Annotated in this window: 192 protein-coding genes and 1 riboswitch (1 of these 193 cut by a window edge); of the genes, 72 read left to right on the top strand and 120 right to left on the bottom strand. The window is 67.7% G+C overall.

What is annotated here, in order from left to right; genetic code table 11:
* A protein-coding gene (oleC, locus tag C1931_RS00960; protein ID WP_108755089.1) for an olefin beta-lactone synthetase crosses the window boundary here: on the bottom strand, positions 1–308 show its 5' portion. 1,351 nt of this gene lie to the left of the window's left edge; only the first 308 of its 1,659 coding nucleotides appear in the window; it begins with the start codon at positions 306–308; the stop codon falls past the left edge of the window.
* A 103-nt stretch (positions 309–411) separates the two neighbouring features.
* Between oleC and C1931_RS00955 the strand changes: the two genes are divergently transcribed.
* On the top strand, positions 412–783 hold the full coding sequence (locus C1931_RS00955; protein ID WP_108755088.1) for a YkgJ family cysteine cluster protein: 372 nt from the start codon (positions 412–414) through the stop codon (positions 781–783).
* Between the two features lie 344 nt (positions 784–1,127).
* Here the strand turns inward: C1931_RS00955 and C1931_RS00950 are convergent, their stop codons facing one another.
* From C1931_RS00950 to C1931_RS00930, 5 genes are all read right to left on the bottom strand, one after another.
* Positions 1,128–2,015, bottom strand: coding sequence for an alpha/beta fold hydrolase (locus C1931_RS00950; protein ID WP_108755087.1), 888 nt, complete (start codon positions 2,013–2,015; stop codon positions 1,128–1,130).
* Positions 2,016–2,040: 25 nt separating this feature from the next.
* Positions 2,041–3,090 (bottom strand): Fic family protein, encoded by a 1,050-nt coding sequence (locus tag C1931_RS00945; protein ID WP_312252655.1) that lies wholly within the window; start codon positions 3,088–3,090, stop codon positions 2,041–2,043.
* A 230-nt stretch (positions 3,091–3,320) separates the two neighbouring features.
* On the bottom strand, positions 3,321–4,337 hold the full coding sequence (locus C1931_RS00940; RefSeq protein ID WP_108748081.1) for a 3-oxoacyl-ACP synthase III: 1,017 nt from the start codon (positions 4,335–4,337) through the stop codon (positions 3,321–3,323).
* 102 nt (positions 4,338–4,439) lie between these two features.
* On the bottom strand, positions 4,440–4,757 hold the full coding sequence (locus tag C1931_RS00935; protein ID WP_108755085.1) for a DUF4156 domain-containing protein: 318 nt from the start codon (positions 4,755–4,757) through the stop codon (positions 4,440–4,442).
* Between the two features lie 115 nt (positions 4,758–4,872).
* Positions 4,873–7,722 (bottom strand): pitrilysin family protein, encoded by a 2,850-nt coding sequence (locus tag C1931_RS00930; protein WP_108757609.1) that lies wholly within the window; start codon positions 7,720–7,722, stop codon positions 4,873–4,875.
* A gap of 394 nt (positions 7,723–8,116) precedes the next feature.
* Between C1931_RS00930 and C1931_RS00925 the strand changes: the two genes are divergently transcribed.
* Together C1931_RS00925 and C1931_RS00920 are read left to right on the top strand one after the other, a co-directional pair.
* Positions 8,117–8,593, top strand: a complete 477-nt coding sequence (locus C1931_RS00925; protein ID WP_108751812.1) for a hypothetical protein — start codon at positions 8,117–8,119, stop codon at positions 8,591–8,593.
* Between the two features lie 69 nt (positions 8,594–8,662).
* On the top strand, positions 8,663–9,142 hold the full coding sequence (locus C1931_RS00920) for a tRNA (cytidine(34)-2'-O)-methyltransferase (protein WP_108755084.1): 480 nt from the start codon (positions 8,663–8,665) through the stop codon (positions 9,140–9,142).
* Positions 9,143–9,297: 155 nt separating this feature from the next.
* Here the strand turns inward: C1931_RS00920 and C1931_RS00915 are convergent, their stop codons facing one another.
* Positions 9,298–10,461, bottom strand: coding sequence for an acyl-CoA dehydrogenase family protein (locus tag C1931_RS00915; protein WP_108755083.1), 1,164 nt, complete (start codon positions 10,459–10,461; stop codon positions 9,298–9,300).
* A 315-nt stretch (positions 10,462–10,776) separates the two neighbouring features.
* Here C1931_RS00915 and C1931_RS00910 point away from each other — a divergent pair, with 315 nt between their 5' ends.
* A complete protein-coding gene (locus tag C1931_RS00910) occupies positions 10,777–12,453 on the top strand; it encodes an electron transfer flavoprotein-ubiquinone oxidoreductase (protein ID WP_108755082.1) in 1,677 nt (558 codons plus the stop codon).
* A 63-nt stretch (positions 12,454–12,516) separates the two neighbouring features.
* The gene (locus tag C1931_RS00905; RefSeq protein WP_108755081.1) at positions 12,517–12,915 is read left to right on the top strand and encodes a c-type cytochrome; all 399 of its coding nucleotides are present in this window, start codon (positions 12,517–12,519) and stop codon (positions 12,913–12,915) included.
* Between the two features lie 11 nt (positions 12,916–12,926).
* Here the strand turns inward: C1931_RS00905 and C1931_RS00900 are convergent, their stop codons facing one another.
* Positions 12,927–16,538, bottom strand: a complete 3,612-nt coding sequence (locus C1931_RS00900) for a transporter substrate-binding domain-containing protein (RefSeq protein WP_108755080.1) — start codon at positions 16,536–16,538, stop codon at positions 12,927–12,929.
* Between the two features lie 75 nt (positions 16,539–16,613).
* On the opposite strand from C1931_RS00900, the gene C1931_RS00895 reads away from it, so the two are divergent.
* The 4 genes from C1931_RS00895 to C1931_RS00880 all read left to right on the top strand — a co-directional run bounded on the left by C1931_RS00895 (position 16,614) and on the right by C1931_RS00880 (position 21,139).
* Positions 16,614–17,252, top strand: coding sequence for a response regulator transcription factor (locus C1931_RS00895; RefSeq protein ID WP_108748073.1), 639 nt, complete (start codon positions 16,614–16,616; stop codon positions 17,250–17,252).
* Between the two features lie 200 nt (positions 17,253–17,452).
* The gene (locus C1931_RS00890) at positions 17,453–18,394 is read left to right on the top strand and encodes a hypothetical protein (protein ID WP_234412858.1); all 942 of its coding nucleotides are present in this window, start codon (positions 17,453–17,455) and stop codon (positions 18,392–18,394) included.
* Positions 18,395–18,498: 104 nt separating this feature from the next.
* Positions 18,499–20,496 (top strand): XVIPCD domain-containing protein, encoded by a 1,998-nt coding sequence (locus C1931_RS00885; RefSeq protein WP_108755078.1) that lies wholly within the window; start codon positions 18,499–18,501, stop codon positions 20,494–20,496.
* A 280-nt stretch (positions 20,497–20,776) separates the two neighbouring features.
* Positions 20,777–21,139, top strand: a complete 363-nt coding sequence (locus C1931_RS00880) for a glycine zipper 2TM domain-containing protein (protein ID WP_108748070.1) — start codon at positions 20,777–20,779, stop codon at positions 21,137–21,139.
* Positions 21,140–21,194: 55 nt separating this feature from the next.
* On the opposite strand, the gene betT is transcribed toward C1931_RS00880, so the two are convergent.
* Both betT and C1931_RS00870 read right to left on the bottom strand, forming a co-directional pair.
* Positions 21,195–23,168, bottom strand: coding sequence for a choline BCCT transporter BetT (gene betT / locus C1931_RS00875; RefSeq protein ID WP_108755077.1), 1,974 nt, complete (start codon positions 23,166–23,168; stop codon positions 21,195–21,197).
* 62 nt (positions 23,169–23,230) lie between these two features.
* Positions 23,231–24,331, bottom strand: a complete 1,101-nt coding sequence (locus tag C1931_RS00870) for a hypothetical protein (RefSeq protein WP_234412857.1) — start codon at positions 24,329–24,331, stop codon at positions 23,231–23,233.
* 157 nt (positions 24,332–24,488) lie between these two features.
* On the opposite strand from C1931_RS00870, the gene C1931_RS00865 reads away from it, so the two are divergent.
* From C1931_RS00865 to pnuC, 3 genes are all read left to right on the top strand, one after another.
* The gene (locus tag C1931_RS00865; protein WP_108755076.1) at positions 24,489–25,616 is read left to right on the top strand and encodes a phosphotransferase; all 1,128 of its coding nucleotides are present in this window, start codon (positions 24,489–24,491) and stop codon (positions 25,614–25,616) included.
* Positions 25,617–25,747: 131 nt separating this feature from the next.
* Positions 25,748–25,843: riboswitch (TPP riboswitch) on the top strand.
* A 73-nt stretch (positions 25,844–25,916) separates the two neighbouring features.
* Positions 25,917–28,097, top strand: coding sequence for a TonB-dependent siderophore receptor (locus tag C1931_RS00860; RefSeq protein WP_108755075.1), 2,181 nt, complete (start codon positions 25,917–25,919; stop codon positions 28,095–28,097).
* A gap of 8 nt (positions 28,098–28,105) precedes the next feature.
* The gene (gene pnuC / locus C1931_RS00855) at positions 28,106–28,678 is read left to right on the top strand and encodes a nicotinamide riboside transporter PnuC (RefSeq protein ID WP_108757607.1); all 573 of its coding nucleotides are present in this window, start codon (positions 28,106–28,108) and stop codon (positions 28,676–28,678) included.
* A 65-nt stretch (positions 28,679–28,743) separates the two neighbouring features.
* Here the strand turns inward: pnuC and C1931_RS00850 are convergent, their stop codons facing one another.
* Both C1931_RS00850 and C1931_RS00845 read right to left on the bottom strand, forming a co-directional pair.
* Positions 28,744–29,718 (bottom strand): Dyp-type peroxidase, encoded by a 975-nt coding sequence (locus C1931_RS00850; protein ID WP_108755074.1) that lies wholly within the window; start codon positions 29,716–29,718, stop codon positions 28,744–28,746.
* 235 nt (positions 29,719–29,953) lie between these two features.
* Complete coding sequence (locus tag C1931_RS00845) at positions 29,954–30,526, bottom strand: Ax21 family protein (protein ID WP_199911434.1); 573 nt, start codon at positions 30,524–30,526, stop codon at positions 29,954–29,956.
* Between the two features lie 328 nt (positions 30,527–30,854).
* On the opposite strand from C1931_RS00845, the gene C1931_RS00840 reads away from it, so the two are divergent.
* The 3 genes from C1931_RS00840 to C1931_RS00830 all read left to right on the top strand — a co-directional run bounded on the left by C1931_RS00840 (position 30,855) and on the right by C1931_RS00830 (position 31,991).
* The gene (locus C1931_RS00840) at positions 30,855–31,142 is read left to right on the top strand and encodes a helix-turn-helix domain-containing protein (RefSeq protein ID WP_108755073.1); all 288 of its coding nucleotides are present in this window, start codon (positions 30,855–30,857) and stop codon (positions 31,140–31,142) included.
* Positions 31,143–31,150: 8 nt separating this feature from the next.
* Positions 31,151–31,576, top strand: a complete 426-nt coding sequence (locus C1931_RS00835; RefSeq protein WP_159095425.1) for a hypothetical protein — start codon at positions 31,151–31,153, stop codon at positions 31,574–31,576.
* A gap of 82 nt (positions 31,577–31,658) precedes the next feature.
* On the top strand, positions 31,659–31,991 hold the full coding sequence (locus C1931_RS00830; RefSeq protein WP_108755071.1) for a hypothetical protein: 333 nt from the start codon (positions 31,659–31,661) through the stop codon (positions 31,989–31,991).
* Between the two features lie 12 nt (positions 31,992–32,003).
* On the opposite strand, the gene C1931_RS00825 is transcribed toward C1931_RS00830, so the two are convergent.
* On the bottom strand, positions 32,004–32,753 hold the full coding sequence (locus tag C1931_RS00825; protein ID WP_159095424.1) for a pentapeptide repeat-containing protein: 750 nt from the start codon (positions 32,751–32,753) through the stop codon (positions 32,004–32,006).
* An 88-nt stretch (positions 32,754–32,841) separates the two neighbouring features.
* On the opposite strand from C1931_RS00825, the gene C1931_RS00820 reads away from it, so the two are divergent.
* Positions 32,842–33,156, top strand: a complete 315-nt coding sequence (locus C1931_RS00820) for a hypothetical protein (RefSeq protein WP_159095423.1) — start codon at positions 32,842–32,844, stop codon at positions 33,154–33,156.
* A 29-nt stretch (positions 33,157–33,185) separates the two neighbouring features.
* Here the strand turns inward: C1931_RS00820 and C1931_RS00815 are convergent, their stop codons facing one another.
* A complete protein-coding gene (locus tag C1931_RS00815; RefSeq protein ID WP_108755068.1) occupies positions 33,186–33,554 on the bottom strand; it encodes a hypothetical protein in 369 nt (122 codons plus the stop codon).
* Positions 33,555–34,064: 510 nt separating this feature from the next.
* On the opposite strand from C1931_RS00815, the gene C1931_RS00810 reads away from it, so the two are divergent.
* On the top strand, positions 34,065–34,439 hold the full coding sequence (locus C1931_RS00810; protein ID WP_108755067.1) for a hypothetical protein: 375 nt from the start codon (positions 34,065–34,067) through the stop codon (positions 34,437–34,439).
* 14 nt (positions 34,440–34,453) lie between these two features.
* Here the strand turns inward: C1931_RS00810 and C1931_RS00805 are convergent, their stop codons facing one another.
* From C1931_RS00805 to C1931_RS00780, 6 genes are all read right to left on the bottom strand, one after another.
* The gene (locus C1931_RS00805; protein WP_234412856.1) at positions 34,454–34,945 is read right to left on the bottom strand and encodes an Ivy family c-type lysozyme inhibitor; all 492 of its coding nucleotides are present in this window, start codon (positions 34,943–34,945) and stop codon (positions 34,454–34,456) included.
* A 362-nt stretch (positions 34,946–35,307) separates the two neighbouring features.
* Entirely contained in the window at positions 35,308–36,333 is a 1,026-nt protein-coding gene (locus C1931_RS00800) for an NAD(P)H-dependent glycerol-3-phosphate dehydrogenase (RefSeq protein WP_108748051.1), read from the bottom strand.
* 20 nt (positions 36,334–36,353) lie between these two features.
* The gene (gene secB / locus C1931_RS00795) at positions 36,354–36,872 is read right to left on the bottom strand and encodes a protein-export chaperone SecB (RefSeq protein ID WP_004153553.1); all 519 of its coding nucleotides are present in this window, start codon (positions 36,870–36,872) and stop codon (positions 36,354–36,356) included.
* A gap of 100 nt (positions 36,873–36,972) precedes the next feature.
* On the bottom strand, positions 36,973–37,410 hold the full coding sequence (locus C1931_RS00790; RefSeq protein ID WP_108748050.1) for a rhodanese-like domain-containing protein: 438 nt from the start codon (positions 37,408–37,410) through the stop codon (positions 36,973–36,975).
* 56 nt (positions 37,411–37,466) lie between these two features.
* Positions 37,467–37,898, bottom strand: coding sequence for a hypothetical protein (locus tag C1931_RS00785; RefSeq protein WP_108751794.1), 432 nt, complete (start codon positions 37,896–37,898; stop codon positions 37,467–37,469).
* 33 nt (positions 37,899–37,931) lie between these two features.
* The gene (locus tag C1931_RS00780; RefSeq protein WP_108748048.1) at positions 37,932–38,399 is read right to left on the bottom strand and encodes a YiiD C-terminal domain-containing protein; all 468 of its coding nucleotides are present in this window, start codon (positions 38,397–38,399) and stop codon (positions 37,932–37,934) included.
* Between the two features lie 35 nt (positions 38,400–38,434).
* Here C1931_RS00780 and C1931_RS00775 point away from each other — a divergent pair, with 35 nt between their 5' ends.
* From C1931_RS00775 to C1931_RS00765, 3 genes are all read left to right on the top strand, one after another.
* On the top strand, positions 38,435–39,223 hold the full coding sequence (locus tag C1931_RS00775) for a uroporphyrinogen-III synthase (RefSeq protein ID WP_108755065.1): 789 nt from the start codon (positions 38,435–38,437) through the stop codon (positions 39,221–39,223).
* 103 nt (positions 39,224–39,326) lie between these two features.
* On the top strand, positions 39,327–40,307 hold the full coding sequence (locus C1931_RS00770) for a uroporphyrinogen-III C-methyltransferase (RefSeq protein ID WP_108755064.1): 981 nt from the start codon (positions 39,327–39,329) through the stop codon (positions 40,305–40,307).
* Between the two features lie 6 nt (positions 40,308–40,313).
* Positions 40,314–41,585 (top strand): heme biosynthesis HemY N-terminal domain-containing protein, encoded by a 1,272-nt coding sequence (locus C1931_RS00765; protein ID WP_108755063.1) that lies wholly within the window; start codon positions 40,314–40,316, stop codon positions 41,583–41,585.
* A 145-nt stretch (positions 41,586–41,730) separates the two neighbouring features.
* Here the strand turns inward: C1931_RS00765 and C1931_RS00760 are convergent, their stop codons facing one another.
* Complete coding sequence (locus C1931_RS00760; RefSeq protein ID WP_108748044.1) at positions 41,731–43,026, bottom strand: acetyl-CoA C-acetyltransferase; 1,296 nt, start codon at positions 43,024–43,026, stop codon at positions 41,731–41,733.
* Between the two features lie 93 nt (positions 43,027–43,119).
* Between C1931_RS00760 and C1931_RS00755 the strand changes: the two genes are divergently transcribed.
* Both C1931_RS00755 and C1931_RS00750 read left to right on the top strand, forming a co-directional pair.
* A complete protein-coding gene (locus C1931_RS00755) occupies positions 43,120–44,007 on the top strand; it encodes a hypothetical protein (RefSeq protein WP_108755062.1) in 888 nt (295 codons plus the stop codon).
* A gap of 132 nt (positions 44,008–44,139) precedes the next feature.
* Positions 44,140–44,580 carry a hypothetical protein gene (locus C1931_RS00750; RefSeq protein ID WP_159095422.1) on the top strand — a complete coding sequence of 147 codons (441 nt, stop codon included), beginning with the start codon at positions 44,140–44,142 and terminating at the stop codon, positions 44,578–44,580.
* A gap of 81 nt (positions 44,581–44,661) precedes the next feature.
* Here the strand turns inward: C1931_RS00750 and C1931_RS00745 are convergent, their stop codons facing one another.
* The 4 genes from C1931_RS00745 to C1931_RS00730 form a co-directional block, all read right to left on the bottom strand.
* The gene (locus C1931_RS00745; protein ID WP_108755060.1) at positions 44,662–45,297 is read right to left on the bottom strand and encodes a superoxide dismutase family protein; all 636 of its coding nucleotides are present in this window, start codon (positions 45,295–45,297) and stop codon (positions 44,662–44,664) included.
* Positions 45,298–45,330: 33 nt separating this feature from the next.
* Positions 45,331–45,900, bottom strand: coding sequence for a superoxide dismutase family protein (locus tag C1931_RS00740; protein WP_108755059.1), 570 nt, complete (start codon positions 45,898–45,900; stop codon positions 45,331–45,333).
* 93 nt (positions 45,901–45,993) lie between these two features.
* On the bottom strand, positions 45,994–47,448 hold the full coding sequence (gene ntrC / locus C1931_RS00735) for a nitrogen regulation protein NR(I) (RefSeq protein ID WP_108755058.1): 1,455 nt from the start codon (positions 47,446–47,448) through the stop codon (positions 45,994–45,996).
* On the bottom strand, positions 47,441–48,502 hold the full coding sequence (locus C1931_RS00730) for an ATP-binding protein (RefSeq protein ID WP_108755057.1): 1,062 nt from the start codon (positions 48,500–48,502) through the stop codon (positions 47,441–47,443). The genes ntrC and C1931_RS00730 overlap by 8 nt, the downstream gene beginning before the upstream one ends.
* A gap of 216 nt (positions 48,503–48,718) precedes the next feature.
* Here C1931_RS00730 and C1931_RS00725 point away from each other — a divergent pair, with 216 nt between their 5' ends.
* Positions 48,719–49,015: a HigA family addiction module antitoxin gene (locus C1931_RS00725; protein ID WP_108755056.1), complete on the top strand. Its 297-nt coding sequence runs from the start codon at positions 48,719–48,721 to the stop codon at positions 49,013–49,015.
* Between the two features lie 108 nt (positions 49,016–49,123).
* Here C1931_RS00725 and C1931_RS00720 read toward each other — a convergent pair whose 3' ends face one another.
* From C1931_RS00720 to glnA, 7 genes are all read right to left on the bottom strand, one after another.
* Positions 49,124–51,169, bottom strand: a complete 2,046-nt coding sequence (locus C1931_RS00720) for a TonB-dependent receptor (protein WP_108755055.1) — start codon at positions 51,167–51,169, stop codon at positions 49,124–49,126.
* Between the two features lie 160 nt (positions 51,170–51,329).
* A complete protein-coding gene (locus tag C1931_RS00715) occupies positions 51,330–51,623 on the bottom strand; it encodes a hypothetical protein (RefSeq protein ID WP_108755054.1) in 294 nt (97 codons plus the stop codon).
* Positions 51,624–51,713: 90 nt separating this feature from the next.
* Positions 51,714–52,868 (bottom strand): MltA domain-containing protein, encoded by a 1,155-nt coding sequence (locus tag C1931_RS00710; protein WP_108755053.1) that lies wholly within the window; start codon positions 52,866–52,868, stop codon positions 51,714–51,716.
* A gap of 117 nt (positions 52,869–52,985) precedes the next feature.
* A complete protein-coding gene (locus C1931_RS00705; protein ID WP_108755052.1) occupies positions 52,986–53,732 on the bottom strand; it encodes an N-acetylmuramoyl-L-alanine amidase in 747 nt (248 codons plus the stop codon).
* 106 nt (positions 53,733–53,838) lie between these two features.
* Complete coding sequence (gene amt, locus C1931_RS00700; RefSeq protein ID WP_108755051.1) at positions 53,839–55,266, bottom strand: ammonium transporter; 1,428 nt, start codon at positions 55,264–55,266, stop codon at positions 53,839–53,841.
* Positions 55,267–55,288: 22 nt separating this feature from the next.
* A complete protein-coding gene (locus C1931_RS00695; RefSeq protein ID WP_164275288.1) occupies positions 55,289–55,627 on the bottom strand; it encodes a P-II family nitrogen regulator in 339 nt (112 codons plus the stop codon).
* Between the two features lie 321 nt (positions 55,628–55,948).
* Positions 55,949–57,358, bottom strand: a complete 1,410-nt coding sequence (glnA, locus tag C1931_RS00690) for a type I glutamate--ammonia ligase (protein ID WP_108751779.1) — start codon at positions 57,356–57,358, stop codon at positions 55,949–55,951.
* A gap of 223 nt (positions 57,359–57,581) precedes the next feature.
* On the opposite strand from glnA, the gene C1931_RS00685 reads away from it, so the two are divergent.
* Both C1931_RS00685 and C1931_RS00680 read left to right on the top strand, forming a co-directional pair.
* Positions 57,582–58,376 (top strand): undecaprenyl-diphosphate phosphatase, encoded by a 795-nt coding sequence (locus tag C1931_RS00685; RefSeq protein ID WP_108748030.1) that lies wholly within the window; start codon positions 57,582–57,584, stop codon positions 58,374–58,376.
* A 72-nt stretch (positions 58,377–58,448) separates the two neighbouring features.
* Positions 58,449–59,282, top strand: a complete 834-nt coding sequence (locus C1931_RS00680; RefSeq protein ID WP_108755050.1) for an META and DUF4377 domain-containing protein — start codon at positions 58,449–58,451, stop codon at positions 59,280–59,282.
* A gap of 165 nt (positions 59,283–59,447) precedes the next feature.
* Here C1931_RS00680 and C1931_RS00675 read toward each other — a convergent pair whose 3' ends face one another.
* The 12 genes from C1931_RS00675 to C1931_RS00620 all read right to left on the bottom strand — a co-directional run bounded on the left by C1931_RS00675 (position 59,448) and on the right by C1931_RS00620 (position 71,381).
* Entirely contained in the window at positions 59,448–60,056 is a 609-nt protein-coding gene (locus C1931_RS00675; protein ID WP_108755049.1) for a YbhB/YbcL family Raf kinase inhibitor-like protein, read from the bottom strand.
* Between the two features lie 10 nt (positions 60,057–60,066).
* Positions 60,067–62,145 (bottom strand): tetratricopeptide repeat protein, encoded by a 2,079-nt coding sequence (locus C1931_RS00670; protein WP_108755048.1) that lies wholly within the window; start codon positions 62,143–62,145, stop codon positions 60,067–60,069.
* A 56-nt stretch (positions 62,146–62,201) separates the two neighbouring features.
* Positions 62,202–63,236 carry an alpha/beta fold hydrolase gene (locus C1931_RS00665; RefSeq protein ID WP_108751775.1) on the bottom strand — a complete coding sequence of 345 codons (1,035 nt, stop codon included), beginning with the start codon at positions 63,234–63,236 and terminating at the stop codon, positions 62,202–62,204.
* A 7-nt stretch (positions 63,237–63,243) separates the two neighbouring features.
* On the bottom strand, positions 63,244–64,035 hold the full coding sequence (locus C1931_RS00660; protein WP_108748025.1) for a lysophospholipid acyltransferase family protein: 792 nt from the start codon (positions 64,033–64,035) through the stop codon (positions 63,244–63,246).
* 212 nt (positions 64,036–64,247) lie between these two features.
* Positions 64,248–65,081: an MBL fold metallo-hydrolase gene (locus tag C1931_RS00655; RefSeq protein WP_108755047.1), complete on the bottom strand. Its 834-nt coding sequence runs from the start codon at positions 65,079–65,081 to the stop codon at positions 64,248–64,250.
* Complete coding sequence (locus C1931_RS00650; protein WP_108755046.1) at positions 65,068–66,075, bottom strand: NAD-dependent epimerase/dehydratase family protein; 1,008 nt, start codon at positions 66,073–66,075, stop codon at positions 65,068–65,070. Before C1931_RS00650 ends, C1931_RS00655 begins: the two co-directional genes overlap by 14 nt.
* On the bottom strand, positions 66,075–67,094 hold the full coding sequence (locus C1931_RS00645) for a 3-oxoacyl-[acyl-carrier-protein] synthase III C-terminal domain-containing protein (RefSeq protein ID WP_108755045.1): 1,020 nt from the start codon (positions 67,092–67,094) through the stop codon (positions 66,075–66,077). The genes C1931_RS00650 and C1931_RS00645 overlap by 1 nt, the downstream gene beginning before the upstream one ends.
* Positions 67,095–67,099: 5 nt before the next feature.
* A complete protein-coding gene (locus C1931_RS00640; RefSeq protein ID WP_108748021.1) occupies positions 67,100–67,534 on the bottom strand; it encodes a hotdog fold thioesterase in 435 nt (144 codons plus the stop codon).
* A gap of 9 nt (positions 67,535–67,543) precedes the next feature.
* Positions 67,544–69,595, bottom strand: a complete 2,052-nt coding sequence (locus tag C1931_RS00635; RefSeq protein WP_108755044.1) for a phospholipase D family protein — start codon at positions 69,593–69,595, stop codon at positions 67,544–67,546.
* A complete protein-coding gene (locus C1931_RS00630) occupies positions 69,592–70,218 on the bottom strand; it encodes a YceI family protein (RefSeq protein ID WP_108755043.1) in 627 nt (208 codons plus the stop codon). Before C1931_RS00630 ends, C1931_RS00635 begins: the two co-directional genes overlap by 4 nt.
* Positions 70,219–70,222: 4 nt before the next feature.
* On the bottom strand, positions 70,223–70,699 hold the full coding sequence (locus C1931_RS00625) for a histidine phosphatase family protein (protein ID WP_108748018.1): 477 nt from the start codon (positions 70,697–70,699) through the stop codon (positions 70,223–70,225).
* Between the two features lie 52 nt (positions 70,700–70,751).
* On the bottom strand, positions 70,752–71,381 hold the full coding sequence (locus tag C1931_RS00620; RefSeq protein WP_108748017.1) for a ParA family protein: 630 nt from the start codon (positions 71,379–71,381) through the stop codon (positions 70,752–70,754).
* 122 nt (positions 71,382–71,503) lie between these two features.
* Between C1931_RS00620 and C1931_RS00615 the strand changes: the two genes are divergently transcribed.
* Positions 71,504–72,988 carry an AAA family ATPase gene (locus C1931_RS00615; protein WP_108755042.1) on the top strand — a complete coding sequence of 495 codons (1,485 nt, stop codon included), beginning with the start codon at positions 71,504–71,506 and terminating at the stop codon, positions 72,986–72,988.
* A 541-nt stretch (positions 72,989–73,529) separates the two neighbouring features.
* Here C1931_RS00615 and C1931_RS00610 read toward each other — a convergent pair.
* Positions 73,530–74,435: an AEC family transporter gene (locus tag C1931_RS00610; RefSeq protein WP_108755041.1), complete on the bottom strand. Its 906-nt coding sequence runs from the start codon at positions 74,433–74,435 to the stop codon at positions 73,530–73,532.
* Between the two features lie 18 nt (positions 74,436–74,453).
* The gene (locus tag C1931_RS00605) at positions 74,454–75,089 is read right to left on the bottom strand and encodes a hypothetical protein (protein ID WP_108755040.1); all 636 of its coding nucleotides are present in this window, start codon (positions 75,087–75,089) and stop codon (positions 74,454–74,456) included.
* 165 nt (positions 75,090–75,254) lie between these two features.
* Between C1931_RS00605 and C1931_RS00600 the strand changes: the two genes are divergently transcribed.
* The 3 genes from C1931_RS00600 (at position 75,255) to C1931_RS00590 (ending at position 80,801) form a co-directional block, all read left to right on the top strand.
* Complete coding sequence (locus C1931_RS00600) at positions 75,255–78,941, top strand: indolepyruvate ferredoxin oxidoreductase family protein (RefSeq protein WP_108755039.1); 3,687 nt, start codon at positions 75,255–75,257, stop codon at positions 78,939–78,941.
* A 180-nt stretch (positions 78,942–79,121) separates the two neighbouring features.
* Complete coding sequence (locus C1931_RS00595) at positions 79,122–79,481, top strand: helix-turn-helix transcriptional regulator (RefSeq protein WP_070488755.1); 360 nt, start codon at positions 79,122–79,124, stop codon at positions 79,479–79,481.
* Between the two features lie 33 nt (positions 79,482–79,514).
* Positions 79,515–80,801: a type II toxin-antitoxin system HipA family toxin gene (locus C1931_RS00590; RefSeq protein ID WP_108755038.1), complete on the top strand. Its 1,287-nt coding sequence runs from the start codon at positions 79,515–79,517 to the stop codon at positions 80,799–80,801.
* On the opposite strand, the gene C1931_RS00585 is transcribed toward C1931_RS00590, so the two are convergent.
* Positions 80,802–81,416: a DUF938 domain-containing protein gene (locus C1931_RS00585; RefSeq protein WP_108757606.1), complete on the bottom strand. Its 615-nt coding sequence runs from the start codon at positions 81,414–81,416 to the stop codon at positions 80,802–80,804.
* 779 nt (positions 81,417–82,195) lie between these two features.
* Here C1931_RS00585 and C1931_RS00580 point away from each other — a divergent pair.
* The 9 genes from C1931_RS00580 to C1931_RS00540 are packed head-to-tail and all read left to right on the top strand — an operon-like array spanning position 82,196 to position 94,509.
* Positions 82,196–83,827, top strand: coding sequence for a TldD/PmbA family protein (locus C1931_RS00580; RefSeq protein ID WP_199913900.1), 1,632 nt, complete (start codon positions 82,196–82,198; stop codon positions 83,825–83,827).
* A gap of 31 nt (positions 83,828–83,858) precedes the next feature.
* On the top strand, positions 83,859–85,493 hold the full coding sequence (locus C1931_RS00575; RefSeq protein WP_108755037.1) for a TldD/PmbA family protein: 1,635 nt from the start codon (positions 83,859–83,861) through the stop codon (positions 85,491–85,493).
* A gap of 21 nt (positions 85,494–85,514) precedes the next feature.
* Positions 85,515–86,849, top strand: coding sequence for a TldD/PmbA family protein (locus C1931_RS00570; protein ID WP_108755036.1), 1,335 nt, complete (start codon positions 85,515–85,517; stop codon positions 86,847–86,849).
* Positions 86,849–87,556, top strand: a complete 708-nt coding sequence (locus C1931_RS00565; protein WP_108755035.1) for a DUF4159 domain-containing protein — start codon at positions 86,849–86,851, stop codon at positions 87,554–87,556. The genes C1931_RS00570 and C1931_RS00565 overlap by 1 nt, the downstream gene beginning before the upstream one ends.
* A 13-nt stretch (positions 87,557–87,569) precedes the next feature.
* The gene (locus tag C1931_RS00560; protein ID WP_108755034.1) at positions 87,570–88,553 is read left to right on the top strand and encodes a MoxR family ATPase; all 984 of its coding nucleotides are present in this window, start codon (positions 87,570–87,572) and stop codon (positions 88,551–88,553) included.
* A gap of 7 nt (positions 88,554–88,560) precedes the next feature.
* Complete coding sequence (locus C1931_RS00555) at positions 88,561–89,457, top strand: DUF58 domain-containing protein (protein WP_108755033.1); 897 nt, start codon at positions 88,561–88,563, stop codon at positions 89,455–89,457.
* Positions 89,454–90,575 carry a BatA domain-containing protein gene (locus C1931_RS00550; RefSeq protein ID WP_108755032.1) on the top strand — a complete coding sequence of 374 codons (1,122 nt, stop codon included), beginning with the start codon at positions 89,454–89,456 and terminating at the stop codon, positions 90,573–90,575. The genes C1931_RS00555 and C1931_RS00550 overlap by 4 nt, the downstream gene beginning before the upstream one ends.
* Positions 90,572–92,704, top strand: a complete 2,133-nt coding sequence (locus C1931_RS00545; RefSeq protein WP_108755031.1) for a hypothetical protein — start codon at positions 90,572–90,574, stop codon at positions 92,702–92,704. The genes C1931_RS00550 and C1931_RS00545 overlap by 4 nt, the downstream gene beginning before the upstream one ends.
* Entirely contained in the window at positions 92,701–94,509 is a 1,809-nt protein-coding gene (locus tag C1931_RS00540; protein ID WP_108755030.1) for a hypothetical protein, read from the top strand. Before C1931_RS00545 ends, C1931_RS00540 begins: the two co-directional genes overlap by 4 nt.
* 698 nt (positions 94,510–95,207) lie before the next feature.
* Here C1931_RS00540 and C1931_RS00535 read toward each other — a convergent pair.
* Together C1931_RS00535 and C1931_RS00530 are read right to left on the bottom strand one after the other, a co-directional pair.
* Positions 95,208–95,882, bottom strand: coding sequence for a hypothetical protein (locus C1931_RS00535; RefSeq protein WP_108755029.1), 675 nt, complete (start codon positions 95,880–95,882; stop codon positions 95,208–95,210).
* Positions 95,883–95,919: 37 nt separating this feature from the next.
* Positions 95,920–96,414 carry a hypothetical protein gene (locus C1931_RS00530; RefSeq protein WP_108755028.1) on the bottom strand — a complete coding sequence of 165 codons (495 nt, stop codon included), beginning with the start codon at positions 96,412–96,414 and terminating at the stop codon, positions 95,920–95,922.
* 270 nt (positions 96,415–96,684) lie between these two features.
* Between C1931_RS00530 and C1931_RS00525 the strand changes: the two genes are divergently transcribed.
* From C1931_RS00525 to C1931_RS00510, 4 genes are all read left to right on the top strand, one after another.
* Positions 96,685–97,740, top strand: a complete 1,056-nt coding sequence (locus C1931_RS00525) for a hypothetical protein (RefSeq protein WP_159095421.1) — start codon at positions 96,685–96,687, stop codon at positions 97,738–97,740.
* A gap of 90 nt (positions 97,741–97,830) precedes the next feature.
* Positions 97,831–100,320, top strand: coding sequence for a DEAD/DEAH box helicase (locus C1931_RS00520; RefSeq protein WP_108755026.1), 2,490 nt, complete (start codon positions 97,831–97,833; stop codon positions 100,318–100,320).
* Positions 100,317–101,339, top strand: a complete 1,023-nt coding sequence (locus tag C1931_RS00515; RefSeq protein WP_108755025.1) for a ribonuclease H-like domain-containing protein — start codon at positions 100,317–100,319, stop codon at positions 101,337–101,339. Before C1931_RS00520 ends, C1931_RS00515 begins: the two co-directional genes overlap by 4 nt.
* Before the next feature lie 85 nt (positions 101,340–101,424).
* The gene (locus tag C1931_RS00510; protein ID WP_108755024.1) at positions 101,425–101,748 is read left to right on the top strand and encodes an I78 family peptidase inhibitor; all 324 of its coding nucleotides are present in this window, start codon (positions 101,425–101,427) and stop codon (positions 101,746–101,748) included.
* Positions 101,749–101,820: 72 nt separating this feature from the next.
* Here the strand turns inward: C1931_RS00510 and C1931_RS00505 are convergent, their stop codons facing one another.
* The 3 genes from C1931_RS00505 to C1931_RS00495 all read right to left on the bottom strand — a co-directional run bounded on the left by C1931_RS00505 (position 101,821) and on the right by C1931_RS00495 (position 105,378).
* A complete protein-coding gene (locus C1931_RS00505; RefSeq protein WP_108755023.1) occupies positions 101,821–103,719 on the bottom strand; it encodes a M56 family metallopeptidase in 1,899 nt (632 codons plus the stop codon).
* A gap of 3 nt (positions 103,720–103,722) precedes the next feature.
* Positions 103,723–104,109: a BlaI/MecI/CopY family transcriptional regulator gene (locus tag C1931_RS00500; protein WP_108751749.1), complete on the bottom strand. Its 387-nt coding sequence runs from the start codon at positions 104,107–104,109 to the stop codon at positions 103,723–103,725.
* A gap of 162 nt (positions 104,110–104,271) precedes the next feature.
* Positions 104,272–105,378 (bottom strand): SDR family oxidoreductase, encoded by a 1,107-nt coding sequence (locus tag C1931_RS00495; protein ID WP_108755022.1) that lies wholly within the window; start codon positions 105,376–105,378, stop codon positions 104,272–104,274.
* Positions 105,379–105,576: 198 nt separating this feature from the next.
* On the opposite strand from C1931_RS00495, the gene C1931_RS00490 reads away from it, so the two are divergent.
* Complete coding sequence (locus C1931_RS00490; protein WP_108747990.1) at positions 105,577–105,921, top strand: hypothetical protein; 345 nt, start codon at positions 105,577–105,579, stop codon at positions 105,919–105,921.
* Between the two features lie 35 nt (positions 105,922–105,956).
* Here the strand turns inward: C1931_RS00490 and C1931_RS00485 are convergent, their stop codons facing one another.
* The 4 genes from C1931_RS00485 to C1931_RS00470 form a co-directional block, all read right to left on the bottom strand.
* Complete coding sequence (locus C1931_RS00485) at positions 105,957–106,550, bottom strand: hypothetical protein (protein ID WP_159093501.1); 594 nt, start codon at positions 106,548–106,550, stop codon at positions 105,957–105,959.
* 188 nt (positions 106,551–106,738) lie between these two features.
* The gene (locus C1931_RS00480) at positions 106,739–107,539 is read right to left on the bottom strand and encodes a hypothetical protein (protein WP_108755020.1); all 801 of its coding nucleotides are present in this window, start codon (positions 107,537–107,539) and stop codon (positions 106,739–106,741) included.
* Positions 107,540–107,542: 3 nt separating this feature from the next.
* Entirely contained in the window at positions 107,543–108,961 is a 1,419-nt protein-coding gene (locus C1931_RS00475; protein ID WP_108755019.1) for an XVIPCD domain-containing protein, read from the bottom strand.
* Positions 108,962–109,088: 127 nt separating this feature from the next.
* On the bottom strand, positions 109,089–110,141 hold the full coding sequence (locus C1931_RS00470) for a DNA topoisomerase IB (RefSeq protein ID WP_108757604.1): 1,053 nt from the start codon (positions 110,139–110,141) through the stop codon (positions 109,089–109,091).
* 118 nt (positions 110,142–110,259) lie between these two features.
* On the opposite strand from C1931_RS00470, the gene C1931_RS00465 reads away from it, so the two are divergent.
* The 3 genes from C1931_RS00465 to C1931_RS00455 all read left to right on the top strand — a co-directional run bounded on the left by C1931_RS00465 (position 110,260) and on the right by C1931_RS00455 (position 116,750).
* Positions 110,260–110,649 (top strand): I78 family peptidase inhibitor, encoded by a 390-nt coding sequence (locus tag C1931_RS00465; protein ID WP_108751744.1) that lies wholly within the window; start codon positions 110,260–110,262, stop codon positions 110,647–110,649.
* Between the two features lie 172 nt (positions 110,650–110,821).
* The gene (gltB, locus tag C1931_RS00460; protein ID WP_108755018.1) at positions 110,822–115,276 is read left to right on the top strand and encodes a glutamate synthase large subunit; all 4,455 of its coding nucleotides are present in this window, start codon (positions 110,822–110,824) and stop codon (positions 115,274–115,276) included.
* Between the two features lie 28 nt (positions 115,277–115,304).
* Complete coding sequence (locus tag C1931_RS00455) at positions 115,305–116,750, top strand: FAD-dependent oxidoreductase (protein WP_108755017.1); 1,446 nt, start codon at positions 115,305–115,307, stop codon at positions 116,748–116,750.
* Here C1931_RS00455 and C1931_RS00450 read toward each other — a convergent pair.
* Entirely contained in the window at positions 116,736–119,198 is a 2,463-nt protein-coding gene (locus C1931_RS00450) for a response regulator (RefSeq protein ID WP_234412854.1), read from the bottom strand. The two genes, C1931_RS00455 and C1931_RS00450, sit on opposite strands and share 15 nt — an antisense overlap.
* Positions 119,199–119,363: 165 nt before the next feature.
* Here C1931_RS00450 and C1931_RS00445 point away from each other — a divergent pair, with 165 nt between their 5' ends.
* A complete protein-coding gene (locus C1931_RS00445) occupies positions 119,364–120,227 on the top strand; it encodes a methylglyoxal synthase (protein ID WP_108755016.1) in 864 nt (287 codons plus the stop codon).
* A 114-nt stretch (positions 120,228–120,341) separates the two neighbouring features.
* Here the strand turns inward: C1931_RS00445 and C1931_RS00440 are convergent, their stop codons facing one another.
* From C1931_RS00440 to ttcA, 3 genes are read right to left on the bottom strand one after another with little or no spacing between them, the layout of a single operon-like run.
* Complete coding sequence (locus C1931_RS00440; RefSeq protein WP_108755015.1) at positions 120,342–121,121, bottom strand: SprT family zinc-dependent metalloprotease; 780 nt, start codon at positions 121,119–121,121, stop codon at positions 120,342–120,344.
* Positions 121,122–121,180: 59 nt separating this feature from the next.
* Positions 121,181–122,086 (bottom strand): recombination-associated protein RdgC, encoded by a 906-nt coding sequence (locus tag C1931_RS00435; protein WP_108747982.1) that lies wholly within the window; start codon positions 122,084–122,086, stop codon positions 121,181–121,183.
* Positions 122,087–122,124: 38 nt separating this feature from the next.
* Positions 122,125–123,012: a tRNA 2-thiocytidine(32) synthetase TtcA gene (ttcA, locus tag C1931_RS00430; protein WP_199912391.1), complete on the bottom strand. Its 888-nt coding sequence runs from the start codon at positions 123,010–123,012 to the stop codon at positions 122,125–122,127.
* A gap of 91 nt (positions 123,013–123,103) precedes the next feature.
* Between ttcA and C1931_RS00425 the strand changes: the two genes are divergently transcribed.
* Positions 123,104–123,307 carry a YdcH family protein gene (locus C1931_RS00425; RefSeq protein WP_079224582.1) on the top strand — a complete coding sequence of 68 codons (204 nt, stop codon included), beginning with the start codon at positions 123,104–123,106 and terminating at the stop codon, positions 123,305–123,307.
* A gap of 136 nt (positions 123,308–123,443) precedes the next feature.
* Here C1931_RS00425 and plsB read toward each other — a convergent pair whose 3' ends face one another.
* From plsB to C1931_RS00400, 5 genes are all read right to left on the bottom strand, one after another.
* Positions 123,444–126,080, bottom strand: coding sequence for a glycerol-3-phosphate 1-O-acyltransferase PlsB (gene plsB, locus C1931_RS00420; RefSeq protein WP_108755013.1), 2,637 nt, complete (start codon positions 126,078–126,080; stop codon positions 123,444–123,446).
* Positions 126,080–127,039, bottom strand: coding sequence for a hypothetical protein (locus tag C1931_RS00415; protein WP_108755012.1), 960 nt, complete (start codon positions 127,037–127,039; stop codon positions 126,080–126,082). The genes plsB and C1931_RS00415 overlap by 1 nt, the downstream gene beginning before the upstream one ends.
* 317 nt (positions 127,040–127,356) lie before the next feature.
* A complete protein-coding gene (locus tag C1931_RS00410; RefSeq protein ID WP_108755011.1) occupies positions 127,357–128,172 on the bottom strand; it encodes a serine protease in 816 nt (271 codons plus the stop codon).
* Between the two features lie 215 nt (positions 128,173–128,387).
* On the bottom strand, positions 128,388–129,113 hold the full coding sequence (gene pyrF / locus C1931_RS00405; RefSeq protein WP_108755010.1) for an orotidine-5'-phosphate decarboxylase: 726 nt from the start codon (positions 129,111–129,113) through the stop codon (positions 128,388–128,390).
* Positions 129,110–130,033 (bottom strand): 5'-nucleotidase, lipoprotein e(P4) family, encoded by a 924-nt coding sequence (locus C1931_RS00400; RefSeq protein ID WP_108751735.1) that lies wholly within the window; start codon positions 130,031–130,033, stop codon positions 129,110–129,112. The genes pyrF and C1931_RS00400 overlap by 4 nt, the downstream gene beginning before the upstream one ends.
* A gap of 102 nt (positions 130,034–130,135) precedes the next feature.
* On the opposite strand from C1931_RS00400, the gene C1931_RS00395 reads away from it, so the two are divergent.
* Positions 130,136–130,792, top strand: coding sequence for a DUF480 domain-containing protein (locus tag C1931_RS00395; protein ID WP_108757602.1), 657 nt, complete (start codon positions 130,136–130,138; stop codon positions 130,790–130,792).
* 75 nt (positions 130,793–130,867) lie between these two features.
* Here C1931_RS00395 and C1931_RS00390 read toward each other — a convergent pair whose 3' ends face one another.
* The 3 genes from C1931_RS00390 to C1931_RS00380 all read right to left on the bottom strand — a co-directional run bounded on the left by C1931_RS00390 (position 130,868) and on the right by C1931_RS00380 (position 134,576).
* Positions 130,868–131,875 (bottom strand): DUF4272 domain-containing protein, encoded by a 1,008-nt coding sequence (locus C1931_RS00390; RefSeq protein WP_108755009.1) that lies wholly within the window; start codon positions 131,873–131,875, stop codon positions 130,868–130,870.
* Between the two features lie 46 nt (positions 131,876–131,921).
* Positions 131,922–132,458 (bottom strand): GNAT family N-acetyltransferase, encoded by a 537-nt coding sequence (locus C1931_RS00385; protein ID WP_108755008.1) that lies wholly within the window; start codon positions 132,456–132,458, stop codon positions 131,922–131,924.
* A gap of 141 nt (positions 132,459–132,599) precedes the next feature.
* The gene (locus tag C1931_RS00380; protein ID WP_108755007.1) at positions 132,600–134,576 is read right to left on the bottom strand and encodes a UvrD-helicase domain-containing protein; all 1,977 of its coding nucleotides are present in this window, start codon (positions 134,574–134,576) and stop codon (positions 132,600–132,602) included.
* Between the two features lie 109 nt (positions 134,577–134,685).
* Between C1931_RS00380 and C1931_RS00375 the strand changes: the two genes are divergently transcribed.
* Together C1931_RS00375 and C1931_RS00370 are read left to right on the top strand one after the other, a co-directional pair.
* Positions 134,686–135,423, top strand: coding sequence for a sel1 repeat family protein (locus tag C1931_RS00375; protein ID WP_108755006.1), 738 nt, complete (start codon positions 134,686–134,688; stop codon positions 135,421–135,423).
* 50 nt (positions 135,424–135,473) lie between these two features.
* Positions 135,474–136,094 (top strand): thymidine kinase, encoded by a 621-nt coding sequence (locus C1931_RS00370; protein WP_108747968.1) that lies wholly within the window; start codon positions 135,474–135,476, stop codon positions 136,092–136,094.
* A 547-nt stretch (positions 136,095–136,641) separates the two neighbouring features.
* Here C1931_RS00370 and C1931_RS00365 read toward each other — a convergent pair.
* The 7 genes from C1931_RS00365 to C1931_RS00335 form a co-directional block, all read right to left on the bottom strand.
* Complete coding sequence (locus C1931_RS00365) at positions 136,642–138,246, bottom strand: glucan biosynthesis protein D (protein ID WP_108755005.1); 1,605 nt, start codon at positions 138,244–138,246, stop codon at positions 136,642–136,644.
* A gap of 48 nt (positions 138,247–138,294) precedes the next feature.
* Positions 138,295–140,760 (bottom strand): serine/threonine-protein kinase, encoded by a 2,466-nt coding sequence (locus C1931_RS00360; protein ID WP_108755004.1) that lies wholly within the window; start codon positions 140,758–140,760, stop codon positions 138,295–138,297.
* Between the two features lie 22 nt (positions 140,761–140,782).
* Complete coding sequence (locus tag C1931_RS00355; RefSeq protein ID WP_108747965.1) at positions 140,783–141,349, bottom strand: ECF-type sigma factor; 567 nt, start codon at positions 141,347–141,349, stop codon at positions 140,783–140,785.
* A 67-nt stretch (positions 141,350–141,416) separates the two neighbouring features.
* Entirely contained in the window at positions 141,417–142,229 is an 813-nt protein-coding gene (gene mutM, locus C1931_RS00350) for a bifunctional DNA-formamidopyrimidine glycosylase/DNA-(apurinic or apyrimidinic site) lyase (protein WP_108747964.1), read from the bottom strand.
* Positions 142,230–142,294: 65 nt separating this feature from the next.
* Positions 142,295–142,945: a hypothetical protein gene (locus C1931_RS00345; RefSeq protein ID WP_234412711.1), complete on the bottom strand. Its 651-nt coding sequence runs from the start codon at positions 142,943–142,945 to the stop codon at positions 142,295–142,297.
* Positions 142,946–142,989: 44 nt separating this feature from the next.
* Positions 142,990–143,322, bottom strand: a complete 333-nt coding sequence (locus C1931_RS00340; protein WP_108755003.1) for an EF-hand domain-containing protein — start codon at positions 143,320–143,322, stop codon at positions 142,990–142,992.
* Entirely contained in the window at positions 143,319–144,521 is a 1,203-nt protein-coding gene (locus tag C1931_RS00335; protein WP_108755002.1) for a fatty acid desaturase, read from the bottom strand. Before C1931_RS00335 ends, C1931_RS00340 begins: the two co-directional genes overlap by 4 nt.
* Positions 144,522–144,736: 215 nt before the next feature.
* Between C1931_RS00335 and C1931_RS00330 the strand changes: the two genes are divergently transcribed.
* Positions 144,737–145,495 (top strand): ATP-binding cassette domain-containing protein, encoded by a 759-nt coding sequence (locus C1931_RS00330; protein WP_234412925.1) that lies wholly within the window; start codon positions 144,737–144,739, stop codon positions 145,493–145,495.
* 227 nt (positions 145,496–145,722) lie between these two features.
* Here the strand turns inward: C1931_RS00330 and C1931_RS00325 are convergent, their stop codons facing one another.
* Both C1931_RS00325 and C1931_RS00320 read right to left on the bottom strand, forming a co-directional pair.
* Positions 145,723–146,925 (bottom strand): DUF4785 domain-containing protein, encoded by a 1,203-nt coding sequence (locus tag C1931_RS00325; RefSeq protein ID WP_108755001.1) that lies wholly within the window; start codon positions 146,923–146,925, stop codon positions 145,723–145,725.
* Between the two features lie 11 nt (positions 146,926–146,936).
* Positions 146,937–147,815, bottom strand: a complete 879-nt coding sequence (locus tag C1931_RS00320) for a hypothetical protein (RefSeq protein WP_108755000.1) — start codon at positions 147,813–147,815, stop codon at positions 146,937–146,939.
* A 209-nt stretch (positions 147,816–148,024) separates the two neighbouring features.
* Between C1931_RS00320 and C1931_RS00315 the strand changes: the two genes are divergently transcribed.
* Positions 148,025–148,864, top strand: a complete 840-nt coding sequence (locus C1931_RS00315; RefSeq protein WP_108751723.1) for a phosphatase PAP2 family protein — start codon at positions 148,025–148,027, stop codon at positions 148,862–148,864.
* A 153-nt stretch (positions 148,865–149,017) separates the two neighbouring features.
* Here the strand turns inward: C1931_RS00315 and C1931_RS00310 are convergent, their stop codons facing one another.
* Complete coding sequence (locus C1931_RS00310; RefSeq protein WP_108754999.1) at positions 149,018–151,285, bottom strand: TonB-dependent receptor; 2,268 nt, start codon at positions 151,283–151,285, stop codon at positions 149,018–149,020.
* 159 nt (positions 151,286–151,444) lie between these two features.
* Between C1931_RS00310 and C1931_RS00305 the strand changes: the two genes are divergently transcribed.
* Together C1931_RS00305 and C1931_RS00300 are read left to right on the top strand one after the other, a co-directional pair.
* A complete protein-coding gene (locus C1931_RS00305) occupies positions 151,445–152,491 on the top strand; it encodes a TIGR00266 family protein (RefSeq protein ID WP_108754998.1) in 1,047 nt (348 codons plus the stop codon).
* 157 nt (positions 152,492–152,648) lie between these two features.
* Positions 152,649–153,641, top strand: coding sequence for a patatin-like phospholipase family protein (locus C1931_RS00300; RefSeq protein ID WP_108754679.1), 993 nt, complete (start codon positions 152,649–152,651; stop codon positions 153,639–153,641).
* Between the two features lie 67 nt (positions 153,642–153,708).
* Here C1931_RS00300 and C1931_RS00295 read toward each other — a convergent pair whose 3' ends face one another.
* The 5 genes from C1931_RS00295 to C1931_RS00275 form a co-directional block, all read right to left on the bottom strand.
* Entirely contained in the window at positions 153,709–155,073 is a 1,365-nt protein-coding gene (locus C1931_RS00295) for an XVIPCD domain-containing protein (protein WP_108754997.1), read from the bottom strand.
* Complete coding sequence (locus C1931_RS00290) at positions 155,070–155,903, bottom strand: hypothetical protein (protein ID WP_108754996.1); 834 nt, start codon at positions 155,901–155,903, stop codon at positions 155,070–155,072. The genes C1931_RS00295 and C1931_RS00290 overlap by 4 nt, the downstream gene beginning before the upstream one ends.
* Positions 155,904–156,038: 135 nt before the next feature.
* A complete protein-coding gene (locus C1931_RS00285) occupies positions 156,039–156,899 on the bottom strand; it encodes a hypothetical protein (RefSeq protein ID WP_108754995.1) in 861 nt (286 codons plus the stop codon).
* 127 nt (positions 156,900–157,026) lie between these two features.
* Positions 157,027–159,036 (bottom strand): hypothetical protein, encoded by a 2,010-nt coding sequence (locus C1931_RS00280; RefSeq protein WP_108754994.1) that lies wholly within the window; start codon positions 159,034–159,036, stop codon positions 157,027–157,029.
* Positions 159,037–159,122: 86 nt separating this feature from the next.
* Positions 159,123–159,605, bottom strand: coding sequence for an Lrp/AsnC family transcriptional regulator (locus C1931_RS00275; RefSeq protein ID WP_108747953.1), 483 nt, complete (start codon positions 159,603–159,605; stop codon positions 159,123–159,125).
* Positions 159,606–159,730: 125 nt separating this feature from the next.
* On the opposite strand from C1931_RS00275, the gene phhA reads away from it, so the two are divergent.
* Together phhA and C1931_RS00265 are read left to right on the top strand one after the other, a co-directional pair.
* Positions 159,731–160,624, top strand: a complete 894-nt coding sequence (gene phhA, locus C1931_RS00270) for a phenylalanine 4-monooxygenase (protein WP_108754993.1) — start codon at positions 159,731–159,733, stop codon at positions 160,622–160,624.
* Between the two features lie 141 nt (positions 160,625–160,765).
* Positions 160,766–161,425, top strand: coding sequence for a DUF4375 domain-containing protein (locus C1931_RS00265; RefSeq protein WP_108757599.1), 660 nt, complete (start codon positions 160,766–160,768; stop codon positions 161,423–161,425).
* Positions 161,426–161,554: 129 nt separating this feature from the next.
* Here C1931_RS00265 and C1931_RS00260 read toward each other — a convergent pair whose 3' ends face one another.
* The 10 genes from C1931_RS00260 to C1931_RS00215 all read right to left on the bottom strand — a co-directional run bounded on the left by C1931_RS00260 (position 161,555) and on the right by C1931_RS00215 (position 172,154).
* A complete protein-coding gene (locus C1931_RS00260) occupies positions 161,555–162,652 on the bottom strand; it encodes a GDSL-type esterase/lipase family protein (RefSeq protein WP_108754992.1) in 1,098 nt (365 codons plus the stop codon).
* A gap of 92 nt (positions 162,653–162,744) precedes the next feature.
* A complete protein-coding gene (gene kduD, locus C1931_RS00255; RefSeq protein ID WP_108754991.1) occupies positions 162,745–163,500 on the bottom strand; it encodes a 2-dehydro-3-deoxy-D-gluconate 5-dehydrogenase KduD in 756 nt (251 codons plus the stop codon).
* A gap of 81 nt (positions 163,501–163,581) precedes the next feature.
* Complete coding sequence (kduI, locus tag C1931_RS00250; RefSeq protein ID WP_108754990.1) at positions 163,582–164,430, bottom strand: 5-dehydro-4-deoxy-D-glucuronate isomerase; 849 nt, start codon at positions 164,428–164,430, stop codon at positions 163,582–163,584.
* Between the two features lie 155 nt (positions 164,431–164,585).
* Complete coding sequence (locus C1931_RS00245) at positions 164,586–165,644, bottom strand: LacI family DNA-binding transcriptional regulator (protein WP_108751712.1); 1,059 nt, start codon at positions 165,642–165,644, stop codon at positions 164,586–164,588.
* Between the two features lie 38 nt (positions 165,645–165,682).
* Positions 165,683–167,269, bottom strand: a complete 1,587-nt coding sequence (locus tag C1931_RS00240) for a family 43 glycosylhydrolase (RefSeq protein WP_108754989.1) — start codon at positions 167,267–167,269, stop codon at positions 165,683–165,685.
* A gap of 28 nt (positions 167,270–167,297) precedes the next feature.
* Positions 167,298–168,455 (bottom strand): pectate lyase, encoded by a 1,158-nt coding sequence (gene pelA / locus C1931_RS00235; protein WP_234412710.1) that lies wholly within the window; start codon positions 168,453–168,455, stop codon positions 167,298–167,300.
* On the bottom strand, positions 168,452–169,735 hold the full coding sequence (locus C1931_RS00230) for a TRAP transporter large permease (RefSeq protein ID WP_108747944.1): 1,284 nt from the start codon (positions 169,733–169,735) through the stop codon (positions 168,452–168,454). The genes pelA and C1931_RS00230 overlap by 4 nt, the downstream gene beginning before the upstream one ends.
* Before the next feature lie 3 nt (positions 169,736–169,738).
* Positions 169,739–170,275 carry a TRAP transporter small permease gene (locus C1931_RS00225; protein WP_108754988.1) on the bottom strand — a complete coding sequence of 179 codons (537 nt, stop codon included), beginning with the start codon at positions 170,273–170,275 and terminating at the stop codon, positions 169,739–169,741.
* A 10-nt stretch (positions 170,276–170,285) separates the two neighbouring features.
* Complete coding sequence (locus C1931_RS00220; protein ID WP_108747942.1) at positions 170,286–171,287, bottom strand: TRAP transporter substrate-binding protein; 1,002 nt, start codon at positions 171,285–171,287, stop codon at positions 170,286–170,288.
* A gap of 39 nt (positions 171,288–171,326) precedes the next feature.
* A complete protein-coding gene (locus tag C1931_RS00215) occupies positions 171,327–172,154 on the bottom strand; it encodes a 2-keto-4-pentenoate hydratase (RefSeq protein ID WP_108754987.1) in 828 nt (275 codons plus the stop codon).
* Between the two features lie 155 nt (positions 172,155–172,309).
* Between C1931_RS00215 and C1931_RS00210 the strand changes: the two genes are divergently transcribed.
* The 4 genes from C1931_RS00210 to C1931_RS00195 all read left to right on the top strand — a co-directional run bounded on the left by C1931_RS00210 (position 172,310) and on the right by C1931_RS00195 (position 176,534).
* A complete protein-coding gene (locus C1931_RS00210) occupies positions 172,310–173,344 on the top strand; it encodes an alpha/beta hydrolase (RefSeq protein ID WP_108754986.1) in 1,035 nt (344 codons plus the stop codon).
* A complete protein-coding gene (locus C1931_RS00205) occupies positions 173,341–174,966 on the top strand; it encodes a carboxylesterase family protein (protein ID WP_108754985.1) in 1,626 nt (541 codons plus the stop codon). The genes C1931_RS00210 and C1931_RS00205 overlap by 4 nt, the downstream gene beginning before the upstream one ends.
* Position 174,967: 1 nt before the next feature.
* A complete protein-coding gene (locus C1931_RS00200) occupies positions 174,968–175,825 on the top strand; it encodes a rhamnogalacturonan acetylesterase (protein ID WP_108754984.1) in 858 nt (285 codons plus the stop codon).
* Positions 175,826–175,946: 121 nt separating this feature from the next.
* Positions 175,947–176,534 (top strand): cysteine dioxygenase family protein, encoded by a 588-nt coding sequence (locus C1931_RS00195; protein ID WP_108754983.1) that lies wholly within the window; start codon positions 175,947–175,949, stop codon positions 176,532–176,534.
* Positions 176,535–176,690: 156 nt separating this feature from the next.
* Here C1931_RS00195 and C1931_RS00190 read toward each other — a convergent pair whose 3' ends face one another.
* The 3 genes from C1931_RS00190 to C1931_RS00180 form a co-directional block, all read right to left on the bottom strand.
* Complete coding sequence (locus C1931_RS00190) at positions 176,691–180,509, bottom strand: LamG-like jellyroll fold domain-containing protein (protein ID WP_108754982.1); 3,819 nt, start codon at positions 180,507–180,509, stop codon at positions 176,691–176,693.
* Between the two features lie 58 nt (positions 180,510–180,567).
* Positions 180,568–183,750: a TonB-dependent receptor gene (locus C1931_RS00185; protein WP_108754981.1), complete on the bottom strand. Its 3,183-nt coding sequence runs from the start codon at positions 183,748–183,750 to the stop codon at positions 180,568–180,570.
* Positions 183,751–183,974: 224 nt separating this feature from the next.
* Complete coding sequence (locus tag C1931_RS00180) at positions 183,975–186,755, bottom strand: TonB-dependent receptor (protein WP_108754980.1); 2,781 nt, start codon at positions 186,753–186,755, stop codon at positions 183,975–183,977.
* A gap of 285 nt (positions 186,756–187,040) precedes the next feature.
* Here C1931_RS00180 and C1931_RS00175 point away from each other — a divergent pair, with 285 nt between their 5' ends.
* The gene (locus tag C1931_RS00175) at positions 187,041–188,060 is read left to right on the top strand and encodes a sugar kinase (protein ID WP_108754979.1); all 1,020 of its coding nucleotides are present in this window, start codon (positions 187,041–187,043) and stop codon (positions 188,058–188,060) included.
* Positions 188,047–188,685, top strand: a complete 639-nt coding sequence (gene eda / locus C1931_RS00170) for a bifunctional 4-hydroxy-2-oxoglutarate aldolase/2-dehydro-3-deoxy-phosphogluconate aldolase (protein WP_108754978.1) — start codon at positions 188,047–188,049, stop codon at positions 188,683–188,685. Before C1931_RS00175 ends, eda begins: the two co-directional genes overlap by 14 nt.
* Before the next feature lie 157 nt (positions 188,686–188,842).
* Here eda and C1931_RS00165 read toward each other — a convergent pair whose 3' ends face one another.
* Complete coding sequence (locus C1931_RS00165) at positions 188,843–190,717, bottom strand: sigma-54-dependent Fis family transcriptional regulator (protein ID WP_234412853.1); 1,875 nt, start codon at positions 190,715–190,717, stop codon at positions 188,843–188,845.
* Positions 190,718–190,942: 225 nt separating this feature from the next.
* Here C1931_RS00165 and adh point away from each other — a divergent pair, with 225 nt between their 5' ends.
* From adh to C1931_RS00140, 5 genes are all read left to right on the top strand, one after another.
* Positions 190,943–192,472 carry an aldehyde dehydrogenase gene (gene adh / locus C1931_RS00160; RefSeq protein WP_108754976.1) on the top strand — a complete coding sequence of 510 codons (1,530 nt, stop codon included), beginning with the start codon at positions 190,943–190,945 and terminating at the stop codon, positions 192,470–192,472.
* Positions 192,473–192,546: 74 nt separating this feature from the next.
* A complete protein-coding gene (gene adhP / locus C1931_RS00155) occupies positions 192,547–193,575 on the top strand; it encodes an alcohol dehydrogenase AdhP (RefSeq protein ID WP_108751696.1) in 1,029 nt (342 codons plus the stop codon).
* Between the two features lie 114 nt (positions 193,576–193,689).
* A complete protein-coding gene (locus tag C1931_RS00150; RefSeq protein WP_108754975.1) occupies positions 193,690–194,067 on the top strand; it encodes a DUF779 domain-containing protein in 378 nt (125 codons plus the stop codon).
* 24 nt (positions 194,068–194,091) lie between these two features.
* The gene (locus C1931_RS00145; protein ID WP_108754974.1) at positions 194,092–194,487 is read left to right on the top strand and encodes a hypothetical protein; all 396 of its coding nucleotides are present in this window, start codon (positions 194,092–194,094) and stop codon (positions 194,485–194,487) included.
* Between the two features lie 169 nt (positions 194,488–194,656).
* Positions 194,657–197,410 carry a TonB-dependent receptor gene (locus C1931_RS00140; protein WP_234412852.1) on the top strand — a complete coding sequence of 918 codons (2,754 nt, stop codon included), beginning with the start codon at positions 194,657–194,659 and terminating at the stop codon, positions 197,408–197,410.
* 88 nt (positions 197,411–197,498) lie between these two features.
* Here C1931_RS00140 and ligD read toward each other — a convergent pair whose 3' ends face one another.
* The 3 genes from ligD to C1931_RS00125 all read right to left on the bottom strand — a co-directional run bounded on the left by ligD (position 197,499) and on the right by C1931_RS00125 (position 201,408).
* Positions 197,499–199,958: a DNA ligase D gene (ligD, locus tag C1931_RS00135; protein WP_108754972.1), complete on the bottom strand. Its 2,460-nt coding sequence runs from the start codon at positions 199,956–199,958 to the stop codon at positions 197,499–197,501.
* 3 nt (positions 199,959–199,961) lie between these two features.
* Positions 199,962–200,897 carry a Ku protein gene (locus tag C1931_RS00130; protein WP_108757597.1) on the bottom strand — a complete coding sequence of 312 codons (936 nt, stop codon included), beginning with the start codon at positions 200,895–200,897 and terminating at the stop codon, positions 199,962–199,964.
* Positions 200,898–201,009: 112 nt separating this feature from the next.
* Positions 201,010–201,408, bottom strand: a complete 399-nt coding sequence (locus C1931_RS00125) for a hypothetical protein (RefSeq protein WP_108751691.1) — start codon at positions 201,406–201,408, stop codon at positions 201,010–201,012.
* Positions 201,409–201,551: 143 nt separating this feature from the next.
* Here C1931_RS00125 and C1931_RS00120 point away from each other — a divergent pair, with 143 nt between their 5' ends.
* Positions 201,552–201,875: a hypothetical protein gene (locus C1931_RS00120; RefSeq protein ID WP_108747923.1), complete on the top strand. Its 324-nt coding sequence runs from the start codon at positions 201,552–201,554 to the stop codon at positions 201,873–201,875.
* 143 nt (positions 201,876–202,018) lie between these two features.
* On the opposite strand, the gene C1931_RS00115 is transcribed toward C1931_RS00120, so the two are convergent.
* The 4 genes from C1931_RS00115 to C1931_RS00100 all read right to left on the bottom strand — a co-directional run bounded on the left by C1931_RS00115 (position 202,019) and on the right by C1931_RS00100 (position 208,734).
* Positions 202,019–203,413, bottom strand: a complete 1,395-nt coding sequence (locus C1931_RS00115) for an ATP-binding protein (protein ID WP_108754971.1) — start codon at positions 203,411–203,413, stop codon at positions 202,019–202,021.
* Positions 203,406–204,122 carry a response regulator transcription factor gene (locus C1931_RS00110; RefSeq protein ID WP_108754970.1) on the bottom strand — a complete coding sequence of 239 codons (717 nt, stop codon included), beginning with the start codon at positions 204,120–204,122 and terminating at the stop codon, positions 203,406–203,408. The genes C1931_RS00115 and C1931_RS00110 overlap by 8 nt, the downstream gene beginning before the upstream one ends.
* 58 nt (positions 204,123–204,180) lie before the next feature.
* Complete coding sequence (locus C1931_RS00105; RefSeq protein ID WP_199913899.1) at positions 204,181–206,499, bottom strand: TonB-dependent siderophore receptor; 2,319 nt, start codon at positions 206,497–206,499, stop codon at positions 204,181–204,183.
* A gap of 120 nt (positions 206,500–206,619) precedes the next feature.
* The gene (locus tag C1931_RS00100) at positions 206,620–208,734 is read right to left on the bottom strand and encodes a TonB-dependent receptor (RefSeq protein ID WP_108754969.1); all 2,115 of its coding nucleotides are present in this window, start codon (positions 208,732–208,734) and stop codon (positions 206,620–206,622) included.
* 168 nt (positions 208,735–208,902) lie between these two features.
* On the opposite strand from C1931_RS00100, the gene C1931_RS00095 reads away from it, so the two are divergent.
* The 3 genes from C1931_RS00095 (at position 208,903) to C1931_RS00085 (ending at position 212,282) form a co-directional block, all read left to right on the top strand.
* Positions 208,903–210,105, top strand: coding sequence for an amino acid aminotransferase (locus C1931_RS00095; protein ID WP_108751687.1), 1,203 nt, complete (start codon positions 208,903–208,905; stop codon positions 210,103–210,105).
* A 344-nt stretch (positions 210,106–210,449) separates the two neighbouring features.
* Complete coding sequence (locus C1931_RS00090; protein WP_108754968.1) at positions 210,450–211,466, top strand: class 1 fructose-bisphosphatase; 1,017 nt, start codon at positions 210,450–210,452, stop codon at positions 211,464–211,466.
* 108 nt (positions 211,467–211,574) lie between these two features.
* On the top strand, positions 211,575–212,282 hold the full coding sequence (locus C1931_RS00085; protein WP_108754967.1) for a 2OG-Fe(II) oxygenase: 708 nt from the start codon (positions 211,575–211,577) through the stop codon (positions 212,280–212,282).
* 902 nt (positions 212,283–213,184) lie between these two features.
* Here C1931_RS00085 and C1931_RS00080 read toward each other — a convergent pair.
* From C1931_RS00080 to dnaA, 16 genes are all read right to left on the bottom strand, one after another.
* Positions 213,185–213,547 (bottom strand): hypothetical protein, encoded by a 363-nt coding sequence (locus C1931_RS00080; RefSeq protein ID WP_159095420.1) that lies wholly within the window; start codon positions 213,545–213,547, stop codon positions 213,185–213,187.
* Positions 213,548–213,748: 201 nt separating this feature from the next.
* The gene (locus C1931_RS00075) at positions 213,749–214,861 is read right to left on the bottom strand and encodes a PA0069 family radical SAM protein (protein WP_108754965.1); all 1,113 of its coding nucleotides are present in this window, start codon (positions 214,859–214,861) and stop codon (positions 213,749–213,751) included.
* 210 nt (positions 214,862–215,071) lie between these two features.
* Positions 215,072–215,815, bottom strand: a complete 744-nt coding sequence (locus C1931_RS00070; protein WP_108754964.1) for a pyridoxine 5'-phosphate synthase — start codon at positions 215,813–215,815, stop codon at positions 215,072–215,074.
* 9 nt (positions 215,816–215,824) lie between these two features.
* On the bottom strand, positions 215,825–216,091 hold the full coding sequence (locus C1931_RS00065) for a hypothetical protein (RefSeq protein WP_108754963.1): 267 nt from the start codon (positions 216,089–216,091) through the stop codon (positions 215,825–215,827).
* Between the two features lie 40 nt (positions 216,092–216,131).
* A complete protein-coding gene (cls, locus tag C1931_RS00060; RefSeq protein WP_108754962.1) occupies positions 216,132–217,592 on the bottom strand; it encodes a cardiolipin synthase in 1,461 nt (486 codons plus the stop codon).
* 168 nt (positions 217,593–217,760) lie between these two features.
* Positions 217,761–218,174, bottom strand: coding sequence for a biopolymer transporter ExbD (locus tag C1931_RS00055; protein ID WP_065200109.1), 414 nt, complete (start codon positions 218,172–218,174; stop codon positions 217,761–217,763).
* A gap of 3 nt (positions 218,175–218,177) precedes the next feature.
* Positions 218,178–218,603, bottom strand: coding sequence for a biopolymer transporter ExbD (locus C1931_RS00050; RefSeq protein WP_025875550.1), 426 nt, complete (start codon positions 218,601–218,603; stop codon positions 218,178–218,180).
* Between the two features lie 57 nt (positions 218,604–218,660).
* Positions 218,661–219,422, bottom strand: coding sequence for a TonB-system energizer ExbB (exbB, locus tag C1931_RS00045; protein WP_108747910.1), 762 nt, complete (start codon positions 219,420–219,422; stop codon positions 218,661–218,663).
* Positions 219,423–219,514: 92 nt separating this feature from the next.
* A complete protein-coding gene (locus C1931_RS00040) occupies positions 219,515–220,072 on the bottom strand; it encodes an energy transducer TonB (RefSeq protein ID WP_199912020.1) in 558 nt (185 codons plus the stop codon).
* A gap of 255 nt (positions 220,073–220,327) precedes the next feature.
* Positions 220,328–221,515 carry a DUF4032 domain-containing protein gene (locus tag C1931_RS00035; protein WP_108747908.1) on the bottom strand — a complete coding sequence of 396 codons (1,188 nt, stop codon included), beginning with the start codon at positions 221,513–221,515 and terminating at the stop codon, positions 220,328–220,330.
* A gap of 131 nt (positions 221,516–221,646) precedes the next feature.
* On the bottom strand, positions 221,647–222,453 hold the full coding sequence (locus C1931_RS00030; RefSeq protein WP_108747907.1) for a M48 family metallopeptidase: 807 nt from the start codon (positions 222,451–222,453) through the stop codon (positions 221,647–221,649).
* A 69-nt stretch (positions 222,454–222,522) separates the two neighbouring features.
* Complete coding sequence (locus C1931_RS00025; RefSeq protein ID WP_108754961.1) at positions 222,523–223,368, bottom strand: CPBP family intramembrane glutamic endopeptidase; 846 nt, start codon at positions 223,366–223,368, stop codon at positions 222,523–222,525.
* Between the two features lie 68 nt (positions 223,369–223,436).
* Positions 223,437–225,896, bottom strand: coding sequence for a DNA topoisomerase (ATP-hydrolyzing) subunit B (gene gyrB / locus C1931_RS00020; protein ID WP_108754960.1), 2,460 nt, complete (start codon positions 225,894–225,896; stop codon positions 223,437–223,439).
* 111 nt (positions 225,897–226,007) lie between these two features.
* On the bottom strand, positions 226,008–227,102 hold the full coding sequence (gene recF / locus C1931_RS00015) for a DNA replication/repair protein RecF (RefSeq protein ID WP_108754959.1): 1,095 nt from the start codon (positions 227,100–227,102) through the stop codon (positions 226,008–226,010).
* Between the two features lie 875 nt (positions 227,103–227,977).
* Positions 227,978–229,078: a DNA polymerase III subunit beta gene (dnaN, locus tag C1931_RS00010; RefSeq protein ID WP_005411731.1), complete on the bottom strand. Its 1,101-nt coding sequence runs from the start codon at positions 229,076–229,078 to the stop codon at positions 227,978–227,980.
* Positions 229,079–229,354: 276 nt separating this feature from the next.
* The gene (gene dnaA, locus C1931_RS00005) at positions 229,355–230,686 is read right to left on the bottom strand and encodes a chromosomal replication initiator protein DnaA (RefSeq protein WP_108747903.1); all 1,332 of its coding nucleotides are present in this window, start codon (positions 230,684–230,686) and stop codon (positions 229,355–229,357) included.

Here is a 230,686-nt window from a genome sequence, read left to right as displayed (position 1 = left end):
TTGTCGATGCCCGGATCGACCAGCACCGGCACCGCGCCCAGCTTGAACAGGGCGAACATCAGCAGGAAGAACTCCGGCGAAGGCCGCACCATCACCACCGTGCGCACGCCGCGGCCGATGCCGTAGCCGGCCAGGCCGGCCGCCATGGCATCGCTGCGGGCGTCCAGCTGGCGGTAGTCCAGGGTCACATCATAGGCGGCCATGCCGTTGCCGGCGCCGCGGCGGCCGGGGCAGCGGATGGCGATCTGGTCGGGGCGTTCACGGGCCAGTTCCGGCAGCCGCGCGGCAATATTGCAGGGTCGGTTCATCCGTTCATTGTCGCCGCTTACGGAATTTCTTGCGCGGCGGCCGACTTCGTGGAAAATCCGCAGCCTCGTCACCCATTCCACTGCCGCCCGAGGCGGCTTGACCATGCAACATCCCTGCATGACCTGCGGCGCCTGCTGCACCCAGTACCGCGTGGCCTTTCACTGGATGGAATCGGACGAGGTCACCCCCGGCGGGGTACCGCACCAGCTGACCGAAACGCTGGACCCGCACCGCCTGTGCATGCGCGGCACCCATTCCAAGCCGGTGCGCTGCGTGGCCCTGGATGCGCAGATCGGCGTGTATTCACGCTGCACCATCCACCCCAACCGGCCCAGCGTGTGCCGCGAGGTCGATGCCTCGTGGGAATACGGCAAGGCCAGCCCGCAGTGCGACAAGGCGCGCCTTGCCTATGGCCTGGCCCCGCTGACCCCGGCGGACTGGGAAGGCAGCGACGGCAGCCCGATCGCGGCCTGAGGCCAGGGGTCGGATCCGTTTCGAAGAAACGGCTCTGACCCCGTGTCGCGCAGAGGGGGTCAGAGCCCTCTCTGCGAGAGGGATCCGACCCCGCACACCGAAATAGCCCGATCGCGGCCTGAGGCCAGGGGTCGGATCCGTTTCGAAGAAACGGCTCTGACCCCGTGTCGCGCAAGGGGGTCAGAGCCCTCTCTGCGAGAGGGATCCGACCCCGCACACCGAGGCAGCCCGATCGCGGCCTGAGGCCACGGGTCGGATCCGTTTCGAAGAAACGGCTCTGACCCCGTGTCGCGCAGAGGGGGTCAGAGCCCTCTCTGCGAGAGGGATCCGACCCCGCACACCGATCAGATCGGGTTGGCGTCCAGGAAGGCGCGGATCTCCGGCACCAGCACTTCGTGCTTGTCTTCCAGCACGTAGTGGTTGGCATCTTCGAAGGCATGCACCTGGGCGGCCGGCAGCGCGGCCTGGAAGCCCTTCAGGAAGTGGTGGTCGAACACGATGTCGCGCAGGCCCCAGCCGATGAAGGCCGGGCGGTCGGCGAAGGACGGCAGCGCCTGGCCGGCGCGTTCCAGCAACGACCAGCCCTTGTCGGCCGGCGACAGCGGAATGTCCTGCATGAAACGGATGGTGCTGATGCGGTTGGCGTAGCTGTTGTACGGCGCCACGTAGGCGCGGCGCACATCGGCCGGCATCTTCCGCTCCACGCCCAGCCACGAGGCACCGGACGAGAACGCATTGAAGGTGCGGATGATCCACTCACCGATCTTCCAGTGCCGGCCCAGCGCAATCTGCCACGGCATCTTCTTCGCCGCCGGCAGCGGGAAGGCCGCGGTGTTGAGCACCACCAGGCGCTTCACCTGATCGTGGTGCGACAGCGCCCAGCCGAAGCCGATCATGCCGCCCCAGTCGTGCACGGCCAGAGTCACCGGGCCGGTGATGCCCAGGTGCTTCAGCAGCGCATCCAGGTCGTCCACGCGCGACTGCAGGGTGTACGCGTAGCGGCTGTCATCGGGCTTGTCCGACAGGCCCATGCCGATATGGTCGGGCACGATGCAGCGGTACCTGTCCGACAGGCCGGCCACCAGCGTGCGCCAGTAATAGCTCCACGACGGGTTGCCGTGCACCATCACCACCACCTCGCCATCGCGCGGGCCCTCGTCGAGATAGTTCATCGACAGACCGGGGCGAACCTCGAAACGCTGCGGGTGGGCGGGGTAACCGGGAAGATTCATGGGCCAGTTCTTCAGTAGGTGAACATCACTGCTCGCGCGCAGGCGGCAGTACGTAGCGTTGCGGGGTATGCGAATTGTCGGACAGCAGGCGCAGGTAGGCAGGGTGCAGGAACAGCTTTTCCTTGCCCATGCGTTGTTCCTGCAGCATGCCCACGTCCACCAGCTCACGCAGGTAGCGCGCTGCCGTCTCGCGGCGGGCAATGCCGGCATCCACCAGGTTCTGGATACGGCAGTAGGGTTGGCTGAACAGTACGTCGATCAGCTCGCGGCTGTAGATCTTGGGCCGCTGGATGCGCACCCACTCGCAGGCCTGCTCGTGCAGCTGGCGGATGGCATCGATCTTCGCGCCGGTCCAGCGAGCGGTGTCGGCCACCGCATCCAGCATGTAGGCGATCCAGGCCGCCCAATCCCCGTCGCGGGTAACCGCCAGCAGCAGCCGGTAATAGGCCGCCTTGCGTTCGATGATGTAGCGCGACAGGTAGAGCACCGGCAGATCGAGAAGATTCTGTTCCACCAGCATCAGCAGGTTCAGCACGCGCCCGGTTCGGCCGTTGCCATCGGTGAACGGATGGATCGCCTCGAACTGGTAGTGCGCCACGGCCATGCGGATGAGCGGATCGATGTCCCGTTCGTCGTGGATGAAGCGTTCCCAGTTGGCCAGCTTTTCGCGCAGCAGGGCCTCGCCGGCAGGCGGCGTATAGATCACTTCGGCGGTCTGCTGGTTGACCAGCGCCGTGCCCGGTACGCGCCGTACCTGCATCTGCGCATCTTTGATGCGGCTGCAGACACGTTCGGCGGTGTCGGTGCAGAGCGGCCGTTCCACCAATGACTGGAACCCTTCCTGCAACGCACTGCGATAGCGCAACGCTTCGCGGGTGGCTGGGTCGGCGCCGTGTTGCTGGTCGGCGAACCGGAACAGTTCGTCAGTGCTGGTGACGATGTTCTCGATTTCCGAACTGGCCTGCGCTTCAAGCAGTGGGATGGTGTTGATCAGCACTGCCGGGTTGGGCAGATGGCCGGTGGCCTGGCGCAGCGAAGCCAGCGCCTTGTGTGCTTCGATGCAGGCCTTCAGCAACGGCCGGGTTTCGAGCTCGGCAACAGGAGGCAGCGGCGGCAGGTCGTTATAGGGCGTCTGGGCATCCATACAGCCGCTCATGTCGATGGAACCGACATGATGCCGCCCACATGTCGAAAAAGTAAGAAAATTCGTACATGAACGCCTCCGGCCGCACGTTCACGTCGCCCGGATCGCGCCATTGCGGCGCGATCCCAGGCCAGACCCGTCAGGCGACAGGCCAGGCGGTCTTACCAGACCACTTCGGCCATCGAGCAGTTCAGGCCCGAGCCGATGCCCAGAAGCGCGATGCGATCGCCCTTCTTCAGCTTGCCCAGCTGCTTGAGCTTGCTCAGCACGATCGGCACCGAGGCCGGGCCGATGTTGCCGTGCTCGCCGAAGATGGTCATCACCTTCTTCGGGTCGATGCCGAAGTTCTTGATGAACGCGGCGGTGTGCGGCTGGCTGACCTGGTGGATGACGAACTGGTCCAGTTCCTCCACGGCCCAGCCCAGGGCGATCTTGGCGGCGGCGAAGGTCTTCTGCGCCAGCTTGATGCCTTCGATCAGCAGCAGGCGGGTGTCGGTCACCATGCGGTCCAGGTTGCCCAGGCACAGTTGGTTCCACTCGGTGGCCGAGCGGGTGACGCCACCCTTGTAGCGCGGGGCGTCCGGAACCAGTTCCGAGCGCGCCATCACCATGGCCGCGGCACCCGAACCGGTGGTCAGGGCCGCCAGTTCGTTGCGGAAATCGTCGGCTGTGACGTCCGGGGCGGTCATCCGCTCCAGGGTCTTTTCGTAGACCAGGTTGGCGGTTTCGCCATCGACCACCAGGGCGTAGTCGATGTCACCGCGCTCGAGCATGCGGGCAGCGATATCCATGCCGTTGATGAAGGCCAGACACGCATTGGCCACATCGAAGGTCATGCATTCGTCGCTGACGCCCAGGTTGCCCGACACGATGGAGGCCGTGGACGGCTCCAGGTAGTCGCGGCTGACCGAGGTGTTGACCAGCAGGCCGACCTGGCCGGCGGTGATGCCGGCATCTTCCAGCGCCTTGCGGCCGGCCATGGTGGCCGCGTCCGAGGCCAGCACGCCGGTGTCCCACAGGCGGCGGGCGTGGATGCCGGCGATATCCCCCAGCACGTCGGTGCGGATACCCAGGCGGTCCAGGGTCGGCTGCAGGCGGTCGTTGATTTCCTTGGTCGTCAACGTATGCGGCGCGTCGACGTGTGCGAGGCCGGCGATCGAGACATTCTTGAAGAGCATCGAGGTTAGCGCCAAGGCTCAGGCAAAAGGGGGCGCTATTCTATAACCCCCGCGCCTTCACCGCATCTTTACGAATTCAGCCTTCCCCGTATGGTGAAGGATTCAGCGTGGCGGGCACTGGAACGCGGCGAAGCGCTGGCTGCCATCGGCCGGGGCGGCGGCGGCCTGCACGGCGTTGGCGCCGGCACTGGGGGCCTCGTTGCGGGCCAGGGTTCCCAGCTCTTCCTGCACCCGCAGCGGGTTGCGGTTGTAGAAGCCGACCTTGCTCTTGACCGTTACAACTACCTCACCCTTGGTGATGCAGCCGGCCGGAACCGGGCCTGCCGGCAGCACGCGGGTCGCCTTGCCGGCCGGTTCGATCGGCACCCAGGTGCAGGCGGTGACGGTGAGCAGCAGGGAAGAAAGCAGCAGAACGCGCATGGGCAGATCCTGGAAGGGTATGGGGCGATTCTGCCTGAACAGCCTGAATCGGGGGTAGCCGGGGATGGGGTCAGATCCCCCGACAGAGGGATCCGACCCCTGGCCGGGTCTTGCCTTATTTCTTCACCGGGTTGCCGTCGGCATCGACCACGGTCACCTCGCCCAGGTTCAGCGCGCGCACCGCGGCTTCGGTCTGCTTCAGGTCACCCACCACCACCCAGGTCAGCGCCTGCGGCTTGATCTCGGCCGCCGCCTGCTGCACCTGCGCCGGGGTCATCGCTTCGATCTCGGCCTTGCGGCGCAGCACGTAGTCGTCGGGGCGCTTGAACTGCACGATGTTGCCGATGGTCGAGGCCACGGCCGCCGCGGTTTCATACGCGCCCGGCAGGCTCAGGGTCTGGATGTTGCGGATGCGGTTGACCTCTGCCTCGGTGGCCGGCTTGCTGCCATCGGCGAAGCCGGCGATCTCCTTGCGCATTTCCGCCAGCGCCGGGCCGGTCTTGTCGATCTGCACCGGCGCCATTGCCATCCACGGGCGCTGGCCCACGGTGTTGCTGGCCATGGTGCGGGCACCGTAGGACCAGTGCTTGTCCTCGCGCAGGTTCATGTTCAGGCGCGAGGTGAAGTCGCCACCGATCACGCCGTTGGCAATGTCGAAGCGGGTCGAGCCGGCATCACTGGACGGCGGAACCACCTGGCCGGCGAACAGGTTGGCCTGCACCGCACCCGGCTGGTCGATCAGGAACACGCGCGGTGCGCTGGGCACGGCAACGGCAGTGGTGGCCTTGACCGTGGGCGCATCGCCGCTGGCCTTCCAGTCGCCCAGCTGCTTGTCCAGCAGCGGCACGATCTCGGCCAGGGTGGTGTCGCCCACCACGATCAGGGTGCCGTCCTGCGGGCGCAGCCAGTCGCGGTGGAAATCGACCAGGTCTTCGCGCCCCAGGCTGGCGATGGCCGCTTCGTCACCGCTGCCGGTGAACGGAATCGCATACGGGTGGCCCTTGCCGTACAGCAGCGGCGGCAGCACGCGCATGGCCACTGCATTGGGGTTGACCTTTTCCTGCTGGATGCCGGCGATCCACGAAGCCTTTACGCGGTCGATCTCGCCCTGTTCGAAGCGCGGTTCGCGCAGCAGGCTGGCGTACAGCGCCAGCGACGGCACCAGGTTTTCCTTCAGTGCCGACAGTTCAACATCCACCGAATCCAGCCCGGCCGAGGCATCCAGGCTGGCGCCCAGCGCATCGGCGGCATCGGCGAAGGCCAGCGAGCCCAGCTTGCCGGCGCCTTCGGTCATCAGGCTCATGGTGAAGTTGGCCGTGCCCGGCTTGCGCCCCTGGTCGGCGGTGAAGCCGCCCGGGAACTGATAGCTGAACTGCACCACCGGAATCTCGTGGCGCTCGGCCAGCACCACCTGGGTGCCGTTCTTCAGGGTGGCGCGCTGCAGGGCCGGGAACTTCAACTGCGGGAACTCGCGGGTCTGCGGCACGCCGGCCTTGCGGTCCACCTGCTCGGGCAGGGTGCTGTACTTGCTGTCCACGGCCGGCACGTTGAACGGCTTGGGCGTGGCCGAGGCTTCTTCCTTCAGCGCCACGCGCTCACCCGGTTCCACCACCAGGGTGTGGCTGCCCTTGTCCAGCCACTGTGCGCCCAGGCGCTTCAGATCGGCGGCCGTGGCCTTGTCGATGTTGGCCAGCGAGGTGCGGAAGCAGCCCGGGTCGCCGGTGTAGACCGCGCATTCGGCCAGCGCATCGGCCTTGCCGCCGAAGCCGCCAATGCGCTCGATGCCACGGATGAAGCCGGCGCGGAAGCCGGTCTTGGCGCGTGCCAGTTCATCGGCAGTCGGACCGTCCTTCAGCAGGCGCTCGATTTCTTCGTCGATGATCTTCTCGATGCGGGACGGGTCCTGGCCCTTCTTCACCGTGGCCATCACCATGAAGTTGGACCCCAGCTGCGAGGCGTAGGCGCCGGCGCTGATGTTGTCCACCAGCTTGTCCTGATGCTGCAGGCGCTGGCTCAGGCGCGAGGACTTGGCACCACCCAGCACTTCGGCCAGCAGCTGCAGCTGGTCGATGTCGGCCGTGCCGACCTGGGCCACGTTCCACGCGCGGTAGATGCGCGCCTGCGGCACCTTGTCGGTCATCACTTCGCGGGTGTCGGCATCGCGCTTGGCCACGTCCACCTTCGGCTGCGGCATGGTCGGGCCGGCCGGGATGCTGCCGAAGTAGCGCGCCACCTTTTCCTTGGCGGTGGCCAGGTCGATGTCACCGGCCAGCACCAGCACCGCATTGTTCGGGCCGTACCAGGTGCGGAACCAGGTCTTCACGTCATCCAGCGAGGCCGCGTTGAGGTCGTTCATCGACCCGATCACGCTGTGGTGGTACGGGTGGCCGGCCGGATACAGCGCGCGGTTCAGCTTTTCCCAGACCTGGCCATAGGGCTGGTTTTCGCCCTGGCGCTTCTCGTTCTGTACCACGCCGCGCTGTTCGTCCAGCGCGGCCTGGTCGATCGCCCCCACCAGGTGGCCCATGCGGTCCGATTCCATCCACAGCGCCATGTCCAGCGCGGTGGTCGGCACGTTCTCGAAGTAGTTGGTGCGGTCGGTATTGGTGGTGCCGTTCTGGCCGGTGGCACCGACCTGCTTGAACGGCTCGAAGTATTCGCCGTCGTGGTTTTCGCTGCTCTGGAACATCAGGTGTTCAAACAGATGGGCGAAGCCGGTACGGCCGGCCGGCTCGTCCTTGCTGCCCACGTGGTACCAGACGTTCACCGCCACGATCGGCGCCTTGCGGTCGGTGTGCACGATCACGCGCAGGCCGTTGGGCAGGGTGAACTGCTCGAAGGGAATGTCCACCTTGGCCGGCGCGGCCGGCTTGGCCGCCAGGGCGGTGGTCGGCGCAAGCGTGCCGAGGGCGGTGCTGAGGGCAACGGCGAGCAGCGCGGTGCGCGGGCGCAGGGCGAAAGACATTTCCAGATCCTTGGTCACGTTGGTGAATGCCGATCCTAGCGTGTGTCCCGCCCGCCCGGTATCGGCCAGCAGTCACTGCCCTGGGGGCGCCAGACCGCCCCGCCATAGCGGTCACGTAAGTCGCGCCAGCGCGTCCGGACAGTGTCCACGGCCTGCCGAACGGACAGGTGTCCGCCCCGCGGACACTCCGAAGACCGCAAAAAATCCTTTGAAATCAACGCTTGAAAGTTGGCACGGCGATTGCTGTGTAGTTCCTGCGCCAGGAAGGGCTTCAGATCGAAACTGACTGAACGCTGAACAAATAGAGAAAATCGAAAATTTCTCTTGCATGCCCAGAATTGGTGTACTACCTTACTACCACACCACCGCTCAACAACACTAAACAGGCCCCGTCATGAACGCCAAGACCATTGCCATCGCCATCGCCCTGATCGCCGGCACCGCGGTTGTTTCGTCGGTGCAGGCCTCCGAATCCATCAAGACCCTGGACACCGTGCAGGTGCGCCCGGCCGCCGACCAGCTGGCCCAGCAGGCCTGGGAACAGGCCAGCGGCATCCCCACGCTGGCAGCAGTGCAGGTGCGCCCGAGTGCTGACCAGCTGGCCGAACGCAACGGCTACGTGGCTGCCCCGGTCGCCGCTGCAATGCCGATCACCACCCTGGCCGCCGTCGAAGTGCGCCCCAGCCTGGAACAGCGCGTCGCCCTGGCCGCCGAACAGGAAGCACAGCGCTACGCCGCCACCCTGGCTGCCGCTGCCACCTCGGTGGCCAACCAGGTGATCACCAACCTGCCGACCCTGCAGGTTCGCCCCAGCGCCGCCGATCTGCAGGCCCTGGCCAGCGAAACCGCACAGGTGCTGCTGCGCCCGTAACCGGTGCCGCCCTGCCCCGCGCAGGGCGTGCGCCGTAGAGGCGGCAGCGGTGGCAGGTACACTGCACCGATGAATGCCGCGCCCCAGTTCCACGTGATCCTGTTCCAACCGGAAATCCCGCCCAACACGGGCAACGTGATCCGGCTCTGTGCCAACACCGGCGCGCAGCTGCACCTGGTCGAACCGCTCGGGTTCGCACTGGAAGACAAGCAGCTCAAGCGCGCCGGGCTGGACTACCACGAGTATTCGCGCCTGCAGGTGCACCCCGACCTGGACACCGCGCTGGCGCGCATCGCGCCGAAGCGGCTGTTCGCACTCAGTACCCGGGCCAGCGTGCGCTACGACAGCGTGGCCTTTGAAGACGGCGATGCATTCCTGTTCGGCCCGGAAAGCCGTGGCCTGCCGCAGGATCTGCTCGACGCCCTGCCCGACGGCCAGCGCCTGCGCCTGCCGATGCAGCCGGGCAACCGCAGCCTCAACCTGTCCAACACCGTGGCCGTACTGATGTACGAAGCCTGGCGCCAGCACGGGTTTGCCGGCGGCGCATGATGCGCCTTGGGTAGGTGCGGCCCGCCCCTGGTGGGTGCGGACCTTGGTCCGCACCAATGCCCGGTCGCGCGCGGAGGGTCTGTGCCAACCAAGGTTGGCACCTACCACCAAGGTCGGCACCTACCCGGTAGATCCACGCCATGCGTGGATGACGGTCAGAACGCGTTGATACCGGTCAGCTCGCGGCCAATCACCAGCTGGTGCACGGTCTCGGTGCCTTCATAGGTAATCACCGATTCCAGGTTCAGCGCATGGCGGATCGCCACGTGTTCGGTGGTGATGCCGGCCCCGCCCAGCAGGTCGCGGCATTCGCGGGCGATATCAATCGCCATGCGGCAGTTGTTCCACTTGGCCAGGCTGACCTGCTGCGGCTTCAGCTGGCCAGCTTCCTTCAGGCGCCCCAGCTGCAGGGCCAGCAGCTGCGCGGTGGTGATGCGCCGCGCCATTTCGGCCAGCTTGATCTGCGCGCTCTGGGTGGCCGCCAGCGGGCGGCCGAACAGCACCCGCTCCTTGGCATAGCCCAGCGCTTCGTCCAGGCAGGCAATGGCCGAACCGATCGGGCCCCAGCTGATGCCGAAGCGGGCCTGGGTCAGGCAGCCCAGCGGCCCCTTCAGCCCCTTCACGTTGGGCAGGCGGTGGCTGTCGGGCACGCGCACGTCGTCGAAGTACAGCGCACCGGTCAGCGAGGCGCGCAGGCTCATCTTGTGCTTGATCTCCTGGCTGGTGAAACCGGCCATGCCCTTTTCCAGCACGAAGCCCTGGATGCCGTCTTCGGTCTGCGCCCAGACAATGGCCAGGTCGGCCACCGGGCCGCTGGTGATCCACATCTTGCTGCCGCTGATGCGCCAGTCGCTGCCGTCGCGTACCGCGCGGGTCTTCATCGCGGCCGGGTCCGAACCACCATGCGCTTCGGTCAGGCCGAAGCAGCCGATCAGCTCGCCACGGGCCATCGCCGGCAACCACTGCCGCCGCTGTTCCTCGCTGCCGTAGGCGTAGATGGGGTACATGCACAGCGAGCTCTGCACGGAAACGAAACTGCGCAGGCCCGAATCGCCGCGTTCCAGCTCCTGGCAGATCAGGCCGTAGCTGACCGCGCCCAGGTCGCCGCCGCCGTATTCGGACGGCAGCGTCGCGCCCAGCAGGCCCAGTGCGGCGATCTCCGGCACCAGTTCGTCGGGAAAGCGCGCCTGGTCGAACGCATCGCCGACGATGGGCAGCACCCGTTCGTTGGTGAAGCGGGCCACGCTGTCCTGCACCGCGCGTTCTTCCTCGCTGAGCAGGGAACGGACATCGAACAGATCGTACGGATGCAAAGCCATGGCACTCACGCGCAGTCAGGACCGGGCCATTGTCGGTCATCCGCACGCATCGCGTCTGGTAGGTGTGGACCTTGGTCCACACGGATGCGGGTCCGCGCGGTGAAACAATGTGCCAACCAAGGTTGGCACCTACCCGGCCACGCGCATTTCGCTGCATTGCAGCAAACGCGGTGTGAACAGCGCCGATCTAGCTCGATCACGCGCGGCCCGGTACCCTGACACATTCAAACAAGCGTTTCGCACGTGGCAGCACGCGCGATTCCCAGGCACCGCCGGTGGCCCCGATGCCGGCACTACCCACGAGTCATGCATTCGATGAGCGCTGAAGCCAACGCCCTGCCCCCGCGTGAAGTAATGGAATTCGACGTGGTGATCGTCGGCGCCGGTCCTGCCGGCCTGGCCACCGCCATCCGCCTGCGCCAGCGCGCGATCGAAGCCGGCCGTGAACTGTCGGTGTGCGTGCTGGAAAAGGGCTCCGAGCCCGGCGCGCATGTGCTGTCCGGTGCGGTGATGGACCCGCGGGCACTGACCGAACTGTTCCCGGACTGGGCCGAACGCGGCGCACCGCTGAAGCAGAAGGTCACCCGCGATGAATTCCTGTTCCTCAGCGAGACCGGTTCGCGCAGCACGCCCAACGCGCTGCTGCCCGAATGCTTCCACAACGAAGGCAACTACATCATCAGCCTGGGCGAAGTGACCCGCTGGCTGGCACAGCAGGCCGAGGCGCTGGAAGTGGCGATCTTCCCCGGCTTCGCCGCTGCCGAAGTGCTGTACGGCGACAACGGTGAAGTGATCGGCGTGGCTACCGGCGACATGGGCATCGAAAAGGACGGCAGCATCGGTCCGGCCTTCGAGCGCGGCATGGCCCTGCATGCCAAGTACACGATCTTCGGCGAAGGTGCGCGCGGCCACCTCGGCCGCCAGCTGATCGCCCGTTACACGCTGGATGAAGGCAAGGACCCGCAGGCCTACGGCATCGGAATCAAGGAACTGTGGCAGATCGACCCGGCCAAGCACGAGCCGGGCCTGGTGGTGCACGCCGCCGGCTGGCCGCTGGACAACGACACCTATGGCGGCGCCTTCCTGTACCACGCCGACGGCGGCAAGGTGGCGGTGGGCTACGTGGTGGGCCTGGATTACAAGAACCCGTGGCTGAGCCCGTTCGAAGAGTTCCAGCGCTTCAAGACCCACCCGCAGATCCGCAAGCACCTGGAAGGCGGCACCCGCATCGGCTACGGCGCGCGCGCCATTACCGCCGGTGGCCTGATGTCGCTGCCGAAGACGGTGTTCCCCGGCGGCGCGCTGGTCGGCTGCGAGGCCGGCTACCTCAACGTCAGCCGCATCAAGGGCAGCCACGCGGCCATCAAGACCGGCATGCTGTGCGCCGACGCCGCCTTCGATGCGCTGGTAGCCGACCGCCAGCACGACGAACTGAGCGCCTACCCGCAGGCGTTCGAAGCCAGCTGGCTGTTCACCGAACTGCAGCAGGCCAAGAACTTCAAGCAGTGGTTCAAGAAGGGCCAGACCGTGGCCACCCTGATGACCGGCGTGGAACAGTGGCTGCTGCCCAAGCTGGGCGTGCGCAACCCGCCGTGGACCCTGCGCCACAGCACCCCGGACCATGCCTGCCTGGAACCGGCGTCCAAGCACACCCGCATCGCCTATCCCAAGCCCGACGGCGTGCTCACCTTCGACCGTCTCAGCTCGGTGTTCCTGAGCAGCACCAACCACGACGAAAACCAGCCCAGCCACCTGACCCTGAAGGACGCCAGCATTCCGGTGAAGGTGAACCTGGCCGAATACGCCGGCCCGGAAGCGCGTTACTGCCCGGCCGGTGTGTACGAGTTCGTTGGCGAAGCCGACAATGCGCGGCTGCAGATCAACGCGCAGAACTGCGTGCACTGCAAGACCTGCGACATCAAGGACCCGACCCAGAACATCGTCTGGGTGACTCCGCAGGGCGGTGGCGGCCCCAACTACTCGGGCATGTAAGGCCCGGGCTGCGACGGCGTGTCGCAGCCCGCGTCCACGCTCGGGCCGGTATGCTGCCGGCCCATGCGCGCGCTCGCTCTACCTGTTGTATTCGCCGTGGCCCTGGCGGCCACCGCCTGCCAGCGCCCGCCAGCCGCACCGGCCAGCCCCGAACAGGCGCGCCAGCAGGCGATGCAGCGCGCGTTTGAACTGTGCGCCGGCTGCCACACGGTGAAGGCAGGCGGCATCCATCGCTTCGGTCCCAACCTGCACGGGGTGCTCGGCCGACGTGCCGGCAGCCTGCCCGACTACGGCTATTCCGACGCCATGCGCCGCGCCGATTTCGTGTGGAGCGCGCAGACCCTGGACACCTTCCTGCAGTCACCCAGCCACATGGTGCCCGGCACGCGCATGTACAACGCGTTCCCCAGCCCGGAACGGCGCGCCCTGGTGATCGCCTACCTGCAGGAGCATGCCCAGTAGGTGCACAGCGTTCACTGAGCCAGCCGCTGCAGCTGCTGTTGCAGCAGGGCCATGAACTCGCTCACCTGCTGCAGCAACGGCCCCATGGCCGCCTCGTCGCCCTGCTGCAGTTGCTCTTCCAGAGCGCCGGCGCGCGCGGCCAGGCCCTGCGCGCCCACCGCGCCCAGCGCACCGGCCATGCGGTGCAGGTGCTGCACCAGCTGGGCGCGATCGCCGTCGCGCAGCGCGGCGTGCAGATCGGCCATGTCGCTGGTCGTGGCGGCCAGCAGGCTGTCGCGCAACTGCGTGGCCACCTGCAGCGAACCGAAGCGCTGCTGCAGCGCCGCCAGATCCGGCAGCGCCAGCGTTGCATCCACCACCTCACCCGGCGCGTGGGTGGCGGCGGCCAGCTCGGCCGCATCCAGCCCGGCCGCCTGTGGCAGCCAGCGCAGCAAGGCCTGGCGCAGCGTGGCCAGCGACAACGGCTTGGCCAGCACATCGTCCATGCCCGCCTCGCGGCAACGCCGTGCGTCGTCGTCCAGCACGCTGGCGGTCAGCGCCAGCACCGGAAGCCGCGGCTGGCCGTTGCGGCTCTCACGCTCGCGCAGCAGGCGGGCGAAGGCGAAGCCATCCATCACCGGCATGCGGCAGTCGGTGATCACCAGATCGAACGGTTCCTTCGCCAGCCGATCCAGGGCCTGCCGCCCGTCGTCGACCAGCACATGCGGCACGCCCAGCTGCTGCAGGCGCCAGGCCATCATCGCCTGGTTGGTCGGGTGGTCTTCCACCACCAGCACGCGCGCCGCCCGCAATGCCGGCGGCAGCAGCGCGGTCTGTTCCTGCTCGGCCAACAACGCGGCCACGTCTTCGGCGCGCGCCTCCACCAGCGCCACCTCCACGTCCACCCGCGTGCCTTCGCCCAGCACACTGTGCAGGCTCAGCTCACCGCCCATCTTGTGCACCAGGCGCCGGCAGATGCTCAACCCCAGCCCGGTGCCGCCATGCTCGCGCTGGATGTAGGCACCGGCCTGGGTGAAGGGCGCGAACAGGTGCGGAATCTGGTCCTCGGCAATGCCGATGCCGGTATCGGACACGGTCAGTCGCAGCGGCTGGCTGCCATCCTCGGCGGTGGCACCCAGCACATCCACCTGCAGGCGCACATGGCCCTCGTTGGTGAACTTGATCGCGTTGCTGAGCAGGTTGAAGACGATCTGCCGCAGGCGCACGCCATCGACTTCGTGTGCCTGGGCCAGGCGCGGGTCGATGTCCACCTGCAGCTCCAGGCCCCGTGCCGTGGCCTGCGGCGAAAGCAACCGGCACACGCTGTCCAGCAGCGGGCGCAGCGGCATCGGCACCGGCGCCAGGCGCAGCGCGCCCGCTTCCATGCGCGAATAATCCAGGATGTCGTCCAGGATCTGCCGCAGCATCTGCGCCGAATCCTCGATCACGGTGATGATGCGCTGCTGTTCCTGGTCCAGCGGCGAATGGGACAGCACTTCCAGCATGCCCAGCACGCCGCTCATGGGCGTGCGGATCTCGTGGCTCATCGTGGCCAGGAAGCGCGACTTGGCGTCGGCCGCCTGCTCGGCTTGCACCTTGGCCGCGGCCAGCGCATCGGCCTGCGCGCGCGCCTCGCTCACATCCACCCAGTAGCCGCTCCAGGTCACCGCACCGGCCTCGGCGGCATACGGATGGGCCTGGCTGCGTACCCAGCGCTGACTGTCATCTTCGGTCAGCACGCGGAACTCGAACGACAGTGCAGCGAAGTGACGCGCGGCCTGCGCGGTGGCCTGCAGGATCACGGCGCGATCATCCGGCGCAATACGGCCCAGCAACGCCCCGGTCTCCTCCATCGCCTGCTGCCGCGTAATGCCGAACAGCGCCTGCACATCGCCGGCAATGAACGGGAAGGTGAGCGTGCCGTCGGCCGCGCGGCGGGCCTGGTAGACGATTGCCGGCAAGTTGTCGGTCACCTCGGCCAGGCGCTGCTCCACGTGGCGGCGCCCGGCCACTTCACGGCGCAGGCGCCAGTGGCCCAGGCCATGCACGGTGGCCGCGGTCAGCAGCACCAGCAGCAGCGGAATGATCCAGCGCAGCAGCCCGCCCCAGTGCACGCCCTGGCGGTATTCCACGGCCAGCCAGTCGCCACGCAACGATTCGCGTTCGCGCGGGGTCATCTGCAGCAGCAGGCGGTCGAAGGTGGTGGCCAGGGCGGCATGGCGGTGGTTCACCGCAAGCGCCAACTGGTCGTTGAAGCCTGCCGGTGCGGCAATCTGCAGGCGGCCGGGGAAGCGCTCGCGCAGCATGTGGTCGACCAGTGCCAGGTTGCCCACGTACGCATCGGCATCACCGTCCAGCAGCCGCTGCAGCGCCTGTTCGGCACTGCGCGCGGGAATGATGCGGGCCTGCGGCGCCTGCTGCAGCACATAGCCGCGCACGCGCTCGGGGTCGGACAGCAGCACGCGCTTGCCCTGCAGGTCGGCCAGCCCCAGCAGCACCGGGCTGCCCTGCGCGGTCACGATCACATTGGGCACGCTGATGAAGGGCTGGCTGAACACCCAGTCGGGCCCCAGGTACTGCGAATCCAGCGGAATGCCCATCACTGCCTGCACATCGCCGCGCTTGGCCTTGGCCCGCACCTCGAACCAGTCGTGGCTGGGTTCGATCTGCAGGTTGGCGCCGGCCTTCACCAGCAGGCGCAGGTATTCGGCGGCCAGGCCCGTGGGCTGGCCGCCCGCGTCGGCGAAGGACAGCGGCGCCGCATTGGGCGGGAAGCCGATCTTCAGCGGCTCCTGCAGCACGCGCTTTTCGGCCTGGCTGAGGGCCAGCTGGGCCGATGCCGACCACTGCAGCGGCGGCAGCCAGCGCTGTACCAGCGCCTCCTGCTGCGAGGCGCTGCTGGCCGCCAGCGCCAGGTCCAGCGCTTCGGCCAGCGGCTGCTTGCCGTTGGGCACACCGAAATGCAGCCGCTCGGGCGGTAGATCGCTGGGCCGCAGCAGCACCACACCCTGCAGTTTTTCCTGGGCGATCAGCTCGGTGGCGACATAGGCATTGCCGATGAACACGTCAGCTTTGTCGTCTCTGACCATTTCCAACGCGGCTTGCGTGTTGTTTGCGACAAGCTGTCGGGCACGCGGGAAGCGGGCACGCACCTGCGGCGCGGTCATGAAATCCTGCTCGATCACCACCCGCAGCCCGTCCAGATCCGGCGCCTCGGACGCGCGCAGGTCACCCGGTCGGCCCACCATCGCCAGCGGCGCTTCGGCGTAGGCGCGGGTGTAGACCATGCAACGGGTGCGCTCGGCGCTCAGGGCGATGTTCATCACCACATCGATCTCGCCACGGCACGCCGCGTCCAGCACCGCATTCCAGTCCGGGTAGCGACGGAACTCCAGTTTGCTGCCCAGTTGACGGGTCAGAAGCGACAGGTAATCTGGCCCCAGCCCGGCCGGCCGGTCATCCTGCAGGAACTCGTAGGGCGGCCAGCCGCTGTCATACTGGCCGACAACCACCACCGGATGCGCGGCCAGGAACTGGCGCTGCAACGGGGTGAGCGGCAAGGGTCCGGGCTCGGCCTGGGCCAGCAGCGACAGGCCCAGCAAGCCCAGCAACAGGACCCATCCACGAACAGCGCCGTTCCGCATCTGCGACGATCTCCCTTGAACCCGCCGGGTACCGCGCTGCTCGCGGCCGGCACTGCCCGAAGGCCATACTAGAGCATGACCTTGCGCATCATCATCGCAGACGATCACCCCGTGGTCCGCATCGGAACCCGCGCGGTCATCGAATCCAGCGGCGTGGGCCGGGTGGTTGGCGAAGCCGACAATGCCCAGGCCCTGATCGCACTGCTGGCCAGCCAGCCCTGCGACCTGCTGGTCACCGACTATTCCATGCCCGGCAGCGCCCAGGCCGACGGCTTCGCGATGATCGGCATGATCCGCCGCCGCTATCCCGATCTGCCGGTGCTGCTGCTCAGCGTGTCCAACAACCTGGCCATCCTGCGCATGGTGCTGGACAGCGGCGTGCTCGGCCTGGTGGACAAGAGCTCGTCCATGGAAGAACTGCCGCAGGCGATCCAGGCGGTCTACCGCGGCCAGTCCTACATCAGCCGCAGCCTGCGCGAGCGCGTGGAAGAGGCCGGCAGCTGGCGCATGCGCGAAGGCGACGGCAAGCCGCTGTCACCGCGCGAAGTGGAAGTGCTGCGCCTGCTCGGCACCGGCATGACCGTGAAGGAGATCTCGCTGCAGCTGCACAAGAGCGTCAGCACCATCAGCCGGCAGAAAGGCGATGCCATGCTGAAGCTGGGGCTGAAGGGCGACGCCGAGCTGTTCGATTACCTGCGCGACGGCAAAATCTGAGAACTGCTTCACGGTTTCACGGTGGCCGCCCGGTGCTGACACTGTGATCGACGCCACAGCTGTGCCATGATCCGCGCCGATGGGCTCTCCCATGCGAGGTCGAAGGAATCGACCGGCCCATCACCACGCTGCCCGACTGCGGGCGGCGCGCATTCTGCGTTGGCCATCCGGCCCGACGCCCGCACACCATGGAGAGGCGCATGACCCATTCCCCCCGTTACGTCCCGGCTGCCGCCCGCCCGCGATTGCGCATGGCGTTGGCTGGCCTGGCCGTTTCGCTGCTGGCCAGCGCCTGCACTCCCTCGACCTCGACCGCGTCACCCCAGGGCGCCGCCGCGCCACGACAGGAAGTTGCCCCCATGCAGAACTCCGCCACCGCCGCTGCGACCCCCGCCGCGGTTGCCACCCCGCCCGATGCCGGCAGCGTGCTGTATTTCATCTACCAGGTGGATGGCGACGGCGCCGTCTCCTACGAAGTGGCCAATGGCGCCGTGGCGACCTTCTGGTTCGGCCACAGCTACGAAGTGGCCGGCACCCGTTACTACACCGGCTTTGCCTGGAACACGCCGCAGAAGTTCGGCAAGCCCGGCGAAGACGACGAGGGCCCGGAAAGCCGTGTCACCCTGTCCGAAGCCACCTTCACCCTGAGCGGTGACAAGCCCGACCGCCCCTGGGTGTTGAAGGGCGTGGAGCCGTGGATCGGTGCGATCGGCGCCTATGGCACCGCCCCGGACGTAGACGGCAAGCGCAAGCCGGTCGAACACCGCACCGCCGCCGGCAAGCTGGTGCTGGCCGTGCCCACCCGCAGCTTCAGCAACGGCACCAGCGTGGAAGGCTACGAGATCCTGGTGTTCAACCCGGACTACGAGACTTCCGAAGATGGCCAGGTCTGGGCCAGTGCCGGCACGGTGAACACCGGCGAAGACAATTCGGCTGCCTGCGACGACGGTGCGGTGATGCCGTGCATCAGCAACCAGGGCACGCTCAGCTTCAGCGCCGTGCCGGGCAGCGATCTGCCGGCCATCACCGTGGCCGCCACCGGCACCACCATCGATGCACCGGGGCAGACCCGTGCACTGGGCGCCAGCGATGCACGCCGCTATCACTACGACGCCGCCCGCAAGGCCTACGTCGCGCAGTAACCCTTACACGCAGTACCTGTTGACCGACATGTTGATGACTCACGGATGAGTCCGGTTGGCGTAACGCGGCACAGGCCGCTCCATCAACCCCAGAGGAAAACGTCATGGCACAACGTGACTACAGCAGACAGGAAGTTCTCGACATCATCGAACAGGTGGCCCAGCGCAAGGGCATTTCCAGCGAAGACTTCCTGCGCTTTGCCCATATCGAGACCGGCGGCCAGTTCGACGAACGCGCGCACAACAGCCGCACCGACGCCAAGGGGCTGTTCCAGTTCCTGCCGTCGTCGGCGCGCCAGTACGGCCTGAGTGGCCACGAGTACGACCCGACCCGCAACACCGAAGCGGCCGCGGACATGTTCCAGCGCAACCTGGCCGACATGGAAAAGCGCCACGCGCGCACCGGCCACCCGTACCTGTCCGGCGAAGCATCGCCCACCGGCCTGGACCTGTACCTGGCCCACCAGCAGGGTGCGGCCGGTTACGGCTCCATCCAGACCGCCATCGCCACCGGCACCTTCGGCGTGGTGCGTGATGGCCATGGCGAACCGATCAACATGCGCCCGCGCATCATGGGCCAGATCGGCAGCGACATCGAAGCGCTGACCGGCCACACCCGCGCGGAAATGCGCACGATGAACGACAAGGACCTGGCCAGCACCTTCGCCCAGTACTACGACCGCAAGTACGACGGCATCAGCATTCCGGAAAAGAACATCGCCGCCATCAGCGCCGATGCGCCGGCGCGCAGCGCACCGGTGCAGGCCGCTGCGGGCCCGACCCAGACCGTGCCGGCGCCCACCGCCGCCACCGTGTCGGCAGCAGCGGCGGCCAACCAGGACAAGCCGGGCATCGCCCTGACCGCCGCCTACGATGCCGGCGTGAAGTACGACGATGTGAAGTACGCGATCAACATCGCCTCCAGCCAGTACTACCGTGGCAACGGCATCACCGGCAAGAACGTGGACCAGGGCTACGTGGACTGCTCCGGCTGGGTCGGCACGATGCTGAACAAGACCCAGGACGAGATCAACCAGAAGGCCGGCCACGCCGTCTATGGCGATGCCGACAAGATCAAGCTGGGCTTCGCCGGTTCCGGCGGCATCGTGCAGCAGGCCTACAAGGATTCGGGCGTGCTGCTGCAGCGCGACGACATCCTGAAGCCGGGCGCGCTGCAGGAAGGCATGGTGATCGGCCTGGACACGGCCAAGACCAAGCACGAGCACTGGAACGGCATCGACCACATCGTGATGGTGGTGCGCGATCCCAACACCGACAAACTGCTGATCAGCCAGTCCACCGGCAAGCTGGGCGTGCACACCATGCCGGTGGAGGACTACCTGAAGCAGGTGGAAAGCCACCCGAACTGGAAGCTGTTCGCCTCCGACCCGCTGCACAAGGCGCGCGACCTGCTGGAAAACCGCAGCCAGACCCAGCAGCACGAACAGGGCAAGGAAGCACCTGCGCAGGCCGCCGCCAGCGCACCGCGCAGCGAGATCCACCGCAATGGCGACCACAGCGAAGGCGTGCGCAAGGCGCAGGAACAGCTGGGTCACCTGGGCTACGTGGGCGCCGACGGCAAGCCGCTGTTCGAGGATGGCAAGTTCGGCCGCAACACCGAAGCGGCCGTGCGTGAGTTCCAGAAGGACAACGGCCTGGCCGTGGACGGCATCATCGGCCCGAAGACGCTCGATGCCATCAACGATGCGCGCGAACGTCCGCTGCTGAACGACGAACGCCACCCGCGCAACCCGATGTACAACCAGGCCGTGCACGGTCTGGAGCAGTTGCCGCCGGGTACGTTCAAGGACCGCCACGCGCTGGAAGCCACCGCCGCCACGCTCACCCGCGACGCCCATGCCGCCGGTCTGCAGCGCATCGATTCGGTGGTGCCCAGCATGAACGGTGAGCGCCTGTTCGCCGTGCAGGGCGCAATGGGCGACCCGGCCGCCGTGCGCGCCTCGGTCGATGCCAAGGCCGCCAGCGAACAGAGCGTGGCCCTGAGCAGCGGTGCCGTGCAGGGCGCACCGAACGTGCTGCAGCAGCAGGACGATCAGCAGCAGGAACAGGTGCGCCAGAACCAGCGCGCGATGGGGCACTGAGGCCGGTGGTGCCGGCTTCGGGTCAGAGCCCTTTCCTGCGGAAAGGGATCTGACCCTGGGGGTCGGATCCCGTCCGCCGGACGGGCTCCGACCCTGCTGTTCAGCTTTCTGCTTTCAGGCGCGCTTCATGGCGCATGACGCTAGATGAATGCGCACGCCGACCGGGTGGCCCACGCAATGTTCCGGCAATGTCCGAAGCCCAGCGTGGTACCTGCGGCAGCCACGGCGCCCAGGCGCCTTCCCTGCCCCGCGTGGCATGCCCCCAACTGGAGACCCGAACATGTTCAATACGTCCTCACTCAGCTTCCGCAGCCTCGGCCTCGCCCTGGCGCTGCTGGCCGGCTTGGCCGTGGTCGGCGATGCCAGCGCCCTGTCACGCAAGGACAAGCGCACCGTGGTCGGTGCGGTGGTGGGCGGCGTGGCCGGTCACCTGATCTCCAACGGCGACCCGACCGCCACCGTGGGCGGTGCCGTGGCCGGTGGTGCCATCGGCAACCTGACCACCAAGGACCGCCACGACGATCGTCGCTACGACCGCCGCTATGACCGTCGCTATGGCCATGACCGCGGCCACGACCGCCGTTACTACCGCCACGATGATCGCCGCTACCGCCACGACCGCGGTCGCCACCGCGGCTGGTAAGTACACCTGGCAACACCCGGAACGCCGGCCGCAGTAACGGCCGGCGTTCTGCTGTTCAGCGCACGTGGTCCAGGAACTGCCGGTGGCGGGCGTACTGGTCCAACACATCGTGGATCAGCTGCACGCGCGTCCAGCCCATCACGTCATAGTCCTGCCCGCCCTCGCGCAGATAGACCTCGGCGCGGAAGTAACGCCCGGCCTTGGCGGCGCGGCGCGGGTCCTGCAGGGTGAAGCTGGGCGGCTCATACGGCTGCGGCCGCACCGAATAGAAGAAGTCCATTTCCTGGCCATGGCCGACCTGCAGCCAGGCGCGGCCATCCTCGCCCAGAGTCACCTCGACCTCCAGCTCCTGTCGCCGCAGTTCACCGGCCACATCCTGCAGGGCCGGCATCACCTGCTGGTCGATGAAGCGCAGCACCTCGGCCTGCACCGGGTTGTGCGCCAGCAACCGCAGGCGCGCACGCCAGTCATCGCTGGTGCCGGGCAGGATGCGTGCGTCGCGGATGATCGAGCGCTTGGTGGCATCCAGGCGCATCGCCTTCAGCAGCCCCCAGCACATCAGGATCATCACCAGGGTGAAGGGGAACGCGCTGGCGATCGTGGCCGCCTGCAGTGATTCCAGGCCACCGGCAAACAACAGCGCCACCGCCAGCGCACCCACCAGCAACGCCCAGAAGATGCGCTGCCACAGCGGTGATTCCTCCTCACCCTTGGAGGTGAGCATGTCGATCACCAATGCTCCCGAATCGGCCGAGGTGACGAAGAACAACGCCACCAGCAGCACCGCCAGGCACGAGGTTGCCATCGTCCACGGCAGGTGGCGCAGGAATTCGAACAGCGCCATGGAGCTGTCGCTGGAAACGGTCTGCACCAGTTCCTGTACCCCTTCGGCGCGCACCATGAACAAAGCGGTGTTGCCATAAATGGTCATCCACAGGAAGGTGAAGCCCAGCGGCACCAGCAGCACGCCCACCACGAATTCGCGCACGGTGCGGCCACGCGAGATACGCGCGATGAACATGCCCACGAACGGTGACCAGGCGATCCACCAGCCCCAATAGAACAGCGTCCAACCGCCCAGCCAGCCGGTGGGCTCGTAGGCGTACAGGTTGAAGGTCATCGAGAACAGCTGCGACACGTACATGCCGGTGTTCTGCACCAGCACCTGCAACAGGTGCACGGTGGGCCCGCAGACCAGCACGAAGGCCAGCAGTGCCGCCGCCAGGATCATGTTCAATTCCGACAACCTGCGCACGCCGCTGTCCAGGCCCGCCACCACCGAACCGGTGGCCACCAGGGTGATGACGGCGATCAACACCACCTGTACCAGCGTGCTCACTTCCAGCCCGAACAGGTAGTTCAGCCCGGAGTTGATCTGCATCACGCCCAGCCCCAGCGACGTGGCCAGGCCGAAGATGGTGCCCAGCGCGGCGAAGGTATCCACGGTGTGGCCGATCGGCCCGTGGATGCGCTCACCGATGAGCGGGTACAGCGCCGAGCGCACGCGCAGCGGCAGGTTGTGGCGGAAGCCGAAGTACGCCAGCGCCAACGCCACTACCGCGTAGATCGCCCACGCGTGCACGCCCCAGTGGAAGAAGGTGATGCGCATGGCCTGGCGGGCTGCCGCAGCCGATTCCGGCGTGCCGGTGGGCGGGGTGGCGTAGTGCATGATCGGCTCGGCCACGCCGAAGAACATCAGGCCGATGCCCATGCCGGCGGCAAACAGCATCGCGAACCATGAGGCGTAGCTGTAGTCGGGGCGACTGTGGTCGGGGCCCAGCTTGATGCGGCCATAGCCGCTGACGGCCACGCCCACCACGAACACCAGGAAGCCGGCGACGGCCAGGATGGTGAACCAGCCCGCATCGTTGGCGGTCCAGGTCTTGGCGGCGGTGAACCAGCGCGTGGCCAGTTCCGGCGCGAAGATGGCCAGGGCCAGCAGGGCGATGACGATCGCCGCGGTGGGAATGAATACCTGCGGCAGGATGCGCTGCCTGACGGGGGTGGGGTGCGGAGCGGAGCTCGGCATGTCGTCCTCCGTGAACGGAAATGCGTGAAGGGAATACGCGGCGGACCGCGAGGAGGGGCGTCCTAGAAGTAGAAACCGATATTGAGGTTCAGGCGTGAGTGCCAGCGTGAGGGCCCTTGCGGGTCCAGACCGATGCCATCGCCGCCAGCGAACCACATGTTCTTTCCGGCGATCCAGTCGATGTAGGTCAGCATCATGCCCTTGCCCAGGCTGCAGCCGGTGACGTTCTGCCACGACGAGCGCATGCCCGGCTGGCGTTGCAGTGCGCGGGTCATGCTCAGGTTGTTGTAGCAGGTGATGTCATCCAGCCAACGCTGTTCGCCAAACGAATAGGCCACGTTGACGCTGGGCACATCGGCCTTGCGCGCGATCTGGAACGGTGCCTGGAAAGCCGACAACGCGATTGTCGCGCCCGGCACACCGTAGTGGTAGCGCGCCCATTGCAGCTGGGTGGTCCAGCCATCGCGCGCCCATTGCGCATGCACGGCCATGCCGTGGTGTTCATGATGGCGGCGCGTTTCCACGTTCTGCACCGAACCGCTGAACGCCGACGCACCCAGCAGCAGCGTTCCACCGTGCCAGTCACGGTCATGCTCGTAGCGCAGGTTTACCCGGTCGCGCTCGCGATAGGGCAGCTCCGGCGTGCGTGCCACATCGAACGAATAGCGGTCGTAGCGCGCCGCGTCGCCGTACTCATCGCCGGCAAACCAGCCGACGTGCCACAGGTGGTGGCCGCTGCGATGCTGCAGCACCAGGCCGGGATCGTAGTCATCCTCGATGCCCAGGTAGTAGCCAGAGCCGAACCAGAAACTCTGCGAAGCCGTAGGCAGCAGGCCGAACGGCACCTGCTGGATACCCGCACGCAGAGCGGTATCTTCGTTGAACTGCCAGCCTGCATAGGCGTGGTGGACTGCATCGAAGCCGTCATACCAGCGGTACTGCGCCGAGAAGAACAACGGCCCGGCACCGGCATCGATGTCGGCACGCAGCAGTTCCAGCTGCAGTCCGCTGGTGGGGCCGTAGTCCAGCCACCCATAGTTGAAGCGGACGGCGCCGCCTGCGTCGAACCACGGTTCCGCATTGGGATCGTGGGGCTGTGCCAGCGCCTGGCCGGCCGATGCACACGCCAGTGCGCCAAGAAAAATAGAGAAAAAACATCGCACGATTGCGTCCCGGTGCCTCCCTGTTTCCAGAATGGAAGCCTGCCAGTGTAACCAGCGCGGGTGTTCGCCCCGTTCACCGGGCCAGCGCAGGGATGCGGCACGGGCGGTACCATGAGCGTGCTGTGCTGCTGCCCATCCGATCTGCGAACGCGCCACCATGACCGATACTTCCCACCGCGTGCAGGGCCTGAACAACGACGAGGTCGCGGCCGACTGGCCGGCGATTTCCGCGCAGGACCTGGCCTGGTTGGGGCAGCGCTATACGCAGCTCGGCCCTACTGCCACGCTGCAATGGCACAGCCCGCGCCCGCTCTCGGCCGCGGCGATCGCGCGCGGCGAACACGGCGCCGTTTTCATCAAGCGCCACCACCACAGCGTGCGCAGTGCCGCCGTGCTGCAGGAAGAACACCGTTTCATCGCCCATCTGGCGGCGCGCGATGTACCGGTGGTGCAGGTGCTTGCTGCAGACAACGGGCAGACCGCGCTGGAGCAGGGCCCGTGGACCTACGAACTGCACGCGGTGGGCGCCGGGGAGGACCTCTACCGCGATGCACCTTCGTGGTCCCTGCTGACCGACATCGCACAGGCGCAGGAAGCCGGCCGCATGCTGGCCCGGCTGCACCGTGCCGCAGCCGATTATCAGGCGCCACAGCGCGCTACCCATATCCTGGTGGCACGCGACGATCTGATCCGCGCACACGATCCCATCGCCGCGCTGCAGGCCAGCCTGCCTGATCGCCCCGGCCTGGCCCGCTACCTGGCGCGCATTCCCTGGCAGGCGCAGCTGCGCGAGCACGTGCTGCCCTGGCATGCCGGCCTGGCCGAGCGGCTGCAGCACGAACCGCGGCTGTGGGCGCACAACGACTGGCACGTCTCCAACCTGCTGTGGGCCCGCGACGGGCAGATCGCCACCGTGCTGGATTTCGGCCTGGCCTCGCCCACCAGCGCGCTGTTCGACCTGGCCACGGCCATCGAGCGCAATGCGGTGGCCTGGCTGGAGCTGCAGCGCGGCGCCGACGCGGTGCGCAGCGATATCGCCCTGGCCCTGCTGACCGGCTACCGGCAGGTGCTGCCGTTGTCGGCCGAGCGTGTGCATCTGCTGGCCGACCTGCTGCCGATGGTGCATTTCGACTTCGCACTGTCCGAAGTGGAGTACTTCGAAGGCATCACCGGCTCCACCGCCAATGCCGACGTGGCCTGGCAGCCGTTCATGCTGGGCCACCCGGCCTGGTTCCATACCGAGGCTGGGCAAGGCCTGCTGCAGGCGCTGCACGCTGCGGCATAGCGGCCTACAAGCCTGGGGTCAGAGCCCTTTCCTGCGGAAAGGGATCTGACCCCTCCATACTCTGCCCCAGCCCCGGCCCCCCCTGCCCCGTTCCCGGACTCGCAAATCCGTACGGTTTGTAGTGAAATGGTCACCTGAAGCGGGGGTGCCTGGATCTGCCAGGCTGAGAGAGTCCCTTGGAACCTGATCCGGTTTGCACCGGCGTAGGGAGCTTTGAGCAGCTGTCGCACCCCCCGTTCCCTGGGCCGGTGCGTCCGCGCGCCGTCGCTTCGTCTCCCTTGCTGTCAGAAGACGAACCGAATGAACCGCTGCCTGCGCCCCACCCTGCTCGCCCTGGCCCTGTGTGCCGCCCTTCCGCTGCATGCCAGCGAGGCCGCCACCGATGCCGCCGACACCTCCGATCGTTCGCCCACCGATCTGGCCGCCGTGCGCGTGCAGGCCGGCAAGCCCGCCTCTGCCAGTTCGCGCGCCAATGCCTTCGGCGGCGGCAGCTGGAAGGACACCCCGGCATCGGTGAACGTGCTCGACCGCAGCTACCTGGAACAGCGCCAGGTGCGTTCGCTGTCCGAACTGGCCAGCAACGACGCTTCGCTGGGCGATGCCTATGCCCCGGTCGGCTACTACCAGAACGTGGCCATTCGCGGCTTCGCGCTGGACGCCGCCACCGGCTACCGCTTCAACGGTCTGTCGATGGCCGGCGAACAGCGGCTGGCGCTGGAGAACGTGGAATCGGTGGAAATCCTGAAGGGTGAAGCCGGCCTGGCTGCTGGCGTGATGGCCCCGGGCGGCATCATCAACTACGTGGGCAAGCGCCCGGCCGAAGTGCGCACGGTCACCCTGGGCACCGATTCGGAAGGCTCGCGCTACGCCGCCGTGGACGTGGGCCACTGGCTGACCCCGCGCTTCGGCGTGCGCTTCAACGCCGCCTGGGATGCCAGCGATTCGTATATCGAACACCTCGATGGCCGCCGCAACTTCTACTCGCTGGCCGCCGACTGGCTGATCGGCGAACGCGGCAAGCTGGAAGTGGATGCCAACTACCAGACCAGTTCGCAGCGCTCGGCATCGGGCTACCAGCTGCTGGGGGCCAGCGAACTGCCGCGCGGCGTGGACCGTGACCACCTGCTGGGCTACCAGCCGTGGCAGATGCCGGTGGGCATTGCCAGCACCAACATCACCGTGCAGCACACCTACGATTTCAGCAGCAGCTGGCAGTCGCGCGTGGCGTTGGGCCACAGCCGCACGGTGATCGATGACAACGTGGCCTTCGCCTACGGCTGCTACTACGCCGCGCAGTGCGCCGACGGCAGCGTGCCGGGCAACTACTTCGCGCCCAATGGCGATTACGATGTCTACGACTACCGCAGCCCCGACGACACCCGCCGCAACCAGCAGGCACGCGCCGAGCTGCGCGGACGCTTCAGCACCGGCAGCGTGGGCCATGAGCTGACCCTGGGCGGCGAGACCTACCGCCGCACCGTGGACCGCCGCCCCAGCGTGAACGAGTACGTGGGCACCACCAACTACCACGACGGCCAGGTGCCGGTGTTCGACCCGTCGCCGTTGCAGCCGGGCCCGTCCGCGCGTCGCCTGGACAGCCGCCAGCACGCATTCTTCGCATTGGACAGGCTCAGCTTCGGCGACGACTGGCAGTGGCTGGCCGGTGGCCGCTACGTGCGCCTGGACGAGCGCGCCTACGACAAGCGCGGCAACCCGCAGCGGCACAGCCGGCTGTCGCGCTTCCTGCCGCAGACCGCCCTGGTGTGGAAGGCCACCGACCAGCTGAACGCCTACGCCAGTTACGTGCGCGGCATTTCGCTGGGGCAGGAAGCGCCGTTCTGGACCAGCAACGCCGACACCTTCCTGCCGGCGGTGGAATCGCGCCAGCTGGAGGCGGGCGTGAAGTACGCGCCGAACGAGGCACTGAGCGTGGGCGCGGCGGTGTTCCGCATCAGCCAGCCCTACCAGTACGCCAAGCCGGACGACAGCGATGTGGGCTTCACCTTCGTGCAGGAAGGCCAGCAGACCCACACCGGCCTGGAGCTGACCGCCAACGGCCAGCTGACCGATGCACTGCAGGTGGTGGCCAGCGCCAGCGTGCTGCGCGCACGCGCACGCGATGCCGGTACGCCGGCCTATGAAGGCCACCAGCTGGTGAACGTGCCGAAGGTGCGCGCCAGCGTGCACCTGGCCTACGCGCTGCCGTTCGTGCAGGGCCTGCAGGTGACCGGGGGCTGGCGCTACGCATCGGCCAACGTGGCGCGTGCCGATGGCGCGATGCGTGCGCCGGATTATTCGGTGTTCGATGCCGGCCTGCGCTTCCAGCACCGCCCGCACGAACGTGCGGTCACCTGGAACCTGTCGGTGGACAACGTGTTCAACCGCTTCTACTGGCGTGACACCGGCAGCAGCGCCGGTGACTACTACCTGTTCCCCGGTGCGCCGCGACAGGCGCGCCTGTCGGTGACGTTCGCGCTGTGAACGGGCCGCTGCTCGAGTGGACCGCCGCGCTGTGCAGCGTGCTGGGCGTCTGGCTGATGGCCCGGCGCCGGCTGTCGGCCTGGCCGGTGGGGCTGCTGTCGGTGACGCTGTACGGGCTGGTGTTCGCCGAAGCCAAGCTGTATTCGGACACCCTGCTGCAGGTGATCTTCGGCGGTTTCCTGGTCTACGGCTGGTTGAACTGGCGCCAGCATGCCACCGATGAAGGCAGCATCCGTATCGTGCCGCTGGCGCGCGGCAAGCTGCTGCGCGACCTGGCCATCGGCGTGTGCGGTGGCGTGGCGCTGGGTGCGGTCATGCACAGCTTCACCGATGCCGCACTGCCGTGGCTGGATGCCCTGCTGACCGGGCTCAGCCTGGTCGGGCAGTGGTGGCAGGCGCGCCGGCATGCGGCATGCTGGTGGGTATGGATCGGCGTGGACGTGGTGTACGTGGGCACGTACCTGTTCAAGTCGCTGCACGTGACCGCGGCGCTGTACGTGTTCTTCCTGGGCCTGGCCGTGTTCGGCCTGCGCGCGTGGCAGGCCGCCGCGCGCACACCGCAGGTCGCCTCGGCCCCGTAGAGTCGAGCTTGCTCGACTGCCCAGGTGCGCCGGGCCGCGCGGCTTCATCCACGCATGGCGTGGATCTACTCGCCCAGGTCGGCCAACACCTTGCGCGAGGGCGCGAAGAAGGTGACGCCGGTGACCGCCGTGGAGAAATCCAGGATGCGATCGTGCAGCGGCGCCGGATTGCCGATGAACATGCGTTCCAGCATCTGCTCGATCACCCACAGCCGGCGCGTGTAGCCGATGAAGTAGGTGCCGTACTCGTTGTGGCCCGGGCGCGCGAACGGCATGTTGTCGCGCAGGATCTCGTGCTCGCCGTCGGCATCTTCGATGGTGCACAGCGTCTTGTGCGACTTCTGCGCATCGGCCGGTGCATCGTCCAGCTCCATGTTGTCGTGCTTGGTGCGGCCGATGATGGCTTCCTGCGCCTCGGTCTTCTGCGCGCGCCAGGCCTCCAGGTTGTGCAGGTACTTCTGCACCACCACGTAGCTGCCACCGGCATGTTCGGGGTCTTCGTCGCCCACGATGGTGGCCTCCGGCAGCGACAGCCCTTCCGGGTTGGCGGTGCCATCGACGAAGTCGAGCAGGTCGCGGCCGTCGAAGTAGCGGAAGCCGGCCACTTCATCCACCGTTTCCACCGCATCGCCGAAGGCCAGCAGCAGGTTGCGCTCGAAGGCCACGATCAGGTCCTGGGTGCGCGCGCGGATGTGGTACAGCAGGTCGCCGGGGGTGGACACCGCCGTGTGGGTGGCGCCCTGGATCTGGCGGAACGGCTTCAGCTCGCGCGGCGGCGTGCTGCCCACTAGCGGCGCCCACACGCGGTGGCCGATGGCCACATTGCAGGTGAAGGTGCGCTCGATCTCGCGGATGGCGGTGTTCTTGATCAGATCGTCGGTGCTGCCCAGCACCTGCCGCACCGTGGCGATGGATTCGGCATCGTCCTTCACCCTCAGCACCAGGAAGGCCGCGCAATGGGTCAACGGCGCGGTGATCTGCTGCGGCTCGTTGTCCAGCGTGTGGTTCAGGGCGGTGATCGGGGCGGGCTGGGAATTCATGGAACATCCTGCTGGCTTGAGGCGGCGATCATAGCCGAACCACCCCGAACACGGCTGCAGTAGAGCCACGCCATGCGTGGCCGAGGACAGCATCCACGCATGGCGTGGATCTACTGTTGGGCGACGCGGCGAGCACTGAAAAAAAGAAGCCCGGCACAAGGCCGGGCTTCGGATGGCATGCGGGAGAGAGAGAGAGTCACATGCCACTTACACGCACTAACGACAGAGCGATGTCTTACCAGCTGAAGCGCGGACCCACGAACCACTCGCGGTCGCCGGCCTTGGCCAGCTTCACTTCGCCACTCAGGCCCCAGTTCTGGTTGAACTTGGCGGTGGCGCCGACGCGGCCGTAAAACTCGCCTTCCGGATTGATGCCGTGCTTCTTGCTGTAATCCTCGTAACCGGCCAGCGCATAGCCTTCCAGGTACGGGTTGAACGCGGTACGCAGACCCACTTCGGTGGAGTAGCCGTTGAAGTCCAAGCCGTGCTTCAGGTCGAACTTCTGGTACGCAACACGAGCCACCAGGTCGGTGTTCGGTGCGATGCCATAGTTGTAGCCGGCACCGATGCGCCACTGGGCGACATCGTTCTTGAAGGTGTCGGTTTCCTGCTTACTGTAGTCACCGAAGACCGAGAAGTTCGGGTGCACTGCAACCGAGCCCTTCACGCCCCAGCCATCGGCGTCGCCGCCCTTGGCATCGGTGTTCACGTAACCGCCTTCAACGTAGTTGTACGACAGGCCATCGGCAGCCGATGCAGCGAACGGCAGGGCAGCCAGCAGACCCAGGGCAAGCAGCGAATTCTTGATCATCGGGACACACCTTTAATTATTTTTGGTTTCGTCGGCCGCCTCCCGGGAGAGGGAGAGAGGAGGCGGTCGACAGGTGTGAATTATCCGTTTGCTGGTGAAATCGACCCTGAATATTGTACTGACCAGTACATGAATGAGGTTCCCGTTCAGGGAACTTGTGGTGGTTTGGTCGGACTCGCATGAACTACCTAAAAATCCTCATGAACTTGCGGATTCCATGCAATCCGAAGCGATTTAACGTTAAATCCTCATCAGAGTGAGGATTCCGTGCCGCAGCCAGACTCGACCTTCGAAGACAGAACTGCATGATCGTGAGGACCAAGCGTTGAAGATTCGATTGGAAAACGCCGCTGACCTCGGCCCGTTGGTCAAGGCGGTGCGCAAGCACCAAGGGCTACGCCAAGACGCCACTGCGGAAGGAATCGGGGTGAGCGAGAATTTCCTGAGCAAGATCGAGCGCGGCGGTACCACCGTGCAGTGGGGCAAGCTGTTTACCGTGCTGGATGAGCTGGGCTTGCATGTGGAGATCGACGTGCCGGACGCGGCGCTGTCGCCCGCGGGCAAGCGTCGCCAACCAGCAGGACGCACCCGCGACACCCCAGCGACGAAATGATGCACGCAGTGCTCTACGCCGCTTTCCAGGCGCTTGCCCTGTGGCTTCTCTGGACCGGGCAGAAATCAGACACGAAGACGCAATGGCTCAAGGTCGGTGTGCTGTTGCTGCTGGTCTTTGCAGGGACCGTGGGCATCAGCGTTCTGCTCAAGTGGATGGCCCAATCGCTGGCGTTGTTCACTGTCGCCACGGCCAAGCAGTACGCCATCGCGGTCTCGATGTCGCTGCTGTGTCTGTGGGGAATGGCGATGTTGATCGCGTTGATCAACGTCATCGGTACTTCCATCAAGCGCTTTCATGAAACCTACAACGCCGACAACTGGAAGAAGGTGGCGCCTGCGGTAGGCGGTGCACAGCCCGGCGTGATGATCGTCGCCCGCTGTCTGCTGTCCTTCGCCAGCGCCCTGATGCTTTCAGGGCTTTGGCTAGGATAGGAACGTTGTCCCCGCTGGCGACCGACCGGCTTGCCCGGCTGAACCACACGGCTGATCCCCCACGCGCGTACAAGGACGACCCATGCATCCCCTGTTGCAGTTCCTGCTGAGCGCACTGGCCGGGGTGGTGTTCCTTCACTACCTGGTGGCGCGCGACTACTGGCGTGGCTTTGGCTGGCTGATCGGCCGCTGGGATCCCAACCTGGGCCACGCCAGCGAAGATGCACTGATCACCTCATCCCACCGCATGATGGCGCTGATGGCGGCATTGCTGCTGGGCTGGGCCATCGCCGGGCCTTCCCCGTACCGTGACAACTGGGAAATGGAAGTAATGGGCCTGGCTGCCGGCATGCTGGCCACCTATGTGGTGATCATCGCCAGGGCGTCGGTGCGCGCGGCAGGTTCACGGCGCTAGGCCGCGCGAGCTTCAACCGCCGCCTTCCAGCCGCTTCAGATAGCGGTCGGTCCATGCCAGCAACGGGTGTTCCGCCGGCGCCGGCATCGTCGCCTCGATCACCTCACCCTCCTCGCTCTCGAAGCGGATGTCATCGTTGCAGTAGCAGGCGGCCAGCTGTGTGTCACTGGGTCGGCAGCCGACGAAGATCGCCTTGTGCAGGTCGGCGCGCTTGAAGCGGGCGCCCTCGAAGTTGCAGCGAACGAAACGCGCGCGCGAGAAGTCCGCATCGGCAAAGCTGGCATCGCGGAAATCACAGTCGATGAAGTGCGCGTTGGAATGGCATCGAAGCAGCTTGGCCTGCACGAAACTGCAGGCGTCGAACACGCCGCTCAATCCGGTGTTGTCGAAGGTCGTGAGATCGAAACGGCAACGCAGGAAGGATTCGTCGAGTGTCCCCATCGCTGCTCCGGTGAAATCGCAGTCTTCCATCACGGCATGGACCAGGAACGTGGTCCCGTGCCACGGGGAAACATACGAGAGATCCACCGATTGCAGGTTCTGATACTGCGGCACCGCAAACGGAAACCCACGGTAATCCAATCGCCCCTCTGCGGTCAGCCCGAACGGCGAAGGCTGCCAGTGCCGGTTGGTGATCGTCTTGTCGCGCCAGTCGGCCTTGCGGCGCGGGTTGGCCAGCTGCGGCACCTGCTCAGTCGTCCAGCGCGCGCGCAGTGCGGCGATGTCGTGCTTCGGCAGCAGTTTCAGGCGCTGTGCGGCCATGCGTTCATCCATGAGGCAGGGCCGGGCAGTCTAGCAGGCAGGCCCGGCAGGTTAAGCTCGGCAGCCACGCAGACGGAACCGCAGCATCATGCAGATCAAGCCCCTACGCAGCCCCATAGACGTCGTGCGCGACTGGGCAGAGGAACTGTCGATGAAACGCGGGCGTTCAGTGCAGGAGCTGCGCGAGAGAGGTCTGGGCGCGCGCGATTTCAGCCATGCGCGCCGTGTTGAACTGCGAAGCCGCAGCGGCTTCTTCATGACCGTGCCGCTGTCCTTCTGCATGATCGATGCAACGAAGGGCATGGCCGTCTTCAGCGAACATGATGGGTATTTCGAGTTCCGCCTGGACGAGGATGACGAGGTGACCGAGATTGTCGAGGACCGCTACGTGCACGCAGGCTGAGTGCGGACCTGCCGTTCGAACCGCGCTGCTTACAGCCGACCCAGCGCGCGGTAACGGGCTGCTCCCTGCGTGACCAGCTGTGCCAGTTCGTCCATCAGTACCGGATCCCATGTGTCGAAGTTGAAGCAGGACTTGCCCTGCATGCGCTTCTTCAACGCCGGGCTGATCCCGGCCAGCAGCTCGGGGAATTCATAGATCGGCATGAAGTGGAAGGCGTGCTTGCGCCCGGACACTTTCACCGCGCTGAAGAACTGCGGCTTGCCCTTGGCGTCGAGGTGCGGACCGTTGGCGTAGAAGTGCTCGGGACTGTCGTGCACCACCTGCAGTGAATCGGCGGCGTCGCGCAGCAGGCCGCGCAGTGCGGCGAACAGGTCAACAGGCGTTGTGGCATCCGTCATGGGTCGGGTCCCTATCGGAACAACGTGGAAGAACGGTGCGGCGGTTGGCGCCCAGCGTAGCACTGCAGCGCTGTCGCAACTGGCACTGGATGGTGTGCAGCACGGGGGCGCGATCAAGACCGTTGTCGCATATCGGCACTGAGCGGCGTTCGCCTGCGTCACTTGTTGCCGCAGGGGTTTGGGCGGCATGGAAGACTACGCAGGCGCGTCGCACCGTGGTGCGATTGCAACTTGTCTGATGGGCGCAGCGCGGCTGCGCGGGTAGACAGGGTGGGCCACCAGCGCACCGGTGGCCGGGCCTCGAAAACCCGTCCGATTGACAGTGAAGTGTTTGCGCTTGCCGACCGACGTCAGCGTTCGGGGCGTCGGTCGGCAATCCGTCTGCCGGCCATGGCGGGCGGAGCGTGGAGGCCATGTGCCTGCCGGTTCACTGTCACCGGTTTTCGAGCCACGTCTCCGCCCGCCACCTTTGTGTGGCGGCCACCGTTCGTCCCGCACGGAGCCCCAGCCATGACCACCCCGGAATTCCCCCGTCTGCACCCGCACCGCGCTGCCCCCAGCGCTGATCAACCGACCACCGCCGACACCGCTGAACTTCCCAGCGCCTTCGTTGCCGCGCTGCGCCGTATCGGTCAGGGCGCGGCCGCCGATGGCCAGCCCTGGCCCGAACGCCAGCTGATGCCCGGCCGGCAGCAGGCACTGGCCGACGCCGAATGCGCGTTGTCCGGCCTGCGTGTGGGCCTGGAAATGCTGCTGGCCGCCGAGCGTATCCGCCAGAACGGCCCGCCCAGCGATCACCCCGGCGACCGCGTGGTGGAAGGGCTGATGATGGCCTGCCTGGCGATGACCGCGCAGATCAGCACGCGCCTGCGCCCGGACGCATAGCCCAGGCCACCCGCTTACCGGCAGTCCTCGTCCTCGCCGGCCAGGGTTGCCGGGTCCAGCGGCCGCAGGTGGGCGATGCGCTGGCGCTGTTCGTCGTTGGGCCCGCCCAGCCAGCGCACTTTGCAGCGCGCGGCCAGCCGGCCCACCATGCGCCCCTGCTCGGGCGAGTACAGCACCGCCAGCGCGGTGCCGGGGCACTGGTGGGCCTGGCAGGCGGTGTAGAACCACCAGGCGCCGTCCTGCAGCTGCACCGGCTGGCCCGGTGCGCTGGGCCCACTGAGGAGCCGTTCGCGCAGCGGCGCGATGCCCGGCTCGCTGGATTCGGCATCGGCGGTGTCCTGCATCAGCGCGTCGAACGCGGCCAGCAGCCGGGCGTCCTTGCGCCCGCAGTCGTCCACCGTGTTGCCGCCCACCAGAGTGAAGAAGTAGGCGGCCAGCGGATTGTCCTGGCAGCTCAGTTCGCCGCTGGGGGTTTCGCCTTCGGGCTCGCCTTCGTTGTCCCACACCGATGGGTCAACGCCGTCTTCGATGGACGGTTCGGGTGCGGGTGCTGTGGGCGTTGCCGTGGGTGCGGGCGCAGCCTCTGCTTGCGGTGCCGGTGCCGGTGCCTGCGAACACGCAGCCAACAGCGCGATGAGCCATGAGATGGCGAGATTCCTGGACTTCATTCCCTGTCCGTGTCGTGATGTGGGGCAGCGATTGTAGATCCACGCCATGCGTGGATGGATCGCGCGTGCCGATGCGCTGTGCCAAGCAAGCTTGGCACCTACCAGAAGCGGGTTCCCGCACGTTGTAGATCCACGCCATGCGTGGATGGCCGCGCGCGCGACCCAAAAAAAACCCCGGCGCTGGGCCGGGGTTCTTCAGATCACTTGAACAGGGTATCCGGGTATTCCGGTTTCTGTTCCCTCGCCAGCAACGCGCGCAGGCCTTCTTCAGGCGTCTGCTCGCCGTGCAGCACGGCACGCACGCGGTCGGAAATGGGCAGGTCGATGCCATGACGGCGCGCCTGTCGCATCACTTCGTCGGCGGTCTGCACCGATTCGACCACCTGGCCGATTTCACGCACGGCGTCCTGCAGCGTCTGCCCCCGGCCCAGGGCCAGGCCCAGGCGGCGGTTGCGCGACAGATCGCCGGTGCAGGTCAGCACCAGATCGCCCAGCCCGGCCAGACCCATCAGGGTTTCCGGCTTGGCACCGATGGCCGCGGCCAGCCGCAGCATTTCGTTCAGGCCACGGGTGATCAGGCCGGCACGGGCATTCAGGCCCAGCTGCATGCCATCGGCCACGCCGGTGGCCACGGCCAGCACGTTCTTCATCGCGCCACCCAGTTCGGCACCCACCATGTCATCGCCGGTGTAGGCGCGGAACGCCGGGCCATGCATGGCTTCGGCCACCGTCTGCGCGAACTCGGGCACGTCGCCGTGCACGGTGATCGCCGTCGGCAGGCCCTGGGTCACCTCCTTGGCGAACGACGGCCCGGTGACCACGGCCAGCGGCACGTCGTCACCCAGGATCTCGCGCGCTACTTCGTGCAGGAAGCGGCCCGAACCCGGTTCGAAGCCCTTGGTGGCCCAGGCCACGCCGGCACCAGCCGGTCGCAGCGGCGCCAGCGCGCGCACGGTTTCATTGAACGCGTGCGACGGGGTCACCACCAGGATCCAGGCGGCATCCTGCAGGGCGGCCGCCATGTCGGTGGTCGCGCGCAGGCTGTCCGGCAGCGGGATGCCCGGCAGGTAGCGAGGGTTTTCATGGCGCTGGTCGATGGCTTCGACCACGGCGGCATCGCGCCCCCACAGCACGGTCGGGTGACCGTGCCGGGCGAGCAGCGTGGCCAGCGCGGTTCCCCAGGAACCGGCGCCAAGCACGGCGACTTTGTCAGCGGTATCGCTCATCCGTGACGTCGTAGCCAAGCTCAGGCGTTGCCGGCCGGCTCGGAATCAGCCAGCGACGGCGCGTCGCCCTGTTCCTGGCGCTGGCGCAGGGTTTCGGCGTACAGGCCTTCGAAGTTGATCGGCTGCAGGAAGAACGGCGGGAAGCCGCCGGCCTGGATCAGGTCGCTGACCAGCTGGCGCACGTACGGGAACAGGATGTTCGGGCACTGGGTGCCCAGCAGCACGTCGATCGACTGCGGGTCCAGGCCGACCAGGCCGAACACGCCGGCCTGCTTCACTTCGGCCACGTAGGCGGTGCGCTCACCGGCCTGGCAGGTCAGGGTCACGGCCAGCACGACTTCGAAGGCGTTTTCGCCCAGGCGCTGCACCTGCTGGTTCAGGTTCAGCTGCAGCTCCGGCTGCACCTGGTCATTGAAGATGGTCGGTGCGTTCGGCGACTCGAAGGAAACGTCCTTGACGTAGATCTTCTCGACGGTGAAAGCGGGGCCGGTAGCGGCATCGACCGGCGCAGCGGCGCCGTTGGTGATCTCTTCGGACATTTCCTGTAACTCCAGATGAATGCAATGAAAACGTAGGTCGAACTACAGCGATGGGGGCGGCAGGTGGCCCACACAAGGCCAATGCCGCCACCGCGATCGATCAGTTGCGACCCTTGACCAGCGGCAGTTCGGCCTGCTGCCAGGCGGGAATGCCGCCGTCGAGCACGAAAACTTTTTCGAAACCGGCCTTCTTCAGCGCCTTGGCGGCTGTTTCCGAGGCGTTGCCGCTGCGGCACACCAGCACCACCGGGCTCTGCTTGGCGTTGGCCACCAGCTTGTGCTCCGGACCGAACGCGCTGGCCTGCGCCTGGCGGCTGCCAGCGATGTGGCCCTTCTCGAAGTCGCCACTGGCCGACAGGTCGACCACCACGGCACCGCCGGCATTCATCAGCTGGGTCAGTTCAGCCGGCTTGATGCCCTTGAAGCCCCGGAACAGGCGGCGGACCTCGGTGACGATGATCGCCACGGTCAGGCCCACCAGGGCTGCGGACAGCATCGGGTTTCGGCCGGCAAAGGCCAGCAGCTCTTCGTAATTCACTCAGATCACGGGTCTATAAGCGGGGGCCGATTGTCGCACAAGCCGCAGGCGGCCCGTCACTGCCCCTGCCAGAGGTCCGGCAGGCCGGCCGCCTGCCACCAGCGCTTGGCTTCCGGGTCCCAGCGCCAGCGCTCGGTTACCACCACGGTGCGTTCGGCCTGGGTGTTCTGGTTGATCACCCCGATTTCCACCCGGCGCTCGACCTGGCCGCCGTCCAGCGAAGCCGAGCTGCGCTCGCGGTAGGACGACACGCGCAGCTGGGCGTAGCGGTTCAGCTCGAACTGGGTGGGCGGCTTGTCCTTGCGCAGCTGCGGGTCCAGGTAGGCGATGGCGTCGTCCATCGTGCCCCAGCGGATGGTGGCCCCGTAAGCGATCTGGGTTTCTTCCAGCAGCTTGCGCTGCTTGCGGGTCAGGTCGTCGGCGGCCGCGCCGGCAACGGCGCTGACCAGCAACAGCGAACACAACAGGATCTGGATCAAGCGGCGCATCGGTGGGTTCCCCAAGGACGTCAGCCTGACATCCTACCCTTTGGCGAAGGCAACGAAGCGACCACTGAATTCAGCCGCCGGGCGGCCATCGGCGCCGGGCTGGGTGGCGACGATGCTGATGCGTGCCTTGCCGCGCTGGCGGAAGGTGGACAGGAAGGTGTCCCAGGCGCTGCTTTCGGCGGCGGCCGCATGGGCGTGCAGGTCCTCGTAGACCGGCGCCAGGTAGCGCAGGTTGCTGTCGGCCACGTAGACCTCGGCGTCGTGCCCGGCCAGGCGCAGGCGCAGGCTGACCAGGGCCCAGCCGGACAGGGTGAGCACCGAGGCCAGGCTGCCGCCGAAGGCATTGCCCTTATCGTTGACGTTGGCGGCCAGCGGCGCGGTGATGCGCAGCACGCCGTCGGCGTAGCCATCCAGACGGATCTGCATGGCGCGCACGGCCGGCATGCAGTCGAGCACGTCCTGCAGGGAGGCCAGCGAGGAAGTCAGGGCATCAACGGACATCGGAGCAGCAACCACGACAACGAAGGGCCCGCATAATGACGTCAATGCCCGACCATACGATACCCACTGGCTGGACCCTGATATCGCTGCGCCCGCAGGGGCAGCATGCCGGGTTGCGCCGCGCCGCAGCCCGCTACGGCGGGACCACGCTGGCGTTTTCGCCGTGGCGGCTGCGGCGCTTGCAGGGCGCGGCGGTGGAACAACGGCTGAACCAAGCGCTGGCCTGCCCGCGGGTGGTCTTCACCAGCCCGGCGGCGGTGGCGGCAGCAGCGGCGTGGGTGGACCTGCCCGCCGCGCAGCGCGGCCCGTGGCTGACCGTGGGCGAAGGCACCGCACGTGCATTGCAGGCGCTGGGCGTGGCCGACGTGCAGGCACCGCAGCGGATGGACAGCGAAGGGCTGCTGGGCCTGCCCGCCCTGGACAACGTGCAGGGGCTGCAGATCGGCCTGGTGACCGCCCCCGGCGGACGCGGGCTGATTGCCGCGCAATTGCAGCAGGCCGGTGCGCAGATCCTGCGTTCGGACGTGTACGAACGCGTGCCGCTGCGCCTGCCGCGCCGTACCTTGTCGCGATTGACCCATTCGGCGACGCCCTGGCTGCTGGGCGTCAGCAGCGGCGAGGCGTTGCAGCGGTTCTGGCAGCAGTTGTCGCCGGCCTGGCAGCAGCGCCTGCGCCAGCAGGCCACCGTGCTGGCCGCCAGCGAACGACTGGCGGCGCAGGCGCAGGCGCTGGGCCTGCAGCGCGTGGTGCGCAGCGAAGGCCCCACTGTCGCGCAGATGACCGCGGCCGCACATGCCGCACTCACCGCCCCGGCAGCGAACTGAACAGGCGCCGGGCGCACGCTTGCTGCGCTGAACGCCAGCGGTGATGCTGTGTGCAACGCCGCCGGCCGGGCCCACCCGGGCGCGCCGCCGACAAGGAAGCCTGATGAACGACACTTCGCCCCCTGCCGCCCCCCGTTCCCGTGCCCGCTGGCTGCTGGCCACTGCCGTGGTGGTGGGCCTGGCGGCTGCCGGCTATGGCGCCTGGTACTACTGGCAGCACCAGCAGCGCGAACAGCAGGCGCAGGCGCAGACCGCCGCCGTGCAGTTGCAGGGCCTGGAAGCAGCGGTGGACGCCCTGCGCCGCGACCAGCGCGCCAGCAGCCAGCGTCTGCAGGATGCGGCGGCCACCAACCGCGTGCTGCGCGACGAGATGCTGGGCCTGTCCCAGCGCAGCGCGCTGCTGGAAGAAAACCTGGCCAAGCTGACCGAGAGCGCCAACCTGGGCCGCCAGGCGGTGCAGCGCGACGAGGCCGAGCTGCTGCTGACCCAGGCCGCCCAGCGCCTGGCCTTCGCCGACGATGTGGATGGCGCGCGCCGCCTGTACGGCCTGGCCGCCACCGCGCTGGCCGAACTGCCCGACAGCGATGGCCTGAACCTGCGCCAGGCGCTGGTGCAGGAACGCGAAGCGCTGGATGCACTGGGCGATGGCCCGCGCGTGCTGGCCCTGCAGCGCTTGGATGCGGTCTCGCAGGCGTTGCAGCGCCTGCCTTCGCAGGTGCAGCCCAGCTCGCCCGTGGCGCCGGTCGCGCGGCCCTGGTGGCAGGCGGCCATCGCAGCCTTCGTCGATATCACCCCCAGCCGCCTGCAGGGGCCACTGACCGCCGGCGAACGTGCCAGCGCCGAACAGGCACTGGAACTGGAACTGACCCTGGCCCGTGCCGCCATTGAGCGCGGTGATGGCCGCGGCCGCGATGCCGCGCTGGCCCGTGTGGACCAGTGGGCGCAGCGCCGCTGGCCGGATTCACCAGCCCTGCGCGCGCAACGTGCTGAACTGCAGGCCCTGCGCCAACTGCCGCTACAGGCCGATGGCAACGTACTTGGCAGCACGCTGCGGCAGCTGCGCACCCAGACCGACCGGAGGTAAGACCCTATGAAGCCCGTGCAATCCCTGGTCGTGCTGTTGCTGGCCGTGGCCATTGGCATCGTTGCCGCGCAATGGCTGGGCGCCGAAGACCTGAACCGCTATGGCGAGGTGATCCTGCGCCACGGTGGCTACGACTACCACAGCAACCTGCCCAAGGTGGCGCTGCTGGCGGTGATCGCCGTGCTGGTGCTGTGGCTGCTGTGGAGCCTGATTGCCGCACCGTTCCGTGCCTGGGGCCGCTACCGCCGCAAGCAGGGCCGGGTGCGCCTGATCGATGGCCTGCAGGCCTATGAACACGGCCAGTGGCAGCGCGCGGAGAAGCTCCTGGACGGTGCTGCGCAGGATTCGGAGGTGACGGCGATCGCGCTGGCCAACGCGGTGCGCAGCGCGCAGGCGCGGGCCGACGGCGCCGGCGGTGAAACGCTGCTGCAGCGGCTGGGCGAGCGCGATGCCACGCTGCATGCGTTGCTGCGCGCCGAGCAGCTGCTGGCCCGCGATCTGCCGGTGGATGCGATCAATGCGCTGGACGTGGCGGCGATCCAGCCGCTGCCGCCGCGTGGCCTGTGGCTGCGCACCGAAGCGCTGGCCCGCGCCGGCCGTGCCCACGAGGCATACGGCCAGCTGGGCGCGCTGCGCCAGAGCAAGGTACTGCCCAGCGAAGCCGCCAGCGAACTGGAAGCCCGGCTTGCCGCGCAGGCGCTGCTGGAAGCGGCCGATGTGAACGCGCTGGCCGCACAGTGGGAAACCACGCCCAAGGCGCTACGGCCGACGCCCGATGTGGTGGGTGCCTATGCCACCCGCGCGGTGGCGCTGGAATGGGACGAACCTGCCCTGCTGGCACTGGAACAGGCACTGGACCAGCGCTGGGACGACGAACTGGTGGCGCTGTACGGGCGCCTGCCGGTAGACCGCCTGGCCACCCGCCAGGCCAACCTGCAGCGCTGGCGCAACGTGCATGCGGATTCGGCAGCGCTGCGCCTGGCCCAGGGCCGGGTGGCACTGGCGCAGCAGGATTGGGCGGCGGCGGAAACCTTCCTGCACGAGGCCGTTGCCGCCGGTGCGGGTGCGCCGGCCTGGGAAGCGCTGGGCGAAGCCTTCGCCCAGCGTGGCGAACCGGCACTGGCCGCGCAGTGCCTGGGCAACGCCCTGCGCCTGCAGCGCGGCGAGGACAGCGTGGCGCTGGTGCGTGACGGCACCGCCGAGGCACCGCTGCGGGCCACGGTGGAAGAGCAGCCTACGGCGGTGCAGCCGCCGGTGTATGACGCCAAAGACCGCTGATTGTGTGCCGACCAACGGTCGGCACCCACCGGGGGTGCTGCGGGCCTGGCACCCGCCGGGGGTGCTGTGGGCTTGGCACCCACCGGGTCGACAATAAAAAACGCCGCCCGATGGGCGGCGTTTTCAATTCCAACGTTGGATGCGCTCAGCGTTCGACGATCGCCACCACGCCCATGCCGCCGGCGGTGCAGATCGACACCAGGGCACGGCCGCCGCCACGTTCGGCCAGCTGCTTGGCAGCGGTGGCGATCACGCGGGCGCCGGTGGCGGCGAACGGGTGGCCGGTGGCCAGCGACGATCCCAGCAGGTTGATCTTGTCCGGATCGATGCGGCCCATCGGTGCATCCAGGCCCAGGCGGTTACGGCAGTAATCCTCGCTCTCCCACGCGCGCAGGGTGCACAGCACCTGCGCGGCGAAGGCTTCATGGATTTCGTAGATGTCGAAATCCTGCAGGGTCAGGCCATTGCGCTTCAGCATTTCCGGCACGGCCACGGTCGGCGCCATCAGCAGGCCTTCGCCGTGCACGAAATCCACCGCCGATACGTGCGCATCGCGCAGGTAGGCCTGCGGCTCGTGGCCGTGCGCGCGTGCCCACTCTTCGCTGGCCAGCAGCACGGCCGCGGCGCCGTCGGTGAGCGGGGTGGAATTGGCTGCGGTGAGCGTGCCACGGCCGGACACCTTGTCGAACGCCGGCTTCAGCGTGGCCAGCTTTTCCAGCGAGGTATCGGCGCGCAGGATGTTGTCGCGCTCCACGCCGCGGAACGGTGCGATCAGGTCATTGAAGAAGCCGCGCTCATAGGCGGCGGCCAGCTTCTTGTGCGACGAGACAGCCCACTCGTCCTGCGAATCGCGCGAGATGTTCCATTCCTTGGCCATGTCCTCACAGTGATCGCCCATGCTCTTGCCGGTGCGCGGCTCGGCCACGCCAGGGAACTCGGGCTTCAGTTCAGAGAACTTGAACCCCGAGGTGAGGGCACGGATCTTGTCGCCGGTGGTCTTGGCCCGGTTGGCGGCCAGCAGGCGCGCGCGCAGCTTCTTGCCGTAGACGATCGGCACGTCGGAGGTGGTATCGGAACCGCCACCGATGCCCGATTCGATCTGCCCCAGGGCAATCTTGTTGGCGACGGTGATGATGCTGTCCAGCGAGGTGCCGCAGGCGCGCTGCAGGGTGATGCCCGGGGTCAAAGGCGACAGGCCCGAGGACAGGGTGGCCTCGCGGCCCAGGTTCCAGTCGCTGGAATGCTTGATGACCGCACCCATGGCCACTTCGCCCAGTTGCTGGCCATGCAGGCCGAACCGTTCGACCAGCGCGCCCAGCGTACGTACCGACATGCCAAGGTTGCCGACATCCGAATACGCGGTGTTCTGGCGGCAGAACGGAATGCGGACGCCACCGAGGATGGCGACGGGACGAGCGTTGGGCATGGAGATACCTGGCATGGATGAGGGTGTCTGCAACATGGCCTGCACGACAGAGCAGGCATAATGGGGCCAAGTGTAGCTGCCGCCCTGTGATGGGCCAACCGTGGAACCATGAGCAAACCCGACCCCGCGATGAACGCCCTTGGCGTGCTGGCCCTGGAACTGGCCGGCGGAGAAATTCCTGGCCAGGCGGTCCTCAGCGCCGAACAGGCCGGCGAACTGGCCGAACGTGTCGGCCGCGATCTTTCCAAGCTGGTGCCGCAGGTAGCCGAGCTGGACCTGGTCTTCGCCGCCGCCCATTTCGACCCGGCCGAAGTACTGCGCCCGGGCTGGCCGATCCACCGCCGCCTGGAAGAACTGCAGATGCGTGCGCCCGGCAGCAACCAGGGCCCGCGTCTGCTGGCCTTCGGTGCCGATGCGCAGGGTGATGTGCCGCTGCCGTTCCAGGCCGATGCCACCCTGGTGGGCGGTGGCCTGCGCGTGGTGCCGTTCCTGCTGACCGGCACCGATGCGGCCACCATTGCCGCGGTGGCCGATGCGCTGGAAGAAACGCTGCTGGCCAACGGCATGGCCCATGCCGATACCGCGCTGATGGCGCAGAAGGGCTTCGGCGCGCGGGTCGAGCATGCGCGCTATTTCACGGTGAATGACCTGGCCGCGATGATGTCGATGCAGTACGACAACCAGGGCCTGGCCGCACTGTGGCCGCTGATCGAGACGGCGATCCTGGCCCCGGCCGAGGAAGAGTGGCTGGACGCGGCGCCGGAACCGCTGCTGCGCTATGTGCAGGGCGAGGCGCGCATGGCGCTGTTCGACCCGGCTGGCTGGTGCGCGTACTACAACCATGCCAAGGGCGATTGTGATCGCCTGCAGGGCATCTACGAGCAGTTCCTGATGCGCCAGCGGCAGATGGCGGCGGTGCTGGAGGCACACGGCGTGCCGGTGCTGTTCGTACACTGCGAAGCCGGCCAGGACGCGCGCGCGCTGCTGGCGCGCTGATATTCGTGGGATACCTTCCGCCGGGCATGGCCCGGCGCTACCGTTGCGCGAAGGGCCAGTCGAGCAAGCTCGACTCTACGAAAGCGGCGCTCCGCCGGGCATGACCCGGCGCCACCTACAGGAGTTCCTGCGATGGCCGTTTCTGCTTGCCGACGTGCCGCCTGCCTGCTCGGGCTGGCCCTGAGCGGGTTGGCCCAGGCCAGCGCCCCGGTGCGCACGGGTGATGACAATCTGCCGCTGGAGTACACCAGCGTGGCAGCGTTCGCTGAGAAGCTGCCGCAGCGCAAGGACATCGAGCGACTGCAGGCGCAGACGCCGGCCGGCATGGTCGTGCTGCAGACGAGCAAGGAAACGGTGGAGAACGACCCCGACTACACCGCCACCACCTGGGTGTTGTTCACCGCGCCACATCCGTTGGCGCCCTCGGTGGTGCGCATGCGCACGGCGATCGGCTGGGATCGCGAACATCCGTTTCGTCGCACCCGCAAGATAGCCACCCTCTGCGAGGGCAGCACGGCCGCCTGCGATGCAGTGGCGGTGCAGGCCAGGAAGTTGGCCGCGGCACCGTTGTAAGGCGATCGGATGCAATCCGCCTGGCATGGCCCGGCGCCAGCGCAATGAGAAACGCCGGCTTTCGCCGGCGTTTCTGCTTTCTTACGGGGCCTTCTGGATGACCGCGCAAGCCAGGCGCGCGCCGGCGTTGCCGGTCGGCTGGGTCTTGTAGTCGTCGGCGTCGGCGTGGACGATCAGGCCGCGGCCGATGATGTCGAAGTCATCACCCTTGCCGATGTTGACGTTGCTGGACACCGGACCGTCGATGGTGGCCACGCCCTTGTCGTCGGCCTTGATGTTGGGCATATCGCCGCCGTGGTGCGGGTCGGCTGCCACACTGCCGTGGTCCTGCTTGCCCGGGTTGAAGTGGCCGCCGGCGCTCATGCCGTCCAGCGCGCTGCAGTCACCCTTTTCATGGATGTGGAAGCCGTGCTCGCTGCCCGGCTTCAGGCCACTGATCTGGCCGCTGACGTGCACCTTGCCGTCGACCACCTTGAAGGTGACGCTGCCCTTGGTTTCATTGCCCTGGGTCGGTGCCAGTTCGGCGCTGGCCGTGGCTTCGGTGGTGGTGGCAGCGGCCGCGTCGGCAGCCGGGGCGCTGGCCGGATCGGCCGGTGCCGCCGAACCTGCGGCCGGGGTGGTGGCCGGTGCTTCGGCTTCCGGCGTGGCCGGCTGACTGCAGGCCGCCAGGCCCAGGGCGGCGATGGCCGCGAACAGCGAAGTGTGGATCAGACGCATGTGAATCTCCTTGGTGAGGGTGCCGGCGGGCGATCAGCGGGTAACCCGGATCACGCCGCAGGCAATGCGGACGCCGGCATTGCCGGCGGGCTGGCTGCGATAGTCATCGGCGTTGGCATGCACGACCAGTGCACGACCGGCGATATCGGTGGCGGCGCCTCCGCCTAGGGTAACGCCCTTCAGGTGCACATCGATGTTGGCGCGGCCCTGTGCATCGGCCTGCAGGTTGTCGATGTCACCCAAGTGATGCTTGCCACTGCCGGCGCGACCATGCGCGCTGCCGCCGGGGTTGAAGTGATTGCCGGCACTGCTGGCATCGACCGCACTGCAGTCACCGCGTTCGTGGATGTGGAAGCCGGCCTGCTGCATCGGCTGCAGCCCACCGATCAACCCGGTCAGGTGCACGCCGCCACTTTCCGGCTTCAACACCAGGCGACCGCTGACGATGCTGGCCGAGGCCGGCGACAGGTTCGCTTCGGCCTGCTGCGCGGTGCTGATCACGTTCGGCGGCGGCGGCGTGGGCTGCGGCTTCTTCGGCGCGCTGCCACAGGCAGACAGCAGCACGGCGGCGGACAGCGGCAGAAGGGCATGTGAAAGACGCATCGAAGACTCCTTGCAGGTAACACTACGGACGGCATCGTCCATGACGGATCAACGGTTCGGCAAGCGGGTGCGAGCAGGGTGTGCAGATTCCGTTCAATGGCCGCCGCGGCGGCGGCCGGCACCCAGCTTGCGGGTGAGTGTGTTGCGGCCCAGCCCCAGGCGCGCGGCGGCCTCGGCACGGCGGCCGTGGGTGATCTGCAGGGCGGCCTCCAGCAGGGCGTGGTCCACCCGATCGCGCACCTGCGCATGCAGGCCTTCGGCCCCTTCCTGCAACTGCCGGCGCGCCCATTCGGACAACAGGGTTTCCCACTGCCCTGGATCGGCGCCCGCTGCGTGGCCACTGCCGCGTCGCTGGCGGGTGCGGTTCAGCGCGGTGTCCACGTCGGCCACGCCGATGGTTTCGGCGGCGGCCAGCGCGGCCATGCGCCAGCAGACGTTTTCCAGTTCACGCACGTTGCCCGGCCAGTCGTGTTCGCGCAGCGCCTGCAGGGCAGCGGCGGTCAGCCGCTTCGGCGGCGTGTCCAGCTTGTGCGCGGCGGCGGCCAGGAAGGTGCTGGCCAGCTGCGCGATGTCTTCGCGGCGCTCGCGCAGCGGTGGCAGCTGCAGGCGCACCACATCCAAACGGTGCAGCAGATCGGCGCGGAACTTGCCCTGCGCGACCAGCCCTTCCAGATCCTGGTGGGTGGCGGCGACCACGCGCACGTCCACATGGATCAACTCGCGGCCGCCGACCCGGAAGAATTCGCCCTGGGCCAGCACACGCAGCAGGCGGGTCTGCAGTGGCAGCGGCATGTCGCCGATTTCATCCAGGAACAGGGTGCCGCCGTTGGCCTGCTCAAAGCGGCCGATATGGCGGCGCTGCGCGCCGGTGAAGGCGCCGGCTTCGTGGCCGAACAATTCGCTTTCCAGCAGCTCGGCGGGAATGGCGGCGGTGTTGAGCGCCACGAACGGGCCTTGCGCACGCGGCGATTCACGGTGCAGTGCGTTGGCCACCAGTTCCTTGCCGGTGCCGGTTTCGCCGGTGATCAGCACCGCCAGCGGTGCCTGCGCCAAGCGGCCGATGGCACGGAACAGCGCGCGCATGGGCGGGGTGTCACCCACCAGCTGCGGCGGCTGGTCGCTGGGCGCTTCGCTCACCGGGGTCGGCGCGGCCAGAGTCGGGGCCACCGCTGGCAGCACGCGCTGGGCCAGCGCCACGGCATCGTCCAGATCGAAGGGCTTGGACAGGAATTCGTGGGCGCCACCGCGGAACGCACCGGCGGTGCTGGCCACATCGGTGTAGGCCGACATCACCACCACTGGCAGCTGCGGCAGTGCAGCCTTCAGCTTGTCCAGCAGCACCAGGCCATCGTCGCCGGGCATGCGTACATCGGTGAACAGCAGCGCCGGTGGCGGGTTTTCGGCCAGCGCTTTCAGTGCCGCTGCCGCGCTGTCGAAATCATCGACCTGGTAGCCGGCTTCGCGCAGTGCGGTACACAGCACGAAACGCACGGCGCGGTCATCGTCGACCACCCAGATGCGCTGCGCGGAAAGAGAGACGTCAGACATCGCGCGGGGCCTCCTCGGCCGGGGCGGTGCCGTTGCCGATCGGCAGCAGCAGGGTAAACACGGTATGGCCGGGGCGCGAGCGGTAGGTGAGCGTGCCGCGATGCTCGCGCGTGACCTGCTGGGCCAGCGCCAGGCCAAGCCCGGTGCCCTCGGCGCGGCCGCTGACCAGCGGCAGGAACAGGTGCTCGGCCAGTTCTTCGGGCACGCCACGGCCGTCGTCGGCAATTTCCAGGCGCAGCGCCAGCGTGTGCAGTTGTTCGGCAATGCGCACGCCATGTTCAACGCGCGTGCGCAGGGTAATGACCCCGGCGCCGGCCTGGATGGCGTTGCGCACCAGGTTCCACACGGCCTGGGTGAGGCGGTCGGCGTCGCCGGCGAATTCGGGAATGCTGGGGTCGTAGTCGCGCTGCAGGCGCACCGCCCATCCGGCTTCGCTTTCGGCCAGGCGCAGCACGCGCTCCAGCGAAGCGTGGATGTTCAGCGGCGCATGCGGCGCGGCCGGTGCCGGCGACAGCAGCTGGTCGAGCAGGCCGTTGAGGCGTTCGATTTCCGAGCCGATCAGTTCGATCAGTTCGCGTTCGCTGGCATCGCGCTGGGCCGCGCGCCGCGCCAGCAGCTGGGCGGCGCCCTTCAGCCCGGCCAGCGGGTTGCGCAGTTCGTGGGCCAGGCCCTTCAAGGCGGCACTGAGCGCGCTGGGCAGGGCCTGGGTCGGGTCCAGGCCGGGGAATTCATCCACCGGGTGCGCTTCCAGCAGCCAGCCACCGTCATCGCGGCGGCTCATCCAGCCTTCGGCGAAACGCGCGCCTTCGCCCGGTACCGCCAGCGCCAGCCGGTTCAGGCGCAGGCTGTCGCGCTCGTCGCGGGCCAGGAAATGGGCCAGTGCCTCGCCCTGCACTTCCAGTGCGGCCAGCGGCTGGCCCAGCAGGCGGCGGACGCTGACGCCCAGCCAGCGGGCGAAGGCCGGGTTGCAGCCGATGATGCGGCCATCGGCCCCGGCCCAAGCCAGCGGCGTGCCGAGGGCATCAAGGGACGGCGGGGGTGCGGGGGCGGACATTGCACCAATGTAGTGCAAAACGAGGTGTGGGGGTCAGAGCCCTTTTCTGCGAAAAGGGATCTGACCCCATGCGCGGTGAGGTCCGGGGTCGGATCCCTTTCCGCAGGAAAGGGCTCTGACCCCATCGCACCAGATGCGTCGAACGCCGTCGCTTTGCCCTATTCCGCCAAAGACCTGCGCTTGCCACACTACCGAATCTTGCGAACGGGCCATTTCATGCGAACCGTCCCCTACCCCGCTCCAGGCGAGATCCTGCTGCACGAATTCCTGCAGCCACTTGGCATGACCCAGTACCGATTGGCCAAGGCCATTGGCGTGGCGCAGCGCCGGATCGGCGAGATTGTTACGGGCCATCGCGCCGTAACGGCAGACACTGGCCTGCGCCTGTCGCGCTACTTCGGCGTCTCTGACAAGTTCTGGATCGGCCTGCAGGCCGACTTCGATGCGGCGATGACCAAGGAGAAGCTGGCTGAGGTCCTGGCGCGGATCGAGCCTTACAACGCGGTGGCATGAACCTGTCCGGGGTCAGAGCCCTTTTCTGCGAAAAGGGCTCTGACCCCATGCGCGGTGACCCCTGCCGCAGGTCGAGCAAGCTCGACCACTACCGGGTGCATGGCCGGGTTACAGCTTCATGTTCAGGCCGACGAAGACGCTGCGGCCGGGCGCGGGCGAGAACATCGGGCGGGCGCTGTCCCAGAAGAAGCTGTCGTACCAGGCGTAGGCGTACTCGCGGCCGGTGACGTTCTTCAGCTGCAGGTCCACGCTCCAGCGCGGGTTGATCTGGTACGCGGCGCTGAGATCGAGCACGGCAAAGCCACCGAACTTGCCGGCCACGTTGCGCTCTTCCAGGTAGTAGTCGCCCTGCGCGCGTGCCTGCAGGCCCAGCCGCAGTGCGTCGCTGGCCTGGTAATCCACGCCCAGGTTGCTGATGTGGCGTGGCGTGGCGGCCACTTCGCGGCCCTGCAGGGAAACACTGGCATCGCGGTCGTCGCGGGTGATCTTCGCTTCCTGGTAGGCATGCGAGGCCCACACGGTCCAGTCATCGCCCAGCTGCAGGCTCAGCTGCGCATCCACGCCGCGGCGGCGGGTCTTGCCCAGGGTGACCGTGGTACCGGTGGCCGGCATGTTGGACACCTCGTTTTCCGCATCCTGCTGCCACACCGCCAGACGCGCCTGCGCGCCCTGGAACGGCTGGAACTTCAGGCCCAGCTCCATGCCGGTGTTGGTGGACGGCTGCATCGGCGCCTGGCCGGGGGTGAGATAGGCCGGTGCGGTGGACCCGGTGAGCACCTGGAAGGTGCGGCCCCAGTTGGCGTAGACGTGCGTGTTGGCACCCAGGCTGTGGATCACGCTCAGCTTGGGCTGGCCGATGCTGCCGTAATCCTGCAGGCGGCCGGTGCTGCCATCCATCAGCCGGGTGCGGCCGCTGAAGCGGTCCACGCGGTAGGCCGGCACGATCTTCCACGCATCGTTTGGCTGGTAGATGGCCTGCACGTAGGCGCCCCAGTTGTCGAAGCTATGGCGGTCGTTGTTCTGCACCCGCGCCGGCGCCACGCTGAAGTCGGTGGGCTCGGCGTAGCTGTAACGCTCGCGGATGTAGCCGTTGTCCTGCTGTTCGTAGTTCAGGCCAGCTTCGACGGTGAGCACGGGCGCGGCCTGCCAGGTAAGCGTGCTGATCAGGCCGGCCTGGCGCTCATCCCACACGCGGCGCTGGCGCGGCAGGTTGCCGCTGGGCAGATCGCTGAAGGTGACGCGGCGGTCGTCTTCGTAGCGGTTGTAGTACAGGCGGGTGCCGAAGCTGAGCGCGTCGCTGAGCGCCAGATCCAGATGCGCGGCGATCTGCCGCATGTCACGGTCATCGCCATCGTTGGCATTGCGCAGGTCGCTGCCACGACGGTGCGTGCGCAGTTCCTCGGTGGTCATGAAGCCCGGTTCGTCGGCTTCGTGGTGGTAGGCGCGCGCGGTCAAACCCACGCGCAGGCCGTCTTCCAGCGAACCGTAGAACCACTTGCCGCCCAGCGCGTACTTCTTCGAGGTGTCGTGGTCGCGGTAGCCATCGCTGGCCTGCTGGCCGACAAAGTAGTTCTGTGCAAAGCCGTTGCTTTCACGGCCGATGGCCAGCTGCGCATCGCGGGTGTTGTAGCTGCCGTAGGCCAGCCGCGCGTCGGTGTAGTTGCCGCCTTGGCGGGTACCGAAGTTCACGTTGCCGCCGATGTTGTGCAGCCCGTAGCGCGGGTCGTTGGTGCCGCGCACTACTTCGATGTAGCTGATTTCCAGCGGGAACAGCATGTCGATGAAGCGCTGGTTGCCGCTGTTGACGTTGCTGGGAATGCCGTCGATCAGGGTCTTGATGGCGTTGAGGTAGCCCTCGCCGTTGAAGGCGCGGAAACTGACCTTGCCCGATTCGGCACCCTGCCGGGTTTCGGTGAGCTGGATGCCCGGCATCTGCCCCAGCAGTTCCCAGCTGTGCGAGACGTTGCGGTCTTCGATCTGGTCTGCGCCCAGCACGTCCACCGAGGTCAGCACCTGGTGCGCGCTCAACTGGCCTTCGCTGTGCTGGTGCACGTCGACCTTGCCCAGGGTGAGCGCGGCGTCGGCCGATTGCGCGAAGGCATCGGGGGCGAAGGGGGCGGCCGCGAGGGCAGCGACCAGGGTGGGGGTCTTCATGGGGGTGGAAGGGTGCGGGCAAAATGTAATTCTATAACATTTCACCCGTGAGCCCGGTAGAGTCGAGCTTGCTCGACTGCCGCTGCCAGGAGCAGTCGAGCAAGCTCGACTCTACGGAGATGCCAGTCGAGCATGGCTCGACTCTACAAGGGCGGCGGGCTTACACCGGGTAGCCGGTGGCTTCGCGGGCCTTCTTCCAGGCGCTTTCGAATTCACGGGCGCTGATTTCGTCGTCTTCGTCGAAATCCAGGAACGAGACGGGCTGGTCGGCCAGCACGAAGCGGTCGTCGCTCTGGCCGTGCTCGTCGGCCCAGACCAGCTTGGTGCCGTAGATTTCCACCTGGCGCACGATGTTCTCGCCGCGAGCTTCCATCAGCACGTTGCCCTTGCCCAGGCCCGATTCGGCCCAGTGCTTGTAGTACTTCTTGGCGGTGCTGTTCTTGATGTTCTTCATTGCTGCGGCCGGATAGTTCGGAATGGCGCCATTATCAGGCATCCGGGGTCAGAGCCCTTGCCTGCGGCAAGGGATCCGACCCCGGCCGGGTCAGTTCGGCAGGGCGGCGCCCTTCGGCCACAGCAGCCAGATGCGGCCCTGCTGCTTCATGTCGCCGGCCAGCTTGCCGGCGGCGTCGCCGCTCCCCCAGTACAGGTCGGCACGCACTTCGCCGGCAATGGCGCCGCCGGTGTCCTGCGCGGCCACCGGGCGCACCACCGGGCTGCCATCCGGGCGCGTGGTGGACAGCCACAGCAGGCTGCCCAGCGGCACCACGCTGCGGTCCACCGCCACGCTGTAGCCGGCGGTGAGCGGTACGTTCAACGAACCGCGCGGGCCTTCCGGGCTGTCGGGGTTGCGCACGAAGAACACGTAGCTGGGGTTGCTGCGCAGCAGTTCGGGCACGCGCGCCGGGTTGGCCCGGGCCCAGGCGCGGATCGCGTCCATGGTCACGTCTTCCTTCTTCAGCGCGCCCTGGTCCACCAGCCAGCGGCCGATGGCGCGGTACGGGTGGCCGTTCTGTTCGGCGTAGGCCAGCCGCACCTGGCTGCCATCGGCCAGGCGCACCCGGCCCGAGCCCTGGATCTGCAGCAGCTGCAGGTCCATCGGGTCGGTCAACCAGGCCAACACCGGGGCCTTGGCGCCCTTGCTGGCGATGGTGCCGGCATCGTCATAGGGCTTGAGCACCTTGCCGTCCAGGCGGCCACGCAGACGCTTGCCCTTCAGTTCCGGGTACAGGCTGTCCAGCTGCACCACCACCAGGTCGTCGGGCGTGCCATACACCGGCACGGTGGCGGTCGCGGTGCGGGTCAGGCTGCCGCTGTAGATGGGTTCGTAGTAGCCGGTGATCAGGCCCTGTTCGCGGTGGCCGCCGGCGCGCAGTGCATAGACCTGCAGATCGCGCTGCAGGAAGGCGCGGATGGCGGCCGGGTCCTTGTCGGACACCGTGGCTGCGGTCGTGCAGGGTCGTGCCCAGACCGCATCGTTCTTCAGGCGGCTGCAGCTGCTGCGCCAGGCGCTGAAGCCGGCCAGCAGGTCGGTATCGGAAACGACCGGCAACGCATTCCAGTCGGCCTTGGCGTAGGTGGCGGCCGGCTTTGCTGCGGCAGGGGCTTCGGGACGGGGGCTGGTGGTGGAGCAACCGGCCAGCACGGCGGCGCCAAGCAGGAGGAGGAGTGCGCGCGGTGACGACGTAACAGTGATCATCGTCGCAATGTAGTGGGGCCGATGGTGGCGGAGCAACCTTCGGTAGCGCCGGGCCATGCCCGGCGGAAAGCGGATCCCGCGCTGCGCGCTCGCCGGGCATGGCCCGGCGCTACCGGCTTACGGCGTCTGCAGCAGCAGCGAATGCAGGATGCGGGCGTCTTCGGCGTCCAGCGTCTTCGGCAGATCGTCACTGCCACGGAAACGGCGATGGAACGCGGCGACAGCCGCTTCGCGATCGTCCAGCGGGTAGCCGAAACGGGCCAGCGCGTTCCACGCGTCGAAGCCGTCCGGTGCGGGGCCATCGCTGGCGCGCGGCCACACGCCGAAACCGGCGGCGGCCAGCTGCTGCCACGGGAAGAAACGGCTGGGATCGGCCTTGCGCGTGGGAGCCAGATCGGCGTGACCGATCACTTGCCGCGGCGGAATATTCAGGCGCGTGGTGAGATCGCGCAGCAGGACGATGAGCGCGTCGATCTGCGCTGCGGTGAACGGCGTATGCCCATTGTTGTCCAGCTCGATGCCGATCGACGTGGAATTCAGATCGGTGAGCGTGCCCCAGCGGCCGGCGCCGGCATGCCAGGCGCGGCGTGCATCGGCCACCAGCTGGTAGCGATGGCCATCGGCGCCGATCAGGTAATGCGCGCTGACCGGGCCGCCGCTGTTGGCGGTGCGCAGTGTGTGCAGGCTCTGCTGCACCGATTCCTGGTCGGTATGGTGGATGACGATGGCCACCGGGCCACGCGCATTCTGGTTGGGTGATGGCACCCACGTAGCCAGCGGGTTGCGGACATCCTGCGGCGTGGACGCGCAGGCGGCCAGCAGCAGGCAGGCCGACAGCAGAAGGGACGTGCGGATCGGGGACATGCCCTGATTGTGCGCGATCAGCCGCGACGATGCATGCCCACGGAGTAGATCCACGCCGTGCGTGGATGCTGTGGCGGGCGACCTTCGCAGGCCGCCCGCCATTGCATCAGGCCTCGTAGGCCGATTCACCATGCGAGGTGACATCCAGGCCGGTACGCTCGGCCTCTTCGGTCACGCGCAGGCCCACGACCACCTTCACCAGCAGCAGGATGGCCGCGGTCACCACCGCCGACCAGACCACGGTGAGGCCAACGCTGACCACCTGCACCCACACCTGGTGGCCGATATCCAGATCGGCCTTGGTGCCGCCCAGCGACTGCGCGCTGAACACGCCGGTGAGGATGGCGCCGACGATGCCGCCCACGCCGTGCACACCGAACACGTCGGCGGTGTCGTCCACCTTCAGCAGGCGCTTCAGGCCGGTAACGCCCCACACGCAGACCACGCCGGCCACGAAGCCGATCACGATCGCGCCGAGCGGGCCGACGGTGCCGCAGGCCGGGGTGATGCCGACCAGGCCGGCGACTGCACCCGACGCTGCGCCCAGTGCCGACGGCTTGCCCTTGGTGATGGCCTCCACCAGAGTCCAGCCCAGCACCGCCGCCGCAGTGGCCAGCACGGTGTTGAGGAAGGCCAGCGAGGCGACGGTGTCGGCGGCAGCGGCGGAACCGGCGTTGAAGCCGAACCAGCCCACCCACAGCAGCATCGCGCCGATATAGGTGAACGGCACGTTGTGCGGCTTCAGCGCGGTCTGCCCGTAGCCCAGGCGCTTGCCCAGGAACCACGCGCCCACCAGGCCGGCCACGCCGGCGTTGATGTGCACCACGGTGCCACCGGCGAAATCGATCGCGCCCATTTCACCCAGGTAGCCACCACCCCAGACGATGTGCGCCATCGGGATGTAGCTGAGGGTGAACCACAGTGCCGAGAACAGCAGCACCGCGCGGAACTTGATGCGTTCGGCGAAGGCGCCGACGATCAGGGCGGTGGTGATGCCGGCAAAGGTGGACTGGAAGGCAACGAACAGGTAATCGGGCAGGCCCTTGATGGGCGTGTTGCCGACCGAATCCGGGGTGAAGCCCTTCAGGAAGGCAAATTCGGTGAACGAACCGAAGAACGGGTTGCCTGCGCTGAACACCGCGCTGTAGCCGTAGGCCACCCACAGCAGCAGCACCAGCGAGAACACCACCAGGATCTGGCTGAGCACCGACAGCACGTTCTTCGAACGCACCAGGCCGCCGTAGAACAGGGCCAGGCCCGGCACCACCATCAGCAGCACCAGCAGGGTGGAAGTGAGCATCCAGGCCACGTCGCCGTGGTCGAACGCCGGCGCAGCCGCTTCAGCGGCCACCGGTGCGGCCGCAGCTGGGGCCTGCAGCGGTTCAACGGCCACGGTTTCATTGGCCAGCGGAGTGACCTGGGCCTGGGCATGGGCAGCGCCCGGCCAGACGCCAGCGGCCAGTGCGCTGAGCAGCATCAACAGGCACACCAGATGGAACCGGGCTTGCCACCCGGCGAGAAGGCGCATCTTCATGGGGGAATCTCCGGAAGGGGGCTTACAGCGCGTCGGCGCCGATTTCGCCGGTGCGGATACGGATGACCTGCTCGACGGCGGTGACGAAGATCTTGCCGTCGCCGATCTTGCCGGTGCCTGCCGAACTCTGGATCGCTTCGATCACCGCTTCGGCACGCTCGTCGGTGACCACGGTTTCGATCTTGATCTTGGGCAGGAAATCGACGACGTACTCGGCGCCGCGATACAGCTCGGTGTGGCCCTTCTGGCGGCCGAAGCCTTTCACTTCGGTCACGGTGATGCCCGACACGCCAGCGTCGGAAAGGGCCTCGCGGACCTCGTCGAGCTTGAACGGTCGGATGATGGCGGAGATCAGTTTCATGCGCATGTCCCGATGGTGGATGGGGCCACGGCGCGGTTGCGCGGTGGCATCAGGCAACCACGGGCCATCGATGCGATGGCCGTGGCTGTTGCACCGGACACGAACGGGGCCGGGACGGCCGTGCCTCTCTCCTTGCACGGCCGACGCGGGAGGGAGGGCGGCCCATGTCGCGTGTCCGGTCTCTCTTGCCCCTGGATCGGGGGTCAGAGCCCTTTCGCATGCGAAAGGGGTCCGACCCCGGTCTGACGGCGGCTCCCCAGCCGCAAAGATCGGAGGCGATGGCGACGGGTGGGAGGGGTACCCGCCGCCATCGCCGCCCAATCAGTTGGCGTAGTACATCTGGTATTCCAGCGGGTGGGTGGCCGCGCGGAACTTGGTCACTTCCTGCATCTTCAGCGCGATGTAACCGTCGATGAAGTCATCGCTCATCACGCCGCCGGCCTTCAGGAACTCGCGGTCCTTGTCCAGCGCTTCCAGGGCCTGGTCCAGCGAGGAGCAGACCTGCGGGATCAGCTTCTCTTCTTCCGGCGGCAGGTCGTACAGATCCTTGTCGCTCGGTGCGCCCGGGTCGATCTGGTTCTTGATGCCGTCCAGTCCGGCCATCATCAGCGCAGTGAAGGTCAGGTAGCCCGACTGGATCGGATCGGGGAAGCGCATTTCAATGCGGCGCGCCTTCGGGTTGGACACCCACGGAATGCGGCACGAGGCCGAACGGTTGCGGGCCGAGTAGGCCAGCATGACCGGGGCTTCGAAGCCCGGCACCAGGCGCTTGTAGCTGTTGGTGCCCGAGTTGGCGAAGGCATTGATGGCCTTGGCGTGCTTGAAGATGCCGCCGATGTACCACAGCGCCAGCTGGCTCAGGCCGCCGTAGCCGTCGCCGGAGAACAGGTTGGTGCCGCCCTTGGACAGCGACTGGTGCACATGCATGCCGCTGCCGTTGTCGCCGACGATCGGCTTGGGCATGAAGGTGACGGTCTTGCCATTGCGGTGCGCCACGTTCTTGATGACGTACTTCATGCGCAGCAGTTCGTCGGCCTTCTGCACCAGGGTGCTGAACTTGGTGCCGATTTCGCACTGGCCGGCGGTGGCCACTTCGTGGTGCTGCACTTCCACTTCAATGCCGACCTGTTCCAGCGTCTTGCACATTTCAGCGCGCAGGTCGTGCAGCGAGTCGGTCGGCGGCACGGGGAAGTAGCCACCCTTCACGCCGGGGCGGTAGCCGCTGTTGGTGCCGTCGTACTTGGCGCCGCTGTTCCAGGCCGCTTCTTCCGATTCCACCTTGAAGAAAGTGTTGCCCATTTCATTGGCAAAACGCACGGCGTCGAAGATGAAGAATTCCGGCTCCGGGCCGAAGAACGCCGATTCGGCGATGCCCGACGACTTCAGGTAGGCCTCGGCGCGCTTGGCGATGCCGCGCGGGCAGCGGCCGTACGGCTGCATGGTGGCCGGGTCGAGGATGTCGCAGCTGATCACGATGGTCGGATCGGCGTAGAACGGATCGACATAGGCGCTGGCCGGGTCCGGCAGCAGGACCATGTCCGATTCGTTGATGCCCTTCCAGCCAGCGATGGAGCTGCCGTCGAACATCTTGCCCTCTTCGAACAGCGACGGCTCGACGATGCTGACCGGGAAGGTGACGTGCTGTTCGACGCCACGCATATCCACGAAACGCAGATCGACGAATTCGATCTGGTTGTCCTTGATCAGCTTCTCAACGTTTTCCACGGACATCGGTACGACCTCGGGTGGGAATGAATGCCTGCTGAGGTAGAGCAATGACCGTGCCAACTTTTTCGTAGCCGCAACTGCTTGATTTGCAATGGCACGCCCCAGCGGGGTGCACGACCGGGCGCACCAAAGGGGTGCACGGCCGCCCGCGCGCACCCGTTTGGTGCGGCAGGGATGGTCTATTCTCTCGGGCTTGTTCCCGCCACCGAACGTGCCTGCCCTGCCCATGTACGACCTGCTCTCCGCCCTGCTGCTGGGCATCCTCGAAGGCCTGACCGAATTCCTGCCGATCTCCAGCACCGGCCACCTGCTGATCGCCCAGCACTGGCTGGGCCCGCGCTCGGATTTCTTCAACATCATCATCCAGGCCGGCGCGATCGTGGCGGTGGTGCTGGTGTTCCGCCAGCGCCTGTGGCAACTGGCCACCGGGCTGGGCCAGCGCGAGAACCGCGACTACGTGTTCAAGCTGGGCGCCGCGTTCCTGGTGACCGCGGTGGTAGGCCTGCCGGTGCGCATGCTGGGCTGGGAGCTGCCGGAAACGGTCAGCCCGGTGGCCTGGGCGCTGATCATCGGTGGCATCTGGATGCTGCTGGTGGAGGCCTACACCACGCGCCTGCCCGACCGCGACCAGGTGACCTGGACCGTGGCCATCGGCGTGGGCCTGGCGCAGGTGGTGGCCGGCGTGTTCCCCGGCACCTCGCGTTCGGCATCGGCCATCTTCCTGGCCATGCTGCTGGGCCTGAGCCGGCGCGCGGCCGCCGCTGAATTCGTCTTCCTGGTGGGCATTCCCACCATGTTCGCCGCCAGTGCCTACGCGTTCCTGGAACTGGCCAAGGAAGGCAAGCTGGCCAGCGAGAACTGGACCGACGTGGGCGTGGCCTTCGTTGCCGCGGTCATCACCGGCTTCGTCGTAGTGAAGTGGCTGCTGGGCTATATCAAGTCGCACCGCTTCACCGCGTTCGCGTTCTATCGCATTGCGCTGGGCGCGGCGCTGCTGCTGTGGTTGCCGTCCGGCAGCTGAACGACGCCGGGGCAGGCCAACCCCCTGCCCGGCCGTGATCCGTTTGCATCCGGGTTCCCAAGGAGATCCACCATGAAGCGCACCGTTACCCTGCTCCTGCCGCTGGCCCTGCTGGCCGCCTGCAGCCAGACCCCGACCACCGCACCGGCCGGCACCGGCGGCGATGACCTGGCCCCGGCGGCCGCCAACGCCGGCGACCAGAAGGCCGTGGCCCATCTGGATGCGCAGCGCCTGCAGAGCCAGCACTGGCGCCTGCAGCAGGCCACTGGCGCCGACGGCGCACGCATCGATGCACTGTTCGCACGCAGCGACGCGCCGGTCACCCTGGATTTCGCCGACGGCCGCGTGTCGATCAGCAACACCTGCAACCGCATGGGCGGCAGCTACACCCTGGCCGAGGGCACGCTGACGATCAGCCCGATGGCATCGACCCAGATGGCCTGCACCGACGCTGCGGTGATGGCGCTGGATGAAGCCGTGTCGAGCCGCCTGCAGGGTGAACTGAAGACCGCCCAGGGTGCCGACGGCAGCCTGACCCTGACCACCGCCAAGGGCGATGTGCTGGTGTTCGCGGCCGAACCCACCGCGGAAACGCGCTACGGCGGGCCGGGCGAAACGGTGTTCCTGGAAGTGGCAGCGAAGACCGCCAAGTGCTCGCACCCGCTGATTCCGGACTACCAGTGCCTGCAGGTGCGCGAAGTGAAGTTCGACGACAAGGGCCTGAAGCAGGGCACCCCGGGCGCGTTCGAGAACTTCTACGGCAACATCGAGGGCTACACCCATGAAGACGGCGTGCGCAACGTGGTGCGGGTGAAGCGCTACGCAGTGAAGAACCCGCCGGCCGATGCACCGTCGCAGGCGTATGTGCTGGACATGGTGGTCGAGTCGGCCATCGAGAAGAAGTAAGTAGCGTCGAGCTTGCTCGACTGCTGCTGGGTAGAGTCGAGCTTGCTCGACTGCTTCTCATGCAGTCGAGCATGGCTCGACTCTACAAGGGGCCGAGTCGAGCATGGCTCGACTCTACAGAGGGCCAAGTCGAGCAAGCTCGACTCTACGGCGGCGCGGTTGGGCTTACAGCGCGGGGTTCAGCGTATAGGTGCCGTGCAGCGCCGCTTCGGCCAGCACGTGGCCGTGCATGACGCGGTAGGCGTCGGCTGCGGTGAAGCGCTGCGGCAGGTCCAGGGTCGCCACGTCCAGGGCGAACACGCGGAAGAAGTAGCGATGCACGCGCTCGTCGTTGAACGGCGGGTACGGGCCGTCGTAGCCCAGGTAATCGCCGGCCATGTCCGGATTGCCGGCAAACCAGCCGGTGAAATCGTTCACGCCCTGGCGGCTGCCGACCGGGCCGGTGGGCGCGGTCTTGCCCTTCACCACGAAGCCATCGCTGCAGCTGCCCGCGGCGATCTCGTGCACATCGGCCGGAATATCGGCCATCACCCAATGCACGAAATCGCAGCGCGGCTGGTCGCGCGGCACGGTCATGTCGCTGCGGCCGACGGTTTCCGGCACGGTGGGAACATCCGGATCCACGCACACCAGCAGGAACGAACGGGTGCCGGCGGGCACCTCGCTCCAGGCCAGGTGCGGGTTGCGGTCCGGCGCAAAACCGTTCGCATCGCCGGCGGCGAATTCGCTCGGCACCGGGGCGCCGTTGACCAGGCTGTGGCTGCTCAGTTGCATCAGGCTCTCCTTATTCTTCCGGGTAACCCAGGCGCACCGCGACCGGGGTGAGCTGGGCGAAGGCGGCACTCATCACGTCGCGGTAGGCGCGCCAGTGGCCCGGCGGGAGGCGCGGTGCACCCAGCTGCGGGGCCACCGGCATCGGCCGCTCGAACAACTGTTCCAGCATGGCCGCCATCGCGCGCGGGTCATTGCCGATGGCATCGATGCGCAGCAGCACGTGCGGATACAGATCGTCCTCATGCAGGCTGGCCACCTGGGCCAGCGCACGCGCCAGCCACTCGGCGGCCTCGGCCAGCGAGGTCATCGCCAGCGGCGCGGCCGAGCCGTAGGCCACCCAGTCCAGCAGCATGTCGCGCGGGTCGCGCAGCACCACCAGCAGGCGGCCCTGCGGCAACTGCGGGCGCAGCGACCACAGCAGCGCGTTGTCCCACCACAGCAACCAGTCGATGATGGTGTCATCTTCCACGCCACGCGCCGGCAACTGCTCGCGCCAGCGCTGCACCAAGCGTTCCGGGGTCAGCACGCCCGACGCCAGGTCCTGCAGGGTGTGGTAGTTCTGGAAGGCATCGTCGGGCGGGGTGTTGGTGTAGCGATCGCTGCGCAGCACCGGGCTGGCGGCCGCCAGACCCGTGGCAACCCGTTCCACGCCCGAACCCGGTGCGCCCCACAGGAAGATCGGCGCCGAACCGCTCTGGCGCGTTGCCTCGTCAATCTCGGCCAGCGCCGGCCAGCTGGGCGGCGCCTTGGCCTGCGGCGGCAGCGGCAGGCGCTGCGGGGCCTGCTCGGTCTGCAGGGCCAGCCAGGTGCGCAGGGCATCGGCCGGCTTGCCGGCGCGGTCCTGTACTTCGCCCAGCCAGGTACGCAGGTCGCTCTGCGCGCCCTCGCCTGCCTGGCCGATCAGCGCCTGCACACGGGCAATGGCGGCGTCGGGGTCGCGCTGCATCAGGCCATCGATCAGGCGGGTTTCCGCACTCACCCGGCCCGGTTCCAGCGCCACGATGCGTTCGGCCACGGCTTCGGCCTCGGCGTGCTGGCCGGCCATGTCGTGCAGGCGCATGCGCGCTTCCAGTGCCGGCAGGTGCGCAGGCATGGCGGCGATCCAGCGCTCGACCACGGCCACGGCGGCATCACTGCCCACTTCTTCCACGGCCAGGCGGGCCAGCCACGGGTCGTGCAGGGAAGCGTTCGCCTCCAGCACCGCATCCAGGCGTGCGCGCGCTTCTTCCTCGCGGCCCAGTCGCTGCCAGGCCATCAGCAGCAGCTGCAGCACCTGGCGGTCTTCGGGCTGGGAATCCAGCAGCGGCAGCAGGTGTTCCAGTGCCTGCAGCGGCTGGCCGCTGCGCAGCGACAGTTCACCGGCCAGCCGGCGCATCGGCGGCACGTCCAGCGACGGCTGCTGCAGGGCGACCTGCATGGCCTCGGCGGCGGCGTCCAGGTTGCCCTGGCGCAGCGCCAGCTGCACCACCAGGCCATGCAGCGAGGTGATGGCCGGGTTCAACACCAGCACGCGGCGGAAGGCCTGTTCGGCGAAGGCCAGCATGTCCTTGCCCAGGTAGGCAAAGCCGAGTGCGTACAGCACGCGCGGGTCATCCGGCAGGGCCTGGCCCGCGGCCGACAGCAGGGCCAGCGCGCGGTCGGCATCGCCGCGGCGCAGGGCCACCATGCCATCGATGGTCAGCAGTTCCGGATGATCCGGCTCCAGCCGGCCGGCCAGGGTGGACAGGCGCTGCGCTTCATCGAAGTCGTTGCGGCTGATGGCCAGGTGGGCCTGCATCAGATAGGCCGGGAACGCGTTCGGATTCAGGTCGGTGGTGCGCAGCAGCGCATCGTCAACACCGTCGAACTGGCGCAGGGCCAGCAGCAGCCCGGCCTGCTGCAGGTGCAGCTGGGCGTCGTCGGGGGCCAGTTGCAGTGCCTGCTGCAGCGCGTCCAGCGCAGCCTGCGGCTTGCCCTGCTGCTGCAGCGCAAGCGCCAGCCAGCGGTGGGCCTGGGCCTGGCCCGGTTCGTCGTGGGTCCACGCCTGGGCCAGCTGCACGGCCTGGTCGGCCTGGTTCTGGCGCAGCGCCTGGATGATCTGGTCTTGCATGGCGGTCCGGTTCAAGTGCAAACCCGCATTGTAGCGGGCCGCGCGGTGCTGCCGGTTCAGCCGCCCAGTACCCGGCGCAGGCGCTGGGCCACCCAGCGTTCGGAGAAGCCATCGCCACGCCAGTTTTCCAGGAACCCGCAGTGGCCACCCCAGCACGCGGTTTCCAGCCGTGCCTGCTGCGGCAACTGCCAGTTGCCGAAGGTGGAGTACGGAATGACCGGGTCGTCCTGGGCCATCAGGATATCGGCCGGCACCTGCAGTGTGGACAGGCGATCGCCGGCAATGGAATAGCCGTCGAAATAGGCCTGCAGCGAGCCGAAATCGGTATGCCGTTCCACCAGCCAGGCGGTGAGCGCGCGGATGTCCAGCTTCAGCACGCGGTCGTCGCAGTCGCTCAGTTCGGGGAACAGATCGCGCTTGCGGCGCAGCGAGCCGGCCCACTTGCGGCGGAAGTACCAGTCATACATGGCCGGGCCGTTCTCGATGCTTTCCATGGTCAGGGCCGGGTCCAGCACCGGGCAGACCGAGGCCACCTGCAGCAGCGGCACGCCGGCGGCGGGCGCGCGCAGGGCCAGCCGCAGCACGAAGTTGCCGCCCAGCGAATAGCCGGCCGCCACCAGCGGCAGCCCCGGCCAGCGCCGCGCGATATCGCCGGTGGCCTGCACCACTTCGTCGATGCGGTTGGAATGGAAAATGCCGGGATTGAGGTGGTGGGTGTTGCCGTGGTCGCGGAAGTTCAGCCGCACCACGTCGAACCCTTCTTCGATCATGCGCGCGGCCGCCATGCGCATGTAGCTGGATTCGGCGCTGCCTTCCCAGCCGTGCAGCAGCAGGGCCATGCCCTTGGGCTCGCGCCCTTCGATGTAGTTGTGCCAGCCCTGCAGCCGCACGCCATCGCCGCCGTCCAGGATCAGTTCTTCACTGACCGCACCGGTGGCGGCCAGCAGCAGCAGGCCGCGCTGCAGGCGCATGCGGCTGGAACTGAGCATGGACTGCAGGTGCGGGTTGCGCAGCCAGCGCGGCGGCTGGTAATCGGCCGCAGTGAGCATCGGCGGTACAGCCGACAGGGACGGTGGCGGGTCTATGGCCACCGCCGCCTTACGCCGTTTCCATGGCCGCGACGATGCGCGCGCGCGAGGTTTCGGCGATGCGCCGGCGGCCTTCCAGGTCCTGCGCCCCGATCGGGGCCAGGAAGTGAACTTCCGCGCGCCGCGCCGGTTCACCCAGCAGGCGCAGGAAGTTGGCGAAGAAACTTTCGCCGGGGCCGAATGCCACGATGGTCTGCGCGTTGCCGTGCGCGCCGTAGATCAGCGCCACCGGCTGCACCGGCACGCCGGTTTCGACCGCGGCCTGGAAGATGCGCGCATGGAACGGGCCCACTTCGTGGCCGCCACGGGTACGCCCTTCCGGGAACACACCCACGCCCTTGCCTTCGCGCAGGCGCTCGGCCATCACCTGCATCACGCCACCGAGCGATTCGGTGTTGCCGCGCTGGTGGAAGATGGTCTGGCCACGCGCGGCCAGCCAACCCACCACCGGCCAACTGGCGATTTCGCGCTTGGCCACGAAGCCCATCATGCGCTGGCTGTGCAGGATGCTGATGTCGACCCAGCTGACGTGGTTGGCGACGAACAGCACGGCGCCGGGCAACGGCTCGCCCACCCGTGACAGGCGGAAGCCGAAGATCCACATCAGCCCGCCCTGCCACAGGTTCACCACCTTGGCGCCCAGCCGGACCTGGCCGACACGGATATCGGCCCACGGCGGAAGCATGCCGATCAGGGTCAGCGGCAGGAACACGAAGATATGGACCAACAGCAGCGGTACGCGGTACAGGTAACGGCACACACGCGCCACGCCGCCGCGGGGGGCCGGAGTGGGGGAAGTCATCCGCGAACGATACCGGAGGGCTGCCATCGCTGCCAGCCGATTTCGGCCGTAAGTCCTATTGACGGGGGCCATGGGCAGGAACACGGTGTCCTGTTGACGGCGCCGTATGGCGGTGGGGTGGAGCTTGATCGACCGTTCCTCGGGGCCCCGTAGCGTCGAGCTTGCTCGACGGCGGTTGATTTCGCGCCAGGAGCAGTCGAGCAAGCTCGACTCTACCGGGGGGTGCGTGGGCGCCACTGCCCGCAATGCGCGGGCACCAGTTGCAGCTCATCCACCTGCCGGCCGACGTGCTGCAGGCGCTGCAGGGTCTGCCGGTAGGCGCCGGTGTGGCCCAGCAGCGCCGTGACCAGGCGTGGCGGCGGCACGCCATCGGCGATGGCGCCACTGGACCACGCCGCGTCGGCCACCAGGAACACCGGGCGGCCATCGGCCCCTTCGAACAGCAGCCCGTGCTGGCCCACCGCGTGGCCGGGCAGCGGTACTGCCAGCAGGCTGCCATCGCCCAGCACGTCGCGCCCCTTGCCGAAGGCGGCGAACGCAGCCGGCAGGTCCACTTCCGGCAGTTCTTCCAGCCAGCGCATGCGCGGGGCGGCATCGCGGGTCAGTGCGGGCAGCAGGCCCACGCTGAGCGCGCGCAGGCGGCCGCGTGCGGCCTGGTCCTGCCAGGCGGCGCGCGAACACAGCAGCGGCACGCCGGGAAAATCGAGTACGCCACCAACGTGGTCGCCATGCAGGTGCGACAGCACCACCTGGTGGATCTGATCGGTGCCGATGCCACGCTGCTGCAGTTGTGCGCGCACGCTCTGGCCGGGGGCCAGGTGCACCGGCGTAACCCACCGGTACAGGCGCTCGGGAAAGCGCGCAGTGGCCTGCAGGAAGGCGTCGGAATAGCCGGTGTCGAACAACAGGTAGCCGCGCTGCGGGTGGCGCAGCAGTGCCACCAGCGCGGGGAATTCGCAGCGATGCCAGCTGGCCCCCTGGCGCACCGCCCGCTGCCGGTGCACGCAGTGGCCCGCTTCCAGCAGTTCCCACTCAAAGCGCAGCATCGCGCCCTCCGCTGCGGTGCCAGTGGTCGGCGAACTGCTGCAATGCGGCCTGCACGCCCACCTGCGGCTGGTAGCCCAGATCACGCCGTGCGGCGCTGATATCCAGGGTCTGCGAATAGCCCAGCACGCCCACGCCGTAGCGGGTCAGGCGTGGTTCGGGACAGCCCGGGCGCAGCCGGGCCAGTGTCTCGGCGACGCCGGCGGCAGCCAGCGCCACGCGGCGCGGCACATTGCGCAACTGCACCTGCAGGCCCATGGCCTGGAACAGCCCCTGCACCAGCGCGCGTACGGCCACCGGTTCGCCGGCGCTGATGTTGTAGGCGCGGCCGGCGCATGCGTGGCCGGCGCGCAGGGCGCAGCGCACGGCCTGCACGGCATCGTCGACCGGGGTCACGTCGATCATCGCGCGCCCCGCATGGATCAACGGGAAGCGGCCAGCGGCGGCCACGGCCAGCAGGCGCGGCAGGATGGCGCGGTCGCCTGGCCCGAACACCGCGCGCGGGCGCAGCACCACCGTGTGCAGGCCCTGCCCTGCGGCGCTGGCCACGGCCAGTTCCGATTCCCACTTGCTGCGCGCGTAGTCGGTGATCCAGCGCGCCGGCGGCTGGAACGCTTCGCCCACGTTGTACTGGTCGGCGAAGCGGAAATAGATGCTGGGCGAGCCCAGGTGGACGAAGCGGTCCACGCCGGCGGCCTGTGCGGCCTGCAGCAGGCGCTGGGTGGCCAACACATTGGCACGCTGGAAGTCTGCCGCCGGGCCCCACGGCTGGGACAACGCCGCGCAGTGCACCACGGCCTGGCAGCCCTGCAGCAGCGGCTGCAGCGGCGCCTGCGCCAGATCGCCGGGCCAGGCTTCGATGCCGTCCAGTGCAAGCGGCTGCAGGCGGGCCAGATCGCGGCCGCTGGCGCGTACCTGCCAGCCGTCGCGGGCCAACGCGCGTGCCACGTGCTGGCCGATGAAACCGCTGGCGCCGGTGACCAGGACGCGCGCCATCAGTAGCGCAGCACCGTGCCGCCCAAGGCCAGGCCGGCCCCGGTACCGATCAGCAGGGCGTGCCCGCCACGCACCAGGCGGCCATCGAGCAGGGCCTGGTGCAGGGCCATCGGCAGCGATGCCGCCAACTGGTTGCCGTGCTCGGCCAGGATGCGCACCAGCCGCTGCGGCGGCAGGCCCAGCACCCGCTGCAGGTGGTCCAGCGCCTGGCCGCTGGCCTGGTGCGGCACGATCACATCGCAGCCCTGCAGGTCGATGCCGGCGCTGGCCAGCAGGTCCTGCAGGAAACCGGGAAGGCGCCGCGCCGCCTCGCGGTACAGCGCGCGGCCCTGCATCTGGAAGTAGTGCGCGGCGCGGTAGGCCTCGGGCGCATCGTGCAGGCGCATGCCGGTGCCGCAGGTCGGCACCTGGCACAACGCGGCGCCATCGCCGTAACTGCGCAGGCGCGTGGCCAGCAGGGCCGATGCCTGGTCGTCGCTGGCACGTTCGACCAGCACTGCCACGGCACCATCTCCGAACAACGGCGCGGTCAACGGGTCGTCGGGGTCGAGCCCGGCACTGGGAATATCACTGCACACGATCAGCACGCGCCGGTAGCGCTGCAGCGCCAGCAGGCTGCCGGCCATTTCCAGCGCCACCACGAAGCCCAGGCAGGTGGCATTTACATCGAACGACGGCACACCGCTGTCGCCCAGCCCCAGCGCACGCTGGATCAGCACGGCCTGGCAGGGAATGGCCTGTTCCATCACCCCGCACGCGGAAATGATGCAGTCGATGTCGCCCAACCCGAGCCCGGCCCGCTGCAGCGCATCGCGCGCGGCCTGCGCACCCATCCACGAGGCACGCTCGTCGGCCTCGGCATGGGCGCGGCTGGCCACGCCACTGTGGCGTTCGACCCAGCCCGCCGGTTTGTTCCAGCGCTGGTCGAACACGGTCGAGGCGATGCGCCGGCGCGGCAGCCAGGCGCCGCTGGACACGATGCGCAGCGGCAAGGCTGCACTGGAAGGCACCGCGGCCACCGGGCTCAGCCGTGGCCTGCTGCAACCACCGCCAGGGTCAGGCGGGACACACACACCAGCTTGCCCTGCTCGTCTTCAATGCGGATTTCCCACAGCTGGGTGCTGCGGCCCACGTGCAGCGCACGCGCCGTGCCAGTGACCGTGCCCGAGCGCACCGCGCGCACGTGGTTGGCGTTGATTTCCAGGCCCACGCAGATCTGCTTGGCGGTATCCACGCACAGGTTGCCGGCGCTGCTGCCCAGGGTTTCGGCCAGCACTACCGAGGCGCCACCGTGCAGGATGCCGTATGGCTGGCGGGTGCGTTCGTCCACCGGCATGGTGGCCTGCAGCCAGTCCTCACCCGCGGCGCTGAAGACGATGCCCAGTGACTGGATGGCGGTGTTGCGGCTTAGCGCATTGAGCTGGTCGATCGAGACGGCTTCGCGGAACACCTGCGGCATGGGGCACCTTCAGAGAATGGGAACGAGACCGGCGCCGAATGCGGTCAGCATGCGCACCAGCAACCACTTCGGGCCGACGTTGACTTCCGGGAAGTCACCCACGGCCACATAACACGTATGGAAATCCGGGCTCTGCCGCGGCAACGGCTGCGGGCAGTCGGGGCCGGGCTGGAACTCGTAGTCGGTGGCATAGCGCCACGGCCAGAAATCGAGGATCGGCAAGGCTTCGGAGGCCTTGCCCACGCTGTAGTTCAGCCCGGACAACACCGGCGGCTTGGTGCGCGGCGCCACCGTCCACGCGTTCTGCGGGTGGGTGTCGCGCAGGATGCTCTGCGCCAGCTGTTCGGCGAACACCGGATCGTCGATGATCACCGCGCCTTCGGTGTTGTAGTTCTCGCTGCGCGGGTCGAAGTTGTGGGTACCGACCACGCCGATGCGGCGGTCGACCACCAGCGACTTGGCGTGCAGGCCCATGCGCGCGCCCTTGCGGGTCACGGGCAGGGGTTTGTTCACGGCCTTGCTGCCCAGGAACGAGGGGCGTGTTTCGGTACGCAGCAGGCGGGTTTCCACCTCGCTGCCGGCGGCGCGACGGCGCGCACGGCCGTTTTCGTAGGCACTGCCCAGCCGCGGGTTGACCCGGCGCACTGGCTCGCTGTCCACCTGCGGCGCAGGCGGCGCATCGTTGCCGCCAGCATTGCTGCCAGCCGCGCTGCCACCGATCAGGCTGCTGCGCCCGCTCGACTCGCTGCCCGTGCCGGCAATCGGGTCGGGCAGCAGGTTGCGGTAGTCCACCGGCGCATCCAGCGGGAACGGCTTGTATTCGAAGATGTTGAAGCCCAGTTCGCGCATGTTGCGCCGCTTGTACTTGTACGACAGCGCATAGACGATGGGGTTGTCGGTGGCCGCCAGGCTGTTGCTGGACACCACGATGCGCGGCGGTTCGGGCCGCTTGCGCAGGTCGCGGAACAGCGCCTGCGCCGGCTTGGACAGCACCAGGTATGGGGTCTGCAGGATCACTTCCTTCTGCGCACCGGCAATCAGGCTGTCCAGCTGCGGTTCGGTCACGTGCTGGCCGGCCAGGGGCGCGTCGGCACGCTCGCGGCGGTGCTTGCGCGGCAGGTCGGCCACGTAGCGCACCGAGGCCACCGGTAGTGCGGTGTCCACGAAGCTGCGGGTGATGAAGCCCTGGTCGTTGGCCTCCTCGCTGACCCGCTCCACCCGTTCGGGGCGGCGGAACTGCGCGGGCGGCAGCGCCGGCACGCCCTCGTTGAGCAGGGTGCGGCCGACATCGTTCAGGCGCTCGGCCGGCACGCTGCGCGGGGCACGCCAGAACGCATCGAAGTTGGCGGCCATGGCGCGCGCTTCGGGGCCGGCAATCAGCACATCGCGGTCGCGGAAGTTGTATTCGCGGTCCCAGTCGTAATAGTCGTCCTGGTAGTTGCGCCCGCCCACCACACCGATGGCATCGTCGATCACCAGCAGCTTGTTGTGCATGCGCTGGTTGAAGCGGCGGAAGCAGCACAGCACGCTGCCGGCGTAATCGAAGTAATTCAGCCGCGCCTTGCCGAAGGTCGGGTTGTACACCCGCAGCTGGAAGTTCTGGTGGGCGCCGGACAGCGCGCCCAGGATCTGCAGGTCGGAGATGGCCGACAGCTGGTCGATCAGCACCCGCACCTTCACCCCGCGCCGGGCGGCGGCCAGCAGTTCGTCGATGACCAGGCGCGCACTGTCGTCCTTGTCGAAGATGTAGGTCTGCAGGTCGATGCTGCGGGTGGCGCTGCGCATCAGGTTCAGGCGCGCCACCAGCGCACCTTCGCCCTCATCCAGCAAGGTGGCGTAGTGCCGCGGCTGGGTATCGGTGGATTCGCTGAAGGCACGGCCGGCCAGGGCGCGCAGCGGTGAATCCTGCGCGCAGCGGTCGGCGCGCTGGCAATCGACCTGGGCCGAGCGCGCCTGCACGGCGATGGCTTCGGCACGGTCACGCTGGGCGTGCGACAACGACGCACACCCGCTGCCCAGCAACACCGTTGCCAGCGCTACCACGCGCAACAGGAAATTCACGGTTTGGACGCCTCGCTCAGGCGCGCGCGCAATACGAAAGTCACTCGGTCACTCAAGGCAAGCTGCCAGCTGTCCATACCGTACCGGCCTCGTTGCACGGTACCGCGGCTGACGACATCGCAATCATAGCCGGGTCGGCCACATTCCGCCTTCTCGACCTGCAGCGATTCAGGATGGCTGACGCCGCGCAGGGTCAGCCGGCCCTGGATCTCACCGCCACGCTCCACCGTTTCCGGCCAGTACGGCAGCGAGTCGAATTCGACGAAGGGATAGCGCCCGGCATCGAAGAATTCCGGCCCGCGCATCCAGCCGGTGTAGCGTTCCTTGCCGGGAATTTCCACGGTGCGGGTGAACATCTTCAGGTGCACCTGGTGGCGACCGTCGGACAGCACCTCCACCCGCCCTTCGAAGTGCGGAAACACCCCTTCGATGCGCTGGCCCAGCCGCGATCGCACTTCGAAGCCGATCTGCGAGCGTTCCAGGTCCAGCTGCATCGTGCGCCGGGCTTCGCTCACCACCGGCGGCAGGGAGGTGGGGGTGGAGGGCGCCGGCACTCCGGCCCAGGCTGCGCCGGGGAGCAGCAGCCAGGCCAGCAGGCAGCGGCCCGGCAACGCCAGGCTCATGGCTTCACGGCCACCAGAACGCGTTCAGGCTGGCCACACCGGGCTCGATGCTGGCCTCGCGGGGGAAGCCCAGCACCGCCACGCCCGCCGGCGGCATGCCCCGGTAGTCGCTGCTGGTGCCCTCGGTCATCAGCGCCACCAGCCGTTCCAGGCCCGGGTTGTGGCCGACGATCAGCAGCCGGTCCAGGTCGCGGCGGTCATCCACCAGCGCCGCCAGGGTGCCGGGGGTGGCCTCGTAGACACTGTCTTCCAGGCGCTTTTCGACATAGCCGATGGCCGCCATCACCGCTTCCAGCGTTTCGCGGGTGCGCCGCGCCGGCGAGCACAGCACACAGTCGGGCAGCAGGTTGTTGTCCTTCAGCCACTTGCCGGCGGCTTCGGCCTCGGCCAGCCCCACCGGCGACAACGGCCGGTCAAGGTCAGCCTGGCCAGGGGTGGCCGGTTCGGCATGGGCATGGCGCAGCAGGATCAGTTCACGCATTGCAGTTTTCCATTGGCCTACGGGAGTGACACAGGAAGGAAGAACACCAGCCTTACAGCTTCAGCCAGGCCAGCAGCGGCTCCCAGTCGGCCTGGTGCTCGCGCACCTGCGCCGAACGGTAGTCGAACAGACTGCGGCCCAGGCCGGTCATGACCACATAACTCTGGCTGTCGCGCAGCTGCGTGACTACCGGGTAGGGCCATTCGGCCAACATCTGCAAGGCCTGCTGCGAGGTCTGGGTCCACGGCTTGGTACGGTTCAGCACCAGCCCCACCGGCAGCTTGCGGCTGTGTACGCGCGGGTTGCCGGCCAGGCTGTTGAGGAAGCCGACGATGGCTTCGATGTCCAGCGCCGAGGGCAGCACCGGCACCACCACGGCATCGGCGGCGTCCAGGAAATGGGGGATATCGTCGGCCAGCGCGCCGGCCGGTGCGTCGATGATGACGGTATCGGTGCCGTCGGGCAGCTTCTGCGCCCACTGCTTCTTGCGGTACACGTCGATCGGCAGCACCGCGCTTTCCAGCCCGGCCCGGCGCTGGGCCCAGCGCGTGCTGGAGCCCTGCGGGTCGGCATCGGCGATCACCGTGGCCCTGCCCTGCAATGCCGCGTATGCGGCCAGGTGGGTGGCGACGGTGGTCTTGCCCACCCCGCCCTTGGAACCGGCCACCAGGATCGTCTTCATGCCAGCCTCGCTTCCGGGTAAGTGCCCCGAGCGTACACCGGCGCCCGTGACGGAAGGTAGCGCTGTGCTGAACCCCGGCCCCGGCCTTTGCTATCGTGGCGCCCCCGAAGGATCGAACCCGCATGAGCGAACTGCAGGACCTGAGCGCGCTGATCCGCGCCAACACGCCCCTGATCGTGATCGAGACCCAGGATGAGGGTCGCATCGTGGAACTGTTCCGGCAGACGCTGATGCACGTCTGGCGCGCCCTGCACCGCTGGTCCATCACCGAGGGCCTGCGCCGCATCGACCTGGAACGCGAGGACGAGGCCGTGGGGCCGCCGGATGCCAGTGCGGCGCTGCAGATGATCCGCCAGGCCGAACAGCGCGGCATCTACCTGCTGCTCGATTTCCACCCCTACCTGGGCTATGCCAGCCACCAGCGCGCGTTGCGCGACCTGATCCAGCGCCGCCACAGCCAGCCGCACGTGCTGGTGCTGATCGGTGCGAAGGTGGAACTACCGGCCGAGCTGGAAGCGCTGGCGGTGCGCTTCAACCCGCGCCTGCCCGACGCCAACGCACTGCTGAAGATGCTGCGCGAAGAGGCCGATGCCTACGCCCGCGAACACGGCGGCCGCCGCGTGGAAGTAGACAGCGAGGCGGTGAAGAAGATCCTGAAGAACCTGCAGGGGCTGAGCCTGGTCGATGCGCGGCGCATTGCCCGGCAGCTGATCTACGCCGACGGCGCGCTGCGCGACGACGACCTGCCGCAGCTGGCGCGGCTGAAGTTCGAGCTGCTGAACCGCAGCGGCCATCTGTTCTTCGAACACGACAGCGCGCGCTTCGGCGACGTGGCCGGTGCCAACCGGCTCAAGCGCTGGATCAACCAGCGCCGGGTGGCCTTCATTGCCGGGTCTGCCCCGGCCGGGCTGGACCCGCCGCGCGGCATGCTGCTGCTGGGCGTGCAGGGCTGCGGCAAGTCGATGCTGGCCAAGGCCACCGCCGCCGGCTTCGGCGTGCCGCTGCTGCGCCTGGACGTGGGCGCGCTGTACAACAAGTACCACGGCGAAACCGAGGCCAACCTGCGCCAGGCGCTGGCCTCGGCCGAGCAGCTGGCGCCGTGCGTGCTGTGGATGGATGAAATCGAGAAGGGCCTGGCCAGTGGCGGCGAAGATGGCGGCGTGTCGCGCCGCGTGCTGGGCTACCTGCTGACCTGGATGGCCGAGCGCAAGGCCCCGGTGTTCATCGTGGCCACCGCCAACCAGGTGCACGAACTGCCGGCCGAGCTGCTGCGCAAGGGCCGCTTCGACGAGATCTTCTTCGTCGACCTGCCCGCGCCGGATGTGCGGGTGGAACTGCTGCGCCTGCACCTGGGCCGGCGCCAATTGAATCCCGATGATTTCGCGTTGCCGGCTCTGGCCGCGGCCGCGAACGGGTTCTCCGGTGCCGAAATCGAGCAGGCGATCGTGGCCGGCCTGTATTCGGCACATGCCGAGGGCCGTCCGCTGGATACCGAGTTGCTGATGACCGAGCTGCGGGCCACGCGCCCGTTGTCGGTGCTGATGGCCGAACAGGTGGCGGCATTGCGCGAATGGGCGTCGGGGCGGACGGTGTCTGCGGACGACTGAAGGGTTATCGGCCAACGGCGCAGCCCCTCGTGGCTGGGGTGGTTGGTCGCGAAATGCGGATCATGTGTCTGGGCCGGGCGGGTTGGATTCGCGGGACACGCCGCAAGTACGTCCTTGTAGGCTCGTAGGCGCCATCCATGGCGCCTGCGGTCCCGCGAACCCAACCCGCCCGACCCTCTGACAGTTTCCGTGCGCGGTCAGCCACGGAGAAGAAAAAGAAGAGCAAGAGCAAGAGCAGAAGCGGGTCGCTTCGCTCGCATCCACGCATGGCGTGGATCTACCGTGTCGACCAAGGTCGACACCTACCAGAGCAGATCAGATCCCGTGTCGTTCCGGCAGATCGCAGGAAACTGTCGGAGGCGGGGTGGGTCCGGTTGCGGGGGTGTCCGCGGCATGGATGCCGCGGCCAAGGCTACAGGGACGTACTTGCGCCGTCCCCCGCAACCGGACCCACCCCGCCATCCCACGGAATGCTCGCTTTTGCTCTTGCTTCGGCTTTGGCTCGTGGCGGGTGCAGGGCTGCAAGCCCTGCCGCACAACCTCACCCCAGTACCCACATCCATGCCGGCAGGGTGACCAGCGACAGCACGATGCCGTAGCCCACCAGCGCGGCCGCCAACCGCGGCGCCAGGCGGTGCGAGATCGCCAGCGCGGCGGCGGTGATCATGGTCGGCATGGCCGATTCCAACACATTGGCCTGCAGCATCAGGCCCTGCATGCCCAACAGCCACGACAACGGCAGGGCCAGCGCCGGCAGCACCACCAGCTTCAGCAGCAGGCCCACGGCCAGCGGCTTCAGCTCTTCGCGGCGCAGGCGCAACTGGATCGACAGGCCCACCGCCAGCATCACCAGCGGCAGCATCGCATCGGCCAGTTGCTTCAGCGCGGTGCCGATCCAGGCCGGCGGCTGCGCCGGCATCAGCAACAGCGCGAAGACCAGTGCCCACAGCGGCGGAAAGCGCGCGATCCGCCCCAGTACCTGGCGCGCGGTAGGCGGTCGGTCGCCGCTGTAACGGGCCAGCACCAGCAGACCGAACGTCGACAGCAGCAGGAACGTACCGAACTGGTCGTACACCACCGCGTACGGCAGCGCCGCGTCACCCAGCAGCGCGCGCACCATCGGGTAACCAATGAAGCTGGAATTGGCCAGCGCCACGCAGATCAACAGCACGGCATGCACATCGCGGGCGAAACCGAACGCCCGCGTGGCCAGGCTGACCAGCGCCCAGGTGGCCAGCATCAGCAACCAGGGCGTGGCCATCAGGCCCAGCAGGCTGGCATCCAGGTGCAGGCGCGGCACGTAGGTCAGCACCGCGGCCGGCAGGCAGACGTACAGCACCACCTTGTTCAGCGTTTCCGGCGCGGTTTCCGGCAATGCGCGCAGACGCGCGAACAGCATGCCCAACCCCAGCATGGCCAGGATCAGTGCGAACGCATCAAACGCCATCAGCGGGGTTCAGCCGTTTCAGGGCCAGGCCGGCGGTGCGGCGGCCCAGGCCTGCTGCACTTCGGCCAGGCTGGCCCGTTCGTCGTCGCGCCAGCCCGGCAGCAGTTCGGCGTAGCGGCTGCTGTCGCTCCACTGCGTGGGCTCGGTGCGCACGGCAGCGGCATACCACTTCACCGCTTCCTGCTGCTGGCCGGCGCGCCACAGCGCCAGCGCAAAGGTGGGCGGCACCCAGCTGGGGTTGGTGTACTGGCTGCTGGTGGCCGACAGCCACTGTTCCAGCGCGCCCAACGGCTGGCCCTGGCGCATCAGGTCCCAACCGTAGTTCCAGCGTACGCCCCGGCCTGCGGCGCTCTGCGGCGTGGTGTCGGCCAGCGCGTCGCGATAGAGCTTCTCGCCCAGCTCGGTGCGGCCCATGCCGATCGCCACCGATGCCAGCTGTATGTTGGCTTCCAGCACCTTGCGGCCGCGCTCGCGCTGCTTCATCAGCTGGGCCACCAGTTCGTCACCTTCCCCCTGCGCGACCACCATCGGTGCAGCCGCGGCATCGGTGTCGAAATAGAACTCCTGCGGCGCTGGCAGCGCCGGCGCGGCCCATGCATTGGCCACGCCCAAGGCCAGCACGGCGCTGGCCAGCCACTTCAATGAAACGGACATCAAACTTCCCCCTGGTTGAAACAACAACCCCCCACACCCCGATCCTAACCCCAGCACGGCCGCCGATGCGAGTGCCGGGCCACCACGCCCCCACTGTTACAATCCGCGCCTTTCCCGCCCTGCCCCGCGCAGGGCTGGTGCCAGCCGATCCTCACCGGGCCAGCCATGACCAGTACCGCGCAACTCACTTCGCCCTCTTCCGCCGACCTGATCGACCGTGATTACACGCTCGACCACAAGTACACCCGCAACGAGGGGCGGATCTACCTGAGTGGCGTGCAGGCGCTGGTGCGGCTGCCGCTGATGCAGCGCCTGCGCGATGCCGCCGAAGGCATCGACAGCGCTGGCTTCGTCAGTGGCTACCGCGGCAGCCCGCTGGGCGGCTTCGACCTGGAGCTGTGGCGCGCACGCAAGCATCTGGAAGCGGCCAAGGTGAAGTTCACCCCCGGCCTGAACGAAGATCTGGGTGCCACCATGGTCTGGGGCACGCAGCAGACCAACCTGTTCCCCGGCGCCAACGTGCAGGGCGTGTTCGGCATGTGGTACGGCAAGGGGCCGGGCGTGGACCGCTGCGGTGACGTGTTCAAGCACGCCAACGCTGCCGGTACTTCGCGATACGGCGGCGTGCTGGCGCTGGCGGCCGATGACCATGCCTGCCGCAGCTCGACCCTGCCGCATGGCAGCGAGGACGAGTTCGTCAGCGCGATGATGCCGGTGCTGAACCCGGCCGGCGTGCAGGACATCCTGGACATGGGCCTGCTCGGCTGGGCCATGAGCCGCTATACCGGTCGCTGGGTGGGCTTCAAGACCATCGCCGAGACGGTGGAATCCTCGGCCTCGGTGGAAGTTGATCCGCTGGCGCGGCGCATCGTGCTGCCCGAAGACTTCGACATGCCCAGCGGCGGCCTCAACATCCGCTGGCCGGACCCGCCGCTGGACCAGGAGATGCGCCTGCACCGCTATGCGGTGAAGGCCGCGCAGGCCTTCGCCCGCGCCAATGGCATCGACAAGGTGGTGATGGATGCGCCGCGCGCGCGTCTGGGCATCGTCACCACCGGCAAGAGCTACCTGGACGTACTGCAGGCGCTGGAATACCTGGGCCTGGACGAAGCGGCCTGCGCCGACATCGGCATCCGCGTGTACAAGGTCGGCATGACCTGGCCGCTGGAGCCGGAAGGCATCGCGCGCTTCGCACAGGGCCTGGAAGACATCATCGTGGTGGAGGAGAAGCGTGCCTTCATCGAGCGACAGATGAAGGAGCAGTTCTTCAACTGGCCGGCCAGCTGGGGCCAGCGCCCGTCCATCGTCGGCAAGTACGACGAGAGCGGCGAGTGGATCCTGCCGTCCACCGGCGAACTGACCCCGGCCACCATCGCCGGCGTGATCGGTCGCCGCATCCAGAAGTTCTTCAACAACGAATCGATCGAGCAGCGCCTGCAGTGGATGCAGGAAAAGGAAGCCGAGCTCGCGTTGCCGCGCGCCAGCTTCCCGCGCGTGCCGCACTACTGCTCGGGCTGCCCGCACAACACCTCCACCACCGTGCCGGAAGGCTCGCGTGCGCTGGCCGGCATCGGTTGCCATTACATGGTGACCTGGATGGACCGCAGCACCGACACCTTCACCCACATGGGCGGCGAAGGCGTGACCTGGGCCGGGCAGGCGCCGTTCACCGATACCCCGCACGTGTTCCAGAACCTGGGCGACGGCACCTACTTCCACAGTGGCTCGCTGGCGATCCGCCAGGCAGTGGCCGCCGGGGTGAACATCACCTACAAGATTCTCTACAACGATGCGGTGGCCATGACCGGCGGCCAGCCGGTGGACGGCCCGCTGAGCGTGCCCGACATCGCCCGGCAGATGCGCGCCGAGGGCATCCACACGATCGTGGTGCTGTCGGACAACATCGGCAAGTGGACCGGCCAGCGCGAGCATTTCCCCAGCGATGTCGAATTCCACGACCGCAGTGAACTGGACGCGGTGCAGAAGCGCCTGCGCGAGGTGAAGGGCGTTTCGATCCTGATCTACGAACAGACCTGCGCCACCGAGAAGCGCCGCCGCCGCAAGCGCGGCAAGCTGGAAGATCCGCAGAAGCGGGTGCTGATCAATTCGCTGGTCTGCGAAGGCTGCGGCGACTGCGGCAAGAAGAGTTTCTGCGTGTCGGTGCTGCCGAAGGACACCGAGTTCGGGCGCAAGCGCGAAATCGACCAGTCCAACTGCAACAAGGACTATTCGTGCGTGAACGGCTTCTGCCCCAGCTTCGTGACCGTGCGCGGTGGCCAGCCGCGCAAGGGCAGCAAGCGCGATGCCTCCACGCTGCTGGACAACCTGCCGGCGCCGACCGTGCGCGGCACGCTGGAACAGCCCTGGAACATCCTGATCACCGGCGTGGGCGGCACCGGCGTGGTGACCATCGGCGCGCTGCTGGGCATGGCCGGCCACCTGGAAGGCAAGGGTGCTTCGGTGCTGGACCAGACCGGCCTGGCGCAGAAGGGTGGCGCGGTGACCACGCATATCCGCATCGCGCGGCGCCCGGACGATATCCACGCCGTGCGCATTGCCGCCGGCGAGGCCGACTTGGTGCTGGGCTGCGACATGGTGGTGGTGAATGACTACTGGGCGCTGTCGAAGGTGCGCGCCGGCCGTTCGCAGGTGGTGTTGAACACCTACGAGGCAATGCCCGGAACCTTCACCACCCGCCCGGACATGCAGTTCCCGGCGGCCGACATCATCGCCGGCGTGCGCGTGGCGCTGGGCGGCCAGGAGCCGCTGCTGCTCGATGCCACCCAGCTGGCCACCGCGCTGCTGGGCGATGCGATCGCCGCCAACCTGTTCATCCTGGGCTACGCCTGGCAGCAGGGCCTGGTGCCGCTGTCGTTCGATTCGCTGATGCGTGCCATCGAACTGAATGGTGCCGCCGTAGCGATGAACCAGCAGGCCTTCGCCTGGGGCCGCCTGGCCGCGGTCGACCCGCAGGCCGTGCAGCAGGCCGCCGGCCTGGTACGCAACCGCCACACCGACACCGAAGCCACGCCCGGCCCGCTGCACCCGCTGCCGCCGGGCGAATGGGAAGGCAACGAATGGGGCGCCACCGCCGCGCCGCGCAACACCGGCGACGAACGCGAACTGCGTGGCCTGCCCTCGCACGGTGGCGACGTCGCGTTCCTGCCGCTGGACGATGCGCGCCTGTCGCGTTCGCTGGATGAAATGATCGAACGCCGTGCCGCGTTCCTGGTCGACTACCAGGATGCCGCCTATGCCGCGCGCTACCGCGAGCTGGTGGCACGCGTGCGCGCGGCCGAAGGCGAGCGCATCGGCGGTTCCACCGCGCTGACCGAAACCGTGGCCCGCTACCTGTTCAAGCTGATGGCCTACAAGGACGAGTACGAAGTGGCGCGCCTGTATACCAGCGGCGATTTCCAGCGCCGCTTGCAGCAGCAGTTCGAGGGTGACTACCAGCTGCGCTTCCACCTGGCGCCGCCGTTGTTCGCCAAGAAGGACGAACAGGGCCGCCTGCTGAAGAAGGAATACGGCCCGTGGATGTTCAAGGCCTTCGGCCTGCTGGCCAGGCTGAAGTTCCTGCGTGGCGGCCGCTTCGATGTGTTCGGCCGCACCGAAGAGCGCCGCATGGAACGCCAGCTGATTGCCGATTACGAGGCGACGGTGCAGCTGCTGCTGGACGGGCTGGAGGACGACCGACTGTCGCTGGCGGTGGAGATTGCCAGCGTGCCCGAGCACATCCGCGGCTTCGGCCACGTCAAGGAAGCCCATTTCGCGCAGGCCAAGGCGCGGGAAGCGGCGCTGCTGGCGCAGTGGCGCAACCCGAAGGCGCTGCATATCGTGCAGGTGGCGTAACCGGCAGCAGGACCCTCCCGGCCCTTGGCCGACTGCCCGGAAGGATTTCGCGCCTGAAGCGCTGGCGATCAATGCCAGCGAACGCCGACATTTGAAAAATTGTCGTCGTTCAATGACATTCTTGAAATGTTATCGAACGGCGACTTTGATTAAATGTTGCCGAGCGCATACATTCCACCTATGGACATCCTGCGAACGTCCCGAGACCTGGGCCTGGTCATCCGCCAGCGTCGCAAAGCACTCCGTTGGGATCAGGCCCAGTTGGCCGAACGCGTAGGCGTCAGTCGGCAATGGGTCATCGAAATGGAGAAGGGCAAGCCGCGGGTGGAGCTGCAACTGGTGCTGCGGACGCTCAACGTCCTCGGCCTGATACTGGCTACGGGCACTGTCGAGGGAATGGCCTCCTCCGCTGCATCGTCGGAAATGCCTCTGGAACTGCCTGATATCGACACTATCGTGGATGGCAACGGGCTGCGCCCGGACGAGCACCGCGCGACTGCCATGACGTTGGGGCGTAGAAAGCCCCACAAGGCCGTCTGACAGCCCCTTCCTCCCGGACATCGTGCCTCCCGCATGGACCTCAACGTACTCCTTTCCAACAGACTGGCTGGATACCTGGGACAGGATGCACATGGCCATCCGACATTCCGGTATGCAGACAGTTGGCGCCAGACGCCGGGCGCCTATCCCTTGTCACTTGCACTTCCATTGACAGAGAACAGCGCGCCCGCTGCCACGCTCTCTGCGGTCCTGTGGGGGCTGCTGCCCGACAACGAGGCCCTTCTGCAGCGATGGGCTTCCCGGTTCCATGTTTCGTCCCGCAACCCGGTCGCGTTGCTGTCACATGTCGGTGAAGACTGTGCAGGCGCGGTCCAGTTCGTACGAGGCGAACGGCTCGCCGCCGTACTTGCCGGTGAGGACGATCGGCAGGAGCCGCTGTCCCTCCATGAGGTCGCTCAGCGCCTTCAGCGGATCCGAGTGGACCAGATTGCAGCGCGGCAACCCGATGATGTCGGCCAGTTCAGCCTGGCCGGGGCGCAACCAAAGATCGCCCTGATGCAACGCGACGATGGAGGTTGGGCAATTCCGGCCGGTCGCATCCCCACCACGCATATCCTCAAACCGCCCAGTGGCGACTACGACGGATTCGTGGAGAACGAGGTCTTCTGTCTGCGCCTGGCCAGTCAACTCGGCATGTCGGCTGCGTCCACTGAAATGATCTGCATGGAGGACGCACAGGCCATTGCGGTGACGCGCTTCGACCGCGTGCGAACAGCACAGGGTTGGCAACGCGTTCACCAGGAAGACTTCTGCCAGGCGCTGGGTGTCATGCCACACATCAAGTACCAGAATCAGGGCGGACCGGGGCCGGCCGATCTGGCGCGCGTGCTTTGGGAACATTCCAGCAAGCCAAGAGCGGATGTCGAAAGACTGCTGCAGGCACTGCAGTTCAACTATCTCATTGGCGGCACTGACGCGCATGCCAAGAACTATTCGCTGCTGATCGGCGCACAAGGAAACGTTCGCCTTGCCCCGCTGTATGACATCTCAAGTGCACTGCCCTATGCACATCTGCAGCAACGCAAGATCAAGATGGCCATGAAGATCGGCAGTCATTACCGCTGGTGGGATGTCCGCCTGGCGGATTGGGAGGCCACCGCTGATGGAATGAAGCTGGACCCGCAGAAATCACTGTCGGGCCTGTTCGACATGGCAACACAGCTGCCCGGCATCGCCCGGGCATTGCTCGCGGGGCTGCAGGCAGAGGGCATGCGCCACCCGGTTCTGGAACGTATGGTGGACGGCATCAGTGCAAGCTGCCAGCGCTGCCTGCGGCAATTCGAACAATCCGCTAGCTGATCACCCCAACCGCCACAGCAGCAGTCGGTTGTTGGCTGGCATGGCCACGTCGCGCAGGCGGGTGAAGCCGTTGTCCGCGGCCAGCGTCTGCACGGCTTCCACGTCGCGGATGCCGCTGCGCGGGTCGCGCGCCTTCAGCCAGGCATCGAACTGCGCATTGCTGTCGCCGGTGTAGCGGCCGCCGTAATTGAACGGGCCGTACGCCGCAAGCAACGCGCCGTGGCGCAGCAGCGGCGGCAGAGCGGCGAACAAGGCCTGCACGTAGTCCCAGCCCATGATGTGCAGCGTGTTGGCGCTGAATGCGGCGTCGAAGGTGCTGCCTTCGGGCAGCGCCAGACCCGGCGCAGGCGGCAGTTCCACCTGCAGCGCCAGCGGCGGCAGCAGGTTCAGCAACGCGGCCTCGGCGCGCCAGGCCTCGATGCCCGGCAGATGGTCGGGGTGATCACTCGGCTGCCAGCGCAGCCACGGCCAGCGCTCGGCGAAGAACGCGGCATGCTGGCCCGTACCACTGCCGATTTCCAGCACCCGGTGGCGATCGCCCATCCACGGGTCGAGCGCCGCGGCGATTGGTTCGCGGTTGCGTTCGCAGGCTTCTGAATACGGCTTGCTCGACATCAGGGCGGGGTCCAGGCGGAGTCGGCCCATTGTGCACGAGGGGGGATTGTTGGGCAGGGCTTGCAGCCCTGCACCTGCTCAACGCAACAGCAACAGCCTGCATTCCTTGGGTTAGCGGGGTGGGTCCGGTTGAGGGGGACGCTGCAAGTCCCCCTCCGGGGCCCGGCCCAGCCGCTGGCGGCTGTGCGTTCGGGCGCTTGCGAAGCAGTGCTTCGCAAGCAAAGCGCCCTCACCCATGTAAGCTCGGTCGCCGCATCCATGCGGCTCACGCCCCCTCAACCGGACCCACCCCGCCTTCGACAGTTGACCGCGATCTGTCGGAACGGCACGGGGTCAGATCCCGTTGCTACGCAACGGGATCTGACCCCAGATTTATTTCGATATCTGACAGATGTGTCGACCAAGGTCGACACCTACCAACAGCCGCGCGGACAACCATCGCAGTTCCCAACAGCTGCAGGAATCTGTCAGAGGTGGGGCCGTGTCGGATTGCGGGGTGTCAGCCGCATGGATGCGGCTGCCAAGCCTCCATGGACGGATTCACGGCGTCCCCGCAATCCGACACCGCCCCGCCCACCCACGGAATGCCGCTCTGGCTCTGGCTCTGGCTCTTGCCGTTGCCGTTGCCCCAAGCAGGTGCAGGGCTGCAAGCCCTGCCGAAACCCTCCCCACCCATGACTGCAGTCACTTGCCGCCACGCCCCGCGCTGGCGAAAGTCGGAGAGTTGACGTGATCGGCCTGGCCCGTTGCCAGCCGCACGGAAGTGAGAGAGAGACGCTGTGCAACGACGTGAGTTCCTGGCATTTTCCGGTCTGGGCCTGGCGGGCCTGGTGCTGCCGCATTCGCGGCTGATCGCGGCCGAGCAGCTGCTGGCGCCGGTTGATACCGCCCAGCGCAGGCGTTTGGCCGAGGTGGCCCTGTCCGCCGCCCGCAGCGCCAAGGCCAGCTACTGCGACGTGCGCATCGGCCGCTACCTCAACCAGTCGGTCATCACCCGCGAGCACCAGGTCGGCAACGTGACCAACCGGGAGTCGTCCGGCGTGGGCGTGCGGGTGATCGTCAATGGCGCCTGGGGCTTCGCCGCCACCCACCAGCAGACCGAGGCCGCCGTGCGCGGGGCCGTCGAGCAGGCAGCCGCCATCGCCCGCGCCAACGCGACCATCCAGACCCACCCCGTGCAACTGGCCCCCACCCCGGCCGTGGGCGACGTGCGCTGGCAGACGCCGGTGCGCAGGAACGCCATGGCCGTACCGATCCAGGACAAAGTGGAACTGCTGCTGGCGCTCAACAGCGCCGCGCTGGATGCCGGCGCCGACTTCATCAACTCCACCCTGTTCCTGGTCAACGAGCAGAAGTACTTCGCCTCCAGCGACGGCTCGTTCATCGACCAGGACATCCACCGCATCTGGCTGCCCTTCACCGCCACCGCCATCGACAAGGCCAGCGGCAAGTTCCGCACCCGTGCCGGCCTGTCCTCGCCGATGGGCATGGGCTACGAATTCCTGGATGGCGATGCACGCGGCAAGGCGCAGCTGCCCGGCGGCATCACCGCGTACCGCGATTCCTATGACCCGGTCGAGGACGCCATTGCCGCCGCCCGCCACGCGCGCGAGAAGCTGAAGGCGCCCTCGGTGAAGCCCGGCAAGTACGACCTGGTGCTGGACCCGTCCAACCTGTTCCTGACCATCCACGAGAACGTCGGCCATCCGCTGGAACTGGACCGCGTGCTGGGCTACGAGGCCAACTACGCCGGCACCAGCTTCGCCACGCTGGACAAGCGCGATGCCGGCTTCCGCTGGGGCAGCGACATCGTCACCTTCTTCGCCGACAAGACCCAGCCGGGCAGCCTGGGCGCGGTCGGCTACGACGACGAAGGGGTGAAGACCCAGCGCTGGGACCTGGTGCGCGATGGCGTGCTGGTCGATTACCAGGCCACCCGTGACGAGGCCCACATCCTCGGTCGCGAGGCTTCGCACGGCTGCAGCTACGCCGATTCGTGGTCCAGCGTGCAGTTCCAGCGCATGGCCAATGTCTCGCTGGCGCCCGGGAAGACGCCGCTCAGCGTGGAGGACATGATCAAGGACGTGGAGAACGGCATCTGGATCCATGGCCGCGGCTCCTACTCCATCGACCAGCAGCGCTACAACGCGCAGTTTGGTGGCCAGCTGTACTACCAGATCAAGAACGGAAAGATCACCGGCATGGTCGAGGACGCGGCCTACCAGATCCGCACGCCGGAATTCTGGAATGCGTGCACCGCCATCTGCGATGAACGCGATTTCCGCCTGGGCGGCTCGTTCTTCGATGGCAAGGGCCAGCCCGGCCAGGTCTCGGCGGTCTCCCACGGATCGTCCACCACCCGCTTCAACGGCATCAACATCATCAACACCGCGCGCAGTCTCGGCGCCTGAGTCTTCCCATCCTTCGACGTGGAGAGCAGCCTTGCAAAGACGTGACTTCCTGGCCCTGACCGGGCTTACCGCGGGCGGCCTGATCGTGCCCTCCTTCTTCGGCAAGGCGATCGCCGCCGAGCAGCTGCAGTCCAGCCTGGACCCGGCGTTGAAGAAGCGCCTGGCCGACGCCGCCCTGCAGGCCGCGCGCAGCGCCGGCGCCACCTACTGCGACGTGCGCATCGGCCGCTACCTGCGGCAGTTCGTGATCACCCGCGAAGACAAGGTGCAGAACGTGGTGAACACCGAGTCCACTGGCGTGGGCATCCGCGTGATCGTCAACGGTGCCTGGGGCTTTGCGGCCACCAATGCGCTGGGCACCGCCGACGTGGCCCGCGCCGCGCAGCAGGCCGCCGCGATTGCCAAGGCCAACGCCGGCGTGCAGACCGCGCCGGTGCAGCTGGCCAAGGCACCGGGCGTGGGCGAGGTCAGCTGGAAGACCCCGATCCGCAAGAACGCCATGGACGTGCCGATCAAGGAAAAGGTCGACCTGCTGCTGGACGTCAACGCCGCGGCGATGGGCGCCGGTGCCAGCTTCGTCAACTCGATGCTGTTCCTGGTGAACGAACAGAAGTACTTCGCCTCCACCGATGGTTCCTACATCGACCAGGACGTGCACCGCATCTGGGCACCGATGACGGTCACCGCCATCGACAAGGCCAGCGGCAAGTTCCGCACCCGCGAAGGCCTGTCCGCACCGATGGGCCTGGGCTACGAGTACCTGGACGGCGCCGCCGCCGGCAAGGTGCTCACCCCCAACGGCGTGGTGAACTACGGTTCGTCCTACGACATGAAGGAAGACGCCATCGCGGCCGCCAAGCAGGCGCAGGAGAAGCTGAAGGCGCCGTCGGTGAAGCCCGGCAAGTACGACCTGGTCCTGGACCCGTCGCACACCTGGTTGACCATCCACGAATCGATCGGCCACCCGCTGGAACTGGACCGCGTGCTTGGCTACGAAGCCAACTACGCCGGCACCAGCTTCGCCACCCTGGACAAGCGCGAACAGCACTTCCAGTACGGCAGCGAGCAGGTGAACATCTTCGCCGACAAGACCCAGCCGGGCAGCCTGGGCGCGGTTGCCTATGACGATGAAGGCGTGAAGTGCAAGCGCTGGGACCTGATCAGCAACGGCAAGCTGGTGGACTACCAGACCATCCGCGACCAGGCCCATATCCTGGGCAAGACCGAATCGGACGGCTGCTGCTATGCCGATTCCTGGTCCAGCGTGCAGTTCCAGCGCATGGCCAACGTGTCGATGGCACCGGGCAAGACCCCGCTCAGCGTGGCCGACATGATCAAGGACGTGGAGAACGGCATCTACATCATCGGTGACGGTTCGTTCTCGATCGACCAGCAGCGCTACAACGCGCAGTTCGGTGGCCAGCTGTTCTACGAAATCAAGAACGGGCAGATCACCCGCATGCTGGAAGACGTGGCCTACCAGATCCGCACGCCGGAGTTCTGGAACGCCTGCACCGCCGTGGCCGACGAGCGCGACTACCGCCTGGGCGGGTCGTTCTTCGACGGCAAGGGCCAGCCGGGCCAGGTTTCGGCGGTCTCGCACGGTTCGTCCACCGCGCGCTTCAACGGCATCAACGTCATCAACACCGCACGCAGCCTCGGCTGACCGGTCAGGAGCCCTTACACCATGAGTATCTTCACCGAAGCCCAGGCCAAGGCCATCCTCGACAAGGTCATTGCCCTGTCCAAGGCCGATGAGTGCAGCGCCGTCCTGGTCGGTTCGCTCAACGGCAACATCCGTTTCGCGCTGAACAACGTGTCCACCAGCGGCATTGTCGACAACACCGAACTGGCCGTCACCGTGGCCTTCGGCAAGCGCGTGGGCACCGCCTCGATCAACGAGTTCGACGATGCCGCGCTAGAACGCGTGGTGCGCCGCGCCGAGGATCTGGCCCGCCTGGCTCCGGAAAACCCGGAGTTCATGCCGGCCATCGGCAAGCAGACCTACCGCGCCAGTCCCACCTTCAGCGAATCCACCGCCGCCATCGATCCGGCCTTCCGGGCCAAGGTCGCCGCCGATTCAATCGCCCCTTGCCGTGGCAACGGCCTGATCGCCGCCGGCTTCCTGGAAGATGGCCAGGGCTTCTATGCCACGGCCAACAGCAATGGCAACTTCGGCTACCAGCGCACCACCAGCTTCGACTACACCTGCACCGTGCGCACCGAGGACGGCCGCGGTTCGGGCTGGGTCGGCCGCAACCTGAAGGACGCCGCCGACTTCAAGGCCGAACAGGACATCCGCATCGCCATGCGCAAGGCCACCGAATCGGCCGAGGCCAAGGCGCTGGAACCGGGCAAGTACACGGTCATCCTGGAACCGGCCGCAGCGGCCGGCCTGATCAGCTTCATGATGAATTTCTTCAGCGCCCGCTCGGCCGACGAAGGCCGCAGCTTCCTGTCGAAGAAGGGCGGCGGCAACAAGCTGGGCGAGCAGGTGTACGACCCGCGCGTGAGCATGTACGCAGACCCGTGGCACCCGGAAGCGCCGGTGCTGCCGTGGGACGGCGAAGGCATGCCGCGCGAGCGCATGGCCATCATCGAGAACGGCAAGGTGGCCAACCTGGACTACTCGCGCTTCTGGGCGCAGAAGCAGGGCAAGACTGCCAAGGCCACGCCGGGCAACCTGCTGATGAGCGGCGGCGAGAAGAGCACCGCCGAGCTGGTGCGCGGCACCCAGAAGGGCATCCTGGTCACCCGCACCTGGTACATCCGCATGGTCGACCCGCAGACCGTGCTGCTGACCGGCCTGACCCGCGACGGCACCTTCTACATCGAGAACGGCCAGATCAAGCACCCGGTGAAGAATTTCCGCTTCAACGAATCGCCGGTCATCATGCTCAACAACATCGAAGAGCTGGGCAAGCCGGTGCGCGTGGCCGGTGATGAATCGAGCTTCGTGATGATGATCCCGCCGATGAAGCTGCGCGATTTCACTTTCACCTCGTTGTCCGACGCGGTCTGATGGATCGCCGGGCCTGCCTGCGCTGGTTGGCCGCTGCCGCTTCGGCGGTGGCGCTGCCAGCGTGGGCGCAGGCGGGCCCGCGCAGTTCCCGCTACGACTTCTGGTTCACCCGCCTGCAGTACGATTCCGGCGATTGGGACGTGGACGCGCGCATGCCGTCCAACCTCATCACGTCCTTGATCGACTACACCTCGCTGCGCGTGGACCCGCAGGAACACGTGGTGGCCCTGGCCGATCCACGCATGCTGGAAGCGCCCTTCTGCTATCTGGCCGGCCACACCCTGGTGGAGTTCAACGCCGCCGAACGGCAGAACTTCGTGCGCTACGTGCGCAACGGTGGCTTCGTCTTCGTCGATGACTGCAACCATGACATCGACGGCCTGTTCGCCACTTCGTTCGAAGCGCAGATGGCGCGCCTGTTCGGGCCGAAGGCACTGCAGAAGCTGCCCAACAGCCACGCGCTGTACCGCAGTTTCTTCCGCTTCCCCGAAGGTCCGCCCGCCACCAGCTTCGAACTGAACGGCTGGGGCGACGACCTGGTGCACGACTACCTGAAGGGCATCGAGGTCGATGGCCGCCTGGGCGTGCTCTACAGCAACAAGGATTACGGCTGCGAGTGGGACTACGACTGGCGCAACAAGCGCTTCCTGGCCGAAGACAACACCCGCTTCGGCGTCAACATCGTGATGTACGCACTGAACAACTGATCGGAACACCGCCATGACCCAGCCCGACCTCGATTCCCTGCTGCCGCGCCTGCATGCACTGCGCGATGCCCTGGCCCATGCCGTGGTCGGCCAGAACGCGGTGGTCGAGCAGCTGCTGATCGGCCTGCTGGCCGGCGGCCACTGCCTGCTGGAAGGCGCGCCCGGGCTGGGCAAGACCCTGCTGGTGCGCTCGCTGGGCCAGGCATTGAAACTGCAGTTCCGGCGCGTGCAGTTCACCCCCGACCTGATGCCCAGCGACATCCTCGGCACCGAACTGCTGGAGGAAGACCACGGCACCGGCCATCGTCATTTCCGCTTCCAGCAGGGCCCGATCTTCACGAACCTGCTGCTGGCCGACGAACTCAACCGCACCCCACCCAAGACCCAGGCGGCGCTGTTGGAAGCCATGCAGGAACGCACGGTCAGCTACGCGGGAACGACCTATGCACTGCCCGCGCCTTTCTTCGTGCTGGCCACGCAGAACCCGATCGAGCAGGCCGGCACCTATCCGCTGCCCGAAGCACAGTTGGACCGCTTCCTGCTGCACGTGCTGGTGGATTACCCCAGCGAAGACGAGGAACGGCAGATCCTGGAACAGACCACTGGCGGCGCCAGCGCAGCGGTGCCGAAGGTGATGGATGCCGAGGCGGTGATCGCCCTGCAGGCGGCCGTGCGCCAGGTCCACGTAAGTCCCGACGTGCTGGCCTGGATCACCCGCCTGGTCCGCGCCAGCCGCCCCGGCGACGGTGCGCCGGCGGCCATCAACCAGTGGGTGAAGTGGGGCGCCGGCCCGCGTGCCGGGCAATCACTGGTGCTGGCAGCCAAGGCCCGCGCACTGCTGCAGGGCCGTTTCGCCGCCACCCGCGAGGACGTGCAGGCCCTGGCCGCACCGGTCATGCGCCATCGCCTGCTGCTGTCCTTCGCCGCCGAAGCCGAACAGAAGCGCGCCGACGACGTGGTTGCAGCGCTGCTGCAGGCCGTGCCGTTCCCCAGTTGATTGCCGCGTGAGCGCCGCCATCCCGCTGACCCTGCCGCCGGACCTGCGTGCGCGCCTGCGCACGTTGCGGCTGTCGCCGCGCCTGGCCAGCGGCGCCAGCGGCATCGGCCAGCACGCCAGCCGCAGCCGCGGTGCTGGCCTGGAGTTTGCCCAGTACCGCGCCTACGAGCCGGGCGACGCGCTGCGCCAGATCGACTGGAAGCTGTACGCCCGCTCGGACCGCTTCTTCGTGCGCGAATCCGAACGCGAGAGCCCGATCACCGTCTGGCTGCTGCTGGACGCCACCGCCTCGGCCGGCCAGGCCGACCGTGCCGCGCCACAGCGCACGCGCCTGGACCACATGCGTGGCGTTGCCGCGTGTGTGCTGGAACTGGCCCTGCAGCAGGGCGACCGCTTCGGCCTGCTGGCAATCAATGGCGATGGCCTGCAACTGGTGCCGGCCGCCAGCGGTGCACGCCAGCGCGATCGCATCCATCTGCAACTGCATGCCCTGCAGGCCCGTGGCGCGTGGCCGGTGGCCGAGCGCCTGCGCCCGCTGTGGGAGCGCGTGCGCCCCGGCGATCTGCTGCTGGCAATCGGCGACGGCTTCGACGAAGCCGGTATCGCCTTGCTGGAACAACTGGCCGGCGCGCGCCGCGAGGTGATGCTGCTGCAGATCCTGACCGCCGACGAACGCGACTTCCCGTTCGATGCCGGCCATCGCTTCCGCGATCCGGAAACCGGCGACGAACTGCTGGGCGATGGCGCTGCAATCCGCAGCGATTACCTGCAGCGCTTCGCTGCCGCGCGCACCGCCCTGCAGTCACGCTTACAGGCCAGCGGTATCGCCAGCGCCATCGGCTGGCTCGACCAACCGCTGGACCAGCCACTGCAGGCCCTGTTCGGCCGCCGGGGCAGCGCATGAACCTGCTGTTCCCGCTGGGCCTGGCCGCACTGGCTGCCTGGCTGCTGCCGCTGCTGATCCACCTGGCCCGCCGCCATCCGTACACGCCGCTGGATTTCGCGGCCCTGCGCTGGCTGCGCGCGCAGATCCGCCCGCGCCAGCGCATCCGTTTCGATGACTGGCCATTGCTGCTGGTGCGCCTGCTGTTGCTGGCAGCGCTGGCCCTGCTGCTGGCGCGGCCAGCGCTGACCGGTCCCGCGCCGGTGCCTGCCGCCTGGACCGTGGTTGCCCCGGGATTGGATGCGGGCGCCTTGCGCGGTGGCGCCGACGCTGCGAACTGGCATTGGCTGGCGCCCGGATTCCCGTCCATCGAACAAGCGCCAGTACCCGGCAGCGCCACCCTGCCCAGCCTGCTGCGCGAACTGGACGCGCAGCTTCCTGCAGGCACCCCGTTGATCGTGCACGTGCCCGATCCGTTACCCGGCCTGGATGGCGCACGGGTGCAGCTGTCACGCGAGGTGCAATGGCATACGCATCCGCTCGCGCTCACCGCGGAGCGGGCCCAGGCAGCGCCACCGCGGCTGCGCGTGCAGGCCGATGCACCCAGCGCGGCGCAGCACTGGGTGAACGCACTGCAGCGCGCGTGGGGCGTGCAGGCAGCGCCGGATACGTTGCCTGTCGATGCCCTGCCCGCGCGCGGCGAAACCGCTGTATGGACCCGGGGCGAGGCACTGCCCGCCCGCTGGCAGGCGTGGCTGGGCGACGGCGGCCAGGTGCTGACCGCCGCCAAGCCCGCCGCGAACGCCAGTGTGCTGCTGCGCGACGCCAGCGGCGCCCCCCTGCTCTGGCAGCAGCGCGTCGGCCGCGGCCGTCTGCTGTCGCTGCCCGCTGACTGGAATGTCACCAAGACCGAGGCGCTGCGCGATCCGCACCTGCCGCGTGCCCTGCTGCTGGCGCTGCAGCCGCCGGCGCCACCGCGGCTGGGAAATGCCCTGGACCAGGCGCCACAGCGCGCGGCACTGCCGGCCGCCACAGCGCCGGTGCGCGAGCCCACCGCGTGGCTGCTGCTGGCCATCGTGCTGCTGTTCGCGCTGGAGCGCTGCATGGCCAGCAGCGCGCGGCGCAGGACGGCGGCATGAAGACACTTCAACTCGCATGGCGCCGCGCCCGACGCCGACGCGCGCTCATCACCCTGTTGCTGGGACTGCCCTGGGCGTTGGCCGCCGCCACGTTGGCCCTGCGCTTGGGCGGGTTCGACATTGCCTGCGTGGTCGCCACGGTCGGCCTGCTCGCCTGCGCCGCGCTGGCCACCGCGCACGCGCGCCGGCTGGACCGGCACTGGCTGCAGCGGCAACTCGACACCAGCGGCAGCAGCGAAGACAGCGCCGACCTGCTGTTTGCCGATGCTGCCACGCTCAATCCGCTGCAGCAGCGCCAGCGCACGCATGTGCTGGCCACACTGGAACGCGCGATGCCGGAGCTGCCTCCGCGCTGGCCACGCAGCGCGCTGGTGCTGTGCTGGCTGGGCGGCCTGGCCATCACGCTGCTGGCGCTGGGCTGGCCGCGTGCGGGCGGACCGTCGGCGCCTGCGCGCGCGCCGGCGGCGGGCGATAGGACGCCCGCAGGACCGCTGCACCTGCAGTCCACCCGCCTGCGGGTGGACGCGCCGGCCTACACCGGGCAGCCGACCCTCACCCAGAATGCGTTGGATGCCAAAGTCGCCGCAGACAGCCGGCTGTCCTGGTCACTACGCTTCGATCGCGCCCCGGCCAGGGCCTGGCTGCAGTTCCACGATGGCCGGCAATTGCCGCTGCACGAGCAGGATGGCCACTGGCTGGCGCAGGACGTTGCGCGCGCGCCCGTGCTGTACCGCGTGGTGAGCGAACCGGCGCTGGCCGAAACCCGTCTGCACCGGCTGGACGTGGTGGCCGACCGGGCGCCCAGCGTGCGCGTGCTGGAACCGGTATCCAGCCTGGTGCTGGGCACGCCCGGGCAACGCCAGTGGACGCTGCGCTTCGAAGCCAGCGATGACTATGGCGTCGCTGCTGGGGCAATGTTGTCGATCACCACCACCCAGGGCAGTGGCGAGAACATCACCTTCGCAACACGCCGCGTGGCGCTGACCGGCAGCGGCGAAGCCAGCGCGCGGCGCTTCGCCCACACGCTGGATCTGGCCGCACTGGGCGCGCAGCCCGGCGGCGATGTGATCGCACAGCTGGAAGTCCGCGACAACCATGCCCCCCGGCCGCAGACCGCGCGCAGCAGCAGCGTGATCCTGCGCCTGCCGACTGCGGAGGTGGCACTCACTGCCGAGCTGGAAGGCCGCATCAAGAAGACCCTGCCGGCGTACTTCCGCAGCCAGCGGCAGATCATCATCGACGCCGAAGCATTGATCCGCCAGCGGCGTGCCCTCGCTGCCGATGCGTTCGTGACGCGCAGCGATGCCATCGGCGTGGACCAGCGCATCCTGCGCCTGCGGTACGGCCAGTTCCTGGGCGAGGAGAGCGAAGGCGCAGCGAAGCCGCCGCCGACCAGCGATCTGCCCACCAGCGATGCACTCACCGCCGACGCGCACGACCACGGCGACGATCATGACCACGATCACGGCGGCACCGCCAGCAGCGCCGATACGCCGCCGGTGTTCGGCAGTGCCACCGACGTGCTTTCCGAGTACGGCCACACCCACGACCACGCCGAAGCGGCCACCCTGCTGGACCCACAGACGCGGGCCACGCTGAAGGCCGCGCTGGACCAGATGTGGTCGGCCGAAGGCGAGCTGCGCCAGGGCCGTCCGGAGCAGGCACTGCCCTTCGCCTACAAGGCGCTGGGTTTCATCAAGCAGGTGCAGCAGGCCGAGCGCATCTACCTGGCCCGCGTGGGGCCGGAGCTGCCGCCCATCGATGAGAGCCGCCGCCTGGGCGGTGACCGCGCCGGGCTGGCCAGCCGTGAACTGCCGTTGGCGCCACGCACGCCACCGGACCCGGCCATCGTCGAGGCCTGGCAGCGGCTGGGTGATGGCGAAGGCGCCGCCGACCTGGATGCACTTGCCAACTGGCAGCAACGCAATGCGGCCTACCTGCCCGATGCACTGGACCTGGCCGCCGCCATCGAGCAACTGCGTATCGCGCCTGGCTGCAAGGACTGCCGCCAGCGCCTGCGCGTGCAGCTGTGGCGCGCCCTGCAGCGCCCGCTGCCGCAGGTGATGCGGCGCACGGCCACCGATGCGATGGGCCAGCAGTATCTGGATGCACTGGAGGTGCTGCCATGACGGCCACCGCGTTGAACCTGTGGCTGGCCGTTGCCTTGGCCATCATCGTGGTCGTGGCCAGCCTGCTGCAGCTGCGCACGGCCACCGCGCATCGCGGCTGGCGCGCGGTGCGGATGGTTCTTCAGGCCATTGCCGCCGTGCTGCTGTATTTCTGCCTGTTGCCGCCCAGCGCGCAGCAGCCGGCGGGCGGCCTGGTCGTGCTCACCGCAGATGCCGCCGCCGCGGGTGCCGTGCCGGCCAGTGACGGTCCAGTGCTGCTGTTGCCGGAGGCGCCCGACGTAGTGGGTGGCCAGCGGGTGCCCGACCTGGCCACCGCGCTGCGCAGGCACCCTGCCGCCACGCTCACCCTGGTCGGTGCCGGGCTGGCAGCCCGCGATCGCGATGCCGTGCTGCCGGCCCGCGTGACGTGGCAGGCATCTCCTGCGCCGTCTGGCTGGATCGCGCTGCAGCCCCCGGCCGATGCCGCGCCCGGCGCCCGTTTCGAGGTCCACGCGCAGGCGCGCGGCGTCACCGGCGGACGCGCCGAACTGCTGGACCCGGCCGACACCGTGGTTGATCGAGCGACGTTGGGCGCCGATGGCCGCGTGCGCCTCAGCGGCGTCGCCCGTGCGCCCGGCCGCAGCGTGTTCCATCTGCGCCTGCTGGATGCGCAGGCCCATGTGCTGGACAGCGCGCCAGTGCCGCAGCAGACGATCGCGGCGCCGCCCCTGCGCCTGCGGGTGCGCGCCAGTGCGCCGGGGCCGGAGTTGAAGTACCTGCGCCGCTGGGCCACCGATGCCGGCCTGCGCGTGCAGGTCCAGGCCGACACCGGCGCCGGCCTCAGCGTAGGTGACGGTGCGGTGCCGTTGGACGCCGCCAGCCTGGCGCGCAGCGATCTGTTGCTGCTGGACGAACGCAGCCTGGCGGCGTTGAGCGCCGGGCAGGTGTCCGTGCTGCGCCAGGCCCTGCGCGAGGGGCTGGGCGTGCTGGTCCGCAGCGGCGGCGTTCCGTCGGCCAGCGCACGGCAGCGCCTGCGCGATCTCGGCTTGCCGGTGCAGGGTGATGGCGGCAGCCATGCCGTTGCACTGCCCGGCGATGGTGATAGCGCGATGCTGGCCGCGCGTCGGGGTCCGCTGGCCGCCGGCACCCTGCCCAGCGCGGATGGCGAAGTCGCCGACCGCAGCTCGCACACGGCCGCACTGCCCGCGCTGGAAGCACTGTCCCTGCAGTCGCCCGGCAGCAATGCACTGCTGCACGACCAGACCGGCGCGCCGATCGGCAGCTGGCGCAGCGTCGGCAAAGGCCGTATCGGCCTGCTGCCGCTCACTGACACGTGGCGCTGGGTGCTGGCCGGTCGCGATGATCGCCACGGCGAACTGTGGAGCACGGTGCTGGCCAGCGTGGCCCGCGCGCAGCGTAACGGCGACGCGCTGTGGTCACCGCAGCCGCAGGCCTGGCTGGGCGAGCGCGTCGCCGTGTGCGGCGTGCAGGCACCGCTGCAGGCCTTCGATGCAAAGGATGCAGGCGTGCCACTGGTCGTTGACGCCGCCACAGCGTCGCAGCGCTGCGCCGGCTGGTGGCCGCGTGCCGCAGGCTGGCAGCGGCTGCAGCATGGCGACGCGACGTTATGGCGCTATGTGTTCGACACGAAGGACGCCGCCGTCCTGCACCGCCAGGCGATGATCGATGCAACCACGCAGGCGCTGGCAACCACCGTGCCGGTCAGCGCGCAGGCGATGCAGCCGGTGGCCGGCCCGCGCTGGCCATGGTGGCTGGCGTTCGTGCTGTGCGCTTCCCTGCTGTGGTGGCTGGAGCGGCGCAGATGAACGCCGGGGTCGGATCCCTTTCGCACGCGAAAGGGCTCTGACCCCACCACGTGGATCGCAGACAGCATCCACGCATGGCGTGGATCTACCGGGGTCGGATCCCTTTCGCGTGCGAAAGGGCTCTGACCCCACCACGTGGATCGCAGGCCGCATCCACGCATGGCGTGGATCTACCGGGGTCGGATCCCTTTCGCGTGCGAAAGGGCTCTGACCCCACCACGTGGATCGCAGGCCGCATCCACGCATGGCGTGGATCTACCGGGGTCGGATCCCTTTCGCGTGCGAAAGGGCCCTGACCCCATCACGTGGATCGCAGACAGCATCCACGCATGGCGTGGATCTACCGGGGTCGGATCCCTTTCGCGTGCGAAAGGGCTCTGACCCCACCACATGGGTCGCAGACAGCATCCACGCATGGCGTGGATCTACCGGGGTCGGATCCCTTTCGCGTGCGAAAGGGCTCTGACCCCATCACGCGGATCGCGGACAGCATCCACGCATGGCGTGGATCTACCGGGGTCGGATCCCTTTCGCGTGCGAAAGGGCTCTGACCCCATCACGTGGATCACGGACAGCATCCACGCATGGCGTGGATCTACCGGGGTCGGATCCCTTTCGCGCGCGAAAGGGCTCTGACCCCACCACGTGGATCGCGGACAGCATCCACGCATGGCGTGGATCTACCGGGGTCGGATCCCTCAGCGTTTGCCCGCGCGCCGGTACACACCATCGAAGCGCACGTTCATGCCGCCACATTCGCTGTTGTCCGACACCACCAGCACATCGCCCAGCAGCTGCGCGTGCACGCTGCAGGTATCCTCGACGAAATCGACCTGGCTTCCGCGCGGCGTGGCCGACGCGTTCACCGCACCGATGTGCGGCCCACCCGGCCGTTCTTCCAGCGACGGATTGGCCGACGGCCAGTAGGCATCGCCTTCCACCTGCAACTGGCTGCCACGCACGCGGATCTGCAGGCCGTTGTCGCCGTCCTTCCACTCACCCGCCCATCCCTGCAGGGTCGGCGTCACCTGCGGCACAGGCTGCAGCTTGCTGCGATCCACCCACCCCGCGCTGCCGCCCACCTTGTTGGGGAAGAACGCGCAGCGGTACGGGCCCAGGTCGCGGCCGGTCACCACCGTATCGCCGCTCACCACGTAGCTGCGCTGGCGACACGCGGCTTCACCCTTTGCCGGGCAGCCGTCCAGGTCGCGCAGCAGGTACAGACGCGGCGTACCCACCACGGTAGCCACGGCAAAGTCGGACTGTTGCGAAGGGAAGGCACCATTGCGGCATGAACCGTCGTCGGCCAGTTCGCTGGCCAGCGCCAACGACGGGCCGCACAGGGCAATCAGGAAAAAGGAACGCAGCAGCATCCAGGCAGCCTCGGAAAGAAAGACCGCAGGATAGCGCCTAGTCCTGTGGCGGTGCGCCGCAGCCGTCCTGCTGCTGGCAGAACTGCAATGCGCGGCGCTGCTGGTCGGCACTCAGTTCCGGCGGTGGCCGTGCGATGGCCGACTGGATCTGGTCCGGCCCACCGGTCAGCTTGTTCAGACCGCGGCCTGCGGCGAGCACACCCTTGACCACGCCCATCATGATGTAACCCCCGCCCAGGCTGACCTGCTCCGGCGTAGGCGGTTCCTGCCAATCGCGGCTGAAACGGTTGTCGCCGAACTTCACCGGGTTCTTGAAGCGGTACAGATCCAGCGGCTGGTCGTCTTCCGGCTTCAAGGCACGAACTTCACCCAGCGTGGTCACGCTGTCCTGCGCCGGTGCGGATGCGGGTGCTGGCGTTGCCTGCACGCTGGTCTCGGTCGGCGGCGCAGGCAGCTGCTGCGCATGCGCGGTGACGGCCAGCATCATGCCGGCCAGAAGTGCTCCCTGCAGTGTCCGTCGTGCCACAGCCATTGCCCTGTCGGATGTGTCAAGTCTGCGAGCATACGCATGGCGGCTTCAGATTGTGTTGGCGCACCGTGCAGACGTTCAGGATGTGTCGCGCTGCCCAGAACGCTGCCAGCGCGGCGCGATTTGCAACAAATGTCATTGTCAGCGCCGCCTCTGATCAGCAGCCTGCAGGGTCTTTCCGATGGAGCCCGGCATGCAGCCCCGCGCTTTTTCCCCTGCCGACCGTGTGCTGCACAGATGACATCGCGGGTCGCTGTACTGGTTGCACTTGCCATGGCAACTGCCATGCTGGTGGCGGCTATTGCCGAATGGATGGCGCGCACGCGCAGCGCGCTGCAGGCGCTGCGCCAGGCACCGGTGCTGCGCACCCTGGATACGGGTGAACAGGCGGCGCTGGCACCCCTGCGTGCGCTGACCGGCATCACCCATGATGATCAGGTCCGGCCGCTGCAGGGCGCCCTTGCCAGCGCCAGCCATCGCCCCTGGCAACCGTTCAACGACGGCCGGCTGGGTGGCGTACCGGTGCTGTTTCCTGCAGCCGCGCATCGTCATCTGGCCGCGTGGAATGACGCGGAGGTGGTGCTCGCTGCACATTGGGCCATCATCGTCCGCCTCAACGGCGTTGCACTGGCCGCCCTGCCCCGGGTGGGCGCAAGCCGATTGCTCGGTGAACGCCTGGAATCCGACGCGGAAGTGGCGCTGCGTCGCGGCGGCCGCCTGCGCACAGCCGGCCTGGGCACTGCCGCGATGGCACTGTGGGCCTGTGCACACACGCCGGTGTCCACCGCGCTGCCGCTGATCGTGCTGGCGATGCTGGCCGCGGGCTTGTCCTGGCCGCGCCGCCGTGGGCCGCGCACCGCGCAGCCGGTGCTGCGGGTCGCGGGCCGACTGCAGAACCTGCAGCGCACGCCGGCGCAAGCACCGGTCTGGCTGCTGGGCCGCGACCGCCGCGTGCTGCTTCCCCCGGAATGGCAGGATGCAGCGGCCTTTTCCAGAACCCGTGTAATGCAGTTGGACCTGCGCCAGCACGATGGCCAGGTGCTGGCGGCCGGGCCCCACTGGCGGCTGGCCGACGACCGCCAGGCTTTTCCAGCCAGCGGCAGCGGCTGGCACCTGGCCTGGCTGGCACTGCTGCTGGCGATAATGGGCACTGCCGCGGCGGGGTCGCTGCCCGGCAACCCGCGGGCCATGCTGCCATGGTGGCTTGCGGCAGTCGGTATGGCCCTGTGGCAGGCGGTGCAGGGTGTGCGCAGCGCGGGCCGCGCCCTGCAGCGTGACAGCGCGCGCCGGCGGGCATTCGCCGCGCGGCCGCCACCGCCCCGGCACTGAATGGTTTACTGCATCCCGGCCCGCGGTCTCACACCCTGAGACCCATCTGTGGTGCCATGTGACCCCTCGCAAACCGTCACCCCGCTTCCCATGGCTTACGAACTCGCCAAGCGCACTGCCGATGCCGAGCAGAAGCTCGCCACCCGCGATGGCCTGCCGGCGCGCGACGGCGCGCTGCTCAGCGCCCGCCTGCAGCGCCGCTACCACGACCGCATTACCGGCAGTTTTGCCATTCCAGGCCGCGAGGGCCGCTACGCGCCCATTCCCGAGTCGGTGCCGCCGGCCCTGGCCGCCGCGCTGAAGGCGCGCGGCATCGAGCAGCTGTACAGCCACCAGGCCGAAGCGTGGAATGCCAGCCAGCGCGGCGAACACGTGGCCATCGTCACCCCCACCGCCAGCGGCAAGTCGCTGTGCTACACCCTGCCGGTGGTCAGCGCAGCCATGCAGGACAAGGCCAAGGCGCTGTACCTGTTTCCGACCAAGGCGCTGGCCCAGGACCAGGTGGCCGAGCTGCTGGAACTCAACCGCGCCGGCGACCTGGGCGTGAAGGCGTTCACCTTCGACGGCGACACCCCCGGCGATGCGCGCCAGGCCATCCGCCTGCACGGCGACATCGTGGTGTCCAACCCGGACATGCTGCACCAGGCCATCCTGCCGCACCACACCAAGTGGGCACAGTTCTTCGAGAACCTGCGCTACATCGTCATCGACGAAGTGCACACCTACCGCGGTGTGTTCGGCAGCCACGTGACCAACGTGCTGCGCCGGCTCAAGCGCATCTGCACGTTCTACGGCGTGCAACCGCAGTTCATCCTGTGCTCGGCCACCATCGGCAACCCGCAGGCCCATGCCGAAGCCCTCATCGAAGCCCCGGTCACCGCCATCACCGAATCGGGCGCGCCCAGCGGGCCCAAGCAGGTGCTGCTGTGGAACCCGCCGGTCATCAACCCGGACCTGGGCCTGCGGGCCTCGGCACGGTCGCAGAGCAACCGCATCGCCCGCATCGCGATCAAATCCGGGCTGAAGACCCTGGTGTTCGCGCAGACCCGGCTGATGGTGGAAGTGCTGACCAAGTATCTGAAGGACATCTTCGACCACGACCCGCGCAAGCCACCGCGCATCCGCGCCTACCGCGGCGGCTACCTGCCCACCGAGCGCCGCGAGACCGAACGGGCCATGCGTGCCGGCAACATCGACGGCATCGTCAGCACCTCGGCGCTGGAACTGGGCGTGGATATCGGCAGCCTGGACGTGGTGATCCTCAATGGCTACCCCGGCAGCGTGGCCGCCACCTGGCAGCGCTTCGGCCGCGCCGGTCGCCGCCAGCAGCCCGCACTGGGGGTGATGGTGGCCAGCTCGCAGCCGCTGGACCAGTACGTGGTGCGCCATCCGGACTTCTTCGCCGAAGCCTCGCCCGAACACGCGCGCATCGCGCCGGACCAGCCGCTGATCCTGTTCGACCACATCCGCTGTGCCGCCTTCGAACTGCCGTTCCGGGTCGGCGATGGCTTCGGCCCGATCGATCCAGGAGTATTCCTGGAAGCGCTGGCCGAAACCGAGGTCATCCACCGCGAAGGCGAGCGCTGGGAATGGATCGCCGACAGCTATCCGGCCAACGCGGTCAGTCTGCGCGCGGTGGCCGATGGCAACTTCGTGGTGGTCGACCGCAGCGATGGCCGCCAGCAGATCATCGCCGAAGTGGATTACTCCGCCGCCGCGCTCACCCTGTACGAAGGCGCCATCCACATGGTGCAGTCCACCCCGTACCAGGTGGAAACGCTGGACTGGGAAGGCCGCAAGGCCTATGTCACCCGCACCCACGTGGACTACTACACCGACAGCATCGACTTCACCAAGCTCAAGGTGCTGGACCGCTTCGACGGTGGCGTGGCTGGTCGTGGCGATTCACACCATGGCGAAGTACACGTGGTGCGCCGCGTGGCCGGCTATAAGAAGATCCGCTATTACACCCACGAGAACATCGGCTACGGGCCGGTGAACCTGCCCGACCAGGAACTGCACACCACGGCGGCGTGGTGGCAGTTGCCGCAGGCGCTGCTGCTGCGCGCCTTCGCCAGCAAGCAGGATGCGCTGGATGGTTTCCTCGGCGCGGCCTATGCGCTGCACATCGTCGCCACCGTGGCGGTGATGGCCGACGCGCGCGATCTGCAGAAGTCGGTCGGCAATGGCGATGGTGCCTGGTTCGCGATTGCCGACCAGAGTGGCCGTGGCCAGCTGCGCGGCAGCAATGGCGATCCCGGCGTGGTGGAACTGCTGCAGGAATTCGTGCCCACCGTGTACCTGTACGACAACTTCCCTGGCGGCGTTGGCCTGAGTGAGCCGCTGTGGCAGCGCCAGGCCGAGCTGGTGCAGCGCGCGCGTGAACTGGTGCAGCGCTGCGACTGCAAGGCCGGCTGCCCGGCCTGCGTGGGCCCGGTGCTGGCCGCGCAGGAAGAGGACGAAACCTCGCCACGTGCGCTGGCACTGCGCGTGCTGGACCTGTTCGATGCACACGCCTGCCAGCACGTGCCGGACGTGGTGGTGACCACGCGCGACCCGATGGAGCTGCTGGCGCCGTGAGCCTGAGCCTGGACAAACTGCGCCTGCTGCGCAGACAGGCCGGTGACCCGAAGGCCAGCGCGCCGGCCGTGCCCGAGCCGCCACCCGCAGCACCGCCCCCGGTGGCCGCCAACGATGCACGGCAGCCGCCCGCCGAACGCTCGGTGTTCGCCTGGGTGGAACAGGAAATCCGCCACAAACCGACCGGTGCCGCCGCGCCGGCGGCGGCCGCTGCACCGCTGCGGCGGCCGGAGGTGGGCAGCCTGCATCGCCTGCTTGGCCTGCGCACGCGCGGCGGTCCCGCACCGGCACGCGCCAGCGCGCAGGATCGGCAACTGCCCGGCGAGGAAATCGCGCCGGGCCTGTTCCTGATCGAATCGCTGCAGCCACAGCCGATTCCGGCGCAGCCGCTGTCCTTGGACTTCGCCCGCCGCGATGGCCAGTACGTGGCCGCGCGCGACCTGCTGTTCTTCGATACCGAAACCACCGGTCTGGCCGGCGGCACCGGCACCCGCGCCTTCATGATCGGCGCCGCCGACTGGCATGCCTGCCCGCAGCGCGGCGAAGGACTGCGCATCCGCCAGCTGCTGATGTCCACGATGGCCGCCGAAGATGCCATGCTGGCCACCTTTGCCGGCTGGCTGCAGCCGTCCACGGTGTTCTGCAGCTACAACGGCCGCAGCTACGACGCACCGCTGCTGAAGGCCCGCTACCGCCTGGCCCGGCAGCGCGACCCGATCAGCGCGCTGGACCATGTGGACCTGCTGTATCCCACGCGCCGCCGTTATCGCGGCAGCTGGGAAAACTGCAAGTTGTCCACCATCGAACGCCAGCTGCTGCGGGTGGTACGCGAGGACGACCTGCCCGGCTCGGAGGCACCCGGTGCGTGGCTGCGCTACCTGCGCGGTGGCGACGCCCTGAACCTGCGCCGGGTGGCCGACCACAACCACCAGGACGTGGTGACCCTGGCCCTGCTGCTGCAGCGGCTGGTGCGCGAGGAACAGCGCGAGCGCGAGACGCTGGCGCTGGTCGGGCAGTAGCGCTGCGCGGATTCAGGCAGCGTTGACACAGCTGACACGCGCAGCGGCGACACTGCCGGTTATTCCATCCTGCGGAGTCGTGCCCATGCGTTCTTCTTCCCTGTTACTGCTGGCCGCCATCCTGCCGTTGGCTGCCTGCAGCCACGCCGGCGGCAGCAGCACCGCCGATACCGGCAGCCTGCCGGCCAAGGTGTCCGATGGCCCGCAGGAGTGCCGTCCCGAAGCGCTGGAGGCATTCACCGGCAAGACTGCCGATGAGGCCACCATCAAGAAGCTGGTGGCCGACAGCGGCGCGCGCAATGCACGGGTGGTGAAGCCGGGCATGGCGGTCACCATGGACTTCCGCCAGGACCGGGTCACCGTGCAGGTGGACGCGCAGAACAGGATCGAGCGCGCCAGCTGCGGTTGATGTAATCGCGCCAGCGCTACCGGACGCGATCGATCCGGTAGCGCCGGGCCATGCCCGGCGAGCGAAGCGGTCCTACAGCTGCTGGGCCTTGCCGCTGGCCATGGCGCGGGCGATCACCTGCTTCACCTGCGCCGAGGCCTGCGCCTGCAGCTGGGCCTGGCGTTCCCCCAGTTCGGCCTGTTGGCTGCCCAGCGCGGACTGGCGCAGGCCCAGCTGGGCCTGCTGGTCGGCCAGCTCGCTGATGTCGCGGCTGTGTGTGTCCTGCAGGTCCTGCATTGCGCGACGCACTTCGGCGTCGGCCGCGCGGGCAATCGCGGCATCGTCGGTCACACCTCGTGTCGCCCTTGCCGCCTCGGCCGCAGCCTCACGGTTGATGTCGGTGGCGCGCACGGCCTTGCTGGCCACCTGCGTCGCCACGCGGGCGATTTCACGCGCGTGTACCGCCTGCTTGCGGCCCAACTCGCCCTGCTGGCGCCCCAGCGCGCCCTGCTCGCGGCCCAGTTCACCCTGCTGCCGGCCCACTTCCGCCGATTGCGCGTAGACGCGCTGCAGCGGCTGGATCAGCGCCGGGTCACGCACGGCGTAGCGCTTGTTGCCCTCGCGGAACCACAGCACCGGACCTTCGCGGCCGACATCGCGGCGGGCCTGCTTGATGTCGTCGATGGTGGCGCTGGCGTAGCTGCGGCCGTGATCGATCAACACGTGGCCACGCTCCATGTCGTTGCCCAGGTGCAGCTGGCCGACGGTGGTGAAGCTGTCGTCATCGTCTTCATCGACCGGCGGGGCCGGCGGTGCGGGCGGCGCGGCGGGAGCGGCCGGCGGTGCTGGCACGGCGGGCAGCGCGCGCACCGGGGCGGCAGGCGCCTTTGGTGCAGCGGGCGCCACTACCGCAGCCGGCGGCGACGGCGGGGTGGGCGGTGTCGGCGGCACCGGGGCAGCCACCAGCTGCATCGGCGCCACGCTCAGCGCCAGTACCAGGGTGGTCAGCGCGGCCGCCAGCACGCGCGGGCAGGACCGGCGCGGCTGCAGCGAAAGCAGGCGGCGCTTCAGGCTGGTGGTGCTGGGTGCAGCGCTGGCCACGCCAAGATGCGGCGCGGGTGCAACACCCAGCTGCAGCAGCAGGCGACCATAAGCATGGCGGCTGGCACCGTGCTGGCCGACCACCGCCGCATCCACCGCTTCCTCGCGGGCCTGGGCATATTCGCGCACGGCCATGCGCAGCAGCGGATGGAAGAAGAACAGGTGCTGCGCCAGGGCCGGCAGCAGCCCCCATTGCAGGTCACGGCGCTGCAGGTGCTGCAGTTCGTGGGTCAGCGCCAGGTCCAGCGCGTCGCCCTGCAGCGCATTGGCACCGGCAGGCAGCAGCAGCACCGGGCGCAGCGGCCCGACCAGCTGCGGTGCGTCCACCTGCGCGCTCATCCACAGGCGAGGTGCACGGCGCAGGCCATGGGCATCGGCCGCCAGTTGCAGCGCCTGCACCAGCGCGGCGTCTTCGCAGGGGTGCGCGGCGGCCAGCAGCGCGCGGCACTGCCGCCATTCACCGAAGGTGCGCCACGCCATCAGCAGCACGCCGGACAACCACAGCGCGGCCAGCGCCAGTGCCCACACGGCCAGCGGCGATGCGCCGGTACCGATGGACGCGGCGATGTCGTGGGTCTGGTCGATCGGCGCGGCGGCCAGCAGCTGCGCCGACGCTTCGGGCGCAAGCGGATAGATCGCATCGGCGGCCAGATCGGTGGTGGTCATCGCCACCTCGGCGGGGGCCGGCAACCAAGCCAGCTGCAGGGGTTGGCTCCAGGCCAGGCCGAACACGGCCTGCAGCGACACCAGCCACCACAGGCGGCAGCGCGTGGCCGCCGACAGCGACGGCAGCCGCTTGCACACCAGATACACCAGCCCCACCAGCAGGGCAGTCTGCAGGCTGGTCCATCCCAGCCGTTCCAGCAACGCGATCAGCATCGTGGTATCCATGGCTCAGCCCTCGTGGCGACGCGATTGAAGTTCGGCGACCAGCGCTTCCAGCTCGGCCAGTTCGTTGTCACTGACCTGCTGGCGCTGCGACAGATAGGCCACGAACGGCGACACCGAGCCCTGCAGGGTGTTGTCGACGAACTGGGCCACCGCGCCCTGCAGCACGCTTTCCGGGCCACGGGTGGCCTGGTAGCGGTAGACACCGTCCTGTTGCTGGCGCTGAAGATACCCCTTCGCCCGCAGGCGCTCCATCATGGTCAGCACGGTGGAACGGGCCAGCCCGCGGGCCTCGCCGTAGCCACTGGCGACCTCGCCGACACTGGCCGGCGCATGTTCATCGATGTACTGCAGCAGGGCCAGTTCCTGGTCCCCGATGGTCTTGCCGCGCATGACACCACTCCATTGACTACACGTGTAGTTACTGTCGGCGTGACGACAGATGTAGTCAACCCCCCGGAAGTCATGGGCCGACGAACGGTAGGGGAGTGAGCGGGGTCAGATCCCTTTCGCTTGCGAAAAGGATCTGACCCCACGCCTCAACGTTGGTCTTCGCTAGCCGCGCGGCCCGCCCATCACCGGCAGGATCGCGCCGCTGATATAGCTGGCGCACGCGGGCGAAGCCAGGAACACATAGGCCGGCGACAGCTCTTCCGGCTGTGCGGGTCGGCCCATGTCGCTGTCCTTGCCGAACTCGGCCACGTCCTGCGCCTGCTTGTCGGCCGGGTTCAGCGGCGTCCATACCGGGCCCGGCGCCACGCAGTTCACCCGGATACCGCGTGGCAGCAGTTGGCTGGCCAGCGCCTTGGTGAAGGCATGGATCGCGCCCTTGGTGGCCGAATAGTCGATCAAGGCCTTGCTGCCGAAGATGCCCGTTTCCGAGCCGGTGTTGATGATGCTGGCGCCTTCGCCCAGGTGCGGCAGCACCGCGCGCGCCATCTGGATGTAACCGCCGATATTGGTCTGCAGGGTCTCCTGCAGGTGGGCGTCTTCCAGGTCTTCCAGACGCTGGCAATGCAGCTGGAACGCGGCATTGTTGACCAGGATGTCGATGCCGCCAAAGGCCTTGGCCACCTGCTTCACCGCCTTGTTGCAGAAGCGCGGATCGCGCACGTCGCCGGCGATCACCACACAGCGACCGCCCTCGCGTTCCACATGCTGGCGGGTGATATCTGCATCCTCGGCCTCGTCCAGATGCAGCACCGCCACATCGGCGCCCTCGCGGGCGAACAGCACCGCCACCGCGCGACCGATGCCGGAATCACCACCGGTGATGATTGCGCGCATGCCCTGCAGTTTGCCGCTGCCCACGTAGTCGGGGGCGAGGAAGCGCGGCGCCAGCTCCAGCGCATGTTCGTGGCCGGGCTTGGGCAGATGCTGGGCCGGCATGGTTTCCGGCTGCTTGCGCGTGCCGGCCTGGGTGGCCGTCTTCTTCGCCGCCTTCTTGGTGACGCGCGCATCCTTGGCCTTCTCCTGGTCCTGCAGCCGCCGCTGCCGCGACGCCACGCGGGCCGCACGCGGATCGCTGGCGGCGGCCTTGCGGGTGGCGGTCTTCACCACGCGCGGGCGATCGCTGTCGGCAACCGGCTTCGTCGCGGTGCTGCCTTTGCGTACTTTGGGCGATGCCTTGCGGCGGGCGGGCAATGTCTTGGTCGTGGCCATGCAGGTCTCCTCGGGAGGGAAAGGGGCCGCCAGCCGAAGGCCGGCGCTACCGGGGGCGGCGGGCGCCGCTCGTGCAGTGTCCCTACAGGGGCTGTTGGCCGCAGTGAGCGCGTTGTATCCATCGCGTGCACGGCTTCATTCCGCCACCACGCGTGTCGTCGCACCCTGCCAGCAACGACACTCATCAGGAACGTCCCCATGAAGCACGCCATTGCCACCGCCGCCGTCTGCTTCGCCCTGGCCGCCTGCAGCAGCAGCCCGGTCGCCCAGATCCAGCCCATCGACGGCGTGATTTCCGGCCAGTGCCACACCGACATGGTGCGCGGCGCGGTCGGGCTGGCTGCCTCTGACATGACCGTCGAACGCGCCCGCGTGGACAGCGACAGCCTGAACGTGCAGGTCACCCGTGGCAGTCGCGAACACAGCGGCAACACAGCCAGTGGCAATGCCGATCCGGCGGCGGGCGCGGCAAGCGAAGGCGGTGATCGCCTGACCATCGAGACCGGCCGCACCAACAACATCACCGCCATTTATTGCGGGTAACAGCCGTCGAGCAAGCTCGACGCTACGGAGTACCTCTATGGCCTCTTCACGAAGGGGTCATGGCTGCAGGGAATGGTCGGGTAGCGGCGGCATGGCCACATCGCAATCGGGATCGTCCAGTGGAACGTGAAGCGATCCCCTTCCCATACCAGGAAGCCGCCATGCACGAAATTGCCGCGGTCAATCGTGCGGGCGTCTTCTTCAATGGGGCGATCAGGGTCAGGTTCGGCAATCCAGCGAAGCACGGGGACACTGCCCAGCTGCTCGATCAAGGCGAACATCTCGCTCACCCCTGCCTTGGCATACGTGGCCATCGCGGCGGCGTCGGGAAATGCGCTCTGTGCCAGAACCGCTGCAGTCACGTCCTGCGGCGCGGCGTCGCCCTTGGCGATGTAGGCGCGCATGCCGACCGTGGAGGCAGGACAGCCTTTGAGCTGCAGCAGGTAGCCGGTGCTGTCGCCACTGCCAGAGAATGATCGGAGCCAGTAGCGGAAAGCCGATCCACTGATGTCGGTCACCATCACGTCCTGACGACCACCCACACCGGGTACGTAGAGCACCCGCGCCTTGGCCGTGTCGTCCAGACGGCACCCGAGCCCTGTCAGCACCCGCTTGGCGTGTGCCGGCAACGGCCCTAACTCCCCCCGGAACCCGAGCTGCCGCTCGCGGTGGGCAATCCAGGCAGCCCGACCTCAAAGTTCATGGCGGACGCGCTGCAAGCCAGCAGCGATAGCAGGAACGCCGACCCGGCCGAAACGGCGTGCTGCATCGGCTGGCTGGTCCTGATCGTCTGCATGTCCGCGTCCTTGTCCGTCCGCTACCAACCTTTCAGGAAAGGATCCTCACTGCAGGAAAGGGCCTCCCATTTTTTGCAGGGCCACAGGGCTGCCGGAACGGATTTGTGAAAGGTGAAGCGATCCTTTTCCCATACCAGAAAGCCCGCGTGCACCATGTTGCCCCGGTCGAAAGTTCGGCCATCCAATGCGATGGGTCGATCCACGTCGGGCTCGGCCACCCAGCGCACTACTGGAACCTTATCCAACTTCCAGGTGAGGGCGAACAGATCGCTCACACCGGCCTCAGCGTAGGCGGCCATGGTGACGGCGTCGGGCAGCGCACTGTTCGCAAGAACCGACGCCGTCACGTCCAGCGGCGCGGCGTCGCCGCGGGCAATGTATGCCCGCATGCCGACCGTGGAGACGGGGCATCCCTTCAGCTGCACCAGATAGCCCGTGGTGCCGCCACTGCCGGAGAATGATCGGAGCCAGTAGCGGTAGCGCGTGCCGATATCGTCGGACACCATCACATCGCGGCGTCCATCCTCGCCCATTACCTCGGTCAGCAGCACCTTGGCACTACCGTCCAGAACGCAGCCCAACCCCGTCAGTAGTCGCGTGGCGTCGGGAGGCAGCGAGCCCACTCTGCCAGGAAGGTCGGGGGCGCCGCTCACATCGGGCAACCCCGGCAACCCTTCGTCGCGCACTGCAGCAACGGACGAGGATTCCCCGGCGGGCGGGATCAGGCGAGGTGCCAGAGGGCTTTCACGGCTGGAGGTACAGGCGCTGCAGATCATCAGCGAAAGCAGAACAACCGATGTAGTCAGGTAACGGTGTTGCATGGCTCAGCGTCCTCCCATGACAGGTGCTTCCTGTTGCTGTGCAGGCGTCAGGTGCGGGGGCGTCTGCTCCCGCGATTGCCGCTGGAGCTCCTGCAGACTGGCCTCCGCGTTGGTCTCTGCAATCTTGGCCGCATTCACTCCAACGCGCTGTGCAGCTGGATCGGTGAGGCTCCCCTGAACCAGGAACAGCGTCTCGCCAGCCGCGCCTCCCCGCACCGGATTGCTTGCCACCACCTGGTCTACTCGGGTCAGACCCGCAGCCTTCGCTTCAAGCAACATCACCAGGCTGTACTCGTCTGCGTGCTCTGCATAGGCACCGCCCATTGCGCGCAAGCCTTGGCTGATCTGCTGCTGTAGGGGATGGTCACGATGTGACGGCAGACGCGGATCTTCTGTTGCTGCGGGGGAAACTTCCTGACCACCGCGCTCGCGAACCTGTCCTGGTGCGACCGAGGTCAAGACGTACTGCCAGCTGTTCTGTCCAGGCGTACCGCGCACGAGCTCGATGAAGTCGTCGTACTTTCCACCACCGATTGTCTGGCAACCGGCTGAATCGGTGTTCCGCGAGCTTCCACGATGGATCTTGAAGGTCGAGTTGAGGTCCTGCATTCCGTGGGTATCGCGTGCGTCAAACCAACCGTCGCCATTGCTGTCACGCTCGACGCGACGAGCGCCCGCAATGACTGCTGCCGAGCTCGGGCGAAGGGCGAACTCGGCTGGATGATCTCGGCGCGGGTGTGTGGCCGCCCGCATCTCGGTGGTTCCCTCGGTCAACCGGCCAAGATCCCTGACACCATCGCCGTTGACGTCTTCTCCTTCGGTCTTCTTCTTCCGAATCACGTTTTCAAACCCCGGACTCGGCTGCCTGGTCGCGGCGTGGGCATCGTACTGGGCGGTAGGTTCGGTGGTAGCCTCGTTGAATTCACGGGCATACCGGCCACCCTCAGCATCCTTCCAGAGCACGACGATGCGGTCGTTGTAGTCACCTCGACCGAGCTCCGTGGTCGTGCGGTCCTCCTTACGCAAGCCAAGGATGACCCGGTCCTGGGTACCCATGGCATCATGCGCAGCCGTACTACCCCGTACTGCTACTACGCTGCCGTACACATCGTATTGCTGTGTCTGGCTCAGATCCCTCGTTTCCTCAGCATCTGGCATCCGCGGCGGCCGCGACGCCTCACGCAGTCGATCCAGCATCGGGCTGACGATGGCCCTGTCCCCGGCGGCAACACCCCCAACGGCCTGCAGCGCTCCCAGCTCCGCCGCGCCGCGAACCGAGACGTACCGGTCCAGTGACTCCTGGACAACCGCAGCCTGGCCATCACGCAGAGCCTCCAGCCGTTCGGCGGCAGCGCGTGCCTGATTCTGCCGCAGCAACCGCACTACTTCGTCGGCTGCACTACTGATATCCATCTCGGGCATGTCCGCGTCCTTGTCATCCGTCAGGGCCCCAGCCTAGCCAGCGCCCGCAGGCGTATCCTTGAATTACTGCACAGACCGTAATCGGACAATTCCGAAATTGCCGTAGTCGACCCGAGTCGCCAGTACCTTAGCGGCCCCGCCGGGCCAACCGCCGTGCCCGGCGCAGCACTTTCAGCGTGGCCTGTTCCCACTGCCGCGGGCCGCGCAGGCCGGCCAGCGAGGCCAGCTCACCGCGCTCCCAGCCGGCAAACACGCACGGGTCGATGTAGGCCTTGCGGCACACGGCCGGCGTGTTGCCCAGCCGGGCCGCCACCTGGCACACCACCTCGCGCTGCGCCTTGGCCAGCGCCCGCTGGCTGGCCGGTTTGGGCAGTTCGGTGGCGGCGAACGCCTGCACCGCCGCCAGCGTGCCGCCCCAGGTGCGGAAATCCTTGGCGGTGAAGTCTTCGCCCATCACCTCGCGCAGGTAGTCGTTCACCGCGCCGGAATCCACCGGCTGCAGCGCGCCGTCGTCATCGCGGTACTGGAACAGCGCCTGCCCGGGCAGCTGCTGGATGCCACGCACCAGTGTGCCCAGCCGCCGATCGCCCACCACCACCTCGTGCAACTGCCCGGATTTGCCGCGGAAGCGCATGCGCACGCGGCCACCGCGCAGCAGGTCCAGGTGGCGGTTGCGCAGCGTGGTCAGCCCGTAGGATTTATTTTCCTGCGCATAGCTTTCGTTGCCCACCCGCACCAGGGTATCGGCCAGCAGGGCCACCACCACCGCCAGCACCTTGTCGCGCGGGAAGCCGGGCTGCTTCAGGTCGCGCGCCAGGCGCCGGCGCAGGGCTGGCAGCGCTTCACCGAAGGCGATGACGCGGTCGAACTTGCCGGCGTCGCGCACGGCGGCCCAGTCGGCGTGGTAGCGGTATTGCTTGCGGCCGCGCGCATCGCGGCCGGTGGCCTGCAGGTGGCCGTTGGCATGCGCGCAGATCCACACCGCGGTGTAGGCCGGCGGAATGGCCAGCGCGCGGATGCGCTGCAGCGTGGCGGCATCGCGCAGCGCGTGGCCGTCTGCATCGCGGTAGCTGAAACCCTTGCCGGCGCGGCGCCGGCTGATGCCCGGCTGGGTGTCATCGACATAGCGCAGGCCGGCGGCGCGTGCGGCCTGGCGTTCGGGGGTGGGGGCGTTGGGCATGGCTGGCAGCATGGCCAGCGCCGTGCAGCCGACGCGTCAATAACGCAAGACAAACACGTGAGGGTGGGTTCGCGGCTATCCTCAGGGCATACCCTTCCATCCCTTTCTGGAGTCCTTGATGTCGTTCCCGATCCGCGCCCGATCCCTGTCCGCCCTGCTGCTGCCGGCCGTGCTGGCCTTGACCGCCTGCCAGGCGCCGTCGATGGACGAGCAGGATGCGGCGACCGCCCATGCCCAGCAGGCCGCCGAAGCGGCCAAGGCCCCGGCCGATGAAGCCGGCAAGGCCACCGAAGCACCGCCGGCCGGCACCTGCGATGCCAGCCAGGTGCAGAGCCTGGTCGGCCAGGCCTACACCGATGCGGTGGGCAAGCAGGCCCAGGAAGATGCCGGCGCCAGCCAGGTGCGCGTGCTCAAGCCCAACGACGTGGCCACCATGGAATTCCTGGGTGATCGCCTGAATGTGGAAGTGGACGCCAAGGACGTGGTGAGCGGCGTTCGCTGCGGCTGAAAAACCCCTGCGCTGGCAGGCACTTGCCAGCGCTTTGGTTGCACGCGCAACCGTGTGTTGCGGCGTTGCAGCAACTGTGATCTAGTCGAGGCATCCGGTGGCCTCACGATGCGCTCCAGGGAATGAGCGGGCACGAGTGTCCCCGCTCATTTCATTTCGCATCGAGGTAGAGATGGCCCCCCGCAACCGCCAAGGGCTTTACGACCCGCGCTCCGAGCGCGATGCCTGTGGATTCGGCATGGTCGCCCAGCTCGACGACCAGCCTTCGCGTCTGCTGGTCGACACCGCCATTGCCGCGCTCTCGCGCATGACCCACCGCGGCGGCGTTGCCGCTGACGGCCTGACCGGCGACGGCTGCGGCCTGCTGCTGCGCCGCCCCGATGCCTTCCTGAAACTGCTGGCCAGCGAGGCCGGCATCCCCATCGGCGCACGCTTCACTGCGGGCCTGGTGTTCCTGCCGCACGATGAAACTGCCGCCCAGGCCTGCCGCGCGCAGCTGCAGCAGCAGATCGAAGCGGTGGGCTGCAAGGTGGCCGGCTGGCGCCTGGTGCCGACCGACGACAGCGTGTGCGGCCAGCTGGCGCGCGACACCCTGCCGCGCATCGAACAGGTGTTCGTCGATGCCGGTGTCGGCCAGGACGATGCCGGCTTCGCGCTGGCCCTGTTCCTGGCCCGCCGCCGCAGCGAACAGCAGCTGCGCGAGCACGCCGATTTCTACGTCACCACGCTCACCCCGAACGCGATCAGCTACAAGGGCATGGTGCTGCCGGACAAGCTCAGCCGCTTCTACACCGATCTGCAGCGGCGCGAACTGGCGTCCAGCGCGATCGTGTTCCACCAGCGCTTCTCCACCAACACGCTGCCGCGCTGGCCGCTGGCACACCCGTTCCGCATGCTCGCCCACAACGGCGAGATCAACACCATCGAAGGCAACCGTCGCTGGGCGCAGGCGCGCAGCAAGGTGTGGAAGACCCCGCGCTTTGATATCGCCGAGTTCGATCCGGTCATTTCCATGCACGGCTCGGATTCGCAGAGCCTGGACAACATGCTGGAACTGATGGTGTCCGGTGGCATGGAGCTGATCCAGGCGCTGCGTATCCTGGTGCCGCCGGCCACCCAGTCGCTGGAATTCAAGGACCCGGACCTGGCCGCGTTCTACGAGTTCTACGGTCTGAACAGCGAGCCGTGGGACGGCCCGGCCGGCATCGTGGCCTGCGACAGCCGCTACGCGGTCTGTACCCTGGACCGCAACGGCCTGCGCCCGGCGCGCTGGATGCTGACCGCCGACCGCCACTTCCTGGTCGCTTCCGAGGCCGGTGTGTGGGAAGTGCCCACCGAACGGGTGGTACGCAAGGGCAAGCTGGGGCCGGGCGAAATGATCGCCATCGACCTCAAGCGCGGCGACCTGCTCGACTCGGAGGCCATCGACCGTATCAACCGCGGCCGCGCGCCGTACAAGCAGTGGCTGCAGCAGGGCGTGACCTACCTGCAGACCGAACTGATCGATCCGTCGCTGGTGGAAGAACCCTTCGACGAAGGCACCCTGCGCAGCTACCACAAGCTGTACCAGCTCAGCAGCGAAGAAGTGGAGCAGGTGCTGCGGCCACTGGCCGAAACCGAGCAGGAAGCCACCGGCTCGATGGGCGATGACACGCCGATGGCGGTGCTGAGCCAGCGCAGCCGTCCGCTCTACGACTACTTCCGCCAGGCCTTCGCGCAGGTCACCAACCCGCCGATCGATCCGCTGCGCGAAGACTGCGCGATGTCCCTGTCCACCCAGCTGGGCAAGGAGACCAACATCTTCCATGCCGGCCCGGAGACGGTGAACCACGTCATCCTGAATTCGCCGGTGCTGAGCCAGCGCAAGCTGCGCCAGCTGCTGAAGATGGACCAGTACGTGCAGGCCAACCGCCTGCTGGATCTGTCCTACAGCGAGGACGAAGGCCTGCGCGCCGGCATCGAACGCATCTGCAGCGAGGCCGAACAGGCCGCCCGCGAGGGCATGGTGATGCTGCTGCTGTCCGACCGTTACCCGGTGGCCGGGCGGCCGATGGTGCATGCGCTGCTGGCGACCAGTGCCATCCACCACCACCTCTCGCGCCTGGGCCTGCGCTGCGACGTCAACCTGATCGTCGAAACCGGCACCGCGCGCGACCCGCACCACATGGCCTGCCTGCTCGGCTTCGGCGCCACCGCGGTGTACCCGTACCTGGCCTACCAGACCCTGTTCGACCTGGGCCGGCGCGGCATCCTCAAGCTCAGCAAGGGCGGCGAGCAGTCGCAGATCGGCCGCCGCTACCGCAAGGGCGTCTACAAGGGCCTGTCGAAGATCATTTCGAAGATGGGCATCTGTACCGTGGCCAGTTACCGCGGCGCGCAGTTGTTCGAGATCATCGGCCTGGAACCGGAGGTGGTCGAGCTGTGCTTCCCCGATACCGCCTCGCGCATCGGCGGCGCCGGCTTCGCGCGCCTGGACGCCGACGCCCGCGAACTGTGCGCGCAGGCCTGGGATGCGCAGCAGGGCGTGGATGTAGGTGGCCTGCTGAAGTACGTACATGGCGGCGAGTACCACATGTACAACCCGGACGTGGTGACCACCCTGCAGCGCGCGGCGCGCAGCGGTGACCCGCGTGCCTGGCAGCAGTACTGCGATGCGGTGCACGCACGGCCGCCGTCGGCACTGCGCGACCTGTTGGAACTGGTACCGGCCGCTGCGCCGACGCCGCTGGACGAAGTGGCCCCGGCCAGCGAACTGTTCCCGCGCTTCGATACCGCTGCCATCAGCCTGGGTGCACTCTCGCCCGAGGCACACGAAGCGCTGGCCATCGCCATGAACCGCCTCGGCGGCCGCAGCAATTCCGGCGAAGGTGGCGAAGATCCCGCGCGCTACGGCACGCAGCGGCGCAGCAAGATCAAGCAGGTGGCCTCGGGCCGCTTCGGCGTCACCGCCGAATACCTGGTCAATGCCGAGGTGCTGCAGATCAAGGTCGCGCAGGGCGCCAAGCCCGGCGAAGGCGGCCAGTTGCCCGGGCACAAGGTTAACGAACTGATCGCGCGGCTGCGCTACGCCAAGCCGGGCATCGGCCTGATCTCGCCGCCGCCGCACCACGACATCTATTCCATCGAAGACCTGGCCCAGCTGATCTACGACCTGAAGCAGGTGAACCCCACCGCGCTGGTGTCGGTGAAGCTGGTCAGCCATGCCGGCGTGGGCACGATTGCCGCCGGCGTGGTCAAGGCCGGCGCCGACCTGATCACCATTTCCGGCCATGACGGCGGCACCGGTGCATCCCCGGTCAGCTCGATCCGCTATGCCGGCGTGCCGTGGGAACTGGGCGTGGCCGAAGCGCACCAGGCGCTGCTGGCCAACGACCTGCGCGGGCGCACCCTGCTGCAGACCGACGGTGGCCTGAAGACCGGCCTGGACGTGGTGAAGGCCGCACTGCTGGGTGCGGACAGCTTCGGCTTCGGCACCGCGCCGATGATCGTGCTGGGCTGCAAGTACCTGCGCATCTGCCACCTCAACAACTGCGCCACCGGCGTGGCCACCCAGGACGAGCGCCTGCGCGAAAACCACTTCACCGGCCAGCCCGAGCGCGTGGAGAACTTCTTCCGCCTGCTGGCCGAGGAAGTGCGTGGCTGGCTGTCCTACCTGGGCGCGCGTTCGCTGGAAGAGATCGTCGGCCGCACCGACCTGCTGCGGCAGATCGACGCGGCACCGCGCGAGGGCGTGCGTGTGGACCTGTCACGCCTGCTGGCCGACGCCCGCTACGAGGGCAGCCATTGCGCCGCCCAGCGCCTGTACGAATCGCCGGACAGCCTGGCCACGCAGATGGACGGCCTGCTGGCCCAGGCCATCGAAGAGAAGCGCGGCGGCGAACACCGCTTCCTGATCCACAACACCGACCGCAGCATCGGCACCCGCCTGGCCGGCGCGGTGGCACGCGTGCACGGCAACCAGGGCATGGCCGAATCGCCGCTGGAACTGCGCTTCCGCGGCAGTGCCGGGCAGAGCTTCGGTGCGTTCAACGTTGGCGGCCTGCACCTGGAAGTGGAAGGCGAAGCCAACGACTACGTGGGCAAGGGTATGGCCGGCGGCCGCCTGGTGGTGCGCCCGCCGCGTGGCGCGCGCTTCGAGGCGCGCAGCACCGCCATCATCGGCAACACCTGCCTGTACGGCGCCACCGGCGGCGAGCTGTTTGCCGCTGGCCGCGCCGGCGAACGCTTCGCCGTGCGCAATTCCGGCGCGCTGGCCGTTGTGGAAGGGGCCGGTGACCACTGCTGCGAATACATGACCGACGGCGTGGTGCTGGTACTGGGCAAGGTCGGCCTGAACTTCGGCGCCGGCTTCACCGGTGGCCTGGCCTACGTGCTGGACGTGGACCGCGATTTCGTCGACCGCTACAACCACGAGCTGATCGACATCCACCGCGTGTCCGCCGAGGGCTTCGAGAACTACCGCCAGCACCTGCACCGCCTGATCGGCCGCCACCGCGAGCTGACCGGCAGCATCTGGGCGCAGCAGATCATGGACGAGTTCCGCGATTACATCGGCAAGTTCTGGCTGGTCAAACCCAAGGCCGCCAGCATCGAGTCGCTGACCGAAACCCTGCGCCGCGCCGCCTGAGCGCGCGCACTGCACTGCCGAGACGATCATGAGCCGCAAGCACGCTTTCCAGTTCCTCGACCTGCCCCGCACCATGCCGCAGCGCATTCCCGTGGAACTGCGCACCTCCGGCGACTGGGGCGAGCTGTACGGAAAATTCGGCAAGGAAGACGCCCAGTACCAGGCCGGGCGCTGCCTGGATTGTGGCAACCCCTACTGCAGCTGGAAGTGCCCGGTGCACAACGCCATTCCGCAGTGGCTGCAGCTGGTGCAGGAAAACCGCATCCACGAAGCGGCCACGCTGTGCCATAGCACCAACCCGCTGCCGGAAGTGTGTGGCCGGGTGTGCCCGCAGGACCGGCTGTGCGAAGGCAGCTGCACGCTGGAGGAATTCGGCGCGGTCACCATTGGCGCAGTCGAGAAGTACATCGTCGATACCGCGCTGGCCACCGGCTGGCGCCCCGATCTGGAAGCGGTGCAGCCCACCGGACACAGCGTGGCGGTGATCGGCGCCGGCCCGGCCGGCCTGGCCTGCGCCGACCGCCTGGCCCGCGCCGGCATTGCCGCGGTGGTCTATGACCGCTACGAGCAGATTGGTGGCCTGCTGCAGTTCGGTATTCCCAGCTTCAAGCTGGACAAGGATGTGATCCACCGCCGCCGCGAAGTGCTGGAGGGCATGGGCGTGCAGTTCCGGCTGGGCGTGGAGATCGGCCGCGATATCAGCGTGCAGCAGCTGCTGGACAGCCATGACGCGGTGTTCGTCGGCACCGGTGCGTATCGCTACACCGACGGCGGCCTGGTTGGCCAGGACCTGAAGGGCGTGCTGCCGGCGCTGCCGTTCCTGGTGCAGAACAGCCGCATCGTCAGCGGCGATGACCCCAAGGGCCGGCCGATTGCCGGCTGGGAAGACACCATTGCCCTGCCCGATCTGAACGGCAAGCGCGTGGTCGTGCTGGGCGGCGGCGATACCGGCATGGACTGCGTGCGCAGTGCCGTGCGCCTGGGCGCGGCCAAGGTTACCTGCGCCTACCGCCGTGACGAGGCGAACATGCCGGGCAGCGCGCGCGAAGTGGCCAATGCGCGCGAAGAGGGGGTGCGCTTCCTGTTCAACCGCCAGCCGCTGTCGATCGAAGCCGGTGCCGACGATGAAGTGATCGGCGTGACCGTGGTCGAGACCCGCCTGGGCGAACCCGATGCCAATGGCCGCCAGAACGCGGTGCCGATCGACGGCAGTGAATCGCTGCTGGAGGCCGACGTGGTGATCATCGCCTTTGGCTTCTCGCCCACCCTGCCGTCGTGGCTGGCCGAACACGGGGTGGAAAGCCAGGGCAACGGTCGCATCGTGGCCGGTGGCAAGCAGCGCCTGCCGTACCAGACCGCACACCCGCGCCTGTTCGCCGGTGGCGACGCGGTGCGCGGTGCCGACCTGGTGGTGACCGCCGTGGCCGAAGGGCGCGATGCGGCCGCCAGCATCGTGCGGCTACTGGCCAGCTGACACCGTCGTGCCCTGCTGAAGCGGCGTGGCCAGCAGGTCGGCCACGGCCGCGTGCAGGTCGTGCGCCGCCACCGGCTTGGCCAGGAAGCGGTCCATGCCGGCGTCGACACAGGCCTGGCGGGTACTGGCCAGCACGCTGGCACTGAGCGCGATGATCGGCACCCGCGCCGCACCCGGGCGGGGATCGGCACGGATCGCGCGGGCCAGCGCGAAACCATCCATGCCCGGCATCTGGCAGTCGGTGACGACCAGCGCGAACGACTGCGCCTGCCAGGCCTTCCACGCCTGCGCACCATCGGCCACGGCCTGCACCCGCAGCCCATGGCCGCGTAGACGGTTCACCAGCAGCTGGCGGTTGGTGGGATGGTCCTCGGCCACCAGCACATCGACGCTGGGCAGCCGCTGCGACGGCCCCGGCCGCGCCGGTACCGGTAGTGCGGCGGGCGGCGTGCAGGCGGGCAGCCACAGGTCCAGCCACAGCGTGCTGCCCTGCCCCACGCGGCTGCGCAGCTGCAACTGGCCGCCCATGGTGGCGGCCAGCTCGTGGCAGATCGCCAGGCCCAGACCGCTGCCGCCGAACCGGCGCGTGGTGGACGCTTCGGCCTGGGTATAGGCACGGAACACCGCCCGCTGCCGGGCGGGGCTGATGCCGACCCCGGTGTCGGCCACCTGCAGCCGCACCTGCTGGCCATCGCCCTGCTGCGGCGATGTCTGCGGCAGCACCTGCACGCGCAGTTCCACGCCACCGTCCAGGGTGAACTTCAGCGCGTTGCCAACCAGGTTCATCAGGATCTGGCGCAGGCGCAGCGCATCCACCCAGCAACCGGCCTGCAGGGCAGGATCCACTTCGCAGCGCAGGTACAGGCCCTTGCTGGCCGCCAGCGGCGCCAGCAGCCGCTGCACGCCCAGCAGCAGGGCGCGCAGGTCGGTGGGCTGGGGCGCCAGCGCCGCCGCTTGCGGCTGCAGGCGCTGGCTGTCCAGCACGTCATCCAGGATCTGCCGCAGCATCGTAGCGGCCTCGTCCAGGCTGCACAGCGCCTGCTGCTGGCGACCATCGAGCGCGGTGCTGCCCAGTTGTTCCAGCAGGCCCAGCAGGGTGCTCATCGGCGTGCGGATCTGGTGGCTCATCGTGGCCAGGAAATGGGTCTTGGCCAGCGCGCCCTGCTCGGCTTCCTGGCGTGCGTCCTCCAAGGCACGCGCCCGGTCGTGGGCGTCGGTCACGTCCATCCAGTAGCCGGTCCATTCCATGTCGCCGGTCTGCTCGCCACGCACGGCCATCGGCTGCGCACGCGAGCGCACCCAGCGCCAGCCGCGGCGGCCGCGGCTGCGGAAGCTGACATCGATCGGGCCGCGCACCAGGGCGGCGGCATCGACATGTGCCAGCACCCGCGCACGGTCGTCCGGATGCACGGCGGCCATCAGCTGCGCATGATCGATGCGCGCGGTATCCACGCTGACCCCGAACAGGGCATGCACATCGCCGGCAATGTGCGGCACGCTGTACACGCCGCTGCTGCTGCGGCGGGCGCGGAACACCACCGCAGGCAGGCTGGCGGTGACATCCAGCAGACGCTGTTCAAGCCGCTGCCGTTGCAGTCCTTCGCGGTGCAGGCGCCAGAACCCGTAGGCATGCACCAGCGCCAAGGCCATTGCAGCCAGCAGCAGCGGTACCAGCCAGCGCAGCGCCCGCTGCGGCGGCGGCCGCGCTTGCGCCTGCAGCGGCGTCCAGCGCGCCAGCGCCTCGGCCTGCGCGGCAGGCGACGGTTCCTGCAGCAGCGGTGCATGGCGGGCCAGCCGCGCTGCGCATTCGGGCACGGTGGCCATGACCAGCGCATCGCTGAAGCCGGCCGGTGCGGCCACCCGCAGCACATCGCCGTAGAACTGCAGCGCGGCGCTGGCTTCGGCCAGGTTCACCACCACCGCATCCACCCGCCCTTCCACCAGCAGGTCGAAGGCCTTGTCCACCGGCGCTGGCGGCAACAGCAGGGCGTACGGGGCCTGTTCGCGCAGATGCCGGGCCAGCGGTTGCCGCTCGGGACTGGCGACCGTGGCGCCCTGCAGGTCGCCCAGGCCCAGGACCGGACGCGCGCCGCGCAGGCGCACGATCACCTGCGGCACCTGCAGGTAGCTGTGGCTGCTGACCCAGCCTGCCGGCACCTGTGCACGCGGCCAGCCCAGGATGGCCTGGGTACCGACGGGCAGCTGGCCCGCGGACAGCGCGGCAGCCGGCACCGGCCTGGCCTGCACGCTGGGATCGTGCTGCTGCAGGGCCTGCAGATACGTGGCCAGCACGCCGGCGGGCTGGCCTTCATGCACCATCGACAGGGGCGGACGATCGGCCGGATAGGCCACTGACCAAGGACCCTGGCACGCGTCCTTGGCGTAGGCGGCGGGCATCGCGGCCAGCATGGCCAGCAGGGCCCGGGCCGCACGGCCGGCAACGATCACGTTGGCATCCTCTCTGGCGCGGGCAAGCAGGCAGCGAAACCGCTCGGTGCCCTGCCGTCACGCTAGCGACTGGGATCGGCACGACAATGAGGAAACTTGCAAAAGCCGCTCTGGCGCGCTGATCACGACATACACTGCCGCTTCTACCATCTACTGGAACCCACGATGCGCATCGGCCTGGCCGCCAACCGTCTGCACCACCATGATCCCCGTGCGGCGCTGTTCCGCTGGTTGCGCGCCAGCGAAGCGGGCCTGCGCCAGCTGGGCGTGTCGCTGCATGCGGTGGGCCGCACCCACGATGCGATCGAGCGGCATGGCTTCCTGGCCGGTTACGAAGGCCTGCGCCGCTATCCGTACGGTCGCCAGGGCGGACTGATGAAGCTGGTGGCGGAAGTGGTCGGCATGGGCGGCGATCGCGTGCTGGATGGCGCCATCTACCTGATCGATCCGGTCGATCCGTCCTCGGTGTTTCCCGAAGCCACGGCCTTGAAGCGGCAGTGCGTGATCCACGGCAAGCCCTTCATTTCCACGGTGGCCACCGCGCGTGACTGGGTGGAGGTGGAACGCGTGCATGCCGGCCTGGCCGCCGACCCGGGCGCCGATGACCTGCATGCCTTCGGCCAGCAGACGCTGGCGCTGATTGCCCACGATGCGATGAAGCCGGCCATGCTCGCCTTCGCCGATACGCACTTCGATGTGCTGGCCCGGTTCGGCGAGCGGGTGGCCACCGGCACCACCGGCCAGCGCTTGAACGAACTGGCGTGGAGCCGCGGCTGGCCGTCGGATACGCCGTGGGTGACCCGCTACCAGAGCGGGCCGATGGGCGGTGATGCGCAGATTGCCGACCGTGTGCTGGAGGGTCTGTGCCAGCGCGCGATCTTCTTCGAGGACCCGCACGTGGCACGCCAGCATGAAGCCGACATCCAGCTGCTGGAACGCGCTGTCACCACCGTGACCGACCAGGCGGTGTGCATCACCGCACCGCAGGTGGCCGCGCGTTGGGCGACCGCAGCCGCAAGGCGCAAGTAGAGTCGAGCTTGCTCGACTGGGCGCGGTGTTGGACCCAAGAGCCGTCGAGCAAGCTCGACGCTACAACAGCAACAGCGCGATGCTTGAACCAAGCACCGTCGAGCAAGCTCGACGCTACACCAGCTGGCGCAGCATGGCCTTCAACCGGCGGCCTTCCAGCTGGAAGTAGTCGCGCTGCTCGCGCCAGGCCGGGAAGCGCTGTTCCACTTCCTGCCAGAACGCCGGCGAGTGGTTGGCCTGGATCAGGTGGCAGAGCTCGTGCACCAGCACGTACTCGAACGCCTCCGGGCGGCCCAGCACCAGCGCCAGGTCCAGCGCCATGCTGCCATCGGGGGCCAGCGAGCCCCACTGCGAGGACATCACCTTCAGCCGCACGCGGCTGGGCGCGCGCGGCAGGCCCGGCAGGTACTTGGGCAGCCAGCGGCCGACATCGGCGCGGGTCTGTGCCTCGTAGAACTCGCGCAGCAGGCGCCGCAGCGTGGCATCGCCGGCACGGGTCGGCCACTGCACGCAGGCGCCGTGTTCGTCGATCTCCAGCCGGGCGTAGCGGCCTTCCTGCCAGCGCACCGGCAGCAGCTCGCCGCGCAGCGGCAGCTCGCCGGGCTCACCCGGTTGCAGTGGCGCCGGCAGGCCGTTGTCCTGGTAGACGCGCAGTTGCAGCGCCAGCCAGTCGCGGTGCTGTTCCAGGAAGCGCTCGCCCATCACCAGGCTGGCGCGCGGCGGCAGGGTCAGGCGCGCGCCACGCTCGTCCACGCTCAGCTTGATGCGGCGGGCGCGCGGGTCGCGCACGCGCAGCACCTCGATCTCGGCATCTTCCAGGCGCAGGCGCACGGTATCGCGCTGCACGGTGGCGGGCGGGGTCGTGCCGATCAGGCGGCGCAGCAGGCGGCTCATGTGCCCAGCATAGCGCCGTGCGCGGCCGCCGGATGACCGGCGGCCGACGGGGTGCCTGTTCAGTCAGCCTTGCTGAGCTTGAAGGCCTCTTCCAGCAGCAGGAACAGGCGGCGGATCTCGGCGCTCTGCAGGGCGAAGCGGGCGTCGAACTCGGCGCGGCGGCCGTCTTCGTCGGCGTGCTCCAGCTGGTCCAGGGCGCCGTCGAGGAACTTCAGCTTGCGCACGATCAGATCGTCGCCGATCACGAAGGACAGGTTGTCTTCGAAGATCAGCGCCAGCTTGGTGACCTGCTTGCCGGCATCCAGGTGCTTGTCGATCTCGTCGCAGCGCAGTTCCTGGTGCTGGCACTTCACCACCGCGCCGCCTTCCACCGGGTCCTTCATCTCGCATTCTTCGCCCAGGCTCAGGCCGGTGGGCAGCGGTTCGCCGGCAATCCAGCCGGTCAGGATCGAGCGCGGCGCTACTTCGGCGTTCAGCGGCATGGCCGGGAAGCTGCCCAGCAGGCCGCGGATGTCGGACATGAAGTATTCGCCGGTCTTGCGGCTGGACGTATCCACGACCACGTAACCGTGCTGCAGATCGATGAAGGCATCATTGCGCGAGGACTTCACGAAGGCGCGCGGCAGCAGTTCGTGCAGCAGGTCGTCCTTCATGCGCTTGCGCTCGCGGCCACCCGGGCGGCGGCCTTCCTTCTCTTCGATCTCTTCCAGCTTGCGCTCCAGCAGATCGTTCACCACCGCTGCCGGCAGGATCTTGTCTTCACCCCCCACCGTCAGCCACAGATGGTCGGCGATGCGGTGCGACAGCTGTTCTTTTTCCTCGCGGCCGAACGGCGAGATGAAGCCGCGCGAGTTCATTTCCAGCGCACCCACCGGCTTGAGCAGGGCGTGCGGCAACAGGGTATCGACTTCGGAAAAATCAGTGGCGGTCGGGAAGCGGAAGAACGTCAGGTTGCGAAAGAACATGGAATTCCGGAAGGCAAGAGGAAAAAGGACGATTCCGCTCAGGCAGCGGATATCTGTGCGGGTGCGTGGTCATCGGGCGGTGGCGGTGCACTGCCACGGTCCAACGCCATGAAATCAAACAATGCGGGGTCGGCCAGCTGCGAGGGATGCACCTGGCCCATGGCCCGTGCGATCTGGTCGACGCGGCCGGGGTGGTCGGCATCCCACTGCTTCAGCATCAGGCCCACCTGGCGGCGCTGCAGGTTTTCCTGGCTGCCGCACAGGTTGCAGGGAATGATCGGGAACTGGCGCGCCTGTGCATAGGCGGCGATGTCGTGCTCGCGCACGTAGGCCAGCGGGCGGATCACCACGTGGCGGCCATCGTCGCTGCGCAGCTTCGGCGGCATGCCGGACAGCTTGGCGTGGTGAAACAGGTTCATGAAGAAGGTGGCCACCATGTCGTCGCGGTGGTGGCCCAGCGCGATGCGGGTGAAGCCGTGCCGTTCGGCATGGGCGTACAGCGCGCCACGGCGCAGGCGCGAGCACAGCGAACACATCGTGCGGCCTTCGGGAATGACCCGGCTGACCACCGAATAGGTGTCCTGTTCGATGATCTGGTACGCCACCCCCAGGCTGGCCAGGTACTGCGGCAGCACGTGTTCGGGGAAGCCCGGCTGCTTCTGGTCCAGGTTCACCGCCACCAGTTCGAACGGCACCGGTGCCTTCTTCTGCAGCTGCAGCAGCAGGTGCAGCAGGGTGTAGCTGTCCTTGCCGCCGGACAGGCAGACCATGACCTTGTCGCCGGCGCCGATCATGCCGAAATCGGCGATGGCCTGGCCGACCTGGCGGCGCAGGCGCCGTTCCAGTGCGTCATGCCCGACCGCGCCCACGCGCGCATCGCGCACCGCGCGCGGCACCGGGTCGGGAAGGGAGATCACAGCACTCATGCGCTCCATTCTAACGGCTTGCGGCCGCCCGGACCGGGGGTCGGAATTCCCCTCTCCCGGTCGTCATCGTCGCTGTGTATGCTCGCAGACTGTGGACACCTACAGCCCCGCCGAGATCGTCGAACGCCTGGTCGCCCTGCGCGCCGAACACCGCGTGCTGGATGAACAGATCACCCGCATGGCGGCCAATGGCGAGGACGAACTGGAATCCAAGCGCCTGAAGCGGCGCAAGCTGCAGTTGAAGGACTGCATCGCCAAGCTGGAAAGCCTGCAGATTCCCGACGAACCGGCGTAACGGCCCGTTCCGGTAGGTGCCAACCTTGGTTGGCCTCCTGGCCTGGTAGGTGCCAACCTTGGTTGGCACGCGTGGAAGGTGTGCGGACCAAGGTCCGCACCTACCCATCGCCGCCGGGCGAGGCCCGGCGCTGCCGTCAGGCCTGCGGGGTCGGCTCGTCCGGGCGCGCCGCTTCCGGGCTGACCCGCTCAATGGTGTGGCGCAGCTCGCGGCCCAGGATGAACTTGGCATCCTTGGCCCAGGCATCCAGCCGCTGGTCGAACACCAGCTTGCTGTTCTCGTCGGGCCAGACCAGGCGCAGCTCGCGCAGCTTCTGGATGAAGCCGCGGAACAGGGTCTTGTCGAAGAACTCGGGCGCGGCCGGGGCGTACAGCAGGCTCAGGCGCTGCGCCGCCTGCTGGCACAGGCTTTCCAGTTCCGCGGTACCGAGCACACCCGGGCCGTTCTTCACCAGCACTGAAATGGTGATGTAGTAGCGCTCGAACGCCTGCTGCAGCGAATGGCCGATCGCGCGCAGCCGGAAGACTTCGTCGGTCTGGCCGGTGTTGCGCGCCAGGATGCCGCCGTCATCGTCATTGATGTTCTGCAGCAGGCCTTCGCGCACGAACACGTCGATGGTCTGCTCGATGCGCTGGGCGAATTCATCTTCGCTCCACGGCAGGAACAGCTCGGCCTGCAGGAACGGGTACACCGTGCGGCCCAGCTGCACCAGGCCGGTGCGGCTCATGCGGCGGTTGTTCTGGAAGCAGCAGGCCACCCACGAGGACGCGGTGAACAGGTGCAGCACGTTGTTGCGGAAGTAGCTGAGCAGCACCGCGGTGTCGCCGCTGACACTGAGCACGTCACCCAGCGGGTGCTTGATGCGGGTCAGGACGTTGATTTCCTCGGCGTGGGCGATGATGCGCTCCGGCGAGTGCGGGGTCACCGTCACCCGGTCCGAATACGGCATCTCGACCAGCAGGGTCTTGCACAGCTCGATCTGCGCGATCAGGTCGGCCTCGCCCATCGCGTGCTTGGGCGTGGACAGCAGCGCCAGCGCCAGCAGGTTGATCGGGTTGACGTCGGCGGCGCCGTTGATGCGCACCTGGATGCGCTCGGCCAGGGTATCGACGGTGCTGGACAGCCAGCTCGGCTTCTCGTCTTCCGAGACGGCCTCGCCGTTCCACTCCGGCGCCTTTTCAGCCAGCACGTCGTTCAGCGCGATCGGTTCGCCGAAGTTCACCACCACCTGGCCGTAGTTCTGCTTCAGCACCTTGGGGATGCCCCACAGCAGCTGCCAGATCGATTCCTTTTCCTTCGGCCGCCCGGACAGTTCATCCAGGTAGCTGCCGCCTTCCATCAGCTTTTCATAGCCGATGTAGACCGGCTGGAACAGCACCGGCTTGCGCGGCTGGCGCAGGAAGGCGCGCAGGGTCATCGAGATCATGCCGCCCTTGGGCTGCAGCAGGCGGCCGGTACGCGAACGGCCACCTTCGACGAAGTACTCGATGGAATAGCCGCCAGCGACAAGCTGCGCCACGTATTCACTCAGCACCGCCGAATACAGCGCGTTGCCGCGGATCGAACGGCGGATGAAGAACGCACCGCCCTTGCGCAGCAGGGTGCCGACCACCGGCAGGTTCAGGTTGATGCCGGCCACGATGTGCGGCGGCACGATGCCACGGTCGTACAGCAGGTAGGACAGCAGCAGGTAGTCCATGTGGCTGCGGTGGCTGGGCACGTACACCACTTCGTGGCCCGGCGCGGCGGCCTTGAACTTGTCCAGGTGGTGCACCAGCACGCCGGCGTAGATGCGGTTCCACACGTGGCTGAGCATGAAGCTGGCCGAGCGCACCACCGGGCTGGAATAGTCCGCGGCGATTTCCCAGGCGTAGGCATGCGCCTTCTTCCAGGCCTCGGCGGGCTTGGAATTGTCGCGCTTGGCCTGGGCGGCAATGGCTTCGCGCACCGTTTCGGCGGCCAGCACCTGGTCCACCAGCAGGCGGCGGGTGGACAGATCCGGGCCGATCACCGATTCACGGATGCGGCGGAAGTGGGTACGCAGCACGCGCTGCAGCTTGCGCACCGTACGCTCGGGCTCCAGGCCCTCGTCCACGGTGGAACGCAGCGAGATCGGCGGGGCGAAGCGCACGATGGTGCTGCGGCCGTTCAGCAGCAGGCCCAGCAGGCGGCGGAAGCGGCCGACCAGCGCCCAGTTTTCCGAGAACAGCACCGCGAACCAGCCGCTCTGCTTGTCCGGCGCGCGGCCGACGAAGATCGAGACCGGCACCAGGTGCACGTCCAGATCGTCGCGCACGCGGTGCGCCTGCAGCACCTTGGCCAGCGAATCGGAATGGGTCTTGGCGCCGCGCTGCTCTGGAATGAGCGAATTGCTGGAGCTGCGCCGCGACAGCGCCAGGTAGGCGCGCTTGCGGCCGGTGGGGTCACCGGCCAGCGGCACCAGCGGCGAGGGCAGACCGGCCTGGCGGCAGGCCTTGTCCAGGATCAGCGCGTTGGACAGGCCGTAGTCTTCCAGCACGTAGACCACCGGGCGGCCGTCGTTGTACTGGCCCGGATCTTCCGGTTCGATCTTCAGCGACAGCCACGGTTCCACCAGCCGGCCCAGCAGCCGCGCCCACAACGGGCGGCGGCCCGCGGCGCGCGCAGCCGCAGGCGGCGGTACCGGGTTGGGGCCGGTGCCGGTCGAGGGGGACGCCGGCACTGCTTCGGCGGGCGTCGTCTGGGATTCTTCGCCGGGGAACGGCAGCGGGTTCTGTTTCGACATCGGCGCCATTATGGCTTAGGCGGCGGTGTTGCCGCTTCCCCGGCCGCGTCCGGGGCCGCGGTGGGTGCCGGTGCGGCGGCCGCGCGCGCGGCATCGGCCTGGCGCAGCAGGGCGTCGGTATCGGCCAGGGTACGGGTCAGGTACCAGTGGCCTTCGCGACGGCTGAGCGGCAACTGCAGGGTCAGGGTGCTGCCGGCCAGTTCGTAGGTCATGCGCACAAGGGCGTTGTCGCCCTGCACCGACAGCAGCTCGCCCTGCAGGCTGCGCAGCGCTTCGTCCACGCCCAGCCCGTAGCTGGCCAGCACGGCCTTCAGGGTGTGGATGAACGGTGCCAGCTGCTGCAGGCTGCCTTCCATGCCGGCCGCACGCAGGCCGTCCTCGTCGCCGAAGCCGACCTTGCCGGCGGCGCCGACCAGCGCGCTGATGGTGCTGCGCGCCCGCGCACGGTCGCTGATCGGGGCGCCCTGCGCCCACAGGGCCAGGGTCTGCACCAGTTGCACGTAGTGCGCCTGCTGGCTGGGCGTGTAGCCCTTCTGGTGCTGCAGGTACTGCACCCCGAAGTTGCCCATCGACTGCGCGGCCTGGCGCACCGCGCTGGCCTGGCCGGCCAGCTGGCGGTCGAAGCTGCGCTGCAAGCGGGGGCCGGCATCGGGTTCGCGCAGGGCCGACAGCATCGGCAGCAACTGGTCGCCCAGCGGCAGTTCGGTCAGCGGCCACTGGCTGTGGCCTTCGTCCCAGGCCTGTTGCAGCCTCTGGTACTGGCTGGGCGGTACGGCCAGCCTGGCGTAACCGACCAGATCATCTTCGGCCAGGCGCTGGGCCATGGCCTGTACCGCAGCGACGGGCTCAGCGGCAGGCGCGACGGCGTCCGGGCTGGATTGGCGGCAGGCGGCCACCGCCAGCAGCAGCACGGCCAACAGCCCCCCGTAACGCGCAGACCTTGTTTGCACTGCCCTTGCCACGCTCATGCATTCGGACTCCCCGGACCGGTCCGCATCTTGCGGCCTGCGAGGTGACAGCGGCAAGCCGCACGGTCACGGTTTCCCGCGCAGACCGGGGTCCGATCCCTTCCGCGGCCCGGCAGAAGGGCGCTGACGCCACTGCGCAGGCATACAAAAAAAAGAGCCCGGATCACCGGGATCGCAGGCTCTTCAAACCAGCACAAGGCCGGAGGACAAGGTGTCGCACGGTTCCGGCACGAGGCCGGATGGCGGCGATGCTACGCCGACCTTCAAGTTCAGGCAATACTTCATGTAACACAAGTTAAATAATTGATTTTATTGACTCAATTCTTCTGCCACACCGCTTCAATGAAATCCACGGCATGTTTTTCGGCGATTCGGGCATAAACGCCGGGATAGCCAGCCAGCGCGAAGCCCTCACCCCAGCTGACGATGCCGAACTGGGTCCAGCCTTCGCGCAGGCGCAGCAGCAACGGCCCGCCGGAATCGCCCTGGCAGCTGTCCATGCCTTCGCGACCGGCGCAGATGACCTTGCCGCGCGACAGCTCGCCGGCGTAGGCCTGCTGGCACTCGGCGAAGGGCACGAACGGCACCTGCACGGTCTGCAGATGGGTGGGGAAGGCGTCGGCGCCGCTTTCGGTGGTGCCCCAGCCGATCACGGTGAAATCGCGGCCGGGCTTGAGGTAGCTGGCATCCGGGCGCAGCCGCAACTGCACCGGTTCGGCGTCGGCCAGCGGCGCGTCCAGCTGGATCAGGGCCACGTCGTGTTCCAGCGCGCTGCCGCTGTTGAACGCCGGGTGCACGTGCAGGGCGCGCACGTTCGAGGGCCGCGGGCTGGCTTCGGTGGACAGCGCGGTGGCGCCGCCCAGCACCGCCAGCGCAGCCGGCTGTGCGCCCTGCACGCAATGGGCGGCGGTCAGGACCCAGGACGGTGAGATCAGCGTGCCGCCGCAGAAGTGCCGGTCGTAGTCGGTATCGCCGTAGGACAGCCCCTGCAGGCTGACCATGAACGGGTACTGGCCCGGTTGGGCGCTTTCGCCGCCGATGATGCGCGGCGTTTCGCGTAGTGCCGGCGCCGCACTGGCGGTGCTGGACGCGGCGAGCAGGCCGGCCAACAGGAACAGGGTATTGCGATCCATGTAGGTGTACTCCCTTCTTCGTGAGTGGGCCGGCAGCCAGAGGCCGTGCCGGTTCACCGATTGGGAAGCACAGCGGCGCGCCGTTGCGCCGACCCGCGCACAGTTTTCGCCGCTGGGGATGCTTGCGACAGGATCATCCGCACAAATGCGAACGCCATCCCACGGTGGGTGGGATGGCGTTCGGGGTGCGGAAGTGCGGTACGTCGCCGGCAGGCTCAGCGGGCAGCCAGAGCCGCCACGATTTCCTGCTGGATGGCACGTGCGGCGGCCTGCGGATCGGCCGCCAGCCGGATCGGGCGGCCGACCACGATAGCGTCGGCACCGTCGGCGAAAGCCTGGGCCACGCCCACCGTGCGCTTCTGGTCATCGCCGACCGGGCCACCGGGGCGGATGCCCGGGCAGACGATCGAGAACCCGGCACCGGTGGCGGCGCGGATCGGACCGGCTTCCTGGCCCGAGGCGATCACCCCGTCGATGCCGGCTGCCTGGGCGGCCAGCGCGCGCTCGACCACCACGTCCACCGGTTCGCGGTCGATGCCCATCTGCGCCAGGTCCGCACGGCCCATCGAGGTCAGCACGGTCACCGCCAGCAGGCGCATGTCGCTGCTGTTGGCGGCCGCGCAGGCTTCCATCATGGCCGGGTGCCAGCCGTGGATGGTGGCGTAGCTGACCGGCCACTGCGACAGGCGCTTGATCACCGCGGCGGCGGTGGCCGGAATATCGAAGAACTTCAGGTCGACGAACACGCGCTTGTCGCGGCGGGCCAGTTCGTCCAGCACTTGGAAGTACTCGCCGGAGGCCAGCAGTTCCATGCCGATCTTGTAGAACGCCACGCTGTCGCCCAGACGGTCCACCCACTCCAGCGCCTGCACGCGGTCAGGCACGTCCAGGGCGAAGATCAGGCGCTCGTCAGCGCGCAGCGGCAGGGGCGCGCGGCTCACGGTGCGTAGTCCAGCGCGGCGCGCTTGGCATCATGGCGGGCCTGGCGCGACTGGCTGTAATCGTTGTTGAACTGGGCCGGCTCGAAACCGCCGTAGGTCGGGTTCGGCAGCATCCACCAGCGCTCGCCGAACCAGTCGTGGTACTGCTGCAGCAGCGCGTCACGGCCTTCGTTGGTGTTGGCGGTCACTTCGACGAAATCGCCCAGCTGGTCGCCGAACTGCATCAGCACGCGGTACTTCTGCCCGGCCAGGCGGCGGCGGCAGTTCTTCTCGCTGCCGGCCTGCTCGCAGCCTTCCACCACGGTGCCCAGGCCCAGGAACACGCTGTCATCGGCCACCGGCAGGCCCTGCTCGCGCAGGTTGGCCAGGGTCGCGTCCTTCAGGTGCACGGCGCGGTTGGAGATGTACAGCAGGGTCACGCCCTTGGCGTTGGCGGCCTTGGCGAAATCGACAACGCCGGGAATGGCCTTGGCCTTCTTTTCGGCCACCCACTGGTCCCAGCTCAGCTCGTCGTATTCCTTGCCATCGCGCACCAGGCGCGCCTGGTAGGGCGAGTTGTCCAGCACGGTCTCATCCAGGTCGAGCACCACCGCCGGCTTCAGGCCCTTGGCATCGTTGCCGCGCTCTTCCGGCACCAGGGCGTCCCAATGGGCTTCCTTCAGCGCCACGTCCAGGTGGTCGGCGGCGGCACGGTAGGTCTGCTCGGTGATCGCCTTGTATTCCTGCGCACGCTGCATCCACAGCACCGCATTGAGGTTGTCGTTGGCGGTGGCATCGGGCGCGCCTTCTGCCTTGGCAGTGGCGGCCGCAGCCTCCGGGGCGGCGGCTTCAGCGGCAGGCGCATCCACGCGCTTGCAGGCGGACAGGCCGAGCGCCGCAGTGGCGAGCAGGCTCAGGGACAGGGCAACGGGACGACGCATCAGGATTCACCGGCATTCAGATATACCGGCCCATTTTACCGGCAAAGACGCCACCGGGGCCGCTATGCTTCCCGGTTCACCCGTTGCGTGCTGCAGGCTGCCATGACCGATTCCGCCCCGACCCCCGACGTTCCCCTGCTCGACGCCATCCAGGCCCGCCTGCTGGGCTGCCTGGTGGAGAAGGAGGCGACCACGCCGGACACCTATCCGCTGACGGTGAACGCTGCGCAGTCGGCGGCCAACCAGAAGACCGCCCGCGAGCCGGTGATGAACCTCGATGCCGGCAGCGTGCAGCACGCCCTGCGCCAGCTGGAGACGCTGGGCCTGGCCCGCCAGCACTTCTCGTCGCGCGCCGACCGCTACGAGCACCGCCTGCAGGCCGCGCTGGACCTGACCCGGCAGCAGACCGTGCTGCTGGCCCTGCTGCTGCTGCGTGGGCCGCAGACCCTGGGCGAACTGGTGACGCGCAGCGAGCGCCTGCACCGTTTCGCCGATACCGACGAAGCCCGCCACGCGATCGAACGCCTGCAGCAGCGTGGCCTGCTGCTGGTGCTGCCGCGCGCCAGCGGCCAGCGCGAAGACCGTTACATGCACCTGCTGTGCGGTGAAGTGGATGGCGCGGCCCTGGCGGCGAAATACGCCGGCAGCGGTGGTGGCAGCAGTCCCGCCGGCGCCGACCCGGACCTGCTGGCCCGGGTGGAGCAGCTGGAGGCCACCGTGGCAGAACTGCAGGCGCAGCTGGCTGCACTGCGCGGCTGAGGGGGTGGGTGCCGACCGTTGGTCGGCACGGTGCCATACCAGCGAGGGCGGCCTGACCACCCTCGCCCCGCAGACTCAGGTCGGCGTATCCACGTCGTCCCAGTCGGCCTGTTCAAAGCAGAACAACCAGTTCAGCGCGTAGTGGCGCTCGTAGATCACGCCGCCCTCCAGCGCACCGGGCATCGGCGCACCTTGGCGCTGGGCCTCACGCGCAGCCCAGTGCAGCCGGTAGTGCAGATCCAGCGCATCCAGCAGCTCGGCGGTATCGCGCAAGGCCGCAGGCTCGCTGCCACTGTCAGCCTTCTGCAGCAGGGCACCCACCACATCCGGCACGGCACAGGTCGCCTGCGGCCACGGCAACACCTCGGACAGGCCCAGCGCCCACAGCAGCACGGCCAGGCTCTCGTAGCGCCATCCGAACGGCAGAGCCGCCTCGGCGTCCCCGTGCTCGATGAAGGTGGCCTCAGCCGGGCTCAAGGCCTCGGGCAGGGCCGGCAGGCGCTCGGCCAACTCGGCCAGGCTCAACGGTGGGTCACCGGCCTGCAGCGCCTCGGCGCGCAGCGCACACGCCAGCAGCGCCTGCGCTCTGGCCCAGACCTGGGCAGGCGCGCGCAGCTGTGCCTCGGCCGCACCCACCACGGGTGGCAATGACGGCGGGGCATGCACCGCGTGGGCCTGCAGCTGCTGTTGGCTGCGCGCCCGGCGCTGCTCGGCGTCGACGGGATAGGGCACCTGCGCCTGCGGATCGAGCGCGTCACCCAACAGCACCTTGCCGGCCGGATCGCGGACGCTGCCATCTTCCAGGAAGCACACCGCGTTGGCCTGGAGCAGCCAAGGCTGCAGCGCCCCAAGATCGGCTTCGGCCAGCTCGAACAGATAGTGCTGGCGCACGCGCTGCACGTGCCGCATCAGGTGATAGCGCGCGGCGGTCATCTGCCCGTCGCCGTGGCCCAGCACGTAGTTCACGAAGCCGCCCAGGTGCGGGGCCAGTGCGGGGTCATCCAGACCACGGACGTTGGCAGCGTCGGCCTGTGGTGGCGGTGCCAGTACGTAGCCGAGGGTGGAATACGCGTTGATCAGCATCGGAGCATCCGTGCAGGAAAACAGACCTGCACCTTACTCCACTGGCTCATGCTGGCTGTTGAACCGCCGCAGCGCCCGGTGTGGCATACAAGCGGCTGGCCGCGTCCACGCCCGGCAGCTGGATCACCCCGCGTTCCTGCATGCCCAGGCCCAGCAGGATGCGCCCGGAGGCCACGTTGTCCAGGTCGGTGATGCCGTACAGTTCCTCGATGCCCAGCTCCGCACGCGCATGCGCGAACACCGCCCGCGCCGCCTCGCTGGCATAGCCTTGGCCGCCGAACGCCGCCAGCACCGCATAGCCGATATCCGGCCCCGGCAGGCCATCGCGCCGCACCAGACCGGCATTGCCCAGCCAGGCGCCATCGGACAGCCGCTCGATGGCGTACATGCCGAACCCGTTCAACGCATAGCTGTGCAGCACCCGCAGCGCGATGTACTCGCGCGCCTGTTCCTCGCTGCGCACGTTGCGGTCGCCGATGAAGCGCAGGAAGCCGGGATCGTTGAGCAGCGCCAGCATCGGCGCCGCATCGCGATCCGGCTCGAGGGCGCGCAGGCGCAGGCGTTCGCTTTCGATGGGGTGCATGCGCAGGCCTGTTGAGGGAGAGGCCTGATTGTAGGGCGATGTGCCGGGGTCGGATCCCTTCGCGGAGCGAAGGCCTCTGACCCCTGTCAGGACGGTGCTGGGGTCAGAGCCCTTCCCTGCGGGAAGGGATCCGACCCCGGGTCAATCGAACAGCGCCTCGATCGCCGCCAATCCCGCCGTCGCGCGCTCTTTCTTGCGCGCCGCATCGGCCACCGGATCGGCACCGTCGCGCTGGATTTCCTCGGCCGGAATCTCCTCGAAGAACCGGCTCGGCTTCAACCGCACATGCTCGCCGAACTTGCGCGTCAGCTTGCTGTAACTCATCCACAGCTGGATCTTGGCGCGGGTGATGCCCACGTACAGCAGGCGGCGTTCTTCCTGCAGGTTGCCTTCGTCCAGGCTGACCTGGTGCGGCAGCACCCCGTCTTCGCAGCCGACGATGAACACGTACGGGAATTCCAGACCCTTGGACGCATGCATGGTCATCATGCGCACCTGGTTGCCACCCTCGTCCTTGTCGCTGCGCGACAGCAGGGCGAGCTGGCCGGCCAGGTCGGCGGCGGTGGCACCGCGGGGGCCACCCTCGAACCACTGCGCCAGTTCCTCGATGTTGTTGGCACGGCGCTGGTAGCTGGCCTCTTCCTTGGCCTGCTGGCGCAGTTCGCTCAACAACCCCGATTCCTTGGCCACCTTGCGGATCATGTCGCCGGAGGTGATCTGGCGGGTCTGCGCACGCAGGTCGCGCAGGATGTCGGTGAAGCGCGCCAGGCTGTTGGCCGCCCGCGGGGGCAACTGCTGCAGCGCGCCGATCGCTTCGGCGGCGTGCGCCATCGGGATGTCTTTTTCCTGCGCCAGCTCGGCCAGCTTGGCCAGCGTGCCGGCACCGACGTCGCGCTTGGGCGACTGCACCGCACGCATGAACGCGGTGTCGTCGTCCGGGTTCACCAGCAGCCGCAGCCAGGCCAGCGTGTCCTTCACTTCCTGGCGTTCCAGGAACATGGTGCCGCCGGTCAGGTGGTAGGGAATGCGCAGCAGCTGCATCGCCTTTTCCAACGGACGCGACTGGAAGTTGCCGCGGAACAGGATGCAGAAATCACTCCACGGCACCTTGCGCGACTGCGCCACGAAGGCGATTTCGGCGGCGACCTTTTCTGCTTCGTGTTCGCTGTTGCGGCATTCCCACACACGGATGCGCTCGCCGTCGGCCTGGTCGCTCCACAGCTTCTTCAGGTGTTCGTGCGGGTTGTTGGCAATGAGCGCATTGGCCGCGCGCAGCACGCGGTTGGAGCAGCGGTAGTTCTGCTCCAGCTTGATGATTTCCAGCGCAGGGTAGTCGCGCCCCATCTGCTGCAGGTTTTCCGGGTTGGCGCCACGCCAGGCGTAGATCGACTGGTCATCGTCACCCACGCAGGTGAAGTTGCCCTTTTCGCCCGCCAGCTGCTTCAGCAGCCGGTACTGCGCATCGTTGGTGTCCTGGCATTCGTCCACCAGCAGGTAGCCGATGCGCTCGCGCCAGGCCACGGCGATATCCGGATTTTCTTCCAGCACCTGCACCGGCAGGCGGATCAGGTCATCGAAGTCCACCGCGTTGAAGGCGGTCAGGCGCAGCTGGTAGCGCTCGTAGACGCTGGCCGCTTCCTTTTCCCGGTTGCTGCGCGCGGCAGCCATCGCCTGTTCGGGCGACAGGCCGGCGTTCTTCGCGCGCGACACCAGGTTCTTCATGTCCTCGATGTCATCGGGCTTGGCGCCGGACATCAGGTCCTTGATCTGCGCAGCGGCATCGTCGGCATCAAAGATCGAGAAGCCACGCTTCAATCCCACGGCCGCGTGTTCGATCTGCAGGAACTTCAGGCCCAGGGCGTGGAAGGTGCAGATGGTCACCTCGTCGGCATCCTGCTCGCGCAGGCGCTTGGCCACGCGCTCGCGCATTTCCTTGGCCGACTTGTTGGTGAAGGTGATCGCCGCGATGCGGCGCGCGGGGTAGCGCCCGCAGCCGATCAGGTGGGCGATCTTTTCGACGATCACACGCGTCTTGCCACTGCCCGCACCGGCCAGCACCAGCAGGGGGCCTTCGATGTGCAGGACGGCGGCGGCTTGGGGGGGATTGAGACCGTGCATGGGTTGCAGATTGTACCGGCAGCCCGGGCCGTCCACAGCCCAGCCGCGGTTTGCCGTGGCCCCGGCGGGGGTGCTATAGCTAGGGCACAGCCATCGAAGGAATGATGTCATGAACGTAGTTCGCGTACGTCTGCTGTGCACCCTGTTGGCCACCCTGGTGCTGCCGGGCATGGCCGCTGCGGCCCAACCGCCTGAGCAGGACGCCCAGGTCACCCAGTCCAAGGCGTTCCTGGACAGCCATCCGGATCTGCGCCTGCGCCAGAAAGGCCTGCAGGCGTTGAAGCAGGACCGGGCAGACCAGGCCACCCACTGGTTCCAGCGGGCCGCCTGGTATGGCGACAAGCCCTCCCAGGCGATGCTGGCCGAGCTCTACTGGTCCGGCCACGGGGTGGCCGTGGATCGCCCGCGGGCCTATGCCTGGATGGACCTGGCCGCTGAACGCGGGGGGCAGCGTGCCCTGGCCAAGCGCGAGCTGTACTGGTCTCAGTTGAGCGCTAGCGAACGTGAACGCGCCCGCCAGGTCGGCCGCCCCCTGCATGCGCGCTATGCCGACGCCGTGGCCCAGCCGCGCCAGGAGCGGCAGATGCGCGCCAGCCGCGTACAAGCCACCGGCAGCCATGTCGGCTACGTCGGCACCATGGGCGTGTGCATGCGCGGCGACCATGCCGTGGACCAGACCCGGATCATCAATGACACCTGCAGCAGCAGCGTCGAAGGCAGCCGCTACTACGCGCAGGCCCATTGGTCGCCCACCCACTACTGGCAGGCGCAGGACGCTGAACTGGAGCGCAGTCTGTCGCCGCGCGTGGACATCGGGCGCGAACAGGCGCTGCCGGCGCCGCGCTGAGTCTTTCCCGGCCGCCCCGGCGGCCGGGCACGTGGCCGTAGAATAGGCCGATGGCCAAGCTCTATTTCTATTATTCGGCGATGAACGCCGGTAAGACCACCACCCTGCTGCAGAGCGCGCACAACTACCGTGAGCGCGGCATGCGGGTGGCGATCCTGACCCCGCGCCTGGACGACCGCGCCGGCGCCGGCGTGGTGGCCTCGCGCATCGGCCTTCGTGCCGACGGCATGGCCTTCGAACGCGATACCGACCTGCAGCAGTGGGTGCAACAGGACCTGGCGGCCAACGGCCCCTTGGGATGTGTGCTGGTGGACGAAGCGCAGTTCCTCAGCCGCGCCCAGGTCTGGCAGCTCAGCGAGGTGGTGGACCAGCTGCGCATTCCGGTGCTGTGCTACGGCCTGCGCACCGATTTCCGCGGCGAGCTGTTCGAGGGCAGCCAGTACCTGCTGGCCTGGGCCGACGAGATGCAGGAGATCAAGACGATCTGCCACAGTGGCAAGAAGGCCACGATGACCGTGCGCGTGGACGAACACGGCCATGCGGTGCAGGACGGCCCGCAGGTGGAGATCGGCGGCAACGACCGCTACGTGTCGGTCAGCCGCGCCGAGTTCAAGAAGATCACCCGGGGCGAAGGGCGGATCGAACCGATGCAGGCCCCGCTGCCGTTGTAAGGGGTGGGGGGTTTTGCAGGGCTTGCAGCCCTGCACCTGCTTTGGAGCCGAAGCCGAAGCAAGATCAAAGGCGACTCTGGCTTTCTGCTGGTTGGGCGGGGCGGTGTGGGCTTGCAGGACACGCCGTAAACCCATCCATGGGGGCTCGTAGGCGCCATCCATGGCGCCTGCGGTCCTGCAAGCCCACACCGCCCCACCCCCGACAATTTCCCGCGGCTGTTGGTAGGTGTCGACCTTGGTCGACACGGTGGATCCACGCCATGCGTGGATGAAATCTGTCAGATATCGATATGAATCTGGGGTCAGAGCCCGTTGCGCAGCAACGGGATCCGACCCCGGTGCCGTTCCGACAGATCGCGGACAACTGTCGAAGGCGGGGTGGGTCCGGTGGCGGGGGTGTCCGCGGCATGGATGCCGCGGCCAAGCCTACAGGGACGTACTTGCGGCGTCCCCCGGCACCGGACCCACCCCGCCATCCCACTGAATGCAGGCCTTTGACGTTGCTTCGGCAGGTGCAGGGCTGCAAGCCCTGCAGACCAACCCCAATTCAATACAGCGTGCGCTCGGGCGCGCCGGCCGGCGGCGGGGTGTACTGGTACAGCCAGGTCTCGGTGAGGGTCTTGCCGCCGCTGCGCAGGTACAGGCGGATGTCGATCTGCTCGCTGCTGCCCTCCGGCGGCACCAGGTCGAACATCGCCCGATACCCCTTGATCTCGCGCAGCGGGCGCGCCGAAACGATCTCGACCCGGCCACGACTGGTTTCCACCACCGCTTCCACGTCGGCCTTGTCGATCAGCCCGGCCAGTTCGCCGCCTTCGAAATCCACCGCGAAGCGCCAGCTGAAGTACTCGCGCTTCTTGCCGATGATGCCGCCCAGGCCGGTACGGCTGGCCACGCAGTGCGCCAGCGGCGGGCGCGCCGGCGGTTCGGCGCCCCAGTACAGGCGGTAGCCGATCAGCAGTTCCTGCCCGGCCTGCGGCTTTTCCTTCGGGTTCCAGAACGCGACGATGTTGTCGAAGGTTTCATCCACGGTGGGAATCTCCACCAGCTGCACCGAGCCTTCGCCCCATTCGCCCTTCGGCTCCACCCACAGGCACGGGCGCTTCTCGTAGAACACGCCGTCGTCCTGGTAATGGTCGAAGTTGCGGTCGCGCTGCAGCAGGCCGAAGCCGCGCGGGTTGCGGTCCACGAACATGTTGAAGCGCAGGTTGCGCGGGTTCAGCAGCGGCCGCCAGATCCATTCGCCCGACCCGGTCCACAGTGACAGGCCGTCGGTATCGTGGATTTCCGGGCGCCAGTCCCAGCCCATGCGGCGGTCGTTCTCGCCCACCTGGTACATGCTGGTGCAGGGCGCGATGCCCAGCCGCTCGATCGCCTTGCGCGGGTACAGGGCGCTGTCGATATCCATCAGCAGCACGTCGCCATTGGTGATGGCAAAGCGGTAGGCGCCGGTCACGCTGGGCGAATCCAGCAGGCCATACACCACCAGGGTGTTGGAATCGGCCGCCGGCTGTTCCAGGTAGTAGGCGATGAAATCGGGGAATTCTTCCGGCTTGCCCATGCCGGTGTCGATGGCCAGGCCACGCGCGGACTGGCCGTACTGGCCTTCCTTGCCGACGGCGCGGAAGTAACTGGCGCCGAGGAAGGCGGCGAAATCGCGGTCGGTGTCGGTGCGGGTGTTCAGGCGGAAACCGGCAAAGCCCAGGTCGGCGGGCAGCTCACCGTTCTTGATGCCGCTCTTGCCGTAGTTGAACGCCGCGCCGTCGTAGGCCAGTTCCTGTGCCTTGCCATCGACCACGTCGAACATGCGCACCGGCGAATGGAAGTACAGGCCCAGGTGGAAGAACTTGGCCTGGAACCGGCCCGGCTGGTCGGCCCACAGCGCGTGGTCCTGGCGGTAGCCGATCGACTGGTACTGGTCCCAGTCCAGCCCTTCCAGCCGGCCCGGCAGCACGCGCTTGTGGCTCTTGTAGGGGGCCTGGGCCAGGGCACGGGCCTGGCCCTTCAGGGTGGCGAAATCGAACGGCTGCGGCTGGCCCAGGCGACGCAGGCCCAGCTGGCCGCTCTTGCCGGCCGCGCAGGCAGGCAGGGCAGGCAGGCCAAACGCAGCCAGGGCAAGGGAGGCATTGCGGAGGAAATCGCGACGTTGCATGCAGGCGCGGGAGCAAGGGAAAGGTCGGCCATCATAGGCAGACAAACGTTAACGGGCAGCGGAGGTGGCCGGCTGCGGTTCAGTCTGCGCCAGCGCGGCGATGCGGGCCTCCAGCCCGCGCAGGCCCGGCGCCTGCGGGCCGCGCTGGGCCAGCAGCAGCTGCCGCGCTTCAGCCAACACCTCGCGTGCCTGCGCGGGCTGGCCGGCCTGCTGCAGCGCCTGCCCCTGCGCCAGCAGCGCCTGTGGCAGCAACGCGGTGTGGTCGGGCTGTCGCCACAGCGTGGCCGCGCGCGCGTAGTGGCCCGCCGCGGTAGCCGCATCGCCACTGGCGCTGGCCCACTGGCCCAGGGCGAATTCACCGTGGCCGATCTCGCGATGGCTCGGCCCCAGCGCGGTCAGCAGCTGCGCCTGCACGGTCCGCAGCTCCTCGCCGGCCAGCGCCAGTTCGCCCCGCTGCAGCGCCAGCAGCGCGCGCGCCCGGCGCACCACCAGCGCCTCCGGGTGGCGCGGGCCCCAGGCCTCCTGGGCGGCTGTCCAGGCAAGTTCAAGCTCGGTGGCAGCGGCAGCCGTCTGTCCCTGCCGCGCCAGCACATCGCCCAGCTGGCGGTGCAGGGTGATCACCTGCGGGCTGCTGGCATCGCTGGGCTGCTGCAGCAGCGCCAAGGCCTGGCGGTAGCCGGCCAGCGCCGCCGGCAGGTCCCCCGCGGCGGCGTCCAGACCGGCCAGGTCGGCCAGCGATTCGGCACGCCCGAAGCGCTCGCCGATGCCCTGGTGGCGCAGTGCCAGGGCCTGGGTGAAGGATCGCCGTGCCGCCTCGGCATCGCCCAGTTCGGCCTGGCAGCGGCCCAGCTGGCTGTGGAATTCAGCCACCGACGCCGGCAGGGCGCTGGCTTCGGTGGCGGCCAGGGACTGCAGCGGCTGCAGATGGGCCAGGCATTCGCGGTCGCGGCCCAGCATGCGCAGCGCGCGCCCGCGCTGGGTCACCGCCTCCAGCTGCAACGCAGGCGGCACATCGTCCACCCGCTGCAGCAGCTGGCGCTGCCGGTCCAGTGTCTGCAGGGCCAACTGGTAGTCGCCCAGACCGATCCGCAGTCGCCCGATCACGCCCTCCAGCTCGGCCAGGGCCAGCGGCTGGTCGGCCAGCTCGGCTTCGCCACGCTGTTGCCCGGCAGCCAGCAGCTGCGGCACGTCGAAGTGCCCGTGGCGCTGGCTGGCCGCCTTGTCGAACAGGCCCACGGTGAAATCCTGCATGGCCTGCGCGCGGGCCATTTCCAGCCGCGCCTGCCGCGCCTGCCACAACGCCGTCGATGTGGTGCCCAGCAAGCCCAGCACGGCCACCGACGCCAGCGCCACGCCCCACCGGTGCCGGCCCACGTACTTGCGCACGCGGTAGCCCACGCCGGGCGGACGGGCCTGGATGGGCTGCCCCTGCAGGAAGCGCCGCAGGTCACCGGCCATCGCCTCGGCCGAGGCATAGCGCTGGTCGGGGTCTTTCTGCAGCGCTTTTTCCAGCACGACGTCCAGATCGCCGCGCAGGCGCCGGGCCTGCCGCTGCAGCGCGCGACGCGGCGCGCCGGGCTGGTCGGCCAGCCGCTGCAGCAGCACCGACGCGCGTGGCGCCTGCACGTCCAGGATCGAACGCTCCCATTCGGCATCACTGTGCCGGCGCAGCCGGTAGGGCTTGTGTCCGGTCACCACTTCGAACAGCACCACGCCCAGCGAATAGACGTCGGTGAGCGTGGTGACCAGTTCACCGCGCACCTGCTCCGGGGCCGCGTAGTGCAGGGTGAACGCACGGATCTCGGTGGCCGGGTGCGGGCTGCTGGTGTCGTCGTGGTCCAGCAGCTTGGCAATGCCGAAATCCAGCAGCTTCACCGTGCCATCGTCGCGCACCAGGATGTTGGACGGCTTCAGGTCGCGGTGCACCACCAGGTTGGCGTGGGCATGGCTGACCACCGCGCAGACCTGCAGCATCAACTGCAGGCGGGCTTCCAGCGGCGGCTGCACCCTGCGGCAGTAATCGCTGATCGGCTCGCCTTCCACGTAGTCCAGCGCCAGGTAGGGCTGTCCGTGCAGATCCACGCCGGCATCCAGCAGCTGCGCCAGGTGCGGGTGCTGCAACCGGGCCAGGATCTGTCGCTCGCGGCCGAAGCGCTGGCGCAGGCCGGGATCGGCCACGCCGCTGCGCAGCAGCTTCAGCGCCACCTGGCGCTGGTACAGGCCATCGCAGCGCTCGGCCAGCCAGACCTCGCCCATGCCGCCTTCGCCCAGCGGACGCAGCAGCCGGTACGGCCCCACTTCGCTGCCGGCGCGGCCCGGTGGCGGCGCCGTCCACAGCGGCTGGGCCATGAAATCCTGGCTGTCCGGTTCCTGCTGCAGCAGCCGCTGCAGTTCTTGGCCCAGCGCCGGGTCATGTTCGGTCAGGCGCTGCAGGCGCCGCTGCCGCGCCTCCGGGTCCAGTTCCAGCAACTGGTCCAGCCAGGATGAAAGTTCCTGCCAGCGTGCGCTGTCCATCGGCCGGGCCGCGTCGCGGTGCTCAGTCTTCGCGCATGGCGGCCAGCAGGAACAGGCGCGCCTTCTGCCAGTCGCGGCGGATGCTGCGTTCGGAACGCTGGCTCAGTTCGGCAATCTCCTGTTCGGACAGGCCGGCGAAGTAACGCAGTTCCACCACCCGGCCCAGGTGCGCGTCCACCGCCTGCAGGCGTTCCAGGGCCACGTCCAGGGCCAGCAGGTCTTCGTCCAGGCGCACGCCACTGCTGCTGTTCTCGGGAATCTCGGCCACCCGTTTCAGGTCGCCACCGCGCTTGCGGGCCAGGCGGTTGCGCGCGTAGTCCACCACCACGCTGCGCATGGCCGATGCCGCGTAGGCGAAGAAGTGCGCGCGATCTTCGAAGCGGGCGGCGCCGCGGCTGCCCAGCAGTTTCAGATACGACTCGTGCACCAGTGACGTGGCATCCAGGGTGCGCCCCTGCTGGCCGGCCAGCTGGCGCCGGGCCATGGTGTGCAGTTCCTGGTAGAGCGTGGTCAGCACGCGGTCCAGCGCGGTGCGATCACCGCCGCGCGCAGCGTCCAGCCATACGGTGATGTCCGGTCCCTCATCCATCGCCAACGTTCCCCCGCCGGATGTTGGCTGGACTATAACGCTGCCGGTGTGCAGCGCATGAAGACGTTCAGCGCTGGCAGCGGCTGCACCAGACGCTGGCGCGCTGGCCGATCATGGCGTGCTTCAACGGGCGCCCGCATTGTGGGCACGGCAGGCCATCGCGGCCGTACACCAGCAGTTCCTGCTCGAAGTAACCGGGAGCGCCGTCGGGGCTGATGAAATCGCGCAGGGTGGTGCCGCCGCGGGTGATCGCATAGCCCAGCGTGTCCTTCACTTCGCGCGCCAGCCGCTGGTAGCGCGCGCGGGAGACCTTGCCGGCCTCGCGCAATGGGCTGATGCCGGCCTTGAACAGGCTTTCGGCGGCGTAGATGTTGCCCACCCCCACCACCACCGCCTGGTCCATCAGGAAGGTCTTCACCGGCGCGCTGCGGCCGCGGCTGCGTTCGAACAGATAGTCGCCGTCGAAGATCTCGTCCAGGGGCTCCGGGCCCAGGCCCTGCAGCAGCGGATGCACTTCACCGGCCGGCTGCCACAGCAGGCTGCCGAAGCGGCGCGGGTCGTTGAAGCGCAGCAGGCGGCCATTGTCCAGGCTGATATCGACGTGGTCGTGCGTGCGCAGCGGCGTGTCGCCGGGCAGCACGCGCAGGCTGCCGGACATGCCCAGGTGCAGTACGGCGCTGCCCACGGCGGTATCCAGCAGCAGGTACTTGGCACGGCGGCGTACGCTGTCGATGCGCTGCCCCGGCAACTGCTCGGCCACGTCCGGCGGGATGGGCCAGCGCAGGTCGGCGCGGCGCAGGATCACCCCGTGCACGCGGCGGCCTTCCAGATGCGGCGCCAGGCCACGGCGGGTGGTTTCGACTTCGGGCAGTTCAGGCATGGGCTGATTCTACGCCGGGCCACGCGAAGCCGCCGGCAGGGTCCGGCGCTACCGGACAAGGCGCCCTACGCATCCGCGGTGGGCGCTTCGACCAGGAAGGCACCTTCCACCAATGCCCCCCGCCCACCCAGTCGCCAGAACGCCAGATAGGGCCCGAAGTCGACCGCGGCCGGGGCCAGTGGCTGGGCGATGTACCAGCCCAGGTAGAGATCGGAGGCAAGGTGGTACAGCGCCTCGTCCAGTGCGTTCATCTGCGGGCTGTCGAGCGTGCGCGCCCGGCGCACTTCATCGCAGATGACATCGTGCAGGTAAGCCGCTGGGCCCGAGCCGCTCCAGGCCGACTGCAGACGGTCGGCGGGGGCTTCGACCACCGGCACAGCGCGCAGCGTGGCCTGCAGCGCGGGCTCGCCGGCAACACCGGCCACCCGGGCCAGCTCATCCAGCCAGGCGCGCGCGGCGCGGGCCAGCGCCTGCGTATCGCCCACGTGGGCCGGCTGCAGGTACAGGTGGTTGCCCCAGTGACCGGCGCCGAGCACGTCCAGCGCGCGCGCACGCAGTGCATCGGCATGCGGGAAGGTGGCGAACACCGCGGCCAGCGTGTCCGGCCCGGTCACGCCCTGCAGCAGGCCGGAGAAATACCAGTCCTCCTGATCGCTGTGCCCGGCACAGAATGCCGTCCACTCCTGCATCAGTTCATCGTCGATGCGGTCATCCATGGTGAGGTTTTCCCTTGCAGCGGTGCGGCCGCCATGATCGCCGATCAGCGCGGCGGTGCGGCCAGTTCACGCGCGTCCAGGTAGCCATCGCGGTTGGCATCCTGTTTGTGGAAGCGCTGGATGAGCGTCTGCCGCTGCTGCTCGCGGGTGATCGGCCGGCCCTTGCCGCCCGGCAGTTCATCGGCGGTCAGCACGCCATCGCCGTTGCGGTCCATGCGGTCGAAGGCATACAGCATCCATTGCACGTACTCCGCTTCACTCACGCGGCCGTCGCCATCGCTGTCCATGCGCTGCAGGTAGGTGGCGGTGTCGCTCACCTGGGCCTGCGCGCACAGCGGCGCCAGCACGGCCAACAATGCTCCTGCGATTCGCCTCATGCGCCCACCAGGGTGTAGCCCTTCAGGCGCGCGGCGTAGGCCTGCAGCGTGGCGATGCCGCTTTCTTCGGCTTCGCGGCACCAGGCCTGCAGCTGGCGCAGGCGCTCGGCCGCATCGTGCCCGCGGGCTTCCAGCAGCGTGGCCAGGCGCGCGCGGAACTCGACCAGCACGCCGATGCGCGGACGCTGCGCGACCCAGGCGCGCAACTGCGCGCGGCTGTCCGGATGCAGCCAGCGGCCGTCGTTCACCAGACCGCGGCGCAACCGCCGCGGCAGCAGACGGCGCAGCTTGGCCCCGGCGTGGGCGGCCTCCTCGCGCAGTGCCGGCACGAAGACATTGCGCTGGTAGTCGGTCATGGCCTGGAAACGGTGCGACAGCAATGCCTTCAGGGTGTCCGCATCGGGCACGGCGATGTTCGGGCGCACATCCATGGCCGGCGCCACGCGCAGCACCGTGGCCAGGCGCACGGCCTGCAGCAGGCGGATCGCGCTCCAGCCGATATCGAATTCCCAGCGCCGCATCGCAAAGCGCGCCGAGCTGGGGAAGGCATGGTGGTTGTTGTGCAGTTCTTCACCGCCGATCCAGAACGCCCACGGCGTCAGGTTGGTGGAGGTGTCGGCCGATTCATAGTTGCGGTAGCCCCACCAGTGGCCCAGGCCGTTGACCACGCCGGCGGCCCAGAACGGAATCCAGGCCATCTGGATGGCCCACAGCGCCACGCCCGGCAGGCCGAACAAGGCCGCGTTGATGGCCAGCAGCAGCACCGGGCCCAGGGTGGCGCGCGGCGTATACAGGCGGCGCTCGATGGCGTCGTCCGGAGTGCCGCGGCCGTACTGCTCGATGTCCGCGCGCTGGCCGCGGGCCTGCCGGTACAGTTCCACGCCGTGCCAGAACACCTGGCCGATGCCGCGGGTGACCGGGCTGTGCGGGTCGTCTTCGGTTTCCACCTTGGCGTGGTGCTTGCGATGGATGGCCACCCATTCGCGGGTGATCATCGAGGTGGTCAACCACAGCCAGAAACGGAACAGGTGGGCCAGCACCGGGTGGAAATCCACGCCGCGGTGGGCCTGGCTGCGGTGCAGATACAGGGTGACCGAGAAGATGGTCAGCTGGGTGAAGACCAGCAGCACCAGCAACAGCTCCCACCACGTCGGGCCAAGCAGGCCGTGGGCCAGCAGGGAGATCAGGGCATCGGGCATGGCGGCTCTCCAGATCGACGCGGGGATGGCAGACATGATGGGCGCTTGCGTTGCAAACTGCACCCTGCGACGGTGATCGGCACCGTCATTCCGTGGCACCGTTCACACGTTGGGGAACCCCGTTGTCGAGTCCTGAACCACGCACCCACGCCCCGTCGCCGGCCGGCGACGGCGATGTCCTGCCGCCCCTGATCGAACTGGACCACGCCAGCGTGATGCGTGGCCAGGTGAAGGTGCTGCACGCGCTCAGCCTGCGCATCGCCCAGGGCCAGCACACCGCGCTGCTGGGCCCCAATGGCTGTGGCAAATCCACCTTCATCAAGCTGATTACCCGCGAGCTGTACCCGCTGGCCCAGGCCGACGGCCGGGTGGCGGTGAAAGTGCTGGGGCAGAACCGCTGGCAGGTGGACCGGTTGCGCTCGCAGCTGGGCATCGTCACCGGCGATCTGAGCAGCAACCTGTCCGACATGCCCGGGCTGACCGTGGAACAGGCGGTGCTGTCGGGCTTCTTCGCCAGCTATGTGGTGCCGGCGTTCCGTGAAGTGACCGCCGACATGCGCGAGCGGGTGGGCCAGACCCTGGCCCTGACCGGTGCGCTGGGCCTGCGCGAACGCGCGTATGCCGAGCTGTCGGCCGGCGAGACCCGCCGCGTGCTGATTGCCCGCGCACTGGTGAACCGGCCGCAGGCGCTGCTGCTGGATGAACCGTCCACCGGACTGGACCTGGTGGCGCGGCAGCAGTTGATCGCCACCATGCGCACCCTGGCCCAGCAGGGCATCACCTTGGTGCTGGTGACCCACCACATCGAAGAAGTGATTCCCGAGATCGAGCGGGTGGTACTGCTGCGCGACGGCCGCGTGCTGGCCGATGGCCCACGCGATGCACTGCTGCGTGATGAGCCGCTGTCGGCGGTGTTCGGCGGTGCGATCCATGTGGTGGAACACGATGGGCGGCTGACCGCATACGCGGGGTGAACCACCGGTTCGAAGCGCGCGACCGGGATGGCGGACGACGGTAGAGTCGACTGTCAGTCGACTGCTCTTCGTACGCCCCCCGAAAATCCCGCGCTGCGCGCGTTAGTCGACTGACAGTCGACTCTACCCCCGAGATGGATCCCCATTGCGAGGCAACACCCCAAGACGGTGTTGCCTCACCGTTACGCGGTTGCAGCGGGCCGGAATTGCCGGCCCGCTGCTGTTGCTCAGAACCGCAGCGCCTGCGAGCGCGATTCGATCGGTGCCATCCGACTCTGGTCCTGCAGCTGCAGCTCACGCAGTTCATACGGCGCACCGAAGCCGGCAGGCAGCGGTGCCTGGTCGAACGGCAGCACCAGTGCGCCCTGCCCTGCGCCGTCGAACCACGCTGCGGCATGCGCCTGCGCCACCGGCTTCAACTGGCCGTCGGCGCCGGTGGCGTACAGCGTGCCACGCGCTTCATAGCGGCCTGGCGCAGCCACCTGCAGCGGCAGGCTGACCCGGCGGCTGGCGGTATCCGGGCTGGCCTGGCCGCTGAACCGCGCGGTGGGCTGGGCCACGGCAAAGGCCACCTTGCCGTCGCGCAGTACGCCGTCTGCCTGGGCGAACACCTGCAGTTCCCACAGCCCCTGCACGGTGCTGGCCTGGGCGGGAATGCGCACCTGCGCACGCAGGCTGCCGTCGCTGGTGCGCAGCAGCCGCTGCGGCCAACTGCGGCCATCGGGCGCCACCAGCAATGCCTCGCCGCCCAGGCTGCCGCGCCGTGCCGCCAGCTGGTTGGCGTTGGCACCGTCTTCCAGCAGGCGCGCCTGCAGCTGCACGCTGCCACCGGCCAGCACCTGTGCCTGGCTGGCCTGCACTTCCAGGCGCACCGGGCTGTTGGGTTCAAGCACCTGCACCACGTAGCGCCCCTGCGCCTGCGCGCTCTGCAGGCGGTAGGCGCCCACTGCGCTGCTGGCACCGGTGCGCAGCATGCTGCTGCCATCGCTCACCGCCATGCCGGCGTCCTGTAGCTGGCGTGCATCGACGCTGCGGGCCACGCTGGTACGGCCGGCGGCATCACGCACCTGCAGTGCGTCGGCGGGCAGCGCGCGTGCGCCGGCACCGGGACTGACCTGGATCACCGCATCCGGGGCGGTCAGCGGCAGGTCCAGGCCGCGCTGCAGTTCGGCTGCGTCGACCTGTTGCCAGTAGCTGCGGCTGACGGCGGCATACGCGCCCGGCGCCTGCAGGGGCTGCGCCGGGTCCAGCGCCCAGGCGGAGGCCAGCGGCACGCGCTCGCTGTCTTCGGCGGGCAGGGGCGCGGCCACCAGCGCGGCGGGTACCTGGTCGCTGGCCAGGGCGGCACGCAGCGGTTGTGCGGCCAGGGCGGGCCCGGCGGCAAGTGCGGTCAGCACGGCAGCGGCCAGGAAGGTGGAATGGATCGTCATGGTCGTCTCCCTCACTGGGTCAGGTCGTTGCGCAGGATGGTGCCCAGGCCGAAGCATTCGCGCCGGCTCTGGTTGTGGCTCAACGGCTCGGCCCCCTGGGTGCGCGCCTTGTCGGTGAACAGCAGGCTGCCGGCCGCCTTCTGGCTGCTGCATTCCAGGAAACCATCGGAACAGGACGACAACCAGTTCTGGGTGAATTCCAGGCCGACATTGGCCGCGTAGCCGCCGCAGTAGCTGTTGCTGTCCCAGACCGCCGATTCGACATCGCTGCCGACCACCGCGCGGAACGGCTTGGGCAGGGCCGGGCGGCCGGCGGTGCCATACAGGTTCTGCGCGTTGTAGGTGGCCATGTGGCCGACCTGCTGCATGCGCACGGCATCGTTCTTGTACCCCAGCAGCCAGCCCAGCGAGGTTTCAAAGGTGTTGCCGTTGAGTACCGCATCGGCCAGCGGCGTACCGGCTGACGACGGGGCCAGCGCGGTGACCTTGCGGGTACGGCTGATGATCTTCGGGTAGCGGCTGTCGTAGGTGGGGTTGGACAGGATCCAGCGCATCACGTTGCCGCCGTTGGAATGGGTGATGACCACCAGCTGGGTGATGCCGCGGCTGTCGATGAAGCCGGTGAGCTGGCTGGCCAGGCAGCCGGCCGCTTCGGGCTTCCACATGTACTGGGTGAAATCGCAGTTGATGACCACGTAGTTGCTGCTGTTCGGCAGCCCCTGGCGCACGGTGTCGATGATCGCTGGCTGCCAGTAATCCTGGGTGGCGTTGGTCTGCGCGCCGGTGCCATGCACGAAGGCTACGCCGTAGACGTCGGCGGCCTGTGCCGGTGCGGCGGCCAGGCCCACCAGCAGGGCCAGGACGGTACTTCCTGTTGCGGTGCTGCGCATCGCATCTCTCCCTTGTCAGCAGATCCCCCCGGCCCGGCTGTGGGCAGATGCTGGTGCTGAAGGCATGTGAAAGTCCGTGCGCTGTGACCGGAATCAGGACATTGGCGACAGGCCGACCGTGCCGGGTCTGGCCGTATGACCGATGGGCGCTGCGGCACCCGGCGGCGGCTGCGATCATGGCGCCTGTGTTCACAGCCCCGAGTCTGCCCATGTCCCTGATCGCCCGCCCTGCCCGCCCGTTACTGGGTCTTGCCATCGCCATGACCCTGGCCAGCTGCGCCGCCACCGCCAGCAAGCCCACCGCGGTGGAGGCCAACGTGACCACCCGGGCAGTGGGCTACCTGGACGCAACCGCAGTGCCGGCCAGCCTGCTGCTGGTGCCTGCCCCGCCTGCGGCCGGTTCGGCCGGCTTCGCGCTGGACGAACAGGTCAGCCGTGAGGCCCGCGCCCTGCGCGGCACGCCGCGCTTCGCCCAGGCCACGCGTGACGCCGAACTGGGCTTCCCGGAAGGCGCCAACCAGTTCTCGTGCGCGATCGACGTGGACGTGGATGCAGTGAAGACGCCTGCGCTGTATCGCCTGCTGGAGCGCAGCCGGATCGATGCCAGTGCGGCCACCAAGGCGGCCAAGAACCACTACCAGCGCCCGCGCCCGTTCATGGTCAATGGCGAACCCACCTGCACGCCGGACGATGAAGCCGGGCTGCGCAAGAATGGTTCATACCCCTCCGGCCACACCTCGATCGGCTGGGCCTGGGCGCTGATTCTTTCCGAGATAGCCCCGGACCGCGCCGATGCCATCCAGGCACGCGGCCGCAACTACGGGGAAAGCCGCCTGGTATGCAACGTGCATTGGCAGAGCGACATCCTGGAAGGCCGCTTCATGGGTGCCGCCGCCGTTGCGCGCCTGCACGACAATGCGGCGTTCCAGCAGGATCTGCTGGCGGCACGCAGGGAAATTGCTGCTGCGCGCAAGGCGGGGCAGCACTCGGCCCGCGACTGTGCGGCAGAAGAAGCGGTGTTGAAGGTGCGCCCGCAGAGCGCGCTGTAGCCTGCACCGCTGCGCTCGCCGGGCATGGCCCGGCGCTACCGGGCGCACTGCAGGGGTAGCGCCGGGCCATGCCCGGCGGACCCGGAAACCCGGAAACGCAGAAGGGCCGGCATTTCGCCGGCCCTTCTTCATTGCATCACGCGGTCAACCGCCTCAGAACTTCGCGGTGAATTCCACGCCGAACGTGCGCGGCTCGTTGAGGAAGCCGGTGAGGTTGTTGAAGTCGATCGCACCGACCACGCGGGTCTGGTTGGTCAGGTTGCGGCCGAACACAGCCACGTCGTACTGGCCGTAGTCCCAGTTGTAGCCCACGCGCAGGCCACCTTCCAGCGAGCTGCGGCTGCGGAACTCCGGCGACTCGTACAGGAAGAAGTTCACCGGGCTCTTGTACGCCCAGTCGGTGTAGACGTAGATCTCGCTGGCGTCGTTCACCGGGAAGCCGGCACGCAGGGTCAGGTTGTGGATCCACTTCGGCGCCTGCGGCAGCGGGTTGCCGTTCACCAGCGCGTAGGTGCCGCCGTTGATGACGGTGGTCGGGTCGGTGATGGTGCAGCCACCGCCGCAGATCGCCACCGCCAGATCGCGGTCCTTGATCTCGGTGTCGTTGTAGCTGCTGCCCAGGGTCATCAGCACGTGGTCGGTCAGGTAGGCCTCGAAGTCCAGCTCGAAGCCCTGGCCGATGGTCTTGTCGGCGTTGAGCAGGGTGGCGGTGTTGTTGCTGCCACCCACCGCGATCAGCTGCTGGCCGTCCACGTTGTAGCGGAACACGTTGAAGCCCAGGCGTGCGCGACGATCGAACAGGTCGGCCTTGATGCCGGCCTCATACGAGATCACCTTTTCCGAATCGGCCTGGGTGACGCCGCCGAAGGCCAGGCGGCCCTGGATGGACGGTGCACGGAAGCCCTTGGCCACGCGCGCATAGGCATTGATGTTGTCGGTGATCTGGTAGACGCCGCTCAGGTCCCAGCTGACATCGTCCACATCACTGTTGGCCAGGTACGGGCCGCTGACCGGCGTACCACCGGACACGGCCTGCAGCACGCTGGCGGTGAAGTCCTTCTTGTCCTGGGTGTAGCGCACGCCGGCACGCAGCTTGAAGCGGTCGGTCACGTCCAGGTCGCCCGAGGCGAACGCGGCCCAGGCCTTGTTGCGCTGGCTCTGCACGGCGTGGCCGGTCTGCGGGTTGCCCGGGGTCAGCGAGTCGTAGTTGAAGCTGTCGATGGTGACGTCTTCATCGAAGTAGAACACGCCGGCCTGCCAGTCGAAGCGGCCCCACTCGTTGGATTCGACGCGGAATTCCTGCGTCCACTGGCGGTGGTGCGGCAGGCCGTCGGCCGACTCGGACGGGAACGGAATGAAGCCCGGGCCGTAGTTGCCCGCACCGAGGAACGAGGCGCCGTAGCCGCCGTCCACGTCGCCGTGGTTCAGCGATTCGGCGGTTTCATAGCCGGTGATCGAATGCAGGGTGACCCGGCCCAGGTCCCACTTGATGCGCGCGCTGCCGCCCCAGGTTTCCAGGTTGGAGAAGTTCAGGCCGTCGGTGGACACCTTGTCGCGGTCGAAGTTCTCGACCAGTGCGTTGCTGCCCGGCTGGATGATGTTGGCGCGGAACAGGCGCGCGGTGCCGTTGAGCTTGCGCTTGTGCAGGTTGAACAGCGCTTCCACGTCGTCGCCTTCGTACAGGAACTGCACGCGGCCAGCGGCTTCGTCATAGCCTTCGAAGCCCGAGCTGGGCGCATTGGCGATGGTGTTGTCGACGTAGTTGTCGCGGCGCTGGTACAGCGCGGACACGCGGGCCGACCAGCGGCTGGTCAGCGGGCCGCCGTAGGCGCCCTGCACGTTCCAGGTGTCATAGCTGCCGTAGGACACCTTCACGTAGCCGTCGGCGTCCTGCGAGGGGCGTGCCGAATCGAACTTCACTACGCCGGCCGGGGTGTTGCGGCCGAACAGGGTGCCCTGCGGGCCGCGCAGCACTTCCACGCCGGCCAGGTCGAACAGCGGGAAGCCCTTCAGCAGCGGGCTTTCCTGCACCACGTCGTCGTACACCAGCGACACCGGCTGCGAGGCATTGAGGTCGAAATCGGTGTTGCCCAGGCCGCGGATGTAGAAGCGCGGGAAGGCACGGCCGTAGGACGACTCGATGTTCAGGCTGGGCACGCGTGCGGACAGGAAGCGGATGTCATCGCCGGCCGAGCCGAGCACATCCAGCTTTTCGCCCTGGATGGCGGTGATCGCCACCGGCACGTCCTTGGCATTTTCCACGCGCCGCTGCGCGGTCACCTGCAGGGCGTCGAGGGCAACCGGGTCCTTGGCGGCAGGGGTTTCCTGGGCAGCTGCTACCAGCGGCAACAGGGCGGAAAGAGCGGCAACGAGGGGGCGCGCGACCGGAAGGCGGCCACGGGAAGTGCGGGTCGGAGACATGGCGGTAGGCTGTGTTTGGAGGGGTGGTAAAACGGCGCTACCAGATAATTGTTGCAATACAGCACCCGCGCCGCAAATGCCGATCGTTCATGGCCCTGCCATTCGCCCCCGTGTGCTGCGGCTAGACTCGTGGTTTGTTCCCGCAACGGAGCTGCAGCAATGACCCAGTGGTACTTCCATGCCGCCGGCCAGGCCGAGCGTGTCGGCCCGCTTGATGACGAGGCCGCGCGCGCCCATGCGCAGGCGTATCCACACGCGCTGGCCTGGTGCCAGGGCATGTCCGGGTGGACACCGGTGTCCGAGGTTGCCGCGCTGCGCCAGCCGGCCGCGCCCACCCCGCCACCGCATGCAGCGCCGCCGCCGGCGGCGCATCGCAGCGTGGTAGCGCCGGTCAGCAACAGCGGTGGCCACGGCGACCCGATCGATTTCCGCATCGTGGGCCATGAGATGCAGTTCGTGGAAATCGGCCTGGACCCGGGCGAGAGCGCGATCGCCGAAGCCGGCGCGCTGATGTTCAAGGACGCCTCGGTGCAGATGGACACCGTGTTCGGCGACGGTTCGCAGGCCAGCAGCGGCTTCATGGGCAAGGTGATGGCCGCCGGCCGCCGGGTGGTCACCGGCGAAAGCCTGTTTGCCACGGTCTATACCCAGACCGGCAACGGCCGCGGCACCGTGGCCTTCGCCGCGCCCTACCCCGGCACCGTGCTGCCGATGAAGCTGGACCAGCACGGCGGCCGCCTGATCTGCCAGAAGGACAGCTTCCTGGCCGGCGCCCGCGGGGTGCAGATCGGCGTGCAGTTCCAGCGCCGGATCATGACCGGCCTGTTCGGCGGCGAGGGCTTCATCATGCAGAAGCTGGAAGGCGACGGCTGGGTGTTCATCCATGCCGGTGGCTGCGTGGTCGAGCGTGAGCTGGCGGCCGGCGAGCGCCTGGACGTGGATACCGGCTGCGTGGTGGCCTACCACCCCACGGTGGACATGGACGTGCGCCGGGTCAGCGGCATCAAGAGCATGCTGTTCGGTGGCGAGGGCGTATTCCTGGCCACCCTCACCGGGCCGGGCAAGGTCTGGCTGCAGTCGCTGCCGTTCTCGCGCCTGGCCGGGCGCATGTGGATGGCCGCGCCGCAGGGCGGTGGCAAGAACCGCGGCGAAGGCTCGGTGCTGGGTGGGCTGGGCCGCATGCTGGACGGCGACAACCGGTTCTGACCCTGCTCGGTAGCGCCGGGCCACGCCCGGCGCGCACAGCGGCGACGGCACCGCCAGCTGAACCATCCGCCCGACATCGCCCGGCGCTACCCACGTAAATTGCAGCTTCGGTATGCTGGCGCCCTTTCCTGAACCCGCGCCCCGTGCGCCGCTGCCGATGACCGTGTTCCGCCCCCGCGTGCTGCTCTCCGTCGCCCTGCTCGGCCTGCTGGCCGGTTGCGGTGGCGAAGAGGTGCGGCCCACCCCGCCCCCGCCGCCGACCGTGGTGCCGCAGGCCAAGCCGGTGAAGATCGGCATCGCCCTGGGCGGCGGCGCGGCCAAGGGCTTTGCCCACATCGGCGTGATCAAGATGCTGGAAGCCAACGGCTTCGAACCGGTGGTGGTGTCCGGCACCAGCGCCGGCAGCGTGGTCGGTGCGTTGTATGCCAGCGGCATGGACGCCTTCCAGATGCAGAGCAAGGCGGTGGCGCTGGACGAAGCCAGCATCCGCGACGTGCGCCTGTTCTCCGGCGGCCTGGTGCAGGGCCAGAAGCTGCAGGACTACGTCAACGAACAGGTGGCCAACCGCCCCGCCGAGAAACTGAAGAAGCCCTTCGCCGCCGTCGCCACACAGCTGGAAACCGGCGAGCGTTCGATCTTCGTGCGCGGCAATGTCGGCCAGGCGGTGCGTGCCTCCAGCAGCATTCCCGGCGTGTTCGAGCCGGTGAAGATCGGCGGCCGCAACTACATCGACGGCGGCGTGGTCAGCCCGGTGCCGGTGGACGCCGCGCGCCAGCTCGGCGCCGAGTTCGTGATCGCCGTGGATATTTCCAGCAAGGCCAGCGGCAAGGCGCCGACCGGCATGCTGGGTATCGTCAACCAGTCGATCGCGATCATGGGCCAGCGCCTGGGCGAGCAGGAACTGGCCCGCGCCGACATCGTGATCCGACCGAAGGTGCTGGATATCGGCGCGGCCGATTTCAGCCAGCGCGGCACCGCCATTCTGGAAGGTGAGAAGGCGGCCATGGCGGCCATGCCGCAGATCCGCGCCAAGCTGCAGCAGATGCAGAAGGCACGCGGCGCGGCGCTGGCACCGACCCCGGTCGTGGCACCCAAGTGCGAAGAACCGTCGCGCCTGGGAAAGCTGATGGGCCGCAAGGAAAAGTGCTGAACTGAGACGATCGGCAGGCGTGGCCCGCAGGCCGCGCCCACCGCCTACGCAGATGCGCCGGGGCCGGTCAGGCCATGACCGGCGCGCTGCGGGTCGGCTGCAGCTGCTGATCCTGCTCACGCTGCAGCGCCTGTTCCTGCGCCTGGCGCTGATCGTTCACCGCCAACTGCTGGAAGGACTGCTCCACCGGGATCGCCAGCGCCTGTGCCACCGGCACCTGCGCGCGCAGATGCGCCGGGTCGGCCGGGTCGCCCTGCACCACGAACAGGTTCGGCCCTTCCTGCCCGGCGAGCACCCCGCGTCCCATCAGCACGTGGTCCACCCGCTGCAGTTCGGCGCCGGCCGCCAGCGTGGTGAGGCTGGCGCTGACGCACTCGCTCTGCGCATCCCACGGCTTGCCCAGCCCCGCCTCGAGATCGCGCACGCCCGCCGCGCACTGCTGGTAGAGCGCGTGGCGTGCATGCCCGGGCTCGCGCGGATCGATGCCGGCACGCTGCCGTTCCGGCTGCATCTGCAGCGGGGTGGCATCACTCAGCACGAACGGGCTGGCCATGATCGTCCGGTCCTTGTTCTCATCGTCCGCATGGAACTGCCCGCGCAGCGTCTCGCGCAACTGGCGCACATCGCGTGCATCGTCCAGATACCGCAGCGTGGCCGGATCGGTCTCGCGCACGCTGCCCACGGGCACCGAACCGATGGGCAGCGGCAGCACCGGGGCATTCACCGGCACCGAGACTTCGCGGCGCCACTGTCCCTGGGCATCGTCGTGCACATACGTCGCACCGTGGTAGGCAATCCGATCCGGGTCGAGATTGGACACAGGCTGCAGGCCATGCGGTCCACGTGCCTCGGCCATGTTCTTCAGATAGCCGGCCGGATCGTCGATCAGGTTCCGGTACTTGCCGAGCACCAGGTTCGTTGTCTCGGCCGCGCGATCCAAGCCGCGATTGTTGTTGTCCAGCAGCATGGTCCAGACGGCTTCGGCTTCTGCACGACCACCATGGGCGCGTGCGGCCATCAGCAGCGTGTAGGGGGTCCAAGCGGAGGGATCAATGCCGCGTGCGTTGAATGCGTCATCATGCGCTTGCTGGATGTCATCGACTGGGAGGTTCAACGCAAGATCCGACCTGCCCGCTTCAAACTGTGCTGCGCGCAGCGCGAAGTCGCGCTGGATCAGCTCGACGCCGAACTCCTGCCACTGACCTTCATTGAAATGAACGCCATCGGCGCGCGCCTGCCGGTCCGCGAAGCTGTTCGCCGTGGCACCGGGGTTGTTGTCGTTGCGCACGACACCGAGTGCCAGCAGGCCGTAGCCGTCATTACCCTGCTTGTGCGCGAGGTAATTGAAGTACAGCTCGCGGTTGCCCGCCTCTGCGTAGGCCTCAAGAATATCGAGGTCCTGCCTGCTCAGTCCGTCCTTTCCAGTATTCATTTGCGCTCCTTCGTGATGTTGTCAATCAGCAACACGCGCGCGCGCGTTGCGATCTGCTTCCATTGCGGCAGCCCCTCGCGGGGATACTTGATGTCAACGATGGTGTTCAGTTCCTCGATGACGAACGTCTGCTGGCATTCGGCGAATCCGATAACGCGCTTCTTCACCATCTTTCCATCACGGTACTCCACGCCCGACTCGGTGATCTCGCGCGGCGTACAGCGAACCAGCTGGTCGACGCGTCCCACGTCGTCCCGCGATACGTACCAGTCGTAGTGATAGTCCGGCTTCATGACCGGTGCTGTTTCGGGCATTCCTCTCGCGCGGTGGTAAGCACGCACGCTGTCCATGTCTATGTAGTAGGGAACCAAGCCATGGAGCGCGTCACCCTGGATCCGCCCGTCCAGTGATGCAGCTGGGTCATCAATCCGGCTTGGTCGGGGGGTGTATCTGCGCTGCATCACGTCCCAGACGTCTGCCTGGCCGATGTACATGTAACTGAGCCTTACCGTGCGGATGGATACATCGACCGTGAGGTTCATCCGCTCGCCGGGCTTGAACGGCTGCAGCGATGGGTACTCCAATGCGAGTGAGAAGCTTCCATCGTGCTCGGGCCCCATCTGTGTGCTGAAGTAATTCTGCGGCAACTCCAGCTGATAGGGCCCCACGCAGGCCCGCTCGATGGGTGAGGGAACCTGGTAGGGATTGATCGGCTGGTTGTCGATTGTGATCGAACACCCCTGCTCATTCGTCAGAAGGCGCGGCGGTTTACGCGGCGTTTCGGCCTGCGCGCACGCACCCAGCAAGAGCGTGATCAACAGGCCAGCCATGGGCGACTTCAACGGTTGCATTGCGATCCTTGCGATGAGACACGGGCAAGCATACGACGACACGTCTGCCGTTCGTTTATGTTGCGACCATCGTTGGTAGTCCGCTTGTTCGTCCCCAGGGCGATATTCACATGACTACCGGGTTCTTTCCGCAGCACTGTTGTCGATCAGCAGCGCACGGGTGCGCTCCCTGATCGTCTTCCAGTCCGCAATGCCTTCCCGCGGATAGTGCACTTCGGCAATGACACTCAGTTCCTCGATGACAAACCGCTGGTTGCACTCGGCAAAGCCAAAGACCGGCTTCTTCACCATCTTTCCATCACGGTACATGACACCCGATTCCGCGACATCCCGGGTGGTGCACTTGATCACCTGGTCGATCTGGTCCGCTGCATTTCGGGAAACGAACCAGTCGTACTGCCAGTAAATGTGCTGGATGATCGGTGCGCGTTCATCGAAGCCCTGCTTCCGGTAGAACTCCTGAACCTTTGCCACGTCGACGTAGTAAGGCACCAGGCCATGCACTGGATCACCTTTGATGCGCTCTTCCAGAGTCTCAGACGGATCGCCTTGCTGGTATTCCTTGCGCGTGTAGCTCTTGCGCATTACGTCCCACAGGTTGACGCGATCAATATAGGTATAGTCGATTCTGACGGTGCGAATGGAGACATCCGCACTCAGGTTCATCCGCTCGCCGGGCTTGAACGGCTGCAGCGCTGGATACTCCAGTGCCAGCGAGAAGCTGCCATCGTGCTCGGTGCCCATCTGGTTGCTGAAGTAGTTCTGCGGCAGCTCCAGCAGGTACGGGCCCACGCAGGCCTGCTTGATCGGAGCAGGATCGGCGTAAGCGTTCTGCGGACCCAGGCTGCGCTTGCGCGTGCAGCCTTCCTCGTTGGTCTGCGTCGGCGACATATTGCGCGGCGTTTCAGCCTGCGCACACGCCCCCAACAGCAGCGTGATCAACAGGCCAGCCACGGGCAGTTTCAGCAGATGCATTGCAATCCTTGCGGTAAGACACGGCCCAGCATACGTCGCGCCATGAACGTGCGGCGTGGTCATCGCCCGGTTGTGCGGCCCCGGTCACAGCGCGAACCACCGTCCCGGCGACCCCTCCGCGCGGGTATCAGCGCACGGGCCGGTAGCCGCTGGCGTGCTGCCGCTCGCGCTTGCGTGCCTGCCGCACCTGTTCCTGCAGGGCGGCCGTGTGCTGCAGGTGTTCCATGCCATCGGCAGGCACATGCAGCTGGCGCCGCGCGCGGGTCATGGCCAGATAGGCCGCGCGCACCGGGTTGTGCCAGATGCGACTGCCCTGCCCTGCGCTGAAGCAGCTGGGCGACAGTGCAACCACGTCGAACTGCAGGTTCTTCGCATGCTCGGCCAGGCACAGCACCACACCGCCATCGCTGGCCGCTTCCTGCGCGTCCAGCACCTGCAGCAGCGCCTGCACTTGTTCGTTGGATGCCAGCAGTTCCACCAGTGCGCCCTGCCCGTCGTCGGCCAGGGCCGCCAGCACGCGCTGCCACTCCTGGCTGGACCCGCTGTCGCCGCGCCGACGCCAGGCGTCCAGCGGGCGCTGCAGTTGGCTGCGCAGCGTGCGCAGTGACGCCGGGTGCAGGTAGGGGCTGAGACCGCGCAGCTGCAGCTGGGCCGCATCCTGGGCCAGAAGCGCCGCGCTGCCGTGGATGCGCAGGCCGGCGATCGGCACCTGCGTCCAGTCGCGGTACTGCAGCACGCCGGTGGCGCGGTCGGTGGCGCCGACGAAGGGCCCGCTGTCCTGACCCAGCCCGTCCAGCGCCAGGGTCTGGTTTACCAGGTCGTCCACCTGGTTTCCCTGCCGCACCGACTGGTGCATTTCCAGCACCTTCGATGCAGCCCAGCGCGGCACGGTGCCGGTCAGGCACTGGTGCGGGTCGCCCAGGCTGACCACGCCCGGCGCGTGGGTGGACAGCAGCTGCTTCCACGACGGGCTGAGATCGTGTGCCTCGTCGATCAGCAGCATGCCCAGCTCCAACGGTGGACGCACGCCGCGCAGGGCCAGCCACTTGCCGATGTGCAGCGGGCTCAGGCTCAGCAGCGTGCCACGCTGCAGCTCGGCGTCGAACATGCAGCGCCAGACATACTCGGCCGCCTGCAGATAGGGCCCCACGTCCAGCATGGCCGCCGGCACCGAGCGGTCGAAATGCTGGAAGGCCATGCGCGGCGCCGCCGAGGCACACCAGCGGTTGATTGCCTCGAAGGCCGTCATCAGCACCTGTTCCGGCGTACGCGCGCCGATGCCCTGCAGGCCGATGCGCCCGGCAATCTCGCGCGGGGTGCGCGTACTGCGCCGGTAGCTGGCCACGAAGCCGTTGCTCAGGCCACTGCGCGCGGCGTGCTGGGCCAGGCGGTTGGCGAATTCGATCTGGGTCAGCAGGCGCGCTGCGGTACTGCCCGGCACGCGACTGCGGAATGCTTCCACCTGCGCGCGTGACGGCGCTACATAGGTATAGCGGCCGGGGCGCGCATCCATCAGTGCCAGCACCAGATGGCCCTTGCCGGTGCCCGCATAGCCGTCCAGATCGATCAGTTCATCGGGATTGGCCGCGATGGCACGCAGCACACGCGCCTGTTCGCTGGTGTACAGGCCGTGGTGTTCGACCGCGCGCGCGTCTTCGGCGGCGGCATCGTCCTGTGCAGCATCGTCATCATCCACATCGCTGGCGAAGGTGGCAGGAAAGCGGATGGCATGCTCGGCCAGCGTCTGCTGGCAGGCCTGCTGCAGGGCCAGGCCGGGATAGGCGCGTGGCGACTGCACGATGAAGTCCTGCAGGATCTCCGCCGGGGCCAGCAACACACCGTGCGCGGCCAGTGCGGACAGCCAGGCGTCGAGTTCCGGCTGCGCGCCGCCGCCCTGCCCCGCCAGCTGCGCGGCTGCGGCGGCACCGTCGGCAGCGAAAAGCGCGCAGGCATCGTGCAGCAGCCGCTCGATCTCCGCCGGTGCGTGCAGGCGTGTGCGGCACAGCTGCGCGGCCATCAGCCCGGCCTGTTCCAGCGCGGTCTGCGGCGGCGTGCCGTGGGCGATGAAGCGCGCCAGCGATTTGCGCTGCAGCGGCAGGAAGGTGGTGGCAAGCACCGGGGGCTGGATGTCGGACATGCCTGTTACCGGAAAGGAACGCTGCGACGGGCGCAGGGCGGTGATGCTCGGCTACCCGCCCGGCGCCGTCAAATCGCAGCGGCCGTTCATTCCAGCTGCGACAGCGGCAGTGCCTGGAACCCCTTCACCGTGCGCAGCACGAAGCTGGAATTGGCATCGGCCACGCCGCCGGCGTTCAGCAGCTTGTCCAGCAGGAAGCGCGAGAAATGTTCCAGGTCGCGCACGTAGACGTGCAGCAGGTAGTCCATGTCACCGGTCAGGGCATGGCAGGCCACCACTTCATCCCAGCCCTGCACGCTGTCCACGAAATGGCCGATGGCGGCCTGGTCGTGCTTTTCCAGCTGCACCCGCACGAAGGCCTGCAGGCCAAGGCGCAGCTGGCGTGGCTCCAGCCGTGCGCCATAGCCCACGATCACGCCCTCGCTTTCCAGCCGCTGCAGGCGGCGCAGGCAGGCAGACGGGGACAGGTTCACCCGCGCCGCCAGCTCGGCGTTGGTGGCGCGACCATCACGCTGGATCTCGGCCAACAGGCGTATATCCGTGCGATCGAACTGGACTTCTCCGGCCATTGCTGCCCCGCAACACGGTGAGTACGCAATGATATTGCGCCACAAGCCGCATTCGGCGCAACTTTTGCAACCCTGTTGCGCGCGCCCTGCCCTAGCATCACCGGTATCCCATCAAGGAGTGCCCCATGGACCTCGCCCAGCCCCGCCGCGTCGAACACCAGCAGACCGACAAGGGCTACGTGCCGGTGTACACCACCGCGCTGGTCGAGCAGCCGTGGGACACCTACAGCGCCGACGACCACGCCACCTGGAGCACGCTGTACCAGCGCCAGCGCGAGCTGCTGGTCGGCCGCGCCTGCCAGGAATTCCTGGACGCACAGGACGAGATGGGCATGAGCGCACACATGATTCCGCGCTTCGACCAGTTGAACGAAGTGCTGGGCGCGGCCACCGGCTGGACCCTGGTGGGCGTGGAAGGCCTGCTGCCGGAACTGGATTTCTTCGACCACCTGGCCAACCGCCGTTTCCCGGTCACCTGGTGGATCCGCCGTCCGGACCAGATCGACTACATCGCCGAGCCGGACCTGTTCCACGACCTGTTCGGCCATGTGCCGCTGCTGATGAACCCGGTGTTCGCCGACTACATGGAAGCCTACGGCCGGGGTGGCGTGAAGGCCCACGCGATCGGCCCCGACGCGCTGCAGAACCTCACCCGGCTGTACTGGTACACCGTGGAATTCGGCCTGATCGACACACCCGAGGGCCTGCGCATCTACGGCGCCGGCATCGTGTCTTCCAAGGGCGAATCGCTGTACTCGCTGGAATCGGCCGCGCCCAACCGGATCGGCTTCGACCTGCAGCGGATCATGCGCACCCGCTACCGCATCGACACGTTCCAGAAGACCTACTTCGTCATCGACAGTTTCGAACAGCTGATGCAGGCGACCTCGCCCGACTTCACCCCGATCTACGCCGCACTGGCCGACCAGGCCCACCTGCCGGCCGGCGATGTGCAGGCCGACGACCGCGTGTTCCAGGCGGGCACCGGTGAGGGCTGGGCCGACGGCGGCGACGTCTGAGGCCACCCTCTGGCCGTTGGGGTCAGATCCCTTTCGCACGAAAGGGCGCTGACCCCGAATGCTGCTGGCTAACCTTCAAAAGCCTCTGCCGCTCTTGAAGGTTATGACGGTCGTCCCATGGCGTCCGCTATCCTGCACGGCATGTCTGACGTATTTGCCTCGCTGCGCGTATCCGACGTCGCCTTCAACGACGACTTCATCCTGCTGACCCTGGCCGATGGCCGCCGCACCCGCCAGCCGCTGCGCTGGGCGCCTGCGCTGTTCGAGGCCACGCCCGAACAGCGCGCGCACTGGGTTGCCACGCCCAACGGCCTGGGGGTGAACTGGCCCGCGTTGCTGCCGCCGCGCGAGGACGGCGTGGTCGATATCCCCAACCAGGTCTGGGACGACCGCTACGAGGCGGCGCTGGCGCGACTGAAGGCGGCGGCATGGACGCTGGATGCGCTGTCCGATGAGGACCAGCAGCTGGTGGCGCTGTGGCGCATGGAAGCGGACATCAACAACGGCGGCTTCATGCAGTTCCTGTGCAACTGGGGCGACCCCACCTGCCAGTTGGCGCTGCGTGCATTGCAGGCGATGGGCGCGGTGCAGACCCACGCGATCCTGGCCGGCATGCGCGGGCTGCTGGACCGGCTGGAAGATGACCCGGCGATCACCCAGCTGACCGACCTGTACGGCGCGATGACCGAGCAGGAGCAGGAGGCACTGCATGCCTTCGACGAAGCCTATTTCGAGCGCCCGGAAGATCTGGCCCGGCTGGGGCTGAGGCACTTCGGCCCGGAGCCGGTTGAACAACGATGACCCATGCCCCGGTAGAGTCGAGCTTGCTCGACTGACGTAGAAGAGCAGTCGAGCAAGCTCGACTCTACGGCGCCGCGCTCCCTCTGTAGAGTCGAGCTTGCTCGACTGACGCGGTGTCGGGATCCCGGTTCAAAGCGGGTACGCCAGCAACACCACCAGATCCTCGTCGCCGACCTGCTGCAGCGCGTGCGTACTGCCGGTTCGGGTCAGCAGCGCATGGCCGGCACGCACGTCGTGCTGCCTGCCATCCAGCACGTAACTGCCCTGCCCGCTCACGATGTAATAGATCTCGTCCTTGTGCTGCGGGTGCATGCCGATGCCGGCGCCTTTGTGCAGCACCCGCTTGCGCAGCACGAACGGTAGATCGGCCACGTCGGCGAAGAACGAATACGCAGTGGTCGGCCCGGCACCGCCATGCGGGCCTGGCTGGGTGCGCTTCACCGCATCTTCGTGCACCACCTGCGAGGCGCGCGGCGCTTCGCCGCCCTGCGCGGGCGCCATCACATCGCAGTCGATATCGCGCCGCAGCGCCGGTTTCAGATCCGCAAGCAACGGCACCGCCTCGCGCAGTACCAGGCAGGCCACCGCGTTGGCGCCGGCCACGCTGAAATGCGTTCCGTCGGCCTTGCCCTGCTCGGGCACGAACAGGAAGTACGGGCGTGCGCCCTGCTCGCCCAGCGCGCGGATCCAGCGCGTGCTGCGGTCGTTCAGATCGATCAACGCGACCTGCTCGCGCGCGGCCAAGGCCTTCATCGACTGCGTGTAGCGGCCATGCGTGTCCAGCAGCGATCCGAAGTCGTACAGCAGGCGCGCCACCGGGGTGATCAGCACTGGCGTGGCGCCGCGCTCGCGCGCCACCTGCACGTAGCGCATCAGCAGGCGCGGGTAATCGCTGTCCGGGTCGGTGTAGCGGCTGGCGTCTTCAAACTTCGCATCGTTGTGGCCGAACTGGACCAGCAGCACATCGCCGCGCCGCAGCTCGGCAGCGATGGCATCCAGGCGTCCTTCATCGATGAAGCTGCGCGTGCTGCGCCCGCCCTTGGCGCGGTTGTGTACTTCGAAGCGTGCCGGGTCCAGGTAGCTCTGCAGCGCCTGGCCCCAGCCCGCCTGCGGTGCGCGCTCGGGCCCGTACTCGGCAGCGGTGGAATCGCCGGCAATGAACACCCGCACCGGTGCCGCCTGCGCGGCGGTGCATGACAGCAGCAACAGCAGCAACAGCCTTCGCATCGCGGCACTCCTGTAGAGCCGAGCCGTGCTCGGCTGCGTTGCGGAAGCGGCGCGGACCAAGGTCCGCACCCACCGTTGGTTGCGTTGCCGGGTTACCGCGCCAGCCAGCCACCATCGACCGGCAGCACCGCGCCGTTCACATAGTCCGACGCGGACGACGCCAGGAACACCGCCGCGCCGGCCAGGTCATCCGGGGTGCCCCAGCGACCGGCCGGAATGCGGTCCAGGATCGACTGGTTGCGCGCTTCGTCGGCACGCAGCTGGGCGGTGTTGTCGGTGGCCATGTAGCCCGGCGCGATGGCGTTGATGTTCACGCCCTTGCCCGCCCACTCGTTGGCCAGCAGGCGGGTGATACCGGCGATGCCGCTCTTGCTGGCGGTGTACGACGGCACGCGGATACCGCCCTGGAAGGACAGCATGGAGGCAATGTTGATGATCTTGCCGCGGCCCTGTTCGATGAAGTGGCGACCAGCCGCCTGCGAGATGAAGAACGCGGACTTGATGTTGACGTTCATCACGTCGTCCCAGTCCTGCTCGCTGAAGTCCACCGCATCGGCGCGGCGGATCAGGCCGGCGTTGTTCACCAGGATATCCAGGCCACCCAGGCCTTCGATGGTTTCGCGCACCACGCGTTTCACCGGCTCGATGCTGATCAGGTTGGCTTCGATGGCCAGGCAGCGGCGACCCAGCGCGGTGATCTTCTCGATGGTCTCGGTGGGCGGGGCGATGCCGGCCACGGCGACGTCGGCGCCAGCGGCGGCCAGTGCCACTGCGATGCCCTGGCCCAGGCCGGTGTTGCCACCGGTGACCAGAGCGACCTTGCCTTCCAGGCTGAAGGGATTAGCCATTGCGTGTGCGTTCCTTGGTAGGGGCCTGCGTGATGCAGGCCGAAGGCCACCGGCACCGGGTGCGCGGTGGCAGGGCAGGGCTTACTTGAGCTGGCAGATGTCCAGCACGTGCATGTCGGTGTAATCCAGGTTTTCGCCACCCATCGCCCAGATGAAGGCGTAGTTGCTGGTGCCGGCACCCATGTGGATCGACCACGGCGGCGATACCACCGCTTCGTTGTTCTGCATGACGATGTGGCGCTGCGCGTCCGGTTCGCCCATGAAGTGGTACACGCGGTCGTTCTGGCCCAGATCGAAGTAGAAATAGACCTCGCTGCGGCGGTCGTGCAGGTGCGGCGGCATGGTGTTCCACACGCTGCCCGGCTTCAGTACGGTCAGGCCCAGCAGCAGCTGCGAGGACTGGCAGGTGGCCGGCACGATGTACTGGTAGATGGTGCGTTCGTTGCTGGTTTCCAGCGCGCCGCGATCCAGCGCCACCGCGTCCTTGATCGACAGCTGCTTGGTTTCGAAACGCGCGTGGGCCGGGGTGGAGGCCAGGTAGAACTGCGCCGGGTTGGCGGCGTCCTGCGAGGCGAACACCACGTCTTTGCTGCCCATGGCCACGTACAGGCCATCCTTCGGGCCCAGCGTGTACACGGCGCCATCGACGGTGACGGTGCCAGTGCCGCTGCCCACGTTGATCACGCCCAGCTCGCGGCGCTCCAGGAACGGATGGCCAGCGGCCGAGGCCGGTTCGGTCTGCGTCGGCAGCGCCAGCGGGGCATCGACCGGGGCGGCACCGCCCAGCACGAAGCGCTCGTAGTGGGTGTACTTCAGGGTGATCTGGCCGGCGTTGAACAGGCCGTCGAGCAGGTACAGCTCGCGCAGCTGGTCGTTGCTGGCGCCCTTGATGGCGTCGGGATGGGTGGCGTAGTGGGTCTTGCAGTACATGGCTTCTCCAGAGCAGGGGGCGGGCCGAAGGGTTCGGCCCCGGCGCGGTTCGTGGTGGATTCTAGCGACGCTGGTAACCGGTGTCATTTTGCGTCGCACGATAGGGTGATGTGTCGCAAGCAAGCTTGCGACCTACAGGATTGAGGCCTACGGCATCAGTCCTCGGGCGGTTGGCAGGAGTCGCGGACGATCAGGTGCGGGCGCACGCTGGCAATCTGCAGCGCGGCCTGGCCTTCGGGCTGGATCAGCATGGCCGCGGCGGTGCGCCCGGTGTCGCGGGTATGGCGGCGCACCGAGGTCAGCGACGGCCACAGCCGCGAGGCCAGCGGGCTGTCGTCGTAGCCGACGATGGACAGCTGGCGCGGAATGTTGATGCCCGCCCGCAGCGCCACCTTGTAGATGCCGGCGGCCATTTCATCGTTGCCGGTGAAGATGGCGGTGGGCCGGCGCTTGCCCAGCAGCAGTTTCTCCGCCGCGGCCACACCCGATTCGAAGGTGTAGCCGGCCTCGATGATGCGGTCCTTCGGCAGCTCGATGCCGCGCTGGGACAGCGCGTCGATGAAACCGGCGGTGCGTTCGTGGGCCGAGCGGTAGGCGCTGGGGCCGGTCACCAGGGCAATCTCGCGGTGGCCCAGCGACAGCAGGTAATCGGCCGCTTCGGCGGCGCCGTCGCGGTCGTGGGTCACCACCATCTGCGAACTGTCATCCAGCGGCAGCGCGGCCACGCGGGTGAAGCGGCAGCCGATCTCGTCCAGCATGTCGGCCAGCGCCTGGTCTTCGGACGCACGCGGCACCAGGATCACCCCGTGCAGCTTCTGCTGCTGCACGAAGCGGCGCACGCCGTCGATGTAGCCCGGGCTGCGGCTGTCGCAGGGGTGCACCACCAGTTCGAAGCTGGACCCGCGCAGCGCGTCCAGCGCGCCGTACTGCATGTCCACGATGTACTGCGCGGTGGGGTTGTCGTAGACCATGCCGATCAGGAAGGAGCGGCGGAAGGCCAGGCCACGGGCCAGCGGATCGGGCGTGTAGCCGACCTCGCGCATCAGCGCCTCGACCTTGTCACGCGTGTCCTTGCGCACCAGGGGCGAGTTATTGATGATCCGTGAAACCGTTTTCTTCGATACTCCCGACAGTCGCGCGATGTCGTTGATCGTGGCGGCCTTGCCCTTCGCCAATGCCGGCGTGGCGGCATCGTTCTTGTTGCGCACTGACATGTAGTGAACCCGGTAAGTCTGGGGATTCCAGCGCGCGCTCAGTCCAGCGCGCGATAGCGGAAGCTGCGGAAGGTTACCGCACCGTCGCCGGCCGCATACAGCGCCGGTTTCAGTGCCAGGAACTTGCCCGCCACATTGTGATGGTAACCGGACACTTCCATCTGAACCGGGTACTTCTGCCAGCGCTGGCCGTCGGTGCTGGAGTGGATGGTGACGATGTGGCGGTTGTTGGTCACCCGCAGCCACAGCTTGCCGCCCTTTGCGCTGGGCGCCAAGCGGGTGGGGCGCTCTTCGCCGTAGCGGTGCATGATGAACTTCTCGCCGTTGCTGCCCACGCCCACGTACAGGCGGTCGCTGTAGAACAGCAGGGCGCCGCCCACCGCACCCGGGGCGATGTCCATCTCCACCTCGAACTGGTAGGCCTTGTCGCCGGCGATGGCGGTCAGCGGCGAGCTGTCGCGCGGGGTCTGGCCCTTGCCCTGCAGCACCAGGCCCTGGCCGCTGAAGCCCAGCCGCCGGTACTCGTCCTGGGCCGGGTTGAAGAACGACCACTGCGGGCCGAGCGCCTTGCCGCGGAAATCATCGGACAGGGACATGCCGTGGCGGCCCACCGATTCCCCGGAAGGCTTGCGCAGCGGCTGCCCCAGGTCGCCGCCCTTGGCCACGAACCAGCCATCGTCGGTCCACTCGATCGGCTCCAGCAGCGCCTGCCGGCCCAGCGTCCAATAGCCGTTCTCGTAGCCGTGGTACATCATCCACCAGCGTCCGTCGGTGCCTTCGATCACCGTGGCATGGCCGCGCGACCACCAGGGTTCGGCGGCCGACTGCGTGCGCATGATCGGGTTGTTCGGTGCGTTCACCCACGGCCCATGGATCGAGCGCGAGCGCGCGGTGATCACCATGTGCCCGGTGGGAGGCCCGGCGGTGCCGCCCACGGCGGTGGTCATGTAGTACCAGCCGTCGCGGAAGTGGATCTTCGGGCCTTCCTGCGCATAGGCCTCCACGTCCCAGCTTTCCGGGTATTTCCAGCCGTCGTAGACGTGCTTCGGCGTGCCGACCACGCTCAGGCCGTCGTCGGCCAGCTGCACGTAGTCGCCGCCGCTCAGGAACAGGTAGCGCTTGCCGTCTTCGCCCACGGCATGGCCGGGATCGATGTAGCCGCCCAGGCCGATGTCGATCGGCTCGCTCCACGGGCCCTTGATGCTGTCGGCCCAGACCACGAAGTTGCTGCGGTGTTCGCCGGTACGGGCCGGGAAGTAGATGTAGTAGCGGCCCTGGTGCTTGACGATGTCCGGTGCCCAGATCGCGCCCACGTTGCGGGTGATCGCGTGGCCCAGCGGCTGCCAGTTCACCAGGTCGCGCGAGTGCCAGATCGGCAGGCCGGGGTAGGCATCGAACGAGGACAGGGTGAGGTAGTAGTCCTGGCCGTCCTTCAGCACCGACGGGTCGGGGCGGTCGCCGGCGAACACCGGGTTCAGGAAGGTGCCGTCGCCCAGATCGGCCTGGCGCTGGTTCTCGATGCCGCGCTTCCACGCCGTGGACGCTGGCTGGGCCTGCGCCAGCACAGGTGCGGCCAGCAGCAGGGTGGCGGCCAACAGGGATTTCAGAGCGGTGCTGGACAGCATCGGGTTCCTCCGTGGTGCGGATGCGGGTTCAGGGGGTGCGGTGCCCGGTGCGCGCGCGCCAGGCCGGCGCGTCGCGGTCAAGCAGGACCTGCGGCCAGGTGCCGTACCAGTGGTAGCCGGTGCGGCGTTCGCGGCCCACCTGCGCATAGGTCTGCAGGCGCTGGCCCTGGCGGTCGGCCAGCACCACCGTGTTGTCGGCCAGGTCGTGGAAGCGGCCCCACAGCGGCGGCGCGCCGGGGTCGGCCAGCAACTGCCGGTCCTGCGTGCTGCGGTGGTGCGCGAACTGTTCGGCCGGGGCGTCCACGGTCTGCAGGCGCAGCCCGTGCAGGGCATTGGCCTGGAACCAGGCAAGCGCGCCTTCGATGGCCTGCACCGTCTGCGGCGACGGATCGGGAATGGACATCAGGTAGCGCACCACGCCCACGCTCTCGTCGGTGACCAGCGCGGCCAGCTCGAACTTCCGCCCCGGTGCGGGCTGCAGCGTGGCGGCATCGTACTGGCCCGCCCAGATCGTGGGCCGGCCCTGCTGGCGCACCTGCAACTGCAGCAGGCAGGCATCGCCACGCTGCACGGCGCTGGCCACCCGCGCGCGCCGCGCGGCATCGACGAAGGCGAATCGCGGCGCCGTCTGCACCTGCCGCAGGGTGGTCAGCACGCCACTGGTCACATCGTCGGCGAAGGTGATGCGGTCGTGGTAATCGGTACGCGCCGGCACCGAGTGCGGCCAGCCGCCGCAGCTGGCGATCTGCTGGTCCAGGATGAAATCCAGGCCGCGCAACGCGGCATCGCGATAGCGGCTGTCACCGCTGCGGCCGAAGGCTTCGGCCAGGTAATCCACCTGGGTATAGGTGGTGCGGTTGTCGAAGCTGCCGCCCGGTTCGTCCTGCGCCTTGCGTGCGGCCTCGCGGGCCGCGGCATCCAGCACCCGTAGCGGGTCCTGGTTCACCGGCCAGCCGCCGGAGCGGCGCTGCAGAAGCAGCAGGTTGTCGGCAATCTGCCGGTACTGCTGCGGCTGCAGCCGCGCGTAGCCCTCTGCATGGCCACTGCGCCAGTGGTTCACGCCATCGTTGAAGCTGCCCACCGGAATTGCCTGTGATGCCGGCGATGCCGGCGGCGGCCCGGCCTGGGCGGCGGTGGCCGCCACGCCCAGGCCCAGCAGCCACGGCAGCGTGCGCGCGCGCATCATGCGCGCAACGCGGCCGGCAGCCACAGCGACAGCTGCGGGAAGAAGGTGACGATCAGCAGCACCGCCAACGCAGCGAACCAGAACGGCCAGATGGTGCGCATGCTCTGGCCCACCGTGATCTTGCCGATGGAGGTGCCAATGAACAGCACCGAGCCCACCGGCGGGGTCACCAGGCCCAGGCCACCGGTCAGCACCAGCACCAGGCCGAAGTGGATCGGGTCGATGCCATAGGCCTTGGCCACCGGCAGGAAGATCGGCGTGCAGATCAGGATCATCGGCGCCAGGTCCATGAAGGTACCCAGCAGCAGCAGCATCACCACGATCATCAGCAGCACCATGAACTGGCTGTGCGCGAACGACTGCAGGAAGTCCACGGCCGCGGTCGGCACCTGCAGGTAGGCCAGCAGCCAGCCGAACACGGCGGCAGTGGCGATCACGAACAGGATCACGCCGGTGCTGCGTGCGGCGTGGATCACCGTGTCGAAGAACTCGCGCCAGCGCAGCTGCCGGTACAGCACGGTGGTCACCAGCAGGGCGTAGACCACCGCAATGGCCGCACTTTCCACCGCAGTGAAGATGCCCGCGCGGATACCGACGAAGATCAGTGCCACCAGGCCCAGGCCGGGCAGGGCGGAGACGATGCGCAGCAGCACCGCGCGCCAGCCGGGGAAAGCTTCCACGCCATAGCCACGGCGGCGTGCCACGGCGTAGCCGGTCAGCATCAACGCCAGGGTCATCAGCAGCGCGGGAACGATGCCGGCGGCGAACAGATCGGCAATGGACAACCCGCCGCCCGCCGCGGCCGAGAACAGGATCAGGTTGTGCGACGGCGGCACCAGCAGCGCCACCAGCGCTGCGGTGATGCTGACATTCACCGCGAAGTCGCGGTCGTAGCCGCGCTTGACCATCTGCGGAATCATGGTGCCGCCGACGGCCGAGACGTCGGCGATGGCCGAGCCGGACACGCCGCCGAAGAACAGCGAGGACAGGATCGAGACCTGGCCCAGGCCACCGCGCATGCGGCCGACCAGCGACGAGGCCAGTGCGATCAGGCGCTCGGAGATGCCGCCGCGCATCATGATTTCGCCGGCGAAGATGAACAGCGGAATGGCGATCAGCGACGCCGAGCCGGTACCCGCCGAGATCTGCTGCACCAGCACGATGGTCGGAATATCCAGGTACAGCAGCGTGGCCAGCGCCGCGGCCGCCAGCGCGTAGGCCACCGGCACACCCAACAGCAGCAGCACGGCGAATACGGAGAACAGAATGGTGATGCCCATGGATCAACGATCTCCTTCAGCGTCATCGGCGCCGGCATCGGCCGCCGTCTGGTGCAGTGCCTTCCACGCACGGTTCAGCGCGAACAGCACCATCAGCGCGCCGCCCAGTGCCAGCGGCAGGTAGTTGATGCTCTGCGGCAGGTTGGCGCCGGCCGCCTTGATGTCCAGGCCGTCCAGCAGCAGGTCGGTCGACCAGAACGCGATGAAGCCGCCCAGTACCGCCACCACCAGCTGGATCAGCACATCCACGGCGCGGCGCAGGCCGGCGCCCATGTACGCGTGCAGCAGGAAGAAGCCGAAATGGCGGTTGGTATGCACGCCACAGGCGGCACCCAAGCTCATGGCGGTGGCCAGCAGCAGCAGGGTGACCGGTTCGGTCCAGCTGGGCGAATCGTTGATCACGTAGCGGGCGAACACCTGCCAGCCCTGCACCACCACCAGCCCCAGCAGGGCGGCCACGGCGCAGTAGATGGCGATGTCGGCAATGCGGTCCAGCAGGCGCTGTCCAGGCCCGGCGGCGGGCGTCGTCGTCTCGGTCATGGCAGGGTCCTCAGGCAGCGCGGATGCGATCAACCAGCGCGGCGATATCCGGCTGTTGCAGGTAGTGCTTCAGCAGTGGCTGTGCGGCCGCGCGGAAGGCCGGCATGTCCACTTCGTTGGCTTTCACGCCGTAATCGAGCACGGCGCGGCGTGCGGCGCTTTCAGAGGCATCCCACTGCTCGCGCATCACCGCCACCGAAGCGCGTGCGGTGTGCAGCAGCAGTTGCCGGTCATCGGGCTGCAGCCGCTCGAAACTGGCCCGCGACATCAGCAGCACGTCCGGCGCATACGAGTGATCGCTCTGCGACCAGTAGTGCGCGGCCTCGAAGTGGCGGCTGGAGTGGAAGCTGCGCATGTTGTTCTCGGCACCATCGATCATGTGCGTTTCCATGCCCGAAAAGGTGTCGCCCAGCGACATCGGCGTGGGGTTGGCCCCGAGCAGGCGCATCAGCTGGATGAAGATGTCCGAGGAGGCCACGCGCAGCTTCAGGCCGTGCAGATCCTTTGGTGCCACGATCGGGTGCTTGGTGTTGTAGAAGCAGCGCGCGCCGGAATCGTAGATCGCCAGGCCGACCAGGTCGCGGCTCTCGAAACCACGCAGCACCGCCTCGGCCACGCCATCGTCCAGCGCGGCACGCTGGTGCGCCACCGACTTGAACACGTAAGGCAGGCACAGCGCCTGGGTCAGCGGAAATGCGTTGTTCAGCGCACCGGCATACACGCGGGTGATGTCGATGGCGCCGAAGCGGGCCATGTCGATCGCTTCCGATTCGCGGCCGAGCTGGCCCGAGTGGTACTGGCGCAGGCGCAGGCGACCGTTGGTTTCGCGCTGCAGCGTCTCACCGATCCACTTCACCGCGGTCACGGTGGGGTAGTCGGCCACGTGCACGTCGGTGGCGGTCAGCAGGGCGCCGCCGTCCACGCTGCCCGCCGGCCCACGGCCGCAGGCGGCGAGCATCGGCGTGGCCAGGGCAGCAGCACCACCGGCCAGGAAATTACGTCGTGTGATCATCTGCGCCCTCCCGCGCGTGTTCACTGGGCGTGCTGGCGGTTACCCCGCCGGCACGGCCCTGCAGGCAATGTCGCCGAAGCCGGCGAAACGCACCAGCGCGGTCTGCCCGGCGGTGATGTCATGGATGCCGGTCGCATTGCCGGTGGCGATCAGGTCACCCTTGCGCAGCGGGCGGCCACGCAGCGCCGAACGGGACAGCGCGAAGGCGTAGGCGGCGCGCAGCCCGCCCGGCAGGCGGGTGGCACCACCGGTGCCGACCACTTCACCTTCGATCAAGGTTTCGGCGCGCAGCGCGGTTTCATCGCGCGTGGTCCAGTCCACGATCTCCGGGCCCAGCACCAGGCCGTTGTTGTTGCCGAAGTCGGATACCACCACGCGCGGGCCCAGTTCGTTGATCGTGGCCAACGGGCTGCTGGCCACTTCCACGCCGATGTACAGGCGGGCGGGCAGGGCTTCGGCCTGCTCGGGCGTCCACTGCACCTGTCCGGCCGGAGCGTCCTCCAACAGCTCCAGCACGTACTCGGCTTCGACCGCAGCGAAGCCGCCGACGAAGATCGGGATGTCCGTTGTTCCACCGGTAGCATTTTTCAGCTGACGGGAAAAAACCGGGCCCAGCAGGCGCTCGTCCCCGGACCCATCGCGGCGCTCGGCGGCGATGTAGCCCACTTTCCAGCCCACCACCTGGTCATCCCAGGCGGCAATGGCCAGGTCCTGTACCTGGTAGGCACTGACCAGGTCGGCGGGGATGTCGCCCGGGAATGCGGGCAGGGCCTGCCCGGCGCGGCGCGCCGTGGTGAAGGCGTGGGCGATCGCGGCCGCATCGTCCGGCGGCGGCGTCTGCCCGTGTGTGCCGTGTTCGTTGCTCAAGAACGGTCTCCCTGTGTTTGTTGCACTGCCCATCGACAGCGTCTGCAGGAGGTGTATATGGTAAACCGGTGTCATCGTGCAAGCCGCAGCGCATCAAGTGCACCGGACCTTGCCGTGGGGCACGCTGTTCCCTGCCTTCGGAGCCCTTGCCTGCCATGCGTCTGCGTCCTGTAGTGCTGTTGTTGTGCGCTCTTCTGCTGGCCACGCCATTGAACGGTGGCGCCACGCCACTGCGCGAGGGCGAACGGCCCGGCCAGGAGCTGGCGGGCGAACAGATTGCGCTGTGGCCGGTCGGACAGGTGCCCGGCGAACAGGGGAAGCCCAGGCCGCCACGGGTGGTCGAGCGCAGCAGTGACCCGGCGCAGCCTGACCGCTACGTCGACCAGGTGGACGCGCCGTACCTGCTGGTGCACACCCCCGCGCGCAGCAACGGCCGTGCCCTGCTGGTAATTCCCGGCGGCGGCTACCAGCGCGTGGTGATCGACAAGGAAGACAGCGCCTTGCTGCCGGAGTGGGTGGACCGCGCGGGCTACACGTTGTTCGTGCTGCGTTACCGCCTGCCGCAGCCGGGCCGCGACCGCCAGGCCGCGCTGGCCGATGCACAGCGTGCGATGCGCGTGGTGCGGGCGCAGGTGGCCCAGCGCGGGCTGGATGCGCAGAGCGTCTCGGTGATGGGCTTTTCCGCCGGCGGCCATGTGGCGGCACGGCTGGCCACCGGCTTCGATGTTCCGGCCTATCCGGCATGCGATGCCATCGATCAGCTGAGCGCGCGCCCGGCACGGGCGGTGCTGGTGTATCCGGTCATCGACATGGGCGCGCACTCACACAGCGGTTCGCGCAGGCGCCTGCTGGGCGAACAGCCGGATCCCGCGCTGGCAGCACAGTATTCGATGCAGCAGCAGGTGCGCGCGGACATGCCACCCACCCTGCTGGTGCATGCCAGCGACGATGGCGTGGTGAGCGTGCACAACAGCGCGCTGATGGCGCGGGCACTGGCGGCGGCCGGGGTGGAGCACGAACTGCACCTGTTCGCGCACGGCGGACATGGTTTCGGCATGCGCGTTGCGCCCGGTTCCACGCTGGCGCTGTGGCCGGCGCTGGCGCAGGCGTGGCTGGCGGCGGGTGAGGCAGGGGCGGGGTCAGAGCCCCTTCCCGGTGGAGAGGGGATCCAACCCCGGGGTAGCCGATGAACACCGCGCCGAGCGATCTGCAGCGCCGCCGTTTCCTGCGCGACAGTGCGCGCTGGGCGCTGGCCACGGCAACGATGGCAGCGCTACCTGCCGCTCTGGCGGCACCCGGCCCGCGCGCGGATACGCAGGTCGTGGCGCGGGTGCGGGGCGGCCGCGTGCGCGGCCAGCGCGAACACGGCGTGCACGTGTTCCGTGGCCTGCGCTACGGCGCCGACACCCGCGCCTACCGCTTCCAGCCGCCGCGGCCGGAGGCGCCATGGCGCGGCATTGCCGATGCACTGGAATACGGCGCGGCGGCACCGCAGGGTGGCGGCGAAGGCCCGGGCAGCGAAGACTGCCTGTTCCTCAACGTATGGACCCCGGCGCTGAACGACGGCGCGCGCCGTCCAGTGCTGGTCTACATCCACGGCGGCGGCTTCAACAACGGCTCGGGCAGCGACCCGCTGTACGACGGCAGTGCCTTGTGCCGGCGTGGCGATGTGGTGGTGGTCACGCTGAACCACCGATTGAATACCTTCGGCTATCTGTACCTGGGCGCGCTGGGCGACCCGCGCTACGCGATGTCCGGCAACGTGGGCCAGCTGGATCTGGTGCAGGCCCTGCACTGGGTGCGTGCGCATGCGGCCGTGTTCGGCGGCGACGCCGACAACATCACCGTGTTCGGCCAGTCCGGCGGCGGCGCCAAGATCGCCACGCTGATGGCCATGCCCGCCGCGCGCGGCCTGTTCCAGCGCGCCTGGACCATGAGCGGACAACAGGTGACCGCGGCCGGCCCGCGTGCAGCGGCGCAGCGTGCGGCACTGGCCATGCAGAGCGTAGGCGCGGCGGACATGACGGCGCTGCTGCGCCTGCCGACGGCCGATCTGCTGGCCGCCACCCGGGCCCGCGATCCTTCGCGGGTGGAAGACACGGCGCTGTACTTCGGCCCGGTGCTGGACGAGGTGGTACTACCGGTGCATCCATTCTGGACGCAGGCGCCGGCACAGTCGGCGGCCATTCCGATGGTGATCGGCAATACCCGCGACGAGACCCGTGCGTTCCTGGGCAATGACCCGGCCAACTTCGCGCTGGACTGGAACACCCTGCCGGCGCAACTGGAAAAACAGCAGTTCGTCGACCTGCTGCCGTCGGTGGTGATCGAGGCCTACCGGCGCATGTACCCGCACTACACGGCGTCGGAAGTGTTCTTCGCCGCTACCACCGCCGGCCGTTCGTGGCGCGGCGCGGTGGAAGAGCTGGAGGCGCGTGCACGGCAGCCGGCCGATGCAGCGCCCACCTGGGCCTACCAGCTGGACTGGCCCTCGCCGGTGGAAGACGGCCGCCTGCGCGCCTTCCACACCCTGGATATCCCGCTGGTGTTCGACAACGCCGGGCTGCCCAGCGCGCGCACCGGCGGCGGCAGCGAGGCGCGCGCACTGGCGGCGCGCATGAGCGATGCGCTGATCGCCTTTGCCCGCCACGGCGATCCCAACCATGCCGGTCTGCCGGCATGGGCGCCGTACACCCTGCCGCAGCGGCGCACCATGCTGTTCGACGTGCACAGCCGCGGCGCCGATGACCCGCGTGGTGGCGAGCGCGAGCTCTACCAGCGCGTGCCTTTCCTGCAACGAGGAACTGCCTGAGATGCGTTTTCTGACTGTCCTGCTGGCGCTGCTGACGGCCGGCACCGCGCAGGCCGCGGTGGATCCGTCGATCAGTGACCGCCCACCGCCCACGCCGATCCGCGCCAGCAAGATCGTGCTGGTGGGCGATTCCACCACGGCGGTGCAGGGCGGCTGGGGACCGCGTTTCTGTGCCGATCACGTGACCTCGTTCGCGGCCTGCCTGAACCTGGCGCGTGGCGGCCGCAGTACGTACAACTACCGTGCCGAAGGCTCGTGGGCGCTGGTCGAGGCGGAAATGCGCACGCCGGGCTACGCCGCCACCTGGGTGCTGATCCAGTTCGGCCACAACGACCAGCCGGGCAAGCCGGGGCGGTCCACCGATCTGCAGCACGAGTTCCCCGACAACCTGCGCCGCTACGTGCAGCAGGTACGTGCGGCGGGCGCCACGCCAGTGCTGCTGACCCCGCTTACCCGTCGCCAGTTCGTCGATGGCGCGCTGGTGGATGATCTGGCGCCATGGGCCGACAGCGTGCGCACCGTGGCGCGCGAACTGCAGGTGCCGCTGGTGGACCTGCATGCGCGCAGTCGCACCCTGGTGCAGGCGCTGGGACCGGTACCGGCCATGCAGTTGGCGCAGGCGCCGGCCAGCCAGGCGCAGGTGGCCAGCGCGCTGGGCGGTACCACGGTCGGCGCCAGCCCCGCTGCGGCCGGTGCAACGGCGGCGGCGCAGAACGCCGCGCTGGAACCGATGGGACAGGCCAAGTGGGCCTTCGATTACACCCACCTGGGTGCGGACGGCGCAGCGGTGTTCGCCAGCCTGGTGGCGACCGAACTGGCCCGCGAGGTGCCGGCGCTGCGTCCGTTGCTGTTGCCATGATGTCGTAATTGGCGCGCCATTTTCGTTGATGTTCGGCGATAACTGTCGCAATCGGCTCCATCCCAGCGACCGCAGCAGGATGACAACATTCTGTTAACCCCGCTCGCCTAGACTGGCTGTCATGGGAGAGCGATTCACACCACTGCCGTTTGCGGGCCGGGAGCGCCTGCTTGCGGCCATCGACGGCGCCGTCTGCCTGGCCGATCCGCGCGCGATCACTGGCGCCCTGCAGCGTGTGCTGCGCGAGGCCATTGCCGATCCACAGATCCAGTTGCCACCCTGCGTACGCCGCCCGGTGGACGGCCACTACGCCCGTCGCGAACTGCACCGCAGCGCGACCCTGGGCTACAGCGTCATCGCCATGTGCTGGGGGCCGGGGCAGGGCACGCCGCTGCACGACCACGATGCCATGTGGTGCGTGGAAGGGGTCTGGCAGGGCGAATTGATTGTTACCCCGTATGCGCTGCTGGAACGCCAGGGCGAACGCCACCGCTTCGCCGCGCAGGAAGCGCTGTACGGCTATCGCGGCAGCGCCGGCAGTCTGATTCCACCGCACGAGTACCACACGCTGCGCAACGCCAGCGATGACGACGTGGCCGTGTCGGTGCACGTGTACCAGGGCGTGATGGAACGCAGCGCGGTGTTCGATCCGCTGGGCGACGGCTGGTACCAGCGCCGGGTGAAGATGATGGAGACCGACGCGGCGTGAGCGCGTGCCGCCGGACGTTGCACGTCGGCCACGTTGTTCAACCCTTTGCGCGCTGCCCTGCTTCGTAGAGTCGAGCTTGCTCGACTGCTGTTGGCCGAATGCAAGAAGCAGTCGAGCAAGCTCGACTCTACGAAAGCCAGGGCGATCAGATCCCCCTCAACGCGGCACGCCGGCCACGTTGTTCAACCGGGTCACTTCCTCGCCACCATCGGCCAGGGCTACGCGCACGCGCAGGCCGCTGCGGTCGCCGGCCGGCAACGGCAACGACACCACCACCGTCTTCGGCTGCAGCTCGGCAGGGGCAGCCATGGCCGGCACCTCGCTGCGTGCGATCTCGCGGCCACGCGCATCTTCCAGGACGGCCACGCCTACGCCGCTGCCCACATGGCCCAGGCTGTGCACGGTCACGTGTACCTGGCGCCCGTCCACGCGCAGATCGCCGCGGCCGATGCCCAGGTCGGGGCGAGTTTCCACCGGCGTACCCGCGCTCACCCGCTCGAACTCGAAGATCTCGGTGCGGCCAGGACGGAACTGCATCGGCACCGCGACGCTGGTTTCCAACTGCACGGTGCGCTCGCGCGGGCTGCCGTCGATGCGGCCATCGCCATCGGCGTCCACGCCACTGCGCACGCGCCAGGTGCCGCTGGCCACGTTCCAGCCGGTCATGTCCGCGGCGATGGTGCGGCTGCCCAGGGTGTAGCTGGTGACTGTGAAGCGCTCGCGCGATGGCGCATGCACCAGCAGGGCGACCTGCTCGGCGGCGTCTTCGCGGTCGAAGCGCCAGCTGACGGTGTGTCCGGGCCAGCTCTGGTTGCGCTTCAGCGCGATGCCGCCCAGGCGTGCACGCTGCAGGAACTCGCTGGGCGCTTCCACCCGATCGGACCACCAGTGGCCTTCGGTGTTCATGTATTCGCGCTGCGCCTTGGCCTGCACACCGTCGGCATGCAGTGCGTCGATGTACTGCAGGTCGCCGGTGGCCTGCCAGGCCATCAGGCTGGCGAAGCCGGTCTTGCCGGCCTTGGCATCGGCGGTCAGCTGCGGGTACCAGTCCTGCTGGCGGCCCAGCACTTCCACGTAGTTCTCGCCCAGGTTGGCCAGCGCACCCGGGCCGCCGCGCGCCACGCGGTAGTCCAGCGCCTGCAGGTACTTCGCATCGCCGGTCCAGCGCCAGGCGGCCCAGAACGTGTGCATGATGTCGCCGCTGCCGGAACCGTTGTTCAGTTCACCGCCGCGGGTGGCGCCGGTGGCCCAGTTGATTTCGTTGGGCAGGGTGAAGCGGCCCTTGTCGTCGCGGCCGGCGTGGGCCAGGTAGCCGTCGGCCAGGCCGATCACCAGCTTGCGGCCGGTCGGATCGGCGTTGTACTGGCCGAGCAGGAACGCCGGGTGCAGCACCGGGAACGAATACGGCTTCTGCCACTGCCAGTTCGGTTCGCGGTAGACCTTGTTGCCGCCGAACCAGTTGCTGGAAAAAAGCAGGTGGCCCTGCGGATTGCGCAGGATGATGCGTTCGTCGAACGCCTTCACTGTTTCCATCAGCCGCTCCACCGTCAGCGGGTCGCCCCAGTTGAGGTAGAGCATGGCGCTGTTGGTATTGATGCCTTCCTCGTAGGAATGCAGTTCGTCGGTTTCGATGGTGCTCAGGCCGTTGCTGAACATGCCATTGCGGTACACCGCATCGGACAAGGCGGTGAGCGAAGCGTTCAGGCGGTCCGGCTGCACGCCCATCAGGGCCAGGCCCGGCCACTGCTGGGTCAGGTCGGAATCGTCGGAGATGCCGCCACCGAAATCACCGTAGGCCACCTGGCGTTCGTCGATCCACCAGTCCACGAAGCGGCGCACGTGGGCCAGGTCCTGCAGCTGGTGGAACGCCCAGGCGGGCACGCCCTTGGGCACCTGCGGGGCGCTGAACGGCGGGCGGCCCTGGCTGTTGTAGCTGATGTAGTTCCAGTACAGCCGGCCCAGTTCGTGGTCCGGGTCGACCCGCAGCAGGTCGCTCAGGTCGGCGTACACCCGCGCGTACAGGCGCTGGCGCTTGGACGTGGTGTGTTCTTCCACCAGGAAGCCCCAGTTGTCACGCAGCTGGTTGAAGCGGTCGGCCACGTGTTCCTTCAGCGCTTCGGCACGCGGCTTGAACACCAGCCGCACCTGCGCGCCATCCAGCGCAGCGGCGTCGAAGCCCGGTGCCGCCGAGGCGATGCTCAGCCACAGGCTGTCTGGGGTCAGGATGCGGTCGCGCAGGTCCAGCCACAGCGTGCGCTTCTGCCCAGGCTGCACTGACACCGAGACATCGATCATGTCGCGCGCCGGCCAGATCGGATCCTTGATGCGGATGTTCAGCGGAATCAGGCCGTCCTGCGTGGCTGGCAGATCCAGCGCGGGCAGGTCGATGGCCACGCCGTCCAGGCCGTCGTGCATGTTTTCCCAGCTGTAGGCCCAGCTGCGGATCAACGGCTGGTTGGCCGGCGCATCGCCCACGCCGGAGGGAATGAGCACGTGCACGATCGGGCGCGGCTGCGCCGGCAGCGTGTCGGCGCCGCGGCGGCGTGAGCCGGCGCCCTTGGGCAGGGCCATGACCGTGCTGCGTTCGGCGGTCGGATAGCGGCCGTCGATGTAGCGGCGCAGCGCGTCCAGGTTGGTGTAGTCGGGCAGGGCCTGGCTGTCGATGATGTAGGTCTGCTTCACCGTGCCGTCGGGCTCGGCGCCCTCGCTCACGTGGTAGGCCCAGATTTCCTGGATCGGGGTTTCCTGTTCCACGTTGCTGAAGCGCAGCACGCCGCCGGACTGCGCGGGAATGTCCTGCACGCTGCGCACCACGCCCTGTGCGCGCGTGGCCAGCACCTGGGTGGCATGCGCGGCATCGGCGCCGTGGGCCAGGGTGCCGAAGGCCGCGCCGCGGATCTCCACCCGGTTCACCGTTTCGCCCAGCGGCAGGGTCAGGTCCAGGTGCTGGCCGCTTTCAACGTACGTGTTCCAGTCCGGCAACTGGAAGTAGTCGTTGCGGCCGGGCAGGCGCGAACGGTTGTAGACACCGGGCCAGGTGGTCTCGGCAATGCCATCGGTGGCCTTCCACATCCACGCTTTCAGGTCGCGGGTGTCGGCGAACTCGATCTTGCGGATGCGCGTGCCCGCCGCCGACAGCGCAGGCGGGGCGGCGCCTTCCCAGCCGAAGCGATGGCGCCAGGCGCGCTCGTCGGTCGCTGTGGCCACCGCGCTGGCCGGCGCCTGGCCGCGCGCCAGTGCGGCCACGGCGGGCCCGTCCAGCATGCGGTCGTACACGCGGATGTGCTGGAAATCGCTGCCGCGCAGGAAGTTGTAGCGGCTCTGCACCTGGTAAGGGGCCATCACCCGCCCGGCCAGGCCCAGCTGGTCCAGCGCGGCATCGAAATCGCCGGTGGCCTGCGTGCGCGCCACTTCGCGCCCGTCCACGAACAGGCGCACGCCCTGGTCCTCGTCCCATGCGAAGGCCAGGTGCAGCCACTGGTCGGGCCGCGGCGGTGTGTCCATGCGGAACGACACGCGGCTGCGTGCCAGGTTGGCATCGGTCACGAACGCATCGAAGCCGTGGCCGTTCCAGTCGATGCGCAGCCAGGCCATGTCCCAGCTGCTGTGGTCGGCATAGCCCACGCGGAAGATCACGAACGGTGCTTCACCCACGGCGTAGCGCGGGCGCCAGTCGAAGGCCAGGGTGCCGCGCTGGGCCTGGATGTTGCCCGGTGCATCCCAGGCCAGCACGCCATCGTCTTCCCACTGGATCGCTTTGCCGCGTGCGCCGTCGTCCACCACTGCGGTCTTGTCGCGGAAGTTCGGCACCGCCTCGCCCTGCGCCGTCACCGCGGTCAGTCCCTGGTTGGCGTCCACGTGGAACAGCAGCGTGGGCGGTGCGGCGGCGCCCGCGGGCAGGGCGGTGGCCAGCAGCAGCGCGGCCACCAGCAGGCGGCGGCGCGGACGGGACGAAGCAGAAGCGGTGCGGTGCATGGAACCTTCCTTTCAGCAGCATTCGACGGTGCAGCGGTACGGCAGGGCAGGCAGGGGCTCAGAACTTGTAGCGCAGCCCCAGGTAGTACTGGCGACCGGTATGGGTGTAGCGGTCGGGCAGGGACAGGGCCGAGTCCACGTAACGCTCATCGGCGCTGTCCAGCAGGTTGATCGCCTCGAAGCTGACGGTCAGCTGCTTGTTGAACTTCCAGGACATGTTGAAATCCACGTTCTCCACGCTGTACTTGCCGGTCACGTCGGCCGTGGCGTACTGGTTGCCGTCCAGGTCCCAGACGTTTTCCTGGGTCAGGATCTGGTTGATGTAGGCGTCGCGGTAGCTGGTGGAAACACGCGCACTGAAGCGCCCGTCGTCGTAGTACAGGGTGGCGTTGTACGAGTTCGGCGACAGGTTCAGCAGGTCGTTCTCGGTGTAGGTGGTGACGATGGTGTCGCCGCTGCCGGAACTGAAGAGGTATTTGATCTTCGAATCCACGTGGGTGTAGTTCAGCTGGATGCCGAAGTTCTTCCAGAAGCCCGGCAGGAAGCTGAAGGGCTGCTGGTAGGTCAGCTCGTAACCCTTCAACGGGCCACCGGGCGTGTTGAAGTAGCTCTGCACGTTGAACAGCGAGTTCGGACTGAAACCGGCTGGCAGCAGGTCCAGCGAATAGCCCATGTCCTGCCAGGTGGTCAGCAGGCGGGTGCGCTGCACGTAGGTCTCGATGTCCTTGTAGAACACCGCCGCCGACAGCAGCGCGCCTTCCTGGAAGTACCACTCCGCGCTCAGGTCGTAGTTGGTGGAGCGGAACGGATCGAGCTTGGGGTTGCCCAGGTTGATCGAGTAATAGCGGTCTTCATCGACGAAGGCGGTCGGGCCACCGCTGACGCTGGGCGACAGGTTGGACAGGGTGGGCCGGGCCATGGTCTTGGCCGCGCCGAAGCGCAGCACGAAGGTGTCGGTCAGGTCCCACGCCAGGTTCAGCGACGGCAGCCAGTCGTCGTAGCGGTGGGCGACGGTGGTGCCCACCAGCAGGCGCTCGCCGGCATCGGCGGTGGCGCTGGCCACGCCCAGGAACGGCTCGCATTGCGACGACAGGTCGTTGCTGTTGGCGGCCTGGCACGGCGCATAGCCACTGGCATCGATCTGCGTGCGCACGTAGCGCAGGCCCAGGTTGCCGCGGAACGGCCGATCCCACAGTTCAGTGTTGAAATCGAGCTGCAGGTAGCTGGCGTAGCTCTTCTCGGTCACGTCGAAGTTGTTGTTCGATGCGCCGTAGTGGCCCACGCCGGCCAGCCGGTAATCGCCGCCCAGGGTGCCGGTGTTGCAGTTGCAGTAGATATCCAGCAGTTCGGCGATGCGGCTGAAATCGGGAATCAACCACCCGTTCGGGGTGTTGCCGTCCAGGCCCTTGCCGAAGCCGTCCAGGGTGGTGGACAGATCGCCCACGCCCACGCCATTGGGCAGCGCCTGCGACATGCGCCCGTAGCTGATGTTGCGGTACTCCTGCGTGCTCATGCCGTAGTCCTTGTAGGCCAGGCCGCCGCGCAGGGTGAAGGTGGGCGAGATGTTGAAGGTCAGGTCGACCTTGGCGGTGTCGAAGCTGTTGTCGACGTACTGCGGGTTCAGCCGCACTTCGCTGATGTTGCCGCCGCGTGCGGTGCCGTTGGCATTCACCGGCGCGGTGCCATAGCCCAGCCACTGCCACGATGCGGCATCGCCCAGCGCGAACGGGAAGGTCATCGAGGGCATGCTGGCGCCGTTGCGCATGTCCAGCACGAAGCCATCCAGGTTGCTGTTGTCGAAGCTGACCATGGAGAACACGGGGCGTTCGAAGCTGGACGAGGAATGGCCGACCAGCGCATCCAGGCGCACTGCGTCGTTGAAGCGGTGTTCGAAGTTCAGGCTGGCCTGCTTGAACTCGGTGGTCTCTTCGATCGAGGTCGATTCGGTTCGGAAATCCACGTTGTCGAACACGCCGTAGACCAGGCGGTTCTGCGCATCCACCTGCGCCTCGCGCACGGCGATCTGGGTCTTGCCGCCGTACTGCGCGGTGCGGTGCAGGTTGGCGCCCAGCGAATCCTCGCGCTGGTCCTTGTCCAGGCGGGAATACATCAGGTCCAGGTTCAGCAGGCTGTCGGGGCTGAAGCGGAACTGCAGCGCGCCGGTCACGCCCAGCCGTTCGATCTCGTGTTCGGTGCGTACGTAGCGCGGGTAGCGGGGAATCCACGCATTGGTCGCGGTCTCGTAGGCGGCGATGTTTTCTGCCGTGGCCGCCGGCCGGTCGATGCCGGTGCCGCAGTGGGTGGCATCGATGCCGTAGCTGCCCCAGCCGTTGTTGCGCGCCTGGTTGGCGGCGCTGCCGACGCCCTGCGCGGTTTCATTGCTGGCCGGGTTGCGCGGCGTCTGCGGGTCGTAGCCCACCGGGCTGCAGAAACCGTAGGTGCCGTTGTTGGCGGCGGTGGACTGGTTGGAGTTGCGGTAGTTGCCGTGTTCCCAACGGACCGGGTTGTAGCCTTCCTCGAAGATGGTGCGCTTGCTCCACGCCACCGACATCAGCGCACCAAAGCGGCCATCGGCCCAGGTGTTGCTCAGTAGCGCAGAAACGCGCGGGTCCTTGCTGCGCGACAGTTCGTTGAAGCCGTACTGGCCGTTGAGCGAGGCCTGGAAGCCCTCGAAATCGAACGGTCGCGAGGCGCGCAGATCGACGGTCGCACCCAGCGAGCCTTCATCCATCTGCGCCGACTGGGTCTTGTTCACCTTGACCCGGCTGAACAGTTCCGAGGCGAAGGTATTGAAGTCGAAGCCGCGGCTGCGGTTCACCCCGGTGGTGCCGCTGCCGGCGGTGGACAGCGCTTCCAGGCCATTGATGCGCACGCGGGTGAAGTCCGACCCCAGGCCGCGCACGGAAATCTGCTGGCCTTCGCCGCCTTCGCGGTCGATCGATACGCCGGCGATGCGCTGCATCGATTCGGCCAGGTTCAGATCGGGGAACTTGCCGATGTCCTCGGCGTAGATCGCATCGACCTGCTCGACGCTGTAGCGCTTCTCGTCCAGCGACTGCTGCAGGCTTTCGCGGTAGGTGGCCTTTACTTCCACCTTGTCCAGGTCGACCGCATCGGGTGCGGACGCAGCCGCTTCCGGGGTCTGCTGGGCATAGGCAGCCTGGCACAGCACCAGGCCGATCGACAGGGCAAGCACGGCGCGCGGCGCGCGGCCGCGATGAAGCGCGAGCGACGAATCCATCTGAAATCCCCTCCCAGGGTGTCCTCAAGCGTTGCAGGTGCGTTGCTGCGTTCGTGCCGGCCTCCTCCGGCACGACGCGGGTGCAACGACGTGCTGACACCGCGGGTCATGCGTGAACGTAACAAAGCACATGGGACGCGGCATCTTGCGCCGCAGCAGTGCGCCGCAGCGGTGTGTCGTTGCACGGGAATGCGGCGGCGTGCGCACACGCCGCCGCGGCTGCATCAGAACTTGTAGCGCACGCCCAGCAGGTACTGGCGGCCGGTTTCGGTGTACTGCAGCGGCAGCTGACCGGTGGTGGGCGAGTACACCCACTCGTCGGATGCTTCGTTGGTCAGGTTGATGCCTTCCAGGCTCAGTTCCAGCTGGTCGCTGATGCGGTAGCGGATCGAAGCATCCAGCACGGTGGTGCCGGTCATGCCGTGGTAGCCATCCAGGTTGAAGCCGGTTTCCTGGCCCGGTGCCTGGGTCAGGTAGTCGCTGCGGTTGGTGGCCGACACGCGCCCGGACCAGACTTCGCCTTCGTAGAACAGCGTGGCGTTCCAGGCGTTCTTCGAGGTACCGGTCAGCTGGTTCTTCATCACCGCCACGCCGTTGCCGTTCACGTACTGGATGCTGGTGTCGACCCAGGTGTAGTTCAGCTGCACGCCCAGGTTCGACCACTTGCCGGGCAGGAAGGTGAAGGGCTGGGTGTAGTTGGCTTCCACGCCGTACAGCTCGCCACCGGGGGTGTTCAGCGGAATGCTGAAGGTGAAGTCATCGTTGACCGATGCACCGGTGCCTTCCAGCAGGCTGGCCGGCAAGCCGCTGGTGGAATACGGGCGCACTTCGCGGGTGGTCTGCACGAACGATTCGATGTCCTTGTAGAACAGGCCGATGCCGGCCATCGCGCCTTCGTTGAAGTACCACTCGAAGCTCATGTCCACGTTGGTGGCGCGGAACGGATCCAGGTTCGGGTTGCCGCCGGCCACGGTGCGCGCGCCGCCGGCCACGGCCACGGTCACGCCGGGGGTCAGGTTGCCCAGGCCCGGTCGGCTCATCACCTTGGCCGCGCCCAGGCGGATCAGGAAGTCCGGGGTGATCTCGGCCACCAGGTTGAACGAGGGCAGGGTGTCGTTGTACTTGCGGTTGGTGGTGGCCGGCACCAGCACGCCGCCCACGGTGGCCGCGCCACTGGAGGTCTGTTCGGTCTGCACGTAGCGCACGCCGAAGTTGCCCGACAGCGGAATGCTGCCCAGATCGGTGGAGAACTCACCCATCAGCCAGACGCCACGGTCCTTCTCTTCCACGCTGCGGCTGTTGTTGGCACGCGGTGCCAGCGCGAACGTGCCGGTGTTGCTGTAGATGTCCAGCGCGTCGGCCACGGCATCCAGGTTCGGCACCACCCAGCTCGACGGCGAACCGGAGATGCCCTTCAGGCCGGCCTGGCTGGTCAGGTCCACCGGCACGATGCGCGAACCGTTGGCGAAGGTCGGTACCGCGCCTTCGCTGTTGCGGCGCAGCTCCAGCGTGTCGAAGGTGTAGTTCTTGGCCAGCACGCCGCCCTTCAGGCGGAAGCCGGGGCTGATGTTCCAGTTGAAGTTGACTTCGGCGGTGTCGAAGTCGTTGTCCACGTACTGCGGGCGCAGGCGGATCTCGGCCAGCTCCCAGCCATTGGGGTTGGTCGGGTCGATGCCGTAGTTCAGTACTGGCGCACGGCTGTTGCCACGGTAGTCGTAGCTGTAACCATCCACATCGTACTTGTCCATGATGATGGTGGTCTGCACCGGGTTCTCGTGCTTGGAACGCGATACGCCCAGCTTGCCGTTCAACGAGAACGCATCGTTGAAGCGATGATCGAAGTTCAGGCTGGCCTGCTTGAACTCGGTGCTCCATTCGTCGTGGCGGTTCTCGCTGCGGATGTCGACGTTGTCGAATTCGCCGTAGACCAGGGCGTTGTTGCGGATCTCGCCGTTGCGCACCACCATCACCGGCTTGCCGTCGCGGTCGGGGCGGCGGTTGGCACCGGTGGCGGCATCGCGGTTGCGGCTGAACGAGATCGCTTCGATGTAGTGTTCGTCGCGCGTGGCGTCGATCTTCGAATACAGCGTATCCAGCGAGATTTCGGTGCGATCGGTCGGCTTCCACTGCAGCGAACCGGTCACGCCCAGGCGCTTCTGTTCGTGTTCCATCTGCACGTAGCGCGGGAAGCGCGGGTGGTACACATCGGCACTGCGTGCGGCCGGGAACAGCGGGCTGGCGGCGAACCCACCGTTGCTGGTGCCGTTGGCCCAGCGCCCGGTGTTGGAGCCTTCTTCCAGCGCCTGGCGTTCGGAATAGGCCACCGACAGCAGCGCGCCGAAGGTGCCGTCGGCGAAGGTGTTGGCGATCAGCGCGGCCATGCGCGGGTCGGCCTTTTCAGCCATGGCGTTGAAGCCGGCCTGGCCGCTGGCGGCGAAGGTGAAGCCGTCGTAGTCGAACGGGCGCGCGGTGCGCAGGTCCACCGTGGCGCCCAGCGAGCCTTCCTCGACATCGGCCGAGGCGGTCTTGCGCACGATCATCTGCGAGAACAGATCCGAGGCGAACACGTTGAAGTCGAAGCCACGGCCGCGGTTGGTGCCACCGCTCTGGTCGCCGGCGCCCACCGTGGTCAGCGCTTCCATGCCGTTCAAGCGCACGCGGGTGAAATCCGGGCCCAGGCCGCGCACCGAGATGTTGCGGCCTTCGCCGGCTTCGCGGGTGATGACCACGCCGGGAATGCGCTGCAGCGATTCGGCCAGGTTCAGGTCGGGGAACTTGCCCACATCCTCGGCCACGATGGCGTCGACCACGCCGGATTCGCTGCGCTTGATGTCCAGCGCCTTTTCCACGCTGGCGCGGTAGCCGGTGACGTTCACCGTGTCCAGGTTGGTGGCGGTGGGCGCTTCACCCTGCTGCTGTGCCGCGGCGCCTGCCGACAGTGCCAGGCCGACGGCCATGGCCAGCAAGGTAACCGGTGTCTTTTTTGCGTGGTTCCGAGAATGCATGCCTTTCCCCTCTCCCAAAGGTCTGGTCTCGCGAGTGTTTCAGCGGAATGACACCGCTGGTCAAGGCGGACGGTAACAGCACCTCCGGGTTCCGGCATCTTGCACCGCAACAGATCTGCAATGTCTCCAAGACGCTTGCGGGACAATGCTTCCGACAGTTTGCTAGGCTGTGCGGACGGCGGGTCGGATCTACAATGACACCGATAGCCAACCGCCACGCGGGTGCGTGGTGCGATTCCACGCCGTGCAGCCGTACGTGCTGGCGGCCAGCGTAAGGGAGCGGAAATGGGTCGTGTCGTGTGTTTCGGGGAACTGCTGCTGCGGATGGGAGCACCAGGTCGCGAGCTGCTGCTGCAGTCGCCGCAGTTGCAGGTGCATGTGGGCGGTGCGGAAGCGAACGTGGGTGTCTCGTTGTCCTGCTTCGGACATGAGGTGGCCATGGTCAGCACCGTGGCCGGCAATGCGCTGGGCGCGCACGTGCTGGGCGAACTGCGCCGCCATGGCGTGGACACGCGCGGCGTACGCCAGGACCCGGATGGGCGCATGGGCCTGTACTTCCTGACCACCGGTGCGGTGCAGCGGGCCAGCGAAGTGGTCTACGACCGCGCCGATTCGGCCTTCGCCCGCAGCAGCGCCGCCGACTACGACTGGCCGGCACTGCTGCAGGACGCACAGTGGCTGCACCTGTCCGGGGTCAGCCCGGCGCTGGGCCCTGACGTGGCGCAGGCCACGCTGGAAGCAGCGCGTGCAGCGCGCGCCCTGGGCGTGCGCGTGTCCTTCGACGGCAACTTCCGGCCCAGGCTGTGGCAGCGCTGGGGCGGCGATGCGCAGGCGATCCTGCACCAGCTGTTCGCGCAGGCCGACATCGTGTTCGCCGACTACCGCGACATCGAGGTGATCCTCGGCCAGCGGTTCGAGCAGGCCGAGGTGGTGGCCAAGGTGGAAGCCGCAGCGGCGGCCGCCTTTGCCGCCTTCCCGCACCTGCAGTGGATGGCCTGCACCCAGCGCCAGGCGATCAGCGTGGACCACCACGCACTGGGCGCGCTGCTGCTGGGCCGCGATGGCACCCGCGCACAGGCGCCGGTGCGCCAGCTGCAGGGCATCGTCGACCGCATCGGCGGTGGCGACGCCTTCGCCGCCGGCATCCTGCATGGCATCCTGTCCGGTCTGGATGCCGAGGCCACCGTGCGCTTCGGCCTGGCGGCCGGTGGACTGAAGCATTCGATCCCCGGCGATTTCAACCCTGTCAGCGAAGCTGACGTGCTGGCCCTGGTGGGCGAGGAGCGATTCGATGTCCGGCGCTGATCCGCGCGTACGTGCGGTACTGAAACTGGCCCCGGTGATCCCGGTGTTCACCCCCGATGACGTGGACGATGCGGTGCAGGTGGCACAAGCCCTGTTCCGTGGCGGCCTGCCGGTGATCGAGGTGACCCTGCGCACGCCGCGCGCGCTGGAGGCGATCAAGGCGATGGTCGAGGCCGTGCCCGATGCCGTGGTCGGCGCTGGCACGGTGATGACGCCGGCGCAGATGCACGCCGCGAAGGCGGCCGGTGCGCGCTTCGCGGTGTCGCCCGGCGCAACGCCCACCCTGTATGCCGCCGCCCGCGATGCCGACCTGCCGTACCTGCCGGGCGTGGCCACCGGTTCGGAGCTGATCGTGGGTCTTGAGCACGGGCTGGACACCTTCAAGTTCTTCCCGGCGGTGCAGGCCGGTGGCGCGGCGTTGCTGTCAGCCTGGCACGGCCCGTTCGCCGATGTGCGCTTCTGCCCGACCGGCGGCATCAGCGTGCAGACCGCCCCGCAGTTCCTGCACCTGCCCAACGTGCTGTGCGTGGGCGGTTCGTGGCTGACCACCGCCGCCCTGGTGCAGGCGCGCGACTGGCAGGGCATCGAAGACCTGGCCCGCCAGGCCTCGGTACTGGCCAGCTGACGGCCACCGCCGTTGGTAGAGTCGAGCTTGCTCGACTGGCCTTTCCCGGCATTTCGCGTAAAGCAGTCGAGCAAGCTCGACTCTACGGGGCGGGTGGGTCGCGCAAGCCCGGCATTGCCGGCCGGGTGGGTCGAGCAAGCGCGGCATTGCCGCGCGCTCAACCGCCGCGCGGTGCGCCCAACCGCCGGTACAGCGTGCTGCGGCTGATTCCCAGCCGCTTGGCCGCTGCGCTTACATTGCCCTCGCACGCGGCCAGCGCCTGGCGCATGGCCGCCTCGGCAATCTCCCCCAGCGCTGCGGTGGACCCCAGTACAGGTGGCACGGTGTCCGCCGCACCGTTGCGCACGACATCAGGCAGCAGTTCCGGGCCTGCCGGCTGGCCGGGCCCGGCCAACGCCACCAGGGTGCGCAGGCAGGCGCTGAGCTGGCGCAGGTTGCCCGGCCAGGCACAGGCCACCAGCGCGGCACGGGTGGCAGCGGGCAACGCCTGGTCGTGGCCCAGCTGCTGCCACAGCGCATCGACCACCGCGCCACGATCGGGATGCTGGCGCAGCGGTGCCAGGGTCACCACGTGGTCGGCGATGCGGTAGTACAGATCCGCGCGGAAGCGCCCGGCGGCCACCGCCTGCGGCAGGTCACAATGGCTGGCGCAGACCAGGGCGAAATCCAGCTTCACCGGCTTGCCACCGCCCAGCGGCGACAGCTCGCGTTCCTGCAGCACGCGCAGCAACCGGGGCTGCAGCGCCAGCGGCATGTCACCGATCTCATCCAGGAACAGCACACCGCCTTCGGCCTGGCGCAGCAGCCCGGTGCTGCCGTGGCGCCGCGCGCCGGTGAACGCGCCTTCTTCGTAACCGAACAGCTCCGATTCGATCAGGCCCTCGGGCAATGCAGCGCAGTTCACCGCAACGAACGGCCGCCCCGCGCGTGCGCTGCGCGCATGCAGTTCACGTGCGAACACTTCCTTGCCGGTTCCGGTTTCACCCTGCAGCAGCACCGGCAGGCCGGCCTGCAGGACCCGCCCGGCCGCGTCGAGCTGCGCCTGCTGGGCGGCATCGAACAACGGCCCGCGCGGAACCGCTGCGACCACCGGCGGCGCCTGCGGCAGGCGCTGCGCGGGGGCACCCTGCGCGCGCCGCGTGCCGCGCGGCTGGCGCAGCCCGTAGAGGCGACGGCCCTGGCGATCCAGCAGCACGCCATCGTCGGCCAGCCGTGACAGCGGTTGCTCGAACAAGGCTTCGTACGGCGTTCTTCCGATGTCATGGCGCTCCAGCCCGAACAGGGCCAGGCCGGCACGGTTGGCCGCGACCAGGCGCCCGCCGCGGAAGCCCAGCACGCCCTCCCGCGCGCTGCCCAGCAGCACCGGTTGGTGGTGCAGGCGCAACAGCTCGCAGTCGGGCAGCCCATCGGCAAAACCACGGTGCTCGATCTGGGCCACCGCCTGCCGCACCAGGGCCAGTGCGTGCAGATGGGGCAGGCGCGCGTCGCCGGATACGTCCAGCACCCCCAGGCATTGGCCGTGCGGGTCCATGATCGGTACCGCCGAGCAGGTGAGGATGCCGTGCGGGGCGAAGTAGTGTTCGCCACCCCGTACCTGCAGCGCACGGCCTTCCACCAGCGCGGTGCCGATCGCGTTGGTGCCCACGCTGGTTTCGTCCCAGCGCACGCCCGGCATCAGCGCCACACGGCCGGCCTTGTCCAGGAAGCCGGTGCTGCCTTCGGCATCCAGGATCCAGCCATCCTCGTCGGTCAGCAGCACGATGCTGCCGCTGTGGGTCATCTCCGCCGCCAAGCCTTCCAGTTCGGGCCGGGCCTGCCGCCACAACCGTTCGCGGCGCTGCCGCAGCTCGCGCAGGCGGCCATCGGTCAGCGGTTCGGCATTGGGTTGCGCGTCCACCAGCAGGCCATGGCGCTGGCAGCGCTGCCACGAGTGCAGGATGGCATCGGGCACCGCGCCCACCGGCGCCGCACCGCGTTCGAAGAAACTGCGCCGGGCACTGCCCAGGCGCGGGTCGGGAGCAAGCGGGGACACCGACAGCCTCCTGTGTCGCATTCTGCGACAGTTGTTTCAGGACCTGTTCCGATTAACAGCACATCGCGCGCCAGCCCGCAAGGAAGGCCGCTGCTGCAGCGCCGCAGCCGCGCGCCTCACGCGCAGGCGGGGCAGCGCAGGACCTCGTGACGCGCCGCAGCACGCCACAGTTGGCACCGTCCTTGCGCCAGCACGGGCACTACGCCAACCCGTTGGGAGCCCCGCATGAACGCCGTACCGTCCACCCGTCCGCATGCCACCGACCCGCGTTCGATCTTCAAGCCGCGCTACGGCAACTACATCGGCGGCGACTGGGTCGCGCCGCGCAGCGGCCAGTACTTCGACAACACCTCGCCGGTGAACGGCCAGGTGTTCACCGAAGTGGCCCGCTCCAAGGCCGAGGATGTCGAGGCGGCGCTGGACGCGGCCCACGCCGCCCGGGAGGGCTGGGGCCGCACCCCGGTGGCCCAGCGCGCGCTGGTGCTGAACCGCATTGCCGACCGCATCGAGCAGAACCTGGAACTGCTGGCGCACGCCGAAACCTGGGACAACGGCAAGCCGATCCGCGAAACGCTCAACGCCGACCTGCCGCTCATGGTCGATCACTTCCGCTACTTCGCCGGTGCCCTGCGCGCGCAGGAAGGCAGCCTGTCCGAGATCGATGCGGACACCGTGGCCTACCACTTCCACGAACCGCTCGGTGTGGTCGGGCAGATCATTCCGTGGAACTTCCCGCTGCTGATGGCGGCGTGGAAGCTGGCGCCGGCGCTGGCCGCCGGCAACTGCGTGGTGCTCAAGCCCGCCGAGCAGACCCCGGCCTCGATCCTGGTGCTGATGGAAGTGATCGGCGATCTGTTGCCGCCGGGCGTGCTGAACGTGGTCAACGGCTTCGGCCTGGAAGCGGGCAAGCCGCTGGCCAGCAACCCGCGCATCGCCAAGATCGCCTTCACCGGTGAAACCACCACCGGCCGCCTGATCATGCAGTACGCCAGCCAGAACCTGATTCCCGTCACCCTGGAGCTGGGCGGCAAGTCGCCCAACATTTTCTTCGCCGATGTGATGGCCGAAGACGATGATTTCCTCGACAAGGCGGTGGAAGGCTTCGTGATGTTCGCGCTGAACCAGGGCGAGGTCTGTACCTGCCCCTCGCGTGCGCTGGTGCAGGAATCGATCTACGAGACGTTCATCGAGCGCGTGCTGGCGCGCGTGGCGGCGATCGTCCAGGGTGACCCGCTGGACCCGAACACGATGATCGGCGCGCAGGCATCAAGCGAGCAGCTGGAAAAGATCCTGTCCTACATCGATATCGGCCGCCAGGAGGGCGCCGAAGTGCTGATCGGCGGCGAGCGCAACACGCTGCAGGGTGACCTGGCCGGCGGCTTCTACGTGAAGCCCACCGTGTTCAAGGGCCACAATCGCATGCGCATCTTCCAGGAAGAAATCTTCGGGCCGGTGGTGGCGGTGACCACCTTCAAGACCGAAGAAGAGGCCCTGCAGATCGCCAACGACACGCTGTACGGCCTGGGTGCGGGCGTGTGGAGCCGCGATGCGGCGCGCCTGTACCGGGTCGGGCGCGCGATCCAGGCCGGGCGGGTGTGGACCAACTGCTACCACGCCTATCCCGCGCACGCGGCCTTCGGCGGCTACAAGCAGTCGGGCATCGGCCGCGAAAACCACAAGATGATGCTCGACCACTACCAGCAGACCAAGAACCTGCTGGTGAGCTACGCGCCGAAGAAGCTGGGTTTCTTCTGAAGTTTGATCGTGATCAAGGCGCCGGTTCGCCGCCGGCGCCATTCTGTCCGCAAGCGCACTACGGAGATCCATGCATGAACAGAACCATGAAGGCCGCCGTTGTCCGTGAGTTCGGCAAGCCGCTGGTCATCGAAGAAGTGGTGGTACCGCGCCCGGGGGCGGGCGAGGTACTGGTCAAGATCGAGGCCTGTGGCGTCTGCCATACCGACCTGCACGCCGCCGAGGGCGACTGGCCGGTGAAACCGAACCCGCCGTTCATCCCCGGCCACGAGGGCGTGGGGCACGTCGTGGCCGTGGGCGGCGGGGTCGGCCACATCAAGGAAGGTGACCGGGTCGGCATCCCCTGGTTGTACTCGGCGTGTGGCCATTGCGAACACTGCCTGGGCGGCTGGGAAACGCTGTGCGAAACACAGCGCAACACCGGCTATTCGGTCAACGGCGGTTTCGCCGAGTACGCACTGGCCGATGCCAACTATGTCGGCCTGCTTCCCAAGGGAGTGGGCTTCGTGGAGATCGCACCGGTGCTGTGCGCCGGGGTGACCGTCTACAAGGGCCTGAAAGTGACCGACACCAAGCCCGGCGACTGGGTGGTGATTTCCGGCGTCGGCGGCCTGGGCCACATGGCCGTGCAGTACGCCCGCGCCATGGGCCTGAACGTGGCGGCCGTGGACGTGGACGATGCCAAGCTGAAGCTTGCCGAGCGCCTTGGCGCGCAGGTGACGGTGAATGCGCGCACCACCGATCCGGCCGCGTTCCTGAAGAAGGAAATCGGCGGCGCGCACGGTGCACTGGTCACCGCAGTGTCGCCCAAGGCGTTCGAGCAGGCGCTGGGCATGGTTCGCCGCGGCGGCACGGTGTCGTTGAACGGGCTGCCGCCGGGCAACTTCCCGCTGGATATCTTCGGCATGGTGCTCAACGGGGTGACCGTGCGCGGTTCCATCGTCGGCACCCGCCTGGACCTGCAGGAATCGCTGCTGTTCGCTGCCGAGGGCAAGGTGGCGGCGACGGTCAGCACCGACCGCCTGGAGAACGTCAACGACGTGTTCGCGCGCATGCACGCGGGCACCATTGAAGGCCGCGTGGTGCTGGACTTCGCCGCCTGACCCTCCCGCGCACGGCTGCCGCGCCCGTCCCCCTCTCCCACGGGCGCGGCGACCGTGCAAGGGGTCGGATCCCTCTGCCACTGGCAGAGGGCTCTGACCCGCAACGAGGCTCCCATGAACGACCTTCCGCCACAGGTCACCGCCACCCTGGCCGCACTGCAGCTGATCGAGCGGCTGCACGCGCGCCACGGCCCGCTGCTGTTCCATCAATCCGGTGGCTGCTGCGATGGCTCTTCGCCGATGTGCTTTGCGCAGGGCGATTTCATCGTGGGCGACCGTGACGTCTGCCTGGGTGAGATCGGCGGCGCGCCGTTTCACATCAGCCCTTCGCAGTTCGAATACTGGAAGCACACACAGCTGATCATCGACGTGGTGCCCGGGCGGGGCGGCATGTTTTCGCTGGAAAACGGCGAGGGCGTGCGCTTCCTGGTGCGCTCGCGCTTGTTCAGCGATGAAGAGTTCGCCGCCTTGCAGGCCGCCGGCAAGGCATGACCCGGCGCGCCGTACAATGTGTGCATGCCTGCCCTGCTCAAAACCATCTTCCTGTCCATCGTCGCCCTGATCGGTGCGCTGCTTGCCCTGGCCCTGGTCAGCAGCGCCGGTGGCTGGCTGCCGTCGTTGTTCGGCCTGCACCCGGGCAGTGAGGCGCAGCTGGGCTGGGACCTGGCCTTCAGCGTGCTGGGCGGCATCGCCGCCATTGCCTTCGCCACCTACTACGCGCCGTGCTGGCCGCGCGCGCACGGCACGTCGGTGTGGCTGCTGCTGGTGCTCGGTGCCGGTTACGGTCTGTGGCTGATGGGCGGCGATTTCCCACGCTGGTTCGCGGTTTCCCTGCTGCTGTCACTGCCGGTGCAACTGCTGCTGGGCTGGTGGTTCGGGCGCCGTCCGTCGCGCAGCGCAACACAGGCTTAACATTTCCCCCCTAGGCTCGGTGCCCGCCGAACGTCGGCAACGCGGCGCAGGGGCCTGCACCCACGGATAAAGGGGCAGGCGCGGCGTAAGACACCACAGGGAACCGGGAAATCATCCGATGCGTCACCAGATCCGGGAAGCCGCCGTTGCGGCTCCCCATGCGAAGCTTTTGTCCCGCGCCGTGCATGCGGTGCTGATCGGCGGCCTGGCCGTGCTGCCCATCGACGCGATGGCCGAAGAGGCCGCCGATGGCGATACCCGCCAGCAGCTGCAGCAGTTGGACACGGTGACCGTGACCGGCAGCTACGCCAAGAGCCTTGAGAAGGCCGTCGACCTCAAGCGCGCCAACATCGGTTTCTCCGATTCGATCGTGGCCACCGACGTGGCCGATTTCCCCGAACAGAACCTGGCCGAAGCGCTGCAGCGCATGCCCGGTGTCACCATCGAACGCAACAAGGGCCTGGGCAGCAAGGTCAGCGTGCGTGGCCTGCCCAGCGAGTTCACCCTGGTGTCGATCAACAACCTGGCCACGGCCTCCGGCAGCGGTGGGCGTGATGTGCAGTTCGACATCTTCGCCGCCGACGTGGTGCAGACGGTGACGGTGCAGAAGTCGCCGACCGCGGCCGACGAGGAAGGTGGCATCGCCGGTTCGGTCTATATCGAAACCGCCAAGCCGTTCGACTATGCCGAACCGAAGTTCAGTGCCTCGGCCGAAGCTTCGCACAACTCGATCAACGGCAAGATCGATCCGAAGATCTCGTTCCTGGCCAGCGACACCTGGGGCGACTGGGGCGGCCTGGTGTCGTTCTCCAAGGCCAAGCGCACGAACCGTACCGACTCCAACTCGGGCATCAACTTCCGGCCGATGGGGCGCTTCCTGGAGGCGTCAGGCACGCGTGGCGCGCAGGCCGCGGCGGTGCTGGCGCGCGATGCGGGCATCATCGTGCAGGACCGCATGGACAAGGATGAAACCAGCCGCATCATCTTCCAGGACAAGGTCGGCGACCGCGTCTATCTGAACGAACAGGACCAGTGGGGCGCCACCGCATCGCTGCAGTTCAAGCCCAGCGATACGTTCTCGCTCAGCTTCGATGCCATGTTCGGTGGCTACGACACGCATGAGGACGAGTACGATGCGGCCGCCTATTCGGCCTCCAGCCGCAGCACGCTCGACACCATCCACGACTACGACAGCGACACCCTGTCGGCCTATGGCATCACCGTGCTGAAGGATGTGTCCTACACCGCCACCCAGCACGAGATCCTCAGCAAGGAACGCAGCGCCAACACCGACTATCGCCAGTTCAGCAGCAAACTGGACTGGAAGGTGGGCGGCTGGGATATCGACGCGCTGGTCGGCTACTCCGGCGCGCGCAAGGATTCGGACTACGCCAACCTGAAGCATGTGGCCTATGCGCCCTCGCGCACGCGCTGGACTGCCGATGGCGGCGAGACCGTGCCCAGTGCAGCCTCCAACGGTTTCAACATGTATGCCTCGCCGGAGAAATACCTGTTCGAGGCCTACGAAACCGAAGTGGAGAACGTGAAGGATGACAAGTACGCCGCGCAGCTCGACCTGCGCCGGCAGCTCAACCTGGCGTTCTTCCCCGCGCTCAACGCCGTGCAGTTCGGCGCGCGCTATACCGACAAGACCAAGGAACGCGCGTTCGGCAGCGGCAAGATCCAGGGCCCCAGCGCCGGCAGCGTGGCCTGGGTGAACACCCGCACCCTGGCCGACAGCAACCCGACCTGGATCAGCCAGCTGGCGCCGGGCGGTGGCTATCGCCCCAGCGATCTGGATTGGCAGCAGGTGTCCAACGCCTACGCACGTGCGACGTTCCGCTACCCCGGCTACAGCACGCCGATTGATCCAGGCCAGTACTACGAAGTGAAGGAGAAGACCCTGGCGCTGTACGCCATGGCGGATTTCTACTTCGATATCGGCCGGGTGCCGGTGTATGCCAACCTGGGTGTGCGCTCGATCGACACCGATGTGGATTCGGCCGGCTTCCACCCGGTGCAGAAGGCCGATGGCAGCAACGGCTACACGCCCACGCCGATTTCCAGCAGCGGCGATTACAGCGATGTGCTGCCCAGTTTCAACATGACCGCCGAGATTGCCGATGGCCTGGTGCTGCGCGGTGCCGCATCGGAAACGCTGATGCGCCCGTCGCTGACCGACATCGCCTACCGCCGCACGGTCAGCTGGAGCAGCTTCCGCTTCATGGACGGCAACCCGGCACTGAAGCCGACCACCGCCCGGCAGTGGGAAGTGGGCGTTGAGAAGTACCTGCAGAACGGCGGGCTGCTGGCCGCATCGTACTTCTCCAAGAAAATCGATGGCGTGGTGCGGCAGTCGCTGACCGGCATCGTGCCCGGCGTGGAGAAGCTCAATGCCAACGGCTCGCTGGACGGCTACTACGACTTCGAGGTCTACCAGCCGGTCAATGCGGACGGTTCCTACAAGGTGACCGGCGTGGAGCTGGTGGCGCAGCTGCCGTTGTCGATGCTGCACCCCGCGCTGGAAGGCTGGGGCATCAATGCCAACTACACCCAGCTGGACAACTCGTTGACCGGCGCGTCGGACCTGGACATTCCCACGCCGCCGGAAGGCCTGGCCGAGAAGGCGTACAACTTCACCCTGTACTACGAGAACGATCGCTTCAGCGCGCGCGCCTCGTACAACTACAAGGACAAGTACGTCGAGTACATCCACCTGAACATGTACCCGGTCTACCGCGATGCCTATGGCCAGCTGGACGCCTCCATCGGCCTGCGCCTGAACGACACCTGGAAGGTGAACCTGGAAGCGATCAACCTGCTGGATGAAAAGACCAGCGGTTATACGATCAACAAGGCCTTCCCCACCCAGTACGAGTTCTCCGGGCGCCGGGTGACCTTCGGCATCCGCGCGGACTTCTGATCGGCGCCGCAGTGATCTGGTAGCGCCGGGCCGTGCCCGGCGACACGCAACGTATCCGCGCTGCGCGCTCGCCGGGCGTGGCCCGGCGCTACCGATTACCGCGCGGCAATACCTGCTGCAACCGTTCGATGCCCTGCCAGGGGTCGGCTTTCAGCCGCTTCGCCCGGGCCAAGGCCTTGGCCATCGGGAAGGCATCGGCAGCACTCACCCGCGCCAGCTCGTCCCAGCGCAGCGGTACGGCGACGCCGGCGCTGTCGCGTGCCCGCAGCGACCACGAGCACACGCTGGTGGCACCGCGGGTATTGCGCAGCCAGTCAATGAAGATCACGCCGCTGCGCTTGGCCTTGCTCATCGTCGCCACGTAGCGCTCAGGCTGTTCCAGCGCCATCGCCTGCGCGAAGGCCTCGCAGAATGCCTTGGCCTGTTCCCAATCGGCTTTCGGCTGCAATGGCACCACCACGTGCACGCCCTTGCCACCGGACAACCGCACGAAGCTCTGCAGGCCGACCTGCAGCAGGCGGTCGCGCACATCGCGGGCACCCGTCTTTACCTGCGCCCAGGACACACCGTCGCCGGGGTCCAGGTCGAACACCAGCCGGTCCGGATGCTCGGGATCATCCACCGTCGCGCCCCACGGATGCAGCTCCAGCGTGTTCATCTGCACCAGCTGCAGCAAACCGCGCGCATCGTCGATATAGACGTAGTCCTCGCGCCCGCTCTTCTGCTGCAGCGGCACGGCATGCACCGCATCGCCCAGGCCCGGTCCGTGGTGCTTCTGGAAGAAGCAGGCCTTGCCGACGCCGTCCGGACAACGCAGCAGTGACAGCGGGCGAGCGGCAATCTCCGGCAGGATCCAGCGCGCCATCTGCCGGTAGTAGTCGGCCACATCCCCCTTGCTGGCCTTCTGCCGCGGGTACACCACCCGTTCGGGATGGCTGATGGCTACCGCAGTGTCATCGCGCCCCGCAGCGGGCTGTGCCACGCCCAGGTCCTGCTTTCCCTTGTCGCTGCGCAGGCGCTTGAAGCTGGCCTGGCGCAGCAGCCCTTCCTTGCCCCAGCCACGGAAGGCGACCTCGGCCACCACCTGCGGCTTCACCCAGCGCACGCTGGACGCTCGCAACGGGACATGGGCCGGCAGTTCCAGCACCGGCGTCTTCACCGCCAAGGGCGCCAGCACGCTGCCCAGCCTCTTCAGGCTTGCATCGTCGAAACCAGTGCCGACCCGCCCCACATAGCGCAGGCCACCGCCATCGGGCGTGGCCAGCAGCAGCGAACCGAAGCCGACCCGGCTGCCCTTGGGTGCGGTGTGTCCGACGATGACGAACTCGTCGCTGTCTTCATGCTTCACCTTCACCCAGCTGCGCGCGCGGGTGTTCACGTAGGGCGCGTCCACCTGCTTGCTGACGATGCCCTCGAAGCCGGCGTCGCCACTGGCGGCGAACACCGCCGGCCCGTGGTCGAGCACGTGCTCGCTGAAGGCCAACGTGCCCGGTTCCGTCCCGATCAGCTGCTTCAGCAAGGCCTTGCGTTCGACCAGTGGCGCACGACTGATGTCCACGCCGGCCACCCCGGGCAGGTCGAACACGATGTAGCGCAGCGGCTGCTTCGAACTGCCATCGATCACTCGCTGCAGGGCGGCGAAGTCGCTGCGTCCCTGTGCATCGAGCACCACCAGCTCGCCATCCAGGCGCGCATCGCGCACCGGCAGCGCGCGCACGGCCTGGGTGACTTCGGGGAAGTCGGCGGTCCAGTCCAGGCCATTGCGCGAGCGCAGTTTCACCTCGCCCTCGTGCAGGTCGGCCAGCAAGCGATAGCCATCCCACTTGATCTCATGCAGCCAGCGCTCGCCGTCGGGCGCGCTGTCGCGGTGGTCGGTCAGCTGCGGCTTGAAGCCGCGCGGGTATGCATGATCACGTGCACCGGCCAGCTTCAGCGCGCGCGCGTGCCAGCGTGCATCAGCCTTGCGTGGCGCGTTGCGTGTCGTGCCGCGCGTGCGGGCCACCGCGCGCGCTGGCGTGGCTTCCTGCAGCAGATCATCGGCCTCCGCATCGCGTGCCTGCGCATCATCGCGCTTGATCAGCAGCCACTGCACCTGGCGCCCCTTCATGGCCGTGCGCACCAGCTTCCAGCCGCCAGCCAAGCGCTGCCCGTGCAGCACGAAGTCGATCTTGCCGTCGGCCAGGGCCTGCAGCGGATCGCCTTCGCAGGCCCAACTGCCGTGGTCGAATACCTGCACATGGCCCGCGCCATAGTGGCCTTCGGGAATGTCGCCCTCGAAACCGGCATAGGAAAGCGGATGATCTTCCACCTCCACCGCCAGGCGCTTCTCGCCCACGCGCAGCGACGGGCCTTTGGGCACCGCCCAGCTCTTGAGCACGCCATCCATCTCCAGACGGAAGTCATAGTGGCGGGAGCTGGCGTGGTGCAGCTGGATGACGAACTGCGGGCGCCGCTTCGGGTTGCCGGCCGCCGGGGCATCGTCGGGCTCGGGTGTCTGCCCGCTGCCCCCGCCCAGGCGGCGCTTGCGGCGGTACTGGTGCAGGGACACGGCTCAGCCTGCCTTGCGGTGCGGCGCGGCCTTCTTCGTTGCCTTGCCGGTCTTGGCAGCGGTTTTCGCGGTCGCCTTCTTCGCCTTGCTGGCCTTCTTCGCTGGCGCCTTGCGTGCGGCGGTTTTCTTCGCCGGCGTGCGCGTATTCGCATCCAGGCTCTTCTGCAGCAGCGCCATGAAATCCACCACGTTGGTGGTGGCGTCCTCGCGCGGTTCCGGCTCTTCTTCCACGCGGGTGGTGCCGCCCTTGGACTTGATGCGCTTGTTGAGCACCTGCTGCAGGCGCTCGCGGAACTCATCGTGGTACTGCGAAGGGTCCCAATCGGCGGCCATCGATTCGATCAGCTGGCCGGCCATCGCCGTTTCCTTGGCGGTGATGCGGTAGTCGGCCAGGCTGCCGGTGGGCAGCTTGTAATCTTCCGGATCGACCAGTTCCTGCGGATAGCGCAGGATCATCAGCACCAGCGCATGGCCCTGCGGCATCACCGCGCACAGGTACTCGCGCGTGCGCACCACGACCCGCGCAATGCCGGCCTTGCCGGTGTCGCGCAGGGTTTCACGCAGCAGTACGTAGCCCTTCTCGGCTTTCTTGCCAGGCAGCAGCAGGTAGGGCTTCTCGTAGTAGCGTGGATCGATGGCGTTGGCATCGACGAAGGTTTCCACTTCCACGGTTTCGTGGCTTTCCGGTGCCGCCGAGCGGATATCGCCTTCTTCCAGCACGACATAGCTGCCCTTGTCGTATTCGTAGGCTTTGACGATGTCCTTCCACGGCACTTCTTCGCCGGTATCGGCGTTGACCCGCTCGAAGCGGATCGGCTTTCGGTCTCGTGAATCCAGCATGCGGAACTGCAGGTCGACCTTGCGTTCACCGGACATCAGCGACACCGGCACGTTCAGCAGGCCGAAGGAAAGGGTTCCGGTCCAGATCGGGCGGGCCATGGCACGCACCTGCGTAGCGGCGGGGCGCACAGCTTCGGTCGGCCGCCGTGAAACAGCCGTGTCGGGGCCGTGCAGGGCGGGTGGTGCAGGCGCGCGTGGGTTCGGTGCTGCATCACTGCAGCAATGGCCGCACCGCTGCCGTCGGAATGTGGTCCAGCGCGCGCCAGGCGTCTTCCACTACCGGGCGCGCCTGCGCCCAACCCATGCGCGACTGCCCGCGCATCTGTTCCCAGTGCTCGGCCAGTTCCTCGCAGGTGTCGGCGGCATCGCCGCGCGGCCAGTCGGCGGCGTGGGTGGTCAACGCAAAGGCGTACACCGGGCACAGGTCACGCCAGTTGCGGTGGCCGTGGGCACGGCGGGTCTCGTAGTCGTTCAGCATGTACTGCAGGTAGTCCTGCGCCACGGCCTGCGGATCTTCATGGCGACGGCTGCGACGTTGCGCCGGGCGCGGCGCGGCCGGGTCCAGCAGGGCGTTGAACACGGACGGGGCGGGGCGTTCAAGACGGGGCATGGCCGGCTCCTGCAGCGAGGCGGGAGGGCAGGAATACCGGCGGTGCCGTTATCCAGCCGTGACAGATATGTTCATGACGCCGGGTTCGCGGTTCCTTTACCCGCGCGGCGCTGTAGTGGACGCCCCGTCCGCGGAGCACGCCCATGTCCAGCCGAGATCCCCTACGCCAGACCCACACCCCGGTTCCGGGCGAACAACGTGCCAAGCATGATCTGGCCGATGCCGAAGACCGCGGCGCCGGCATGCCTGCCGAGCACGTGGACGCCCTGCCCGTGGTCCACCACCCTGAACAGGCGGCGCAGGACCGCAAGGACTGTGGCGACCGCCACCGGGGCGGGCAGGAGAGCCCGCTCAAGCGCCGCGAACGCAAGCAGCACGCCAGCGACAACCAGGATCAGGCACTGGAAGAGACCTTCCCGGCCAGCGACCCGACCTCGCCGTTCGTACCGGCCAAGGCACCGGATTGAGCGGGATAGAGTCGAGCGTGCTCGACTGCCCTTGGTAGAGTCGAGCTTGCTCGACTGCCCTTGGTAGAGTCGAGCTTGCTCGACTGCTTCCAGGCGGCCGAGCATGGCTCGGCTCTACAGAAGCCAGTCGAGCAAGCTCGACTCTACCGGGGCGTGGTCGGCAAGGTAATGCGCACGCACAGCCCGCGCCCCGCCTCGCCGTCTTCCAGCACCAGTTGCCCACCGTGCGCCTGCACCACGGCCACGGCAATGCTCAGGCCCAGCCCCGTACCGCCGTGCCGCGCGCTGCGCGAGGCTTCCAGGCGCTGGAACGGCTGCAGCATGCGTGCGCGTTGTTCGGCAGGAATGCCTGGCCCTTCATCGACAATGCGGATGTGGATGGCCCGAGCATCGCTCCAGGCCTTTACCCAGGCGCCGCCGCCATAGCGCCCGGCGTTGTCCAGCAGGTTGGCCAGCGCGCGCTTCAGGCTGCGCGGGAAGCCGCGGTAGGCCGCGCCCACCTGTCCCTGCAGCTGTACCGCATGCCCGGCCTCGCGTGCATCGTCCACCACCGTGCGCAGCAGCGCGTTGATATCCAGCGGCTCGCGTTCGCCGCGCAGCTGGGTGGCGCTGCTGTAGTCCAGGATCGAATCCACCAGCTCCTGCATGTCGTCCAGATCGGCACGCCAGCGCGTGCGCGCGCTTTCATCGGCCAGCAGTTCGGTACGCAGGCGCAGCCGGGTCAACGGCGAACGCAGGTCGTGCGATACCGCGGCCAGCAGTTCCTCGCGCGCCTGCGCGGCCTGCTGCAGCTGCTGCTGCATCTGGTTGAAGGCCTGCGCGGCCTGGCGCACTTCGCGCGGCCCCTCCAGCGGTAGCGGCGGTGCATGCAGGTTGTGGCCCAGCGCCTGCGCGGCGGCGCCCAGGCGGGTGAGCGGGCGGGTCAGCCAGCGCACCACCAGCAGGGCCAGCAGCACGATCAGCAAGGTGCGCAGCCCATAGATGCGCAGCAGGTAGTCGCTCAGGGCGTGGCCCGGCTCCAGCTGCAGGCCGGCCTGGCCTTCGCGCACGTCGAACTGCAGCCAGCGGCCGGTGCTGCTGCGCACCCGCAACTGGAACTGCCCGGCCACGTGGCGGGCCGACAGCGCCTTGTCGTCCTCGCGTCCCTGCCCGTCGTACAGGCGCAGGTGCTGCAGGTGCAGTTCGCGCGGCGCGCCCAGTTCGCTGGCCAGTGCGGCCTGCAGCAGGTGTTCGACCGCCCGGTCACGCGCACGCAGCGGCACCGGGCCACCGTCGTCGACCGCGTGCACGGTCAGATCGGCGGTGGACAGCAACGCGGGGTCGGCACCGGCCAGTGGCGATCCCGGCGCTTCCAGCAGGCGCAGGCTCTGCGCGACGTGGGCGGCGGCCAGCCGTGCGGGAATCTCGGCCACGCGCTCGTAGCGGGCGTCATGCCAGATCGTGCCGGTCAGCAGCTGGGCCAGCAGCATGCCGGCCACCAGCACCAGTACCAGGCGGCCGTACAGGGTGCGCGGCCAGCCCTGGCGCGGCTCAGCCATCGGCGTGTACCGGCCCGGCCAGGCAGTAGCCGCGGTGGCGCACGGTACGGATCAGCAGCGGCGCGCGGCTGTCGTGTTCCAGCATCTGCCGCAGCCGGCTGATGCACATGTCGATGCTGCGATCACTGGGCAGGCGGTCGCGCCCATAGACCTGTTCCACCAGGTAATCGCGTTCCAGCACTTCATCGGGGTGGCGCAGGAACAACTGCAACGCAATGAAATCCGTCTCGCCCAGCAGGTGGCGGCGGCCATCGTCGGCCTGCAGCTGGTGGGTGCGCGTGTCCAAGGTCCAGCCGGCAAAGCGCAGCCGCGTGGCCAGCGCCGCCGGTTGCGCCCGGCGCAGCACCGCCTGCAGCCGCAGCAGCAGCTCGCGCGGGTCGAACGGCTTGGCCACATAGTCATCGGCGCCGTGTTCCAGCCCCAGGATACGGTCGGCCGCACGCCCGCGGGCGGTCAGCATGATCACCGGCAGCGCCGTGCGCGCACGCAGCTGCTGGCACAGAGCCAGGCCATCCTCGCCCGGCAGCATCAGGTCCAGCACCACCGCGTCGAAGCGCTGGCGATCCAGGGCTGCCCACATGGCCATCCCTTCGGCGGCAGTATCGGTGTGCAGGCCGTGCCGGCCCAGGTATTCGGCCAGCAGCGCGCCGATTTCCGGATCGTCATCGACGATCAGGATGCGCGCAGTGGCAGCGGCGTTGTCAGTCATTGCTGCATCTTCCCAGAAGCGGCGGCGCCCCGCAGTGCAGGCGCCGCCGTCGGTGGGATCAGAAGCGCGCACGCACGCTGAAGGTGGTGCTGCGCGGTTCGCCGAAGATCAACCCGTCGTAGAAGCCGTACTGGGTGTAGTAGGTATTGTCGGTCAGGTTGTTCACGTTCACCGCCAGCTGCACGGTATCGGTCAGGGCATAGCGCGCCATCAGGTTCACCAGGGTGTAGCCGCCCATCGGCAGGTTGCTGGCGTCGTAGCGCCCACCGCCCAGCGGGCGGCCGGGGTTGGTCGACATCACCGTGCCGCTCTGCACCGACAGGCCACCGCCAATGGTCAGCTTCGACAATGCACCGGGCAGGGTCCAGGTGGTGTTCAAGCGCAGCAGGTGGCGCGGGTCCTGCTGGTAGGACAGGCCATCGACCTGCAGCCAGGTGTAGCCGGCATAGACGTTCCAGCCTTGGGCCAGGCGGCCGCTGATTTCCAGGTCGGCACCCTTGGACTTCACCCCATCCACCGCGCGGTAGATGGTCAGGCCGGTGTCCGGATGCACCTCGCCGGTGCTTTCTGCCACGTTGTTCTGCTCATTGCGGAACAGGGCCAGCGCTGCGTTCAGTGCGCCGTCGGCCCATTCGCCCTTGATGCCGGCCTCGTAGCTCTTGCCGGTCACCGGATCGAGCAGGGTGTCGTTGGCATCGCGCACGTTGCCCTGCGGGCTGAACACATCGGTGTAGCTCACATACGCCGAATAGTTCGCCGCGAAGTCCCAGACCAGGCCGGCATACGGGGTGACCACCTGCTGTTCGCCACTGGCCGCGCCACGGGTGCGCACGTCGGCCTGGGTGTAGGTCTGGGTATAGGTCTTGTAGTTGCTCACCCGCGTGCCCAGCACCAGCGACAGCGGGTCGGCCAGGCTGAAACGACCGGCCAGGTAGCCGCCCAGGTTCTCGGTGGTGGTCTTGCTGCGTGCGGGCGTGCGGAAGGTTTCAAAGCCGGCGTAGCTGCCATCCCAGCTGCGCCAATCGGCGATCGGCAGGCCCACGGCGCGGTACTGGCAGCCGCTCCACGGCGCCACGCCGGCAATGGTGCAGTTGCCCAGCGCGGCGCTGAAGCTGTAGTCGGTGATCTCGCTGCGGTAGCCGTTGAAGCCCACCATCAGCTGGTGCTCGCGACCGAACAGCTGCAGCGGGCCGCTGGCGCTGATGTCCAGGTTGTCGCGGCGGGTTTCCGATTCGCTGTGGATGGCGTTGAGGAAGGCGCCGCTGCCGTCCGGGTTCCAAAAGCCGGCGAAGCCCTGGTTGCGCGCGGCGTTGTTGACCTTGGCCACGCCGTAGTTGGTGAAGCTTTCACCGCTGTCATGGGCGAACGCCACGCGCAGCGTCCAGTCCGCGCCCAGCCCCTGTTCCACGCTGCCGAACACGGTGGTGTTGTCCCGCTTGGCCAGGCTCCAGTCGGCGGCAGGGTTGGTGCTGCGCGACAGCTGCGCACGGCTGCCGTCGGCCCACCAGATCGGCACGTTGCTGCCCCAAGACGCGCCGCCGTTGCGGGTTTTTTCGTACTGCACGCCCAGGTTCAGCACGGTGGCGCTGCCCAGGTCGGCCTCGAAGCTGGCCAGTCCGGCCAGGCGCTGGATGTCTTCGCGCTGGCGGAAGGTGTCCGAATCTTCGGCACTGACCACGAAGCGGCTGCGCACGCGACCATCGGCGGTCAGCGGCACGTTCACATCGCCCATCAGGCGGCGCTTGTCATGGCTGCCCAGGGTGAGCGCTGCGGCGCCACCGAAGTCGGCGGTCGGTCGCTTGCGTTCCAGGTAGACCGTGGCCGAGGGATCGCCGGTGCCGCCCAGCAGGCCGTTGGCACCGCGCACCACCTGCACGTGGTCGTACAGATCCATGTTCAGCGCCGCGCCGCCGCCACTGAAGCTGCTGGCACCGTTCACCAGCATGCCGTCCACCTTGAAGTTGCCGATGTCGAAGCCGCGCGCGCGGAAGGTGGTGCGGCCGGCGTTGTCCAGCGAATAGGTGGTGATGCCGGTGGTGCTGGTCAGCACGTCATCGATGGACTCGATCTGCAGATCGTCCATCTGCTGGCGGGTGACGCTGGTGACCGACTGCGGGGTCTGGCGCACGCTCAGGTCCAGGCCGATGGCGGCGCGGCTGACCGGCAGGGTGTAGCTGTCGGCCTGCGACTGGCGGCGCGCGGTCACTTCCAACCCGTCCAGGGTGGTGGGGTTGGCATCGGCCGGGGCCTCGGCATGGGCGGCCAGCGGCAGCGCCAGCGCGACAGCCAGGGCAAGGGCGCGGCGCAGGCCAGGCGCATGCGGGCACGGCAGAACAGCGCGCGGCAGGCCCGCGCGGGTGAGGGCATCGGCAGTCACAGGGGGAGTCCTTATCGGAGATTCAAATGGGATCGATTCCCATTTGCGTCATGATAGCGACGCCGTCCTGTGTTCCTGCGTGTGGGAATGTAAGCGTGTGTAACGGGCCGCGCTGCGCACTCAGCGCCACGACCACTGCAGGCCGACGCTGGCACGGCGGTCCGGGCCGGGTTCGAAGAAGCGACCGTTGCCATCGTTGACGATCACCGAGCCGATGTAGCGCTGGTCCAGCACGTTGTCCAGGCGCGCGAACGCGCGCAGATCGCCAGTGGCCAGCGACCAACGGTGGCCAGCTTCCAGGTTCAGCACGGCGTAGCCGGGCGCGCGTTCGGTGGCCAGATCGTTCACCACCACGTCGCTGCTGGCGGTGCCTTCCAGCGCCCACTGCCAGGCACCGGGCGACCACTGCAGGCGCGCATAGGCCTGCTGGCGGGGCACGCCGGGCAGGCGGCTGCCGGCCCGCACTTCGGTATCGGGCACGCTGCAGCCGCTGCCGGCACAGGCCAGGTAGCCGGACCGCACCTGCGCCTGCAGCCAGGTCCAGGCCACCTGCAGTTCAAGCTGTTCGGCCAGCGGCTGCCGGTACTGCAGTTCCACGCCCTGGCGGCGGGTGCGGCCGATGTTGCGGTAGGTGCTGCGGCCGTTGGTATTGCTGGCCACCGCCAGTTCGTCATCGGTGTCGGCGCGGAACACGCTCACGTCGAACTGGGTGCCGTTCTGCGCATGCCACTTGCTGCCCACTTCCAGGTTGCGGCTGCGCGCGGCCGCCAGATCCAGCGCCAACCCGGCCTGGCCATCGGCGCGGTAGCCCAGTTCGTTGAAGGTGGGCGTTTCGAAACCACGGCCCACCGCCGCATGCAGGCGCCACTGTGGCGTGGCCTCGAAGCTGACCCCGGCCACCGGGGTGGTGGCCTGGTAGCGGCGGCGACCGCTGTCGTCGGGGTTGCGGCCAACGAAGTAGTGGTCGTCCGATTCGAAGCGCACCGTGCTGTGGCGCACCCCGGCCAGCAGCGACCAGCGCGGGCTCCACTGCCACCAGGCCTGGGCGAACTGGTCCACGTTCTGCACGGTGTCGCGCTGGTCGCGGCGCAGCGCACCGCGCACGCCCAGCGTGCTGCCGATGAAGTTCTCGTAACCGGTGCGGTGCTGGCGCTGGCGGTCGGCATTGGCGCCCACCACCACGTCCAGCGGGCGACCGGCCAGATCGCCGCGCCAGCCCCAGCGCGCATCCACGCCGCCGTAGTTGCCGTCCAGATCGATCACCCCGCCGGCGTGCAGCGGGTTGGCCTGCGGGCCCGGCGGAATGGCCAGGTACTGGGTCACCTCGCGCTGCCCGCCGTAGCCCATCAGCTGCCAGCGCTGGGCGCCGGTCTCGCGGGTCCAGCGCAGCCCGGCCTGCTGCAGGCTGACCGATTTGCGGGTGTTGTACTGGGTGGCCACCGCGGTGGCCTGGCGCGGATTGGCGGCCACCTGTGCGCGGGTCAGGCCCAGCGGGTCCTGCGCATCGGGCGCGTCCAGTGCGTTCAGCAGCAGCTCCAGGCGGCCACCGGCCAGCTCGCCGCCAATGCGCGCGTTCAACGATTCGCGCCGGGCCCGGCTGTGGTCGCGCCAGCCGTCGGTACGGAAGTGGTTGGCGGCGATGTTGTAGTCGATGCCGCCACTGGCGCCGCGCAGCTGCGCGCCCACGCTCAGGGTGTTGTCGGCCCCGGCATTGACCCGCAGCCGCCAGGGATCACCGGCCTGGCCCTGCGCGCTCCAGACCTGCAGCACGCCACCGGATGAATTGCCGTACAGCGCCGAGAACGGCCCCCGCAGCACCTCGATGCGCTCGGCACCCAGCAGGCTGGCATGCGACAGCTGGCCCTGCCCGTCGGGCATGGTGGCCGGCACGCCATCCACCACCACGCGCACGCCGCGCACGCCGAAGGTGGAACGGGCACCGAAGCCGCGGATCGACAGCTGGGTGTCCTGGGCGAAGTTCTGCCGGTCCCGCGCCAGCAGACCCGGTACGCCGGCCAGCGCCTCGGAAAGCTGGGCACTGGCGCCGCTGCGGTCGTCGTCCACCCAGACCGTGTCCTGGCTGGCCGGCAGCGCGAACGGGTCGATGCCCTGTACCCGTGCGGCCTGCACCTCCACCGTGGGCAGCGCGGTGGTGGTCTGGGCCTGCGCCGCGGCGGCAGCCGGCAGCAGGGCGATCAGCAGGGGCAGGCGGCGACGCGCCACGGGCTCGTTCATTGTTCAGCTTCAACCACGGGGGGAAAACAACACGGCATGGTACGGGCTGCAGCGTGACGATGAGCGCCGCGCCGGTGGCACGCTTTGTTACGATGGGACGGTTGCGGCCGACGGCTGCAACCACGCGACCCGCGCTTCTTCTCCCCCTCATATCGAACGAGTACCGCCGTGTCCTTCTTTGCAAACGTGGAACTGGTCCCGGGCGACCCGATCCTGGGCCTGACCGAGGCGTACAACGCCGACAGCCGCCCGACCAAGGTCAACCTGGGTGTAGGCATCTACTACGACGAAAGCGGCCGCATTCCGCTGCTGCGTGCCGTCAAGCAGATCGAGCAGCAGCTCGCCACCGAAGCAAAACCGCGCGGCTACCTGCCGATCGACGGCCTGCCGGCATACACCCAGGCCACCCGTGAACTGGTGTTCGGCAAGGACTCGCCGCTGTTGGACGCCGGCCGCGTGGCCACCACCCAGACCGTGGGCGGCAGCGGTGCGCTGCGTGTCGGCGCTGACCTGCTGAAGAAGCTGCTGCCGCACGCCACCATCGCCATCAGCAACCCCAGCTGGGAAAACCACCGCGCGGTGTTCGGTGCGGCCGGTTTCGAGGTGGTGGAATACACCTACTTCGACGCCGCCACCCATGGCGTGAACTTCGACGGCATGCTGGCCGATCTGCAGACGCTGCAGCCGGGCACCGTGGTGCTGCTGCACGCCTGCTGCCACAACCCCACCGGCGCCGACCTCACCGTCAGCCAGTGGAAGCAGGTGGCACAGCTGCTGAAGGACCGCCAGCTGTTCCCCTTCATCGACATGGCCTACCAGGGCTTCGACAAGGGCATCGAGCAGGACGGCGCGGCCGTGCGCATCATCGCCGAAGCCGGCATCGACAGCTTCATCGTCGCCAACTCGTACTCCAAGTCGTTCTCGCTGTACGGCGAACGCGTGGGCGCGCTGTCGGTGGTCGCCCCGACCGCCAACGACGCCAAGGCCGTGCAGTCGCAGATCAAGCGCATCATCCGCACCATCTACTCCAGCCCGTCCACCCACGGTGCCGCGCTGGTGGCCGGTGTGCTCAACAGCCCGGAACTGCGCGCGCTGTGGGAACAGGAACTGACCGAGATGCGCGAGCGCATCCACGCCCTGCGTGGCGGTCTGGTGGAAAAGCTGGCCGCCGCCGGCGCACCGCAGTTCGGTTTCATCAACCAGCAGGCCGGCATGTTCTCCTACTCCGGCCTCAGCCGCGTGCAGGTGGAGCGTCTGCGTGATGAGTTCGGCATCTACGCCGTCGGCACCGGCCGCATCTGCGTGGCCGCCCTCAGCCAGAACAACCTGGAATACGTCGCCAAGGCCGTGGCCACCGTCGCCAAGGGCTGAAGCACCGCTGCACTGGTCTGAGAACAAAGGCGCCGAAAGGCGCCTTTGTTTTTGCTCTGCCTTTGCTCCTGCTTTTGCCACACCCTCCGCGCTCGCGGCGAACCCTGAAGCGCAGGGCAAGGCACACCGTGGCCAGGACCGTGAGGCGCATGGATGCGCCGACCGAGCCCCCATGGATGGGTTAATGGCGTGTCCTGGCCACGGTGTGCCTTGCCCTGCGCCTCCATGAAGGAAGGCGCCACCAGCGCAACGCCGTTGTAATCGATTTCCCCTCAAACCAATCACGCACGCGCCGCGCGCAGCAGCGACAATAGCCGTTTCCCCGCTGCCAAGGCCCGCCCGCCATGTCCCGTACTTCGCTGACCCGGTACCTGATTCAAGAACAGCACGCCGGCCGCATCAACGCCGACCTGCGCCAGCTGATCGCCGTGGTCGCCCGCGCCTGCACCAGCATCTCCATCGCCGTCAGCAAGGGCGCCCTCGGCGGCGTACTGGGCGATGCCGGCACCGGCAACGTGCAGGGCGAAGCGCAGAAGAAGCTGGACGTGATCAGCAACGAGATCCTGTTGGAAGCCAACGCCTGGGGCGGCCACCTGGCCGCCTGCGCGTCGGAAGAAATGGACCACAGCCAGCCGGTGCCGGACATCTACCCGCGTGGCGATTTCCTGCTGCTGTTCGATCCCCTCGACGGCAGCTCGAACATCGACGTCAACGTCTCGGTCGGCACCATCTTCTCGGTGCTGCGCTGCCCCACCCATGTCGAACTGCCGGGTGATGATGCCTTCCTGCAACCGGGCAACAAGCAGATTGCCGCCGGCTACTGCATCTACGGGCCCAGCACCCAGCTGGTGCTGACCGTCGGCCATGGCACCCACGCCTTCACCCTGGACCGCGAAACCGGTGAGTTCGTGTTGACCACCGCCAACATGCAGATTCCCGCCGCCACCCAGGAATTTGCCATCAACATGTCCAACCAGCGCCACTGGGAAGCACCCATGCAGGCCTACGTGGGCGATCTGCTGGCCGGCAAGGAAGGCGCGCGCGGCAAGAACTTCAACATGCGCTGGATCGCCAGCATGGTGGCCGACGTGCATCGCATCCTGACCCGCGGCGGCATTTTCATCTACCCGTGGGACAAGAAGGAACCAGGCAAGGCCGGCAAGCTGCGCCTGATGTACGAAGCCAACCCGATGGGCCTGCTGGTGGAACAGGCCGGCGGCGCCGCGTGGACCGGTCGCGAACGCATCGTCGACATTCAGCCCGAGCATCTGCACCAGCGCGTGCCGGTGTTCCTGGGTTCGCGCGAGGAAGTGGCCGAAGCGGTGCGCTATCACCAGGAGCACGACGCGAAGAGCGTCTGACGGCGGCCATCCCTACAGCGGTCATGGCACAACGATGACATGACCGCAGGGTGACAGCAGCGGCGGCAAACGGCACCATCAGGCCCTTGCCGCCGAAGGAATGTACGCATGCACGAGCCGGGTCCGGTCGATTTCATCGAAGTCATCCACAACGCCGTCCCCAGCGACGTCTGCGCGGCGATCGTTTCCCGCATGCGTACCAGCCAGCACCTGAAACCGGGCGCAGTGGGCAGTGGCGTGTTCCCGGAACTCAAGCGCAGCAAGGATCTGCGCATCAGTGGCGCGGATGGCTGGAAGGATGTGGACAGCGCACTGCAGCAGGCGGTTTTTGCCGGACTGTTGACTTATCTACGCCGTTATCCACAGGCGTTGATCGCACCGCTGATGTTGCAGATCCAGGACAGCAACGGCCAGCCGCGCCGACTGTCGGCCGAGGATTTCCCCGACATGGCGCAGGAACAGCTGGCCGACCTGGCCCGCACCTGTCTGCGCCCGGGTGCCATCAACCTGCAGTGGTACGCGGCGGGCGAGGGCGGTTACCCGTACTGGCACTGCGAGCTGTACCCGAAGGACCCGCAGGCCGAAACCCTGCACCGGCACGTGCTGTGGACGCTGTACCTCAACGATGAGTTCGAGGAAGGCGAAACCGAATTCCTGTTTCAGGGCCGCAAGATCGCACCGCGCACCGGCAGCCTGCTGATCGCGCCGACAGCATTCACCCATACCCATCGTGGCAATCGGCCGCAGGGTGGGGACAAGTTCATCGCGACGAGTTGGATCCTGTTCCAGAGCGCGCAGAAGCTGTTTGGGGGGTGAATGTCGGGTCTGCTCGACGCGGCGCAATCTGCTTACGCCCCCATCGCTTCGGTCGCTCCTGCACAGCAGGTCGGCTGGCGTTCCACAAATGATGGCGCGGTCAGGACGCATGCACGACGAACCCTGCCCCCACGGGTGTTACATCCGATTACTTTTTCGGGGGATTCGCCTCGTCAAAGGGAGAATCATCGCTCCCCGGTCTTCCCTCCCATGCTCGCAGTTCAGTGATATCCGCGCTGTCGGCCTTGATTGCACGATGGATGCTGACAGGAGCGTCACAGTCTTCCGGCCAATCCAGAGGGCTTGCGAGTGTGAAAGTCGCCTCCAACGAAACCTCGATCCAATTGCGCTCGACTGCATCGATGATTACCTGGCCGGACGCGGCCGTACTGTAGCAGCCACTCTTACCAGCAAAGGCACTCGCCCCCTTGCTGAAGAACACACGCGCCCCCTCATCTCCAATAGCAAGGATTTGCCCAGCGCGGAGCACTCCAGGAAGTACAAGCGTCAGCTTTGAGAAACTCGACCTGTCGGCATTCCAGGCACGCTTGAACTCCCTCACAGCGACTACGGTCTGCGCGCCATCGGAAATTCTGTGGCATGAGAAGGGCAAGCTTCTCGAATCAACTTCAAGGCACGTGTCTTCAATCGATGTCGCATGGTTCACAAAGAGCGCGGATCGATCCGCTGCAGCGGCTGCCGTCGGAAGCCCAGCCAGCATCGCCAACGTAATGGATCGCGCGTGCAATCTACTGAGTACGATCACAGCCGACTCCTTGTAGATCTGCGCATGGGACCCTCATTGCATCGCCCTCCGCAGAAGCTGTTTGGGGCTGACGACTTCGTAGAGTCGAGCTTGCTCGACTGCGCTTTGCTGCGCGCTCAGTCGAGCAAGCTCGACTCTACAGGGCCAGCGCTACGCCCACGGCGATGAGCACGATCACCAGAACGGGCACGACGTAGCGCAGCAGCACGCGGTTCAGGCGCTCGGCCGATCGTTCGTCGTCCTGCACGCGCTGCAGCAGCGTCTGCCGGTCCAGGTAGCAGCGGTCGGTCGCCACGACCTCGACCAGGCCGTCGTCGATCATGTCGTACAGCACCTCTTCCAGCTCCACGTCGAAGGCGGCCAACGGAATCGAGGTCGCCGGCGAAAACGCCTGCCGCTGTTCGAAGTACTCCAGCACCTGGCGATGCTGCGCCTGCATCCAAGGATGGGTGTTGGCAGCGGAAGCGGCGATCGCTGCGGCAAGTGCGCCATCGTTCACGGGCATCTCCTGTCCGGCCCTTCATGGGCCTCGCCCTGATTCTTGGCCGAAGCGGGGCACCGCGTCCACCCCGTAGGGTCGAGCGTGCTCGACTGCTTCTGCTTCGTAGAGTCGAGCTTGCTCGACTGCTTCCAACATCAGTCGAGCAAGCTCGACTCTACCTCGACTGCTTTCAACTTCAGTCGAGCAAGCTCGACTCTACTAAAAGAGCGTTCCTTGCGGCGATTCCTTCTGCGGCGGCAACGGCTTCACGAACCGGCTGCAATCCAGCTTCGGCCAGTGGCTGTTCTGCGTATTGAAGCCCAGCCGCTTCCGCGCCAGTTTGAACCGGTTGTTCAACAGGTCCGCATACACGCCCTGGCCACGCATGCGCGTGCCGAACTGGCTGTCGTAATCCTTGCCGCCGCGCAACTGCTGGATGGTGCTCATCACGTGCGCGGCGCGATCGGGGTGGTGGGTTTCCAGCCAATCGCGGAACAGCGGTGCCACTTCCAGCGGCAGGCGCAGCAGCACGTAGCCGGCGGTGCTGGCGCCGGCGTCATGGGCGGCCTCCAGCACGGCCTCCAGCTCGCTGTCGTTGATCCACGGGATCACCGGCGCCACCATCACGCCCACCGGAATGCCGGCCTCGTGCAGGCGTTTCATCGCACGCAGGCGTGCATGCGGTGCCGATGCGCGTGGTTCCAGCTTCGCCGAAAGGTGCGGGTCCAGCGAGGTGACCGAGAAATGCACGCTGACCAGGTTTTCCGCCGCCAGCGGTGCCAGCAGATCGATGTCGCGCTCCACCAGCGCGTTCTTGGTGATCAGCGAAAACGGATGCTTCGTTTCCAGCATCACCTCGATCAGCTGGCGGGTGAGCTTCAACTTGCGTTCGATCGGCTGGTAGGCGTCGGTGTTGATGCCCAGCGCGATCGGCTGCGGCACGTAGCCCGGTTTCGCCAGTTCCTTGCGCAGCAGCTGCGGCGCGTTGGTTTTGGCGAACAGCTTGGTTTCGAAGTCCAGGCCCGGCGACAGGTTCAGATAGGCATGCGAGGGCCGCGCGAAACAGTACGAGCAACCGTGCTCGCAGCCGCGGTAGGGGTTCACCGACTGGCTGAAGCCTACATCGGGGGAATTGTTGCGGCTGATGATGCTGCGCGCGGTCTCCGCACGCACTTCGGTGCGCAGGCGAGGCGCGCTGAATTCGTCGCTTTCGTCTGGCGCCCAGCCGTCATCGATGGCCTCGCTGACCGTGCTTTCGAAGCGGCCGGCCAAGTGCGAGGTGGAACCACGGCCCTTGATGGCGGCGTGGGCCTTGAGAGGCAGGTGCTGCATGTCGCCCTCCGGCCGTTGCTGGGTCGTTAGTATTATTGCTAACCACAGGCGGCGCAAGCGGCGGGAATTCACGTAGCTGTAGGCGTACAGGTGAATCCGGGTGCAGGTTGACCCCAAGGTTATCCACAGGTTCCACGGGGCAGGCGCAGCCGAACGCCGTGGTAATCCAGAAGCCTGGGCCACGGCGGTCTCAACAACTGCGACGGCGCCTTACAGCAGGGCCAGATAGCCCTTCACGGTGGCGTCCAAGCCGTCGTACAAGGCCTCGCCGATCAGCGCATGGCCAATGGACACTTCCAGCACCTGCGGCACGGCCGCCAGGAAGTCGCGCAGGTTGTCCTGCGACAGGTCATGGCCGGCATTCACCCCCAGGCCGACCGCTTGGGCGCGACGTGCGGCGTTGGCGAACAGCTCCAGCATGGCGCGCGCGTCGCCGGCGGCGTGGGCTTCGGCGTAGGGACCGGTGTACAGCTCGATGCGATCGGCGCCAACCGCGGCGGCCTGTTCCAGCAAGGGGTTGCCGGCATCCACGAACAGGCTGACCCGGCAGCCCATGGCTTTCAGCTCGGCCACCAGCGGGCGCAGGCGCTCGCCGTCGCGTTCGAAGTCGAAGCCGTGGTCGGAGGTGATCTGGCCATCGCCATCAGGCACCAGGGTGGCCTGGGCCGGCCGGGTCTGCGCACACAGCGGCAGCAGCCCCGGGTAACCCTCGCGCGGCGGGGCGAAAGGGTTGCCTTCAATGTTGAACTCGACGCCGCGGGCGCGGGTCAGCGTGGACAGCGCCAGGACGTCCTCGGCGGTGATGTGGCGGCGGTCGGGGCGCGGGTGCACGGTAATGCCATGCGCACCGGCATCCAGGCAGGCCTGGGCGGCGCGCACCACGTCCGGTTCGGCACCGCCGCGCGAGTTGCGCAGGACGGCGATCTTGTTGACGTTGACGCTGAGCTGGGTCATGGAACGGAACTACGGGGTCGGGGAAGGGGGATCGTGCGGTTCGCGCGGGGCGTGCCCCTGTGGCGCCTGCTCGCGCAGCCGGCGCACCTGTTCGGCGTCGACCAGGGTGGACGGGTCGCGCTGCAGATCGCCGAAGCGGGCCACGTAGCGGCCACGCACCCAGGCCAGCAGGAAGGCCAGCGCCGCCAGCAGCGCCAGCGACATCAGCCCCATGTGCGGGGTCTTCAGGGCGAAGGCGAAGCAGCCCAGCGCCAGCAGCAGGTACAGCCAGTACATGTGCGATCTCCCGCAGGTCAGGCGGCAGTGTAGCGCTGCGTTACAGCAGCGGCGAGGCCAGCCGCGCGAACGCCTCGGGCAGGCGGTGCAGCCACAGCGAACGGGCCGCCCGGTCCTGCACACGGCAGGAGCGGTCGAATTCGGCCTGCAGCAGCTCGGCCAGCGCAGCCACCCGGTCGCGGTCGCTGATCATCATCGACAGCTCGAAATTCAGGCGGAAGCTGCGGTGGTCGAAGTTGGCGCTGCCGACGATGCAGACATCATCGTCGGCAATGAAGGCCTTGGTGTGCAGCATGCGCGGGCCGTATTCGTAGATCTTCACCCCGGCATGCAGCAGTTCGTCGAAGTACGAGCGCGCGGCCTGGGTGACGAACCAGGAATCGCTCATCTTCGGCACCAGCAGGCGCACGTCCAGCCCGCCCAGTGCGGCCGAGGTCAACGCCATGCGCGCCGCTTCGCCGGGCACGAAGTAGGGCGTGACCAGCCAGACCCGTTCGCGCGCTTCCTGGATGGCCGCCACATGCAGGCGGTGGATGGTTTCCCAGCCCGAATCGGGGCCGGATACCAGCACCTGTGCATCGATGCTGCCATCGCCACGCAGCGGCATGTCGGCCGGCCACAGCCGCGCGATGTCGAAGCGCGAGGGTTCCTGGCCGCTGGCGTACAGCCAGTCTTCCACGAACACCAGCTGCAGGCTGCGCACCACGTGGCCGGCAATGCGCATGTGCAGATCGCGGTAGGCGTTGGGGTTGCGGCTCTCGTCTTCTTCGTCGGTGATGTTGATGCCACCGGTGAAGGCCAGGCGACCATCCACCAGCACAAGCTTGCGGTGCGTGCGCAGGTTCAACCACGGCCGTTTGAAGGGTTTCAGCAGCTGCCGCGGATGGAACCAGATGGCCTCGCCGCCGGCATCCAGCAGCGGCTGCAGGAAGCGCCGCGGCAACGACGACGAGCCCACCGCATCGAGCAGCAGGCGCACCTGCACGCCGGCCCGTGCACGTTCCACCAGGGCATCGCGCAGCGCGGTACCGGCATGGTCGGGGCTGAAGATGTAGTACTCCAGGTGCACGTGGTCGCGCGCCTCGGCAATGGCCTGCAGCAGGGCGGCATAGGTGGCCGCGCCATCCACCAGCCAGGTCACTTCGGTGGCGGTGCTGGGCGCCAGGCCGGTGGTCGCCTGGGCCACCTTGGCCAGTTCGGTGCAGCCGGCATCGGGCGGACAGACATCGCTGTAGTGCTCCATGCCCGAGCGCGCGCGGCCACGGCGCAGGCGCTGCCGTTTCACCTTCTGTGGGCCCAGCAGGTAGTAGATGAAGAGGCCCAGGTAGGGCAGCAGGGCCAGCGACAGGATCCAGCTGAGCGTGGCGACCGGTTCGCGCTTCTGCAGCATGATCCAGCCGGCCAGTGCCAGCAGGTAGAGCAGGTAGGCCACGGCCAGGATCGTGCCCAGATGGGCGATGCCATCGAGCCAGACGCGCAGGGAATCGAAGAGGGCGAGCATGCGCCGATGATAGCGGGCGGATGCGTGGTGATGGGGTCAGAGCCCCCGGGGTCGGATCCCTTCCCGCAGGGAAGGGCTCTGACCCCACCCCCGAGCAAAAAAAAAGACGCCCCTGTCTCCAGGGGCGTCTGCAGTCGCGTCATGACTGTTGTGCTGCGGTATTGCGTATTACTGCTGCACGAAGCCGATCTTCTTCATCTGAGCATTCTTCGCGGCGGCCAGAACCTTGGCCATCACGTCGTACTCGGAATCCGGGCTTGCATCGATCCGCAGTTCCGGCTGGTTGGTCGGGTCACGCTGGACCTCCTGTTCCATCCGCTGCTGCAGCTCGTGCGTGCTGATCGGGCTGTTGTTCCACGAGACCTGGTTGCTGGCGTCGATCTTCAGTTCGATCGGCGGCGGCGGTTCGACCAGCTGCGGCGGTGGGTTGAGCACGCGCTGCGGCAGGTCCACGGCGATCGGGTACGTCATGATCGGCGCGGTCACGATGAAGATGATCAGCAGAACCAACATCACGTCCACCAGGGGCGTCACGTTGATGTCAGCCATGGGGCCTTTGCCACCACCACTACTGAATGCCATGGCTTATTGCCCCTTTTCTTTGGTAGCGACGAAGCCGACGTCCAGCATGCCCTGTTCCTGAGCGACCTTGGTCATCTCGTTGATGACACGCATCTTGGTGGTGCGGTCACCACGCAGGTTCAGCGGCGGCTGCGGGGTCTGCTGGGCGGCGGTCGCCAGGCGCGACTCGAGAGTCTGCTTGTCGATTTCCTCGTCGTTCCAGTAGATCGAACCGTCTTCCTTGACTGCCAGGGTGATGGGGCCCTTGCGGTCGTTGGTGTCGTCCGGCTTCTGGACCAGATTGGCCTCCGGCAGATCCACCTTGACCTTGTGGGACATCAGGGGCGCCGTGATGATGAAGATGATCAGCAGCACCAGCATCACGTCCACGAGGGGCGTAACGTTGATGTCGGCCATGGGGCCGCCGCTGTTACCACTACTGAAAGCCATAACGGGCTCCGTCTAGATCGTGTTGACTACGTTCTCGCTGGGTACAGCGCGTCGCAATTAGCGGACGCGCGAACCGGTGGCGAAGAAGTCGTGCAGGTCGTGCGCGAAGGTATCGAACTTGCTGATGGTCGCGCTGTTGATCTTGCTGAAGAAGTTGAAGGCGAACACGGCCGGGATTGCGACGAACAGACCGATGGCGGTCATGATCAGCGCTTCACCCACCGGGCCGGCAACGGCGTCGATCGAAGCGGAGCCGGTGGCACCGATCTTGATCAGCGCGCCGTAGATGCCCCACACGGTACCCAGCAGACCGACGAACGGAGCGGTTGCACCGACGGTGGCCAGCAGGGTCATGCCCGACTGCAGCTTGTTGCTTTCGCGGGTGACGGCCTGGCGCAGGGCGCGGTCGACGAACTCCGAACGGCTCAGGTTTTCACCCAGGCCACCGGTGGCGCCGCCTTCAGCGCGCTGGTGGTGGGCAGCAGCCTGCGCAGCATCCAGAGCGATCTTCGAGAACGGCTCCGAAGCCGGCTGTTCTTCCATCGCACGGATGGCGTCCTGTGCGTTCGGGGTATCCCAGAACAGGCTGACGACGCGGTCAGCAGCGCTCTTCAGGCGGGTAGCGCGGAAGATGTTGATGACGGTCCAGTACCAGGACATGGCCGACATGACGACCAGGGTCAGCAGCACGACCCAGGAAACGGCGAAATCACCCGGCTTGGTGGTCATTTCGTGGATCAGGTGCTCGAAGCCCATCTGCGACAGGGCGTTGGACGGATTGCCCCCGGCAGCAGCGGCGATGAAAATTTCCTGCAGCATGACGCTTACCTTTGTTGTGTGTGGTGATAAAGGGTGTAGCTAAGCTAGACAATCGAACCGGAGGAGGGGTGGCCGGCGGCCACCCGCTCGCATCAGTTCAGCGCAAAGTTGACCGGGACGCGGACGCGACCAGCAGCCTTCTTACCGCCAGATTCAGCGGCGTTGAAACGCCACTTGCGCGCGGCTTCCATCGCAGCACGGTCCAGGTCGCGGTTACGGCTGGACTTTTCCACCGTGACATTGGTGACGTTGCCCTGGGCATCGACATCAATGATCAGGATCACTTCGCCCTGGATACCAGCGCGGAAAGCGGCCGGCGGGTAGCGCGGCGGATTCATGGCCTTCGACGAGATGTCGACGCTGGCCTCGATCGACGCCGGCGGTGCCGGCGGCGCCGGAGGCGACGGCGGGGTGACGATATCGTTCGGGCGCGGTTCCGGCACGTCGACGACCGGCGCCTGCGGCGGCGGCGGGACGGGCGACGGCTTCGGCGGCGACAGATTCTTCACCGGCGGCGGCGGAGTATCCTGCGGCGGCGGCGGCGGCGGCGGCGGCGGCGGTGGCGGCGGCGCGTCGACGATGGTCACCATGACGTTGCGCTCCTTCTCAGCCACGGCCTTGGGGGCCACAGCGGGGATCAGGAGCATCATGAAGGCGGCCAGATGCAGGGCGATTACAAACGCGATGCCGACGATGCGAGGCCAGCTCAGCCCCTTGTCATCGGGTTGTTCGTACCGGTGAACGACTAGTTGTTCCGTCATGCGCCAAGAGCTCAATAGTGGGGCCGGAGTCCCGGGGGGCGGGATCCCTGATCAGCGGTGCATGACACCGCAGGAACCTCCAAGCTTATACCAATCCTGAGCGCCTGCGCATTAATCTCGCAGGCGTTCAGGCGTTATTCCTACTTACTTCAGGTTGATGATTTTCTTGGCATCAGCCTGGTTCTTCACGCCCTTCGCCAGCGCCTGCTGGGCGGCCTGCTTGGCCTCCGGAACGCGACCTTCGGCATGCAGGACGCGTGCCAGGTTCAGGTAGGTCTCACCGTCCTTGGACAGCGGGGCAGCCTTCTGCCACGCCTCGATCGCCTGCGGCACCTGGTCGGAGTAGTAGTAGGACTGGGCCAGGGCCAGGTAAACCTGGTAATCCGGCTTCAGGATGCCCTTCTGCAACCCTTCGTTGATGACCGCGATGACGTCCTTTTCCTTGTTCTCGGTGTTGGCATAGATCGAGTACAGCTGCTTGTACTCGCGCTCTTCGGTGAGCTGGCCGCTGCTGCGCAGCTTGTCCATCACCGCGGCGGCCTTGGGCATCTGGTCGGCCTGCATGTACATGTTGGCCAGGTTCAGCTGCGCCTTCTTGTCGTTCGGGTTCTTCGCTGCCAGCGCCTCGGCGGTCTTCACCGCTTCACCGGTCTGGCCGGCTTCGGACAGGGCCGCCATCAGCAGCTGGTTCCAGTTGTCCTTCGGCTCGGTGGCGCCGGCGATGGCCTGCTGCAGCACCGGGATGGCTTCCTGGTAGCGCTCCAGCTGGTACAGCGCCTGGCCCTTGGCGATCAGCTCTTCCGGCTTGTTCGACTTGCTCTCGGCGAAGTACTTGTCCAGCGTGGCCAGGCCTTCGGCGGTCTGGTCTTCCTGCAGCTGCAGCTGGCCCAGCATCAGCATGGCCTGGAAGTGGCCGTTGTTGTCCAGGCCGTTCAGCTGCAGCGCCTGCTTGAGGTAGGTGATCGCGCCGGCGGTGTCGTCGGTCTGGTAGGCGGCCTGCGAAGCCAGCTGCGCAGCCAGCGACTTGTCGTAGTTGTTCGACGCGCTGTTGCCCAGGATCTCACCGGCAACCTGCAGGGTCTCCGGGAACTTCTGATCGTTGTAGTTGTCAATCAGCTTCTGCAGCTTGCTGCCCATCTTCGAGGACGCCTTTTCCTTCGGCTCCTCACGGGTGGCGTTCGGGTACAGGACTTCGGCCTTGGCCTGCTTGCCGCCGCGGTTGCCACGCTCGGACGAACGCGAGGACTGCGCGAACGCATCGGTGACCACGGCGCCGGTCAGGGCAGTGGCGATCAGGACGGAAAGCACAGCTTTGTGGTTACGGAAAATCATCGTTCACCTCGATCGAACCGCCCGGAGCGGCAAAGTCGGACTGTCAGAAAAATCTGAGCCGCCAAACGTATCAGAAACGGATGGCATGAGAAATCGTTTTATGTGCTGCAGTACAGCATGAATCTGCGCACTCACCCACACTTTGGCCGGCGACCGGCCGCCTGGGCTTGCTGGTAAACCGGCGCCAGGGCAGGGGCGTCACGCTGCAGTTCGCGGATACGGTTGGCCGGATCGGGGTGGGTGGACAGCCATTGCGGGCTGCGTCCGCCACTGGCGGCCATCATGTTCTGCCACAGATCCACGGCCTGGGCGGGGTTGAAACCGGCCTGGGCCATCAGCCGCTGGCCGATCACATCGGCCTCGCTTTCCTGGGTACGTGAGCCTGGCAGCAGGAAGGCCGCCTGCGCGCCCATGCCGCCCAGCTGGTTCACCGTGCTGGCCGCGCCATCGCCGCCGTAGGCACCGGCCAGCGCCCCCAGCACTGCCAGGCCGGTCTGCGCGCCCATCTGTCGGGTGATGCGCTCTTCGTGGTGGCGGGCAATCACATGGCCGATCTCGTGGCCGATGACCGCCGCCAGCTGGTCCTGGTTCTTGGCCACGGTGAAGATGCCGCTGTTCACCCCCACCTTGCCGCCGGGCAGGGCAAAGGCGTTGGGTTCCTTGTCGACGAACACCGCCGTTTCCCACCGTACGCCACGGTATTGATCGGGAAGCTGGGCCACCAGCGCATTGACCACGCACTGCACGTAGCCGTTCTGGCGGCCGTCGGTGCTGATCTTTTCCTTCTGCTTGGTTTCGGCGAACGCCTGCGCACCCAGCTGGTCCAGCTGGGCCTGCGACACGCCGCCCACCATCTGCCGGCGGCCGGTGGGCGAGGTGGTGGTCGCGCACGCGGCCACCAGCGACGTAATGAGCAGGGCGAGCAGCAGTGATTTCATGGAATCCCCCGTGTTCATGCAGGCAGTGTGTACCGCGCCTGCTTAATCTTTCGTCAAGCGCGCGTGGCCTTACGTGGCGCCGAAGAACACCAGTGCCGCCAGCGCCACGGCGTTGTTCAGGCCGTGCGCGGCAATGGCGGCCCACAGCGTGCCGGTGCGCTTGTACAGCCAGCAGAACGCCGCGCCCATGCCGCCGTAGACCAGCCACAGCTGGGCGATCTCGGCCGGACCGTTGGCGCTGGTTCCGGGAATTTCATGGATCAGGGCGAAGGCCAGGCTGCTGAGCAGCATGCCCAGCCAGGGCCGGCCGGCCTGCCACAGGCGCCCGAACAGCACGCGGCGGAACAGCAGTTCTTCGTAGGCCGGCGCCAGCACCACCGCAAACAGCACCAGGAACACCGGGAACTGGGCAATGGCGTTCTGCATCAGGTGCAGGTTGGTGGGCACCGGTTCCACGCCCAGCTGCTTGGCCAGGAACGCGATGCCGTTGCTGCCGATCACGATCAGGGTGGCCACCAGCAGCGTCCAGCCCCAGGTCGCGGGGCGGCGCAGTGCCTGCAGGGAACGCTGGCGTTCGGCGGCGTTGGCCGGCCGGCGCCAGAAATAGACCAGCAACGCGGCGCCACCGGTGGCCACCAGCGCCATCACCACCTGTGCCAGGGCACCGGGTTGGCCGAGCTGGGCGGCCAGTGCGCCGGCATCGGCGGCTTCGCCACCGGCGTTGGCATTGGCCACGCTGATCGCCACGGTACGCGTCAGGCCCCAGACCATGCCGCTGATCAGGCTGAGCCCGAACAGCGCTACCACGGCAATGCCCAGATCGATGAAGAAGCCGGCCAGCGGCGAGGAGGCGCGGGGCGCGGCGGATGCCGGGGGAACCGGCGGCGGTGCGGAAACCGGAGCGGAAGCAGACATCGGGTACCTGTGGTCAAGGGACGACGGCCGGCGCGCCTCCCCCGCGCACCGGCCAGCAGTCGAGTGTGTCAGATATCCAGGTTGGCGACCTTCAACGCGTTGTCTTCGATGAAGTCACGACGCGGTTCGACCACATCGCCCATCAGGGTGCTGAAGATCTGGTCAGCCGCGACCGCGTCCTCGATGCGTACCTGCAGCAGGCGGCGGGTATCGGGGTTCACCGTGGTATCCCACAGCTGTTCCGGGTTCATTTCACCCAGGCCCTTGAAGCGCTGGATCTGGCGGCCGCGCTTGGCTTCGTCCAGCAGCCAGTTCTGTGCCTTGGCGAAGCTGTCCACTTCAATGGACTTGGCACCGCGGGCAATGGTGGCACCGTCGCGCACCAGACCGTGCAGCAGCTTGGCGGCCTGATGGATGGCGCGCAGTTCGCCGCTTTCAAAGGCCGACAGCGGCAGCACCTGCAGGTGTTCCTCGCCCATGTGGCGGCGGGTGACCAGCACAGCGGCGGAGCGCTCTTCGGTGGCGTCCTGCAGTTCCAGGGTGAAACGCGGGCTGCCCAGGCTGCCCTGGTTGAGCTGCTTGGCCAGTGCGTCCAGACCTTCGCCGGCCGGCGCATTGCGCAGGCTTTCCAGATCCATCGGCACGAAATCGACCAGTGCTTCCAGCAGCAGGCGATCGTAGCGGTGCGCGTTGCGGGCGATCGCATCCTGCGCGCCGGCGTAGGCCAGCAGCAGCTTTTCCAGCGCCACGCCTTCGATGCCGGGTTCGCCGGACGCCGGCACCAGCGAGGCGTTTTCCACCGCGCTGCTGGCCAGGTAGCTGTCCAGCGCCGGATCGTCCTTCAGGTACAGCTCGGTCTTGCCCTGCTTGATCTTGTACAGCGGCGGCAGGCCGATGTAGACGTAACCGCGCTCGATCAGCTCCGGCATCTGACGGTAGAAGAACGTCAGCAGCAGGGTGCGGATGTGCGCGCCGTCGACGTCGGCGTCGGTCATGATGATGATCTTGTGGTAACGCAGCTTGTCCGGGTTGTACTCGTCGCGGCCGATGCCGGTGCCCAGCGCGGTGATCAGCGTACCGACCTGGTCGGAGGACAGCATGCGGTCGAAGCGTGCGCGTTCCACGTTGAGGATCTTGCCGCGCAGCGGCAGCACGGCCTGGTTCTTGCGGTTGCGGCCCTGCTTGGCCGAACCACCTGCCGAGTCACCCTCGACGATGAACAGTTCGGACAGCGCCGGATCCTTTTCCTGGCAATCGGCCAGCTTGCCCGGCAGGCCGGCGATATCCAGCGCGCCCTTGCGGCGGGTCAGGTCGCGGGCCTTGCGGGCCGCTTCACGTGCGCGCGCGGCATCGACGATCTTGCCGGCGATGGCCTTGGCTTCGTTCGGGTTTTCCTGCAGGAACTCTTCCAGGCGCGCACCGAAGGCGTTTTCCACCGCCGGACGCACGTCGGAGCTGACCAGCTTTTCCTTGGTCTGGCTGGAGAAGCTGGGATCGGGCACCTTCACCGACAGCACGGCAATCATGCCTTCGCGCATGTCGTCGCCGGTCAGGTTGATCTTGGCCTGCTTGGCGATGCCGTTCTGCTCGATGTAGTTGTTGAGCACACGGGTCAACGCGCCGCGGAAGCCGGCCAGGTGGGTACCGCCGTCCTTCTGCGGGATGTTGTTGGTGAAGCAGTACATCGTCTCCTGGTAGGAGTCGGTCCACTGCAGCGCCACGTCCACCACGATGTTGTTGTGCTCGCCGGTAACGGCGATGACGTTCGGGTGCAGCGGGGTCTTCAGCTGGGCCAGATGCTCCACGAAGCTGCGGATGCCGCCTTCGTAGTGGAAATCATCGCGGCGGCCGTCGCCACGCTCGTCGGCCAGCACGATCTTGACGCCCGAGTTGAGGAACGACAGTTCGCGCAGGCGGCGGGCCAGGATGTCGTAGTGGAATTCCACGTTGTTGTGGAACGCCACCACCGACGGCCAGAAGCGCACGGTAGTACCGCGCTTGGTGGTCGGGCCCAGCTGCTTCAGCGCCGTCACTGCGGCGCCATCGCTGAATTCCTGCTGGTAATGGAAGCCGTTCTGGAACACGTCCACCAGCAGCTTCTGCGACAGCGCGTTGACCACGCTGACGCCCACGCCGTGCAGACCGCCGGACACCTTGTAGCTGTTGTCGTCGAACTTGCCGCCGGCGTGCAGCACCGTCATCACCACTTCCGCCGCCGACACTTCGCGGCCGAGCTTGGCGCTCATCTGCTCGTGCTTGCCGGTGGGGATGCCGCGGCCGTTGTCCGACACCGACACCGAGCCGTCGGCGTGGATCGTCACCGCGACGTGGTCGGCATGGCCGGCCAGCGCTTCGTCGATGGAGTTGTCGACAACCTCGAACACCATGTGGTGCAGACCGGTGCCGTCATGGACGTCGCCGATGTACATGCCAGGACGCTTGCGGACAGCCTCGAGCCCTTCCAGGGCGGTGATGCTGTTGGCGTCGTAGTTGCCGTTGTTTACCGGGGTGTTCTGTTCGTCGGTCATTGCGCTTGCCGTAGGCTCCGCAGGTCGGGCACCGCGTGGAGCGGTGCGCCGGGTAAGTAGGGGTACAGCGTGAATTATACCAGCCGGGCCTTGCGGGCCCTGATGTTGCCACTATGGCACAGCCACGATCCGTGCATGTTCCACGTGGAACCGGGTGATCTCGGGCAGATCCACCAGCGCCGCCGGCGTTTCGGTGGCGGTGACGAAGATCTGTGCCGGCCCCGCCAGCAAGCGCTGCAGCACGCGGGCTTGATGGGTGCGATCCAGCTCTGAGGCCAGGTCATCCAGCGCGATCACCGGCCATTCGCCACGCTGCTCGGCGTAGTCCTCGGCCTGTGCCATCAGGCAAGCCAGCGCCGTCAGCTTGGCCTGGCCACGGGACAAGGCATCGCGACCGGGAATACTGTGGAAATCCACGCTCCAGTCGGCGCGATGTGGGCCCACCGAGGTGTAACCGGCCTGGCGATCGCGTTCGCGGGCCAGCAGGAGCGCATCGGCCAGCGGCAGTTCGTGCCGGCGCCAACCGGGGCTGAGATTCAGGCCTTGGATGCCCAGCTGCGGTGCAAGTTCCGACGCCAGGGCAATCGTCCGCTCCTGCAGCCGCTCCAGGTAGTGCTGGCGCCGGCTGGTCAGCGGTTCGCCGGCTTCGGTCAGCTCGTGGTCCCACGTGTCCAGCATCCGCGAGGGCCCGCCTTGCTTCAACAGCGCATTGCGCTGCTTCAGTGCACGGGAGTAGCGGCGCCACAGCGAAAGAAAGTCTGGTTCCACGTGGAACAGACCCCAATCCAGGAAGCGCCGACGCGGTTCACCGCCCCCGCTGACCAGGGCGTGGCTGCCGGGTTCGAACGTCACGACCGCCAGGGCCGCGCAGAGATTCCCGAGCTGGGCCACATCCTCGCCATCCAGGCGGCCTTTCCATTCCTGCCCGCTGTGACGCAGGCCGGCCTTGCGGCGGTGGGGCGGATGGCTGGAACGCTGTTCGTCCCATTCGACGAAGATTTCCAGCGCTTCCTGGCCTTGGCGGACCAGTCCGTCGCGCACGCGCCCGCGGAAGCTGCGGCCATAGGCCATCAGGTGCAGCGCTTCCAGCACACTGGTCTTGCCCGCACCGTTATCGCCGGTCAACAGGTTCAGGCCCGGCTGGGGCGACAGCTCCACGGCACTGAAGCGGCGCAGTTGGTTCAGGGCGAGGCGGCGGATCAGCATGGGACGCGGGGGACCAGCCGCTCGGGGCGGCAACAGGGCAGGGATTCCATCAGCTTACTGCATCGGTCAAGCCCGGCACCGCGTTGCGGGGCATGGCGGGCGACGGCAACACGCGCTCCGGACACCGCATGGGTTCCACGTGCCGCGCTGCCGATTGCTGCCCTCGCCGGCCGCTGGAACCGCGTGGATTTCTTGAAATCTGCGGGCCTTGGCAGGGCCGGCATGAGCAGAATTCAACAGATTTTCGCCTTCGCCAGGCGCTGCCGCGCAGCGCGGTGCAGGACAGCGGGCAAGCCACTGCGTTGATTGCTTGAAATCTGAGGGGCAGAGCAGCCGAGGGTTCCACAGATTTCAAGAAATTCAGGTGCTGCGTTCCACGCTGTCCACAGCAGGTCTGTATGACTTATACACAAGGTATGGGCAATCTGTGGATAAAAATGCCACTTTTGACCGCTGGTAAAACTATCCACAGCTTCCCCCCCAGCCCCAGAGCCCGATATACAGGGGGTTTCAGGTGTATAAACCCCTTTAAAAACAACAATATAAGCATGTTTTCCACGAAATCTGGCTCTACCAGCACCACCATGCTTTAGATTTATACCCAGATTTAAAAGCTTGGGACGCCCTCGAGCGCAGGATTCCAGGCCTGTGGACAGTAGCGTCAGCAGATGCAGCTTCTCCTCGCCGAGTTGAGCTGCGAAGTCAGCGCAGACCCTCGGTCGAAGGAATCAACGGCTACCACCGAAACGATCTGCGTCCCCCATCGATGAAGGGCGCACTGTCATCCGTCTGTTCTCGGCAATGCTCCACGTGGAACAAAAAAAACGCCCGGATCTCCCGGGCGTTTTCTTGTTTCACGTGGAACAACGCAAGCGTCAGAGACGCAGCGGCATCACCACGTGGCGCGACTTCTCGCTGCTGGATTCACGCACCAGCGCCGAGGAGTTGGAATCGCGCAGCTGGATGATGACTTCCTCGTCGCGCAGGGCGGACAGGGCATCCAGCAGGTAGTTCACGTTGAAGCCGATGGCCAGGTCGCTGACCGTGGTGTCGGCTTCGATCTCTTCCTGGGCTTCTTCCTGCTCGGGGTTGTGCGCGCTGATCTTCAGGTTGCCCGGCGAGACTTCCACGCGGATGCCGCGGTACTTCTCGTTGGACAGGATCGCGGCGCGCTGCAGCGAGGCACGCAGCGCTTCACGGTCCACCTTCACTTCGCGATCGGCGCCAATCGGGATCACCGCTTCGTAATCCGGGAAGCGGCCGTCGATCAGCTTCGAGGTGAAGGTGACATCGTCGCGCTTCACGCGCACGTGGCTGCGGCCGACTTCCAGCTCGATCTCGCGATCGCCGCTTTCCAGCAGACGCTGCAGTTCGGTCACGCCCTTGCGCGGCACGATGATCTGGCGCTTGGAACCGCTGGGCTTGGCCAGATCGGTTTCACACAGGGCCAGGCGGTGGCCGTCGGTGGCCACGGTCCGCAGGGCATCGCCGCGCAGATCGAACAACAGGCCGTTGAGGTAGTAGCGCACGTCCTGCTGGGCCATCGCGAACGCGGTGCGTTCGATCAGTTCCTTCAGGGTCGCTTCGCCAATGGCCACGCGCTCGGTGGCTTCCACTTCGTCCACCGACGGGAAGTCGTTGGAGGGCAGGGTGGCCAGGGTGAAGCGGCTGCGACCGGCCTGCACGGTGATCTTGTCACCGGTCTGCGAGACGGTGATCCGGCTGCCGTCGGGCAGGGCGCGGATGATCTCGAACAGCTTGCGGGCGGGAATGGTGGTTTCGCCGTCCTGGGCATCTTCAACCGCGATCCGCGACACCATCTCCACTTCCAGGTCGGTACCGGTCAGCGACAGCTGGCCGTTCTGCACCTGGACCAGGAAATTGGCCAGAACCGGAAGGGTCTGGCGGCGTTCGACCACGTTGACGACCTGTGCCAACGGCTTGAGAAAGGCTTCGCGCTGCAGTGTGAAACGCATGTGGTTCCGTGCCCCTATGCTTTAAAAAAATGTGGAATAAATCAAAAGCTTGGTGGTGCTGGTAGAGACAGAATTGCTGGAAAACAACCCTAAGTCTTTGTAATTAAAGAGTTTTCAGACCGCGAAACCCTCTGCATTACCGACCCCCAAGGGGTGGGGAAAGCTGTGGATAAATCTGCAGCGATTTCAAACCGCTTTTTTATCCACAACTCATCCCGCGCTTGCTACCGGATTCTGCACCGTTTTGTGCGATGACGCCTTATCGGCGTCGGTGCATCATTCGCTCAGCTTCCGGATCAGCTTGTCCCAGTCCTCGCGGAGCTTGCCGTCGGTTTCCATCAGGGTGCGGATCTGACGGCAGGCGTGCAGCACCGTGGTGTGATCGCGACCGGCAAAGGCGTCGCCGATCTCGGGCAGGCTGTGTTCGGTCAGTTCCTTGGTCAGGGCCATGGCGACCTGACGCGGGCGGGCCAGCGAACGGGTCCGGCGCTTGGACAGCAGATCCTTGATCTGCAGCCCGTAGTAGTCGGCCACGGTTTTCTGGATGTTGGGAATGCTGATCGCCTGCTGCTGGGCGCGCAGCAGATCGCGCAGGGTTTCCTGGGCGAATTCGGTGGTGATCGCGCGGCCGGTGAAATTGGCGCGGGCGGTCAGGGTATTGAGCGCACCTTCCAGGTCGCGCACGTTGGAGCGCATCTTCTTGGCAATCAGGAACGCAACATCATCGGGAATCTCCGCGCCGCGCTCGCGTGCCTTGGCCAGCACGATCGCTGCGCGCGTCTCGAAGTCCGGCGGTTCGATCGCGACGGACAGGCCCCAGGCAAGCCGCGACTTCAGGCGCGCTTCCAGGCCTTCCACTTCGCGCGGGTACCGGTCGCAGGTCAGGATGATCTGCTGCTTGCCGTCGAACAGCGCGTTGAAGGTGTGGAAGAACTCTTCCTGGGTGCGGTCCTTGCCGGCGAAGAACTGGATGTCATCGATCAGCAGCGCGTCCACCTGCTGGAACTGGCGCTTGAACTGATCCATGGTCTTTTCCTGCAGGGCCCGGATCATCGCGCTGAAGAACTGTTCCGAACGCAGGTAGAGCACCTTCGCACCCGGATTGGCCTGGCGCATGGCATTGCCGGCGGCAAACATCAGGTGGGTCTTGCCCAGGCCGGTGCCCCCGTACAGCAGCAGCGGATTGTGCGCGCGGTCGCCCGGCTTCTGCGCCGCCTGGAACGCCGCGGCCAGACCCAGCTGGTTGCTGCGGCCTTCCACGAAGTTGGCAAACGTGTAGTGGTTGTCCAGGTTGCCGGCAAACGGCACCTGCGGTTCTGCAGCCACGGCCGCTGCCGGGCTTGAAACCGGCGCGTTCTGCGTGTCCGAGGGCCGCGGGCGCGAGCCGATTTCAAGAAAAACGTCGCTGAAACCGGCGAAATGGGCCAGCAGTTCGCGGATGCGCGGCAGGTACAGCTCGCGCACCTGGTCGACGATGAAGGCGTTCGGTGCATACAGCACCAGGCTGTCCACGCGCAGATCGGCCTGCAGTGGCTTCAACCAGGTGTGAACGTCTTCCGGCGGAAACTCCGCTTCGAGGCGTTCGAGACTTCGGGTCCAGGCATCCAT

The organism is Stenotrophomonas sp. YAU14A_MKIMI4_1, assembly GCF_003086855.1.
Taxonomy (GTDB): domain Bacteria; phylum Pseudomonadota; class Gammaproteobacteria; order Xanthomonadales; family Xanthomonadaceae; genus Stenotrophomonas.
The sequence above is the reverse complement of the archived record's forward strand: the minus strand, read 5'-3'. Positions and strand labels throughout refer to the sequence as shown.

Excerpts from the sequence above, each read along its gene's own strand:
- C1931_RS00760 (WP_108748044.1), bottom strand. The coding sequence starts at position 43,026 with ATGCCAGGTATCTCCATGCCCAACGCTCGTCCCGTCGCCATCCTCGGT.
- C1931_RS00330 (WP_234412925.1), top strand. The coding sequence starts at position 144,737 with ATGCGTGGCCAGGTGAAGGTGCTGCACGCGCTCAGCCTGCGCATCGCC.
- C1931_RS00740 (WP_108755059.1), bottom strand. The coding sequence starts at position 45,900 with ATGCGTCTTTCACATGCCCTTCTGCCGCTGTCCGCCGCCGTGCTGCTG.
- C1931_RS00035 (WP_108747908.1), bottom strand. The coding sequence starts at position 221,515 with ATGATTTTCCGTAACCACAAAGCTGTGCTTTCCGTCCTGATCGCCACT.
- cls (WP_108754962.1), bottom strand. The coding sequence starts at position 217,592 with ATGCTCGCCCTCTTCGATTCCCTGCGCGTCTGGCTCGATGGCATCGCC.
- C1931_RS00595 (WP_070488755.1), top strand. The coding sequence starts at position 79,122 with ATGGACATCCTGCGAACGTCCCGAGACCTGGGCCTGGTCATCCGCCAG.
- C1931_RS00530 (WP_108755028.1), bottom strand. The coding sequence starts at position 96,414 with ATGGCTGTGGCACGACGGACACTGCAGGGAGCACTTCTGGCCGGCATG.
- mutM (WP_108747964.1), bottom strand. The coding sequence starts at position 142,229 with ATGCCTGAACTGCCCGAAGTCGAAACCACCCGCCGTGGCCTGGCGCCG.
- C1931_RS00290 (WP_108754996.1), bottom strand. The coding sequence starts at position 155,903 with ATGGCTGGCCTGTTGATCACGCTCTTGCTGGGTGCGTGCGCGCAGGCC.
- C1931_RS00910 (WP_108755082.1), top strand. The coding sequence starts at position 10,777 with ATGAGCGCTGAAGCCAACGCCCTGCCCCCGCGTGAAGTAATGGAATTC.
- C1931_RS00315 (WP_108751723.1), top strand. The coding sequence starts at position 148,025 with ATGTCCCTGATCGCCCGCCCTGCCCGCCCGTTACTGGGTCTTGCCATC.
- C1931_RS00320 (WP_108755000.1), bottom strand. The coding sequence starts at position 147,815 with ATGCGCAGCACCGCAACAGGAAGTACCGTCCTGGCCCTGCTGGTGGGC.
- C1931_RS00720 (WP_108755055.1), bottom strand. The coding sequence starts at position 51,169 with ATGAAGACCCCCACCCTGGTCGCTGCCCTCGCGGCCGCCCCCTTCGCC.
- C1931_RS00745 (WP_108755060.1), bottom strand. The coding sequence starts at position 45,297 with ATGCGTCTGATCCACACTTCGCTGTTCGCGGCCATCGCCGCCCTGGGC.
- C1931_RS00890 (WP_234412858.1), top strand. The coding sequence starts at position 17,453 with ATGACCCATTCCCCCCGTTACGTCCCGGCTGCCGCCCGCCCGCGATTG.
- C1931_RS00925 (WP_108751812.1), top strand. The coding sequence starts at position 8,117 with ATGAACGCCAAGACCATTGCCATCGCCATCGCCCTGATCGCCGGCACC.
- C1931_RS00090 (WP_108754968.1), top strand. The coding sequence starts at position 210,450 with ATGTCCCGTACTTCGCTGACCCGGTACCTGATTCAAGAACAGCACGCC.
- C1931_RS00210 (WP_108754986.1), top strand. The coding sequence starts at position 172,310 with ATGCGTCTGCGTCCTGTAGTGCTGTTGTTGTGCGCTCTTCTGCTGGCC.
- dnaA (WP_108747903.1), bottom strand. The coding sequence starts at position 230,686 with ATGGATGCCTGGACCCGAAGTCTCGAACGCCTCGAAGCGGAGTTTCCG.
- C1931_RS00750 (WP_159095422.1), top strand. The coding sequence starts at position 44,140 with ATGGCCGTTTCTGCTTGCCGACGTGCCGCCTGCCTGCTCGGGCTGGCC.
- C1931_RS00340 (WP_108755003.1), bottom strand. The coding sequence starts at position 143,322 with ATGAGGCGAATCGCAGGAGCATTGTTGGCCGTGCTGGCGCCGCTGTGC.
- C1931_RS00055 (WP_065200109.1), bottom strand. The coding sequence starts at position 218,174 with ATGGCATTCAGTAGTGGTGGTGGCAAAGGCCCCATGGCTGACATCAAC.
- C1931_RS00495 (WP_108755022.1), bottom strand. The coding sequence starts at position 105,378 with ATGGCCACGACCAAGACATTGCCCGCCCGCCGCAAGGCATCGCCCAAA.
- C1931_RS00305 (WP_108754998.1), top strand. The coding sequence starts at position 151,445 with ATGACCCAGTGGTACTTCCATGCCGCCGGCCAGGCCGAGCGTGTCGGC.
- C1931_RS00860 (WP_108755075.1), top strand. The coding sequence starts at position 25,917 with ATGAACCGCTGCCTGCGCCCCACCCTGCTCGCCCTGGCCCTGTGTGCC.
- C1931_RS00695 (WP_164275288.1), bottom strand. The coding sequence starts at position 55,627 with ATGAAACTGATCTCCGCCATCATCCGACCGTTCAAGCTCGACGAGGTC.
- exbB (WP_108747910.1), bottom strand. The coding sequence starts at position 219,422 with ATGCTGCAGGAAATTTTCATCGCCGCTGCTGCCGGGGGCAATCCGTCC.
- C1931_RS00370 (WP_108747968.1), top strand. The coding sequence starts at position 135,474 with ATGGCCAAGCTCTATTTCTATTATTCGGCGATGAACGCCGGTAAGACC.
- C1931_RS00180 (WP_108754980.1), bottom strand. The coding sequence starts at position 186,755 with ATGCATTCTCGGAACCACGCAAAAAAGACACCGGTTACCTTGCTGGCC.
- C1931_RS00930 (WP_108757609.1), bottom strand. The coding sequence starts at position 7,722 with ATGTCTTTCGCCCTGCGCCCGCGCACCGCGCTGCTCGCCGTTGCCCTC.
- C1931_RS00830 (WP_108755071.1), top strand. The coding sequence starts at position 31,659 with ATGCATCCCCTGTTGCAGTTCCTGCTGAGCGCACTGGCCGGGGTGGTG.
- C1931_RS00935 (WP_108755085.1), bottom strand. The coding sequence starts at position 4,757 with ATGCGCGTTCTGCTGCTTTCTTCCCTGCTGCTCACCGTCACCGCCTGC.
- glnA (WP_108751779.1), bottom strand. The coding sequence starts at position 57,358 with ATGTCCGTGGAAAACGTTGAGAAGCTGATCAAGGACAACCAGATCGAA.
- C1931_RS00920 (WP_108755084.1), top strand. The coding sequence starts at position 8,663 with ATGAATGCCGCGCCCCAGTTCCACGTGATCCTGTTCCAACCGGAAATC.
- C1931_RS00275 (WP_108747953.1), bottom strand. The coding sequence starts at position 159,605 with ATGGCCGGAGAAGTCCAGTTCGATCGCACGGATATACGCCTGTTGGCC.
- C1931_RS00730 (WP_108755057.1), bottom strand. The coding sequence starts at position 48,502 with ATGTCCGCCCCCGCACCCCCGCCGTCCCTTGATGCCCTCGGCACGCCG.
- C1931_RS00380 (WP_108755007.1), bottom strand. The coding sequence starts at position 134,576 with ATGCACGGTCTCAATCCCCCCCAAGCCGCCGCCGTCCTGCACATCGAA.
- C1931_RS00550 (WP_108755032.1), top strand. The coding sequence starts at position 89,454 with ATGAACCTGCTGTTCCCGCTGGGCCTGGCCGCACTGGCTGCCTGGCTG.
- C1931_RS00710 (WP_108755053.1), bottom strand. The coding sequence starts at position 52,868 with ATGATCACTGTTACGTCGTCACCGCGCGCACTCCTCCTCCTGCTTGGC.
- C1931_RS00070 (WP_108754964.1), bottom strand. The coding sequence starts at position 215,815 with ATGACCCAGCTCAGCGTCAACGTCAACAAGATCGCCGTCCTGCGCAAC.
- C1931_RS00325 (WP_108755001.1), bottom strand. The coding sequence starts at position 146,925 with ATGACGATCCATTCCACCTTCCTGGCCGCTGCCGTGCTGACCGCACTT.
- C1931_RS00410 (WP_108755011.1), bottom strand. The coding sequence starts at position 128,172 with ATGGATCGCAATACCCTGTTCCTGTTGGCCGGCCTGCTCGCCGCGTCC.
- C1931_RS00345 (WP_234412711.1), bottom strand. The coding sequence starts at position 142,945 with ATGGATGACCGCATCGACGATGAACTGATGCAGGAGTGGACGGCATTC.
- C1931_RS00705 (WP_108755052.1), bottom strand. The coding sequence starts at position 53,732 with ATGTCCCCGATCCGCACGTCCCTTCTGCTGTCGGCCTGCCTGCTGCTG.
- C1931_RS00500 (WP_108751749.1), bottom strand. The coding sequence starts at position 104,109 with ATGCGCGGCAAGACCATCGGGGACCAGGAACTGGCCCTGCTGCAGTAC.
- C1931_RS00765 (WP_108755063.1), top strand. The coding sequence starts at position 40,314 with ATGAAGCCCGTGCAATCCCTGGTCGTGCTGTTGCTGGCCGTGGCCATT.
- C1931_RS00385 (WP_108755008.1), bottom strand. The coding sequence starts at position 132,458 with ATGCACCCCATCGAAAGCGAACGCCTGCGCCTGCGCGCCCTCGAGCCG.
- C1931_RS00810 (WP_108755067.1), top strand. The coding sequence starts at position 34,065 with ATGACCACCCCGGAATTCCCCCGTCTGCACCCGCACCGCGCTGCCCCC.
- C1931_RS00955 (WP_108755088.1), top strand. The coding sequence starts at position 412 with ATGCAACATCCCTGCATGACCTGCGGCGCCTGCTGCACCCAGTACCGC.
- C1931_RS00940 (WP_108748081.1), bottom strand. The coding sequence starts at position 4,337 with ATGCTCTTCAAGAATGTCTCGATCGCCGGCCTCGCACACGTCGACGCG.
- C1931_RS00570 (WP_108755036.1), top strand. The coding sequence starts at position 85,515 with ATGAGTATCTTCACCGAAGCCCAGGCCAAGGCCATCCTCGACAAGGTC.
- C1931_RS00445 (WP_108755016.1), top strand. The coding sequence starts at position 119,364 with ATGCGCATCGGCCTGGCCGCCAACCGTCTGCACCACCATGATCCCCGT.
- C1931_RS00065 (WP_108754963.1), bottom strand. The coding sequence starts at position 216,091 with ATGTACTGGCTGTACCTGCTGCTGGCGCTGGGCTGCTTCGCCTTCGCC.
- C1931_RS00825 (WP_159095424.1), bottom strand. The coding sequence starts at position 32,753 with ATGGCCGCACAGCGCCTGAAACTGCTGCCGAAGCACGACATCGCCGCA.
- C1931_RS00685 (WP_108748030.1), top strand. The coding sequence starts at position 57,582 with ATGTACGACCTGCTCTCCGCCCTGCTGCTGGGCATCCTCGAAGGCCTG.
- C1931_RS00115 (WP_108754971.1), bottom strand. The coding sequence starts at position 203,413 with ATGGCTGAGCCGCGCCAGGGCTGGCCGCGCACCCTGTACGGCCGCCTG.
- C1931_RS00605 (WP_108755040.1), bottom strand. The coding sequence starts at position 75,089 with ATGTCCGTTTCATTGAAGTGGCTGGCCAGCGCCGTGCTGGCCTTGGGC.
- C1931_RS00440 (WP_108755015.1), bottom strand. The coding sequence starts at position 121,121 with ATGAGCCGCCTGCTGCGCCGCCTGATCGGCACGACCCCGCCCGCCACC.
- C1931_RS00545 (WP_108755031.1), top strand. The coding sequence starts at position 90,572 with ATGAAGACACTTCAACTCGCATGGCGCCGCGCCCGACGCCGACGCGCG.
- C1931_RS00780 (WP_108748048.1), bottom strand. The coding sequence starts at position 38,399 with ATGTCCGTTGATGCCCTGACTTCCTCGCTGGCCTCCCTGCAGGACGTG.
- C1931_RS00360 (WP_108755004.1), bottom strand. The coding sequence starts at position 140,760 with ATGGACAGCGCACGCTGGCAGGAACTTTCATCCTGGCTGGACCAGTTG.
- C1931_RS00085 (WP_108754967.1), top strand. The coding sequence starts at position 211,575 with ATGCACGAGCCGGGTCCGGTCGATTTCATCGAAGTCATCCACAACGCC.
- C1931_RS00655 (WP_108755047.1), bottom strand. The coding sequence starts at position 65,081 with ATGCTGCGCTTTGAGTGGGAACTGCTGGAAGCGGGCCACTGCGTGCAC.
- C1931_RS00245 (WP_108751712.1), bottom strand. The coding sequence starts at position 165,644 with ATGTCAGTGCGCAACAAGAACGATGCCGCCACGCCGGCATTGGCGAAG.
- C1931_RS00225 (WP_108754988.1), bottom strand. The coding sequence starts at position 170,275 with ATGACCGAGACGACGACGCCCGCCGCCGGGCCTGGACAGCGCCTGCTG.
- C1931_RS00815 (WP_108755068.1), bottom strand. The coding sequence starts at position 33,554 with ATGACGGATGCCACAACGCCTGTTGACCTGTTCGCCGCACTGCGCGGC.
- C1931_RS00585 (WP_108757606.1), bottom strand. The coding sequence starts at position 81,416 with ATGTCGAGCAAGCCGTATTCAGAAGCCTGCGAACGCAACCGCGAACCA.
- C1931_RS00025 (WP_108754961.1), bottom strand. The coding sequence starts at position 223,368 with ATGTCTGCTTCCGCTCCGGTTTCCGCACCGCCGCCGGTTCCCCCGGCA.
- C1931_RS00915 (WP_108755083.1), bottom strand. The coding sequence starts at position 10,461 with ATGGCTTTGCATCCGTACGATCTGTTCGATGTCCGTTCCCTGCTCAGC.
- C1931_RS00905 (WP_108755081.1), top strand. The coding sequence starts at position 12,517 with ATGCGCGCGCTCGCTCTACCTGTTGTATTCGCCGTGGCCCTGGCGGCC.
- C1931_RS00725 (WP_108755056.1), top strand. The coding sequence starts at position 48,719 with ATGCGAACCGTCCCCTACCCCGCTCCAGGCGAGATCCTGCTGCACGAA.
- C1931_RS00195 (WP_108754983.1), top strand. The coding sequence starts at position 175,947 with ATGGGAGAGCGATTCACACCACTGCCGTTTGCGGGCCGGGAGCGCCTG.
- amt (WP_108755051.1), bottom strand. The coding sequence starts at position 55,266 with ATGAAGATGCGCCTTCTCGCCGGGTGGCAAGCCCGGTTCCATCTGGTG.
- C1931_RS00630 (WP_108755043.1), bottom strand. The coding sequence starts at position 70,218 with ATGAGCCTGGCGTTGCCGGGCCGCTGCCTGCTGGCCTGGCTGCTGCTC.
- phhA (WP_108754993.1), top strand. The coding sequence starts at position 159,731 with ATGGACCTCGCCCAGCCCCGCCGCGTCGAACACCAGCAGACCGACAAG.
- C1931_RS00145 (WP_108754974.1), top strand. The coding sequence starts at position 194,092 with ATGCCTGCCCTGCTCAAAACCATCTTCCTGTCCATCGTCGCCCTGATC.
- C1931_RS00120 (WP_108747923.1), top strand. The coding sequence starts at position 201,552 with ATGTCCAGCCGAGATCCCCTACGCCAGACCCACACCCCGGTTCCGGGC.
- C1931_RS00540 (WP_108755030.1), top strand. The coding sequence starts at position 92,701 with ATGACGGCCACCGCGTTGAACCTGTGGCTGGCCGTTGCCTTGGCCATC.
- C1931_RS00615 (WP_108755042.1), top strand. The coding sequence starts at position 71,504 with ATGAGCGAACTGCAGGACCTGAGCGCGCTGATCCGCGCCAACACGCCC.
- C1931_RS00610 (WP_108755041.1), bottom strand. The coding sequence starts at position 74,435 with ATGGCGTTTGATGCGTTCGCACTGATCCTGGCCATGCTGGGGTTGGGC.
- C1931_RS00200 (WP_108754984.1), top strand. The coding sequence starts at position 174,968 with ATGCGTTTTCTGACTGTCCTGCTGGCGCTGCTGACGGCCGGCACCGCG.
- C1931_RS00185 (WP_108754981.1), bottom strand. The coding sequence starts at position 183,750 with ATGGATTCGTCGCTCGCGCTTCATCGCGGCCGCGCGCCGCGCGCCGTG.
- C1931_RS00680 (WP_108755050.1), top strand. The coding sequence starts at position 58,449 with ATGAAGCGCACCGTTACCCTGCTCCTGCCGCTGGCCCTGCTGGCCGCC.
- C1931_RS00885 (WP_108755078.1), top strand. The coding sequence starts at position 18,499 with ATGGCACAACGTGACTACAGCAGACAGGAAGTTCTCGACATCATCGAA.
- C1931_RS00355 (WP_108747965.1), bottom strand. The coding sequence starts at position 141,349 with ATGGATGAGGGACCGGACATCACCGTATGGCTGGACGCTGCGCGCGGC.
- C1931_RS00050 (WP_025875550.1), bottom strand. The coding sequence starts at position 218,603 with ATGGCTTTCAGTAGTGGTAACAGCGGCGGCCCCATGGCCGACATCAAC.
- C1931_RS00280 (WP_108754994.1), bottom strand. The coding sequence starts at position 159,036 with ATGTCCGACATCCAGCCCCCGGTGCTTGCCACCACCTTCCTGCCGCTG.
- C1931_RS00520 (WP_108755026.1), top strand. The coding sequence starts at position 97,831 with ATGGCTTACGAACTCGCCAAGCGCACTGCCGATGCCGAGCAGAAGCTC.
- C1931_RS00435 (WP_108747982.1), bottom strand. The coding sequence starts at position 122,086 with ATGTTCTTTCGCAACCTGACGTTCTTCCGCTTCCCGACCGCCACTGAT.
- C1931_RS00285 (WP_108754995.1), bottom strand. The coding sequence starts at position 156,899 with ATGCATCTGCTGAAACTGCCCGTGGCTGGCCTGTTGATCACGCTGCTG.
- C1931_RS00820 (WP_159095423.1), top strand. The coding sequence starts at position 32,842 with ATGCAGATCAAGCCCCTACGCAGCCCCATAGACGTCGTGCGCGACTGG.
- C1931_RS00480 (WP_108755020.1), bottom strand. The coding sequence starts at position 107,539 with ATGCAACACCGTTACCTGACTACATCGGTTGTTCTGCTTTCGCTGATG.
- C1931_RS00190 (WP_108754982.1), bottom strand. The coding sequence starts at position 180,509 with ATGCACCGCACCGCTTCTGCTTCGTCCCGTCCGCGCCGCCGCCTGCTG.
- C1931_RS00375 (WP_108755006.1), top strand. The coding sequence starts at position 134,686 with ATGAACGTAGTTCGCGTACGTCTGCTGTGCACCCTGTTGGCCACCCTG.
- gltB (WP_108755018.1), top strand. The coding sequence starts at position 110,822 with ATGGCCCCCCGCAACCGCCAAGGGCTTTACGACCCGCGCTCCGAGCGC.
- C1931_RS00650 (WP_108755046.1), bottom strand. The coding sequence starts at position 66,075 with ATGGCGCGCGTCCTGGTCACCGGCGCCAGCGGTTTCATCGGCCAGCAC.
- pelA (WP_234412710.1), bottom strand. The coding sequence starts at position 168,455 with ATGATGCGCGCGCGCACGCTGCCGTGGCTGCTGGGCCTGGGCGTGGCG.
- C1931_RS00770 (WP_108755064.1), top strand. The coding sequence starts at position 39,327 with ATGAACGACACTTCGCCCCCTGCCGCCCCCCGTTCCCGTGCCCGCTGG.
- C1931_RS00660 (WP_108748025.1), bottom strand. The coding sequence starts at position 64,035 with ATGACTTCCCCCACTCCGGCCCCCCGCGGCGGCGTGGCGCGTGTGTGC.
- C1931_RS00525 (WP_159095421.1), top strand. The coding sequence starts at position 96,685 with ATGGCAACTGCCATGCTGGTGGCGGCTATTGCCGAATGGATGGCGCGC.
- C1931_RS00110 (WP_108754970.1), bottom strand. The coding sequence starts at position 204,122 with ATGACTGACAACGCCGCTGCCACTGCGCGCATCCTGATCGTCGATGAC.
- C1931_RS00130 (WP_108757597.1), bottom strand. The coding sequence starts at position 200,897 with ATGGCCCGCCCGATCTGGACCGGAACCCTTTCCTTCGGCCTGCTGAAC.
- C1931_RS00895 (WP_108748073.1), top strand. The coding sequence starts at position 16,614 with ATGACCTTGCGCATCATCATCGCAGACGATCACCCCGTGGTCCGCATC.
- C1931_RS00300 (WP_108754679.1), top strand. The coding sequence starts at position 152,649 with ATGACCGTGTTCCGCCCCCGCGTGCTGCTCTCCGTCGCCCTGCTCGGC.
- C1931_RS00590 (WP_108755038.1), top strand. The coding sequence starts at position 79,515 with ATGGACCTCAACGTACTCCTTTCCAACAGACTGGCTGGATACCTGGGA.
- C1931_RS00365 (WP_108755005.1), bottom strand. The coding sequence starts at position 138,246 with ATGCAACGTCGCGATTTCCTCCGCAATGCCTCCCTTGCCCTGGCTGCG.
- C1931_RS00715 (WP_108755054.1), bottom strand. The coding sequence starts at position 51,623 with ATGAAGAACATCAAGAACAGCACCGCCAAGAAGTACTACAAGCACTGG.
- C1931_RS00220 (WP_108747942.1), bottom strand. The coding sequence starts at position 171,287 with ATGATCACACGACGTAATTTCCTGGCCGGTGGTGCTGCTGCCCTGGCC.
- eda (WP_108754978.1), top strand. The coding sequence starts at position 188,047 with ATGTCCGGCGCTGATCCGCGCGTACGTGCGGTACTGAAACTGGCCCCG.
- C1931_RS00670 (WP_108755048.1), bottom strand. The coding sequence starts at position 62,145 with ATGCAAGACCAGATCATCCAGGCGCTGCGCCAGAACCAGGCCGACCAG.
- ntrC (WP_108755058.1), bottom strand. The coding sequence starts at position 47,448 with ATGTCTGACGTCTCTCTTTCCGCGCAGCGCATCTGGGTGGTCGACGAT.
- C1931_RS00030 (WP_108747907.1), bottom strand. The coding sequence starts at position 222,453 with ATGAAATCACTGCTGCTCGCCCTGCTCATTACGTCGCTGGTGGCCGCG.
- C1931_RS00230 (WP_108747944.1), bottom strand. The coding sequence starts at position 169,735 with ATGGGCATCACCATTCTGTTCTCCGTATTCGCCGTGCTGCTGCTGTTG.
- C1931_RS00390 (WP_108755009.1), bottom strand. The coding sequence starts at position 131,875 with ATGCTGATCAACGCGTATTCCACCCTCGGCTACGTACTGGCACCGCCA.
- C1931_RS00395 (WP_108757602.1), top strand. The coding sequence starts at position 130,136 with ATGACCGATTCCGCCCCGACCCCCGACGTTCCCCTGCTCGACGCCATC.
- kduI (WP_108754990.1), bottom strand. The coding sequence starts at position 164,430 with ATGTACTGCAAGACCCACTACGCCACCCATCCCGACGCCATCAAGGGC.
- C1931_RS00785 (WP_108751794.1), bottom strand. The coding sequence starts at position 37,898 with ATGCGCCGCTTGATCCAGATCCTGTTGTGTTCGCTGTTGCTGGTCAGC.
- C1931_RS00865 (WP_108755076.1), top strand. The coding sequence starts at position 24,489 with ATGACCGATACTTCCCACCGCGTGCAGGGCCTGAACAACGACGAGGTC.
- C1931_RS00850 (WP_108755074.1), bottom strand. The coding sequence starts at position 29,718 with ATGAATTCCCAGCCCGCCCCGATCACCGCCCTGAACCACACGCTGGAC.
- secB (WP_004153553.1), bottom strand. The coding sequence starts at position 36,872 with ATGTCCGAAGAGATCACCAACGGCGCCGCTGCGCCGGTCGATGCCGCT.
- C1931_RS00295 (WP_108754997.1), bottom strand. The coding sequence starts at position 155,073 with ATGAATACTGGAAAGGACGGACTGAGCAGGCAGGACCTCGATATTCTT.
- C1931_RS00775 (WP_108755065.1), top strand. The coding sequence starts at position 38,435 with ATGACGTCAATGCCCGACCATACGATACCCACTGGCTGGACCCTGATA.
- dnaN (WP_005411731.1), bottom strand. The coding sequence starts at position 229,078 with ATGCGTTTCACACTGCAGCGCGAAGCCTTTCTCAAGCCGTTGGCACAG.
- C1931_RS00265 (WP_108757599.1), top strand. The coding sequence starts at position 160,766 with ATGTCTGACGTATTTGCCTCGCTGCGCGTATCCGACGTCGCCTTCAAC.
- plsB (WP_108755013.1), bottom strand. The coding sequence starts at position 126,080 with ATGGCGCCGATGTCGAAACAGAACCCGCTGCCGTTCCCCGGCGAAGAA.
- C1931_RS00125 (WP_108751691.1), bottom strand. The coding sequence starts at position 201,408 with ATGCCCCGTCTTGAACGCCCCGCCCCGTCCGTGTTCAACGCCCTGCTG.
- C1931_RS00675 (WP_108755049.1), bottom strand. The coding sequence starts at position 60,056 with ATGCAACTGAGCAGCCACAGCCTGGTCAACGGCGCCCCGGTGCCGAGC.
- C1931_RS00310 (WP_108754999.1), bottom strand. The coding sequence starts at position 151,285 with ATGTCTCCGACCCGCACTTCCCGTGGCCGCCTTCCGGTCGCGCGCCCC.
- C1931_RS00260 (WP_108754992.1), bottom strand. The coding sequence starts at position 162,652 with ATGCGAAGGCTGTTGCTGCTGTTGCTGCTGTCATGCACCGCCGCGCAG.
- gyrB (WP_108754960.1), bottom strand. The coding sequence starts at position 225,896 with ATGACCGACGAACAGAACACCCCGGTAAACAACGGCAACTACGACGCC.
- recF (WP_108754959.1), bottom strand. The coding sequence starts at position 227,102 with ATGCTGATCCGCCGCCTCGCCCTGAACCAACTGCGCCGCTTCAGTGCC.
- C1931_RS00510 (WP_108755024.1), top strand. The coding sequence starts at position 101,425 with ATGCGTTCTTCTTCCCTGTTACTGCTGGCCGCCATCCTGCCGTTGGCT.
- C1931_RS00560 (WP_108755034.1), top strand. The coding sequence starts at position 87,570 with ATGACCCAGCCCGACCTCGATTCCCTGCTGCCGCGCCTGCATGCACTG.
- C1931_RS00900 (WP_108755080.1), bottom strand. The coding sequence starts at position 16,538 with ATGCGGAACGGCGCTGTTCGTGGATGGGTCCTGTTGCTGGGCTTGCTG.
- C1931_RS00640 (WP_108748021.1), bottom strand. The coding sequence starts at position 67,534 with ATGCCGCAGGTGTTCCGCGAAGCCGTCTCGATCGACCAGCTCAATGCG.
- C1931_RS00400 (WP_108751735.1), bottom strand. The coding sequence starts at position 130,033 with ATGCGTCGTCCCGTTGCCCTGTCCCTGAGCCTGCTCGCCACTGCGGCG.
- C1931_RS00755 (WP_108755062.1), top strand. The coding sequence starts at position 43,120 with ATGAGCAAACCCGACCCCGCGATGAACGCCCTTGGCGTGCTGGCCCTG.
- C1931_RS00950 (WP_108755087.1), bottom strand. The coding sequence starts at position 2,015 with ATGAATCTTCCCGGTTACCCCGCCCACCCGCAGCGTTTCGAGGTTCGC.
- C1931_RS00240 (WP_108754989.1), bottom strand. The coding sequence starts at position 167,269 with ATGCTGTCCAGCACCGCTCTGAAATCCCTGTTGGCCGCCACCCTGCTG.
- C1931_RS00565 (WP_108755035.1), top strand. The coding sequence starts at position 86,849 with ATGGATCGCCGGGCCTGCCTGCGCTGGTTGGCCGCTGCCGCTTCGGCG.
- C1931_RS00505 (WP_108755023.1), bottom strand. The coding sequence starts at position 103,719 with ATGGATACCACGATGCTGATCGCGTTGCTGGAACGGCTGGGATGGACC.
- C1931_RS00455 (WP_108755017.1), top strand. The coding sequence starts at position 115,305 with ATGAGCCGCAAGCACGCTTTCCAGTTCCTCGACCTGCCCCGCACCATG.
- adh (WP_108754976.1), top strand. The coding sequence starts at position 190,943 with ATGAACGCCGTACCGTCCACCCGTCCGCATGCCACCGACCCGCGTTCG.
- kduD (WP_108754991.1), bottom strand. The coding sequence starts at position 163,500 with ATGGCTAATCCCTTCAGCCTGGAAGGCAAGGTCGCTCTGGTCACCGGT.
- C1931_RS00880 (WP_108748070.1), top strand. The coding sequence starts at position 20,777 with ATGTTCAATACGTCCTCACTCAGCTTCCGCAGCCTCGGCCTCGCCCTG.
- C1931_RS00205 (WP_108754985.1), top strand. The coding sequence starts at position 173,341 with ATGAACACCGCGCCGAGCGATCTGCAGCGCCGCCGTTTCCTGCGCGAC.
- C1931_RS00600 (WP_108755039.1), top strand. The coding sequence starts at position 75,255 with ATGACCAGTACCGCGCAACTCACTTCGCCCTCTTCCGCCGACCTGATC.
- C1931_RS00040 (WP_199912020.1), bottom strand. The coding sequence starts at position 220,072 with ATGATGCTCCTGATCCCCGCTGTGGCCCCCAAGGCCGTGGCTGAGAAG.
- C1931_RS00800 (WP_108748051.1), bottom strand. The coding sequence starts at position 36,333 with ATGAGCGATACCGCTGACAAAGTCGCCGTGCTTGGCGCCGGTTCCTGG.
- C1931_RS00100 (WP_108754969.1), bottom strand. The coding sequence starts at position 208,734 with ATGAACGAGCCCGTGGCGCGTCGCCGCCTGCCCCTGCTGATCGCCCTG.
- C1931_RS00620 (WP_108748017.1), bottom strand. The coding sequence starts at position 71,381 with ATGAAGACGATCCTGGTGGCCGGTTCCAAGGGCGGGGTGGGCAAGACC.
- betT (WP_108755077.1), bottom strand. The coding sequence starts at position 23,168 with ATGCCGAGCTCCGCTCCGCACCCCACCCCCGTCAGGCAGCGCATCCTG.
- C1931_RS00465 (WP_108751744.1), top strand. The coding sequence starts at position 110,260 with ATGTCGTTCCCGATCCGCGCCCGATCCCTGTCCGCCCTGCTGCTGCCG.
- C1931_RS00490 (WP_108747990.1), top strand. The coding sequence starts at position 105,577 with ATGAAGCACGCCATTGCCACCGCCGCCGTCTGCTTCGCCCTGGCCGCC.
- C1931_RS00475 (WP_108755019.1), bottom strand. The coding sequence starts at position 108,961 with ATGCCCGAGATGGATATCAGTAGTGCAGCCGACGAAGTAGTGCGGTTG.
- adhP (WP_108751696.1), top strand. The coding sequence starts at position 192,547 with ATGAACAGAACCATGAAGGCCGCCGTTGTCCGTGAGTTCGGCAAGCCG.
- C1931_RS00470 (WP_108757604.1), bottom strand. The coding sequence starts at position 110,141 with ATGCCCAACGCCCCCACCCCCGAACGCCAGGCCGCACGCGCCGCCGGC.
- C1931_RS00075 (WP_108754965.1), bottom strand. The coding sequence starts at position 214,861 with ATGCAGCACCTGCCTCTCAAGGCCCACGCCGCCATCAAGGGCCGTGGT.
- ttcA (WP_199912391.1), bottom strand. The coding sequence starts at position 123,012 with ATGAGTGCTGTGATCTCCCTTCCCGACCCGGTGCCGCGCGCGGTGCGC.
- C1931_RS00625 (WP_108748018.1), bottom strand. The coding sequence starts at position 70,699 with ATGCGTGAACTGATCCTGCTGCGCCATGCCCATGCCGAACCGGCCACC.
- C1931_RS00415 (WP_108755012.1), bottom strand. The coding sequence starts at position 127,039 with ATGAGCGTGGCAAGGGCAGTGCAAACAAGGTCTGCGCGTTACGGGGGG.
- C1931_RS00150 (WP_108754975.1), top strand. The coding sequence starts at position 193,690 with ATGAACGACCTTCCGCCACAGGTCACCGCCACCCTGGCCGCACTGCAG.
- C1931_RS00535 (WP_108755029.1), bottom strand. The coding sequence starts at position 95,882 with ATGCTGCTGCGTTCCTTTTTCCTGATTGCCCTGTGCGGCCCGTCGTTG.
- C1931_RS00175 (WP_108754979.1), top strand. The coding sequence starts at position 187,041 with ATGGGTCGTGTCGTGTGTTTCGGGGAACTGCTGCTGCGGATGGGAGCA.
- C1931_RS00335 (WP_108755002.1), bottom strand. The coding sequence starts at position 144,521 with ATGCCCGATGCCCTGATCTCCCTGCTGGCCCACGGCCTGCTTGGCCCG.